General features: G+C 71.1%; 146 protein-coding genes, 4 pseudogenes and 1 riboswitch (1 of these 151 running past the window's edge). Of the genes and pseudogenes, 69 read left to right on the plus strand and 81 right to left on the minus strand.

Annotated elements, in window-relative coordinates; genetic code table 11:
- Nucleotides 1–451: the 3' portion of an oxygenase MpaB family protein gene (locus tag AB0F38_RS20480; protein ID WP_361895060.1), read on the plus strand. It extends 428 nt beyond the left edge of the window; 451 of the gene's 879 nt are visible here — the last part of the coding sequence; its start codon lies off the left edge, out of view; its stop codon occupies nucleotides 449–451.
- Nucleotides 452–607: 156 nt separating this feature from the next.
- Here AB0F38_RS20480 and AB0F38_RS20485 read toward each other — a convergent pair whose 3' ends face one another.
- A complete protein-coding gene (locus tag AB0F38_RS20485) occupies nucleotides 608–1,240 on the minus strand; it encodes a TetR family transcriptional regulator (RefSeq protein ID WP_361895063.1) in 633 nt (210 codons plus the stop codon).
- Nucleotides 1,241–1,516: 276 nt separating this feature from the next.
- Between AB0F38_RS20485 and AB0F38_RS20490 the strand changes: the two genes are divergently transcribed.
- Nucleotides 1,517–2,251, plus strand: coding sequence for a MerR family transcriptional regulator (locus tag AB0F38_RS20490; protein ID WP_361895066.1), 735 nt, complete (start codon nucleotides 1,517–1,519; stop codon nucleotides 2,249–2,251).
- Nucleotides 2,252–2,267: 16 nt separating this feature from the next.
- On the opposite strand, the gene AB0F38_RS20495 is transcribed toward AB0F38_RS20490, so the two are convergent.
- The 5 genes and pseudogenes from AB0F38_RS20495 to AB0F38_RS20515 all read right to left on the minus strand — a co-directional run bounded on the left by AB0F38_RS20495 (nucleotide 2,268) and on the right by AB0F38_RS20515 (nucleotide 8,173).
- A complete protein-coding gene (locus AB0F38_RS20495; protein ID WP_361895069.1) occupies nucleotides 2,268–4,439 on the minus strand; it encodes a 3-hydroxyacyl-CoA dehydrogenase NAD-binding domain-containing protein in 2,172 nt (723 codons plus the stop codon).
- A 38-nt stretch (nucleotides 4,440–4,477) separates the two neighbouring features.
- On the minus strand, nucleotides 4,478–5,692 hold the full coding sequence (locus AB0F38_RS20500) for an acetyl-CoA C-acetyltransferase (protein ID WP_361895072.1): 1,215 nt from the start codon (nucleotides 5,690–5,692) through the stop codon (nucleotides 4,478–4,480).
- 46 nt (nucleotides 5,693–5,738) lie between these two features.
- Nucleotides 5,739–6,881 (minus strand): acyl-CoA dehydrogenase family protein, encoded by a 1,143-nt coding sequence (locus AB0F38_RS20505; RefSeq protein ID WP_361895075.1) that lies wholly within the window; start codon nucleotides 6,879–6,881, stop codon nucleotides 5,739–5,741.
- Nucleotides 6,882–6,995: pseudogene (locus tag AB0F38_RS20510) on the minus strand (LLM class F420-dependent oxidoreductase); the annotation flags it as partial. It abuts the gene before it with no gap.
- Nucleotides 6,996–7,021: 26 nt separating this feature from the next.
- Complete coding sequence (locus AB0F38_RS20515) at nucleotides 7,022–8,173, minus strand: CaiB/BaiF CoA-transferase family protein (protein ID WP_361895078.1); 1,152 nt, start codon at nucleotides 8,171–8,173, stop codon at nucleotides 7,022–7,024.
- A 205-nt stretch (nucleotides 8,174–8,378) separates the two neighbouring features.
- Here AB0F38_RS20515 and AB0F38_RS20520 point away from each other — a divergent pair, with 205 nt between their 5' ends.
- A complete protein-coding gene (locus AB0F38_RS20520; RefSeq protein WP_361895081.1) occupies nucleotides 8,379–9,569 on the plus strand; it encodes a saccharopine dehydrogenase NADP-binding domain-containing protein in 1,191 nt (396 codons plus the stop codon).
- Between the two features lie 18 nt (nucleotides 9,570–9,587).
- On the opposite strand, the gene AB0F38_RS20525 is transcribed toward AB0F38_RS20520, so the two are convergent.
- Both AB0F38_RS20525 and AB0F38_RS20530 read right to left on the minus strand, forming a co-directional pair.
- Nucleotides 9,588–9,734, minus strand: a complete 147-nt coding sequence (locus AB0F38_RS20525) for a hypothetical protein (protein WP_361895084.1) — start codon at nucleotides 9,732–9,734, stop codon at nucleotides 9,588–9,590.
- Between the two features lie 96 nt (nucleotides 9,735–9,830).
- Nucleotides 9,831–10,508 (minus strand): endonuclease V, encoded by a 678-nt coding sequence (locus AB0F38_RS20530; protein ID WP_361895087.1) that lies wholly within the window; start codon nucleotides 10,506–10,508, stop codon nucleotides 9,831–9,833.
- Nucleotides 10,509–10,566: 58 nt separating this feature from the next.
- Here AB0F38_RS20530 and AB0F38_RS20535 point away from each other — a divergent pair, with 58 nt between their 5' ends.
- Nucleotides 10,567–10,866: a YciI family protein gene (locus AB0F38_RS20535; protein WP_361895090.1), complete on the plus strand. Its 300-nt coding sequence runs from the start codon at nucleotides 10,567–10,569 to the stop codon at nucleotides 10,864–10,866.
- A gap of 5 nt (nucleotides 10,867–10,871) precedes the next feature.
- Here the strand turns inward: AB0F38_RS20535 and AB0F38_RS20540 are convergent, their stop codons facing one another.
- Complete coding sequence (locus AB0F38_RS20540; RefSeq protein WP_361895093.1) at nucleotides 10,872–11,921, minus strand: oxidoreductase; 1,050 nt, start codon at nucleotides 11,919–11,921, stop codon at nucleotides 10,872–10,874.
- Between the two features lie 213 nt (nucleotides 11,922–12,134).
- On the opposite strand from AB0F38_RS20540, the gene AB0F38_RS20545 reads away from it, so the two are divergent.
- The 3 genes from AB0F38_RS20545 to AB0F38_RS20555 all read left to right on the plus strand — a co-directional run bounded on the left by AB0F38_RS20545 (nucleotide 12,135) and on the right by AB0F38_RS20555 (nucleotide 14,914).
- Complete coding sequence (locus AB0F38_RS20545; RefSeq protein WP_361895096.1) at nucleotides 12,135–12,551, plus strand: SsgA family sporulation/cell division regulator; 417 nt, start codon at nucleotides 12,135–12,137, stop codon at nucleotides 12,549–12,551.
- Nucleotides 12,552–12,888: 337 nt separating this feature from the next.
- Nucleotides 12,889–13,863 carry an acyl-ACP desaturase gene (locus tag AB0F38_RS20550; RefSeq protein ID WP_361895099.1) on the plus strand — a complete coding sequence of 325 codons (975 nt, stop codon included), beginning with the start codon at nucleotides 12,889–12,891 and terminating at the stop codon, nucleotides 13,861–13,863.
- Between the two features lie 157 nt (nucleotides 13,864–14,020).
- Nucleotides 14,021–14,914 carry a chitosanase gene (locus tag AB0F38_RS20555; protein ID WP_361895472.1) on the plus strand — a complete coding sequence of 298 codons (894 nt, stop codon included), beginning with the start codon at nucleotides 14,021–14,023 and terminating at the stop codon, nucleotides 14,912–14,914.
- 79 nt (nucleotides 14,915–14,993) lie between these two features.
- On the opposite strand, the gene AB0F38_RS20560 is transcribed toward AB0F38_RS20555, so the two are convergent.
- Both AB0F38_RS20560 and AB0F38_RS20565 read right to left on the minus strand, forming a co-directional pair.
- Nucleotides 14,994–15,245, minus strand: coding sequence for a WhiB family transcriptional regulator (locus tag AB0F38_RS20560; protein WP_361895102.1), 252 nt, complete (start codon nucleotides 15,243–15,245; stop codon nucleotides 14,994–14,996).
- Nucleotides 15,246–15,369: 124 nt separating this feature from the next.
- Complete coding sequence (locus AB0F38_RS20565) at nucleotides 15,370–16,161, minus strand: VOC family protein (protein ID WP_361895105.1); 792 nt, start codon at nucleotides 16,159–16,161, stop codon at nucleotides 15,370–15,372.
- A gap of 224 nt (nucleotides 16,162–16,385) precedes the next feature.
- Here AB0F38_RS20565 and AB0F38_RS20570 point away from each other — a divergent pair, with 224 nt between their 5' ends.
- A complete protein-coding gene (locus AB0F38_RS20570) occupies nucleotides 16,386–18,566 on the plus strand; it encodes a DEAD/DEAH box helicase (RefSeq protein ID WP_361895108.1) in 2,181 nt (726 codons plus the stop codon).
- A gap of 1 nt (nucleotide 18,567) precedes the next feature.
- Here the strand turns inward: AB0F38_RS20570 and AB0F38_RS20575 are convergent, their stop codons facing one another.
- Entirely contained in the window at nucleotides 18,568–19,557 is a 990-nt protein-coding gene (locus AB0F38_RS20575; RefSeq protein WP_361895111.1) for a multicopper oxidase domain-containing protein, read from the minus strand.
- 362 nt (nucleotides 19,558–19,919) lie between these two features.
- Here AB0F38_RS20575 and AB0F38_RS20580 point away from each other — a divergent pair, with 362 nt between their 5' ends.
- Entirely contained in the window at nucleotides 19,920–22,277 is a 2,358-nt protein-coding gene (locus tag AB0F38_RS20580; protein ID WP_361895114.1) for a ThuA domain-containing protein, read from the plus strand.
- Nucleotides 22,274–24,508 carry a family 16 glycoside hydrolase gene (locus AB0F38_RS20585; RefSeq protein WP_361895116.1) on the plus strand — a complete coding sequence of 745 codons (2,235 nt, stop codon included), beginning with the start codon at nucleotides 22,274–22,276 and terminating at the stop codon, nucleotides 24,506–24,508. The genes AB0F38_RS20580 and AB0F38_RS20585 overlap by 4 nt, the downstream gene beginning before the upstream one ends.
- A 14-nt stretch (nucleotides 24,509–24,522) precedes the next feature.
- Here the strand turns inward: AB0F38_RS20585 and AB0F38_RS20590 are convergent, their stop codons facing one another.
- Both AB0F38_RS20590 and ligD read right to left on the minus strand, forming a co-directional pair.
- Entirely contained in the window at nucleotides 24,523–25,599 is a 1,077-nt protein-coding gene (locus AB0F38_RS20590) for an ABC transporter permease (RefSeq protein WP_361895119.1), read from the minus strand.
- A complete protein-coding gene (gene ligD, locus AB0F38_RS20595; protein WP_361895475.1) occupies nucleotides 25,596–26,606 on the minus strand; it encodes a non-homologous end-joining DNA ligase in 1,011 nt (336 codons plus the stop codon). The genes AB0F38_RS20590 and ligD overlap by 4 nt, the downstream gene beginning before the upstream one ends.
- Nucleotides 26,607–26,703: 97 nt before the next feature.
- Here ligD and AB0F38_RS20600 point away from each other — a divergent pair, with 97 nt between their 5' ends.
- Nucleotides 26,704–27,765, plus strand: a complete 1,062-nt coding sequence (locus AB0F38_RS20600; protein WP_361895122.1) for an ATP-dependent DNA ligase — start codon at nucleotides 26,704–26,706, stop codon at nucleotides 27,763–27,765.
- Nucleotides 27,766–27,768: 3 nt separating this feature from the next.
- On the opposite strand, the gene AB0F38_RS20605 is transcribed toward AB0F38_RS20600, so the two are convergent.
- The 17 genes from AB0F38_RS20605 to AB0F38_RS20685 all read right to left on the minus strand — a co-directional run bounded on the left by AB0F38_RS20605 (nucleotide 27,769) and on the right by AB0F38_RS20685 (nucleotide 45,573).
- Entirely contained in the window at nucleotides 27,769–28,986 is a 1,218-nt protein-coding gene (locus AB0F38_RS20605) for a lytic transglycosylase domain-containing protein (RefSeq protein WP_361895125.1), read from the minus strand.
- Between the two features lie 20 nt (nucleotides 28,987–29,006).
- Nucleotides 29,007–29,762: a hypothetical protein gene (locus AB0F38_RS20610; RefSeq protein WP_361895128.1), complete on the minus strand. Its 756-nt coding sequence runs from the start codon at nucleotides 29,760–29,762 to the stop codon at nucleotides 29,007–29,009.
- A gap of 38 nt (nucleotides 29,763–29,800) precedes the next feature.
- Entirely contained in the window at nucleotides 29,801–30,298 is a 498-nt protein-coding gene (locus AB0F38_RS20615; RefSeq protein ID WP_361895130.1) for a nuclear transport factor 2 family protein, read from the minus strand.
- Nucleotides 30,299–30,344: 46 nt separating this feature from the next.
- Nucleotides 30,345–30,953: a hypothetical protein gene (locus tag AB0F38_RS20620; protein WP_361895133.1), complete on the minus strand. Its 609-nt coding sequence runs from the start codon at nucleotides 30,951–30,953 to the stop codon at nucleotides 30,345–30,347.
- Nucleotides 30,950–31,471 (minus strand): hypothetical protein, encoded by a 522-nt coding sequence (locus tag AB0F38_RS20625; RefSeq protein WP_361895136.1) that lies wholly within the window; start codon nucleotides 31,469–31,471, stop codon nucleotides 30,950–30,952. The genes AB0F38_RS20620 and AB0F38_RS20625 overlap by 4 nt, the downstream gene beginning before the upstream one ends.
- Entirely contained in the window at nucleotides 31,468–32,718 is a 1,251-nt protein-coding gene (locus tag AB0F38_RS20630; protein ID WP_361895139.1) for an MlaD family protein, read from the minus strand. Before AB0F38_RS20630 ends, AB0F38_RS20625 begins: the two co-directional genes overlap by 4 nt.
- Complete coding sequence (locus AB0F38_RS20635; protein ID WP_361895142.1) at nucleotides 32,718–33,950, minus strand: MCE family protein; 1,233 nt, start codon at nucleotides 33,948–33,950, stop codon at nucleotides 32,718–32,720. The genes AB0F38_RS20630 and AB0F38_RS20635 overlap by 1 nt, the downstream gene beginning before the upstream one ends.
- Nucleotides 33,947–35,065 (minus strand): MCE family protein, encoded by a 1,119-nt coding sequence (locus tag AB0F38_RS20640; protein ID WP_361895145.1) that lies wholly within the window; start codon nucleotides 35,063–35,065, stop codon nucleotides 33,947–33,949. The genes AB0F38_RS20635 and AB0F38_RS20640 overlap by 4 nt, the downstream gene beginning before the upstream one ends.
- Before the next feature lies 1 nt (nucleotide 35,066).
- Nucleotides 35,067–36,083, minus strand: coding sequence for an MCE family protein (locus AB0F38_RS20645; protein WP_361895147.1), 1,017 nt, complete (start codon nucleotides 36,081–36,083; stop codon nucleotides 35,067–35,069).
- On the minus strand, nucleotides 36,080–37,111 hold the full coding sequence (locus tag AB0F38_RS20650) for an MCE family protein (RefSeq protein WP_361895150.1): 1,032 nt from the start codon (nucleotides 37,109–37,111) through the stop codon (nucleotides 36,080–36,082). The genes AB0F38_RS20645 and AB0F38_RS20650 overlap by 4 nt, the downstream gene beginning before the upstream one ends.
- On the minus strand, nucleotides 37,108–38,406 hold the full coding sequence (locus AB0F38_RS20655) for an MCE family protein (RefSeq protein WP_361895153.1): 1,299 nt from the start codon (nucleotides 38,404–38,406) through the stop codon (nucleotides 37,108–37,110). Before AB0F38_RS20655 ends, AB0F38_RS20650 begins: the two co-directional genes overlap by 4 nt.
- The gene (locus AB0F38_RS20660) at nucleotides 38,406–39,209 is read right to left on the minus strand and encodes an ABC transporter permease (protein ID WP_361895156.1); all 804 of its coding nucleotides are present in this window, start codon (nucleotides 39,207–39,209) and stop codon (nucleotides 38,406–38,408) included. Before AB0F38_RS20660 ends, AB0F38_RS20655 begins: the two co-directional genes overlap by 1 nt.
- A 3-nt stretch (nucleotides 39,210–39,212) precedes the next feature.
- Nucleotides 39,213–40,061: an ABC transporter permease gene (locus tag AB0F38_RS20665; RefSeq protein ID WP_361895160.1), complete on the minus strand. Its 849-nt coding sequence runs from the start codon at nucleotides 40,059–40,061 to the stop codon at nucleotides 39,213–39,215.
- A complete protein-coding gene (locus AB0F38_RS20670; RefSeq protein ID WP_361895163.1) occupies nucleotides 40,058–41,047 on the minus strand; it encodes an ATP-binding cassette domain-containing protein in 990 nt (329 codons plus the stop codon). Before AB0F38_RS20670 ends, AB0F38_RS20665 begins: the two co-directional genes overlap by 4 nt.
- Before the next feature lie 688 nt (nucleotides 41,048–41,735).
- A complete protein-coding gene (locus tag AB0F38_RS20675) occupies nucleotides 41,736–43,220 on the minus strand; it encodes a DUF6801 domain-containing protein (protein WP_361895166.1) in 1,485 nt (494 codons plus the stop codon).
- 309 nt (nucleotides 43,221–43,529) lie between these two features.
- Nucleotides 43,530–44,189, minus strand: a complete 660-nt coding sequence (locus AB0F38_RS20680; protein WP_361895169.1) for a hypothetical protein — start codon at nucleotides 44,187–44,189, stop codon at nucleotides 43,530–43,532.
- A gap of 451 nt (nucleotides 44,190–44,640) precedes the next feature.
- Entirely contained in the window at nucleotides 44,641–45,573 is a 933-nt protein-coding gene (locus tag AB0F38_RS20685) for a hypothetical protein (protein ID WP_361895171.1), read from the minus strand.
- A gap of 683 nt (nucleotides 45,574–46,256) precedes the next feature.
- On the opposite strand from AB0F38_RS20685, the gene AB0F38_RS20690 reads away from it, so the two are divergent.
- From AB0F38_RS20690 to AB0F38_RS20705, 4 genes are all read left to right on the plus strand, one after another.
- On the plus strand, nucleotides 46,257–47,471 hold the full coding sequence (locus AB0F38_RS20690) for a helix-turn-helix domain-containing protein (protein WP_361895174.1): 1,215 nt from the start codon (nucleotides 46,257–46,259) through the stop codon (nucleotides 47,469–47,471).
- A gap of 198 nt (nucleotides 47,472–47,669) precedes the next feature.
- Entirely contained in the window at nucleotides 47,670–47,933 is a 264-nt protein-coding gene (locus AB0F38_RS20695; RefSeq protein ID WP_361895177.1) for a hypothetical protein, read from the plus strand.
- Nucleotides 47,934–48,001: 68 nt separating this feature from the next.
- On the plus strand, nucleotides 48,002–48,475 hold the full coding sequence (locus tag AB0F38_RS20700; protein WP_361895180.1) for an SCP2 sterol-binding domain-containing protein: 474 nt from the start codon (nucleotides 48,002–48,004) through the stop codon (nucleotides 48,473–48,475).
- A gap of 4 nt (nucleotides 48,476–48,479) precedes the next feature.
- Nucleotides 48,480–49,694, plus strand: coding sequence for an acyl-CoA dehydrogenase family protein (locus AB0F38_RS20705; protein ID WP_361895183.1), 1,215 nt, complete (start codon nucleotides 48,480–48,482; stop codon nucleotides 49,692–49,694).
- Nucleotides 49,695–49,779: 85 nt separating this feature from the next.
- Here the strand turns inward: AB0F38_RS20705 and AB0F38_RS20710 are convergent, their stop codons facing one another.
- Nucleotides 49,780–51,006: a cytochrome P450 gene (locus AB0F38_RS20710; protein WP_361895186.1), complete on the minus strand. Its 1,227-nt coding sequence runs from the start codon at nucleotides 51,004–51,006 to the stop codon at nucleotides 49,780–49,782.
- A 107-nt stretch (nucleotides 51,007–51,113) separates the two neighbouring features.
- Between AB0F38_RS20710 and AB0F38_RS20715 the strand changes: the two genes are divergently transcribed.
- A complete protein-coding gene (locus tag AB0F38_RS20715) occupies nucleotides 51,114–51,950 on the plus strand; it encodes a hypothetical protein (RefSeq protein ID WP_361895189.1) in 837 nt (278 codons plus the stop codon).
- Between the two features lie 55 nt (nucleotides 51,951–52,005).
- Nucleotides 52,006–54,078, plus strand: coding sequence for an MDR family MFS transporter (locus AB0F38_RS20720; protein WP_361895192.1), 2,073 nt, complete (start codon nucleotides 52,006–52,008; stop codon nucleotides 54,076–54,078).
- Between the two features lie 54 nt (nucleotides 54,079–54,132).
- Here AB0F38_RS20720 and AB0F38_RS20725 read toward each other — a convergent pair whose 3' ends face one another.
- From AB0F38_RS20725 to AB0F38_RS20740, 4 genes are all read right to left on the minus strand, one after another.
- Nucleotides 54,133–54,591 carry a YchJ family metal-binding protein gene (locus tag AB0F38_RS20725; protein WP_361895194.1) on the minus strand — a complete coding sequence of 153 codons (459 nt, stop codon included), beginning with the start codon at nucleotides 54,589–54,591 and terminating at the stop codon, nucleotides 54,133–54,135.
- 89 nt (nucleotides 54,592–54,680) lie between these two features.
- Nucleotides 54,681–55,490, minus strand: coding sequence for an SAM-dependent methyltransferase (locus tag AB0F38_RS20730; protein WP_361895197.1), 810 nt, complete (start codon nucleotides 55,488–55,490; stop codon nucleotides 54,681–54,683).
- Between the two features lie 66 nt (nucleotides 55,491–55,556).
- Entirely contained in the window at nucleotides 55,557–55,793 is a 237-nt protein-coding gene (locus AB0F38_RS20735) for a DUF397 domain-containing protein (protein ID WP_014049581.1), read from the minus strand.
- Nucleotides 55,790–56,653: a helix-turn-helix transcriptional regulator gene (locus AB0F38_RS20740; RefSeq protein ID WP_361895200.1), complete on the minus strand. Its 864-nt coding sequence runs from the start codon at nucleotides 56,651–56,653 to the stop codon at nucleotides 55,790–55,792. The genes AB0F38_RS20735 and AB0F38_RS20740 overlap by 4 nt, the downstream gene beginning before the upstream one ends.
- A gap of 213 nt (nucleotides 56,654–56,866) precedes the next feature.
- Here AB0F38_RS20740 and AB0F38_RS20745 point away from each other — a divergent pair, with 213 nt between their 5' ends.
- Nucleotides 56,867–57,328 carry an ATP-binding protein gene (locus tag AB0F38_RS20745; RefSeq protein ID WP_361895203.1) on the plus strand — a complete coding sequence of 154 codons (462 nt, stop codon included), beginning with the start codon at nucleotides 56,867–56,869 and terminating at the stop codon, nucleotides 57,326–57,328.
- On the plus strand, nucleotides 57,322–57,762 hold the full coding sequence (locus tag AB0F38_RS20750; protein ID WP_361895206.1) for a hypothetical protein: 441 nt from the start codon (nucleotides 57,322–57,324) through the stop codon (nucleotides 57,760–57,762). Before AB0F38_RS20745 ends, AB0F38_RS20750 begins: the two co-directional genes overlap by 7 nt.
- Before the next feature lie 304 nt (nucleotides 57,763–58,066).
- On the opposite strand, the gene AB0F38_RS20755 is transcribed toward AB0F38_RS20750, so the two are convergent.
- The 6 genes from AB0F38_RS20755 to AB0F38_RS20780 all read right to left on the minus strand — a co-directional run bounded on the left by AB0F38_RS20755 (nucleotide 58,067) and on the right by AB0F38_RS20780 (nucleotide 64,133).
- The gene (locus AB0F38_RS20755) at nucleotides 58,067–59,410 is read right to left on the minus strand and encodes a 6-phospho-beta-glucosidase (RefSeq protein WP_361895209.1); all 1,344 of its coding nucleotides are present in this window, start codon (nucleotides 59,408–59,410) and stop codon (nucleotides 58,067–58,069) included.
- 84 nt (nucleotides 59,411–59,494) lie between these two features.
- Complete coding sequence (locus AB0F38_RS20760) at nucleotides 59,495–61,021, minus strand: cytochrome P450 (protein WP_361895212.1); 1,527 nt, start codon at nucleotides 61,019–61,021, stop codon at nucleotides 59,495–59,497.
- A gap of 83 nt (nucleotides 61,022–61,104) precedes the next feature.
- The gene (locus tag AB0F38_RS20765; RefSeq protein WP_361895215.1) at nucleotides 61,105–61,719 is read right to left on the minus strand and encodes an ATP/GTP-binding protein; all 615 of its coding nucleotides are present in this window, start codon (nucleotides 61,717–61,719) and stop codon (nucleotides 61,105–61,107) included.
- Complete coding sequence (locus AB0F38_RS20770) at nucleotides 61,700–62,068, minus strand: DUF742 domain-containing protein (protein ID WP_361895217.1); 369 nt, start codon at nucleotides 62,066–62,068, stop codon at nucleotides 61,700–61,702. The genes AB0F38_RS20765 and AB0F38_RS20770 overlap by 20 nt, the downstream gene beginning before the upstream one ends.
- Nucleotides 62,065–62,472: a roadblock/LC7 domain-containing protein gene (locus tag AB0F38_RS20775; RefSeq protein WP_361895220.1), complete on the minus strand. Its 408-nt coding sequence runs from the start codon at nucleotides 62,470–62,472 to the stop codon at nucleotides 62,065–62,067. The genes AB0F38_RS20770 and AB0F38_RS20775 overlap by 4 nt, the downstream gene beginning before the upstream one ends.
- Nucleotides 62,469–64,133: an ATP-binding protein gene (locus tag AB0F38_RS20780; protein ID WP_361895223.1), complete on the minus strand. Its 1,665-nt coding sequence runs from the start codon at nucleotides 64,131–64,133 to the stop codon at nucleotides 62,469–62,471. The genes AB0F38_RS20775 and AB0F38_RS20780 overlap by 4 nt, the downstream gene beginning before the upstream one ends.
- Nucleotides 64,134–64,564: 431 nt before the next feature.
- On the opposite strand from AB0F38_RS20780, the gene AB0F38_RS20785 reads away from it, so the two are divergent.
- A complete protein-coding gene (locus AB0F38_RS20785; RefSeq protein ID WP_361895226.1) occupies nucleotides 64,565–65,368 on the plus strand; it encodes an IclR family transcriptional regulator in 804 nt (267 codons plus the stop codon).
- Between the two features lie 57 nt (nucleotides 65,369–65,425).
- Here the strand turns inward: AB0F38_RS20785 and AB0F38_RS20790 are convergent, their stop codons facing one another.
- The 3 genes and pseudogenes from AB0F38_RS20790 to AB0F38_RS20800 form a co-directional block, all read right to left on the minus strand.
- Nucleotides 65,426–65,932 (minus strand): MarR family transcriptional regulator, encoded by a 507-nt coding sequence (locus AB0F38_RS20790; RefSeq protein ID WP_361895229.1) that lies wholly within the window; start codon nucleotides 65,930–65,932, stop codon nucleotides 65,426–65,428.
- A pseudogene (locus tag AB0F38_RS20795) lies at nucleotides 65,929–66,312 on the minus strand (FUSC family protein); the annotation flags it as partial. The pseudogene AB0F38_RS20795 and the gene AB0F38_RS20790, both read right to left, overlap by 4 nt.
- A gap of 95 nt (nucleotides 66,313–66,407) precedes the next feature.
- A complete protein-coding gene (locus AB0F38_RS20800; RefSeq protein WP_361895231.1) occupies nucleotides 66,408–67,211 on the minus strand; it encodes a phospholipid scramblase-related protein in 804 nt (267 codons plus the stop codon).
- A gap of 71 nt (nucleotides 67,212–67,282) precedes the next feature.
- Here AB0F38_RS20800 and AB0F38_RS20805 point away from each other — a divergent pair, with 71 nt between their 5' ends.
- From AB0F38_RS20805 to AB0F38_RS20845, 9 genes are all read left to right on the plus strand, one after another.
- Complete coding sequence (locus tag AB0F38_RS20805; protein WP_361895233.1) at nucleotides 67,283–67,705, plus strand: hypothetical protein; 423 nt, start codon at nucleotides 67,283–67,285, stop codon at nucleotides 67,703–67,705.
- A gap of 118 nt (nucleotides 67,706–67,823) precedes the next feature.
- On the plus strand, nucleotides 67,824–68,474 hold the full coding sequence (locus tag AB0F38_RS20810) for a DUF3105 domain-containing protein (protein WP_361895235.1): 651 nt from the start codon (nucleotides 67,824–67,826) through the stop codon (nucleotides 68,472–68,474).
- On the plus strand, nucleotides 68,471–69,115 hold the full coding sequence (locus tag AB0F38_RS20815) for a DUF305 domain-containing protein (protein WP_361895238.1): 645 nt from the start codon (nucleotides 68,471–68,473) through the stop codon (nucleotides 69,113–69,115). Before AB0F38_RS20810 ends, AB0F38_RS20815 begins: the two co-directional genes overlap by 4 nt.
- Before the next feature lie 186 nt (nucleotides 69,116–69,301).
- Nucleotides 69,302–70,606, plus strand: a complete 1,305-nt coding sequence (locus AB0F38_RS20820) for a phytase (protein ID WP_361895240.1) — start codon at nucleotides 69,302–69,304, stop codon at nucleotides 70,604–70,606.
- Between the two features lie 96 nt (nucleotides 70,607–70,702).
- A complete protein-coding gene (locus tag AB0F38_RS20825; protein ID WP_361895243.1) occupies nucleotides 70,703–71,971 on the plus strand; it encodes an ROK family protein in 1,269 nt (422 codons plus the stop codon).
- Nucleotides 71,972–72,342: 371 nt separating this feature from the next.
- Entirely contained in the window at nucleotides 72,343–73,824 is a 1,482-nt protein-coding gene (gene xylB / locus AB0F38_RS20830; RefSeq protein ID WP_361895246.1) for a xylulokinase, read from the plus strand.
- Nucleotides 73,825–73,895: 71 nt separating this feature from the next.
- Complete coding sequence (locus AB0F38_RS20835) at nucleotides 73,896–75,173, plus strand: VWA domain-containing protein (RefSeq protein WP_361895249.1); 1,278 nt, start codon at nucleotides 73,896–73,898, stop codon at nucleotides 75,171–75,173.
- Nucleotides 75,173–76,027 (plus strand): hypothetical protein, encoded by an 855-nt coding sequence (locus tag AB0F38_RS20840; RefSeq protein ID WP_361895252.1) that lies wholly within the window; start codon nucleotides 75,173–75,175, stop codon nucleotides 76,025–76,027. The genes AB0F38_RS20835 and AB0F38_RS20840 overlap by 1 nt, the downstream gene beginning before the upstream one ends.
- A gap of 221 nt (nucleotides 76,028–76,248) precedes the next feature.
- The gene (locus tag AB0F38_RS20845; protein WP_361895255.1) at nucleotides 76,249–77,121 is read left to right on the plus strand and encodes a universal stress protein; all 873 of its coding nucleotides are present in this window, start codon (nucleotides 76,249–76,251) and stop codon (nucleotides 77,119–77,121) included.
- Between the two features lie 18 nt (nucleotides 77,122–77,139).
- Here AB0F38_RS20845 and AB0F38_RS20850 read toward each other — a convergent pair whose 3' ends face one another.
- On the minus strand, nucleotides 77,140–78,021 hold the full coding sequence (locus AB0F38_RS20850; RefSeq protein ID WP_361895258.1) for a universal stress protein: 882 nt from the start codon (nucleotides 78,019–78,021) through the stop codon (nucleotides 77,140–77,142).
- Nucleotides 78,022–78,437: 416 nt separating this feature from the next.
- On the opposite strand from AB0F38_RS20850, the gene AB0F38_RS20855 reads away from it, so the two are divergent.
- Both AB0F38_RS20855 and AB0F38_RS20860 read left to right on the plus strand, forming a co-directional pair.
- Nucleotides 78,438–80,333, plus strand: coding sequence for an ABC transporter ATP-binding protein (locus AB0F38_RS20855; protein WP_361895261.1), 1,896 nt, complete (start codon nucleotides 78,438–78,440; stop codon nucleotides 80,331–80,333).
- A 572-nt stretch (nucleotides 80,334–80,905) separates the two neighbouring features.
- Nucleotides 80,906–81,115: a DUF6243 family protein gene (locus AB0F38_RS20860; protein ID WP_361895263.1), complete on the plus strand. Its 210-nt coding sequence runs from the start codon at nucleotides 80,906–80,908 to the stop codon at nucleotides 81,113–81,115.
- A 180-nt stretch (nucleotides 81,116–81,295) separates the two neighbouring features.
- Here AB0F38_RS20860 and AB0F38_RS20865 read toward each other — a convergent pair whose 3' ends face one another.
- From AB0F38_RS20865 to AB0F38_RS20895, 7 genes are all read right to left on the minus strand, one after another.
- Complete coding sequence (locus AB0F38_RS20865) at nucleotides 81,296–82,279, minus strand: ABC transporter substrate-binding protein (protein WP_361895265.1); 984 nt, start codon at nucleotides 82,277–82,279, stop codon at nucleotides 81,296–81,298.
- 1 nt (nucleotide 82,280) lies between these two features.
- Nucleotides 82,281–84,263 (minus strand): ABC transporter permease subunit, encoded by a 1,983-nt coding sequence (locus AB0F38_RS20870; RefSeq protein WP_361895268.1) that lies wholly within the window; start codon nucleotides 84,261–84,263, stop codon nucleotides 82,281–82,283.
- Nucleotides 84,263–85,315, minus strand: coding sequence for a glycine betaine/L-proline ABC transporter ATP-binding protein (locus AB0F38_RS20875; protein WP_361895271.1), 1,053 nt, complete (start codon nucleotides 85,313–85,315; stop codon nucleotides 84,263–84,265). Before AB0F38_RS20875 ends, AB0F38_RS20870 begins: the two co-directional genes overlap by 1 nt.
- Nucleotides 85,312–86,883, minus strand: a complete 1,572-nt coding sequence (locus tag AB0F38_RS20880) for a GMC oxidoreductase (RefSeq protein WP_361895274.1) — start codon at nucleotides 86,881–86,883, stop codon at nucleotides 85,312–85,314. The genes AB0F38_RS20875 and AB0F38_RS20880 overlap by 4 nt, the downstream gene beginning before the upstream one ends.
- 82 nt (nucleotides 86,884–86,965) lie before the next feature.
- Nucleotides 86,966–88,498 (minus strand): aldehyde dehydrogenase family protein, encoded by a 1,533-nt coding sequence (locus tag AB0F38_RS20885; RefSeq protein WP_361895277.1) that lies wholly within the window; start codon nucleotides 88,496–88,498, stop codon nucleotides 86,966–86,968.
- A 327-nt stretch (nucleotides 88,499–88,825) separates the two neighbouring features.
- The gene (gene yicI / locus AB0F38_RS20890) at nucleotides 88,826–91,093 is read right to left on the minus strand and encodes an alpha-xylosidase (RefSeq protein WP_361895280.1); all 2,268 of its coding nucleotides are present in this window, start codon (nucleotides 91,091–91,093) and stop codon (nucleotides 88,826–88,828) included.
- A 61-nt stretch (nucleotides 91,094–91,154) separates the two neighbouring features.
- Nucleotides 91,155–94,013, minus strand: a complete 2,859-nt coding sequence (locus tag AB0F38_RS20895; protein ID WP_361895283.1) for a glycoside hydrolase family 3 C-terminal domain-containing protein — start codon at nucleotides 94,011–94,013, stop codon at nucleotides 91,155–91,157.
- Nucleotides 94,014–94,412: 399 nt separating this feature from the next.
- Here AB0F38_RS20895 and AB0F38_RS20900 point away from each other — a divergent pair, with 399 nt between their 5' ends.
- The 6 genes from AB0F38_RS20900 (at nucleotide 94,413) to AB0F38_RS20925 (ending at nucleotide 104,769) form a co-directional block, all read left to right on the plus strand.
- On the plus strand, nucleotides 94,413–96,086 hold the full coding sequence (locus tag AB0F38_RS20900; RefSeq protein WP_361895285.1) for an extracellular solute-binding protein: 1,674 nt from the start codon (nucleotides 94,413–94,415) through the stop codon (nucleotides 96,084–96,086).
- 103 nt (nucleotides 96,087–96,189) lie between these two features.
- Nucleotides 96,190–97,284: an ABC transporter permease subunit gene (locus AB0F38_RS20905; RefSeq protein ID WP_361895288.1), complete on the plus strand. Its 1,095-nt coding sequence runs from the start codon at nucleotides 96,190–96,192 to the stop codon at nucleotides 97,282–97,284.
- Nucleotides 97,281–98,264, plus strand: a complete 984-nt coding sequence (locus AB0F38_RS20910) for a carbohydrate ABC transporter permease (RefSeq protein WP_361895291.1) — start codon at nucleotides 97,281–97,283, stop codon at nucleotides 98,262–98,264. Before AB0F38_RS20905 ends, AB0F38_RS20910 begins: the two co-directional genes overlap by 4 nt.
- A gap of 45 nt (nucleotides 98,265–98,309) precedes the next feature.
- On the plus strand, nucleotides 98,310–100,559 hold the full coding sequence (locus AB0F38_RS20915) for a 1,4-beta-glucanase (protein WP_361895293.1): 2,250 nt from the start codon (nucleotides 98,310–98,312) through the stop codon (nucleotides 100,557–100,559).
- A gap of 14 nt (nucleotides 100,560–100,573) precedes the next feature.
- On the plus strand, nucleotides 100,574–102,553 hold the full coding sequence (locus tag AB0F38_RS20920; RefSeq protein WP_361895478.1) for a beta-galactosidase: 1,980 nt from the start codon (nucleotides 100,574–100,576) through the stop codon (nucleotides 102,551–102,553).
- Entirely contained in the window at nucleotides 102,550–104,769 is a 2,220-nt protein-coding gene (locus AB0F38_RS20925) for a glycoside hydrolase N-terminal domain-containing protein (protein WP_361895296.1), read from the plus strand. The genes AB0F38_RS20920 and AB0F38_RS20925 overlap by 4 nt, the downstream gene beginning before the upstream one ends.
- Before the next feature lie 109 nt (nucleotides 104,770–104,878).
- Here the strand turns inward: AB0F38_RS20925 and AB0F38_RS20930 are convergent, their stop codons facing one another.
- From AB0F38_RS20930 to AB0F38_RS20960, 7 genes are all read right to left on the minus strand, one after another.
- Nucleotides 104,879–105,886, minus strand: coding sequence for a LacI family DNA-binding transcriptional regulator (locus tag AB0F38_RS20930; RefSeq protein WP_361895299.1), 1,008 nt, complete (start codon nucleotides 105,884–105,886; stop codon nucleotides 104,879–104,881).
- 187 nt (nucleotides 105,887–106,073) lie between these two features.
- Nucleotides 106,074–107,159 (minus strand): pectinesterase family protein, encoded by a 1,086-nt coding sequence (locus AB0F38_RS20935; RefSeq protein WP_361895306.1) that lies wholly within the window; start codon nucleotides 107,157–107,159, stop codon nucleotides 106,074–106,076.
- Nucleotides 107,160–107,281: 122 nt separating this feature from the next.
- Nucleotides 107,282–108,073 (minus strand): ATP-grasp domain-containing protein, encoded by a 792-nt coding sequence (locus AB0F38_RS20940; protein ID WP_361895308.1) that lies wholly within the window; start codon nucleotides 108,071–108,073, stop codon nucleotides 107,282–107,284.
- Nucleotides 108,074–108,332: 259 nt separating this feature from the next.
- Nucleotides 108,333–109,127 carry a hypothetical protein gene (locus AB0F38_RS20945; protein WP_361895311.1) on the minus strand — a complete coding sequence of 265 codons (795 nt, stop codon included), beginning with the start codon at nucleotides 109,125–109,127 and terminating at the stop codon, nucleotides 108,333–108,335.
- A 52-nt stretch (nucleotides 109,128–109,179) separates the two neighbouring features.
- A complete protein-coding gene (locus tag AB0F38_RS20950; protein ID WP_361895314.1) occupies nucleotides 109,180–109,590 on the minus strand; it encodes a hypothetical protein in 411 nt (136 codons plus the stop codon).
- A 51-nt stretch (nucleotides 109,591–109,641) separates the two neighbouring features.
- Nucleotides 109,642–109,753: riboswitch (SAM riboswitch) on the minus strand.
- A 75-nt stretch (nucleotides 109,754–109,828) separates the two neighbouring features.
- Nucleotides 109,829–111,052 carry a cytochrome P450 gene (locus tag AB0F38_RS20955; RefSeq protein WP_361895317.1) on the minus strand — a complete coding sequence of 408 codons (1,224 nt, stop codon included), beginning with the start codon at nucleotides 111,050–111,052 and terminating at the stop codon, nucleotides 109,829–109,831.
- On the minus strand, nucleotides 111,049–112,320 hold the full coding sequence (locus AB0F38_RS20960; protein WP_361895320.1) for a cytochrome P450: 1,272 nt from the start codon (nucleotides 112,318–112,320) through the stop codon (nucleotides 111,049–111,051). The genes AB0F38_RS20955 and AB0F38_RS20960 overlap by 4 nt, the downstream gene beginning before the upstream one ends.
- Before the next feature lie 315 nt (nucleotides 112,321–112,635).
- On the opposite strand from AB0F38_RS20960, the gene AB0F38_RS20965 reads away from it, so the two are divergent.
- A complete protein-coding gene (locus tag AB0F38_RS20965) occupies nucleotides 112,636–112,911 on the plus strand; it encodes a hypothetical protein (protein ID WP_361895323.1) in 276 nt (91 codons plus the stop codon).
- 400 nt (nucleotides 112,912–113,311) lie between these two features.
- On the opposite strand, the gene AB0F38_RS20970 is transcribed toward AB0F38_RS20965, so the two are convergent.
- From AB0F38_RS20970 to AB0F38_RS20985, 4 genes and pseudogenes are all read right to left on the minus strand, one after another.
- Complete coding sequence (locus AB0F38_RS20970) at nucleotides 113,312–114,145, minus strand: MerR family transcriptional regulator (protein ID WP_361895326.1); 834 nt, start codon at nucleotides 114,143–114,145, stop codon at nucleotides 113,312–113,314.
- A 141-nt stretch (nucleotides 114,146–114,286) separates the two neighbouring features.
- A pseudogene (locus AB0F38_RS20975) lies at nucleotides 114,287–114,490 on the minus strand (IS701 family transposase); the annotation flags it as partial.
- A 126-nt stretch (nucleotides 114,491–114,616) separates the two neighbouring features.
- A complete protein-coding gene (locus AB0F38_RS20980; RefSeq protein ID WP_361895329.1) occupies nucleotides 114,617–115,243 on the minus strand; it encodes a hypothetical protein in 627 nt (208 codons plus the stop codon).
- Nucleotides 115,244–115,295: 52 nt separating this feature from the next.
- Nucleotides 115,296–116,522 carry a DNA sulfur modification protein DndB gene (locus tag AB0F38_RS20985; RefSeq protein WP_361895332.1) on the minus strand — a complete coding sequence of 409 codons (1,227 nt, stop codon included), beginning with the start codon at nucleotides 116,520–116,522 and terminating at the stop codon, nucleotides 115,296–115,298.
- A 176-nt stretch (nucleotides 116,523–116,698) separates the two neighbouring features.
- Between AB0F38_RS20985 and AB0F38_RS20990 the strand changes: the two genes are divergently transcribed.
- From AB0F38_RS20990 to AB0F38_RS21005, 4 genes are all read left to right on the plus strand, one after another.
- Nucleotides 116,699–118,885: an N-6 DNA methylase gene (locus tag AB0F38_RS20990; RefSeq protein WP_361895334.1), complete on the plus strand. Its 2,187-nt coding sequence runs from the start codon at nucleotides 116,699–116,701 to the stop codon at nucleotides 118,883–118,885.
- Between the two features lie 90 nt (nucleotides 118,886–118,975).
- A complete protein-coding gene (locus AB0F38_RS20995) occupies nucleotides 118,976–121,093 on the plus strand; it encodes a class I SAM-dependent DNA methyltransferase (protein ID WP_361895337.1) in 2,118 nt (705 codons plus the stop codon).
- The gene (locus AB0F38_RS21000; RefSeq protein WP_361895340.1) at nucleotides 121,090–122,385 is read left to right on the plus strand and encodes a restriction endonuclease subunit S; all 1,296 of its coding nucleotides are present in this window, start codon (nucleotides 121,090–121,092) and stop codon (nucleotides 122,383–122,385) included. The genes AB0F38_RS20995 and AB0F38_RS21000 overlap by 4 nt, the downstream gene beginning before the upstream one ends.
- A complete protein-coding gene (locus tag AB0F38_RS21005) occupies nucleotides 122,382–125,561 on the plus strand; it encodes a type I restriction endonuclease (RefSeq protein ID WP_361895343.1) in 3,180 nt (1,059 codons plus the stop codon). Before AB0F38_RS21000 ends, AB0F38_RS21005 begins: the two co-directional genes overlap by 4 nt.
- 73 nt (nucleotides 125,562–125,634) lie before the next feature.
- Here the strand turns inward: AB0F38_RS21005 and AB0F38_RS21010 are convergent, their stop codons facing one another.
- Both AB0F38_RS21010 and AB0F38_RS21015 read right to left on the minus strand, forming a co-directional pair.
- Nucleotides 125,635–125,889, minus strand: coding sequence for a DUF397 domain-containing protein (locus AB0F38_RS21010; protein ID WP_361895346.1), 255 nt, complete (start codon nucleotides 125,887–125,889; stop codon nucleotides 125,635–125,637).
- On the minus strand, nucleotides 125,886–126,764 hold the full coding sequence (locus AB0F38_RS21015; RefSeq protein ID WP_361895349.1) for a helix-turn-helix transcriptional regulator: 879 nt from the start codon (nucleotides 126,762–126,764) through the stop codon (nucleotides 125,886–125,888). The genes AB0F38_RS21010 and AB0F38_RS21015 overlap by 4 nt, the downstream gene beginning before the upstream one ends.
- A gap of 405 nt (nucleotides 126,765–127,169) precedes the next feature.
- Between AB0F38_RS21015 and AB0F38_RS21020 the strand changes: the two genes are divergently transcribed.
- Nucleotides 127,170–127,661: a hypothetical protein gene (locus AB0F38_RS21020; RefSeq protein WP_361895352.1), complete on the plus strand. Its 492-nt coding sequence runs from the start codon at nucleotides 127,170–127,172 to the stop codon at nucleotides 127,659–127,661.
- Between the two features lie 176 nt (nucleotides 127,662–127,837).
- Here the strand turns inward: AB0F38_RS21020 and AB0F38_RS21025 are convergent, their stop codons facing one another.
- Nucleotides 127,838–129,976 (minus strand): AIPR family protein, encoded by a 2,139-nt coding sequence (locus AB0F38_RS21025; RefSeq protein WP_361895355.1) that lies wholly within the window; start codon nucleotides 129,974–129,976, stop codon nucleotides 127,838–127,840.
- A 209-nt stretch (nucleotides 129,977–130,185) separates the two neighbouring features.
- Here AB0F38_RS21025 and AB0F38_RS21030 point away from each other — a divergent pair, with 209 nt between their 5' ends.
- Nucleotides 130,186–130,485, plus strand: coding sequence for an NIPSNAP family protein (locus AB0F38_RS21030; protein WP_361895358.1), 300 nt, complete (start codon nucleotides 130,186–130,188; stop codon nucleotides 130,483–130,485).
- Here AB0F38_RS21030 and AB0F38_RS21035 read toward each other — a convergent pair.
- Entirely contained in the window at nucleotides 130,440–134,060 is a 3,621-nt protein-coding gene (locus AB0F38_RS21035) for a WD40 repeat domain-containing protein (protein ID WP_361895361.1), read from the minus strand. The two genes, AB0F38_RS21030 and AB0F38_RS21035, sit on opposite strands and share 46 nt — an antisense overlap.
- A 484-nt stretch (nucleotides 134,061–134,544) precedes the next feature.
- On the opposite strand from AB0F38_RS21035, the gene AB0F38_RS21040 reads away from it, so the two are divergent.
- From AB0F38_RS21040 to AB0F38_RS21050, 3 genes and pseudogenes are all read left to right on the plus strand, one after another.
- Nucleotides 134,545–135,219 (plus strand): S1 family peptidase, encoded by a 675-nt coding sequence (locus AB0F38_RS21040; protein ID WP_361895364.1) that lies wholly within the window; start codon nucleotides 134,545–134,547, stop codon nucleotides 135,217–135,219.
- Between the two features lie 147 nt (nucleotides 135,220–135,366).
- A pseudogene (locus tag AB0F38_RS21045) lies at nucleotides 135,367–135,647 on the plus strand (IS6 family transposase); the annotation flags it as partial.
- Between the two features lie 439 nt (nucleotides 135,648–136,086).
- Nucleotides 136,087–137,148, plus strand: a complete 1,062-nt coding sequence (locus AB0F38_RS21050) for a MarR family transcriptional regulator (RefSeq protein ID WP_361895367.1) — start codon at nucleotides 136,087–136,089, stop codon at nucleotides 137,146–137,148.
- A gap of 81 nt (nucleotides 137,149–137,229) precedes the next feature.
- Here AB0F38_RS21050 and AB0F38_RS21055 read toward each other — a convergent pair whose 3' ends face one another.
- Both AB0F38_RS21055 and AB0F38_RS21060 read right to left on the minus strand, forming a co-directional pair.
- Nucleotides 137,230–137,610, minus strand: a complete 381-nt coding sequence (locus tag AB0F38_RS21055; protein WP_361895370.1) for a hypothetical protein — start codon at nucleotides 137,608–137,610, stop codon at nucleotides 137,230–137,232.
- Nucleotides 137,611–137,652: 42 nt separating this feature from the next.
- A complete protein-coding gene (locus AB0F38_RS21060) occupies nucleotides 137,653–138,363 on the minus strand; it encodes an AAA family ATPase (protein ID WP_361895372.1) in 711 nt (236 codons plus the stop codon).
- Between the two features lie 230 nt (nucleotides 138,364–138,593).
- On the opposite strand from AB0F38_RS21060, the gene AB0F38_RS21065 reads away from it, so the two are divergent.
- The 4 genes from AB0F38_RS21065 (at nucleotide 138,594) to AB0F38_RS21080 (ending at nucleotide 142,497) form a co-directional block, all read left to right on the plus strand.
- Nucleotides 138,594–139,121, plus strand: coding sequence for a DUF6584 family protein (locus tag AB0F38_RS21065; RefSeq protein WP_361895375.1), 528 nt, complete (start codon nucleotides 138,594–138,596; stop codon nucleotides 139,119–139,121).
- A gap of 166 nt (nucleotides 139,122–139,287) precedes the next feature.
- On the plus strand, nucleotides 139,288–139,761 hold the full coding sequence (locus tag AB0F38_RS21070) for an ATP-binding protein (protein WP_361895378.1): 474 nt from the start codon (nucleotides 139,288–139,290) through the stop codon (nucleotides 139,759–139,761).
- Between the two features lie 405 nt (nucleotides 139,762–140,166).
- Entirely contained in the window at nucleotides 140,167–141,765 is a 1,599-nt protein-coding gene (locus AB0F38_RS21075; protein WP_361895381.1) for a serine/threonine-protein kinase, read from the plus strand.
- A 210-nt stretch (nucleotides 141,766–141,975) separates the two neighbouring features.
- A complete protein-coding gene (locus tag AB0F38_RS21080; protein ID WP_361895383.1) occupies nucleotides 141,976–142,497 on the plus strand; it encodes an SRPBCC family protein in 522 nt (173 codons plus the stop codon).
- 100 nt (nucleotides 142,498–142,597) lie between these two features.
- Here the strand turns inward: AB0F38_RS21080 and AB0F38_RS21085 are convergent, their stop codons facing one another.
- Both AB0F38_RS21085 and AB0F38_RS21090 read right to left on the minus strand, forming a co-directional pair.
- Nucleotides 142,598–143,479 (minus strand): NAD(P)H-binding protein, encoded by an 882-nt coding sequence (locus AB0F38_RS21085; protein WP_361895481.1) that lies wholly within the window; start codon nucleotides 143,477–143,479, stop codon nucleotides 142,598–142,600.
- A 65-nt stretch (nucleotides 143,480–143,544) separates the two neighbouring features.
- The gene (locus tag AB0F38_RS21090; protein WP_361895386.1) at nucleotides 143,545–143,973 is read right to left on the minus strand and encodes a nuclear transport factor 2 family protein; all 429 of its coding nucleotides are present in this window, start codon (nucleotides 143,971–143,973) and stop codon (nucleotides 143,545–143,547) included.
- Nucleotides 143,974–144,060: 87 nt separating this feature from the next.
- On the opposite strand from AB0F38_RS21090, the gene AB0F38_RS21095 reads away from it, so the two are divergent.
- From AB0F38_RS21095 to sph, 11 genes are all read left to right on the plus strand, one after another.
- A complete protein-coding gene (locus AB0F38_RS21095) occupies nucleotides 144,061–144,657 on the plus strand; it encodes a TetR family transcriptional regulator (RefSeq protein WP_361895388.1) in 597 nt (198 codons plus the stop codon).
- Nucleotides 144,658–144,686: 29 nt separating this feature from the next.
- Complete coding sequence (locus AB0F38_RS21100; protein WP_361895391.1) at nucleotides 144,687–144,881, plus strand: hypothetical protein; 195 nt, start codon at nucleotides 144,687–144,689, stop codon at nucleotides 144,879–144,881.
- A gap of 120 nt (nucleotides 144,882–145,001) precedes the next feature.
- Entirely contained in the window at nucleotides 145,002–145,514 is a 513-nt protein-coding gene (locus AB0F38_RS21105) for a hypothetical protein (RefSeq protein ID WP_361895394.1), read from the plus strand.
- A gap of 91 nt (nucleotides 145,515–145,605) precedes the next feature.
- Complete coding sequence (locus AB0F38_RS21110) at nucleotides 145,606–146,484, plus strand: septum formation family protein (RefSeq protein WP_361895397.1); 879 nt, start codon at nucleotides 145,606–145,608, stop codon at nucleotides 146,482–146,484.
- 116 nt (nucleotides 146,485–146,600) lie between these two features.
- Nucleotides 146,601–147,146, plus strand: a complete 546-nt coding sequence (locus tag AB0F38_RS21115; RefSeq protein ID WP_361895400.1) for a hypothetical protein — start codon at nucleotides 146,601–146,603, stop codon at nucleotides 147,144–147,146.
- Nucleotides 147,147–147,409: 263 nt separating this feature from the next.
- Nucleotides 147,410–147,889 (plus strand): GtrA family protein, encoded by a 480-nt coding sequence (locus AB0F38_RS21120; RefSeq protein WP_361895403.1) that lies wholly within the window; start codon nucleotides 147,410–147,412, stop codon nucleotides 147,887–147,889.
- A 180-nt stretch (nucleotides 147,890–148,069) separates the two neighbouring features.
- A complete protein-coding gene (locus AB0F38_RS21125; RefSeq protein WP_361895406.1) occupies nucleotides 148,070–148,798 on the plus strand; it encodes a response regulator transcription factor in 729 nt (242 codons plus the stop codon).
- A complete protein-coding gene (locus tag AB0F38_RS21130) occupies nucleotides 148,782–150,758 on the plus strand; it encodes a HAMP domain-containing sensor histidine kinase (RefSeq protein WP_361895409.1) in 1,977 nt (658 codons plus the stop codon). Before AB0F38_RS21125 ends, AB0F38_RS21130 begins: the two co-directional genes overlap by 17 nt.
- A 175-nt stretch (nucleotides 150,759–150,933) precedes the next feature.
- Entirely contained in the window at nucleotides 150,934–151,311 is a 378-nt protein-coding gene (locus tag AB0F38_RS21135; protein ID WP_361895412.1) for an LPXTG cell wall anchor domain-containing protein, read from the plus strand.
- An 81-nt stretch (nucleotides 151,312–151,392) separates the two neighbouring features.
- Entirely contained in the window at nucleotides 151,393–152,010 is a 618-nt protein-coding gene (locus AB0F38_RS21140) for a class F sortase (RefSeq protein WP_361895415.1), read from the plus strand.
- A gap of 251 nt (nucleotides 152,011–152,261) precedes the next feature.
- A complete protein-coding gene (gene sph, locus AB0F38_RS21145; RefSeq protein ID WP_361895418.1) occupies nucleotides 152,262–153,242 on the plus strand; it encodes a sphingomyelin phosphodiesterase in 981 nt (326 codons plus the stop codon).
- Nucleotides 153,243–153,344: 102 nt separating this feature from the next.
- On the opposite strand, the gene AB0F38_RS21150 is transcribed toward sph, so the two are convergent.
- Nucleotides 153,345–153,761: a VOC family protein gene (locus AB0F38_RS21150; RefSeq protein ID WP_361895420.1), complete on the minus strand. Its 417-nt coding sequence runs from the start codon at nucleotides 153,759–153,761 to the stop codon at nucleotides 153,345–153,347.
- Between the two features lie 218 nt (nucleotides 153,762–153,979).
- Here AB0F38_RS21150 and aac(3) point away from each other — a divergent pair, with 218 nt between their 5' ends.
- Nucleotides 153,980–154,834, plus strand: a complete 855-nt coding sequence (aac(3), locus tag AB0F38_RS21155; RefSeq protein WP_361895423.1) for an aminoglycoside 3-N-acetyltransferase — start codon at nucleotides 153,980–153,982, stop codon at nucleotides 154,832–154,834.
- Here the strand turns inward: aac(3) and AB0F38_RS21160 are convergent.
- Nucleotides 154,759–156,369, minus strand: a complete 1,611-nt coding sequence (locus AB0F38_RS21160; RefSeq protein ID WP_361895425.1) for a hypothetical protein — start codon at nucleotides 156,367–156,369, stop codon at nucleotides 154,759–154,761. The genes aac(3) and AB0F38_RS21160 overlap by 76 nt on opposite strands.
- A gap of 229 nt (nucleotides 156,370–156,598) precedes the next feature.
- Between AB0F38_RS21160 and argG the strand changes: the two genes are divergently transcribed.
- Together argG and AB0F38_RS21170 are read left to right on the plus strand one after the other, a co-directional pair.
- Complete coding sequence (gene argG, locus AB0F38_RS21165; protein WP_361895428.1) at nucleotides 156,599–158,047, plus strand: argininosuccinate synthase; 1,449 nt, start codon at nucleotides 156,599–156,601, stop codon at nucleotides 158,045–158,047.
- A gap of 277 nt (nucleotides 158,048–158,324) precedes the next feature.
- On the plus strand, nucleotides 158,325–159,311 hold the full coding sequence (locus tag AB0F38_RS21170; protein ID WP_361895431.1) for a class I SAM-dependent methyltransferase: 987 nt from the start codon (nucleotides 158,325–158,327) through the stop codon (nucleotides 159,309–159,311).
- Between the two features lie 185 nt (nucleotides 159,312–159,496).
- On the opposite strand, the gene AB0F38_RS21175 is transcribed toward AB0F38_RS21170, so the two are convergent.
- A complete protein-coding gene (locus tag AB0F38_RS21175) occupies nucleotides 159,497–160,315 on the minus strand; it encodes an isocitrate lyase/phosphoenolpyruvate mutase family protein (protein ID WP_361895434.1) in 819 nt (272 codons plus the stop codon).
- Nucleotides 160,316–160,501: 186 nt separating this feature from the next.
- On the minus strand, nucleotides 160,502–160,936 hold the full coding sequence (locus AB0F38_RS21180; protein ID WP_361895437.1) for a VOC family protein: 435 nt from the start codon (nucleotides 160,934–160,936) through the stop codon (nucleotides 160,502–160,504).
- A gap of 267 nt (nucleotides 160,937–161,203) precedes the next feature.
- On the opposite strand from AB0F38_RS21180, the gene AB0F38_RS21185 reads away from it, so the two are divergent.
- Both AB0F38_RS21185 and AB0F38_RS21190 read left to right on the plus strand, forming a co-directional pair.
- Entirely contained in the window at nucleotides 161,204–161,596 is a 393-nt protein-coding gene (locus AB0F38_RS21185; protein WP_361895439.1) for an AraC family transcriptional regulator, read from the plus strand.
- Between the two features lie 63 nt (nucleotides 161,597–161,659).
- On the plus strand, nucleotides 161,660–162,070 hold the full coding sequence (locus tag AB0F38_RS21190; RefSeq protein ID WP_361895442.1) for a VOC family protein: 411 nt from the start codon (nucleotides 161,660–161,662) through the stop codon (nucleotides 162,068–162,070).
- A gap of 69 nt (nucleotides 162,071–162,139) precedes the next feature.
- Here AB0F38_RS21190 and AB0F38_RS21195 read toward each other — a convergent pair whose 3' ends face one another.
- The 3 genes from AB0F38_RS21195 to AB0F38_RS21205 form a co-directional block, all read right to left on the minus strand.
- Nucleotides 162,140–163,378 (minus strand): VWA-like domain-containing protein, encoded by a 1,239-nt coding sequence (locus AB0F38_RS21195; protein ID WP_361895444.1) that lies wholly within the window; start codon nucleotides 163,376–163,378, stop codon nucleotides 162,140–162,142.
- On the minus strand, nucleotides 163,375–164,649 hold the full coding sequence (locus AB0F38_RS21200) for a MoxR family ATPase (protein WP_361895447.1): 1,275 nt from the start codon (nucleotides 164,647–164,649) through the stop codon (nucleotides 163,375–163,377). The genes AB0F38_RS21195 and AB0F38_RS21200 overlap by 4 nt, the downstream gene beginning before the upstream one ends.
- A 66-nt stretch (nucleotides 164,650–164,715) precedes the next feature.
- On the minus strand, nucleotides 164,716–166,104 hold the full coding sequence (locus AB0F38_RS21205) for a hypothetical protein (protein ID WP_361895449.1): 1,389 nt from the start codon (nucleotides 166,102–166,104) through the stop codon (nucleotides 164,716–164,718).
- A 271-nt stretch (nucleotides 166,105–166,375) separates the two neighbouring features.
- Here AB0F38_RS21205 and AB0F38_RS21210 point away from each other — a divergent pair, with 271 nt between their 5' ends.
- Both AB0F38_RS21210 and AB0F38_RS21215 read left to right on the plus strand, forming a co-directional pair.
- A complete protein-coding gene (locus tag AB0F38_RS21210; RefSeq protein ID WP_361895452.1) occupies nucleotides 166,376–166,711 on the plus strand; it encodes a hypothetical protein in 336 nt (111 codons plus the stop codon).
- A gap of 63 nt (nucleotides 166,712–166,774) precedes the next feature.
- Complete coding sequence (locus AB0F38_RS21215) at nucleotides 166,775–166,906, plus strand: hypothetical protein (protein WP_361895455.1); 132 nt, start codon at nucleotides 166,775–166,777, stop codon at nucleotides 166,904–166,906.
- A gap of 481 nt (nucleotides 166,907–167,387) precedes the next feature.
- Here the strand turns inward: AB0F38_RS21215 and AB0F38_RS21220 are convergent, their stop codons facing one another.
- Nucleotides 167,388–172,049 carry a hypothetical protein gene (locus tag AB0F38_RS21220; RefSeq protein WP_361895458.1) on the minus strand — a complete coding sequence of 1,554 codons (4,662 nt, stop codon included), beginning with the start codon at nucleotides 172,047–172,049 and terminating at the stop codon, nucleotides 167,388–167,390.
- Nucleotides 172,046–172,570 (minus strand): hypothetical protein, encoded by a 525-nt coding sequence (locus AB0F38_RS21225; protein WP_361895461.1) that lies wholly within the window; start codon nucleotides 172,568–172,570, stop codon nucleotides 172,046–172,048. Before AB0F38_RS21225 ends, AB0F38_RS21220 begins: the two co-directional genes overlap by 4 nt.
- Between the last annotated feature and the right edge of the window lie 487 nt (nucleotides 172,571–173,057).

The following is a 173,057-nucleotide window of genomic DNA, read 5'->3' on the forward strand; positions in this document are numbered from 1 at the left end:
GGAGGTGGGACGGCGGATGGCCGTCATGATGGGCATCGAGGGCGCTCCCGACACCTACGAAGGGTTCGAGAGACTGCTCGACTCGTACGAGGAGCGGATGTTCGCGTACGACCCGGCGAACCGCCGGGTCGCCAACGCCACCTTCCGGGTCATGGCCGCCTGGTACCCGGCCCCGCTGCGCCCCCTGGTGGCCAGGCTCTCGCTCGGCCTGCTGGACGAGCCGCTGCTGCGGGCGCTCGGCTTCCCGGCCCAGCCTCGGTGGGTGCGGGCGACCGCCACGCGGATGGTGCGGGCCCGGTCCCGCGGCGTACGGCTGCTGCCCGCCCGGCCGCGCTGGCTGCCCTCCCGGCCCAGGGCACGCAGCTACCCCTTCGGATACCGGCTCGACGACCTCGGTCCGCACTGGGCGCAGAGCCGTCCGCTGGAACCCCTGCCCATGGAGAAGTCATGACGCCCCCGGCGAACCGCCCCGTCCACGGCACCCCACTCGGTCACCGTGCGGCGGTTCGCGCCGGCGGTGGACCTGACCTCGTTCGCGACGCCCCGGGCGAAGTCAGCCCGGGCGGTCGAGCTCGGCCGGAAGCTGCACGCGCGGTTCCGAGCACGGTCACCCGGCGCTGATCAGCGGCACCAGGTAGCGGCGGGCGAAGGCACGTACCTGTTCTTCGTCGTCGAGCTCGAAGCAGCTCACCGGATTGAGGAGGAAGGAGACGGTGATCCGCACCATGAGCTCGGCGACCGGTGTCGGATCCGTCTCCGGCCGCCCTTCCGCGCGCTGGGCGTGGCGCAGCCGGTCGGTCAGATATTCGCGCATCGCGAGGAAGGCCGGGCCGCTCTCCAGGGTGAGGAAGGGAAGCATGATCTCCGGCTCCAGCTTCAACAGCCCTCCCACCAAGGGGTGTTCGCGGATGTGCTGGAGGACGGCGACGAAGCCGGCGACGAGCCGGTCCTCCAGGGTGGGCAGTGCGGCCACGGCGTCGTCGACGTCCACGACGAAGCGGCGGTACTCCCGCAGCAGGCAGGCCGAGACCAGGCTGTCCTTGTTGCCGATCCTCCGGTACACCGTCACCCGCGAGACCTTGGCCCGCTTGGCCACGTCGTCGACGGTCGAGCGGCGCAGCCCGAAGGTCATGAACTGCTCGCGTGCCGCGTCGAGGATCTGCTCGCTCAGCGCGTCCGACGGCGGTGACTCGGCCAGCGCGCGGGCCAGCAGTGCCTCGCTCGTGCTCCGTGCCGCCATGGGCCCTCCCCGTTCCGCCGTGACCACTCAACCACAACGACCACGGAACACAGATACCCAGTCCGTCACTCTGTAACGTGTCGGAGGACTGCCGGGGGCTCGGTATGCGCGGGGCCGCGAACCTTGCGGCCGCCTCGCTCCGCGGCCCGGGCCGGGGGTGGGACGGTGCTTCGACGGTGCCGGACACTTTCACAACAGTGGTGAGACAGCAATACTGTTGCACTTGATCGGTGCACGGGTACAGCAGGACCGAGCTGTCGGCGACAAGGAGCAGTCATGGCCACCGGAACCGAGGAGCCGACGCTCACGGTCGACGAGCTGGCGGCACGCGCGGGAGTCACCGTGCGCACCGTGCGCTTCTACGGCACCAGGGGCCTGCTGCCGCCCCCGGTGATCGGGCCGCGCCGCGTCGGGCATTACGGTCCGGCCCATCTCTCGCGCCTCGCCCTGATCGAGGAGCTCCAGCACCAGGGCATGACGCTCGCCGCGATCGAGCGCTATCTGGAGCAGCTGCCGCCGGACCTGAGCGCGCACGACCTGGCGATCCACCGGGCCCTGGTGGCGTCCTGGGCGCCGGACTCCACGGAGGACATGACGCGGGCGGAGCTGGAGCGGCGTGCGGGCCGGAGCCTCACCGGCTCGGACGTGGACCGCCTGGCGGCGATGGGGGTGCTGGAACGTCCCGGCGGCGCCGAGGACGACACGCACCGGGTCGATGTCGGGCTGTTGCGGCTCGGGGTGGAGCTGCTGGACGTCCCGATCGCGCACGAGACGATCCTGGCCGCGCGCACGGTCCTGCTGGAGCACACCCGGTCGGCCGCCCATGAGCTGACACGGCTGTTCCGGGACGAGGTGTGGGATCCGTACCGGGAGCGGGAGTCGGACCCGGAGCACGTGAAGGCGATGAAGTCGCTGTCCGCCCATATGCAGCCGATGGTGCTCCAGGCCCTGCTGACGGCCTTCCAGCGGTCGTTGAAGGAGGAGCTGCGGGCCGCGTTCACCGAGGAGTGAACGCGGCCCGTGCGTGTCAGTCGTGGAAGGTCTCGCCCTTCTCCGCCTTCTCCAGGAGCAGCGCGGGCGGCAGGAAGCGGTCTCCGTAGCGCTCGGCGAGCTGCCGGGCGCGCGCCACGAAGCCGGGCAGGCCGCCCTCGTACCCGTTGATGTACTGGAGCACGCCGCCGGTCCAGGCCGGGAAGCCGATGCCCATGAGGGAGCCGATGTTGGCGTCGGCGACCGTCATGAGGACGTTCTCCTCCAGGCAGCGGACGCTGTCCAGTGCCTCGGAGAAGAGCATCCGCTCCCGCATGTCGTCGAAGGGCACCTCGGTGCCCGGCTTCGTGAAGTGCTCACGCAGCCCCGGCCACAGCGCACCCCGCGCGCCGTCCTCGCCGTACTCGTAGAAACCCGCTCCCCCGCTGCGTCCGGGCCGCCGGAACTCGTCGACCATCCGGTCGATGACCGCGTCCGACGGGTGCGCGGTCCAGGTGCCGCCGGCCGCCTCGACGGCCCGCCGGGTCTCGTTGCGGATCTTGCGGGGCAGAGTGAGGGTGAGCTCGTCCATCAGCGAGAGGACCTTGGCCGGGTAGCCGGCCTGCGCCGCCGCCTGCTCGACCGACGCGGGCTCGACGCCCTCGCCGACCATCGCGACGCCCTCGTTGATGAAGTGGCCGATGACGCGCGAGGTGAAGAAGCCGCGGGAGTCGTTGACGACGATCGGGGTCTTCTTGATCCGGCGTACCAGGTCGAAGGCACGGGCCAGCGCCTCCTCGCCGGTCTTCTCGCCCTTGATGATCTCGACGAGCGGCATCTTGTCGACGGGTGAGAAGAAGTGCAGCCCGATGAAGTCGGCCGGGCGCGTGACCCCTTCGGCGAGCGCGGTGATGGGCAGCGTCGAGGTGTTGGAGCAGAGCAGCGCGTCGGGGTCGACGATGTCCTGGATCTCCTGGAACACCTTGTGCTTGAGCGCGGTGTCCTCGAAGACCGCCTCGATCACGGCGTCACAGCCCGCGAGGTCGGCCGGGTCGCCGGTCGGGGTGATGCGGGCCAGCAGCTCGTCGCGCTTCGCCTCGGTCGTGCGGCCCCGGGAGAGCGCCTTGGCGAGCAGCTTCTCGCTGTACGCCTTGCCCTTGGCGGCGGCCTCGGTGGAGACGTCCTTGAGGACGACGTCGATACCGGCGCGGGCGCAGGAGTACGCGATGCCCGCGCCCATCATCCCGGCGCCGAGGACGGCGACCTTGCGGACCTGACGCTCCGCTACGCCCTTGGGGCGGCTGGCACCGGAGTTGACGGCCTGGAGGTCGAAGAAGAACGCCTGGATCATGTTCTTCGAGACCTGGCCGGTGACCAGCTCGGTGAAGTAGCGGGCCTCGATGGTCAGCGCGGTCTCGAAGTCGACCTGCGAGCCCTCGACGGCGGCGGCCAGGATGTTGCGGGGCGCGGGCATGGGCGCGCCCGCGAGCTGCTTCTTCAGGTTGGCCGGGAAGGCGGGCAGGTTGGCCGCGAACTTCGGGTTGGACGGGGTGCCGCCGGGGATCCGGTAGCCCTTGACGTCCCAGGGCTGCCGCGACTCGGGGTGGGCGTCGATGAAGGCGCGTGCCTTGCCGAGCATCTCCTCGGGGGTGGCAGCGATCTCGTGGACCAGGCCGTTCTCCAGGGCACGCAGCGGGGTGTACTGCGTGCCCTGGAGGAGGACCTTGAGCAGTGCGTCGGCGATGCCCATCAGCCGTACGGTGCGGGTGACGCCGCCGCCCGCGGGGAGCAGGCCGAGGGTGACCTCGGGCAGGCCGATCCGGGAGCCGGGGGCGTCCAGGGCGACGCGGTGGTGGGCGGACAGGGCGATCTCGTAACCGCCGCCGAGCGCGGCGCCGTTGATCGCGGCGACGACCGGCTTGCCGAGGGTCTCGATGCGGCGCAGCGACCTCTTGATCGCGGTGCCCGCGTCGAACGCGGCCTGCGCGTTCTCGGGACCGATCCTGATCATGTCCTTGAGGTCGCCGCCCGCGAAGAAGGTCTTCTTGGCGGAGGCGTAGATGATGCCCCGGATGGAGTCCTTCTCGGCCTCGGCCCGGTCGGCGACGGCCTCGATGGAGTCCCGGAATGCCTGGTTCATCGTGTTGGCGGACTGGTCGGGGTCGTCGAGTACGAGGGTGACGACGCCGGTCTCGTCCTGTTCCCAGCGGATGGTCGTGCTCTCGGTCATGGTTGTTCTTCTCCGTAAGCAGTGGTGGCCGGGGACGGTCAGAGACGCTCGATGACGGTGGCGACGCCCATGCCGCCGCCCACGCAGAGGGTGACGAGGCCGTAGCGCTTGTCCCGGCGCTCCAGCTCGTCGACGAGCGTGCCGAGGATCATCGCGCCGGTCGCGCCGAGCGGGTGGCCCAGCGCGATGGCGCCTCCGTTGACGTTGACCTTGTCGAGGGAGATGCCCATGTCGCGCACGAAGCGCAGCACGACTCCCGCGAAGGCCTCGTTGATCTCGACGAGGTCGATGTCGTCGATGGTGAGTCCGGCCTTGGCCAGCGCCTTTCGCGTGGCCGGCGCGGGTCCGGTCAGCATGATGGTGGGCTCGGAGCCGGAGACGGCCGCGGAGACGATCCGGGCGCGCGGGGTGAGGCCGTAGCGCTCCCCGACAGCCTTCGAGCCGATGGCGACGAGGGCCGCGCCGTCCACGATCCCGGAGGAGTTGCCCGCGTGGTGGACGTGGTCGATCTTCTCGACCCAGTGGTACTTCTGCAGGGCGACGGCGTCGAAGCCGCCCATCTCGCCGATCGCGGCGAACGACGGCTTGAGGGAGGCGAGGGAGTCGGCGGTGGTGCCGGGCCGCATGTGCTCGTCGTGGTCGAGGACGAGCAGCCCGTTGCGGTCCCTGACGGGCACGACGGAACGGGCGAAGCGCTCGTCCTTCCAGGCCGCTGCGGCGCGCTCCTGGGACAGTGCGGCGTACTCGTCGACGTCCCGGCGGGAGAAGCCCTCGATGGTGGCGATGAGGTCGGCGCCGATGCCCTGCGGGGCGAAGCCGGTCTCGAAGCTGGTCATCGGGTCCATGGCCCAGGCCCCGCCGTCGGAGCCCATCGGCACCCGGGACATCGACTCGACGCCACCGGCCAGGACGAGGTCCTCCCAGCCCGAACGGACCTTCGCGGCAGCGAGGTTCACGGCTTCCAGTCCCGAGGCACAGAAGCGGTTCTCCTGCACGCCCGCGACGGAGTCCGGGAGTCCGGCCGCGATCGCGGCGATCCGGGCGATGTCGGAGCCCTGGTCGCCGAGCGGGCTGACCACGCCGAGGACGATGTCGTCGATGGCCGCGGGATCGAGGTCCGGGAAACGGCCCTGGATCTCGTGGATGAGGCCGACGACGAGGTCGATCGGCTTGGTTCCGTGCAGGGCGCCATTGGCCTTGCCGCGACCGCGCGGGGTGCGGATCGCGTCGTAGACGAACGCTTCGGTACTCAAGACAGCAGCCTTTCGAGGGTGGTTGCGCAACAGGGGTGGCGGGGGGTCAGCCGAGCAGTGAGCGGCCGATGATCTCCTTCATGATCTCGGTCGTACCGCCGTAGATGGTCTGGATACGGCCGTCGGTGAACGCCTTCGCGACCCGGTACTCCGTCATGTAGCCGTATCCGCCGTGGAGCTGGAGACAGCGGTCGGCGACGCGTTTCTGCAGTTCGGTGGCCCACCACTTGGCCATCGAGGCGTGTACGGCGTCGAGCGTCCCGTCCGAGTGGTCGACGATGCACCGGTCGAGGAAGGCCCGGGTGACGGCGCATTCGGTGGCCATCTCGGCGATCTCGAACCTGATGTGCTGGAGCTTGGAGAGCGGCCGCCCGAAGGCTTCGCGCTCCTTGACGTACCGGGTGGTGATCTCCAGCAGGTACTCGGCGGCGGCGATTCCGGCGACCGCTATGCCCATCCGTTCCTGGGCCAGGTTGGTCATGAGGTGGATGAAGGCACCGTCGAGCTCGCCGAGGAGGTTCTCCTTGGGGACGCGCACGTCGCGGAAGAACAGCTCGGCGGTGTCCTGGGACTTCTGGCCGATCTTGTCGAGGTTGCGGCCCCGCTCGAAGCCCTCCGCGCCGCGTTCGACCACGAGGAGCGAGAGCCCCTTCGCGCCGCCCTGCGGTGAGGTCTTGGCGACGACGACCACCAGGTCGGCCAGGATGCCGTTGGAGATGAAGGTCTTGGAGCCGTTGAGCAGCCAGTGGTCGCCCTTGTCCTCGGCGGTGGTGCGGATGCCCTGGAGGTCGGAGCCCGCGCCGGGTTCGGTCATGGCGATGGCGGTGATGGTCTCGCCGCTGCAGAAGCCGGGCAGCCAGCGCCGCTTCTGCTCCTCGGTGCCGAGACCGGTCAGGTAGGGGCCGATGATGTCGTTGTGGAGGCCGAGCGCGAGCCCGGCGACACCGGCCCGGGTGAACTCCTCGGCGAGGACGGCGCTGTAGCGGAAGTCGGCGTTGCCGCCGCCCCCGTACTCCTCCGGTACGGCGAGGCCGAGCAGGCCCTGCCGGCCGGCCGCTAGCCAGGCCTCACGCGAGACGATGCCGTCCCTCTCCCACTGCTCGTAGTACGGGAGGACCTCCTTCGACAGGAAGGTGCGCACGGTTTCACGGAACGCGTCGTGTTCCCCGGTGAAGATCTGCCGTTGCACTCAGGCCCCCTGGAGCATGTTCTTGACGGTGGAGATCAGGCGGGCCGGCCCGGGGCCGACGGGCGTGACGTTGAGCATGGTGACGCCTGCCTCGCGGAAGGCGTCGATGCGGTCGTAGTTCAGCGGCAGGGAGAGTTCCATCAGCCGGTGGTTTCCTTCCCGGTGGTCGACAGGCCCGGTACGTCCCAGTCCACCGCGACCTCCTGCGTGTCGGCCCCGGGCAGTGCGGGCCCGCTGCGTACGGAGACGGGTGTCGCGGAGAACCGGGGTGCGGGTGCGGGCTGGGTGAGGCCGCCGTGCTCCACGTAGGTGGAGCGGGCGGCGAGGTGCGGGTGGCGGGGGGCCTCGCGGAGCGAGAGGACGGGGGCCACGCAGGCGTCCGTCCCCTCGAAGACCTCGGTCCACTCGGCGCGCGTACGGGTCCGGAAGCGGTCGGCGACGACGGTGCGCAGTTCCTCCCAGCGGCCGAGGTCGGTGCGGTCCGGGGCGTGGTCCGCGATGCCGAGCAACCTGACGAACTGCTCGTAGAAGCGCTGTTCGAGCGGTCCGACCGCCATGTGCAGGCCGTCGGACGTCTCGTAGGTGCCGTAGAAGGGGCAGCCGCCGTCGAGGAGGTTGGAGCCGCGCCGGTCCTGCCAGTTGCCGGCCGCCAGCATCCCGTGGATCATCGTGGCGAGATGGGCGGCGCCGTCGACGATGGCGGCGTCCACGACCTGTCCGGTACCGCCGGGTGTACGGGCGTGCTGGAGCGCGGCCAGCACGCCGACGACGAGGTAGAGCGAGCCGCCCGCGTAGTCGCCGACCAGGTTGGCCGGGACCGTGGGCGGCTCACCGGGCCCGCCGATCATGGAGAGGGTGCCGGTGAGGGCGATGTAGGCGATGTCGTGTCCGGCCCGTTCGGCCAGCGGGCCGTCCTGGCCCCAGCCGGTCATCCGCCCGTAGACGAGCCGCGGATTGCGCTCCAGACAGGCGGCCGGTCCCACGCCGAGGCGTTCGGCGACACCCGGACGGTAGCCCTCGATCAGCACGTCGGCGCGCTCGACGAGGTCCAGCACCGCGTCCGCCCCGCCGTCGGCCTTGAGGTCGACGAGGACCGAGCGCTTGTTGCGGTTGGTGAGGTCGTAGGCGGGGTCGATGCCGAGCCCGGCCCCGCCCGGCCGGTCCACGCGCACCACGTCGGCGCCGAGGTCGGCCAGGAGCATCGCGGCGAACGGCCCGGGGCCGATGCCCGCCAGTTCGACGACGCGCACCCCGGCCAGCGGGCCGTGCGGGCCGTGCCCTGTCGTTGCCATCAAGCCCCCAGAGGTATGACACAACTGCTGTAACATCGATGATGCTAAGAACAGACGGCGCCGCGCACAACCCTTTTGGCCGAGCAAGCGCTTAGTTCTTCTCCCGGATCCTCTCGCAACGGAGCCCGCCCGGCTGCACGACGCCACGAACCGCTCCGCTACCCTCTGCCTGCTACATCGGCGCCGGCCCCTGCGGAGGCAACGCATGAACAGGCAGAACGGGGCAGAACGCCCCTATGACGTCGTCCTTTTCGGCGCCACCGGCTTCGTGGGGGAACTCACCGCCGCGTATCTGGCCGCCCACGCACCGGACGGCTGCCGCTGGGCCCTGGCGGGCCGCAGCCGGACCAGGCTGGAACGGCTGCGCGAACGCCTCACCACGATCGCCCCACGCTGCGCGGACCTCCCGCTGCTGACGGCCGACGCGGACGACACCGACGCGCTGCGCGAGCTCGCCGAGTCCGCGCACGTAGTGGCGTCCACGGTCGGACCGTACGTCTGGTACGGCGAGAAGCTGGTCGCCGCCTGCGCGGAGGCGGGCACGGACTACGCCGATCTCACCGGCGAGGCGGAGTTCGTCGACCGGATGTTCCTGGCGCACGACACGCGGGCCCGCGAGACGGGGGCCAGGATCGTGCACGCCTGCGGCTTCGACTCCGTCCCCCATGACCTCGGCGTCTACTTCACGGTGCGGCAGCTCCCCGAGGACGTGCCGCTGGCCGTCGACGGCTTCGTCCGCAGCAACGCGGTCTTCTCCGGCGGTACGTTCGCCTCCGCGCTCACCGCGATGGGTCGCGGCCCGCAGGTGGTCCGGGCCGCGAAGGAGCGCCGGCTGCACGAGCCCCGCCTGGTGGGCAGGCGGGCCCGCGCCCCGCAGGGCTCGCCCCACTTCAGCCGGGAGACCGGCACCTGGGCGCTGCCGCTGCCCACCCTGGATCCGCGCGTCGTGGAGCGCTCGGCACGGGCGCTGGAACGTTACGGCCCCGACTTCCGCTACCGGCACTTCGCCTCGGTGAAGCACCTGCCGGTCGCGATCGGCGGCACGGCGGCCGTGGGGGCGCTGGCGGGGGCCGCTCGGATCCCGGCCGTACGCAGCTGGCTGATGGGGCGCTACGAGCCCGGTGCGGGCCCCGACGAGCAGCGCAGGAAGCGCAGTTGGTTCACGGTGCGCTTCATCGGGGACGGCGGCGGCCGTCGGGTCTTCACCGAGGTCTCGGGCGGCGATCCGGGTTACGACGAGACGGCGAAGATGCTCGCCGAGTCGGCCCTCTCGCTCGCGCTGGACGAGCTGCCCGCGACATCGGGTCAGGTCACGACGGCGGTGGCGATGGGTGACGCGCTGCTGGAACGGCTGACCGCGGCGGGGATGGGATTCCGGGTCGCGGCGGTGCGCTGAGCCGGCGGGCTCCGGCGGTCAGAGCATCCAGGACGCCAGCGTGACGACGATGGACACGGTCCAGGCCGCTCCTGCGACCACGCCCAGGGTCATGCCCACAGCGACGCCGCGCTGCGAGAGGTGTACGGTCCCGGTGCTCATCTGGGGTACGCGCTGTTCGATCATGCATATGAGCCTGCCCTCGATGTGCGACGAGCAACATCCGTACATGTACTCAGTCGGCAACAGTTCCGGCGGCGGGATCCGGCAGGGCGACGGCGGTCAGCCGACCGCCTCCCGCAGGACTGCCCGGCACAGCGCGTCGGCCCGGCGCGTGGTCTCCGGCTGGCGGAAGTCGCGGGCCAGCGCGAGCGTGTGGGCGCAGGCGTCGTCCAGACCGGTGCGGTGGCCTACGGAGACGAAGACGGGCTTGGTGCCGTCCTGGGTGCGCAGCGCCCGGCCCACCTCCTCGTCGCCGTCCAGGAGCGGGGTGAAGTCGCCGCGCAGGGGGCCCGGTTGCTCGTACCGGAAGGTGAACGGGTTCTTCGCGACGCCGATGACCGGCAGGCCGGTGAGGACACCGAGGTGGCTGGCGAGCCCGAACCTGCGTGGATGCGCCCGGCCGTAGCCGTCGCACACGACGAGCCCCGGGTCGACGGGCAGGGCCTCCAGCGCCGCCAGCACCGTCGGGAGCTCCCGGAAGGCGAGCAGTCCGGGGACGTACGGGAAGGTCACGCGGCCCCGGGCCGTGGACTCGGCGACCACGTCGAGCGTCGCCGCGTCCAGGACGACGGCCGCCGCGACGACGACGTCCCGCTCGTCGTCGTAGGCGACGTCGACCCCGGTCACCCGTCCGGTACCGGGCGGTGGCCCCGGCTCGTCGAGCACCACCCGGGTACGCAACGCGTCCTGGACGGCGCGGGCTTCGGTCTCGTCGGCGGGCATCCGGAAGGTCGTCATGATGCGGTGCAGTCTAGGCAGCCCCGGAGGAGAGCCGCCCTCCCGTAGCCTGGCGATCATGTTCGTACTCGAATTGACCTACACCGCACCGGTCGAGCGCGTCGACGCGCTGCTGGCGGACCATGTCGCCTGGCTGGACGGGCAGTACGCGGCCGGGGTGTTCATCGCCTCGGGGCGCAAGAACCCGCGCGACGGCGGTGTGATCATCGCCGTCGGGGACGACCGCGCGCGGATCGAGGAGATCGCCGCGGCCGACCCCTTCGCCGTCCACGGGGTGTGCGCCTACCGCATCACCGAGTTCCTCGCGACGAAGACGTCCCGGGCCCTGGCCCCCTACCGGCAGCAGCTGCCCGGATAGCCGCGCTACCGCAGCCGCGCGACCCTCCCCTTCTCGCCCGCCGCCCAGCAGCCCCCGTCCGCCGTGCAGTCCACCGTGTCGTACGAGCCGGTGTCCACGGTGCTCCAGGTGCGCCCGCCGTCCCGGGTGAGGTCGGTGCCCGTGGGGCCGACCGCCAGCGCCGCCGACCTGCTGTGCGGCAGCCACGCGACGCCGGAACGGTAGGCGGGGGGCGGGGTGGTGGACCGGTGCCAGCTGCCGCCGCCGTTGCCGGTGACGGCCGCCGCGTCGGGCGATGCCTGGCCCGCGCGGTAGTCGCCGCCGACCGCGATGCCGTGCGTACGGTCACGGAAGGCCAGCCCGAAGACCCCCCGCGCCGGGTCACCCGCCGCGATGCCCGACGCGGTCCCGGTCCAGTGCAGTCCGCGGTCGCGGGAGTGCAGCACACGGGCCGTGGCCGCACCGCCGGTGGCCAGCCAGACGTCCTTGGCGCCCGCGGCGACCAGGCACTGGCCGCTCGCCGCGAAGCCGGCCTCACCGGGCTGGGCGGCGGGCATCCCGGCATCCGGCAGCACGCGCCAGTTCCGCCCGCCGTCCGAGGTCGACAGGATGCGGAACTTCCCGTCCACCGGGTCGCTCATGGCCAGTCCGTGGCGGTGGTCGAAGAAGGTGAGGCAGTCGTAGAAGGCCCGGGCGTCGGTGTTGCGGAAGGACTCGGTCCAGGTCTCGCCGCCGTCCTCGGTGCGCAGGACCCGGGACGCCTCGCCCTCGCCGATGGCCAGGGCGACCGCCCGCCGCTCGTCGAAGGCCTCGATGTCACGGAACTCCAGCTCCTGCGCACCGGCCGGCGAGACGTCGTGCCAGTGCCGTCCCCCGTCGCCCGTGCGCAGCACCGTGCCGCCGGACCCGGCGACCCAGGCGGCGCCCCGGCTGACGGCGGCGAGGCCGCGGAAGCGCGCGTCCGTGCCCGTTTCGGTGGGCGCCCAGCCCGGATCCCGCCGCTCGTCCGGCGCGGCCTGCACCGGCGGTGCCGCCAGCGCGGCGGTCACAGCCGCACCGCACAGACCCAGTGCCATCAGTCGTCTCGTCTTCCCCACGGCCCTCATGGCGCTGGAAGCTAGCCCACGGGTGGACAGCCGTCCAGGGTGCGACGGGCGAAACGGGGCAGGCGGTCAGGGGGAGGGCGAGCGGTGACGCAGCTCACGCCACCCGCCGGTGCACGGATCGAGTCGTTCCGTCGTCTACTCCAATGCCGGGAACCGTTCATCCGACGCGAGAGGGAGCAGGTCTTGTCCAGCGTTATCGAGCAGTCCGTGCAGGCCCGCATGGTCGCATCCGCTCCGCGGATGGAAACCCTGCCCGCCACCCTGCACTACGACCGCGGTGACCCGTTCGCCGTCCGCATGGCCTTCCCGGCACCGGCGACCCTCGAAGGCACCGAGGTGTTCTGGGAGTTCTCCCGCGAACTGCTCACGACCGGGATGGACGAACCGGCCGGGGTCGGGGACGTCCGGGTGCGGCCCTTCGGGTACGACCGCACGGTGCTGGAGTTCCACGCGGTCGAGGGCATCGCCATGGTCCATGTCCGCACGGCGGAGCTGCGCCGCTTCCTGAAGCGGGCACAGGAGCTCGTCCCGGTGGGTGACGAGTACCGCTTCCTGGACCTCGACGGCGATCTCACCGATCTGCTGGGCGAGTCCGGCTGACGGGGTACGACCGGAATTCGAGGCCTTCGAAGGGCGCGCCGGTCGCGGTGAGCCACGACGTGCCGTTCCGGGAGTCGCTGGGCATCACCCGACGGCTGTCGCTGGACGCCGACGGGCTCCCTGGCATCGCCCCCGGAGCGCTGCCGGAACCACCGGTGCGGCCGACTGACCGAGGATGCCTGACTTTCCCGCTCCGCACGGCCCCGACCTGCGCACATAACGGTACGCAATCGGGCACCGCGAGGGCCGGGCTTTGCTACGCCCTTACCGCCGCCTTAACCTACGGTCACGTAACCTACGAAGCCGTAGGTAATTCTCCCGTCCCCAGGAGCCTCCCGTGACGATCACCTCTCCCCACCTCGGCAGTTCGAAGGCGTGGACAGACGCCCAGCTGCTGTACGCGCTGGAGGAGGTGGTGGAGAAGGAACTCAACCGCCATCTCAAGGTCGCCAAGGACTGGATGCCCCACGAGTACGTACCGTTCAGCGACGGCCGGAACTTCCCCGGTGTCTTCGAGGACGGCGAGCCGTGGGAGACCAGCCAGTCCAAGGTCACCGACATCGGCCGGATCGCGCTCGTCGTGAACCTGCTGACCGAGGACAACCTCCCCAGCTACCACCACGAGATCGCCTCCCTCTTCGGCCGTGACGGCGCCTGGGGCACCTGGGTGCACCGCTGGACCGCGGAGGAGGGCCGGCACGGCATCGTGATGCGCGACTACCTGCTCACCTCGCGCGCCGTGGACCCGGACAAGCTCGAGCAGTTCCGCATGGCGCACATGGCGGAGGGCTTCGAGTCCGACAACCGCCACTCCATGCTGCACTCCGTGGCGTACGTCGCCTTCCAGGAGCTGGCGACCCGCGTCTCGCACCGCAACACCGGCCACCAGTCGGGCGACCCGGTCTGCGACCGGATGCTGGCCCGGATCGCGACCGACGAGAACCTGCACATGGTCTTCTACCGCAACCTGCTCGGTGCGGCCTTCGAGCTCGCCCCGGACATCACGATGCAGTCCGTGCGCGATGTCGTCGTGAACTTCCGGATGCCCGGCCACGGCATGCCCGGCTTCGAGCGGGCCGCCGCCCAGATGGCGATCGGCGAGATCTACAACATGCGCATCCACCACGACGACGTGATCCAGCCCGTGCTGCGCTACCTCAAGGTCCTCGACATCGACGGTCTCGGCCCGGAGGGCCTGAAGGCGCAGGAGGAGCTCGGCCTGTACATGAGCGGGCTGGACAGCGAGGCGTCGAAGTTCGACGAGAAGCTCGCCGCCCGCAGGGCCCGCATGGCGGCCCGCGCCAACGCATGACCCCACCGGGGGTGGCGGCGCACGTTCACCCGCGCGCCGCCACCCCCGCGGACGGCCGCCGCGACGGCGACGGGCCCACACCCGTGGGGGCGATTCCGCCCGGACGGGCGGACTCCCCCCACGGGGGCACGGAACGTACTCTGTGCCGGTGAAACCAGTGACGCGTCTTGTTCTCTTCGGTGCGCCGATCGCCATCGTCGCTTCGGTCCTGTTCAGCAGCAGTGGTGACTCCGAGCCGCCCAGGCTCGTTCCCCAGCCGGCCGGACCCACCGGGGCGGGCTCGGCCCGCCCGGAGGCTGCGGCACAGGCCGACGAGGCCGCGGAGAAGATCGACGCCCTGCCGCCCGGCCTGGCCGCTCCGGACATGAAGGAGGTCGCCTCCCGGCTGGTGTCCAGCGCGGACGCCTCCACGCTGGACTGGCGCAGCCGGTACGGGGCGATCGAGGACCTCGGCGACGGCAACGGCTACACGGCCGGGATCATCGGCTTCTGCTCCGGCACGAACGACATGCTGCAGCTCGTCGAGGCCTACACCGAGACGCATCCGGACAACCCGCTCGCCCCGTTCCTCCCGGCGCTGCGCGCGGTGGACGGCACGGACTCGCACGAAGGTCTGGATCCCGGCTTCACCGCCGCGTGGCAGGAAGCCGCCCGGGACCCGGCGTTCCGGAGGGCTCAGGACGAGACCCGGGACGAGCTGTACTTCGAGCCCGCCGTACGGCTGGCGAAGATGGACGGCCTCGGCACCCTGGGGCAGTTCGTCTACTACGACGCGATGGTCCTGCACGGGCCCGGGGTCGAGGCGAACGGCTTCTACGCCATCCGCGACGCCGCGATGGCGGCGGCTGACACGGCGGCGGAGGGCGGCGACGAGGCGGCGTACCTCGGCGCGTTCCTCGACGAGGGCCGCTCGGCGATCAGGGCCCGCACCGTACAGCGCGACACGACCCGGATCGACACGGCCCAGCGGGTTTTCCTGCGCGACGGCAATCTGGGGCTGAGCACGCCGCTGGAGTGGCAGGTGTACGGCGAGACCTTCCGCATTCCGTGAGCGGACGGCCCGGCGACCGGCGACGGACCCTGCCGTCCGGGCCCTCCGCCGGGCGGACGGCCCCCCGGACGGCGCCCGCTCACCCCTCGCGGCGGCCTCTGCGCAGCCGCTCGCGCTCCTTCTCCGAGAGGCCGCCCCAGACGCCGAAGCGCTCGTCGTGGGTGAGGGCGTACTCCAGGCAGGCAACCCGGCCCTCGCAGGCGTTGCACAGCTGCTTGGCCTCACGGGTGGAACTGCCCGGCGCCGGGAAGAAGAACTCCGGACCGGCCTGCGCGCACAGGGCTGTCTCCTGCCAGGCGAGCGCGTCGTCGGTCATCGTGTTGGTCTGCATGGGCCACACGGTGCCCGGTGGCGATAAACAGCTGATCAACGATTCATCAATCCGCCCCTCCCCCGTCCCGCACGTCTGCCGGGCGGGACGCTCACCTTCCCGCCCCGCCCGGTCGAGGCCGGCGTTACGGCATCGGCGCGGGCTTGATCACCGCGAAGGCCGCGCCCGCCGGATCCGTGAACGTGGCGATCCTGCCGACGTCCGGCGCGTCCATGGCGGCCATCGTCACCTTGCCGCCCAGCCGTTCCGCCGTGGCGACCGCGGCGTCGCAGTCCTCGACAGCGAAGTACGGCAGCCAGTGCGGGCCCGCCGCGGCCTGGGCGGGTACGTCGTCGATGGGCACGAGTCCGCCGAAGGAGGAGTCGGTGCTGTCGTCCCCCGCGGGACGCACCATCGTGTACGAGCCTTCCGGGAACGTCATCTCCCCGGTCTGCCAGCCGAAGACCGTGTGGAAGAACGCGGCAGCCGCGGGGACGTCCGGGGTGTACAGCTCGGACCAGATCAGCGAGCCCGGCTCCATGATCATGCCGAGGCCGGTGTTCGTCCCGGGCTGCCACACGCCGAAGTACGCCCCGCCGTTGTCCGTGAAGCCGCCCATGCGCCCGTAGTCCAGGACGTCCATCGGGGGGAACGCCACCGTGCCGCCCGCCTTCTCCACCGTTCGCGCGGTGGCCTCCGCGTCGGGGGTCTGGAAGTAGACGGACCAGGCGGGCTTCCCCTGGTCCTCGGGCACGGTCATGACGCCGGCGACGGCCTTGCCCCTCAGCTGGTACGTCCCGTAGCCACCGGTCTCGGGGCCGCCGGGTACCAGCTCCCAGCCGAAGAGGCCCTGGTAGAAGGCCGTGGCCGCGTCGGTATCGGGGGTGCCGAGATCGGTCCAGTTAGGGGCTCCGGTGACGAAACTGGGGTCGAGCATGGTGTGCTCCTCGGGCAAGTCGCGTGTCTCGCACGCTCATCGTGCGGGCAGGTCCCTGACCCTCGGAGTCTCGCACCGGGTACCGGCGACCGCAGCTCGCACGGTCCGGGCGGGTGCCCGGCCGGGCGGGTGCGGGCGGCACCGCCCTCGCCCGTGGCACGATGGGGCGCGCCCGAGGGTGACGGGCGGCCGGTCAGGAGAGGCTGCGGGACAGAAGGACGTACATGACACAGGCAGGACCCACGGGTGCGGACGCGCCCACGGGAAGGGCCGCCCGTGCGCTGCTCCAGGACGCGGACCGGCTCGTCGGCACGGCCCGTGCGGTGCTGGACGACCACGCCGGGGCCCTCGACGCCGCGCGCGGCGCGCTGGCCCCCCTCTTCGACGGCCTGGTGGACCGGGAGCTGGCCGGCATCCCCCTCGCCCGTCTCGGGGACGTCACGGAGGGCCGGCTGCGGCTCGGCGCGCTGGAGCAGGCCGGATACCTGACGGTGGGCCGGGTCCACGGCACCGGGCGGTACGAGCTCCGCCAGATCCCCGGTGTCGGGGCGCAGACCGCGGACCGGGCCCTGGCGGCCGCCCGGCAGATCGCGCACGCGGTGCGGGACACCGTCGCCGTGCGGATAGACGCCCAGGCCCCGGACGCGGCGACGACCGCGCTGGTCATCGCACTGCACCGGCTGGTCGAGGCGGGCCCCGACGCGCCTCGGGCCGCCGTCGCCGCCCGGCGCCTCGTCGCGGAGCTGGAGCCGGGGCTCACGGCGGCCGCGCCCGCCCGGAACCGGCTGCGGATGCTGTTCACGGGGCGCGGTGCCCGTGCGGAGGTACTGGCCGCGGTCGCCTCCGTACGGACGGCGGTGGCGGAGGCCGCCGCACGCGAGCTGCGCATGCTGTTCGGGCAGGCGTCCGTGGATCTGCTGCGCGGGCCCGCTTCGCAGGCCGAGGCATGGGTGGACTTCGAGCTGCGGTCGGCCGAGTACTACAGCCTGCTCGCCGAGCTGTCCGGCACCGGCCCCGACCGGGACGCCGCCGAAGGGTTCCTGCCCGCCGGGATCGCGGACCGGGTGCGCGGACTGCGGCTCGACGACACCCATCTGCGGGTGTCGCTGCGCGGGTACCAGTCCTTCGGTGCGCGCTTCGCACTCGCCCAGAAGCGGGTGATCCTCGGGGACGAGATGGGGCTCGGCAAGACCGTGCAGGCCATCGCCGCACTGGCCCACCTCGCCGCACACGGGGAGACCCACTTCCTGGTGGTGTGCCCGGCGAGCGTACTGATCAACTGGGGGCGGGAGATCCGCGCCCGCTCCACCCTGCGGGCCGTGCCGGTGCACGGACCGGAGCGCGACGGCGCCTTCACCGAGTGGCGGGCGACGGGCGGGGTCGCGGTGACCACCTTCGACGCGCTGGCCACCCTGCCGGAGGGTCCGGTCTGCGGGACACGGCCCGCCATGGTGGTGGTGGACGAGGCCCACTTCGTGAAGAACCCCGCCACCCGGCGCTCCCGCGCGGTGACCGGATGGACGCGGCACGCCGAGCGGGTGCTTTTCCTGACCGGCACCCCGATGGAGAACCGGGTGGAGGAATTCCGCAGCCTGGTACGCCAGTTGCGCCCCGAGCTGGCGCCGTCCGTCTCCCCCACCCACGGTGTCGCGGGCTCGCACGCCTTCCGCAGGGCCGTCGCCCCCGCCTATCTGCGGCGCAACCAGGACGACGTCCTGGGTGAACTCCCGGCGCTCGTCCAGGCCGACGAGTGGGAGGAGTTCTCCGCCGGGGACCTGGAGGCGTACCGCGAGGCGGTGGGCGCCGGGCACTTCATGCGGATGCGCCGCGCCGCGTACGCCCGCCCCGAGACCTCGGCGAAGCTGAACCGGCTCCGCGAACTGGTGACGGAGGCCGCGGGCAACGGGCTCAAGGTCGTCGTGTTCTCGTACTTCCGCGAGGTGCTCGGCACGGTCCGGGAGGCCCTGGGCGGGGGCGTGTTCGGGCCGGTGTCCGGGAGCGTTCCGGCCGCGCGCCGGCAGGAGGTGGTCGACGCGTTCGGCGCGGTGGACGGGCACGCGGTGCTGCTGAGCCAGATCCAGGCCGGCGGTGTCGGGCTCAACATCCAGGCGGCCTCGGTGGTGATCCTGTGCGAGCCGCAGATCAAGCCCACGATGGAGCACCAGGCGGTGGCCCGTACACACCGGATGGGTCAGATACGGACGGTCCAGGTGCACCGGCTGCTCGTGGCGGACAGTGTCGACCAGCGGATGCTGGACATCCTGGCGCGCAAGGACCGGCTCTTCGACGCGTACGCCCGGCGCAGCGATGTCGCCGAGGCGGCACCCGACGCCGTCGACGTGTCGGACGCGGCGCTCGCCCGGCGCATCGTCGAGGAGGAGCAGCGGCGGATGGCCGGCGTCTGACTCAGTGCTGGTGGGTCCTGGCCGCACCGGCCGCGTGGTGCGGCGGGTCGTAGCCGGGGACCGTGCCGTCCGCCTTGGCGACCAGCAGCAGCCCGGCCATGCCCATGTCGGAGTGGCTCTGGACGTGGCAGTGGTACATCCAGGCACCCGCCCCCACGTGTTCACCCGCGATGATCTGGAATCCGAAGGAGTCGGCGGGTCCGCAGATCTTCGTGTCGACGACGCGGCTGGGATCGTCGGGGCCCGTGAGCAGCCCGGTTCTGTTGTCAGCCCAGCGGTGCCCGTGGATGTGGAACGTGTGGTAGTACTCGCCGTGCGTGATCACCACGACCTCGACCCGGTCGCCCACCGTGGCCTCGAAGTCCGGGCTCTCGTGGGCGGCCCTGTTGTTGATCGTCATGTCGTTGAAGACGATGGTGAGCGTCTTGTCGGGCAGGAGGTCGCCCTTGCGCCGGACGACGAGGGGTCCGTAGAGCCCCTTGCGGATGCCGCCCGTGCCGTGGTCCGTGCCGACGACGTGGTCGTGGTAGTGCCAGTAACCCGCGCTGCCCGCCTGCCAGGTTCCGTCCTTCCGGCGGCCGGGGGTGTGGGTGCGCCAGGTGTACGTGCGGGTGCCGCCCGGTTCGACGTGGCTCCGGTTCATCCGGGTGCCGTCGCTGGCGATGTCGTAGTCGACGCCGTGGACATGGAGGCTGGCGTCGACGTCCGTGGTGTTCTCGAACTCGATGTGCAGGGTGTCGCCCTCGGTGATCTCGATGAGGGGTCCGGGGATCGACGCCTTCCCCCTTTCGAGGCCGTATCCCATCTGGCCGTCCGCCAGTTTCTCCGCGTACAGCCTGAGGTGCCTGACCGCGCCTCCCGCCGGCGCGGTCTTCGCCGGGTTCTCCGCCGAGGTCGCCTGGACCGCGCCGAGTGACATCGATGTCACCCCGGTCGCGGCCGCCACGCCGCCGCCCACCAGCATCCGCCGGTTGAAGGTCCTTCGGTCCATGTCGAACTCCCCACTGCGCTAAGGAAACTGACGGGCCTCTCCCTGGGAACGGCCACACCGTAGCCGGGGCATCCATGTTTATCCACGCTCAGGACAAAGTTCGTTTGATTGCTGCCGTAGCTATTGGCGAGTCACGAAAAGAGGTCTAGCTTCATGCGCTGTTGCAGTGACCGCAGAGGTGCAGTGACCACAGAAGCGACCAAAGAGGGGTGGGTGACCACGTGCAGCGCACACCACATCACAGGTCCGGATCGCGACGGGGCCTCGCGACGACAGCCGCAGTCGGCGCACTGACAGCGTCCCTGCTGGGCGGTAACACGGCCGGCGCCAGTCCCTACCCGGACCCGGGGCTGAAGGAGCGTATGGCGACAACGTTGTCCCTTCCTTCGCCGCCCGGCGGGGCGAACGTCAGGGTCCTGGTCTTCCACGCCTCGGCGGGCGAGGAGTCCCCGACCGTGGACGCGGGGATCGCGGCCATCGAGAGGATCGGGCTCAGCGGCCCTGAGTCCGGGCGTTTCAGGACCGTCGCCACCGACGACGCCGGGGTGTTCACCAACGGCAAGCAGCTCGGCCGGTACAACGCGGTGGTCTTCCTGACCGGCGGCGGCGACGTCCTCGACCCGGAGCAGGAGGCGGGCCTGGAGGCGTACATGGAGGCGGGCGGCGGCTTCCTCGGCATCCATGACGCGGCGCGCACGGAGCCGTACTCCGACTGGTTCACCGGCCTGGTCGGTGCCCGTCCTGCGGCCGGCGGCCCGGCGAACGTCCAGCGCGCCACGGTGGAGGTCGGCGACCGGCAGCACCCGGCGACGAAGAACCTCCCGCTGGAGTGGAAGCGCCCCGACAAGTGGCTGAACTGGAAGGTCAATCCGTCCGGGGACGTGCACACGGTGGCCCGTGTCCGGGAGATCACGTACGCGCCGGGCGCGAGCGCCAACGGCTGGGACCACCCCGTCTCCTGGTGCCGCGACTACGACGGCGGACGGTCTTTCTACACGGGCATGGGAGGCACGGCGAGCAGCTTCGCCGAGACCGATTTCCGGGACCATCTGCGCGGAGCGCTGGCCTGGACGACCCGGGTCTCGCAGGCCGACTGCAAGGCCACGATCGACTCCAACTACACGGCGGAGAGGCTCACGCAGCCCAATCAGCCGGGACAGAACGACCAGATCGGCGAACCGCACGGTCTGGTGACCGCGAAGGACGGGCGGGTCTTCTACATCGGACGCGGCGGCGCCGACAGCAGCGCGCCGGTGATCACGGACTGGAGCAACCCGGACATCGGCAAGGGCAACGGCGAGATCCACGTCTACGACCCCGCCACCAAGAAGGTCTCACTCGCCGGCAAGCTGAGCGTCTTCGGCAACAAGGGCGGCGGCGACGAGCTGGTGAAGGTCGAGGAGGGCCTGCTCGGCATCGAGCTGGACCCGGACTTCGCGTCCAACGGCTGGGTGTACCTGCACTACACGCCGCACGCGAAGATCGACCGCGACAAGCGGATGGCGGTGCGGCAGGTCTCGCGCTTCACCTTCGACCACACCGCGAACAAGCTGGACCTGGCGTCCGAGAAGGTGCTGCTGAACTGGCCGGTCCAGATCCACAGCTGCTGCCACGCGGGCGGCGGCATGGCCTGGGACTCGAAGGGCAACCTCTACGTCGCCACGGGTGACAACAACTCCTCCGGCTTCAGCGGCGGTTACTCCGGCAACAACCCTCAGCCGAACTACAAGGGCGTCTCGTTCGCCGACGCTCGCCGCACCGCGGGCAACACCAACAACCTCAACGGCAAGATCCTGCGGATCCACCCGGAGGACGACGGCACGTACACCCTGCCCGAGGGCAACCTCTTCACCGGCGAGGAGCCGGACGAGGGAGGCGGCAGGACCCGTGGCGAGATCTACGTGATGGGCGTGCGCAACCCGGCCCGGATCTCCGTCGACACGGCGACCGACACCCTGTACGCGGGCTGGGTCGGCCCGGACGCCGGTGCCCCCAGCACCACCTGGGGTCCCGCCAAGTACGACACGTTCGCCGCGATCACCAAGGCCGGCAACCACGGCTGGCCGTACTGCATGGGCAACAAGCAGCCCTACCGGGACCGCAACCTGCCCGACCCGTCCAAGCCGCTGGGCTGGTACGACTGCAACGCCCCGAGGAACGAGTCACCGAACAACGACGGCCTGGTGAAGCTGCCGCCCGTGACCGGCAACACCATCTGGTACTCGCCGCAGGGCGGCGGCGTGGACTACCCGCGTGACGCCGACGGCATCCCCAGCTACGAGGCGGAGGACCAGAAGCAGCTCCTGCCCTGGCTCAAGGGCGGCGGCCAGGCCACGATGAACGGTCCGGTCTACCGCTATGACCGGTCGAACACGAGCGAGGCCACATGGCCGTCGTACTGGGACGGCAAGTGGTTCGTCGGTGACTTCTACGACGACACCCAGCCGCGTCACGCCGTGCTCACCGACCCGAGGACCGTCGGCAAGGGCGGACTGCCCACGCACGCCGAGTCCCTGAAGAAGATCATTCCGGTCGGTGCTGACGGCATCCGCAACCTCATGGACTGGAAGTTCGCCCCGGACGGATCCCTCTACGTCCTGGACTACGGGCGCGGCTTCTTCACCTCCGACTCCGAGTCCGCGCTGTGGCGCGTGACATACAAGGGCGGCGGTCCGACCCCGGCCGCCGCCGACCTGGCCAGGAAGGCGGCAGCGCAGTGAGACACCCTTCGCTCCTCGCGCGAAAGCGGTACGGACCCGCCCGGTGGTGGGTGGCCCTGCTCGGTTCGTTCCTGATGGTCCTGGGGCTGACGTCGACGGCCGCGTACGGGCGGGACGACGACCGTCCGGCCGCGGCGGCCGACCAGGTGCTCACCTGGACCGCGGGCGACCCCATCGACCACTATCTGTCGGCTCCGAAGACCGCGGTGGCCGGACCGGCGACGATCGTCTTCGAGAACAGCACGGCCACCGGCAACACCACGGGCATGCCGCACACGCTGACCTTCAGCGTCTCGGACGTGGAGTTCAACAACGACGTCCCGCTGAACATCCTGGCCAATCCCGGTGACAGCGAGGGCGGCAGGCACAGCGTCGAGGTCACCCTCACCCCCGGCCGGTACTTCTACCACTGCACCATTCCGGGCCACGGGTCGATGCAGGGCATCCTCACCGTGGCCGAGGGCGGCGGCGAGGACACCACCGCCCCCGAGACCTCGGCGACGGTGGACGGCGACCGGAACGCCGACGGCGCGTACATCGGCCAGGCCACCGTCACCGTGGCGGCGACCGACGCGGGTTCGGGCGTGGACACCGTCGAGTACGCGATCGGTGCCGGCGCCGCCTGGCAGCCGTACACCACGCCCGTCGTGGTGAACGAGGTGGGCACGCACACCGTCCGCTACCGCGCCACCGACAGGTCCGGCAACCTCGCGGCGGAGAAGTCCGTCGGCTTCGCGGTCGCCGCACCACCCACGGACGACGAGACACCGCCGGAGACCTCGGCGACCGTCTCGGGCGAAAAGGACGCGGCCGGCGCCTACCTGGGCATGGCCACGGTCACCGTGACCGCGTCCGACACCGGGTCCGGCGTCAACACCATCGAGTACGCGATCGGGTCGGACGGCTCCTGGCAGCCGTACACCGCCCCCGTGATGGTGCACGAGGTGGGCACCCACACCGTCCGCTACCGCGCCACCGACAGGTCCGGCAACCTCGCGGCGGAGAAGTCCGTCGGCTTCACCGTCGTCGAACCGCAGTCGCAGGACCGGACACCGCCGGAGACCTCCGTGGCGGTGACGGGCGACAAGAACTCGGACGGTGCGTTCATCACCAGCGCCAGGGCCACGGTGACCGCCACCGACGCCGGCTCGGGCGTGGAGAAGACCGAGTACTCCCTGGACGGGGGTCCGTACCTCGCGTACACCGCGCCTGTCCTCGTGGACCGCGTCGGCCACCACACCTTCGCCCACCGGGCGACGGACAGGGCGGGCAACACGTCCGAGGCGAAGCAGGTGTCGTTCACCATCGCCGAGAGCGGCGGGGTCCCGGCGCCCAACTGCCCGGAGTTCGACGAGCGGCTCACCGTCATCGTCGGCACGGTCGACACGGGTGTTCCGAACCGGATCACCGGCAACCGCTGCACGATCAACGAGCTGATCGAGGACGAGAAGGACTGGTCCTCGCACGCGCTGTTCCTCAAGCACGTCGACAAGGTCCTCGACAAGCTGCTCGCGGCCGGGGTGATCGACGCCCGGGAGCACAGGAAGATCTACCGGGCGGCCAGACAGTCCGGCATCGGCAAACCGGGCCAGGACGAGGGCTACCGCAAGCTGTTCGACGGCACTGCCGACTCCCTCGCCGGGTGGCAGCAGGTCGGCGGCGGCCAGTTCGCACTGAACGAGGAGGAAGGCTCGATCACCAGCTCCACCACCGTCGGCGGCATGGGCATGCTGTGGTTCCCGGGCAGGCAGTACGGGGACTTCTCGCTGAAGCTCCAGTGGCGCGACGACGCCCCGGGCACGGGCAACGCCAACGCGGGGGTGTTCGTCCGCTTCCCGGAGGTCCACGACCACCCGGAGGAGTCCCGTCCGGAGTGGGTCGCCATCAAGTACGGCCATGAGATCCAGATCAACGACCGTCCCGACGGCGACATGTACAAGACGGGTTCCGTCTACGGCTTCGACCGGGTGGGGCTCGGCGGCGCCGGCGTCACCCCCAAGGGCACCTGGAACGACTACGAGATCCGGGTCGTGGACCAGCACTACTCGGTGTACCGCGACGGTGTCCTGCTGAACGAGTTCGACAACGACGGCGGCCAGGCCTTCGAGCCGCCGCGCGGCGACGACCCGGGCACCGACGGCCGGCGGTTCGCCTCCGGTCACATCGGTCTCCAGGTCCACGGCACCACGGACGTGATCTCGTACCGCGACATCCGTATCAAGGAGCTGTAACCGGCGAGGAACGCTCAGGTGGCCGCGGCAGCGTGCTCCGGCACGTGGTCGCGGCCTCCCGGGTGCCGTGTGCGCCACACCCAGAAGACCGTGCAGGAGACCAGCGACCAGACCGCCAGCACGACGTACGGGAAGGCGTACTGGTGGCCCTGGTAGTAGACCGCCGTGTGCTGGGCGTTGACCGAGGCACCCGGCGGCAGCCAGCGGCCGACGTGTCCGAGCAGCGACGGCAGCAGGGGCCAGGACACCGCACCACCGGACGACGGATTGCCGAGCAGCACCATGACGCCCCAGGTGGGGATCATCGCCCAGCGCCCCATCAGGGTGTTGAACATGGTGAAGACCATGCCCGACGTGAACATGGTGAACGACAGGATCAGCCAGGACTGGACGAACGGCAGATCCACCGCGCCGAGCAGCCAGTCCACGACGGCCGCGATGCCGAAGCCGCCGAGCAGGGCGTAGCCGATCGTGAAGGCGATCCGCTCCAGCGGGTTCAGCTCCCGGGCGTTCACGCTGAGCTGGATCGATCCGATGAAGCCGATGATGACGGCGGCGAGCGAGATGTAGAACAGGGCCAGGCCACGCGGGTCGCCCTTCTGCAGCGGCTTGAGGTCCGTGACCACGAGAGGGACGCCGGCCCGCTGCGCGACCTCGGCACCGGTCTCGCCGAGCAGCTCGGCGACGGTGGCGCCGGACGCCGCGGCGACGTCCATGGCCACCCCGCGCCGCCCGGCGGGCCGCAGGATCGCGAAGACCTTCTGCGCCTCCAGCGCTTCGCCGGCCCCGGCCCGGGTGGTGTACCGGTGGAGTTCGAGGGAGGCGTCGAGCGCCTCCTCCATCCCGTCGACGAACCGGTCGACACCGGGAGCCGCCGGGCCGCCGGTGACCAGGGCGGCCGGGATCCGGCGCGGGGTCGGGTCGGCCAGCGCGTAGGTGTACGAGCCGGCGAAGAGCCCGGCCGCGGCCGCGATGATGAGGGTCAGCACCACCGCCGGGAAGTACGGCGACCGCTTGTACTCCTGCCACCTCTCGCGCCGGGTCGGGGGCCTGCCGTGTGCTCCGTGCTCGGCGGGGCGGCCGGGACTCACCCCGTGCCGTCCGTGTCGTGCCGGGCGCGGCTGGGCTGGACCCGTTTCGGTTCGCCGGGCATCTTCGGATACTCCGGCGGGTAGGGCAGGTCGCCGAGCTCGTGGTCCTGCTCGTCCCGGTTCGCCAGCTCCAGCAGCCCGTCGAGCCGGAAGGCGTGGTCGTCCATGTCCGCGTGCAGGTCGCCCACCTCGGCGTACCGCACGGGCATGGTCCGGATGTCGAAGTCGCGGGGCTCGGCGTCGTCGATCTCCTCCCAGCGCAGCGGGGCGGAGACGGGAGCGTGCGGGAAGGGGCGTACGGAGTAGGCGGAGGCGATGGTGCGGTCACGGGCCGTCTGGTTGTAGTCGACGAAGATCCGCTCGCCGCGCTCCTCCTTCCACCACGCGGTGGTCACCCGGCCCGGCATCCGGCGTTCGAGCTCCCGGCCCACCGCGATGGCGCAGCGCCGGACCTGGGTGAAGGTCCACTCGGGCACGATGGGCACGAAGACGTGGATGCCGCGCCCGCCGGAGGTCTTGGGCCAGCCGCGCAGCCCGTGGTCGTCCAGGACGGACCGCAGCTCGTGGGCGGCCCTCACCGCGTCGGAGTAGTCGGTGCCGGGCTGCGGATCGAGGTCGATCCGCAGCTCGTCGGGGTGGTCGGTGTCGGCCCTGCGCACCGGCCAGGGGTGAAAGGTGAGGGTGCCGAGGTTGGCCGCCCAGAGGACGGCGCCGAGCTCGGTGGGGCACATCTCGTCGGCGTGCCGGCCGCTGGGGAATTCGATCCGGGCGGTGGGTGTCCAGTCGGGGAGGTTCTTCGGCGCACGCTTCTGGTAGAAGAAGTCGCCCTCGACGCCGTCCACGAAGCGCTGGAGGGTGGTCGGCCGCTCGCGCAGGGCGCGCAGGACTCCTGGCCCCACGGCCAGGAAGTACTCGGCCACGTCTCTCTTCGTGTAGCCCTTCCCGGGGAAGTACACCTTGTCCGGGTTGGACAACCGTACGGGCCGGCCGTCCGCGTCCAGCTCCACCGCTGTTCCCGCTGCTCCCATGTCGGACACCGTAGGCCGGGCCCACATATGCCGCACATCGGGAGACGTGTTCCCCGCAGCGGTCCAGAATCGGGCCATGGACCTGCCGGTGATGCCTCCCGTGAAACCCATGCTCGCCAAGTCCGTGTCCGCCATTCCGCCGGGCATGCAGTACGAGGCGAAGTGGGACGGCTTCCGTGTGATCGTGCACCGGGACGGCGACGAGGTGGTCCTCGGCAGCCGGACCGGCAAGCCGCTCACCCGTTACTTCCCCGAGCTGGTCACGGCGGTCCGGGAGAATCTGCCGCCGCGCTGCGTGATCGACGGGGAGATCGTGGTCGCGCACGAGGGGCGGCTGGACTTCGACCGGCTGAGCGAACGCATCCATCCGGCCGACTCGCGGGTGCGGACGCTGGCCGAGCGGACGCCTGCCGGTCTGGTGGCCTTCGACATCCTCGCGCTGGACGACGAGTCCCTGCTCGGCGCGCCCCTGACCGAGCGACGGGCGGTGCTGGAGCGTGCCCTGTCCGCCGCGTCGGCGCCGGTCCATCTCGCCCCGGCCACCACGGACCCCGCTCTCGCCCAGGAATGGTTCGAGCGGTACGAGGGGGCGGGGCTCGACGGTGTCGTCGCCAAACCGCTCGATCTGCCGTACCGGCCGGACGTACGGGCGATGTACAAGATCAAGCACGAGCGGACCGCCGACTGCGTGGTGGCGGGCTACCGGTTCCACAAGAGCGGACCGGTGGTCGGCTCGCTGCTGCTCGGTCTGTACGACTCCGGGGGCGCGCTCCAGCACGTCGGGGTGTGCGCGGCCTTCACCATGAAGCGGCGTGCCGAACTGGTCGAGGAGCTGGACCCGCTGCGGATCGAGCCCGCGGCCCACCCGTGGGCCGCCTGGGCCGACGCGGCGGCGCACGAGGGCGCGCGGCTGCCGGGGGCACCGAGCCGCTGGTCGGGCAGGAAGGACCTGTCCTGGGTGGCGCTCAGCCCGGAGCGGGTCTGCGAGGTGGCGTACGACCACATGGAGGGCGACCGCTTCCGCCACACCACCCGGTTCCGGCGGTGGCGGCCGGACCGCACCGCCACCGGCTGCACCTACGCGCAGCTGGAGGAGGTGGTGCGGTACGACCTGTCCGAGGTGCTGCGTCCGGGCTGACCGTCAGGCGGGCGTGGCGCAGGGGTCCTCGGGCGCCGCGTCCGTGGGGGACGGGGCGGGGTCCGGCGAGCCGGTCGGGCAGCCGGGGCCGGAGGTGCCGGGCTCCGGGTCGGGCGTGGTGGTCGGATCGGGGGTCGTGGTCGGGTCCGGCGAGGTGGTGGGGTCGGGGGTCGTCGGATCGGGGGAAGCGGTGTCGGTCGGGCCGGGGGTCGTGGTCGGGTCCGGCGAGGTGGTGGGGTCCGGGCCGGCGGAGTCCGAGGGCGTGGGCGTCGGCGTGGGGGTGGGCGAGGTCGAGGGGCGCGGGGTGGTGCCGGGTTGCGGACCGACGACGATGCCGCCGCCGCTGCCCGGGCTGCCGGGGCCGCCGACCGGGGCCTTCGGCTCGGTGGAGCCGCCCGCACCGGGACTCCGCGGGATCACGCCCCTGCCGTCGGCGACCGGGTGGGCGCCCTTGCGGTAGTAGTCCAGCCAGGACAGCACCGTGCGCAGATAGGTGTCCGAGTGGTTGTAGCTGAGAATCGCCCGGTCGAGGTCGCCGCGCACGGAGAGGTCGCGCGTCCCCGCGCAGAGGTAGTGGCCGGCGGCGAGGGCCGCGTCGACGATGTTGCCGGGGTCGCGGCGTCCGTCGCCGTTGCCGTCCTTGCCCCAGTGCGCCCAGGTGGAGGGGATGAACTGCATCGGGCCGACCGCCCGGTCGTAGCGGGTATCGCCGTCGTACGTCCCGCCGTCGGTGTCCGGGATGTCGGCAAATCCGTCGCCGTTGAGGACGGGGCCGAGGATCGGGGTGAGCGTGGTGCCCGCCGCGTCGACCCGTCCCCCGCTCGCGTGGCCGGACTCCACCTTGCCGATGGCCGCGAGCAACTGCCACGGCAGACGGCAGCCGGGATCGGCGCGGCCGAGGGTGGTCTGCGCCTTCCGGTAGGCGGCCAGGACGGTGGCCGGGATGCCGGCCTCGGCCCAGGACCGGGCGACGGCCGCGCCTGGCTTCTCCCCGGCCCTCTCCGGCGGCTCCGGAGTCCTCAGCGGCGGCAGCTCCGTGTGGTAGCTGTCGTCGTTGGGCACCTCCGTCCAGACGACGTCGTCCGCCGCCACGTTCCTCATGTCGTCGCGGGCATCGCCGCCGGTGAGCCCGGGGGCCTGGGACGCGGTGAGTGCCGCCATGGCGGCGACCGCGGTGGCCGTGCCGCTGATCCCGCGGCGCATGGTGCCGTTGAGCCTCATGTGTCCTCCCACTCCCCGGATCATCGAGTGAACGTGTCGATGGCGGCGATCCGCCAGGTGTCCCCGCGGCGGACGGCGTCCACAGCGAACATGGCCGCCGCGTAGGTGGTCTCTTCTCCCTTGCCCGTGCGGGTGTTGCTCTGGTCGGCGAAGATCAGCAGCCGGGCGCGGTCGCCGTCGAGCAGTTCGACGCCGCTCTCGGTGACGGTCGTGGTGAGCACGAGCTTCTGCTTCGGTGCCTGCGCGCGGACCTCGGCGAGCATGTCCTTGTGCTGCTGCACGGCCGCGCCGACCAGATGGCGCTCGGCCGCCCGGCCGGACTTCTCGGGTGAGGCGTAGGTGTACGAGAACACGGCGCCGACGGCCTCGGTGATCTGGCCCTTCACCTCGCTGGTCCGGCTGATGTCGGTGAGCGCGGTGTTCTGCCGGACCGGATCGTCGCGCAGGGTGCCGGCCGAGGTGAACGCCCAGCCGGCGAAGGCGCCGAGAAGCACTGTCGCGGCGCCGAGGACGACGGGCAGCCGGACGCGGGGGCGGGGCAGGCGCCTGCGTGGTGGTCCGGGCGGCTCGTCGGCGTCCGCCCGGGCGGTCTCCTCGTCCGCGGTCCCGTCGTCCTCGGCCGCGTCTTCTCCGGCCGCTGTGTGGGGCGTTGTCCCGTGCGGGGCCGGTTCGTGGGGGGCGGGCTCCTCCTCGGTGCGGGGGCGGTCCGGGGCGGCCGTCGCGGCGACGGTGGCCAGCCTGCGGCGGCGGTTCACGAGGTGTCGGGTGGTCGACATGGCGGAGGTCCTCTCGGAAGGGGGTGCGGGCGGCGGGTTCAGCCGGCGGCGTTGCCGACGGGTGCCTGGCCGAGGGCGCTGAGCTTCCACCCCTCGGAGGTGCGGGTGAGCTGCCCGAGCATCCGGCTCTCCTTCACCGCGGGCTTCCCCTCCGGCGCGGTCACGGTGACCCGCAGCGCCACCATCACTCCGGCCCGGCCGGCCCGGTCGTCCAGCTCGGTCACCGCTCCCGACAGGACCTCGGCCGTGCTGACCGTCCTGGCCGCCTCGATCTGCTCGACGAACGAGTCCCGTCCGTCGACGAGTTGCTTGTGCAGATCGCCGGTGGTCGAGTCCTCCCAGCTGTCGAGTCCCTCGTCGAGCTCCTCGTGGTCGAGCGTGTTCATGTTCTGCACGGCCTGCTTCCCCGCGGCCAGCGCGTCGTCGCGGGCCTGTGCGTAGGCCGCCGAGTCGTCGTGCGCGGCGTCGTAGCGGGACCAGCCGCCCCAGCCCGCCGCGCCGGCCGCCGCGACGGTCAGCACGATCGCTGCCGTCACCAGCGGATTCCTCGTCGTCCGTACCCGTGCCATCGGTGCCTCTCCCCTACCTGGAGGTGATGTCGACGATCTGCCAGCGTCCGTCCCGCAGCCGGGCGGTGACGGACAGCTGGGCGGCCGCCCTGGTGGCGGCCTTCCCCTCTCGCTCGTACACCTGGTCGAGGAAGACGAGCAGGTGGGCGTTGCCGCCGCCGAGCCGGGTGACTCCGGCGCGTACGACGTGGGTGGTGAGCGTCAGCTTCTGGTCCGCGGCCTGCTTCTCGACCTGCCCGAACAGGGCCGCGTACTGCTGGAGCGCCCTGCCCGCCAGGAGTTGCTCCGCCGACTCCTTGGTGACGGCGGTGGCCTGGGGGCTGTACGAGAAGACCTTGCCCAGCGCGTTGCTGACATCGCCCGCGACCCGGGTGGTCGCCTCGCTGTCGGTCAGCGCGCGGTTGGACGTGGCGGGGGTGTCACGGAGCTGCCGGCCCTCGACGAGGAGGACGCCGCCGGTCACCAGCAGGGCCACGGTCAGGACGGTGGCGACGGTGCGGCGCCACCGTCCGCGGCCGGGCGCACGCTCCCCGGCCGCCTCGTCCACCGGCTCCGTCTCCGGGGCGGCGCCGGTGGTCGTGACAGCGGTGTTCACGATGGTGGTTCCTCCGGTCTCGTTCATGTGCCGCTCCCGACCGGTACCGCGTCGAGTGCCTTGACCTTCCAGCCCTCCCCGGTCCGCGCGAGGGTCGCCTCGAAGCGCTTGCGCTCCGTGCCGGCCCGACCGGTGCGCGGGGTGACCACGACGTCGACGGTCGCGATCAGCGCCGCCGTCCCGGCCCGCTCGTCGAGCGCGGTGAGCGCCGCGTCGGTGACCTTGCCGTGGGCCGTGGCCCCCGCCCGGACGAGCTCGCCCGCGTCCTTCTTCCGGCTGCTCCGCAGCCGCTCCCGCAGGGGCCCGGTCGAGGCGGCCAGCCATGCCTCCAGTCCCGACTCCACGCTCGCGGCGCTCTTGCCGTTCATGGTGGTGAGGCGGGCGAGGTGCCGCTTCCCGTCGGCGAGTGCGGCGTCACGGCTCTTGGCGTAGGCCAGGGTCCGGTCGCCCCGTGCCTCCGTGTACGACCAGGCACCGAGGGCGCAGATCAGTACGGCGGCGAGCAGGGCGGCCCAGCCGATCGGGCTCTTCGTACGGACCGTCATGCGCCGCCTCCCAGGCCCAGCAGACCGGCCATGCCGTCGGCCGGCCGGACGGTGCCGGGGGTGCCGAGCGCTCCCGGGAGCGCGGCTCCGCCGGTGCCCAGGAGCAGCGAGCCCGGCTTGGCCGGCTCGGGCACCGGGCCGCCCTTCGGGGCGTTCGCGCTGCCCCGGACGTTGATCCCGGTGCCGGGCGACGAGGTGCAGCGGGCCTTGCTGTTGACGGCGGGGGCGGGCGAGAGGTCGGTGCCGGGGCGGTAGGTGGTGGAGCCGTATCCGGCGGTGCAGGGCAGCGGCTCGAAGAAGGTGACCGACATCCCGAACCGGGCCCCGTCCTCGTCGATGGCACTGGCGCCCGCCGCGGCGACCGCGGGCACCTTCACCAGGAGTTCCTCCAGTCCGCGCTGCCGGGTGACGGCGACCTCGGACGTGGTGAGGAGGTTGGCGACGACGACTCCGAAGCCGGGGTCGAGGTCGCGGAGCAGGCCGCTGATCTGTTCCGTGGCGCCGGGGGCTGCGGCGATCAGTCGGCGCAGGTCGGTGTCGGATCCCTTGAGTTCGGCCGCGAGTTCCCTGGCCCCGGAGGCGAAGCCCTTGAGTGCCTCGCCCTGTTCGGCCTGGGTGCGCAGCACGGTCTCGCCGTCGGCCATCAGCTTGGTGGTGGTGGGCAGGGACTCGTCGGCTGCCTCGACGAATTCGCTGCTGGTGTCCAGCAGGACCTGGAGGTCGTCGCCGCGCCCGGCGAACGCGGCGCCGAATTCGTCGACGACGGTGCGCAGGGCTTCCGCGTCGACGGAGGCGGTCAGGTCGTTGACGCCGGTGAGGACGTCGGTGACGGGTGCGGGGATGGTGGTGTCGGCCTGGTCGATGACCGAGCCGTTCTCCAGGAAGGGGCCGTCCGCGCGGGTGGGCCGCAGGTCGATGTACTGCTCGCCGACCGCGGAGAGGTTGGCGACGACGGCCCGCAGGCTGTCCGGGATGCGCGGTGCGTCGTTCTCGATGCGCAGCTCGGCCTCGACTCCGTCGTCGGTGAGCTCGATCGGTCCGACCGTGCCGACGGACACGCCCCGGTAGGTGACGTCGGAGTGGGTGTACAGGCCGCCGGTCTGCGGCAGTTGGACCCTGACGGAGTAGTAGCCGCGCAGACCGACGTAGTGGCCGAGGTCGGCGTACCGCACACCGAGATAGCCGAGTACGAGCACGGCGATGACGAGGAAGGCCACGTTCTTGAGCCGGATGCCTGGTGTGATCATCAGCTGGTGCCCTCCGGTTCCGGAGCTGTGCCGGGTGTCCCGCCGGGGGTGGCCGGTGCCGTGCCCTGCGTCGCGCCGTCCCCGTCGGGTGTCGCGCTCGGCTTCGTACCGGATGTGGTGACCGGGGGCAGGGGCAGCGGGAGTGCCGAGGTCCTGCCGCCGGGCGTGGCCGCAGGGGCGTCGGGGTCGAGGGCGGGGATGATCTGGGTGCCGGGCATGGCCGTCACGTCCAGGTAGACGTTGAGGTAGTCGCCCTTCACGCCGCGCAGGACCTCGTCCGTGAACGGGTAGGTGAGCAGCACCTGGAGGGAGTCCGGGAGGTCGTCGCCGGAGTCGGCGAGCGCCCGCAGGGTGGGGGCGAGGGCCTTGAGGTCGGCGATCATGTCCGCCTTGCTCCTGTTGATCGTGTCGACGGCGACGGTGGAGAGCGTGTCGAGCGAGCGCAGCATGGTCAGGAGCGAACCGCGTTGCTTCTCCAGGACCTTGAGTCCGGGACTGAGCCCGGTGAGGACCGTGCCGACGTCCTGTTTCCGGGTGGCGAGGGTGGCGGCGAGGCGGTTGACGCCGTCGAGTGCCTGGGTGATGTCCTCCTTGTGGTCGTCCAGGTTGGTGACGAGCGTGTCGACCCGGCTGAGCATCGAGCGGATCTGGGGTTCCTGTCCCGCGAGTGCCTTGTTGAGCTCGGTGGTGATGGTCTTCAGCTGGGCGACGCCGCCGCCGTTGAGGAGCATCGACAGGGCGCCGAAGACCTCTTCGACCTCGGGGTTGCGGTTGGTGCGGGCGAGCGGGATCCGGTCGCCGTCCGCGAGGGCGCCCCGGGCGGTGCCGGCCGCGGGCGGGGAGAGCTGGACGTACTTCTCGCCGAGGAGGCTGGACTGTTCGAGGTGCGCGTAGGCGTTGGCGGGCATCTTGATCTTCCCGTTGACGCGCATGGTGACCTTGGCGGTCCAGCTGCCCGGGGTGAGGGAGATCTTGGTGACCCGTCCGACGGCGACGTCGTTGACCTTCACGGAGGACTGCGGGGCGAGGCTGAGGACGTCCCCGAATTCGGCGGTGATCTCGTACGGGTGGTCGCCGAGGTCCGCCCCGCCGGGCAGCGGCACCTGGTCGATGCCGGTGAACGTCGGCAGGTCGACACTGCTGACGACGAGTGCGCAGCCGACGCCGACGGCGAGCAGGGCGGCGAGGCCCGTGGTCGCGCGGGGTCCTGGTCTGCGCAGGGCGCGGCTCATCGGTTCGCCCCTCTCTCCTTCGCTGCGGTCTTCTCCGGGGTGCCGTAGACGGTGCCGACGGCGGGAAGCGGCAGTGCGGGCAGCGACTTCCGCCGTGTGGCGTCGACGGGTGCCAGCCCGTTCAGGCCGGGGGCCTCGGCCTCGGTGAGCGGTCCCCCCATGGACAGCTCGTTGAGGTTCGTACGTCCGTTGAGCGTGCGGTTCACCGGGTCGTAGGCGTTGAGGACGTTGCCCGCGGCCAGCGGCAGGGTGTCGAGGGATTCGGCGAGCGAGGCCCGCTGGTCGACGAGTGTCCGGGTGAGCGGCACCAGCAGGTCCACGTTCTCCTTGAGGGCGCCGCGGTTCCTCTGGATGAAGCCCTTGACCTTGGCGAGTGCCGTGCCCAGTTCCCTGAGCGCGGCGCTGAGGTTCTCCTTGTCGTCGGCGAGGAAGCCGGTGACGGAGTTGAGCTGCTGTTCGGCGGCGCGCACGTCGCCGTCGTTCTCCTTCAGCATCGTGGTGAAGGTCTGCAGGTAGGACAGGGTGTCGAAGAGGTTCCCACTGCTCTTGTCGAGGGTCTTCGTCGCCTTGCCGAACTGCTCGATGGAGTCCCCGATGGCCTTTCCGTTGCCGTCGAGGTTCTTCGCCCCGGTGTCGAGGAGTTTCGCGAGCGCCCCGTCCGCGTTGGCCCCGTCCGGGCCGAGTGCCGTGGAGAGCTCGGTGATCGAGGCGTACAGCTGGTCGACCTCGACGGGGGTGGCGTTCCGGGCGGCGGGCAGGACCGCGTCGTCCTGGATCAGTGCTCCGCCGGTGTAGGCGGGGGCGAGCTGGACGTACCGGTCGGCGACCAGGCTGGGGGCGACGACGACGGCGTGCGCCTGTGCGGGGACCTTGACGCCCTTGTCGAGGCGCAGGGTGACCCCGACCTCCTCGCCGCGCGGTTCCACGGACTGGACGGTGCCGACCTTGACGCCGAGGATGCGCAGGTCCGATCCGGCGTACACACCGGTGGCCTGGTCGAAGTAGGCGGTGATCGTCGTCGTTCCTTCCTCGTCCCTGGCCATCACACCGGAGGTGGCGGCCACGGCCACGACGGCGAGTCCGGCGCCGATGCCGATGATGCGGGTGCGTCTCATGTCAGCGGCCCCCTTGCTTCGGCGGCATGCAGTCGTCCGCGGGGAGCGTGCCGGCGGGCAGGTAGCTCTTCGGCACGACTCCGCAGACGTAGTTGTCGAACCAGCGGCCGTTGCCCAGGGTGTTGCCGACGAGCCGGTTGTAGGAGCCGGCCAGCGACAGCACCTTGTCGAGGCTCTTGCGGTTCTTCACCAGGACGGCGGTGACCCGGCCGAGCGAGTCGAGCGTGGGCTTCAGCTGCTTGTCGTTGTCCGTGACGAGTCCGGTGAGCTGGGTGCCCAGGTTCCGGGTCCCGGTCAGCAGCAGATGGATCGAGTCGCGGCGGGCCTGGATCTCGCCGAGGAGCAGATTGCCGTCCTCCAGCAGGGTTTCGAAGCTGCTCTTCTTGTCGGCGAGGGTCTTGGTGAGCTGCTTGCTGCCCTTGAGGAGGGTGGCGAGCTGCGCGTCGCGCTCGGAGACGGTCTTCGACAGTGCGGAGAGCCCGTTCGCGGCGCTGCGTACGTCGGGCGGGGAGTCCTTGAAGGTCTCGGAGATCGTCTCGAAGCTCCGGGCGAGCTGGGTGGTGTCGATCTCCCCGATGGTCTCGCCGAGGCCGTTGAACGCCTGGGTGACGTCGTACGGAGAGGTGGTACGGCGCGTGGTGATGCGAGAGCCGGGGTCCTGCGGGGCGTTGCCCAGCGGGTCGACGGCGAGGTACTTGTCGCCGAGGAGGGTCTTGACGGCGATGCCGACGGTGGAGGAGTCGCCGATCCAGGCGTCCTTCACCTTGAAGTCGACCTTCACCTTGGCGCCGTCGAGCGAGACGCCGGTGACCTCGCCGACCTTCACACCGGCGATGCGCACCTCGTCGCCGTCGGTGAGTCCGGCGGATTCGGTGAAGTCGGCGGTGTAGGTGGTGCCGCCGCCGATGAAGGGCAGCGCGTCGGCGCGGTAGGCGGCGAGGCCGAGGAGGGACAGGACGAGGAGTCCGACGATGCTGACGGCGACGGGGTTGCGTTCCCGTACGGGCTTGATTCTCATGACAGGCACCTCGGCTGGGTGATCACGATGCCGGTGGGCGGGGCGCTGCCGTCCTGGTTCGTCACGCCGCTGACCTTCGCTTCGCAGAGGTAGAGGTTGAGCCACGAGCCGTACGAGGTGAGGCGGGTGATCGCGGCCATCTTGGCCGGGGTGTTCCGGAGGAAGCTCTCGATCTTCGGCGCGTTCTCGTCGAGCCGGCCGGTGAGGCGTCCGAGCTGGGCGATGTCGTCCTTGAGGGGCTTGCGCCCGTCCTGGAGGAGGTCGGCGGTGACGGTGGTGAGCGCGCCCATCGCCGTCACCGCTTCGCCGAGCGGCTCACGGTCGCCGGAGAAGCCCGTGACGAGCTTCCGGAGGGTGACGACGAGGTCGTCGAAGCCCGCCTCCCGGTCGTTGACGGTCTTCAGGACCGTGTTGAGGTTCTTGATCACCTCGCCGATCACCTCGTCCTTGGCCGCGACGGTGCCGGTCAGCGATCCGACGTGGGAGAGGATGCTGTCGACGGTGCCGCCCTCGCCCTGCAGGACCTGCACGATGGAGCCGGCGAGCTGGTTGACGTCCGGCGGGGACAGCCCTTCGAACAACGGCTGGAAGCCGTTGAAGAGCTGCGTCAGGTCGAGCGCCGGCGTGGTGCGGGAGAGCGGGATGGTGGCGCCCGCGGCGAAGCTCCTGCCGACGGGTCCCGCGCCCTGGTCGAGGTCGATGTAGCGCTGGCCGACCATGTTGAGGTATTTGATCGACGCGGTTACCGAGGCGGGCAGCTTGCGGCCCTTTCGTACGGCGAAGCCGACCTCGGCCAGCCGCTTGTCGGCGACCTCGACGGACTCGACCTGTCCGACCTTGACGCCGGCGATCCTGACGCTGTCCCCGACGACGAGTCCGGTGGCGTCGGTGAACCGTGCCTTGTACGTCGTGGTGTCGCCGACACCCGTGTTGGCGATGGACAGGGCCAGGACGGTGGTGGCCAGGACCGTCACCACGATGAAGACGATCGATTTCGCGAGGGGTCCCGCGAGGGAGCGGCGCTTCACTTGAGCTTCACCTCCGCACCGCGGAACGCCGGACCGATGAGCACGCTGCTCCAGTCGGGCAGGGTCTGCGGCTGGACTTCGAGTGAGGGGGCGACGAGTTCGTTGACGAGCCGGCTCTCCTGGGGGGAGTTGGGCAGGCCCAGGGCGCTGTCGGTGGCGGCGGGTTCCCGTGTCTCCTCGCCGGCGGCGGCCTCCGTGGCGGGAGCGGTCCGGGTGCCGGCGGTGGGCGCGGCCTCGCCGACGTACGGCACCGAGTAGCAGTGCGGTCCGCCGGTGGCGTCGTAGACCGGGGTGTCCCGGCCGGCCACGTACGCGCCCTTCGACTCCACGGTCTTGACGGTGACGTGCAGTCCGGGCTCGTCGGTGCCCTTGCCGAGCGCCTTGTCCATGGCGGGGACGAAGCCCGCCATGGTGCGCAGGGTGCAGGGGAAGGCGTCCGAGTACTCCGCGAGGAGTTCCAGGGTCGGCCGGCCGGCGGCGGAGAGCCGGATGAGGTTGTCCTTGTTCTTCCGGAGGAAGGACGTGACGTCCTGGGCGGAGGCGGTGGTGGAGCCGTACAGGCCGGCGAGTTCCGCCTGCTGTTCGGCGAGGGTGCCGCTGGTGGTGGTGAAGTCGGTCAGTGCGTCGAGGACGTCGGGTGCCGCGTCCGCGTAGAGCGTGCTCACCTTGACGAGTTCCTTGATGTCCGCGTTGAGCGTGGGGAGCTGGGGGTTGAACTCCTTCAGATGGGCGTCGAGGGTGACCAGCGTGTCGCCGAGCTTGTCGCCGCGTCCCGCGAGCGCCTGCGAGACGGCGTTGAGGGTGGCGGCGAGCTTCTGCGGCTGTACGGCGGTGAGCATCGGCAGGACGTTGCTCAGGACTTCCTCGAGCTCGATGGCGTTGCTGGAGCGGTCCTGCGGGATCACGTCGCCCGCCCGCAGGGTCCGCGCCGAGGGAACGGGGGGCGGGACGAGCGCGACGAACCTCTCCCCGAAGAGGGTGGTGGGCAGCATCTGGGCGGTGACGTCGGCCGGGATCCGCCCGAGCCGGTCGGGCCGGATGGCGAGGGTCAGCCGTGCCCCTTCGCCGTCGGCCGCGATGTCGCGCACCTGGCCGATCACGACCCCGCGCAGCTTCACGTCGGCGTTGTCGTGCATCTCGTTGCCGACGCTCCCGGTGCGTACGGTCACGGTGACGTCGTCGGAGAAGTCCTTCTCGTACACCGACACCGACACCCACACGAGCAGGGCGGGCACGAGCACGAAGGCCACGCCGGCGAGTCTGCGGCGCATCGTCTGCGCCCTGGAGGAATGCATCAGCCGGCCACCTTCACCGTTGTCGTCGCGCCCCAGATGGCGAGCGAGAGGAAGAAGTCGGTGACGCTGATGAGCACGATGGCGTTGCGCACCGACCGGCCCACGGCCACGCCCACCCCGGCGGGGCCGCCGGTGGCGTGGAAGCCGTAGTAGCAGTGGGCGAGGATCACCAGCACGCTGAAGATCAGCACTTTGAGCACCGACAGGAGCACGTCGTCCGGGGAGAGGAAGAGATTGAAGTAGTGGTCGTACGTGCCCGCGGACTGTCCGTTGAACAGGACGGTGACGTAGCGGGACGCCAGGTACGAGGAGAGCAGCCCGATGGCGTACAGCGGGATGATCGCGACGACCCCGGCGATGATCCGCGTGGTCACGAGGTACGGCATGGACCGGACGCCCATCGCCTCCAGGGCGTCGACCTCCTCGTTGATCCGCATCGCACCGAGCTGGGCGGTGAAGCCCGCGCCGACGGTCGCGGAGAGGGCGAGGCCGGCCACGAGCGGAGCGATCTCACGGGTGTTGAAGTAGGCGGAGATGAAGCCGGTGAAGGCGGAGGTGCCGATCTGGTCGAGTGCCGCGTGCCCCTGGAGGCCGACGACCGTGCCGGTGGCGAGGGTCATCGCGATCATCACACCGACGGTGCCGCCGATGACTCCGAGGCCGCCGCTGCCGAAGGCGACTTCGGCGAGGAGCCGCTGCACCTCCCTGAGATAGCGGCGCAGCGTCCGCGGGATCCAGATCAGTGCGCGTACGTAGAAGATGAGCTGGTCGCCCGATCGGTCGAGCCGGCTGAGCATCGACATCGGTCAGCTCCCCTTCGCGGGGACGACCTGGAGGTAGATCGCCGTGAGGACCATGTTCACGAGGAACAGGAGCAGGAAGGTGATGACGACGGACTGGTTGACCGCGTCGCCGACGCCCTTGGGACCGCCGCGCGGGTTCAGCCCGCGGTAGGCCGCGACGATGCCGGCGATGAAGCCGAAGATCAGCGCCTTCAGCTCGCCGATGTACAGGTCGGGCAGCTGGGCCAGGGCGGAGAAGCTGGCGAGGTAGGCGCCCGGCGTGCCGCCCTGCATGATCACGTTGAAGAAGTAGCCGCCGAGCGTGCCGACGACCGAGACCAGGCCGTTGAGCAGGACGGCGACGAGCATGGTGGCGAGGACCCGCGGGACGACGAGGCGCTGGACGGGCGAGACGCCCATGACCTCCATCGCGTCGAGCTCCTCGCGGATCTTCCGCGAGCCGAGGTCGGCGCAGATGGCCGAGCCCGCGGCCCCGGAGATCAGCAGCGCCACGATGAGCGGGCTGGCCTGCTGGATGACGGCGAGGACGCTGGCGCCGCCGGTGAAGGACTGGGCGCCGAGCTGCTCGGTGAGAGAGCCGACCTGGAGGGCGATGACCGCGCCGAACGGGATGGAGACGAGGGCCGCCGGCAGGATGGTGACGCTGGCGACGAACCAGAACTGCTCGATGAACTCCCTTACCTGGAAGGGCCGGCGGAAGATCGCCCGGCTCACCGCCGCGGCGAGCGCGAACAGCTTCCCGGTCTCGCGCAGCGGGGTGAGCAGCCGCGACGGGGGCTTCTGCCGGGGCGCCGGGTCCACGGGGACGCGGTCCGCGGGCTGACCGGGCGGGAGGCGGGGCGGGGCCGTCACCGGCGCCCACCGCCCAGGGTCGGCGTGTAGCTGTTCATGATGGCCGTTCGGGCCGCTTCCGGCAGCTGGCCCATCATCGACATGACCCGCTCCCGGCGGCGCAGCGCGCCCTGCCGCACCGGCATGCCCGGCGAGGGTTCCAGTTGGGGGACGACCGTGCGCGGCCCGGCGACGCGTTCGAAGCCGTTCCCGTTCATCTGCTCGGCGGCGAGGGTGGCGGCGTCCTTCTCCTCGGACATTCCGATGGGGCCTTCGCGGCGCCCTGACAGGAACTGGGAGACGACCGGGGTGTCGCTGGTGAGCAGTACCTCGCGCGGCCCGAAGGTGACGAGGTTGCGGCAGAACAGCATGCCCATGTTGTCGGGGACGGTGGCCGCGATGTCGAGGTTGTGGGTGACGATCAGCATCGTCGCGTCGATCTGCGCGTTGAGGTCGATGAGGAGCTGCGAGAGGTACGCGGTGCGCACCGGGTCGAGTCCGGAGTCCGGCTCGTCGCAGAGGATGATCTGCGGGTCCAGCACGAGGGCGCGGGCCAGGCCGGCGCGTTTGCGCATGCCGCCGGATATCTCACCGGGCAGCTTTCCCTCGGCACCGAGGAGACCGACGATGTCGATGCGCTCCATGACGATGCGGCGGATTTCCGATTCCTTCTTGCGGGTGTGTTCACGCAGGGGAAAAGCGATGTTGTCGAAGAGCGACATGGAGCCGAAGAGGGCACCGTCCTGGAACATGAGACCGAACAGCTTCCGGGTCTCCATGATCTCCCGCTCGGGGCTGTTGACCATGTCGACACCGTTGATGAGAACGCGGCCCTGTTCCGGCTTCAGCAGTCCGATGATGGATTTGAGGAAGACGGTCTTGCCGGTGCCGGAAGGGCCGAGCATCACACTCACCTCACCGGCCGGCAGCGTGAGGCTGACGTCCTGCCAGATGTTCTGCTTGCCGAAGGACTTCGTCAGGCCTTCGACGACTACTTCGATTCCCATCAGCCCTCCTTCGAAGTGGTGGTGAACGACGTCATCTGTCAGCGCTCCGGCTCTGAGAAATCCAATGGCGACTCGTCACGCATGCACCAGGAGGCGCACGTTATGTCCGTCGAAACCGCCAGGACAAGCCGTTGAACAGCGGAAATCGGCGAACGAAGTACTCGGCGTGGATCACTTGTCACCGAGTGACAAATCCACGGGTCGGCTTTGTCGAGATCTGCGCAAGGTATCCGTGGGCGAGGAGGGGTCCTGCGGCCCAGGGGGGCCGGAGCCGCAGAACCCCCACCACGGGAGAGCACCGCCCGGATGGAGGGTTCGGGCCGGAGGCAACTCCCGTGGAGTCCAGGTCAAGACGGATGCGACCAGGACTCCACGCACATCGGACAAGCAACCGCGGACGCGTTTCCGGGCTGCTCAACTGGACGCTACGGGTGAGTAACCTGACTTTGCAATACTGGACGCGCTTTTTCCTTCGCGGCCATTTCAAGGGAGCGATTACTTGTCCACGGGTGAGTGATCGGCGTGCGAAACCTGTAATTAATTGAGGGTTCGGCTCCCTTCGGCCGGCCCCGACGGCCAAAACGCCTGAGCTCTCCCGGTCCCACAGGACCGGGAGAGCTCAGGCGGGCGGCGCGTGACTGTCCGGCACGCGCTCACTGCTCGGGAACGGGAGAGTTCCGGGGCGCCCCTACCGTTCGGGCACCGGAATCCTGGGCGGGCAGTCCGGCCCTTCGGGGTTCGTCGCCACGCACAGGGGCGCCTGCGTCATCTTGGTGTAGTTGTCGGCCTTCTTGCCCGCGCTGGAGATCGCCGACGTGAAGACGGCGTCGAGGTCCTCGTCGGCACCGCACCCCTCGAAGGGCGGGATGTGCGCGTATCCGGTCAGGCTCCCTCCGTAGGCCACGAGATACCCGGACTGCGGATAGCTCTGGCCGTATCCCCTCAGGACCTGCTCGAACGGGCGCACCGTGCGACAGTTCGGACCCACGTCCAGCGGGACACCGTTCACCTCGACGTCGGACAGCCGCATGGAGAGCTGGGCCGTGACCGTCGTCTCCTCGGGGTAGGACGGCGTGTTCGTGACCGTGTGGGTCTGCACGGCGGCCGGCGGACCTACCTGTTCCAGCACCATGGTCGCGGTCGTCGGCACGAATCCGTAGGTGAGGAAGGTCGCCCTGGACGGCGGGAGTTGCCGGCGGCCCTCGTACTCGAACTCCACCTCGGACGTCACGTCAACCGTCGCGGCGCAGGAGTCGTTGATGTAGCGCTTGTTCAGGACCACCTTCATGAACGCCGGCCCCAGGGCCGCCGCGCCGTCCAGCTTGGCGGCGTTGGCGTATCCCGCCGCGTACGTCTCCGCGGTGGTCATCACCCACTCCGGCGGGATCTCGATCGGGCAGCTGTCGGGGTCCTCCCCGTCGAGGGCCTCGGCCTTCCGGTCGGTGAGTGCCTCGATGCGCTGCTGCACCGAGGGCGAGAGGCCGCCGCCCGGACTGGTCGGCTCCGGGGACGGTTCGGGGACGCTGGGCTCGGGCCCGGGCTCTTCCGTGCCGGTGTCCCCGCGGACCGTGATCTCGGCGAGCGTGGACTCCTGGCCCCGCGCCGGCTCGCAGCTGACGTCGAGGCCGGGCGGCGCCGTCGGTCCGCCCTCCGCCGTGAGGGCGGACAGGGCGAGATCGAGACCGGCCGGTGCGAGTACGGCCTGTCCGGGACCGCCGAAGGAGACCGTGGGCACATCCCCGGTGGCGGTGAGGACCAGCCCTCCCTCCGTGGGGACGACGGCCGGGGGTGCGGTCAGGCCCTGCCACGGGACGTCGGCGGACTCGTCGCCCTGGGTGGCGCGGACCGTCAGCTCCGCGACGGCGGAGAGGGTGGACGCCTCCGTGTCGGTGAACTGCGCGAGCGCCGACCGGGGCAGGCTCACCTCGACCGACACCTGGTCGGGCTGCACCGGCTCGCCCGCCCGCACGGATGAGGGGAGCACGGCCGAGACCAGCACGTCCACCTCCTCGGTACCGGAGGGGAAGGGGCAGGCATAGGTGAGTTCGATCGCGGAATCCTGCTGGGCGGCCGCCGATTCGGCACTCGGAATGAGTGCGGTGGCGACGACGAGCGCCCCGCCCACAGCCAGGTGAAGCGGTCGTCTCGCTGCGGCCCGTACGTCGACGGTCATGCGGATGCGTCCTTCCGGCGTGCGTGGACCGGGTGGTGAGGCGGCGGGCGACCGGGTCCACTGTCGGTATCGGCCCTGCGGACAGACCCGGGACGGCCCTTACCGGCCGGTACGCTACGCACGCCGGTGGCACATGGGAAGGGCCGGGTCGTCGGTCCGCTCACCGGCGGGCGGCCTTTGGCAGGTGGTGACAACGCGGGGCCGGCGAGTTGTCGGATGGTGCGTGATTCCGGCGCCGTGCCGGTGCCCAGCCACCGGGTGCGTGGCTGGGCACCTCTTTCACCTGCGGACGGCCTTCGGCGGAATCGCTCAGCTTCCGACGATGACCGGGGACTTGCCCGTGGCCGTGTTCACGATGGTGTAGAGCCCCGCGAAGCTGGCCGTCGTGCCGACGATGCCGCAGCCGCCGCCGACCTTGTTGCTGAGGGTCAGCGTGAGTCCGCCGCCCGCGGTGTTGAGCGTGCCGTTGGATCCGCCGCTGGTCGGGTTGTTGTACTTGGCCGCGACCTTGCCGGTGGCCTTGAAGGTGCAGGGGCCGAGGATGCTGCTCCCGGACACCGTCGCCGTGATCGTCCTGACCTCACCGGTCGTCTGGCCGGTGGAGTTGGTGCCGGCACCAGGCGTGTAGTCCAGACCCCAGATTCCCCACGGAGGTGTGGTGGTCACGGTCCAGGTCGAGCTGAACGGCCCGGTGCACGGCGAGTTGAACGAGATCGACGTGATGGACGCGAGCTGGGCGGGGCTGCCGCTGACCGGGGACGTCGGCGCCGTTCCCGCCGCCTTGGAGGAGGCACACTGGATCTTGTTGCCGTTGTTGTCGGTCAGGACGGTCACGCCCGCGCTCCCGGTGAAGGCCCCGGTCGGCGTGACGGACCAACTGGTCGGCGCCGCGACGGCCGACGGAGCGGCCAGGGCGACGGCCGCCGTGGCAGCACCGATCGCGGTCAGAAGGCTGGTTCGCTTGAACATGGAATTTCTCCCTTTTTTGTCCCGTTGGGGATGGTGAACGTGAGCACCGGGAGACCGGCGTCACGGTTCGAACTGGACTGGGAGGCATTTCCGCTGTTACTCCGAAGCGGATTGCCATGGGGGGCTGTACTGCCGAATACCCGAAAGAGGCGGCTCATTCCGGGGGATCCTGCACAGGTCCGCTCAACGACAGGAAGAGCCTTTGCACCGATCCTGCGTTCCGCACCCTACTGAGCAGTACGGTAGCCGAGCCGAGTGCCGGCGGGAAGAGAAATTTCCACACGTTCTCGCCGATTTTCCATCGGCCGGAATTCGGCAGCAGAAGGGCAGCCGAATTCCATGGCCGTCGACCGTGTGGCGGGTGATCAGCCGGCGTGGCACGACGGTGCGCGAGCCACGGCCGGGGAATGAGACCGATGCCCGTCGGCGGCATCGGAAGGGGACGACGGGCCTACTGTGCGGCGGAGTGCCAGAACTGCGACAGCTTCTTGCCCTCGTCCGGCGCCAGGGAAGCCGGGTCGTACGGGCTCGCGAAATAGGTCGAGGTGTCGTTCAGCGTCACGTTGTTGTTCCCGGCGGCGGACGGCAGGCCGGTCTTCAGGTTGACCGCCCAGTCCAGGAGGCCGGCTCCGCAGCCGGTGGCACCCGGCACGGCGAAGGCGGCGTCGTTCTGGTCCGCGCCGGAGAAGGTGTAGCGCCCCATCTCGCCGGAGTCGCTGGGCGTGCCGTTTCCTTCGAACTGCTGGAGGGAGAGCGAGGGTATCGTCACGTTCTTCGGCTTCAGCAGGACCGGATCGGATGCGGAGCCGATGTAGCACTTGTCGCCGAGCAGCGAGTTCCGCAGATGAATGCGTACGGGAATCGTCAGAATCGGCTGATCGGTGGAGAAGGCCGCGGACATGTTGAACTCCCGGGGAGCCCCGGCCGGTTCGATGGTGGCCGTCACCCGGTTGAGGTCGTTGTCCGCGAGACCCCGGCAGATCGTGGAGACGACGGGGACACCGCTCGGGCACATCAGACCGAGCAGACCACCGGGGATCTGCGCGGAATCGGCGATCAGCGCGCCTCCCGCGGGGGCGACCAGGCTCGTCGTGCCGTCGCTGCGCTGGATCACGCCGAGCTGGAGATCGGTATGACCGGTGGTCACCTCCGTGTTGCCCAGCTTGATGGAGCCGCTGGAGGAGGTGGAGGAGATGCACGTCGCGATGGTGTTGATGCCGTCCGCCGCCAGCATGGCGGGGGCGTCGACCGGACAGCGGTCGAACGGCGCCCAGTGGCCGTTCAGTTGACTCGCCGCAGTGGCCGAGCCCATCGAGAACACCACTGCGGACGCGGTGAAGGCGGCCAACGCCCCCACACGGGTTCTGGTCGAAACGGATCTCATGTCGTCCCCTCTTGACTGCCGCCGGAAATGGCGGCCCGGTACGCGAAGTGGATTGGCCCATCGATACGTGTCGGCGCGAGGGAGGGCATGCGCAGACGGCCGATGCGGCAGTGCGTCATGGGTGGTACGGAACGCGAAAGCTCTGAGCGACCAATTCGGGCAGATTCCGTGCTCGAATTGGCCGAGCCGTGATGTTACTCGTCGGAAACTCGGAGACACAATCCTGCCGCTCTAAGATCTTTTCGATCCGTAGAATTTGATCGGCAAATGAGCAGCGGGGCGGGTGCCGTTTATCAACCGGTGCGCATGTACGGGAAAGACGGGGGCCGCAACGGGGTCACCCCATGATCACGATGACGGATTCCACCGGGCATGGCCGGCGTCCCGGTCAGGCAACCCCGCATCGGCAGCCGTAGTTACCCAGGGTTACTCACCGGTCGGGCGGGCGTGTGGACGGCCGAAAATATTGTCCGGAAGTGAGCAGTCCCGCCCCACCTGCACAGGAGCGCCGCAACACGGCCCGGACGTGTACCCCTTGCACTTCCCTCGTGCGCAAGTGATGGGCACACCGCTGGACTTGGTCTATCTTCGTCGCCGAAGTTGGTATACACCTGTCGGTCCGTGGGAGCGCTTCCCCCAACTGCCTCACCCGCACAGGGCACCCGAGAGCAAAGGGGACGGTCATGCCGAGACTCATACAGCCGCTGGATACCGGCGACCCCCTGGGGCCCCTCCCCCAGGAATTCGCCGCCATCATGCGGCCCGAACTGCCGAGTCTCATCAAAGAGATCGGCATGGAAGTCACCCGCGCCTATCCGGAATACGCCCGCCTGCTGAACGGACCCAATGGACAGTCCATCCGGGTGGGTGTGGAACAGAGCCTCTCCTCGTTCGTCGACCTGGTCGCCGATCCGTCCACCTCCACCGGGCTCCGCGACGACATGTGCCGGAGGTTCGGACGGTTCGAGGCCTACGAGGGCCGCGGCATGGACGCCCTCCAGGGGGCGTACCGGCTGGGCGCGCGGATCGCGCTGCGGAGGGCGAAGAAGGTCGGCCGGAGCTACAACTTCTCGCCGACGCTGATGCTCAGCTTCGCCGACGCGCTCTTCGCGTACGTCGACGAGCTGGAGTCGCTGTCGCGCGAGGGGTACCTGGAGGTACAGGCCCAGTCCGACCAGCGGGGCGAGGCCATGCGCCGCCGGCTCCTGCATCTGATCCTGGCCGGCCGGCCGACACCCCGCACCGCCATCGCGGAACTGTGCGAGCAGACCGGCTGGGTGCTGCCCGAACAGGTCACGCTCGTCGCCGTACGCACCCCGGTCGGGGTGGACCCCGCCGACCTGCCCCGCGACGTACTGGTCGATCTCGGTGACCCGCAGCCGCACCTGCTCGTCCCGGGCCCGCTGGACGAGGCCCGGCGGGAGATGCTCGACCGGGCCCTGACGGGCACCCGCGCCGCGATCGGGCTGACCGTACCGACCGTGGACGCCTCCGACTCGATCCGATGGGCCCGACGGGTCGTCGAGCTCGTCGACTCCGGTGTCATCGACGACGCGCCGGTCGTCCGGTGCGAGGACCACCTCATCACCCTGTGGCTCCTCTCGGACACCGCCCTCCTCGACCAGCTCGCCGAGCGCGAACTGGCCCCGGTCTCCGGCATCAGCTCCAACCGGCGCGAGCGGCTGATAGAGACGCTCCGGATCTGGCTCGACACCCGGGGCACCGCTGCCCAGATGGGCGAGCTGCTGGACGTCCACCCCCAGACCGTCCGCTACCGGATGCGCAGCCTGGAGTCCATCTTCGGCGAACAACTGGTCGACCCCGAGAGCCGGTTCTCCACCGAAGCCGTGCTGCGCGCCCTGCGGTTACGGGCCCGCAGCGAGGACCACACCGGCTGACGCGGCATCACAAATTCCTGTAAAGAGTCAACTTACCACTGAGTAATGCGAAATAGACGGTCAGTCCCAAACGGTTGCGACACGGAGACGTACTCAACGAGAAACCCGGAACTGCGTCCCGTACACATGGAGGAACAGGTGGCCCACCGGCCGTCACGCAGCACCGCCTCCTGGCCAACCATCCGAGAGGGAACCCCCATGACCGCCTCGCACCTCCTCGTCCCCGTGCCGATCCCGGACCGGGTCGCCGCGCTGATCGGGTCCTGCGTCCCGCCGCACATCCTGGCCGCGGAGTTCGACGCCCACTGCGCCGCCCGCGAGGTCCGCAGGTTCCGCGGACCGAGGCTCGGGGTCGAGGACCAGGCCGACCGCGAGCAGGCGCTGTCCGACCTGGCACGGGCCAACAAGTTGCTGTCCGCCCGCCACCCACTGCTCACCGTGCGCCCGGGCGGAGCCTGGTGACGCTTGCGAAGACGCGACGGCACCCTTACCTTACTCAAAAGTAAGTTTACTCTGAAGTAAGGATTTCCGTGGCCGACAACAGCAGCGGCGACCTCACCGACGATCTGGCCGGGCTCGACTTCGCGGCCGTCTCCCCCGAGGAGTTCGCACGGATCGTCAAGGGCCTGTCCGCCAGGCAACTCACCGAATTCATGCAGGGGGAGCTGCGCACCCGTGTCCTCGGCGAGGTCTTCGGGCGCATGCGGCAGCAGTTCCGCCCCGAAGCGGCCGGCCCGCTCGAGGCCCTGATCCGCTGGAAGATCACCGGCGGGAGCGACGAGGTGTACGAGACCTCGATAGCCGCCGGCACGTGCACCGTGAGCGCGGGCCGCTCCGACGCGGAGCCCCGTACGACGCTGGTGATGGGCGACGCGGACTTCCTCAAGCTGGTCTCCGGCAACGGCAACCCCGTGACGATGTTCATGATGCGCAAGCTGAAGGTCGTCGGCGACGTCGGCCTCGCGTCCGGGCTCACCCGCTACTTCGACATCCCGAAGGCCTGAGCCCATGAGCTACTTCTCCCTCGCCCTCACCGAGGAGCAGCAGGACCTGCGTAACTGGGTGCACGGCTTCGCCGCCCAGGTGGTGCGCCCCGCGGCCGCCGAATGGGACGAGCGGGAAGAGACCCCGTGGCCCGTCATCCAGGAGGCGGCCCGGATCGGCCTGTACGGATTCGAGTCGCTCGCCGACATGTACGGGGACCCCAGCGGGCTCTCCCTCCAGATCGCCAACGAGGAGTTGTTCTGGGGCGACGCCGGGATCGGCATGGCGCTCTTCGGCACCTCGCTCGCGGTCGCCGGCATCTTCGCCTCCGGCACGCCCGACCAGCTCGCCGAGTGGGTGCCGCAGTGCTTCGGCGACGAGGACGACCCGAAGGTGGCGGCCTTCTGTGTGTCCGAGCCGCAGGCCGGATCGGACGTCTCCGCGATGACGACGAAGGCCCGTTATGACGAGGCCAAGGACGAGTGGGTGCTGTCCGGGCAGAAGGCGTGGATCACCAACGGCGGGATCGCCGAGATCCATGTGGTCGTCGCCTCGGTCGATCCCTCGCTCGGCGCGCGCGGTCAGGCCGCGTTCATCGTGCCGCCCGGTACCCGGGGCCTCGAAGCGGGCCGGACCGTCAAGAAGCTCGGCCTGCGCGCCTCGCACACGGCGGACGTCTTCCTCGACGACGTACGCGTGCCGGGCCACTGCCTGCTCGGCGGCAAGGAGAAGCTGGACGCCCGGCTCGCCCGTGCCCGCGAGGGCGGCAACGCGAAGGGCCAGGCGGCGATGGCGACCTTCGAGGTCAGCCGCCCCACCGTCGGCGCGCAGGCCCTGGGCATCGCGCGGGCCGCGTACGAGTACGCGCTGGAGTACGCCGGACAACGGGAGGCGTTCGGCCGGCCCGTCATCGAGAACCAGTCGATCGCCTTCGCGCTCGCCGACATCCGCACCGAGATCGAGTCCGTACGCCTGCTGATCTGGCAGGCCGCGTGGATGGCCCGCAACGACCGGACCTTCGACGCGGGCCAGGGCTCCATGTCCAAGCTGCGCGCGGGTGAACTCGCCGTGTCCGCGACGGAGAAGGCGGTCCAGATCCTCGGGGGCGCCGGGTACAGCCGGGAGCACCCGGTGGAGCGGATGTACCGCGACGCCAAGATCTACACGATCTTCGAGGGGACGAGCGAGATCCAGCGCCTCGTCATCGCGCGGGCCATCTCGGGCCGTCACATCCGCTGAGCACACCTCGCGCGCACGGCCCGCCCCTGCGCGCGACGGCGGCACACCACGGCTTCCCCGCGCGCAGCGACCGTCCCACCGCGCCTCAGACCGCGACCGGGGTGAACCGGACCGGGAGCGAGGCCGGGCCGCGGGTGAAGACACCCTGCTCGACGGGCGTGAAGCCGTCGGCCAGCCGTAGGTCCGGCATCGCGTCCAGGAGTTGGTTCACCCCGGTCTCGACCTCCGCCCTGGCCAGCAGCGCACCCACGCAGAAGTGCCGGCCGAGCGCGAACGCCAGGTGGTCGGCCGCCGCGGAGAACGCGCTGGTGCTGGTCAGGTCCGTGCGGAAGAGGTCGAAGCGGTCCGGCTCGTCGTAGCGGGCCGCGTCGCGGTTGGCCGAGCCGATGAGACAGGTGACGGTGGCTCCGGCCGGAACGGTGCCGCCCGTCAGCTCCACCTCGTTCGACGTCCGGCGCATGATCATGTGGACGGGCGGGGTGTAGCGCAGGGTCTCGGCGAAGGCGCGGTCGATCAGGGACCGGTCCTCCCGTACGGCGGCGAGCTGCTCGGGGTGCGTCAGCAGGTTGGCGAAGAGGGAGGCGATGGCCTTGTCGGTGGTCTCCCCGCCGGCCGCGAGAAGCAGGCTGCAGAAGGCCTTGATGTCCTCGTCACTCATCCGTACGCCGTCGACCTCGGCGGTGCAGAGGGCGGAGAGCAGATCGTCGCCGGGGTCCGCCCTGCGGCGCCGGACGACGGGGATCATGTACTCGGCGAATTCCTGACGGGTGCGTTCACCGGCCGCCGTCACGGCGGGGTCGCCCGCGAGGTTGCCGAGGAAGGCGATGACGGTGGTGTACCAGCCGTGGAAGCGCCGGTGGTCCTCCCGGTCGAGACCGAGCATGTCGGCGATGACCAGGACGGGGAACCGGGTCGCGAACGCGTCGACCAGATCGGCCTCACCGGTGTGCCGGAAGGCGTCGATCAGCTCGCGGGCGTCGCGCTCGATGACGGGCAGGAATTTCTCCCGGAGGTCCGCGCCGCGGAAGGCGGGCGCGACCAGAGCCCTGCGTACGGCGTGCTCCCGGCCGCTGAGCTGCAGGATCGTCCTGCCGTGCACGGGTTCCAGCTGCCAGTCGTAGTTCTCGGTGGTGAACTCCTGGGCCTTGTCCCTGAAGACGCGCTCGACGTCCTCGTACCGCGAGACGAGGTAACTGTCGGTGGCCTCGTGCCTGATCAGAGGGACGTGCTCGCGCATCGTCCGGTAGGCCCCGTAGGGATCGGCGGCGAAGGCGGGCGAGAGAATGTCGGGCAGGGACGGTGCTTGTGACACGTATGACTCCTGTGGGGCAGATGTCAGGATGCTCCGGGGTCGTGAACGAGCAGCGCCCACAAGGATATTGATCGGCTGCCCGGTCCCGCACCCCCAGGGAGAACGTCATGAACGCCGCGTCCGACGGGCCACGCCCCGCCCTCCTCTTCGTCACCGACCTCGCCTACGAGGCGCGCGGCCGCCGCTACTGCGACGAGGACATCTTCCTGACCTCCCGGCTGCGCGAGGAATTCGACGTCGCGCTCTGTCACCCCAGGGACGCCGCGGCGCTGCTGGACGGTTTCGACGCCGTGGTCATGCGCAACAGCGGACCGGTGCTGCACTACCAGGAGGCGTACGACGCCTTCCGGGCCCGCGCACTGGAGCTGGGCCTCCCGGTCTGCAACTCGCTGGACGGACGGGGGGACATGGCGGGCAAGCAGTATCTGGTCGATCTGAGCCGGGCGGGACATCCGGTGATCCCCACGGTGGACCGGACGGAGGACCTCGGGCTGCTCCCCCGGGCGGCCGAGTACGTGGTCAAGCCGAAACTCGGCGCGGATTCGGTGGGGCTGCGGTTCACCCCGGACGCGGTGCTCCCGGAGGGCGGCGACGGGACGCTGCTCGTGCAGCCGAGGATCGACTTCCGCTACGAGGTGTCCTTCTACTTCATCGACCAGGACTTCCAGTACGCCCTGTACGCGCCCGATCCGGAACGCCGCTGGGTGCTGGAGCCGTACGCGCCCGGCCCCGCCGATCTGGACTTCGCGCACCGCTTCGTGGAGTGGAACACCCTGACCCACGGCATCCAGCGGGTGGATGCCTGCCGGACGGCGGAGGGCGAGCTGCTGCTCGTCGAGTTGGAGGACCTCAATCCCTATCTCTCGCTCGACCGTGTCCCGGAGGAGGTCCGCGAGGCGTTCGTGGCCCGGCTGAAGGTCTCCCTGCGGCGGCTGACGGCCTGACCCGTCCGGCCTTCGCCCGCATGCGTGGGTCCGGGGCCGGTGTGAGGGTGCAAGCGTGACCACTGCCAGCGAGACCACCCCCGCCGCGCAGAGTGCCGCCGCGCCACCCGTGCTCGACCCCCGCCGCAGGAACATCGTCTTCGCGACGATCGTGCTGGGGATCCTGCTGGCCGCCCTGGACCAGACGATCGTGGGAACGGCACTGCCCACGATCGTCTCGGAGCTCGGCGGTGCCGAGCACATGTCCTGGGTCGTCACCGCGTATCTGCTGGCGGAGACGGTGGCGACCGTCCTGGTCGGCAAGTTCGGCGATCTGTTCGGCCGTAAGCTGATCTTCCAGATCTCGGCGGTCGTCTTCATCACCGGCTCGTTCCTCTGCGGCCTCGCCTCGAACATGCTGCTGCTGATCATCTGGCGGGGCCTGCAGGGCATCGGCGCGGGCGGTCTGATGGTCACGTCGATGGCCCTGATCGCCGATGTCATCCCGCTGCGCGACCGCGGCAAGTACCAGGGGGCGATCGGTGCGGTCTTCGGCATCGCCACGGTCGTCGGACCGCTGCTGGGCGGACTGTTCACCGACCATCTGACGTGGCGCTGGGCCTTCTACGTCAATGTGCCGATCGCGGTCGTGGTGGTCATCGCCGCCGCCCGCAACATCCCCGCCGTGAGGGCGGCCGGGCGGCCGGTCATCGACTACCTGGGCATCGCCCTGGTCGCGGTCGGCGCCAGCGCCCTGATCCTGGCGACGAGCTGGGGCGGCAACGAGTACGCCTGGGGCTCCCCCGTCATCATCGGTCTGTTCGTCGGCGGACTCGTCGCCCTGGCGCTGTTCTGCGTGGTCGAGGCGCGGGCGAGGGAACCGATGCTGCCGATGCGGCTGTTCCGGAACCCGGTGTTCACGGTCTGCTCCGTCCTCAGCTTCATCGTGGGCTTCGCGATGCTCGGCGCGATGATCTTCCTTCCGACGTATCTGCAGTACGTGGACGGGGACTCGGCCACGCTGTCGGGGGTACGGACCCTGCCGATGGTGGCCGGGCTGCTCGCCGCCTCGGTCTTCAGCGGCAACGTGGTCAGCAGGACGGGTCACTACCGGATCTTCCCCCTCGTGGGTTCGCTGGTCATGGCGATCGGCCTCTTCCTGCTCTCCCGGATGGGCCCGGGCAGCGGGGTGTGGCTGGAGTCGCTGTACATGCTGATCCTGGGAATGGGCATCGGCCTGTCGATGCAGGTGCTGATCATCGCCGTGCAGAACACCGTCGACTACACGGATCTGGGCACGGCGACATCGGGTGTGACGTTCTTCCGCACCCTGGGCAGCGCGTTCGGTACTGCGGTGTTCGGCACGATCTACGCGAATGCGCTGCGGCCGAACCTGACGGAGGGCATCGAACAGGCCGCGCGAGCGGGCGGCGACCCCGCGACCCTGGCCCGGGCCGCGGAGAGCCCCCAGGCCGTGCACGCGCTCCCGGCCGGGCAGACCGCTCCGCTGGCGCAGGCGTACGCGGACACGCTGCACACGGTCTTCCTGTGGACGGTCCCGGTCGCCTTGACCGGATTCGTCGTGGCGCTGTTCCTGAAACAGGTGAAGCTGCGTGACACCGCACGGGGTGACTCGACGGACATGGGCGAGGGCTTCGCCCAGCCGGGCACCGGGGACTCCGCGAAACTGCTCGAGTTCTCCGTGGCAAGGATCCTGCACGCAGCCGGTCCCGACACGGCCCGGCGGATCGTCGAGGCGTCCGACACCCGCCTCGACATGGCGGGGGCATGGGCGGTGATGCAGGTGGACCTGTTCACCCGGATGGTCGGCCACGCCGGCCTCAAGCTGATCGCGGCCAGGCATCGGATCCCGCCCGAGGTGCTGGTGCCGGTCTTCGACCGGATGATCGAGGAGGGCTACCTGACCGGGGACGGCCACCTCTTCACCCACACCGCGGCGGGGCGGCGGGAAGCGGCGACGATCTCCGCCGCCTGGGGGCGCTGGCTCAACGAACGGCTGGCCGAGGACGGCGCCCGGCCCGACGACCGGCAGCTGCGGGCCGCGGTCGATGTCATCGCCAAGCGGCTGCTCGCGGAGGATCTGGCGCACGAACTGGCACCGGCGGATCGGACCGGGGCCCCGGTCTGAGGCCGGGGACCTCGCGGGGCGGGGATCGTACGGCGGGGCCCGTCACGCCGCTTCTCAGTCGACGAACACCGCCGTCGAATAGACCCACGCACCCTCGTGCCGGACGAAGCGGCTCCTCTCGTGGAGCGAGTCGAGGCGGCCGTCGTCGGTGTAGTGGGCGCGGAAGGTGACGGTTCCGGTGGTGTGGAAGGCGCTGCCGTCGGTGGTGTCCAGGATCTCCAGGGCCGTCCAGCGCATGGCCGGGTCGAAGTCGACGGACGGCGGACGGGTCTGCGGGTGCCAGGTGCGCAGCAGATAGGCGGCGTCCCGGACGACGAAGGCCGCGTACCGCGAGCGCATCAGTGCCTCGCACGTCGGGGCGGCGGCGGTGCCGGTGTGGAACCGGCCGCAGCAGTCCCCGTAGGCGGCCGGGCTGCCGCACGGGCACGGCGAGACCGGGGTGATCTGCCGGGGGCCCGCCCCGGTGGCGGCGGGGCCGCCCGGCCGGCGCGGGCGTGAGGTGCGTCGTGACATGCCTCCATTGTGGCCTGCGCCCCGGGGCGCACGACGGCGCGGGGCGGCCGGGCACGACGGCCGGCCCCCCGAGGACCGGGGCCCGGCGGTCAGGGCTTGCGGGCGACTCCCGCGTAGCCGGGAATCGGGTCGTCGCCGAAGACGTCGATGACCTCGCCGAGCTCCGGGCGCCAGTCGGCGGAGAGCGAGACCCCCGGCTCGACGAGCTCGAGCCCGTGGAAGAACGCCGTGAGCTCGGCGCGCGAGCGGGGCCGCAGGGTCATCCCGCGTGCCTTGTAGAGCGCACGTGCCTGGGCGGCGCCCTCGGGGTCGAAGTCGCCCGTGGTGTGCGAGAGCACCAGATAGCTGCCGGAGGGCAGCCGGTCCAGGAGCCGGTCGACGAGGTCGGCGGCGCCGTCCTCGTCGTCGATGAAGTGCAGCAGCGCCACGAGCGACAGCGCGACGGGCCGACTGAGGTCGAGAACCTTGCCGGCCGCTTCCAGGATCGTCTCGGGACGGCGGGCGTCGGCCTGGATGTACTCGGTGACGCCCTCGGGGGTGGACTGCAGCAGGGCCGCCGCGTGGGCGAGCACGATCGGGTCGTTGTCGCAGTAGACGACGCGCGCGTCCGGGGCGGCCCGCTGGGCGATCTGGTGGAGGTTCGGCTCGGTGGGTATGCCGGTGCCGATGTCGAGGAACTGGCGTACGCCGTTCTCGGCGAGCCACCGGGTGGCCCGGTGCATGAAGGCCCGGTTGACCCGGGCCATGTCGCGGCCACGGGCGTCCAGGGTCAGCAGCTGGCGGGCCATCTGTTCGTCGACCGGATAGTTGTCCTTGCCGCCGAGGAACCAGTCGTACATCCGAGCGGGATGCGGCTTGCTCGTGTCGATCTCGACGGCCTGGTTCTCTTGCCCGGTCATGGCGCGCTCCGTTGGTCGGCGGTCACTCGGCGAACAGCGTGTGGGACGGGAGTACGTGGTGGTGCGTCAGGTGAGGAGGAAGTCGGCCTGACCGGCCTTGGCGCCCTGGATGAAGGCGGCGATCTCGCCGTTGGAGTAGATGAGTGCGGGGCCGTCGGGATCCGCGGACTGGCGCACGGCCACCCTGCCGTCCGCCAGCTTCATGGCCTCGATGCAGTTGCCCCCGTTACCGCCGCTCCACGGCTTGTACCAGCCTTCCGTGCCGAGGTCGGCTGCCGGCATGCCGTTGTATATGTGGTTCATCCCAGCTCCTTGCGGAAATCCCTGAGGATTTCCTTCGTGCGTTGTGCAGTTGCGGCCTGAGCCGCCATGCGGTCCATGACCTCGAGGTAGGAGGCCACCTCGGGACGCGCGTCGAAGTAGACGGCACCGGTCAGGTACTCGCTGTAGACCATGTCGGGCAGTTCGGGGACGGCGAAGCGGAAGAGGACGAACGGGCCGTACGTGCCCGGGTGGTGGCCGGTCGCGAACTCCGCGATCTGCAGCGTCACATGGGGCAGTTCGGCCGCTTCCAGCAGTCGGTCGACCTGGCCGCGCATGGCGTCCGGGCTGCCGACGGGACGGCGCAGGACGGTCTCGTCCATGACCACCCAGAGCTTCGGCGCGTCGTCCTTGGTGAGCAGCGACTGGCGCTCCATCCGCAGCGCCACATGGCGCTCGATGTCCTCGGGTCTGGTCTGGCCCACCGCCCCGGTGCGCAGGACGGAGCGTGCGTAGTCCTCGGTCTGCAGGAGACCGGGGACGAAGTGCGGTTCGTAGGTGCGCAGGAGGCTCGCGGCGCCCTCCAGGCTGACGTACATGCTGAACCAGTCGGGCAGCACATCGTGGAAGCGCTGCCACCAGCCCGGCTTGTTGGCCTCCTCGGTGAGACGGACGAAGGCCTCGGCCTCGTCGTCGGCGACCCCGTAGGCCTTCAGGAGGAGCTGGACGTAGGGGACCTTCAGCCCGACCTCGGCGGTCTCCATCCTGCGTATCGTCCCGGGGGCGACACGGAGCACCTTGGCGGCCTGATCGCGGCTCAGGCCGACACGCTCCCGCAGATCCTGCAGACGCTTGCCGAGAACGACCTGGCCCACGGTCGGGGCGGACCGCGGTTCGCTCACTTCAGACCTCCCGGTGCACTGTTTGCCAGCAGTGTGCCACGCGCCCCGCCCCAAGGACACTGCCACTCTGGAAATTCCAGAGTGCCTCTTGCCAAGTGTGCGTGTCAGGGGGAGAGTTAGTGAGTGAACGAGTTCACGTAGTCGCGCCCGACCCCATTTTCCGATTTCGTACGGTGCGAAGCGTGGCGCAGCCCCCACTGTGAGGATTCGGTCGTGGCACCTGGCAGTGCGCTCATCCCCCGGCTCATGGACCTCAGCCCCGGGACGGAAGCGCTCCGTTACTGCTTCGCGCTGCCGGCGCACCCCGAGTCGGTCGCCGGGGCGCGGCGCCTCACGAGGGACCGGCTGGAGGAGTGGCGGCTGTGCGGGGAGGCGTACGACGCGGCGGTTCTGATCGTCTCCGAGCTCGTCACCAACGCCGTGGTGCACACCGCCAGCGCGCGGGTCGTCTGCGAGCTCCGGTGCTCCGGCGGGCGGCTGCGCGTGTCGGTGCAGGACCAGGGACACCAGCCCGGCGGTCCGCGGCTGTCGCTCACCGCGGACGACGAACACGGCCGCGGGCTGCTGCTCGTCGACTCCATGAGCGCGGCGTGGGGGTCCCTCGACGCGGGGAACGGTTCGGGGCGCATCGTGTGGGCCGAGCTGCCGTACGGCGGCACGGAGCGGTCATGCTGAAGCAGGCCCTGTCCCAGCTGTTCGGCGCGCGCACCGGCCGCCCCCGGGAGGACGTCGGCGCGGCGAGCCGTGTCCAGCTGCCGCTGCCGCCCGCGCTCTCGGCGAGCCTGGGCTGCGACGCGGTCGGCGTGCCCGCGCGATACGGATTCCGGTTGATGTCCCATCTGCCGCGGGCCGGTTGTGTGTTCGCCGACGCGGATCAGTGGTGGTGGATCGTCCCGTCGGGCTCGGATCTGGATCTGGACTGGCCGGAGCAGGCTTCTTACGCCACCGGGGCGTATGTGCCGGCCGGGCGTCCCCGGCTGATCCACGCCCCGGAAAGCCGCACGCCCTACACGCCGCCCATTCCGCTCTTCCTCATGGTGTGCCAGGTCACCGGGGTCACGCCGTCCTGGGCGCACTCCGGCCCGCCGAAGGCGGTGCCCGCTCCCTGACCCGTCGCCGCGGGCACCTCCCGGGGGCGTTGTCAGTGGCCGGATCCAGTCCGGCTCCACAGGCCCGCAGGGGAGCGGGGGCGTGTGGAGGGGGCCGGCCTGTGCGCCGCCGGGGGTTCGTAGGAGGCAGTGCGTCGAAGTCCGGGGAGACCGTCGCGCCGGCCGAGCCGGATGCCCCTGGCCCGAGCGGCACGGCGGGCACGCTCGACACCGCCGGGGCCGGCGCCTGTGCCGCATGGATGGATGCCCGGCCGCACCTCCTGGTCAGCGGCGAACTCCCGGCCGCCGGGGGCGTCCGACCCGGTCACGACGCGAGGTAGGCGAGCCCGGGGTGGACCTTCGTGTACCCGTCGACCAGCCGGCGGGCCACGGAGACGGAGTCGACCAGCGGGTGCAGCGCGAAAGCTCGCACGGCCGCGGCACGCGAGCCGGTCTCCGCCGCTTCGAGCACCGCCCGTTCCACGGCCTTGACCGCGGTGACCAGACCGACCGCGTGGTACGGGAGCGGGTCCACGGTCACGGGGTGGGCACCGTTGGCGTCCACCAGGCAGGGCACCTCGATGACGGCGTCCTCGTCGAGCACCGAGAGGGTGCCCCGGTTGCGGACGTCGAGGATCAGGGAAGTCCGTTCGTTGCGGGCGACCGCCCGCATCAGGGCGAGTGCCACGTGTTCGTAGCCGCCGGAGTCCAGGTCGCTCTCCTCGCGCTCGCCGGCCCCGGCCACGTCCCGGTTCTCCGCCATGTACGTGGCCTCGCGTTCGGCGCGCGTACGGTCCCAGGTGGTCAGCGCCGGGGCGGCCGGGTCCTTCATCCGGGCGTAGAAACCCTCCTGCTGGTCACGGAGGAAGGCGCCGCGGGTCTGTTCGGCGTCCTGGTAGGCGCGGACCGCTTCACGGTTGAAGTAGTAGTAGTGCAGGTACTCGTTGGGGATCGAGCCGAGGGAGCGCAGCCAGTCCGCGCCGAAGAGCCTGCCCTCCTCGAAGGAGCCGAGCAGCACGGGATCGGCGAGCAGGCGCGGGAGTTCGTCGCGGCCCTCGACCTCGAGACCGCGCACCCAGCCGAGGTGGTTGAGCCCGACGTAGTCGACCCGGGCCCGGTCCGGGTCGGCGCCCAGGACCCGGGCGATCCGGCGGCCGAGGCCCACCGGGGAGTCGCAGATCCCGATGACCCTGTCGCCGAGGTGCCTGGCCATGGCCTCGGTGACCAGGCCGGCCGGGTTGGTGAAGTTGATGACCCACGCCTGCGGTGCGAGCCGGGCGATGCGCCGGGCGAGTCCGACGGCGACGGGCACGGTCCGCAACCCGTACGCGATGCCGCCCGCGCCGACCGTCTCCTGGCCGAGCACGCCTTCGTCGAGTGCGACGCGTTCGTCCGCGGCACGGCCTTCGAGACCACCGACGCGGATCGCGGAGAAGACGAAGTCCGCGCCGCGCAGGGCCTCGTCGAGGTCGTCGGTGGCGACGACGGCGGGCGCGTCGGGGATGCCCAGCGCCTGTTCGGCGAGGACCCGGGCGACGGCGGTGAGCCGGTCCGCGTCCGTGTCGTACAAGGTCACGAGGGAGACGCGGCCCTCGGCGTGATCGCCGAGCAGTGCCCTGTACACCAGAGGCACCCGGAATCCGCCACCGCCAAGAATTGTCAGCTTCACGCTGCTCGATGGTACGGGGCCGGCACCGGCCGCCGTGGTACCCCGGACCCGTGGGGTCCGGGGCCACCGGATCGACGGCTGCCGTCAGTGGCCCGTCCACCAGCGCGCGACGGTCTGCCAGATCCCGGCCGGTCCGGTCCGCTGTGCGGGAACGACGGCATGCTCGTCGGGCGCGGACACCGGATCGGCGGTCCTCCGTACCCCGGCCGGGGCGTGCCCTGTCGGGACCGCCGCCGTTTCCCTGGGCACGGCGGGCGAGGACACCTCCCAGTCGCCGCCGGGCCGCCGGGGGGCGATCGGCGGGTCCTCCTCGACCGCCTGCTGCGGGCTCGGGGCGAACCGCGCGGGAAGCTCGGCCAGATGCCGCGAGACGAAGTTGCCGACCCAGCGCAACTCGCTTTCCGCGACGCTGAGTTCGAGATCGGGGAGCCGCATGAGCAGGGCGTCGACACCGACGTCGGCGATGGCCCGTCCGATGTCCTGGCCGGGACACTCGTGGGGCCCGCTGCTGAAGGCCAGGTGGGCGCGATTGCCCTCCATGTCGGCGTTGAGGTCGGGCCGCACCACCGGGTCCGTGTTGGCCGGCGCGATACCGACGATCAGGGCGTCGCCCGCCTTGATCTGCTGCCCCCCGAGCTCCGTGTCGCCCACGGCCCAGCGGCCCAGGACCGAGGTGAGCGGCGGTTCGTCCCACAGTGTCTGTTCGACCGCTTCGGGCACGGTCATGTGCCCACCGCTGAGCCGGGCCCGGAACCGGGGGTCGGTGAGCACCATGCGCAGCACGTTGGCGATGAGGTTGGCGGTCGTCTCGTACGCGACGAAGAGCACGACGCGCAGGTGCTCCGCGACCTCCTTGTCCGTGAGCCCGGCGTGGTGCTCGACGAGCCAGGTGGCAAAGTCGTCGGCCGGTGCCGTCCGGCGGCGCTCGACCAGCCGGTTCAGCGCGCCGATCAGGAATTCGTTGCTCGCGATGGCGGTCTCCGTGCCCCGTGTCAGGTCACGGGCGGCATCCACCAGGCGTTCGCTGTAGTCCTCCGGCATCCCGACGATCGCGCACATCACCATCATCGGGAGCCGCTCGGCGAACTGGCTGACCAGGTCGGCTCGGCCGCCCTGACAGAATTCGTTGACGAGCCGGTTGCTGTAGCGGTTGATGTGGCGGCGGACACCGCGGGTGTCGATGCGCGCCATGCTGTCGGTGACCGCACCGCGCAGCCGTTCGTGGGTGGCGCCCTCGGCGAACGAGCACACCGGCTGCCAGGTGAAGATCGGGGCGAGCGGATGGTCCGGGGCCACGCTGCCGTCCTGCAGGGCCCGCCAGCGCCGGGAGTCGCGGGAGAACTGCGAGGGAGTACGGGTCATGTGCAGGTTCTCGCTGTGACCGAGGACCAGCCAGGCGGGGACGTCTCCGTGCATCAGTACGGGCGCCACGGTGCCGTATTCGGCGCGCAGCTTGTCGTACAGGGCAGCGGGGTCCTCCTCGGCCTCGGGTCCGAACAGCCGTCGCAGTCCGCCGGGACCGGTTCCGCCGACGAGAGCGTGTGCCGGGCACTCGGGGGGTGGCACCGGCCCCGCGGCCGCTCCGGGTTCATGCGGGAAAGGGGAGTTCACAGATGCTCCAGGGATAGGGCATTCCAGGGATCGGGCAGGTGACGCGCCGGTCGGGTCGAGCACGGGGGACGCGCGGGTCACCGTCAGACGAGCGGGACGGCCAGGCTGTGGAGGTAGCGCATCAGCGACATCAGCACGTCACGGCTCGAGGTGCGCAGCCGGGCATCACAGTCGATTATCGGGACTGCGTCCGACAGGTCGAGGGCGTTGCGCAGGGCTTCCACCGGGTGATGCGGCGCGTCGGGGAACGTGTTGACGGCGACGACGAACGGCACGCCGCGCTCCTCCAGCCGGCCGATCACGTCGAAGCTGACCTGGAGCCGTCGGGTGTCGAGGAGGACGACGGCTCCGAGGGCTCCTTCGAACAGTCCGTTCCACAGGAACCAGAAGCGCTCCTGGCCCGGGGTGCCGAACAGGTAGAGGATCAGTTCCTCGCTGAGGCTGATCCGGCCGAAGTCCATGGCGACGGTGGTGGAGATCTTGCTCTCCACCCCCGCGTTGTCGTCCACGCCGACTCCGGCCTGGGTCATGGTCTCTTCGGTCGTCAGGGGCCGGATCTCGCTGACCGATCCGACCATGGTCGTTTTGCCGACCCCGAACCCGCCGACGATGACGACCTTCACCGCGGCCGTGGCCGTGGTGGGAAGGACGTCCTCGGTGCGGGGGCCCGTGATCGTGTCAGAGCTTCTGAAGTCCATGCATCACCGCTTCGAGGAGGGACCGGTCCGGGAGCGCGGCGCGGACGATGGGCGCGCGCGATTCGATCTGGTCGGTCGCCAGTAGTTCTGTCAGGAGCGAGGTGACCACGCTGAAGGGCAGGCTCAGATAGGCCGAGATCTCGGCGACGGACAGCGGCGCCCTGCAGAGCCGCAGGATCGCGGCCTGCTCGGGCTGGACCGTGGGCGACGGTTCGGCCTGGGCGACGACCATGGTGACGAGGTCGAGCGCGGCCCTCTCACCGTCGGTGTCTCCGGTGATCACGTACAGCCGCTCCGGGTCGCTCGGCGCCGGGTCGGCCTGGCGGCGCTCTCGTCGGGGAGCGCTCATCCGGCCTGCCCGTCATGTCGGGGAGGGCTCGTCAGGTGCGCGCCGATGCGGACGACCATGTCGCGCATGCGGGCACCGACGAGTCCGGCGTCGACGGTCTCCCCGGCGAGGACCGCGAGGTAGGCGCCGGTTCCCGCGGCCATCAGGTAGAAGAAGCCACCGTTGACCTCGATGACGACGAGCTTCATCAGGCCGTCGCTGTACGGGATCTCGGTGGCGACCGCGGCGGCCAGGCTCTGCAGCCCGGCGCAGGCCGCCGCGAGACGGTCGGCGACGTCGGGGTCGCCGCCGTGCCGGGCGATGCGCAGGCCGTCCGAGGAGAGCACCACGATCTGGTGAATGCTCGGGATGTCGTCGGCCAGTTCCTTGAGCATCCAGTCCATGTTTCCCCGCTGCTGGATCACTTCAGGTCTCCCTTGTCCCGCGCGTCGTCAGAGTCTTCGCCGTTCTTCGGCTCCTGCGGCACACCGTTGACGGCCTGGGTGAAGGCCTCCAGCCAGAGTCCGGGCGGGGGTTCCTCGCCGCCCGGCCGTCCGCCGTTGGTGCCGTGGTGTCCGTCCGTGTGCGCTCCGGCGGCGGGCTCGGCGGCCGGGGCCGGGTGCTGCTGCGGAAGATTGTGCGAACCGAGGGGGGCGCGACCGCGGCTGCGGCGCTGCGGAAGTCCGCCGGCCGTCCACTCGGTCACCACGATCTCGTCGTCGTCCATGGCGACCGGGACCGCGTGCCGGGCGGCGGGTGCGGGCGAGGCCGCCGCGGCGGGCCCGGATCCGGCGGGGGGGGCCGTGACCGAAGGGGCGGGTCCGGTCCCGGCGGGGCGTGCCCTGCGCTTGCCGCGTGGCGGTACGACGTGCTGCATCTGCGACATGTCGAGCGAGCTCTGGGGGCGCGAGGTCGCGCCGATGCCGTGCGCGATTCCGGGAGCGGGCCCGGTGGTGATCATGTCGCGGGGCACGACGAGTACGGCTCGGACACCGCCGTACGCGGACTGCCGCAGGGAGACCTGGAGCTGGTACATCCGGGAGAGCCGGCCGACGACGGCCATGCCGAGCCGCGGGGACTCCCCGAGGTCGTTCATGTTGATGCCCGCCTGGGCCTGGGCGAGCATGTTCTCGGCCCGTGCGCGGGCCTCCTCGCTGAGACTGACGCCGCCGTCCTCGATCTCGATGGCGATGCCGGTCTGCACCTCGACCGCGGTGACGTGCACCCGGGTCTGCGGCGGGGAGTAGCGGGTGGCGTTGTCGAGGAGTTCGGCGCAGGCGTGGATGAGCGGTTCGACCGCGGTGCCGACGATGGCGATCTTGGCGATCGAGTGCAGATCGACGCGCTGGTACTCGAGGATCCGGGACATGGCTCCGCGCAGCACACTGAACAGCGGTACGGCCTTGGGCCATTGGCGGCTGGGGCGGGCTCCGCCGAGTACCGCGATGGAGTCGGCGAGCCGCCCGATCAGTGCCGTGCCGTGGTCGATGCGGAGCAGGTCGTCGAAGACCTCGGGGTTGCGCCCGTGGTGGTCCTCCATCTCCCGGAGCTCACTGGCCTGCCGGTGGACGATGGCCTGGACACGGCGGGCGACGCTGACGAAGGCGCGCTGCGCGGAGTCACGCATCGCCTCTTCGTTGTCGACGATGTCGAGGATCTGGAGGACCAGGGCGCGTTGCGCCTTGGGGAGGTTGCGGTACGACTCGTCCGCGTCGACCATGTCGCGCATCACCTCCTGCGGCGAGTTGCTCGCACGCAGCCGGCGGATCGCGGCGGGCAGGAGTTCCTTGGTGAGCCGTACGGTCTCCTGGTCGTGTGCAGCGATGCGGTGTTCCAGGTAGGCGATGCGCTTCTCGTACGCGGCGCGCTGGACGCGCATCGCCCGGCTGCGGCGATTGAGTGCGACGGCGAGCGTGGCGACCACGACCGTGGCGATCGCACCGCACCAGACGACTGCCGCCCGCGTGTCCCCGGCCACCGGCGCCGCGCCGGCCGCCGTGGCACCTGCCATCAGCAGAACGGGCAGCAGTGCGGCGCGGACTACGGGGATGTCTCTTCTTGTCGGCGGTGATTCAACACGAACCATCTGAACCCTCTGGCGGTTGATTCGGGAGGTAGACGCACTTGTACGGACAGTTATGAACAAGTGCTCGAATTCATATCAACTCGACTTCACTGCGCGTGAGCCTAGCCAGATCAGAACAGTGCTTCGGCATATTCACCCAACCCCCTGCGCAAGCTCCCGGGCGGTAATACACTCACCAGTTTTTGCACTCACCGCCGCCGAACGTGCGCGGGGAGTGACGAAGAGAGGAATCAGTGGAAAGTAGACCGCCGAGTCCCGCCCAGCGGGACAACGCGCCGAGCGCGCTCCGGTGCTTCCACGAGCAGGTTTCCTGCAAGAAGCAGAGAAAATACGGACACCAGAACGAGGACTCCCATCGCGTGCGAATGTGGGTGCACCGCGCAGCGGGACAAGCGCACATGCGATCGAATCGGATCGAAAGGAGCAGATTCATGATCGAAGGACGGGTGTACGGGGAGTCGGGGGCGGAGAGGGCGGCCCGGGCCTACACCATCGAGTCCCTCGACACCGGCCTCCGGCTGATGCAGCTGTTCCTCACCCAGGACGCACTCACCGTGAGCGAGGCCGCCCACCGGCTGGGGATCGGCCGCTCCACCGCGCACCGGGTCCTGAGCACTCTGGAGGGCCGCGGATTCGTCGTGCGCGTCCCCTCGGGCCGTGGGTACGAGGCGGGACCGGAGCTGCTGCTGCTCGGCCGGCCGGCGGGCTTCGGCGCGGAACTGCGTGCGCGGGTCGGGGCCGTCCTGGACGAGGCCGTACGACGGACCGGGGAGACCGTGCAGAGCGCCACGCTGATCGGTGATCAGGTCGTCCTCACCGACGGCCGCGAGTCGGCACACCCGGTGCGGGTGATGCCGGGAACGGGCCGGTCCCTGCCTGCCCACGCGACAGCGGCCGGCAAGGTCCTCCTCGCCCGGCTGACGGCCGAACAGGTCTGTGTCCTCTATCCGCGGGAGCGGCTGACCGCACTCACCCCGCACACCCTCGTCTCCCGGGCCGGGCTGCTGGCCGAGCTGGCGGAAGTCCGCGAGCTCGGCCGGGCCTTCAGCCGGGGCGAGTGCGTACCGGGTCTGCACGCCGTCGCGGTGCCCCTCATGGGGACGAGCCGGCGCGACCGGCTCGCCCTGAGCGCGGCTTCCCCGGCCGACCGCGGTGACGGCCCTGCGCTCGCCGAACGGGCGGAGCAGCTGCGCCGGTCGGCCGCACGGCCGACGGCAACGGCGGACCTCCCCTGACGGCGGGCCGGGGGGACCTCGGCAGCACGCCCGGCCCGCGGTCGCTTCCGGGCCGCCTCAGCGGCGGGCCCCGCCGAGGCGGCCCTCCAGGTGCACGAGCAGTTCGCTGAGCTGCCCGCTGAGCCCGTCGCGGGTCCGCTCGTCGAGGCCGGACAGCACGGAGCGCTCGTAGGCGAGCTGTTCGGGCAGCAGCCGGTCCACCAGCGCCCGGCCCTCGTCGGTCAGCCCGACATGGGCGACCCTGCGGTCCCGGACGTCGCTGCGGCGGCCGATCAGGCCGTTCTCCTGCAGGGCGCGGAGCCGCTTCGTGACGGCGGCGCCCGAGGAGAAGGTCTCGCGGGCCAGCTCGCCGGGGGTGAGTTCGCGGTCGTTGCGCCGCATCGCGCCGAGCAGGTCGAATTCGGCGCGGGTCAGTCCGGCGGCGCGCAGCGGGGCGTCCTCCGCCTGCTGCAGGAGTGCCGCGCAGCGGTTGATGCGGCCGATGAGCTCCATCGGTCCGGTGTCCAGCTCCGGGTTGACGGCACGCCACTGCCGTACCACCGAAGCCACGATGTCGTCGGTCACACCGCTCCGTTCGCCGGGGGCAGGGTGATCAGTCCCTGCCGTTGTGCTGTCGCCGCGAGCGTACGGTGTCCTGCCTGTTCGGCGGCGAGCATCTGCTCCTCCGGCAGGGCGCGCTGCCACCATTCGCCCGCGGCGATGTCACCGGCGTCGCGCAGCTCGACGAGGGACCAGGTCAGCCTCCTGCGGGCCGTTTCGAGAGCGAGGGCCTCCGCGGCCGGTTCGGCGAGGACCCGTTCGGCGCGGGCGCGGGCCTCCTCCGTGGCGGCGAGCAGCCCGACGGCCGCGCCCACCAGGGTGTCCGGGGCGCGGTCACCGATCATCACCCCGGCCGGCTGGGCTCCGGTGAATTCCACGATCAGCAGGGCCATCGGGGTGACGGCTGCCCACGCGCCGCAGGGCCGGCCGACGGGCCCCCGGACCGGGCCTCCCGCGGACCGCGGCCGTCCGGACAGGAGCCTCTTCGGACAGGGGCGGCTCAGCCGAAGCCGCGGGCGTCCTGCTTGAGTGCGGTGTCCACCGTCAGCGCCGTCGCCACGACGAGGCTCAGCAGCGGCTCGGGCAGCCTGTGGTGGATCTGCAGCACGTAGGTGTCCGCCGTGGTGAACATGGTCTTCGCGAGCCCTTCCCAGGTCTTGGTGATCCGGGCGATCTCGGCGTCGTCGTGGTCGACGATGGCGAAGTTCCAGGCGCGCCAGTTCTCCGCCTTGATCGCGCCGACCTGCCGGCCGTCGACCGTCATGGCGAAGTTGATCTTGCCGATGACGTTCTGCTGGACGATCTCACCGACGGGCTGCCCGTCCGGGCGCTGCACGACGACACGGGACTTGATGAACTTCGCCGGACGGGTCAGGAGCAGCTGGGGCCGCCCGTGGGCGTCGCGGATCTCCAGCCGGTGCGTCAGGTACTGGTCGATGCTGGAGACGAACCGGAGCACCTTGCGCAGCGCGCTCTGGCCGACCTGGACGACCGAACCCACGGTGGCGCCCTGCTGGTCGAAGACGCGGTACTCGTTGGTGAGCTCGACCAGCTTGGCCTTCTGGTTCACGACCAGGACCTGCTGGTCGAACAGCGACCCGGCGCCGGGGGCGCCCAGCTGGGACAGACCCTGGTGCGGGGCGGCCTGCTGCTGGGGCTGCACGCCCTGCGGCGGCACGGCGGCCTGGCCCTGGACCGGGTGCGTGTGCTCGGTCCACCGGGCACCGTCCCAGTAGCGCAGCAGCTGGGGCGCGCCATGGGGATCCGGATGCCAACCCGCAGGTATGTTCGATTGCGTCGTCATCGGGGCACACTATCCCGCCAACCTGCGGCCCCGTACTCATTGAATCTTCACACACCGTACGATGGGTGGCGATGACCAGGCGGACTGAGCGGACGGACCGGAGACGGGGCGGATCCACCCCGGTCCTCGTGCTGGGCTGGCTCCTGGCCCTGGTGGCCGTGTCCTTCTGCTGCGTCCCGTCCGCCACGGCCGCGCCCGGGGCCGAGGCTCCCGCCGCGTCCGCCGTCCGTGCCCTCACCCAGGTGCCCTCCGCCGACGTGTCCGTCGTCAGGGCCGAGGCTCCGGGCGAGCGGGGTCCCGGCAGTTCCTGCCACGGCGCGACGAGCCACTCGGCGCCCGTCGTGCTCCCCGGTCCCGCCGCACCCGTCGCGCTCCCCCGCACCTCGGTCGTGACCCCGGTGGATCCGCTCACCGGCGCCACCGCCATCCGGGGGCCCTCCAACGACGGTGTGCGCTCGGTCGATCATCTCCGTCTGCAGGTCCAACGGGTCTAGAGGCTTCCGGGTCCGCCCTTCCCCCGCCGCGATCGGCGCCCAGGGCCGGCCTCCCCATGCCCCTTGCCCCCGCAGGCGCGTGTCCAGGCCTGCGTTCCGCTGAACCCGAGGACCTGACATGGCTTCCGCCAAGAACCAGAACAGCCCTGCCGCCGCGCGCCGCGCCAAGCTGGAGGAGGCCCGCCGCAAGGAACGGGCCATCGAGCGCCGCAGCCGCATCATCACCATCACCGCCGCCGTCGTCGTGGTCGCCGGACTGGTCGCCGGGGGCGGCTACCTGATGTCCGCCGCCGACGAACAGGACAAGGCAGAGGAGCAGGCCAGGACCTCCCCCGTCACCGGTGAGCGGTCCTGGGACAAGCTGGAGCAGGACCACGTCCAGACCCCGGTCGACTATCCGATGAACCCGCCCGTCGGCGGTGACCACAACCCGGTCTGGATGAACTGCGACGCGGACGTCTACACCGAGGCGATACCGAACGAGAACGCGGTCCATTCCCTGGAGCACGGCGCCGTCTGGGTCACGTACAACGACAAGGCGAAGGACGCGGACGTGAAGGCGCTCGCCGAGCGGGTCTCCAGGACGCCCTACTCGCTGATGAGCCCGGTGGCCGACCAGAAGGACCCGCTGATCCTCAGCGCATGGGGCAAGCAGCTCACCGTGAAGGGCGCCACCGACGCACGCGTGGCCCAGTTCTTCACCAAGTACGTCCAGGGCGCACAGACTCCCGAGCCGGGTGCCGCCTGCAGCGGCGGGGTCGCCAAGTGACGTCGGCCGCGCGCGCCCCCCGTTCCCTGGTGGTCGCGGGCGCCGTGGTGTTCCTGGTGGCGGTGGGGCTGGTGCTGATGATGGTCGTACGGCCGTCCTCGGCCTCCCCGTCCGGCTCCGGGGTGTCCGCGCCTGCCGAGAGTTCGGCCGATGTGGGGTTCGCCCGGGACATGTCGATCCACCACCAGCAGGCGGTGGAGATGGCGTTCATCGTGCGGGACCGCACCGACGACGAGGACGTCCGGCGGCTCGGCTACGACATCATCAACACCCAGGCCAACCAGCGCGGCATGATGCTGGGCTGGCTGGAGACCTGGGGCAGGCCCAAGAGCTCGGACCGGCCGCCCATGGAGTGGATGGGCCACACGGTCACCCCCCGGTCCGACGGTTCCCTGATGCCGGGCATGGCCACCGATGAGCAGCTGGAGCGGCTGCGGGCAGCCGAGGGCCGGGCCGCCGAGGTGCTGTTCCTCCGGCTGATGACCGTCCACCACCGGGCGGGCGCCGACATGGCGCTGGCGGCGGCCGGCGCGGCGGGCACGGACGAGATCAGGAACCTGGCAGCGGGCATGGCCCGCGCCCAGGAGTCGGAGACAGCCCTCATGGCCGACATGCTGAAGGCCCGGGGCGCGCGGCCCTGAGCCGGCGAAGGCCGTGGTCCGGTCCCGGCGGCGCCGCGTGGCCGCCGGGACCGGACCGTTCGCGGGAGGGGCGCGAATTCATCTTCCGCCCGTTTGCCTCACACCGGTCCGACACCTGGACACCGGGCCTTCGCCGGACACTTCCTGGCAAGTCATGAACATGCCCTCTCACGACAGGAAGCATCCGTGCGTATGCACCGCTCCCCGCGCCTGACGGCCACCGCCCTGATGGGCGCGGCCCTCATCACGCTCGTCCCGCTGTCGTCCGCGCAGGCGAAGTCGTTGCCCGCCGTCGGTGCCACGGCCGAGACGAAGGCGTTGTACGACGACGAGGCGGGCGGCAACGCCAACGCCGACGACCCGGCGATCTGGCGCAACGACGCCGACCCCGGTCGCAGCCTGGTCGTCGCGACCGCGAAGGAGGGCGGGCTCCGGGTCTACGGCCTGGACGCCTCGCTCGTGCAGTCGATTCCCGCGCCGCCGGCCGCCACCGAGGACGACGCGCCGGGCCGCTTCAACAACGTCGACCTCGTCACCGGCCTGCGCACCCCGGCCGGCCGCGCGGACGTGGCGGTGGTGAGTGACCGGGGCAACGACCGCCTCCGTGTCTACCGCGTCGACCCGTCGCGCCCCGGACAGCCGCTGAAGGACGTCACCGACCCGGCCGCCGGCCCGGTCTTCTCGGCGGACCAGGCCGAGATCAACGACCAGCGGACCGCGTACGGGCTCGCCGCCTGGCAGGACCCCAGGACCGGACGTTCGTACGCCCTCGTCAGCCGGCGCAACACCACCGATCTCGCGCTGCTGGAACTGCGCCCGACGGCATCGGGCACGGTCGGCTACGAGAAGGTCCGCACGCTCTCCCTCCCGTCGTCGTTCCGCCTCCCGAACGGCACGCCGTGGACCCCGTGCGGTGAGCCGGGCGAGCTGCCGCAGGTCGAGGGCATGGTCGTCGACCCGGCGAACGGCACCCTCTACGCGGGCCAGGAGGACGTCGGCATCTGGCGCATCCCGGCCGGTCTGGACGGCCGCCCGGTCCTGGTGGACAAGGTCCGCGAGTACGGCGTCCCGGGGACGTACGACCCGGAGACCGAGGAGTGCGCGCCGGGCACCGACCCCGGTTTCGGCGGCAAGCGGCTGGCAGCCGACGTGGAGGGCCTGACGCTCTTCCGCGAGCCCGACGGCGACGGCTATCTGATGGCGTCCAGCCAGGGCGACGACACCTTCGCCCTGTACGACCGTGAGGTCTCCGAGGACAACGAGTACGAGGGCGGCTTCCGGATCACCGCCGCGTCGGGCGACCTCGACGGCAGTGAGGAGTGCGACGGCGCCGCGGTGCTGAACGAGCCACTCGGCGACCGCTACCCGGACGGGCTGCTGGTCGTCCAGGACGGGCACGAGACCTCCGCCGCGGGCGACGAGGAAGGCCGGGAGGCGACCGGCTTCAAGTTCGTCGACCTGGGAGCGGTGACGGACGCGGCGGACATGTGACCGTGCGCCCTGCCCCCGGACCGGGGCACACGGTGGGCAGGAGCCCGCGCACCGCGAACTCCTGCCCACCGGGCGTCGCATAGGCTCGTCGATGACATGAAGAGCTACCTCACGCCCCTGGGGTCCAAGGCGGACAAGGACACCGTACGGCGCCACAACCTGAGTCTCGTGCTGCGCGCGGTACGGGACGAGGGCGGCGAGGCCACCAGAGCCGGTGTGTCGGCCCGGGTCGGGCTCACCCGGGCCGCGGTCTCCTCCCTGGTCGAGCAGCTCCTCGACAGCGGCTTCCTCACCGAGTCGGGCAAGACCTTCAGCGGGCAGGCCGGGCGCCCCGGAACGGCGCTGAAGGTGGCACGCACCGGCCCCGCGGGGCTCGGTGTGGAGGTCAACATCGACTACGTCTCGGTGTGCGTCGTGGACCTGGCCGGCACCGGCCGGGTCCGGCAGACCGAGCATCTGGACAATCGCGGTGCCCCGCCCGAGGAGGTGCTGGCCAGGGCGGCCCGGATGGCCGCGCGCACCCTGGACTCGGCGCGGGAGCAGGACCTGTACCCGGTCGGGGCCACGCTCGCGCTGCCGGGTCTCGTCTCGGGCGGTTCGGTGCGCCAGGCACCGAACCTGGGCTGGAACCAGGTCCCGGCCGAATCCCTGTTCGCCGAGGCGCTCGCCGCGCTGCGCCCCGGCACGGCCCCGCTGCCGGTGCGCTCGGAGAACGAGGCGAATCTGGCGGCACTGGCGGAGCTGTGGTTCGGCGGGCTCGACTGCCGCACCTTCCTGTATCTGACGGGCGAGATCGGTGTCGGCGGCGCCCTGGTGCTGGACGGCCGGCTGCTGCGCGGTGCGCACGGCTTCGCCGGGGAGATCGGCCATGTGGTGGTCGACCCGGCGGGTCCGGAGTGCCGGTGCGGTTCCCGCGGCTGCCTGGAGCAGTACGCGGGCCAGTCCGCGCTGCTGCGGGCGGCCGGGGTCGAGGAGTCCGGCGGCGGAGCGGCCGGGGTGCTGGAGCTGGAGCGGCGCGCCCGGGCAGGGGACGCGCGGACCGTCGCCGCGGTGGGCGAGGCCGGGCGGATGCTGGGGCGGGTGCTGTCGGGCGCGGTCAATCTGTTCGACCCGGACGCGGTGGTGCTCGGCGGGATGTACCGGGGCCTGATGCCGTGGCTGTCGGCGCCCGCCGACGAGGAGCTGACGGGCCGTGTGGTGTCCGGCCTCTGGTCGCGTGGCAGTGGCCGGCTGCGTGCCTCGTCCGTCGCGGGTGACGCGGCGCGGGGTGCGGCGGCCCTGGTGGTGCAGGACGTCCTGGCCGACCCGGTGGCGTACGCCCGGCCAGCGGCCCCTCCCGAGGCCGTCGCGGACCGCACCTCGTAGCCACTGAACCCACAGCACGGACTCGACCGGGCCGAGAGTGCGCGGGTGGCGGTCCACGAGCGGGTCGCTGCCCTGCCTGCCCGGGGACCACGCCGGAGCTGAGCCCGTCCGCGGGGGCGTCCCGCCTCTTCCGTCCGCCTTCCCCTGCGTCGGATCCCGGCACAGGACGCCCCGTACATTTGTTCATTCGCATGACTAATCTGGAACGAGGCGACCCGGGACGGCAACCACGCGCGCGACGAAACGAGGGCCGCCTCTGTTCCGGACGCCTCCCATCACGTAATTTGTTTGTCGCACGACCAAAATCGGCCAGACCGAAACCGCACACGCGCCACCCGCACACTCACCACCCGCACGAGAAGAGGTAGCCCATGCCGCCGCGTACCGTCGTCATCGGCGTGGACAGCTCCACCCAGTCCACCAAAGCGGCAGTCACCGACACCGAGACCGGTGAGCTGCTCGCCGTCGGCCGCGCCCCGCACGTGGTCACGGGTGAGGGCGGGGCACGCGAGAGCGACCCCGAGGTCTGGTGGCGGGCGCTGTGCGACGCCGTCGCCGCCGGGCTCAAGGAATCGGGCCTCTCCGCGTCCCGCGTCGTCGGCATCGCCGTCGCCGGGCAGCAGCACGGCCTCGTGGTCCTGGACCGGTCCGGCCGGCCGCTCCGCCCGGCGCTGCTGTGGAACGACACCCGTTCCGCACCGCAGGCCGCGGCCCTCACCTCCGCCCTGGGCGGGCCGGAGGCCTGGACCGCGCGGACCGGTTCGGTGCCGGTCGCGGCCATGACGGCGACGAAGTGGCAGTGGCTGCGCGAGAACGACCCGGCGAACGCCGAGGCGACGGCCGCCGTGCGACTGCCCCACGACTTCCTGACCGAGCGGCTCGCGGGCACCGCGGCGACCGACCCGGGCGACGCCTCGGGCACCTGCTGGTATTCGACCAACACCGGTGGCTACGACTCGGAGCTCCTCGACCTGCTCGGCCTGGACGTCTCGATGCTGCCCCCGCTCGCCGCCACCGGCGCGACCCGCATCGGTTCGCTGACCGCAGCCGCGGCCGAGGCGCTCGGCCTCCCCGCCGGGATCGCCGTCGCGGCCGGCACGGGCGACAACATGAGCGCCGCCGTCGGCCTCGGACTGGGCGGTGCCGGGCTCCTGGACCACCCCGTCCTCAGCCTCGGCACCTCGGGCACGGTCTTCGCCGCGTCCCGGGCCCGGCCGGCGTCCCCCGCCCTCTCCGGCTTCGCTGCAGCCGACGGTACGTACCTCCCCCTGGCCTGCACCCTCAACTGCACCCTGGCCGTCGACAAGGTCGCCACCCTGCTCGGCCTGCACCGCGACGACGCGGCTCCCGGCGGCGAGGCCGTCCTCCTCCCCTACCTGGACGGCGAGCGCACCCCGGACGTGCCCACCGCGTCCGGTCTCCTCACCGGACTCCGGCACGACACCACTCCGCAGCAACTGCTCGGGGCCGCCTACGAGGGCGCGGCCTTCACCGTGCTGCGCGCGCTCGACGAACTGCTGCGGGCGTGCGGCCTCGACCCGGCCGACCCCGAGGTCGCCGGCCGGCCGCTGCGGCTGATCGGCGGCGGCGCCCAGGGCCGCACCTGGGTGGAGACGGTACGCCGTCTCTCCGGGCGTCCCCTGATCGTGCCCGGCAGCGGCGAACTGGTCGCCCTCGGCGCCGCCGCTCTCGCCGCGTCGGCGGCCGGCGGCGGCGACCCGGTGGCCGTGGCCACCCAGTGGAACGCGAAGGCCGAAGACGCCCGACTCCCTGCGGTGGAACGGGACACGGAGGCCTGGGACCGCATCGGTTCGGTGCTGGACCGGGCGACCGGGCCACTGCTCGGCGGGTGAGTCGCGGACCCCGATCACGGTCCGCCCGAACGGTTTTGGGGATGGTCACGGATCTTCAATAGGATCCGTCGATGATCATAAGAAAACGGCTGACGGCCGGGGTGGGCATCCTGCTCGCCACCCTGGCCGCCGGGCTCGGCACCGCGCTCCCGGCCGCCGCCGACGAACCCTCATCCGCCGCCTCCCCCAAGGTCGAACTCGTCCTTGACGTCAGCGGTTCCATGCGCACCCGCGACATCGACGGCCAGTCCCGGATGTCCGCCGCCAAACAGGCCTTCGACGACGTGCTGGACGCCGTGCCCGAAGAGGTACAGCTCGGCATCCGGACGCTCGGTGCCGATTACCCGGGCGACGACCGCAAGGTCGGCTGCAAGGACACCGAGCAGCTCTACCCGGTCGGCCCGCTCGACCGCACCGAGGCCAAGACCGCGGTCGCCACGCTCGCGCCGACCGGCTGGACCCCGATCGGGCCCGCACTGCTCGGCGCGGCCGACGATCTCGAGGGCGGGGACTCCACCCGTCGGATCGTCCTGATCACCGACGGCGAGGACACCTGCGGACCGCTCGACCCGTGCGAGGTCGCGCGCGACATCGCCGCCCGCGGGATCCACCTGGTCATCGACACGCTGGGCCTGGTGCCCGACGCCAAGATCCGGCAGCAGCTGACCTGCATCGCCGAGGCCACCGGTGGTACGTACACGGCCATCCAGCACACCGAGGAACTCTCTGGCCGCGTCAAGCAGTTGGTGGACCGGGCCGCGGAGCCCGTCGTCACCCCGGTGGCCACCGAGGGCGCGGGCAGCTGCTCCGCGGCCCCCCAGCTGAAGGCCGGGCTCTACACCGACCGCCAGGAGTTCGGGAAGCACCGCTGGTACCGGGTGGACGTGCTGCCCGGTCAGGAGCTGCGCGCCTCGGTCAGCGTGGCGGCGGACCGCGCCGTGAACAACGACTACGGCGTACTGCTGCGCGCGGTGACCGTGCACGGCCGTGAGATCGTCCGGGGCGCGGAGTCCGGCACCGGGCGCACCGACGCGATCTCCTCCGGCCTGCGCTACCCGAGGGCAGAACAGGACGACGTGGACGGCGACGTCGAGCCCGCCGCCGAGACCGTCTGCCTCCAGCTCAGCAACTCCTTCTCGGCGCCCTCGTCCGTGAAGACCACCCCGGGCATGCCCGTCGAGCTGACCATCGACCTGGTGGGCGCGCCCGACGACGCCGCCGACGTGGCCGCGTTCGGCCTGGGCCGCGGCTGGTGGCTGTTGGGTGTCATGGTCCTGACCGGGCTGGCCGCCGGCCTGGTGTTCGGCTGGATCTCGCGCTGGCGCGTCGCCGTATGGAGGACCAACTGATGCACACCACCATCCGCGGCAACAGCGTGAAGCGCGGCTTCGTGGGCGCCCTGCTCGCCGGTGTCACCCTGTTCACCTCGGCGTGCGGGGCTGTCGCCGACGATCCCCCGGCGAGCGCGAGCCCGGCCGAGGGCGACGCGGCAGGGCCGACGGAGGCGGGCACGGCCTTCCGTACCGCCACGGCGATCCAGCAGGAGCAGACCGCCACCGCGGACGCCTCCACAGGTGACTACCTGTACTGGGTGTTCCCCGCCGACGCCGGCCAACGCCCCACCGTCCGGGCGAAGGTCACCCTGCCCGAGGACACGGCCCGGAAGGGCACGTCGACCTGGCAGGTCGACGTGTACGACGGACTGCGCCGCCGCCAGGCCTGCGCTTACGGCCACCAGACCAGGAAGGCCACGCAGGACGCGAACACCGTCGAGCTCTCCTGTGTGCTGCGCACGGTGCGCGCCTGGTCCGAGCCGTGGGCCGACGACCCGCTGCCCGGCAGCTACTACGTGCGCCTGACGGTCCTCGACGCGCCCGAGGAGGACCTGGGCCTGCCGGTCCACGCCGAGACCGAGGTCACCTCCGTCGGCACGGGCGGCGCCCACGACGTGGACGGCACGCTGGCCGAGCCGCTGGTGCCCGGCGCTTCGTCGGTCGGACGGCCCGCCGACGGCGACGTCGGTACGGAGCGCCCCCGGGTCTCGCTCGGCAGCGAGCCGGAGGACGGCTGGGCCTCGGGCTGGTGGACCGGCCGCTGGCTGTGGACGGTGGGCGGCGGTGTACTCGCGGCGCTGGCGGCCGTGTTCGGGTACGGCCTGACCCGCGGCGGCGGGCGCCCGTCCCGGGTTCCGCCGGGCGTCTGAGCCCCCCGCGCCCGTACGCCACCTGCCGACCGCGCCTCCGTCCTGTTCCGGGACGGAGGCGCGCTCGTCCGTCCCCACCGGACGGGCCGGGTGCTCCGGGGCCGGCCGGACCGGGAACCGGGACCACCGGCCCGATGCCGGCGGCACCCCGTCTGCGACTCTTGTTCCAGGAGTTCGGCACTTCCCGTCGCGGAGACCGCGGCGGCATCCCAGGAGGCACCATGCCCGGCACCATCACCGTAGGACTCGACGGAACCGACCACGCCCTCGCCGCCGCGGACTGGGCGGCGCACGAGGCGGTGCGAGGGGGCCGGGACCTGCGGCTGGTGTACGCGTGGGTCTGGCGCCCCACCGACACGGCCTACGTCGGGGACCGCGCGGCCGAGGAGCGCGTGCTGCGCACCATGCTGAGCGAGGCGGAGTCCCGGGTGACCGCGGCCCACCCCACCCTGAGCGTCTCCTCCGAGCTGGTGGTGGAGGACCCGGTGCCGGCGCTGGTCGCGGAAGCCGCACGGGCCGAGATGCTGGTGCTGGGCTCTCGCGGCTACGGGACCCTGACCGGCTATCTGATCGGCTCGGTCTCCCTGCAGGTGCTGCGCCAGACGGCCCGGCCGGTCGTCATGGTGCGCGGGGCGGAGCAGGACGCCCCCGCGCAGCAGTCCGCCGGTGAGGTGGTCGTCGGCGTCCAGGACGCGAGCGAGGCCGCTGGACCGGTGCTCGACTTCGCCTTCGCCGCCGCCGCGGAGCGGGGGACGCCCCTGCGCGCCGTGTACGCCTGGAGCATCCCCACGGTTCTCCTCTGGAGCCCGGGGTCCATGTGGCTGGCCGAACAGGAGGGCGGGCTGGAGCCGCTGCACCGGCAGATCCTGGCCGACGCCCTGGCGCCCTGGCGCGAGAAGTACCCCGAGGTCGACGTCGTCGAACACGTCGAAGCCGGCTCGGCCGCCGAGGTCCTGCTGTCCCACAGCAGCCCCGACGGTCTGCTCGTCGTCGGGCGCCGCACCCACGAAGCGGGCCTGCGCCGACTCGGCGCGGTCACGCACGCGGCACTCCACCACGCGCGGTGCGCGGTCGCGGTCGTGCCCCACGCCTGAGTTCCTGCGGCCCGTGCCTCACTGCCCCTGGTGGGCCACCACCGCGACGGGCGGTGAGGCATGGTGCATGACGGCGTGCGCGACGTGGCCGATGTGCGAGCCCAGCGGTGCACGCCGGACACGGCGGCCCACGACCACCAGGTCGGCGCCCTGGGCGGCGGCCGTGAGCTGCCCCGCCGCGGAACCGAGGACCGGCTTCTCGATCACCTCGACGGTGGGGAACTTCTGACGGTAGGGCAGCAGCATGTCGCTGAGCGACACGGCCACCTGTTCGGCGATGTCCTTCCGCAGGGTGGGATCCAGGACGGGGTACAGGAGAGCCGAAGGCATCGTCCAGGCGTGCACGGCGGTGAGGGGGGCGCCTCGCCGTGCCGCCTCCTCGAAGGCGAACGTGAGGACCGGAACGCAGGACTCGTAGATGTCCACGCCGACGACCACGCCGCCGCCCCCGGCCGGCTGCCCGGCGTCGGGCGCCGGCTCCGCGGACGCCGGCGCCCGTACGAGGACCACGGGCTGTTCGGTGGCGGCGACGGTCGCCATGCCGACCGATCCGATCAGGAACCCCGCCACCGCGCCGAGACCGCGTGAGCCCAGCACCAGCAGGTCCGCCTCGGCGCCCTCCAGCGCCAGCGCGGCGGACGGGTGCCCGCCGCGCCGCAGCGTGGTGACCTCCAGCCCGGGGTGGCGCTCTCGCAGCGTCCCGGCCACCTCGTCGAGCAGCGCGTCGGCCCACCGCTGTTGCACCTCTTCCGAGGCCATGGGAACGGCCGCGGTCGTCGGATACTCCTCCGCGTGCACGAGCCGCAGTGCCGCCCCCCGCAACAGGGCCTCCAGCGCCGCCCATTCGGCGGCGGCACGGCTCTCCGGAGACCCGTCCAGTCCCACGGTCACTCTGTGCATCACGACACCTCGTCCTCTGAGAAATCCGTACTGGGTTGCTGTGACGACGCTACACGGAGCGATTCCCGTCCGGCCGCCGCCCAGGCGTGGCACCCCGGCCGGCACCGCGTTCCCACCGCTGGGCAGCCGTGCCGGGCCGGCACCACTCACCGACTCCCCGTCACTTCGGGGAAGATGGCCGGTGCTCCCCGCGTCGGCGCGCCCGGGTGCGATCTCCGGATCCTCCCGGAGCGCAGGTACGCAGGGACGGGCGGACCGGGAGAACGTGACGGCGGTACGGGGCGGGCGACCGGCCGGGTGACACCGCCCGGAACGAATTGACCTCAGCCTTGCTTCTGGTTTTAACGTTCTGAGTGCGCCCGGGCCGGCCGCCCGGAACCAGGTATCGGCCCCTCATATTCCGGAGGCACCTCCCCATGGACATGGAAGTCACCGCGTGGACATCGCTCCACAGCGCGATGAACGCCCAGCAGGACCGCAGACCCTTCTCGCGGGCCACGCTGGGCCGCATCATGGCGTTCGCCCGGCCGCACGGCCGGCAGATCCGCCGCTTCCTGCTGCTCAGCGCGGTCACGGCGCTGCTCGCGGTGGCCACTCCGGTGCTCGCCGGCCGGGTCGTCGACGCGATCGTCCAGGGTGAGGAGGCCGGGGTGGTCGTCCGGCTCGCCCTGCTCATCGCCGTCATCGCGGTCGCCGAGGCCGGGCTCGCCCTGCTCATCCGGTTGCTGTCGGCCACCCTCGGGGAGGGGCTGATCCTGGATCTGCGGACCGCGGTCTTCGACCACGTCCAGCGGATGCCGGTGGCCTTCTTCACCCGCACCAGGACGGGCGCGCTCGTCAGCCGGCTCAACAACGACGTCATCGGCGCCCAACGGGCCTTCAGCAACACGCTCTCCGGTGTCGTCTCCAATCTCGTCACCCTGCTGCTGACCCTTGCCGTGATGCTCACCATCTCCTGGCAGATCACCCTGCTCGCCCTGGTCCTGCTGCCGGTGTTCGTCGTCCCCGCCCGCCGGATGGGTTCGCGGATGGCGGGGTTGCAGCGCGAGGCCGCCGCTCACAACGCCACCATGGGCACCCAGATGACCGAACGGTTCTCCGCCCCCGGCGCCACGCTCATCAAGCTCTTCGGCCGCCCCGCCGACGAATCCGCCGAGTTCGCCGTACGGGCCCGGCGGGTGCGGGACATCGGTGTCCGTACGGCCATGCTCCAGTCGACGTTCATCACGGCTCTCACCCTGGTGTCCGCGCTGGCGCTGGCTCTGGTCTACGGACTCGGCGGGTACTACGCCCTGCGCGGCACCCTCGAAGCGGGAGCGGTCGTCGCCCTCGCCCTGCTCCTGACCCGCCTGTACGCCCCGCTGACCGCCCTGGCCGGCGCTCGGGTCGAGGTGATGAGCGCGCTCGTCAGCTTCGAGCGGGTCTTCGAGATCCTCGACCTCGAACCGCTGATCGCCGAGAAGCCGGACGCCCGGAAGGTGCCCGACGGGCCGGTGTCCGTGGAGTTCGACGGGGTGTCCTTCGGCTATCCCTCCGCCGAGAAGGTGTCCCTGGCCTCCCTCGAAGAGGTCGCGGCCCTCGACTCCCGCGGCGGCACCGAAGTGCTGCACGACGTTTCCTTCAGGGCCGAACCGGGCCGGATGGTCGCCCTGGTCGGCTCGTCCGGGGCGGGAAAGTCGACGATCGCGCAGCTGCTGCCCAGGCTGTACGACGCCGACGCAGGCTCCGTACGGCTGAACGGCGTGGACGTACGCGATCTGACGGCCGCCTCGATCCGCGAGACGCTCGGCATGGTCACCCAGGACGGGCACCTGTTCCACGAGTCGGTGCGCGCCAATCTGCTGCTCGCCCGCCCCGGCGCCACCGAGGACGACATCTGGGACGCACTGCGCCGCTCCCGCCTGGACGGGCTCGTCGCCTCCCTGCCCGACGGGCTGGACACCGTCGTCGGTGAGCGCGGCTACCGGCTCTCCGGCGGCGAACGGCAGCGGCTGACCATCGCCCGGCTGCTGCTGGCCCGTCAGCGCGTCGTGATCCTGGACGAGGCGACGGCGCACCTGGACTCCACCTCGGAGGCGGCCGTCCAGGAGGCCCTGGCCGAGGCGCTGGAAGGCCGTACGGCGGTGGTGATCGCGCACCGGCTCTCGACGGTGCGGGCCGCCGACCTGATCCTGGTCGTCGAGGACGGCCGGATCGTCGAACGGGGCACCCACGAGCAGTTGCTGGCGGTCGGGGGCCGGTACGAGGAGCTGTATCGCACGCAGTTCGAGCGGCCCGGGACGGAGGAGGAGGCCCGGCCCGTGGCCGGCTGACAGACCGCCGCACCGCGGGCTCCCACCCGCGTCCGCCGTCGGTTGCCCCGGCGGCGGACACGGGCCGGGTCCCGCGAGCCCGGCCGGATCGGAACGTGTCGCCCGGTGTCCTGCGCCTGGTACAGGACACTCGCCCGGCACCTCACGCGCCCCGCACTCGCCGCGGCGGCGGGCCGGGCCGCGGGGTCGGCACACCGCGCGCGGTACACCGACGCCGGCCTGTACCACTGCCGCAGCAGCGGGAACTGGGCGCGCACCGAGCACACCAGCTCCGTCCTCGCCGAGCTGGGCCCGCCTCGGGCGGGCGGCGGCGGCCGGGGGTGCCGGCGGTGCTGAGATCCTTGGAAGGAGACGGCTGGCCCCGGGCGCTCGCCGAAGGCCTGGCGACGCCGGGGAGGCACGCCACGTGGTGTGCGGGGCCGACGGAACCGGGTAACGTCTTCGTCATGTTCTTCCAGACGCCGATGTACGAGTGAGCGCGTGATGGGCCCCTGCTGACGTCCTTCGACGTCGCGGCGACCGTCCCCCACCGATGAATCCGTAGATCACTTCACATCATTCCGGGAGAACCCGTGAGCAAGAACATCAACAACCCCGTGGGTATGGGCGGCGGCCTGCGCAAGAGGCTGTCCCGCGCCGAACGGCAGAACAACGGGCCGCACCGCAACCGCGACCGCCAGGGTGCCGCCGACCAGAAGGTGGAGCTGGTGCGCAAGATGCGCGAGAAGGCGGGCGCGGCTGAGGGCGCCGGGCAGACGGGCGACGACCCCGCACAGAGCTGAGGCACCGCCGCCGCAGGGCGGCACCGCACGGCAGCAGGGTCCGGACCGGCGACGCGCACGGTCCGGGCCCTGCTGGCGTGGCGGGGCTCTGCTGCCGTACCGGGCGCGGCCGGTCCCGATCACCTCTCGGACGACCACCCGGCGGCTGATGCCGTGTACGGAGGGAACCTCTGGCTCAGGTCACCGTCCCAGCCACTTCTTCCAGGTTCCCGGGTTCTCCTCGATCCAGCGCTCGGCGGCCTCGTCGGGTGCCAGCCGCTCGGAGGCGATCAGTTCGGAGACCTCGTTCTGGTCCTCCTCCGACCAGTTGAACTTCTTCAGGAAGGCTGCCGCGTCCCCGCCCCGCTCGGAGAAGTCCGCGTTGAGGTACTTCTGGAGCGGGGTGGTCGGGTAGGCGCAGTCGATGTCCTCCGGGGCCTTGGCCGCGCACGCCTCGGAGTACTCCGGGAGTTCCACCTCGACCATCGGCACCTCGTTGAACAGCCACTGGGGCTGGTACCAGTAGCTCAGGAAGGGCTTCTCCTCCTTGGCGAACTGCTGGATCTGGGTGATCTGCGCGGCCTCGGAGCCGGCGAAGACGACCTTGTAGTCCAGGCCGAGGTTCTTCACCAGCGCTTTGTCGTTGGTGACGTAGGACGGCGATCCGTCCAACAGCTGGCCCTTGTCGCCGCTCTCCGGGGTGCGCAGCTCGTCGGCGTACGTGTCGAGGTTCTTCCACTGGGTGACGTCGGGGTGCTCGTCCGCCCAGTACTTGGGGACGTACCAGCCGATGTGCCCCGTGACGCCCAGGTCGCCCCCGGGGACGATGGTCTTCTTGTCCTCGACGTACAGCTTCTCCTGTTCGGGGTGGCCCCAGTCCTCCAGGATGGCGTCCACCCGGCCCTGGCTGAGGGCGTCCCAGGCGGGGACCTCGTCGGTCTGGACGAGGTCGACGCGGTAGCCCAGCTCGTCCTCCAGGAGCTTCTGGGCGACGGCCACGTTGGCCTGGGCGCCGACCCAGGACTGCACGGAGAGCGTGACGGTCCTGATGCCGGCGGGGGCCGCGAACGGGGACGCCTGCTTGGTCATGTCCGCCGCGCCGCAGCCGGTGACGGCCAGCAGGGCGGCGGCCGAGGCCACGGCCGCGGAGGTGCGGAGACGGGTACGGGTACGGGTGCGAGCCATGTCAGCTCTCCTTCCGTCGGCGTCGGGTGGTGGGCTGGGTGACCCGGTCCAGCGTCAGCCCCAGGCAGACGATGGCGGCACCGGCGACGAGGCCGGTGGCGAGGTCGCCCTGGGCGAGGCCGAACACGACCTCGTAGCCCAGCGCTCCGGAGCCCACGAGACCGCCGATGATGACGACGGCGAGGACGAGGACGACACCCTGGTTGACGGCGAGCAGCAGGGCTGGCCTGGCCAGCGGCAGCTGGACCTGGCGCAGCTGCTGGCCGGGGGTGGCGCCGAGCGAGCGGGCACATTCCATCGCGGCGGGGTCCACACCCCGCAGGCCCTGGGTGGTGATGCGCACGACGGCGGGCAGCGCGTAGACGACGGCCGCGACGGCGGCCGGGGCGCGGCCGACGCCGAAGAGGGCGACGACGGGGATGAGGTAGACGAACTGCGGCATCGTCTGGAAGACGTCCAGGACGGGGCGCAGCAGGCGTTCGAGGCGTGTACTGCGTGCGGCGCCGACGGCGATGGCGAAGCCCAGGACGAGGGTGACCGCGACGGCCGCGAGGACCTGGCTGAGCGTGTCCATCGACAGCTCCCAGACGCCGAGGACCCCGATGCCGGCCATGGCCAGCACGGCGGTGAGCGCGGTGCGCCAGGTGCCGATGGTCCAGGCGAGTGCGGCGACGATCAGCAGGACGGACCACCAGGGCAGGCCCTGCAGGCCGCCGCGCAGCGGGTTGAGGATCCAGCTGGTGAAGTGGGCGGCCCAGTCGGCGGTGCCGCCGATGACGGGGATGCCGGTGTAGAGGTGGTCGACCATCCAGTCCTTGGCCGTGTTGACGGGGCCGGCGATGGCCACGACCCCGCTCTCGGGCCAGACACGGCCGCCGGTGAACCGTCCCACGACGGCGACGGCGGCGGCGGTCACCGCGACGGCCCCCCAGCCGCGCAGGCCGCGCAGGGCTGCCGGCCCGGTGGGTTCCGTGCCGATCTTCCGGCCGGCCGCCTCGGTCGTGCGGTCCAGGACGACGGCCAGCAGCACGATGGGGATGCCCGCGGCGAGCGCGGCGCCGACGTCGACGGAGGAGAGTGCCTGGTAGACGCGGTCGCCGAGGCCGCCGGCGCCGATGACGGACGCGATGACGGCCATGGACAGCGCCATCATGATGGTCTGGTTGAGGCCGAGCAGCAGTTCCTTGCGGGCGAGGGGCAGACGGGCGGTCAGCAGGCGCTGCCTGCCGGTCGCGCCGAGCGAGGCCACGGCCTCCATGACGCCCGCGTCGGCGCCGCGCAGTCCCAGTGCGGTGAGCCGGGCCATCGGCGGAGCCGCGTAGACGACGGTCGCGAGGACCGCGCCGGGCACGCCGATGCCGAAGATCAGGACGACGGGCAGCAGATAGGCGAAGGCGGGCAGCACCTGCATGGTGTCCAGGACGGGGCGCAGGAGGCGGAACGTACGGTCCGAGAGCCCGGCCGCGAGGCCCAGGAGCATGCCCAGCACGACGGAGACGAGGACGGCGACGATCATCAGGGCGAGGGTCTGCATCGTCGGCACCCACATGCCGAGGAGTCCGCACGCCAGGAAGGACAGGCCCGCGGTCAGTGCCAGGCGCACTCCGGCGGTCCGCCAGGCGACGAGGGCGGCGACGGCGGTGACACCGGCCCAGCCGAGGGCGAGCAGGGCCAGGTAGGCGCCGCGTACGGAGAGGACCACGGCGTTGCTGATGTGGCCGAAGAAGTAGAGGAAGAGCGGGTGGCTGTCGCGGTTGCCGATGATCCAGTCGTTGACCTCGCCGAGCGGTGCGCTCAGGTCGATGGTCAGGGCGCCGGGCCAGGTCCCGCCGCCCCAGCGGGTGTGGACGACGGGTACGGCGACGGCGGCTGCCACCAGCAGCAGGAGCAGCTTGCCCAGGGCGGGCCGGCGGCGCAGGGCGGCGAGCGGGCCCGCGGTACCGGGCCGGGCGGCAGGGGTGGTGGCGGCTTGGGCGGTGGCCATCAGACGGTCACCGCCTGGGCCCCCGTACCCGCGACGACGTCGAGCAGGCACGCGTGGTCGACGACTCCGAGGAGCCGGCCGTCCTTCATGACGCGCGCGACGGGGTCGCCGGAGCGGGCGACGGCCTCGATGGCCGCGGAGACGGTGGCCTCGGGGCGCAGGGCCGGGCCGTGTTCGGCCTCGCCGGCGGTCGGGGGGCGCATGGCGGTGGCGACGGTGAGGACCTGTTCGCGGGGGACGTCCCGGACGAATGCGCGGACGTACTCGTCGGCGGGCGATCCGACGATCTCCTCGGGGGTGCCGAGCTGTACGATCTCGCCGTCGCGCATCAGGGCGATGCGGGTGCCCAGGCGCAGTGCCTCGCTCAGGTCGTGGGTGATGAAGACCATGGTCCGGCCCTCCTCGCGGTGCAGCCGGACGACCTCGTCCTGCATCTCGCGCCGGATCAGCGGGTCGAGTGCGCTGAACGGTTCGTCGAAGAGGAGGACGGACGGGTCGACGGCGAGTGCGCGGGCCAGCCCGACGCGCTGCTGCTGGCCTCCGGAGAGCTGGGCGGGCCGGCGCTTCTCCAGGCCTCCGAGGCCGACCTTCTCGACCAGTTCGGCGGCCTTGGCGCGGCGTTCGGCCTTGCCGAGGCCCTGGATCTCCAGGCCGTAGGCGACGTTGTCGAGGACGGTGCGGTGCGGCAGCAGCCCGAAGTGCTGGAAGACCATCGCGGCGCGGTGGCGGCGCAGTTCGCGCAGCCGGGTGCGGTCCATGGCCAGGACGTCCTCGCCGTCGATGGCCAGGGTGCCGCTGGTGGGCTCGACGAGCCGGGTGAGACAGCGCACGAGGGTGGACTTGCCGGAGCCCGACAGGCCCATGACGACGAAGACTTCGCCCTTCTCGACGTCGAAGGAGACGTTGCGCACGGCGGCGGTGCAGCCGGTGCGCTCGCGCAGTTCGGCCGGGGGCAGTGCGGCGTGCTCGCTGCCGGGGATGCGGTCGGCCCTGGGGCCGAACACCTTCCAGAGGTCGCGGACGGAGAAGACGGGTGCGGTGGGTTCGCTCATCGGACGTCGCCTCCGGCGGTCGGGGTCGCTTGGAGCAGTTCGGCGCACTTCTCGCCCACCATCAGGACCCCGATCATGGGGTTGACGGCGGGCATGGTCGGGAAGACGGAGGCGTCGGCGATGCGTATGCCGTCCAGGCCCTGGACGCGCAGCTGCGGGTCGACGACGGCCGCCGGGTCGCCGGGCGCGCCGATCCGGCAGGTGCCGGCGGGGTGGTAGACGGTGTGGGCGACCTTGCGTGCGTACGCGCTGATGTCCTCGTCGGAGGTGACCTCGGGGCCGGGGCAGACCTCGCGCTTGAGCCAGTGGGCGAGCGGTTCAATCTTCGCTATCTCGCGGGCGAGCTTGATGCCGTCGACGAGGGTGCGGCCGTCGTAGTCGTCCGCGTCGGTGAAGTAGCGGAAGTCCAGGGCGGGCTTGGCCCCGGGGTCGGCGCTGGTGAGGTAGAGCCGGCCGCGGCTGCGCGGTTTGGGGATGTTCGGGGTCATCGACACGCCGTGCTCGGGCTTCTCGTAGCCGAGGCGCTCGGGGTTGTCGGTGAAGGGGATCTGGTAGAAGTGGAACATCAGGTCGGGGCCCCGGGATCCGGGGTCGCGCCGCACGAAGAGGCCGGCGTCGGAGTCCATGGCGGAGTTCTCCGGGATGGGGCCGTCGGTCTCCCAGACGATGACCGACTCGGGGTGGTCGAGCAGGTTCTCACCGACGCCCGGTGCGTCGTGGACGACGGGGATGCCGAGCGCCGTCAGGTCCTGCGCCGGGCCGATCCCGGAGTGCATCAGCAGCCGGGGGGTGTCCACCGCGCCCGCGCAGACGATGATTTCGCGGGCGGCGCGCAGCAGCAGTTCCTCGCCGTCCTTGGTGCGGACGTGGACGCCGGTGGCGCGGTTGCCTTCGAACTCCAGCTTGTAGGCCCAGGTTTCCAGCAGGATCGAGAGGTTGGGACGGTCCCCTGCTTCGATGTGCGGGTGGAGGTAGGCGACCGACGCGGAGGAACGCTTGTTGTTCTCCGGGTGGTAGGCCAGGTCGAAGAAGCCGGCCCCCTCGTGGAAGGGCTTCCTGTTGAAGCCGTCGACGCGCGGGACCGCGGCCGCCGTCCGTGCCGCCTCGACGAAGTCGCGGGCGATGGCGTTCCGGTCCTTCTCGTCGACGGGCACGATGTTGTTGCGCAGCCGGTCGAAGTACGGATCCATGGACGCGGCGTCCCAGCCTTCGGCGCCGGCCGCGGCCCACTCGTCCCAGTCGCCGGGCAGCGGCTTGAAGCTGATCAGCGTGTTGTGCGAGGAGCAGCCGCCGAGGACCCGGGCGCGGCTGTGCCGGATGTGGGAGTTGCCGCGTGGCTGTTCGGTCGTGGGGTAGTCGTAGTCGAGGTCGCCGCCGAGCAGTCCGAGCCAGCGGCGCAGGGTGAGCACGTCGTCCCGGTCGATGTCGGTGGGGCCGCCCTCGATGACGGTGACGGTGACGCCGGGGTCCTCGGTGAGGCGGGAGGCGATGACCGAACCGGCGGTACCGCCTCCGACGATCACGTAGTCGGCAGGTTCGGGGCGTGCTGAGCGGGGGGACGGAGGCATCGGTCACTGCTCCTTCTGCAAGGTGCTTGCGTGTGCGTGGTGCTGCGAACGGCCGGGGGACATCCGGTGGACGGCGACTCGGTCAGCCGGCGAACCAGCGCTGGGGGCGCGGGTTGAGGTTCTGGTAGATGTGCTTGGCCTCGCGGTACTCCGCGAGGCCGGTGGGTCCGAGCTCACGGCCCGTACCGGACTTGCCGAAGCCGCCCCACTCGGCCTGTGGGAGGTAGGGGTGGTAGTCGTTGATCCAGACGGTGCCGTGCCGCAGCCGGCCCGCGACGCGGCGGGCGCGGCCGGCGTCGGTGGTCCAGACGGCGCCCGCGAGACCGTAGTCCGTGTCGTTGGCCAGCCTGACGGCCTCCTCCTCGGTGCGGAAGGTCTCGACGGTGAGGATCGGGCCGAAGGTCTCCTCGCGGACCACCCTCATCTCCCGGTGGCAGCGGTCCAGGACGGTCGGCCGGTAGAAGTAGCCGCTCGCGGGCCGTGTGTCGGAGGGTTCGGGGCGGGAGCCGCCGGAGCGGACGACCGCGCCCTCCTCGCGGGCGGAGGCGACGTACGCCTCGACCTTGGCGAGTTGCTGGGCGGAGACGAGCGGGCCGCACTCGACGCCGTCGACGGTGCCCCGGCCGAGCCGGATCGCGTCGGCGCGGCGGGCGAGCTCGGTGACGAAGCGTGCGGAGACCGACTCCTCGATGATGAGCCGGGCGCCGGCCGAGCAGACCTGGCCGCTGTGGAAGAACGCGGCGTTCAGCGCCTGGTCGACGGCGGTGTCGAAGTCCGCGTCGGTGGCGCAGGCGTCGGCGAAGACGACGTTGGGGTTCTTGCCACCGAGCTCCAGGGCGACCTTCTTGACGGTGGGTGCGGCCGCCTGCGCGACCTTCGTCCCGCTGGCGAGGCCGCCGGTGAACGAGACGAGGTCCACGTCCGGGTGCGCGGAGAGCCGGGCGCCGACGGGGTCGCCCGCGCCCGTGACGAGGTTGGCGGCGCCGTCGGGCAGACCGGCCTCGGCGAGCAGCCGGATCAGGTGGACGGTGGTCAGCGGGGTGACCTCGCTGGGCTTGAGCACGAAGGTGTTGCCTGCGGCGAGCGCCGGGGCGATCTTCCAACTGGCTTGCAGCAGCGGGTAGTTCCACGGGGCGATCAGGGCGCAGACCCCGACGGGTTCGTGCACGACGATGCTGTGCACATCGGGGTCGCCCGCGTCGACGACCCGGCCGCCGCTCTCGTTCATCACGAGGTCGGCGAAGTAGCGGAAGGCGTTCGTCACGTCGTCGACGTCAACGCGCCCCTCCTCCAGGGTCTTGCCGGTGTCGCGGCTCTCGGTGATCGCGATCTCCTCACGGTCCCGCTGGAGGAGGTCGGCGACCCGGCGCAGGAACGCGGCGCGCTCGGCGACGGGCCGGTGCGGCCACGGGCCGTCGTCGAAGGCGCGGCGTGCTGCGGCGACGGCCGCGTCGGTGTCGTCGAGGCCGCCCTCGGCGACGAGAGCCAGGACGGTGGCGTCGGCGGGGTCGAGGATCTCGCGGGTCGCGCCCGACGCGGCGGCGTGCCAGGCCCCGTCGATGTGGATGGTCTCCAGCGCCGTCGCGGCGTGAGCCGACGAGAGGTGAGCCGACATGTGGTGGTCTGCCTTCCGTGCCTGAATTGCTCCGCACCGGTCCGGCCGAGCACTGTTCCGCGCCGGTGGACCGGGACGGGGCACACCAGCAGCCAGGACCCCTCCCCGGTCCGGCGGAATGTATGCCGAACAATTCACCCTGGGTGACATGACTCACGGCCCGCCGCACGGATACTCGGCCCCGAGCCCGGAGAGCGGCGGTGTCCGGAACCCTCGGCGGCACGGCGGCGAGGCTCCGGCCCGGGCACGAAGAGGGCGGCCCGGTGCGTTCGTACGCACCGGACCGCCCTCTTCGTCCTCCTCGTGCCCCCGCCTCTCCGTGGAGAGTCAGGCGACGGTCATCGTTCCCGTCCCCTCCCCCACCGCGCCCGAGTCCTCGACGCTCACCCGGTACGTCCGGTCGGTCCCCTCGGCGGTGACGTGCACGCCGGAGTCGTCCCGTACGACGCGGAACGCCGCCGCGCCGGCCCCGGTCAGGTCCGGCACGGTGACGGTCCGCTCACCGCTGCCGGAGCCGAACACCCGCAGGGTGAGGCCGTTCAGCCAGTCGCTGTCCGGGCGCTGGTCGTCGGCACCCCACGGGACCACGGCGCCGTCCCTGACCAGCAGGGGCAGGCTGTCGAAGCCGTGCGTCTCGTGGCGCCAGGCGGGTCCGGTGATCCGTTCGCCGGTGAGCAGCGAGGTCCAGGTGCCCTCGGGGACGTAGTACTCGACCTCGCCGTCCTCGGTGAAGACGGGGGCGACCAGCAGGTCCGGGCCGAGCATGTACTGCCGGTCCAGGGTGCGGGTGGCCGGGTCGCCGGGGAACTCCACGAGCATGGGGCGCATCATCGGGACGCCCGTGCGGTGGGCCTCGGCGGCCACCCCGTACAGGTACGGCATCAGGCGGTGCTTGAGCAGGGTGAACTGCCTTGCCACGTCGACCGCTTCCTCGCCGAACGCCCACGGCACCCGGTAGGACACGTTGCCGTGCAGCCGGCTGTGCGAGGAGAGCAGGCCGAAGGCGAGCCAGCGCTTGAAGACCGCCGGGTCGGGGGTGCCCTCGAAGCCGCCGATGTCGTGGCTCCAGAAGCCGAAGCCGGACAGGCTCAGGGAGAGCCCGCCGCGCAGTGACTCGGCCATCGCGGTGAACGAGGCGAAGCAGTCGCCGCCCCAGTGCACGGGGAACTGCTGGCCGCCGGCCGTGGCGGAGCGGGCGAAGAGGACCGCCTCGCCCGTGCCGCGCTCCTTCTCCAGGAGTTCGAAGACGGTGCGGTTGTAGAGCTGCGCGTAGTAGTTGTGCATCCGCTCCGGGTCGGACCCGTCGTGCCAGGCCACGTCGGTGGGGATGCGCTCGCCGAAGTCCGTCTTGAAGCAGTCGACGCCCTGGTCGAGCAGCATCCGCAGCTTGCTGTCGTACCAGTCGCGGGCCGCCGGGCTGGTGAAGTCGACCAGGGCCATGCCGGGCTGCCACAGGTCCCACTGCCAGATGTCGCCGTTGGGCCGCCGCACCAGGTGGCCGAGCTCGGCCCCTTCCGCGAACAGCACGGACTTCTGGGCGATGTACGGGTTGATCCACATGCTGATGCGCAGCCCGCGTGCCTTGAGCCGGGCCAGCATGCCCTCCGGGTCGGGGAAGACCTCGGGGTCCCAGAGGAAGTCCGACCACTGGTACTCGCGCATCCAGAAGCAGTCGAAGTGGAAGACGCTGAGCGGGATGTCCCGTTCGGCCATCCCGTCGACGAAGGAGGTGACGGTCTCCTCGTCGTACGAGGTGCAGAACGAGGTGGTCAGCCAGAGGCCGAACGACCAGGCGGGCGGCAGGGCGGGGCGGCCGGTGAGGGCCGTGTAGCGGGCCAGGACGTCCTTGGGGGTCGGTCCGGCGACGATGTAGTACTCCAGCGACTGGTCCTCGACGCTGAACTGCACCTGGCCGACGGATTCCGAGCCCACCTCGAAGGAGACCTTGCCGGGGTGGTTGACGAAGACGCCGTAGCCGCGCGAGGAGAGGTAGAACGGGATGTTCTTGTACGCCTGGTCGCTGCTGGTGCCGCCGTCGGCCTGCCAGATGTCGACACTCTGGCCGTTCTTCACGTACGGGGTGAAGCGCTCGCCGAGCCCGTAGACGTTCTCCCCGACGCTCAGCGCGAGTTGGGCGATCATGTGGTGGGCGCCGTCGGGGGTGGTGGCGAAGGCCGTGCCCTTGGCGTCGACGCCGGTGAGGCGCCGCCCCTCGGCGTCGAGGAACGAGATGCCCCAGGGGCCGTCGCCGTCCATGCGCAACGTCAGGGGTCCGCTGGTGAGTTCGGTGACCGCGCCGTCCCTGCGGGTGCGGGCGGCGGGTGCGGTGCCGTCGCCGGACAGGAGGGCGAAGTCGGGACCGCGCCTGGCCTTCCCGGCGTGGTGGGTGGTGCGTACGCCGATGACGCCCTCGGCCGGGGAGAAGCATTCGACAGTGATCAGCGGGGTGTTGAGCGTGTCGCCGCGCCGCTCGACGCGTTTGACGGCGGCGTACGCGGTGAGCTGGCCGTCCTCGACGCGCAGATCGCGGATCTCGGTCGCGTAGGAGGCGCGGACGCCCTCACGCATGAGCCAGAAGCCGTCGGTGAACCTCATGAGGACTCCTTGCCGTGGGCACGGGGAAGCGGTCGGGGGGCGGGGGCGAGCGGCACGGCCGTCACGCGGTGAACCCGATGCCGGCGAGGCGTACGGCCCCCTGCAGGGTGACGCGCGCGTCGTGCACCCCGCGGACGTCGAGGGCGGCCCCGACGGTGCGGTAGTCGTACGGTCCGGCCGTGGCGGGGACCACCAGCTCCACCGTCCGCCCGTCCACCGCCAGCGTGACGGATCCGCTCCCCGCGGCGGATGCGGTGACCGTCTGCACGCCGTCGCCGAAGTCGCAGTCGCGGAAGAGGAGTTGGCCGATCCCGTCGACGGGTGCGACGGTGTCGCCCGCCACCTTCGTACGGTCGAGGATCTCCGTGCCCTGCTGCTCGTCGTAGTCGGCGGCCTCCAGGCCGCGCTCCACGACGGGGCGCGGGCCGGACGGCTCGCCGTCGACGACCGCGCCGGCGGTGAGCCGGATGTCGGTGCTGGAGGCGCCGGCGAGGATCTCGTACGCGCCGGGCTCGACGGTCCAGCGGCCGTGCGCCACGCTCCAGTGGCCGAGCTCCTCGACGGGGACGAGGAATTCGACGCGTTCGGCGGCGCCCGGTGCGAGGTGTATCCGGCGGTGGGCGACCAGCTTGCGCAGCGGCAGGTCCGCGGCGGACTCCGTCGCCCGGACGTAGAGCTGGGCCACCTCGTCGGCTGCGCGGGCCCCGTCGTTGGTGACGGTCAGCGCGACCCGCAGCCGCTCGCCGGCCACCTCCGCCGTCAGGTCGGCGTAGGTGAAGCCGGCGTAGGTGAGGCCGTGGCCGAAGGGGAAGAGCGGGGTGCCGTCGAAGTAGAGGTACGTCTGACGGGAGCCGATGATGTCGTAGTCGAGCAGATCCGGCAGATCGGCGTCCGAGGCGTACCAGGTCTGCGGGAGCCGGCCGGCCGGGGACACGTCGCCAGCGAGGATCCGGGCGAGGGCGGTGCCTGCCGCCTGACCCCCGTGCGCGGTCCAGAGCAGGGCGGGCAGTTCGGCCGCCGCGTCGGTGACCGCGTACGGGTAGGCGGAGGTGAGGACGAGTACGGTGCGCGGGTTGGCGGCGCGCGCGGTGCGCCACAGCCGGTCCTGCTGGGCGGGCAGGTCCAGGGTCGTACGGTCCTCGGTCTCGCGGCCGTTGATGTGGGGGTCGTTGCCGGCGACGACGATCACCGTGTCGGCGGCCGCCGCGACCCGGGCCACGGCGTCCTGGCCGCGTTCGACGGTCTCCATGACGAAGACCGTGGCGCCGGCGGCGGAAATCTTCTCACCGGACACGGCAACCTTCGCGCCGTCGGCGGCGACAGTCACGTACCCACCCGTCCCGATGTGCAGAAGGCGGTGACCGCCGTCGTGTCCCTCCACCGCCTCCAGGCGGAACGTCTCCTGGACGATCCAGCCGCCGGGCTCGTCCGCGGACGCCCGGACGTATCCGTCCTCGGCCACGGAGAGGTACAGGCCCTCGTCGGTACGGAAGGTGAGGACGCCGTCGCCCCAGTCGACGAGGGCCAGGTCGGTGGCGGTGGCGCCGCAGGTCAGCGGCGGCAGGTCGGTGCGGCCGGCCAGGAGCGCCGGGTCGAGGGCGCCTTCCGCGCCACGGACCTCGACGCCCTCCGTGGGAGCGGTCCCGGGCACCCGCAGCCAGCCGTCGGCGCACGACAGCCTGACCCGGTCGGCGCCCTCGGCGAAGAGGACGTTCTCCGCGCCGTACCGCTCGCGGAGACCGTCGAGCGGGGTGGAGCGGTGCAGGAGCGTGCCGCTGTACCAGTCGAGCTTGCAGGCGTCCGCGAGGAGTCCGACGACGGCGACGGTCCGGCCGTCACGCGGTTCCAGGGGCAGCAGTCCGTCGTTCTTGAGCAGGACGACGGACTGTTCCGCGGCCTCCAGGGCGAGCGCCCGGTGTGCGGCCGTGTCGAAGGCGGTGACGTCCGCGTACGGGTCGAGCTCCGGGTCGAACTCGCCGAGCGCGAAGCGCAGCATGAGCAGCCTGCGGACGGCCGTGTCGATGTCGCTCTCGTCGAGCAGGCCCTTGGCGAGTGCGTCGCGGATCCGGCCGGTCATGACCGTGGAGTCCTGGCCGTGGTCGGTGAAGCTGTCGACGCCCGCCCTGAGGGAGGCGGCGGTCGCTTCCTCGTGGGTGTCGAAGTAGTGCTCGGAATCGACCAGGTTGGAGGGCGCGCCCGCGTCCGAGCAGACGACGAGCGGCTGGTCGGTCCAGCTGCGCAGCTGCTGCCCCAGGAGCGGGGAGACATGGTTGGGGCGGCCGTTGACCAGGTTGTAGGCGGGCATGACTCCGGCCACCGCTCCGGCGCGCACCGCGTCGCGGAAGGCCCGCAGGTCGTACTCGTGCAGGACGCGCGGGCGGACCGAGGAGGAGGCGGTGTCGCGGTCGGTCTCGTTGTTGTGGGCGAGCCAGTGCTTGAGCACCGGGGCGGTGCGCCAGTAGCGGGGGTCGTCACCGCGCAGTCCCCGGGTGTAGGCGACGGCGATGGCGGAGGTGAGCGCCGGGTCCTCCGCGTAGCCTTCCTCGCCCCGGCCCCACAGCGGGTGGCGCAGCAGGTTCACTGTCGGGGCCCAGACGTTGAGGCCGACGCGGTCGTCCTGGGCGCGCTTGGCCCGCACCTCGTCGCCGACGGCCTCGCCGACCCGGCGGACCAGCTCGTCGTTCCAGGTGGCGCCGAGCCCGACGGCCTGCGGGAAGACCGTGGCGGGTCCCATCCAGGCGACTCCGTGCAGGGCCTCCTGTCCGGTACGGAACGGGCCGATCCCCAGCCGCTCCACCGCGGGGGCGAACTGGTGCAGCATCGCGATCCGCTCGTCGAGCGTGAGCCGCCCGAGCAGGTCGTCGGTGCGCAGGGCGAAGGAGAGCTGCGGGTCGCGGAAGGGCAGCGGATGGTCCGTCACGTGCGGGTCCCCTTGGAGAGGTGGGAGGTTTTCCGGTCGTCACGCTGCGAAAGGACCCTCGATCCGAGGAGAAGATCTTTCGAAGCGCTTCGATGCTCTGTGGCCGACCCCGTGGGTGTCAAGGGCACAGCATCCCCAACCGGGCGCATCCCGGGCATGCCACGCCAGGAAACGGTTCGGAAACAGGTCGGAGGAATCTGGAAACGGACCCTTGTGCGACCGGACCCCTTCACTTAACCTCGCTGCAACATCGAAGCGCTTCGACAACGGTTGCAAGCGCTTCATCTCGGCCGGTGATGTCGCAACCGGCTCGGCCAGTAACGCCCCACCTCAGACACAGGAACCGAACGGCGGTCACCCGCCGCGTGTCGTCCTGGTGCGCCTCGAAGGGTTGACGCAATGACGCCGAATTCCTCTCCCTCCTCCACCGCCCCGAGCCGGAGAAGCTTCCTCGCATCGGGTGCCTTCGCCGCAGTGGCCGTGGCCGGCGGAGCGCCGCTGCTCGCCGCGTGCGGCGGCAGCGGTTCCGGCTCGGCGAGCAAGGAGGGGACGACGACGGGCAAGGCGCTGAAGAAGGTCATGCCGAGCTACGCCCCGACGAATCTGGTCCAGCCCGACGTGCAGAGCGTCAACGGATCGAGCCCCGGCTTCACCAAGCTGCCCGACCCGCTGGTCACCTCGGTGAAGTCCGCTCCGGGCAAGGGGTCCTCGTTCCGGGTCATGACCCCGCTGTGGGGCACCGTCCCGAAGAAGAACAACCCGTACTACACGGCGGTGAACAAGGCGGTCGGCGCGAAGCTCAGCTTCGACCCGCAGGACGGCAACACCTACCAGGACAAGATCGGTGCGGTCCTGGCCGGTTCCGAGATCCCGGATGTCATGACCATCCCCGGCTGGAACATGCAGGGGCAGATCCGGAACGCGATCACCGCGAAGTTCGCCGACCTGGGGCCCTACCTGGCGGGCGACGCCGTCAAGAAGTACCCGAACCTGGCCAACATCCCGACGGGCGCCTGGCAGTACTCCGTCTTCGGCGGCAAGCTGCGCGGGCTGCCCATGCCCAACCCGGTCATCGGAAACGCGTTCTTCTACCGCAAGGACCTCGTCGGCTCCGGTGCCCTGCCCGCGAGCGCCGACGACCTGCTCGCCTTCGGCAAGGAGTACACCGCCCCGAAGAGCAAGGTGTGGGCGTTCGACGACCTGTGGACCTGCATCCAGAAGGTCTACGGTCTGCTGCCCGACGCGCCGCACTACTGGCAGCTGGAGAACGGCAAGCTCGTCCACAAGATCGAGACGCAGGAGTACCGCGAGGCACTGGCCTTCGCCCGCAAGCTGCACGACGGCGGGTACATCCACCCGGACGCCGAGGCCAACAAGGACGCCGACTCCAAGATCCGCTTCACCAGCGGCCACGTCCTCATGTACAACGACGGCACCGGCGGCTGGAAGGGCATGGTCACCGAGCAGGCCGCCGCCAACCCGAAGTTCGACATGCAGGCACTGGACTTCTTCGCCGCGGACGGCGGCAAGCCGGTCCTGTGGCAGGACGACCCGGCGGGAATCTTCACCTTCCTCAGCAAGAACCTGTCCAAGGAGAAGATCGAGGAGTTCCTCGGGATCGCCGACTTCGCCGCGGCGCCCTACGGCACCGAGGAGTTCATGCTGACGAACTACGGCGTCAAGGGCACCCACTACAAGGTCGAGGGCGGGGTGCCGACCTTCACCCCGCAGGGCATCGAGGAGGCCCAGCCCGCCACCCTCCTCTACATCGCCTCCCCGCCGCACACCATCGCCTTCCCCGACGAGCCGCAGCTGGTGCAGGACTACGCCGGCTGGATGGCCCGCCAGGCCCCGCACGTCAGGAAGCCGCTCTTCTTCGGCATGCAGGTCGTGGAGCCCCAGCGCTACGCCTCCCTCTACACCCCCTTCGACGACCTGCAGAAGGACATCCGGCGTGGCCGCAAGAAGGTCAGCGACGTCGACGCCGCGGTGACCACCTGGAAGAACAGCGGCGGCGACAAGCTCCGCGACTGGTACCAGGACATTCTCGAGAAGAACGGCTCCGGCGTCTGACCCGTACGCCACACCTGCGCGTACGCACAACGACAGAACGGCAGGCCGCCGGGCGCGAGGAGCCCGGCGGCCGGGGTGGAGAGCACGACATGGGGAGCACAGGGTGAAGCCTCGGGCCACGGTGGCGACCGACGCGGAGCGCACGGCGGGGCGGGCGACCGTCCCCTCGGGCGAGGACAGCAGCGACGACGACGGCGCGCACGGCCGCTCGCGGGCGGCCGGGCCGCCGGCCCGGCCGTCGAAGCGGGGCGGGAAGAGGACGAAGGCACCGGCCGCGCCGGGCGGCATCACCCGGCGCCTGCGCTTCCGCCGGGACCGCACGCTGATCCTGATGACGGTGCCGGCCATGGTGCTGCTGCTGGTCTTCAACTACATCCCGCTGCTCGGGAACGTCGTGGCCTTCCAGGACTACGACGTGTACGACCTGGGCATCACCGGCAGCCCCTTCGTCGGATTCGACAACTTCACCCGGATCTTCGAGGACCACCGCTTCTGGGAAGTCCTGCTGAACACGCTGGTCATCTTCCTGACCCAGCTGCTCCTCTTCTTCCCCATCCCGATCGCCATCGCCCTGCTGCTCAACACGATCATGAGCGCCCGGGTGCGGGCCTGGGTCCAGGCGATCGTCTACCTGCCGCACTTCTTCTCCTGGGTGCTGGTCGTCACCGTCTTCCAGCAGATGTTCGGCGGCGCCGGTCTGGTCGCGCAGTGGTTGCGCGAGCACGGCCACGAGGGCTTCGACCTGATGACCGACCCGGGCTTCTTCAAGTTCCTGGTGACCTCCCAGGCGATATGGAAGGACGCGGGCTGGGGTGTGATCGTCTTCCTCGCCGCGCTCGCCGCCGTCAACACCGATCTGTACGAGGCCGCGGCCGTGGACGGCGCGGGCCGCTGGCGCCGCATGTGGCACGTCACCCTGCCCGCGCTGCGCCCCGTCATCGCCCTGCTGCTCGTGCTGCGGGTCGGCAGTGCGCTCAACCTGGACTTCGAGCAGATCCTGCTCCAGCGCGACCAGGTGGGCGCGGGTGCGTCCGAGATCCTCGACACCTACATCTGGTGGACGGGCATCAAAACCGGCGACTTCGGCTACGCGGCCGCCGCCGGAATCTTCAAGGGACTGTTCAGCGTCGCCATGGTGCTGGGAGCCAACAAGGTCGCCCACATGATGGGCGAGCAGGGGGTGTACTCCAAGAAATGACGACTCTCCTGGACATGGAAAAGGACGGCAACCCGCCGGCACGGCCCACTGCCGAGCGGGGACGGACCCCGCTCCAGCGCGCCCTGCGCACCGAACCGCGCCCGGTGTGGGAGGAGGAGCCCACCAAGGCGGGGCTCGCCTTCAAGGGCGTCGGACTCTTCGCGATCTGTGCGGTGATCCTGGTACCCATCTGGGTGGTGGTGGTCACCAGCCTCTCCGACACCAAGGCGATCAACGAGGCGGGCGGTCTGGTCGTCTGGCCGAAGAGCGTCACGTTCGTCGCGTACACGGAACTGCTCAGCGGCGGCGCCGTCACCCGCGCCGCTCTGGTGAGCATCGGACTGACCGTCGTCGGCACCGTGTTCAGCATGGTGATCTCGGTGCTGTGCGCGTACGGGCTGAGCCGCAAGGACTCCTTCGCGCACCGGCCGCTGCTGATGACCATGATGGCGACGATGTTCTTCGGCGCGGGCCTCATCCCGACCTATCTGCTGGTCACGGGCATCGGTCTCAGCGACAGCTACTGGTCGATGATCCTGCCGAGCGCCATCAGCGTCTTCAACATCCTGGTCCTGCGCGGCTTCTTCATGGACACCGCGCCCGAGCTGATCGACGCCGCGCGCATCGACGGCGCGGGCGAGTGGCGGATCCTGCTGCAGATCATCATGCCGCTGTCCCGTGCGGTGATCGCGGTGATCTCGCTGTTCTACGCGGTGGGCTACTGGAGCCAGTGGTTCAACGCGATGCTCTACATCCAGGACAGCGACAAGTACCCGCTGCAGATGATCCTGCGCCAGCTGGTCCTCCAGCACCAGGTGCCGCCCGGTGCCATGGGCGCGGCGGTGAGCAGCGGGCAGATCAACAGCCTGTCGGTGCAGATGGCGGTGATGGTCCTCGCGCTGATTCCGGTGGCCGTGCTGTCGCCGTTCGTCCAGAAGCACTTCCAGAAGGGCATGCTCACCGGCGCCGTCAAGGGCTGATCACCACCACTCCCACCCCGTTCCCCACCGGAAGGTGTGTTCGTCATGCGTGCTTCGTCCGTCCCGCAGCCCGAACCCGTACATCCCGACGCGCCCCGGCGCCGGACCGTGCTCGCCGGAGCGGCGGCGGTGGCCGCCACCGCCGCCGTGCTGCCCTCGGCCGCCCCGGCCGTGGCGGCCCGTCGGCCGAGGAGGACCCAGCCGCACCGCTGGCGCACGGCGGCGATCGGCGGGACCGGATTCGTGACGGGCATCCTGTTCCACCCGGCCGTCCGGGGTCTGGCGTACGCACGTACGGACATCGGCGGCGCCTACCGGTGGGACGACGGCGCGGCCCGCTGGACGGCGCTGACCGACCACATCGGCTGGGACGACTGGAATCTGCTGGGCGTCGAGGCCCTGGCCGTCGACCCGGCCCACCCCGACCGGCTGTATCTGGCCCTCGGCACGTACGCGCAGTCCTGGGCCGGTCCGGGCGCGGTGCTCAGGTCGGAGGACCGGGGTGCCACCTGGGCGCGTACGGACCTCACGGTGCGGCTCGGGGCGAACGAGGACGGCCGGGGCACGGGCGAACGGCTCCTGGTCGACCCGCGCGACAGCGAGACGCTCTGGCTCGGCACACGGCACGACGGTCTGCTGCGCTCCACGGACCGCGGGGCGACCTGGGCCGCCGACCCCGCGTTCCCGGCGACCGCCTCGGCGTCGGGCCAGGGCGTCACGCTGCTGGTGGCCGCGGGCCGGACGGTGTACGCGGGCTGGGGTGACGGCGGGACAGCTCTGTACCGCACGGACTCCTCCGGCGGCTGGGAGGCCGTGCCGGGCCAGCCGTCCGCCGGCGCGGCCGCGTCGAGGATGCCGATCCGTGCCGCGTACGACGCGCACACCCGTGCGCTGTACGTGAGTTACGCGGACGGCCCGGGCCCCAACAACCAGGCCGACGGTTCGGTGCACCGGTTCGACACGGTGACCGGCGCCTGGACGGACGTCACCCCGGTCGCACCGGGCAGCGGTGACGCGTTCGGCTACGGCGGGGTGGCGGTCGACGCGGCCCGCCCCGGCACCGTCGTCGTCTCCACGAACAACCGCTGGGGCCCGGTGGACACCCTGTTCCGCTCCACGGACGGGGGCGCGAACTGGACCTCGCTCAAGGACTCGGCGGTCATGGACGCGTCGGAGACGCCGTATCTGAAGTGGGGCGGCGAGACGCCGAAGTTCGGCTGGTGGATCCAGGCGGTGGCCGTCGATCCGTACGACTCCCGGCACCTCGTGTACGGCACCGGCGCGACGATCTTCGGTACGCGTGACCTGGTGCGCTGGGCTCCGGAGATCCGAGGTCTGGAGGAGTCGGCGGTCCGGCAGCTGATCGCACCGCCGTCGGGGGCCCGGCTGCTCAGCGGACTCGGTGACATCGGAGTGATGTACCACGAGTCCCTGACCGCCTCCCCCTCGCGCGGCATGGCGTCCAACCCGGTCTTCGGCACGGCCACCGGCCTCGCTCTCGCCACGCTGAAGCCCTCGTACGTCGTGCGGACGGGCTGGCCGTCGGGCTCCGGCGCCGCGGGCGCCTGCTCCCGCGACGGCGGTGCGAGCTGGCAGCCGTTCGCCACCCAGCCGGAGATCGCCGCGTCCGCTCCGGGGCCGGTCGCGGTCTCGGCGGACGGGGCGACGCTGCTGTGGTCGTTCATCCACTGGGACGGCACGAAGTACGCCGCGCACCGCTCCACGGACGGCGGCGCGACCTGGGCCGAGGTCCCGACGTTCCCCAAGGGCGGCACCCCGGTCGCCGACCCGCTCGACCCCGCGCGCTTCTACGTGTACGACACGGACACCGGGGCCGTGTTCCGCTCCACGGACCGGGGCGCCACCTTCACCCGGGGTGCCGGCCGGCTGCCCTCCGGTGACGTGCAGTTCCGCATCGCCGCCGCACCCGGCCGCTCCGGCGACCTGTGGCTGTCGGCCAAGGACGAGGGACTGCTGCGCTCGACGGACGGCGGCCTGACGTTCACGGCGGTGGCCGGCTGCCAGGCCTCGCACGCCCTCGGCTTCGGGAAGGCGGCCCCGGCGAGGGGCCGGGCCCGCTATCCGGCGGTCTTCCAGACGGGCCGGGTCTCCGCCACGCACGACGGCGTGGCGGTGCTCCGCTCCGACGACGCGGGCAGGACCTGGGTCCGGATCAACGACGACTCCCACCAGTGGGGGTGGACCGGTGAGGTCATCACCGGCGACCCCCGCGTCCACGGCCGTGTCTACCTGGGCACCAACGGCCGCGGCATCCAGTACGCGGATCCCGAATGAGGAACGAGAAGTCCATGCCGTCCCTGCACGACGCCACCCGTGGCCGCGTCCTCTTCGGAGGCGATTACAACCCCGAGCAGTGGCCCGAGGAGGTGTGGGCCGACGACGTCCGGCTGATGGAGGAGGCCGGGGTCAACTCCGTCACCCTCGGCGTGTTCTCCTGGGCGAAGATCGAACCACGGCCGGGCGCCAGGGAGTTCGGCTGGCTGGACCGGCTGATGGATCTCCTGCACGCACACGGGATCGGTGTCGTCCTCGCCACCCCGACGGCCTCGCCGCCGCCGTGGATGGGCGCCCTGCACCCGGAGACGCTGCCGCGCGCCGAGGACGGCACGCTCGTGTCGTACGGCTCGCGGCAGCACTTCTGCCCGAGCTCGCCGGTCTACCGGCGGTACGCCACCGCGCTCACCGAGGACCTCGCCGCCCGGTACGCGGACCATCCGGCGCTCACCGTCTGGCACATCAACAACGAGTACTGCACGCACTGCTGGTGCGACGGGACGGCCGACCACTTCCGCCGCTGGCTGGCCGCCCGCCACGGCACCCTGGACGCGCTCAACGAAGCCTGGGGGACGGCCTTCTGGAGCCAGCGCTACGACTCCTGGGCGCAGATCCTGCCGCCGCGCCGCGCGCAGTACATGAAGAACCCGGCGCAGGTGCTGGACTTCAAGCGGTTCACCTCCGACGCCCTGCTGGAGTGCTACGTCGCCGAGCGCGACATCGTCGCCCGGCACACCCCGCACATCCCGGTGACCACCAACTTCATGCCGATGTGGGCGGGCCAGGACGGCTGGGCGTGGGCGGAGCGGGAGGACGTCGTGTCCGTCGACATCTATCCGGACCCGACGGACCCGCAGGGCGGCCAGTACAACGCGATGCTCGCCGACATGACGCGCTCGCAGGCCGCCGGGCCGTGGATGCTGATGGAGCAGGCGGCGGGCGGGGTCAACTGGCGGGAGGTCAACCACCCGAAGCCGGCCGGCCTCAACCGGCTCTGGTCGCTGCAGGCGGTGGCCCGCGGCGCGGACGCCGTCTGCTACTTCCAGTGGCGGCAGTCGAGGCAGGGCTCGGAGAAGTTCCACTCCGGAATGCTGACGCACGCGGGCGAGCACGGCCGTACGTTCCGGGAGATCAAGCAGATCGGCGCCGAACTGGCCCTGATCGGGCCCGAGGTGAGCGACGCGGCGGTCCCGGCCGAGGTCGCGGTGCTCCACGACTGGGACTCCTGGTGGGCGAGCACCCAGGAGGGCCGTCCCTCCGCCCTGGTCGCCTACCCGGACCTCGTGCAGGCGTGGCACCGGGGGCTGTGGGAGAGCGGGATCGGGACGCGGTTCGCCCGGCCGGAGGCGGACCTGAGCGCCTTCCGCATGGTGGTCGTGCCGCAGCTGTACCTGCTGACCGACGCGGCGATCGACAACCTGGTCTCCTACGCGCGGAGCGGCGGCACGCTCGTGTGCGGCTTCTTCACCGGCGTCGCGGACGTGGACGACCGGATCAGGCCGGGCGGCATGGACGGCCGGCTGCGTGAGCTGTTCGGCATCCGTACGGTGCACGAGTGGTGGCCGCTGGACGCGGACGCGTCGGTGGAGTGCGACGGATTCCGGGGCGGCCTGTGGTCGGAGGAGCTGGAGCCCGACGGCAGCGCGGAGACCGTGTCCGCCTACCGGGGCGGCGAGCTCGACGGGCTGCCCGCGGTGCTGCGCAAGGGCACGGCCTGGTACGTCTCCACGCTGCCCGAGCCGCACGCCCTGCGCGCGCTGCTCGGCGGGGCGGCGGCGGGCGCGGGTGCGCGCCCCGTCCTGGAGGGGCTGCCCGAGGGGGTGGAGGCGGTGCGCCGGGGCGGCCTGCTCTTCCTGCTCCACCACGGCAGGTCAACGGTCACGGTGAAGCTGCCGGGCCGCCACCTCGACCTGCTCACGGGCGTCGAGGCCGACGGCGTCGTGGAGCTGGGACGTTACGGTGTGGCCGTGCTCAGAGACGTCGTCCCCGCATGATCGACGGGACTTGGGAGCCGGCTCCCGCCGCCCGTTGGGAGGACGCGTTCCTCAGCGGCAACGGACGGCACGGCGCCATGGTGTACGGGGACCCGGCGGACGACCGGGTGATCGTCAACCACCACACCCTGGTGCGGCCCAACGGCAGCGAGGACGTCCGGCCTCCCGAGCTCGCCGGCCGGCTCGGCCGGCTCCAGGACGCGCTGCTGAGCGGGGACACCACCGCGTCGGAGGAGTTCGGCGCGGGCCGTCCGCTGGTGTGGGTGCAGCCCTTCCACCCGGCGTTCCGGACCGGCGTCCGCCGTGGCCGGGGACTGCACGAGGCGGTCGGCGGCTACCGGCGCGAGGTCGACTTCACGACGGGCGAGGTGACGGCCTCGTACGAGGCGTGGCGCAGCCGCGTGTTCGTGTCGCGGGCCGACGACGTGATCGTGCAGCACATCACCGACCTCGGGCTGAGCGCGGACGTCCTCCTGGACCACGCCCTTCCCGGCGCCCCGGCACAGCTGGCGGTCGGCCGCTCGACGGTGCTGACACCGGACGGCGCGAACCTGGCACTGCGGGTGGACTACCCGGGCAGCGGTCTGTCGTACACCGGGGTCACCCTGGCCCGGGTCGACGGCGGCACGGTGACCGTGGCGGGCGAGGGCATCCGGGTCGAGGGGGCGCGGAGCCTCACCCTGACGACCCGCGTCCGGCGCGGGGCCGGCCACCCCGCCCTCGGGGCCCTGTGGGCGGCCCTGCCGCACGAGGACTACGCCACCCTGCTCGCCCGCCATCGGCCGCTGCACCGCGCGGCGTTCGGGCGCACGTCCCTCACGCTGCGGGACGCGGTCCAGGACCGGGAGCTGCCCGGCAGCGAGCTGCTCCGCATCCCGAGGAGCCCGGCGCTCCTGGAGCGCCTGTTCGCGGCGGGCCGCTACCATCTGCTGTCCTCGTCGGGGCAGCTGCCACCCCGGCTGACGGGGCTGTGGACCGGCGACTGGGACACGGCCTGGTCGGGGGCGTTCACCACGAACGCCAACCTGAACCTCCAGATCTCCTCGGCCGCCACGGCCGCCCTGCCGGAGGTCACCGAGGCCCATGCCGCCCTGGTGCACGGGCAGTTGGCGGACTGGCGGGACAACGCGCGCGCCATCTTCGGGGCCCGGGGCATCGTCGCGCCGTCCCATACGGACGGCGCGTCGGGCCACACCCGGCACTTCCAGCGCGCCTACCCGCTGCACCTGTGGACGGCCGGTGCGGACTGGCTGCTGCAGCCGCTCCTCGAACACGCCGAGGTGAGCACGGGCACCGCGGATCCGCGACTGACCGGCGCGCTCGTCGAGGCGGCGCTGTTCTACGAGGACTTCCTCAGCCGCGAGGACCCGGACGGAAACGTCGCGGTCGTCCCCTCGTACTCCCCCGAGAACCGGCCGGCGAACGCGAGCTGGGGCACGGTCAACGCGACGATGGACATCGCGGCGGCCCGGCACGCCCTGACCACGGCCGCCGACGTCGCCCCGGACCATCCGTCCGCCGGACTCTGGCGGGCGCTCGCCGCCCGCCTCCCGGAGTACCTGGTGAACGAGGACGGGGCGCTCGCGGAGTGGGCGTGGCCGGGCCTGGAGGAGACGTACGACCACCGCCACCTCAGCCACCTCTACCCGGTGTGGCCGCTGGACGAGATCAATCCGTACGACACCCCGGAACTGGCGGCCGCCGCGCACCGGGCGCTGGAGCTGCGCGGGTCGGAGAACGACTCCGCGCACGGACATCTGCACCATGCGCTGATCGCGGCCCGGCTGCGGGACCCGTCGCGGGTGTCGGCGGCACTGGACGCGGTGCTGGGCGGTGACTTCTTCCACGACTCGCTGATGAGCGCGCACTACCCGTCCCGCGACGTGTACAACGCGGACGCGGCCCATACGCTCCCGTCCGCCGTGATCGAGTCGCTCGTCCAGTCGGCACCCGGCCGCCTGGTCCTGCTCCCGGCCGTCCCGGCGGAGTACCCGGCGGGTGAACTACGGGGTGTGCGGACCCGGTTCGGCGCCCGGCTGGATCTGAGCTGGTCGGCCGAGGGCGCCACCGCGGTCCTGCACCCCACCCGCGCCGCCCGCGTCGACGTGCGTACGGGCGACGGGCTCGCCCTCACCGAGACCTGCGCCGCCGACCCCCGGGTCCCGCTGGACCTGGTGGCCGGCGTGGACCGCGTCCTCACCCTGGGGCCGAGGTAGGTGTTTCCCCCACCGAAACCCCCACCCATCCCCAGGCATCCACGCACGGGCGGAGCCGGTCCCCCGCGGGGGGACCGGCTCGTCCGGGTCCGAGGGTGCGGCTCGGGGTTCAGGCCGGAGCCGGTCCCGTGCTCGCCCGTACGGTCAGCTCCGGTGCCAGCAGCTCGACCTCGTCCGTGCCGCGGCCCGCGAGCTTGGCCACCACCTGCTCCACCGCCCCGCGCCCCATCTCCTGCGCCGGGATGGCGACGGAGGTGAGCCGCACCGAGGCCTGCGTGGCCACCTGTTCGGGGCAGATCGCGACGACGGAGACGTCCTCCGGCACGGCACGCCCCTGTTGCTGGAGCAGGTTGAGCAGCGGCTCGACGGCGGCCTCGTTCTGCACGATGAAACCGGTCGTGCCGGGCCGTTCGTCGTAGACCCTGGCCAGGGTGGAGGCCATCGCCGCGTACCCTCCCTCGCAGGGCCGGTGCAGGACCCGTACGCCCGTCTCCTGCGCCTTGGCCCGTATGCCGTCCACGGTCCGTTCGGCGAAGCCGGTGTGGCGCTCGTAGACGGCGGCGGCTTCGCCGATCACGGCGATCTCGCGGTGTCCGAGGCCCGCGAGGTGCTCCACGCAGAGCGCGCCGGTGGCCTCGAAGTCGAGGTCCACACAGGTCAGTCCGGCGGTGTCGGCCGGCAGTCCGATGAGGACGGCGGTCCGGCCGGACTCCCGGAGCAGGGGGAGCCGCTCGTCGTGCAGCTCGACGTCCATCAGGATCATCGCGTCCGCGAGCGAGCTCCCGGCGATCCGCCGGACCGCCGCGGGGCCTTCCTCACCGGTGAGGAGCAGGACGTCGTAGCCGTGCGTGCGGGCGGTGGTGGCGACCGCGATGGCGATCTCCATCATCACCGGCACGTACATGTCGGTGCGCAGCGGCACCATGAGCGCGATGATGTTGGTCCGGCTGCTGGCGAGGGCGCGGGCCCCCGCGTTGGGGTGGTAGCCGAGCTGCTGGATGCTGAGCTCCACCCGTTCCCGGGTGGAGGCGGAGATCGACCGCTTCCCGCTGAGGACATAGCTCACCGTGCTCGCGGAGACTCCGGCGTGCTGGGCGACCTCGGCAAGCGTGACCATTCAGCTCTCCCTTGCAGATGAGGACGGTGAAGGAGAGTCGGTGAAGCGCTTCGACAGCACTCCCTACTCCTCTCCTTACACTCTGACATGCACAGACACCGCCGAGCCTAGACTCGCTCGCGGGGACTGTCCAGCAGTGGAGTCGAAGCGCTTCGATCGCCTGGGATCCGCTCCTCCACACCGTGTCTCAGGACGCCGACGGTGTCCAGCCGGCGAGCCAGTCCGCGGTCTCCTGAGCCGTGGCCTGGGAATCCGAGAGGTGCGGCCGGTCGCTGCTCGCGGAACCCGCTCCGGGCCCGGCGTTCCTGTACTCGGCGAAGCGGTCGTCCTTCCAGGAGAAACCGCTCATGTCGGTCCACGGGGCGGATTTGACCGCGGCACTGAGCGTGGTGTCGCGGAAGGTGGCCATCGGGTCGAGCGAGGCGTCACCGCCCGCGTGCCACGGCCGCCCGAGGTAGAAGCTCGCCGCGGAGACGTCGCCGTTGACGGTCGAGTTGTTGATCAGGAAGCCCTTGCGGTCCGCGGCGGTGCTGGGTGCGGCGATGTAGCCCGCGGAGCTGCCGTCCCACCGCTTCTTCAGCGTGATCACGCAGGAGTCGATCACCGCGCTGGCCCGGCCGAAGATGAAGTCGACGTTGCCGATGACATAGGAGTTGGTCATGTAGACACGGCCGAGCGTCGCCTTGGAGGCGGTGTCGAGGAGCAGGGTGTCCTGGTCGCCGGTGACGATGACGGAGTCGAGGAACACCTTGTCCGCGGCGGTGCGCAGGGCGACGGCCTGGCGTGCGCTCATGTCCTGGTGGGCGGCCTCGTCGAAGTCGTTGGAGATCGTCAGGTTACGGGCCTGGAAGCCGTTCGCCTCGGCCGCGACGGTGGCACTGCCGCTCGTGCCGTAGGTGCCCGACCCGTCGGGTTTCCGGGTGCCGGAGGCGTTGTCGTAGACGATGACGGTGTCCTTACGGCTCGATCCGCTGCCCTGGAGGGTGACGTTCTGTTTGGTGGCGGGGATCTTCACGGTCTCGCGGTAGGTGCCGGGCTTGATGGACACGATGACGCGTGCGGTGTTGCCGACCGGGATCGCGTTCACCGCGGCCTGCACGGTGGTGTACTGCCCGCTGCCGTCCTTGGCGACGGTGAGCGTGCTCGCCGCCGCGGCGCCGGACGCCGACCCGTATGCCTGCACCGACACGACGGCCAGGAGCGCCGCCGCTCCCGCCGTCAGCGCGCGGCGCTGTCCGGGGTGGGCCGCGGTACGTCGTCGATTCGCTGCCATGACCTGGTCCGTTCCGTCGGGAAGAGGTGGGGGTTCCTGGCAGTAGTCGCCGCGGCGGCGCGAAAGGTTGCCACGCGCCCGGGACTCGTGGCGGTACGGGAATGCGGGCCAGGCGCACCGTCTCATGATCTGTGGAACCGCGCGTCCCGCGCCCGGACCTGTCCACGGGGCCCCGCGGCCCGCAGCACCACGTCGAGCGCCCCCGCCGGATCGGCCGCGTACACGTTGCTGAACCAGGCCATGTTGGCCTCGACCACCGCCCACCGCTCGGTGTCCCGGCCGCCCGTCCCCCACATCCGCCCGACGTCGACCACCACCGCGCTGGGCAGGGTGGCCCCGCACGCCTCGGCCAGCCGTCGCGCGAAGTCCCGGATTCCGGCCTCGTCCGGGTGCCCCTTCAGCGGCGCGGCGTCCAGCCGGCCGAAGGTGGCGTACCGGGAGCCGGCGCGTATCTCTCCGTCGAGCAGGAACAGCCTGAACTCCGCTGCCCAGGTGACCACTTCACTGACCTGCACCAGTGGGTCGCTCCCGTGCGAAGGCACCTGGAGCGCACTGCCGTCCTCGTACACCGCGGCCGGAAAGCTCTTGTCGGTGGGCGGCTTCACGAAGACGGGGCCCTTCTCCCGGCGGGCCGCCGACAGTCGGACGCGCGTGATCCCGCGCCCGGTGAACGGGTACGGCAGTGCGTCCAGCCAGCCCTCGTCCGGCTCCAGCAGTGTCACTCCCAAGGGGCCTGCCACGCCCGAGGCGAAGTGCGGGCCGCCGTAGTAGTGCGCGCCGCTCCTCCCCCGCAGCCGGTCCGGCACCCCGGCGCGGGGCAGGATCACGACCTCCATGCCGCGGTCGCGGGCCGCCCCGGCCAGGAGGCCGGCCGTGGCGGAACGGTGCGGGGCGAGCGCCAGGAGAGGGACCATGCGACAGCAGCTTAGGCGCCCGGGACCTTCCGGGGGTCAGGCTGCCGGGCCCGCGGTCCCGCCACCGCCGCCCACGGCCGCCGACACGCGGCAACACCCGGAGCGGTCCGCTCCCGCGTCGGCTCCGTCAACTCGCCTCGCGCCACGACAGCACACCGTGGTACGGCGATGTTGCCCCACACGACGGGTGGTCAGTTTCCGCAGAGGACGGCCACCGGCCCGAAACACCGCCGACGGGGACGGGCACCGGCAGCGCCGATCACACGCCGGCGGACTTGGCCACCTTCCCGACGAGAGCCGCGATCATCGGTTCGTCCGGCCCCGGCTCCGGCGCGAACTTCGCCAGTTGGGCGGGAGGGAGCGGCCCGAGGACCTCGGAGGTCTCCACGGTCGCGATGACCCCACCCACACGTACGACGGTCACCAGGGAGTAGTTGTACCCCTTGTGTCCGGACGTCGTTTCCGTACGGCCCAGCACGCGGTACCGCACGGCCTCCTCGCCGAGATCCGGTACCGGAAGCGTCTCGGTCGTGAGGGAGGCGGCACCATGGGCATTCCGTACCGAGAAGCTGTCGCATGTGTCCACGGCGCGGCGCAGTGCGGCGAGACGGGAGCGGGCCGTCTGCGGCGGGTAGCTGGTGAGAACGGTGTCCCGGGGGGCCATGGCACTGTCGCCCACGTACATCGTCGACCATGCGGCAGCTGATTCCCCGCGGCCGGGCACGTTTTGGCTGCGCACCTTCCGCAGAGCCACACAGCCGTCCGGCTCGGCCGTCTCCTCGCCGACGTCGCCCGTGGCGGCGCCGGTGCGCGCATCGCCACCGGTGAGGGTGAAGCCTGCGGCTGCGGCCTCGCCTTCGGTGAGCAGCGCGGCCTTGAGCGTGTCGGCGGTGAGCGGCGTGGAGCGGTCCTTCGCCTCCGACGCCGCCGGGACCCGCCCGGCGTCGCTGCCTGCCCCGGCCGGCCTCTGGGCGTCGGAGCAGGCCGGGGCCAGACCGAGGACCGGCAGGAGAGCGGCGGCCGGAAGCCATCGCCGTCGCATGTGATGTGCCATCAGGTTCCGTTTCCTCGAGCGTGTTCGGGCCGTGATCACGCGGTCCCTCCAGCTACGGCCCGTAGGTGAAGTGTCCGCGGCTCGTGCGCTGTGGGCCGGGTCCCGCCGTCCCGCACAGTGCACCGCCCTCGGTGCCGACGTTCACCAGGCCGGTCGCCTCACCGTCGAGGCCCACGAACCGCAGCGCGTGCCAGCGCGGCAGCCAGTAGACCCGGCCCCGGTGGCCCGCGAGCAACTCCCGCAGACCGGCGGGGGCGTGCGTCCAGACCTCGGGCAGACCGCCCGCGTGGTCGAAGGCGGCGCGCAGGGCGAACCAGCCGTCGTCACGCACGTCGCTGGAGGTCAGCAGCAGCTCGACGGCCTGGCCGGGCTCCTGCACGCACTTCTTGGCGTGGATCCAGTGCACGTGGTGGCCGGGGGCGTACCGCGTGCAGCCGTCCTGGTGAACGAGGTGGGGGAGCATGGGCCGTCGCCCGCCTTCCGGGGTCATGGACCCCGGGGGCCCGTCCCCGGTGGTCCGCTGTTCCCCGCACGGTGCCGCGCGGGGCGGGTCGTCACCCGGAGCACCCGCAGCGGAAGCGGGGTGCCGTCCAGCGAGCCGGGGCTTTCCACTGGAACTCATGACCCACCGGAAGCGTAACAGCAGCGCAGGATGCGTCAGCGCGTGCGCAACACCCCTCTGACGCACCGCACATGACGCCTCACCCGTGCAGGAGAACGGGGAACGCCTCCATGTCGTTCTGCGTCATCACCGGCAGCTTGCGGATCTCGTCGTCGGGTATCGCGAGCTTCAGGTCCGGGAAGCGGCCGAACAGGGCGGGCAGCGCGATGCCCGCCTCCACCCGGGACAGGGCGGCACCGGGGCAGATGTGCGGGCCGTGACCGAACGTCATGTGCCGGATCGGCGCGGGGCGGGTGATGTCGAAGACGTCGGCGTCCGCCCCGTGCTGCGCGGCGTCGCGTCCGATGGCCCGGTACGAGATGACCAGCCCCTCCCCCTTGGCGATCACCTGGTCCCCGACCTGGATGTCCTCCGTGGCGAACCGCATCAGCAGATGGGTGCTGGGGGTGTCCCAGCGCAGGGTCTCCTCGATCACCGTCTCCCACGGGATCTCCCCGTCCAGCACCTTCCTCAGCTGGCCGGGGTGGGCGAGCAGCGCCCGTACGGCGTTGAGGACGAGCCCGATCGTGGTCTCGTGCCCGGCCGCGACCATGGCCTTGAGGTTGCCTACGACCTCCTCCTCGGTGAGCGGTTCGCCGCCCTCCTCCGCGAGGATCAGCGCACTGGTGAGATCGTCCGCGGGGCGCGCCTTCCTGTCCCGTACGAGCTCCGCGTAGAAGACGTCCAGCTCCGCGATGATCGCCATGCGCTCCTCCTGCGGGGTGAGCATGGAGAAGAACGCCTTGTACCGCTCCATCAGCATCGGGTGCAGCGCCTCGTCCACGCCCATCAGCAGACCGACCACCCGCATCGGCAGCGGCTGGGCGAACACCGTCTTGAGGTCGACGACGCCGTCCTTGCCCTGCTCGGCGAGTGCGTCCAGCAGTTCCTCGGTGAACTGCTCGATGGCCGGGCGGATCGCCTCCAGCCGGCGCGGGGTGAGCGCCTGGGAGGTCTTCGTCCGCAGCCTGCGGTGCTCCTCACCGTCCACGGTGAACATGGAGCGCCCGGCGTCGATCATGCCGATCAGCGGCCAGGCGTGCGTGACCTCGCCGCTCTGCCAGAGCCCCCAGGCGTCCAGGTCCTTCACCAGCCGGGTGTCGACCAGGAGTTGACGTGCCTCCGCGTGCCGGGTGACGGTCCAGGCGGGCACCCCGAGGAGCTCGATGCGGGCGAGCGGGGCGCCGTTGCTCAGCTGTTCGGTCTCACCGTCGAGATCCCGGACCAGGGGGTCGACGACCACGGTCGCGTGCGGGCACTTCACAGCGGGTCTCCTGTCGTACGTACGGGTGCGAACCGGACGGGGAGCGCGTTCATCCCGCGCAGGAAGGCGGAGGGCCGCCGCACGAGGTCCTGGGGCGGGACGGCGAGCTGGAGGTCGGGCAGCCGGTCGAGGATGACCTCGATCGCGGTACGGGCGATGGTCTCGGCGATCTCCTGTGCGGGGAAGGGGCAGCGGTACTCGCCGTGGCTGAACGCCAGGTGCGCCCCGTTGCTGCCGTGCCCCAGGTCCTGGCGTATCAGGGGGTCGGTGTTGGCGGCGCCCAGGCCCAGCAGGAGCATGTCCCCCGCCTTGATCATCCGCCCGCCGAGCTGCGTGTCGCGGGCCGCCCAGCGGCCGGCGAGGATCTGGGTGGGGCTCTCCTCCCAGAGGACCTCGTTCATCGCGTCGCCGACGCTGCGCCGGCCGCCGGCGAGCGAGTCGGCGAACTGGTCCTCGGTGAGCATCAGGCGCAGGGAGTTGCTGATCCAGTCGGCGGTGGTGAGGTGGCCGGCCGCCGTGATCGCCATCAGGTCGAGCGCGTACTCCTCGTCCGTGAAGGGCTCGGGGTCGGCGAGCATCCGCGAGGTGACATCGTCCCCGGGCTCGGCCCGCTTGGCCGCCACCAGCCGCCGCATGTGCTCGCCGAACCGCCCGTGCGCCTCCTGCGCCCCGGGGCCCCCGTCGGCCAGGTCCTTCAGGACCCGGGCGATGTCCGCCCCCTCCGCGTCGGGGAAGCCGACGAGCCGGGCGAGGACGAGCACGGGCAGCGGCTCGGCGAAGTCGGCGACGAGATCGGCCGTGCCCCGGCTGCACATGCCGTCGACGAGCCGGTCGGCGAGCTGCTCGCAGTGGTCCCGGATCTCGAACGGGTCCACGCCCTCCAGCGCGGGCACCACCATCTCGGAGTGCCGCCGGTGCTCGGCGCCGGCGGTGAAGTAGATGGACGGCATGGGCTGCCCCACCATGGGGAGCAGCGGCCAGTCCTCGGGGATGTGCTCCCACTGGTTCCACAGCCCGACGTCCCGCGGGAACAGCTCACCGTCGCTGGTGACCTGGTGCAGCTCGCGGTAGCCGACGACCAGCCAGGCCGGAAAGCCGCCGGGGAGCTCGGCGGGGACCACGGACCCGTACGCGTGGCGCATCGTCCGGTACAGCGCCTGCGGGTGGGTGTGGAACTCCGGTCCGCTGAGCGGCACGGGCGCAGTGGCGGCGTGCGCGGGGCAGCCGCCGCCGGACGCGGGCACGGCGGATAAGGAAGGGCTCGTCATCGTACGGACTCCTGGGAGACGGCTTCGCGCGTTGCGGCCATACGATCAACGCGCGACCACTATAAGGAGGTTGGGTGAAACATTGGGTGACTGTCGCGCCCATATTCCGACTGTTCACGATCACATGCGTGTGGCGTGGCTCACGGGAACCCCGTGCCCGGCACAGCAGGATCGGATTCGAGCCATGGCCGTGCTTCCGGGCCCGTCGGCCACGAGGGAGCAGCGGCCGTCCTCCTGGACCGGAAGCGTTCCCCGCGATGCGGTTGTCCGGTGAGTCGACGTCTCATCGCGCACGGAGGGGGTACGGAGGTAGGCATGGCTCTCGTGAAACGTGTTGCTCTTGCTCCTCGTGCGGTGCGGCAGCTGCGGCGCGTCCGCTCGGTGTACGTGGCGGGGATGCTGCTGTCCGTCCTCGGCCTGCTGTCCTACGAAGACTCCGCTGCAGGCGGCCGACAGACCGTGATCGCGGGCGTCTTCCTCGTGGTGTTCGCTGCGCTCCTCACGCTGACCGCGGTGCAGTTGTGGAGGCACGGGCGGACCGAGCACTGCAGCACGGCGAAGAAGCTCACCCGGCTCAGCATCGGACCGTAGACGGCAGGCAGGACCGTCCGGGGGACCTTCGCAGCGCCGCGTGGGCCGCATGTCGGGTCAAGGGCTGTCCCGCAATTTCTGGTCAATCAGCGCGCGGCGTCAGATGCGGTGCATCGCAAGGCGGAGGGACGCCCGCATACAGGACGTATTCGGGCGTTCCGACAACGTGGCGAGGTGCCGTAACTGTCGTCGTGGGCCCGCCAGGAGTCGCGGGACAGCCCTTGGTACTCCAGCTGTAGATCGTGATCTTCATGTCTGGGTGTCGGCGGCCAGTCGGATTCCCCACGTAGGGCCAGTGGGAATGTAACTCTCCGTTTCGGCTCGGGGCGGGTGCCCGATGCGGCCGGTCATGTGTGTGAACGCGACCGGCTGCCGGGCCATGTTGGTGTGGGGTAGGAGATCAGCTGTCTGCGGAGTGGTCCTGGCCGAGGAGTTCTGCCGCGAGTTCCATGCAGCGGATCCGGGCGGGGGAGAAGTCGTAGGGCATCTTGGTGACCGCTTCGCAGGCGCTCATCCGTGCGGGCTCCTCGCCCTTCGGGTCGGCGTCGTAGGTCTCGAAGAGCTTCTCCTCGTCCGTGTCCAGTCCGGCCGCCTCGATGGCCTTCTCCAGGGCTTTGTGGTGGGCATATCGCTGTGCGGCGAGTTCTTCGACGCGGGGGTCATGGGGATCAACGCCGTCGTCGAGGGCGGCGTCGAGACGGTCGTCCTCGGCCCTGAGGTCGGTGTGGGTGGCCAGCACGATGAACACGCTTGCCTGGACTGCGGCGCCCAGCGGGCCGAAGACCCGTTCCGTGACCAGCAGGGTGTCCAGGTCGGAGGGGCGCAGTACGCCCGGGGGTAGGTGGCCGAGCCGGTCCGTCACCAGTTCGGAGAGTAGCCCGAGCGGGCTGCCCACGGCCCGCAGGCGCTGGACAACGGCGCGCTGGCGTTTGATGTGGGCCTCCTTGGCGGCCAGGGCTTCCTCCAGCCGGCCCAGGTTCTCCTCGATGTCCCGGGCTTCGTCAAAGGCGGCCCGCATGTCGTCCAGGCTGATGCCGGCGTCTGCCATCTTGCGGATCCACAGCAAGCGGATCATGTCGTCGTAGCCGTAACGGCGGCGGCCGTCCCCGCCTCGCTCGGGCTCCGGCAGCAGACCGATCTCGTGGTAATGGCGAATCGCGCGCGAGGTGGTCCCGGCGAACGCGGCCGCATCACCGATCTTGACCTGGCAGGGAGGTGTGAAGGAGGGGTGCATCGCGGAGGGAGCCTTTCGTGCTGTGGTGTCTCGACGACATCACATGCCGCTACGGCATGTGCAAGGACACACCACTCAGACGCCACCAACAGCGGGCCCGTCCACCGCCGGAAGCCATCCAGCACAACGACGCCCCCGGCTCCTCCTGGCCGGCGCATCGGCGCGCAACGTGCCCGCGCCGGTGGCCACTTCGGCCGAGGAGGCCACCGCGAGCACATGGCCCGGACCGCGTTTTCCCAGGGCCACCCTCAGTTTCGGGTTGCCGCCGTAGACCTCGTCGCCGGTCACCCAGCCGATGCGGTGCCCGGCGTCCAGGAACCGCTCGATCATCACGCGGGCCAGCTGGCCGTCATGCGAGATCGAGGTTTGGCCGGGGCATAACCGCCTTCGACGGGATACCTCATCAGTTACCGGCAGAGAGAAGTGTCGGCGTCCGGGTCGCGGCGCCTCCGGCTCCTCCGCCGGCTCCTGTCACCTCGTCCTCGTCCACTCCTGGCATCGGGTGGACTTGAAGACCTCGCCCTTGTTGACGGTAACCCGGCCGCTGCCGTCCAGGTTGCCGTTGGCGATGATCGCGTCGAACTCGCCGCTGGCGTTGCTCGCCCGCTCCCAGTAGCAGCCGAAACCGCCTGCGGGGCCTGCGGTCCGGTAGGTACCCGCCCTCATGTCCTCCCCCACCAGGTACTCGCCGTTCCCTTCGACGGTGGTGGGCGGTCCCTTGGGCTTCGGCGGCTTGGGGGGCGGGGCGGTCACCGTCGCGGTCCTCGTCACGGTCACCTTCGGCCCCGGTACGTCGACCTCCTTGGTGACGGTCTTGGTCACGGTGACCTCCGGCGAAGGGCCGGCGGAGTTGCCGGCCTGCGCCTCCTCGTCCGAGACGCCGATCCCGACGCCGAGGAACAGGGCGAGGAGACCGACCGCTCCGTGGGTGAGGCATCCCCTGCCGCGCGACGGCTCCAAGGGCGGCGCGGGCGGGGCCGAGGGCCCGCCCGGGAAGGCACCGTGGGGCGACGGGGCGGGCCGGGTCGGATACGTACCGAAGGACGGGGTGGCGGTGGGGCGGGGAGGGTCGGGCTGCTGCGGGCCGGCGGGATGCATCGTGTGGGCTCCTGGTCGTCGTGATCGTGGGTAGGGGCGGCTGGAAGGGCGGTCACTGGCCCCGGATGCGCCGTCCCGCCTCGGTGCCCGGGTAGAGGATGGCGTCGGCGACCCGGCCGCCGGAGTCCTTCACCCCGCCGCTGAAGTTGAGCCGCCCGGTCGCGCCGGCCTTCGCGGCCACGCCGTCCCAGTAGCGCGCCTCGCGCTCCCACCGGATACCGGCGAGGAGCCGCTGGAGTGCGTCGCTGCTCAGTGCGTTCGCCGGGTCGGCCCAGGGCGTCGTGTGGTGGACGGCGATGCCGAGGCCGGCCAGCACGGCCGGTGCGGTGAGGGCGCCGCGCGAGACGAAGTGGGCGCTGTGGTCGGCGATGAGACGGGCCAGCAGCGGCACGACGCATGCCTCGACCTGGCCGGCGTCGGTCCCGGTGGGCAGCTCGTCCTCCTGCACGGTCTCCGCGGACCGGGACAGTCCGTTCCGCCCGTAGACCGCCGTGATGACGAGGGCCCGCAGGGCGGAGAGGGTGATGACCTCGGGGTCGGCCTTGCCGACCTGGCGCTTGCTGGCGTTGACGAGCTTCGTGAACGGTACGAGCCTGTCGTCCACGTTGACCTTGACCGCGTCGGCGACGCGGTGGGCGAGGCGGGTGGCGAAGTCCCGCTGGTCCATGGACATGGCCAGGTTCTTCGCGACGGCGACGCCCTGGACGTTGCGGTCGTAGAAGATCTGCCGCGCGTCGGCCACGCTCAGGTCCACGTAGAGCTCGAACGGCACGCGGACGGTGCCGAGTTCGGCGTAGGTGAGCCCGAAGCGCTCCGGGTCGTCGTACAGCTCGTGCCAGGCGGTCGTCTGGGTCTCGCCGTCGATGGCGACGACCGAGGTGCCGGGCGTGATGGTCAGCGTCCGCAGTCCGGTGCCGGGCAGCAGTTCGTCGCTGAGCGCGGCGAGCGGTCCGGCGTGCCAGAAGGTGACCGGCGGGGTGGACCAGCCGGCGCCCAGCTCCCCTTTGACGCCGTCGGCGATGTACTCGGCGTACGAGCCGACGTTCTTCCCCTTCTGCGTGGACTTCAGCGCCCGCTGCACCAGGGAGCGCAGTTCGGCGTGACGGCGTACGGCGCCGGAGGCGGCCCTGAGCGCCCTGGTGTCCTCCTCGCGGCGGGGCGAGGGGACGAGCTGGACGAGTGTCGGGACGGACATGGTGCCGATCACGGCGTCCGCACGGAAGGGCATGACGGTGAGCTGGGTTCCTTCGACGACGGCTGTCGACATGGTGATGCGCATGGCGATTCCCCCCACGGGATCGACGGGTGGCCCGGACCCCCCTCGGGCCGAGCACCTCCGCTTGGAAGCAACACCAGCGAAGCAGAGCCGTGAAAGCATTGTCAAACAGCTTGACGCGTTTGACGAGTGGTGTAGGTTGTGAGCTGTTCGCTACCGAGAGGCCCAGGACTCCCGCCATGCCCCAGCCACCCGCCCAGGTGACCGCCGCCGAGATCTCACGCATCGCCGGAGTCACGCGCGCCACCGTCAGCAACTGGCGCCGCCGGCACGACGACTTCCCGGCACCCTCCGGGGGCACCGACTCCAGTCCTCTGTACGACCTGATGGACGTGCGGAAGTGGCTCGGCTCCCGGGGCCACGCCTCGACCGCCGACCCCGCGGAGGAGCTGCGCACCACGCTGCGGCTGCACCCCGGGGGCGCCGGCGTGACCGGCACCCTGCTGCCCCTGGTGCTGGCCGCGGCCTGCCGCACTCCCGAGGAGCGCACCGCGCTGGCCGGCCTCTCGGACGCCGGGCTCCTCGCCCGCGCCGACGGGGCGGTGGCCGATCTCGCGGACCTCGTCCCCGGCGCGGAGGCAGTCCGTTTCACGGCGCGGGACGTCGACGTCCTGCGCGCGCTGCTGCACTGCGTGCAGGACGACGCGAGCGGCGAGGCGGCGCTGGCCGTGCTGGCGGAGCGGGAGCTGGAGGACAGCGCCGCGAGCGGCACCTACCGCACGCCCGCCCCCCTGGCCGACCTCGTCGCCCGCCTGGTCCCCGGCCCGTACGGGCGGGTCATGGACCCGGCCTGCGGCAGCGGCTCCCTGCTCTCGGCCGCCGCCCGGCGGGGCGCGACGGTGCTGTACGGCCAGGACAGCGTCCCCGTGCAGGCGCAGCGCAGCGCCGTGGGTCTGCTGCTGGCCGCCCCTGGCGCGGACATCTCGGTGCGTACGGGCGACAGTCTCCGCGCGGACGCGTTCGGCGGGGTCACCGTCGACGCCGTCCTGTGCAACCCGCCCTACGGCGACCGCGACTGGGGCCACGACGAGCTGGCCTACGACGCCCGCTGGGCCTACGGCGTCCCGCCGCGCGCCGAGTCCGAGCTGGCCTGGGTCCAGCACGCCCTGGCCCATCTGGTGCCGGGCGGCCATGCCGTCCTGCTCCTCCCCCCGGCCACCGCCTCCCGGGCGTCGGGCCGCCGGGTGCGCATGGAGCTGGTCCGCAGCGGGGCCCTGCGCGCGGTGGTGGCGCTGCCTCCGGGGGCGGCGGCGCCGTTCCATGTGGGCCTGCAGGTCTGGGTGCTGCGACGTCCCGGACCGGCCGGCCCCGCGCACACGTCGGTCCTGTTCGTCGACACGTCCGACGCGGCGGCAGCGGGCGGCGACACGGCGGCCGGTGCGGGCACGCGCACGGCCGGCACGGCCTCCGGCACCCGCGCCGGCCGCGCCCCGCTGAACTGGACGGCGCTCACGGAGACGGCGCTCACCCAGTGGTCGGCCTTCGCGAAGGACCCGGACGCGTACGCCGACGAGCCGGGCACCGCCCGCGCCGTCCCCGTGGTCGATCTCCTGGACGAGGTCGTGGACCTCTCCCCCGCCCGCCATGTCCGCGCCTCGCGCACGGACGTCGCCCCGGCGGAGCTGGCCCGGGAGGTGGACGAGGTACGCCGGCGGCTCGTCACCGGCGCCACGTCCCTGGGCAGGGAGGCCGGTTACACCGGCTGGGGTCCGGCCGGTGCCGTGCCCCGCGAGTGGCGCACGGCGACGGCGTCGGACCTGGCCCGGGGCGGCGCGCTCACCTTGCTGCGTACGGCGCCGGAGGGCCGGGAGGCGCAGGGCGCCCCGGACGGCGGGCCGGCGACGGCGGTTCTCACCGGCCTGGACATCGCCCGCGGTACGGCCCCGTCCGGCGACCCGGCCGGCCTGCGGGCGGGTGCGGCGCCGGTGATCGCGGCGGGCGACGTACTCGTACGGGCGGTCGCGGGCGGGGGCGGCGCCATGGCCCGGGTCGCGGACGACGCGGATGCCGGGTCGCTGCTCGGCCCGCAGGTCCACCTCTTCCGGCCCGATCCGGCGCGCCTGGACCCGTGGTTCCTGGCCGGGTTCCTGGGCGCGGAGGAGAACATCGCGGGCGCGTCGACGGGGAGCACGGTCCTGCACGTCAGCCCGGGGCGGCTGCGCGTGCCGCTGCTGCCCCTGGAGGAGCAGAGACGCTACGGCGACGCCTTCCGCCGCGTCCACGCGCTGAGAGCCGAGGCCGTGCGCGCCACGGAGCTGGCCGAGGAGACGGCCCGGCTGCTGGCCGGCGGGCTCACGGGGGGCGGGCTGATCCCGTCGGCCCCGGCGACGGCCGGTACCGGCGGGGCGTCCGCCGGATCGGCCTGAACCAGCGCCACGGCCTTCACGCCACCACCACACTTGTCAGGACCCGCTCCGGTAGGGCGGGGGCAGAGGAAAAGGAAACCGGGGAATCCCTTGAACAGCAGCAAACACACGGAGCTGGCGAACCACGCCTGGTCCGTCGCCGACCTCCTGCGCGGCGACTACAAGCAGTCCGACTACGGAAAGGTCATCCTCCCGTTCACGGTGCTGCGCCGCCTGGAGTGCGTCCTGGAGCCGACGCGCGACGAGGTCGCGGAAGCAGTGGTCCGATGCAGGGAACAGGACCTCGACCCCGACTACTTCCTGCCGCGTGCTGCGGGCCACTCGTTCTACAACACGAGCAGCCTGACGCTGAAGTCGATCGCCGGCGACCCGGACAACGCGGCCACGAACCTCCAGATCTACATCGGCGCCTTCTCGCCGAACGCCCGCGAGGTGCTGGAGAAGTACGAGTTCGCCCAGCAGATCCGCAAGCTGGACAGCGCGAACCTGCTCTATCAGGTCATCGGTAAGTTCACCGACCTGGACCTGCGCCCCGAGGTCGTGTCCAACCACAACATGGGGTACATCTTCGAGGAGCTGATCCGCCGCTTCTCCGAGCAGTCCAACGAGACCGCGGGGGAGCACTTCACCCCGCGCGAAGTGATCAAGCTGATGGTCAGCCTGCTGATCGCCCCGGACGGCGACGCGCTGAGCCTGCCTGGCGTCGTACGCACGGTCATGGACCCGGCCTGCGGCACGGGAGGCATGCTCAGCGCGGCCGAGGATCACATCAAGGCGTACAACGAGGACGCCACAGTTGAGGTGAGCGGCCAGGAACTCAACCCGGAGTCCTGGGCGATCTGCCGGTCCGACCTGATGATCAAGGGGCAGGAGCCGGAGAACATCGCGTTCGGCAACTCCTTCTCGGACGACGGTCATAAGCGGGAGAAGTTCGACTACCTGCTGGCCAACCCGCCCTTCGGCGTGGAGTGGAAGAAGGTCAAGGAGGAAGTCGAGTACGAGCACAACAACCTGGGCGACTCCGGCCGCTTCGGAGCGGGCCTGCCCCGCATCAACGACGGCTCGCTGCTCTTCCTCCAGCACATGATCTCGAAGATGAAGCCGGTGGACGTGAAGGGCGGGGGCGGTTCGCGCATCGCCATCGTCTTCAACGGCTCCCCGCTCTTCTCGGGCGCGGCCGGCTCGGGTGAGTCCGAGATCCGCCGCTGGATCCTGGAGAACGACTGGCTGGAGGCGATCGTCGCCCTGCCGGACCAGCTCTTCTACAACACCGGCATCTCCACCTACTTCTGGATCCTGACGAACCGCAAGGACCATCAGCACAAGGGCAGGGTGGTCCTGCTGGACGCGCGCGACCAGTGGGTGAAGATGCGCAAGTCGCTGGGCGACAAGCGCAAGGAGCTGGGCGACGGGACGAACGGCAAGCCGAACCACATCGGCGACATCACCCGCCTGTACGGGGAGGCGGTGACCGCCGCGGCGGACCCGGAACACCCGATGCACACCAAGGTGAAGGTCTTCGACAACACGGCCTTCGGCTACCAGCGCATCACGGTCGAGCGGCCGTTGAAGCTGCGGTTCGAGCTGATGGAGGAGACGCTGGCTGCGCTGCTCGCGTCGAAGCCGGTACAGAAGTGGGCGGAGGAGCGCTTCCTGCCGCGCGAACCGGAGCTGGCGGCGAAGGCGAAGGCCCGGCGGAAGCTGACGGACGAGGAGCAGGCCCAGTTCCAGAAGCTGGCCGACGCCGAGGCGCAGGTGCTGGGCGACGCGCTGAGCCCGCTGCTGGGCACGGAGTGGGCGACCAAGTCGGAGGCGCAGGTGGCGGTACGGAACGCCATGGCGGAAGCCGGCGTACAGGGCCCGACGGGCGCGACGTTCACGAAGGCGCTGCGGGACACGGTGGGGGTCCGGGACCCGGAGGGCGAGGTGCAGCTGCTGAAGGGCGGCCAGTCGGAGCCGGACAGTGAGCTGCGGGACTACGAGAACGTGCCGCTGGGCGAGGACGTCGAGGAGTACCTGAAGCGGGAGGTGCACCCGCACGTGCCGGACGCGTGGATCGACCACACGAAGACGAAGGTGGGGTACGAGATCCCGTTCACGCGGCACTTCTACGTATACAAGCCGCCGCGGCCGTTGGCGGAGATCGACGCGGAGCTGAAGACGCTTGAGACGGAGATTCAAGCGCTGCTGGGTGAGGTGACGGAATGAGTTCCGTACTGGGTGTCCCCCTCCCCGCCGCTTGGTCCGTGGCTCCATTGAAGCATGTGTCTTCCCGGCTGAATCGTGGGTCTGCGCCGAATTACGTGGACGAAGGGCCAGTGCGGGCCATTAGTCAAGCCACGAACCAGGCGGGGGGCCTCGACTGGTCCCGTACCCGCTTTCATAACTTCAGTGGCGATCCGACAAGGCTCAAGGGCTACCTTCGTCCGGACGACGTGCTCATCAATTCCACAGGCACAGGCACTCTGGGACGCATCGGTTACTTCAGTAAGTCACCAGACGGGCTCCCATGCATGGCAGACAGCCATGTCACAGTTGCCCGAGCCAAGCCCGACGAACTGGATGCGCGATTTTCCTATTATTGGCTAGGTTCGCGACCCTTCCAAGAATATGTGTACGCGGCACTCGTGGTTGGAGCCACGAACCAGATTGAGCTCAACCGAGACCGTCTCGGTGATGCCCCTATCCCGCTGCCCCCACTGAAGGAGCAGCGCCGCATCGCCGACTTCCTTGACGCCGAGACCGCCCGCATAGATCGGATGGCAGCGAAAAGGAGCCGCATGCAAGGGCTCCTGCAACTCAAGAGAGAACGTTTCATCGAGTCAACACTCGGCCTTGAGCGAGAAAGCAAACACCATTCTCTGGTACCTCTAAAATACCTCGTGGCGGATGTCACTGTGGGTATAGTCATTACGCCCGCCAAATGGTACGTGGAATCTGGTGGCACACCAGCACTACGTGGAACCAACGTCAAACCTGGCTCCATCGATGCGAGTGAGCTCGTACACATCAGTGCAGCTGGAGACACCGAAAACGCTAAGTCGCGACTCAAGACTGGTGACGTGGTCGTTGTACGCACTGGTCAAGCCGGGGCAGCCGCCGTAGTGCCATCCGACCTGGATGGCTCCAACTGCATCGATCTCATCATTGTGAGACCAGGGATGAGGGTCGACCCCGAGTATCTAGAGTACGTCCTCAACTCGGACTATTCCCGCGCTCGGGTCTCCGAACACTCCGTCGGCAGCATTCAAGCACATTTCAATGTGGGTGCCATGAAGGAAATTCCCATTCCTTCACTTCCGGTTAGCGAACAGAAACAGATTGTCACGCGTCTGCGTACCGAGGTGGGCTCGCTGGATCTCTTGAAGCAAAAGCTGGCCCGCCAAAATACGTTGCTGGCCGAGCGCCGCCAAGCCCTCATCACCGCCGCCGTGACCGGCCAGTTCGATGTCTCCACCGCCAGCGGCCGCAACGTAACGGACGGAGTCCCGACATCGTGAGTCCCATCCACGACGAGTCCGCCTTCGGCAACGCCATCGTCGCCGCCATGACCGAGCGCGGCTGGCGCGAGGCCCGCCCCGAGGACTACCAGGCCGACCTCGGCCTGGACACCAACGAGCTGTTCACGTTCATCGGCGAGAGCCAGCCCCGCGAGTGGGACGAGCTGCTCGCCGTCTACGGCAGCGACCCCAACGCCGCCCAGCGCGGCTTCGCCCAGCGCCTGGACAAGGCCATCAGCGATGACGGTTTACTGAACGTCCTTCGCAATGGCGTCAAGGACCGGGGCGTCCGCCTCCGCGTGGCCTACTTCAAGCCGAATCTCGTCGCCGACGACTCCGTCCTCGACGGCTACCGCGCCAACCGCCTCACCGTCGTACGCGAACTCGTCTATGCCACCAAGCAGGCCGACTGGGGCAACAAGCTCGACCTGACCCTGTTCCTCAACGGCATCCCCGTCGCCACCGCCGAGCTGAAGAACCCGCTCACCCGGCAGGGCGTCGAGCAGGCCAAGGAGCAGTACCGCACCGACCGCGACCCCACCGAACTGATCTTCACCCGCCGGGTCATCGCCAACTTCGCGGTCGACCCGGACCTCGTCTTCGTCGCCACCCAGCTCCGGGGCAAGAACACCCGCTTCCTGCCCTTCAACACCGGCTCCAACGGCGCCGGCCTGCCCGGCGGCGCCGGAAACCCGGCTCCCACCGCGTACGGCACCTACGCCACCTCCTACCTGTGGGAACAGGTCTGGGCGCGGGACAACTGGCTGGACCTGCTGCAGCGTTACGTACACCAGCAGAAGACCAAGACCCCCGGTGGCGGGACGACCAAGTCGACGATCTTCCCGCGCTTCCACCAGTGGGACGTGGTCAAGAAGCTCACCACCCACGCCGCGACCTTCGGTGTGGGCCAGAACTACCTCATCATGGCCTCCGCCGGCTCCGGCAAGTCGAACACCATCGGATGGCTCGCCCACCGTCTGAGCGACCTGCACGCCGACACCGATCCCCGCACACTCGACCCCGAGGCCCTGTCGGCCGGACGGATCAAGCCGGGTGCCCCGGTCTTCGACAAGGTCATCGTGATCACGGACCGCCGCAACCTCGACGCCCAGCTCCGGGAGACGGTCGGCAGCTTCTCGCAGACCGAGGGCCTGGTCGTGAAGGTGGACGAGAAGCACGGTTCGAAGAGCGAGCAGCTCGCCCGCGCGCTGTCCCGGGACACCGGCAAGATCGTCACGGTCACCCTGCACTCGTTCCCGGCACTGCTCGACTACATCCAGCGCAACCCGACCGAGATCAAGGGCACCAGCTTCGCCATCATCGTGGACGAGGCGCACTCCTCCCAGTCGGGAGATGCCGCCACCGCCGTGCGCGCGGCGCTGCGTGACCTCGGTCTGGACTCCGACTCGGAGGACCAGGGCGCGACGGCCGTCACGCTCGACGAGAAGCTGAGGAAGAAGGCCGCGGAGCGCTCGAAGGCCGCGAATCTCTCCTACTTCGCGTTCACCGCCACCCCGAAGGCGAAGACCCTCGAACTCTTCGGCACGGAAGACACCGTGGACGGCAAGGCGGCCTACCGCCCCTTCCACACGTACTCCATGCGCCAGGCCATCGAGGAAGGCTTCATCCTCGACCCGCTGCGGAACTACGTCACGTACAACACGTACTGGAAGCTGGTGAACCAGAATCCGGACGAGCGTGAGGTGGACCCCTCGAAGGCCAACAGCCTGCTCGCCCGGTACGCGCTCACCCACGACTACACCGTCTCCCAGCACGCCCAGGTGATCGTCGAGCACTTCCTGGCGCACTCCCGGGGCCGGCTCGGCGGGCGCGCCAAGTCCATGGTGGTCACGCCCACCCGGCAGTCGGCCGCGCAGATGGCGCGGGCGATCAAGAGCTACATCAGGGACCGGGACTACGACACCAAGTACCCGGACCTGGGTGTCCTGGTGGCGTTCTCCGGCTCGCTGACGATCGACGACGAGGAGACGACCGAGCCGAAGGAGAACGGCGGCATCGCGGAGAGCGCGCTGCCGAAGGCGTTCGCGTATACCCGCGCAGATGACAAGGCGGTCGGCGCGGGCGGCCGGGGCCAGCAGGAGTACAAGATCCTGGTGGTCGCGGAGAAGTACCAGACGGGCTTCGACCAGCCGCTGTTGACGACCATGTACGTCAACAAGAAGCTGACCGGTATCTCCGCCGTACAGACCCTCTCCCGTCTCAACCGCACCGCGGAACGCAAGACGCAGGCCGACCTCGCGGTCCTGGACTTCACGAACGACGCCGAGGACATCCGGGACGCGTTCCGCCCGTACTTCGAGGAGGCCAACACCCTCCCGTCCGACCCGAACCTGCTCTACACCGCCCAGAGCCGGGTCATGTCGGCGCCGATCATCTCGGAGTCGGAGATGGACGAGTTCGCCGCGGCGTACTTCGCGGCGAAGGAGAAGGCGGCCGGCTCGCAGGCGAAGTGGGAGAAGCTGCACGCGGAGCTGTACCGGCTCCTCTCCCCCGCCGTCGCCCGCTTCACCCCGCTCCTGGAGAGCGAGGAGGATGACGACGTGGAGACGGCGGAGGACTTCCGCGCGGACCTCAACGACTACGTCCGCAAGTACGGCTTCCTCGCCCAGATCGTCCCGTACCGTGACGCCGAGCTGGAACGCCTCCACCTCTACGGCCGCTACCTCCTGAACCGGCTCCCCCGCCGGGCGGACGGTGGCGTGGACATAGGGGAGATCGACCTCAGCCACCTGCGGGTCGAGAAGACGGGCGAGTACGACGTCTCCCTGACCCCCGAAGGTTCGACCGAGCTTCCGGGCTTCGGTGAGGGGGCTGGCGGCGCGGCAGAGGCGGAGAAGTCGCTGCTGTCGGAGCTGATCGAGGCGTTCAACGCCAAGTTCGGCACGGACTTCACCGAAGAAGACGTCCGCAAGCCGTTCAACAAGACCAAGGAAGACCCCAAGGTTCGGGCGGCAGCCGTCGTCAACGACGAGGCCAACTTCGGCAAGGTCTTCGACCGGGCCTTCGCCGACAACATGGCCGACCACATCGAGACGACCGCCGGCATAGGGCGCCAGTACTTCGGCCCCGACAAGAGCTTCCGGTCCAACCTGGACCGCAGCGCACGCCGGGCCGCGTGGCGAATGATCCGCCGCGAGGAGAACGTGGACGAGTAGTCCCCGCACACGCGTGAGGGTCCCGCCACAACACCGGCTCGGTGTTGCGGCGAGACCCTCACGTGTACGTTCCTCAGCCGGCGACGAGCCCGACGAACCCGGCCCACGCATCCGGCCCGACGGTCAGCATGGGGCCGCTGACCTGCTTCGAGTCCCGGATGTGTACGTGGGTGGCAGCAGCTGCGAACTCGACACAGTCACCACCCTCTGCACCGCTGTAACTGCTCTTGCGCCAAGCGACTTCCACGCACTCGCCGCCTTCAGCCCCGCTGTAGCTGCTCTTGAACCAAGCCAGCTCCTGCGTGGCAGGAGCATCGGTGGTGTTCATAGCTCTCCCAGCAACTTCTCGATGAATGCCAGAGACTCCTGCGGATTCAGAGCCTGCGAACGGATGATCCCATAACGTGCCGCTACGGAGCGCACCTCTTCGCGGTCGGTCAGCAGGATGCTGCGCCCTTGTACTTCCAAGTACGCAAGCTGCTCCCCACTCTTGCGCGTAATCAGAGTGAATGGCCCATCCAGTCCGGCGTTGTCCTCACGGACCGTCGGCATGATCTGAATCTCGACGCTGCGCTGACGCCCGACCAGTAGCATCTGCTCGAACACGCCTCGCAGCACAGCCCTGCCACCGAACGGCCGACGCAGCACGGATTCCTCGATTACAAAACTCATCAAGGGTGCAGGCCACCGAGTCAGTACCTCCTGACGAGCGATGCGTGCCAACACGCGCTGCTCGATCGTGTCTTCGTCAAGCAATGGTCGCCGCATCGCAAGCAGAGCACGGGTGTACTCCTCGGTTTGCAGTAGCCCGGGTACGGCACTCACCGCATACAGGAAGAGCTCCAGCGACTCGGCCTCCAACCGCGCGGCGTCCCGGAAGAACGCCGGATACTGCGACCGAGCCAACTCATCCTTCAACGCCACCAGCAGCCCACCGGCCTCCAGCACCCGGTCCGCCTTGTCCACGAACCCCGGCTGCGGAATCCTCCGCCCCTGCTCGAACGACGCGACCGACTGCGCCGCATACCCCACCCGCTTGCCGAACTCCACCCGGTCCAGCCCGGCCCGCACCCGCAGCAACTTCAACTGTCGCCCGAAGGCGACCGCCACCCCGTTCTCCGACCTGCCCTCCGGCTGTGTCCCGGCCGAGGGCTCCGCGCCCTCCCCCGTACCCACGCCCGCACCCGTCTCGTCCCGCGTCATCCGCCACCACCTGTCCCACGTACGTACACGCCCCACGCCCGTCGCGCCCCACCGTCACACAGCGGACAGGACGTCACGGCTCACCCGTCAGGACGACATCACCCGCGTCCGCGGCCCCCGGACCGCAGCGCCCGCCCCGGCTCGTCCCACTCGGGCACCGTAATCACCCACTCATCCGCCCGCACAGCGTTCGCGGTCAGTTACCTCCAACGAGTGGTCGTCAGGCCGCACACCCGCATGCTGTCGGTCGCCGCTCCCATGCAAGCCATCCGGCCAACATTTGACAGGCCCATGACATGTAGGCCTTTCTGTGAGACCTTCCATGACAAGCCCAGTTCCGCGTCTCGCCGCGTGCGCGAGCGGCTTCGGTCATACCCCCACACGAACGCGGCAAAAAGGAGTGACATGAGGCTCGCACCGAAACTCTCGTGTATCGCCGCCCTGGTCGTCGCGGCCGCCGCCGGTGTCTCCACCGCAAGCGCGGCGGGCCCTGCGGCCTCCCAGCTGGTCGACGGCTCCATCACGGCCGCGGGCAGCACCTGCACCTGGGCCGATGCCACCACCAGCGCGAACCCGCCCTCCACCCTGACCATCGACCGCTCCACCGTCAACAGAGGCGTGAGCTGCGGTGGTGGCGCGAGCGCCACCCTCAACAGCGACCCGACACTCACCTTCGACGACGCGGCCGGCACCGCGACGTCCGACCTGATCGACATCACGGTGAAGCAGAGCATCGTCTCCTGCTCCTACAAGGCCACGAACGTCGGGTGGACACGAGACGGCTCCACTCGCGCCTACACGAACAAGGCGTTCACCGCCTCGAAGAGCTCAGGCAGCTTCCTCTGCCCGTCCTCGATCTCCGCCGAGCCCGGTTCCGCCTCCCTGCACTTCCACTGACCCACCTCGCGCCGCCCTCGGCAGAACCTCTCCGACGGCGGCGCCCGTGTGTCCGCGTCAGTTCGGGGGGCGCTGCTACGGGCCCTGAACACGCCGTGCGGTTGACGCCGGGCCCAACGCTGCGACCCACGCAGCCGTCACACCGACACTTCACCCATGGCGTGAAGGACCGCTGCTCACTCCTGCTCGGCCTGTTCGTCCAGCAACACTCGCGCCATGTCCGAGAGAGTCGAACTCCCTCCGTCGAGTGTCCATCGGGCAGGCCCCTGCACCGCCACGGGGGCATCCTCCCAGCCTGCGAGTTCGTACATGTGCAGCACCAGACGCGTAGGCGAGTATGCGCGGTTGTCCACCGCCCAGAGGAGACACTTCGAACGGTCGTTGACCCAGGTCGCCACACTCCGCCGAGGATCTTGGGCAAGCCACGATTCAAGGGCTTTGACCTCAGGCTTGTTTCCCAGCCGAAGTCGCAATGGGGTACCGTCCACGATTTTTCGGTGATCCACGAGCGTGGGTACCGCGTTAGGCCGTCGGCTCTTCCGCTGGACCGCGCTGGAGGGCCGGTACTCGGCGGGCAGGTCGGGGATGACGCCTGCACGCTGCGCGTCACGGAGCACCAGGGCCGCGAGCTGTTTGCAGCGAACCACGTCCGTGAGAGTGCCACTCAGGAACGATGTCGCCCCGAACTCACTATCGATGTGGTGAATCAGCCACGAGAGCACCCGAGTGGTCAGCTCAGGCACATCCGCGAGAACCGTGTCCCAGTCGAACTCGGGATCGTCGATCCGATCCTGCTCGATGAGCTGGAATACGAGATGCGTGATCAGCAGGTCACCTCGCTGGGCGACATCGGCTGCACGCTTCTGGAACTTCTTGCGCTCTTCGTTGAGAGCCGCTCCGACAGCGCGGTGAACCAACACCGAACGCCAGATCTGGAAGGCGCTCGGCCGCTCCCCGAACAGGCGCGGATACGCGCCGCCACCGCCTCGCTCCCAGAGCAGGTCAGTGTCCCGCTTGGCGCGCACGGTGAGTTCGGTGCCGTGGTGTGCACACGCCAGAGCAGTGGCGGCCTGCACCATCGAGCACCCTTCCTCGGGGGCGGGGTCCGACTCGCCACGCTTGTACACATAGGACTTCTGCAGCGACAGGGCGAAGTCCTCCCGGATCATTGCCTGGACTTCGTCCAGGGCGATGAAATCCCTTTGCTCCACGTGGTTCTGGGTGTTGGTCGTCTCCGTGATCCGCCGCGCGAAGTCCGGCATGTGCTCGTCGACGACGATGACCTTCACCGTGACCTCAGCGTCCTCGACTGCCTCAGGGGACGACTGCATCGCCCTGTGCGCCGCACTGACCGTCTGCGCTCCGTTGACCACGCTGACCCCGCTGAGCCGTAGATGCACCGGTTCGTCAGGCCTGCGCCGTCCAGGCCAGACCTCCTCCAGGCCGTCGCACAGCACAGTCACACCGTTGTTGAAGAGCCAGAAGTTCTCCGGCTCCTTCGCGAGTGTGCCGAGCATGCCGGAGTTGACCCGCGTGGCACCCAGGTTCTGACGCAGATTCTGGGAGTACAGGCGGTCCTGGTGGTCCCCGTACCACTCAGCGATGTTGCTGGCCGGAACGGTTCCCTGGTAGGCCACAAGTGGAGTGTTCCGCTTGAGCCAGTTCGTCATCCGGACGGTGACACGCACCGGCTCGGGGGCGAGGTCCTCCTGGACCTGCCGCAACACGTGCGCCGCGTTGACCACTCGGTAGTCCAGGACCGGACCGAGCCCGTTGAACTCCTTCTGGGCGTCTTCAAGGACTGCAACAACCTCATCGCTGAGAACCCCCGCCCCCATAACGGCGATCACCAGGGTGACCTTCAGCCGGGCGTCATGCATGGCGGAGTTCACGCGGGCCACGATGGGGTCGAGGCGGTCGTTGAAACGGTCGTAACTGCGCTGCTCGATGAGGCGGAGACCGTGTATGAACTTGTGGGCCGCGGCGGTATTGAACTTGCCCTTTCCGTCGTCACTCCACTTCGCCTGGGCGAGCCAGACCTCCTGGGTGCCCTCGGTCACTGCCACGCCGTCGATGCCTTGGTCGAGTTCCCCGTCGATGACCGACAGGCCGGCAGTCCTGTGGTCGCATCCGGTGACGACCCGGATCGCCGCAGCTGTGAGTGCGCGGGACAAGAAGCGCTGCTCGTAGCCTTGCTGGTCATACGCCTTCAGGTCGTCGTCGTAGATGAGACCGGCATACTGCTTGAGCAACGCAGTCCGGATCTGATGCCGCCGGATCGGAGCCGTTGCGTTCCTGCGTTCTGCGTCGTCCATGCCATACCCCCGGAAGCGCCCAGCTGGTGTGTTGACACATAGTAGTGACTTCGTTGCACCAATCGAAAAGCATCCCGAGCACCAGGAGGGCCTTACGCTTGGGGGGGCCGCCCTGTGTCCCCTCTCGGCACACTCGAACGCCAGCCTGGAGGGCCTTGCCGCATTCGCAATGGGCGACCCCGACCGACCGACCCAGGAGCACCCCCACGATGGCCAAGACCACCCAGCTCCGCACCTACACCGTCCGCGACGGCCTGCTGGACGAGTGGGTGGCGCGTTGGACGGCCGACATCGTGCCGCTGCGGCTGGATTTGGGGTTCACGATCGGCGGGGCCTGGGTCGATCGTGAGCGGAACCAGTTCGTGTGGCTGGTCTCCTACGAGGGCCCGGAGACATTCGCCGAGCGCAACGCGATGTACTGGGCCTCGCCCGCCCGCAAGGCGATGGGCCTCGATCCTGACGACTACCTCGTGAGCACCGACGACCGGACGGTGGAAGAGCGGTACTGAGTCGGCTCTCCGGCTACACCCCCGCCAGGGGGCAGGAGGTGCCGTCGTCGTTCGTCCTCGTCCAGGGTCCGGAAGACACGCCCCCGAGCGTGGGCTTCGAGCCGGTCGTAGTCGGGTTCGGCGGACCAGATGCGGGCCGTTCCGTCGAAGGAGGCGGTGAGCAGACGGGTGCTGTCCCGGGACCACGCGACCGACGACACCTTGTCCTGGTGGACGCCGACGACAGCGACCTCGTCGAAGGTGTCGGCGAGCCAGACACGCACGGTCCGGTCGTCCGAGCCGCTGGCGACGAAACGGCCGTCGGGAGACCAAGCAACGCAGCGGACGCGTCCCTCGTGGCCCGTGAGCACATGGATGCGGCGGCCCGTGGTCGCTTCCCACACCGCTACCGTCCAGTCACCGGAGGCCGTGGCGATCCGTTGTTCGTCCGGGGACCAGGCGACGTCGTCGACGTAGTTGTCGTGGCCGCGCAGGACGGTGAGCTGCCGGCTCTCCGCGACGTCCCAGAGGCGGCAGGTGCGGTCGTCCGATGCGCTGGCGAGGAATCTTCCCCCGGGCGACCATGCGACGCGTCCCACCCAGTCCTGGTGGCCGGTCAGAGTGGTGAGCTCGGTGCCGGTGTCCGCCTCCCGGACACGTACGGTGCCGTCGTGTCCGCCCGTGGCGATACGGCGGCCGTCCGGGGACCAGGCGCATGACTCGACGACCTCTCCCCGCTTCTCGACCAGCACCGCGCCGGTGTCGTCCTGGATGCGGAAGAGACCGTCGTTGGTGCTGAGCGCGAGCCTGCCGTCCTGGGGCAGCGGGGACCACGCCACGCTCCAGACCCGGTCGTCCAGTCTCAGCGGCTCCGCTACGCAAGTCCCGTCACTGGAGGACCAGCGGCGTACGGTCGCGTCGTCGCAGGCCGTGGCGATCCACTGCTCGTCGGCGGACCAGGATGCCTGGTTCACCGGTCCGCGGTGGCCGTCGGCCGCGACGACCTCCGCTCCTCGTGGACGTAGGTCCCACACGATCGCCGAACCGTCGGTCGAACTCGTGGCGAGCTGGGTGCCGGAGGGCGACCAGGTCACACCCCAGACCGTGTCGGTGTGGCCGCGCAGCACGGCCAGCACCTTCGCGTCCTGTGCGCTGACGAGTCGCACGGTGTGGTCGGAGGAAGCGGAGGCGAGGGCGCAGCTGTCCGGGGACCATGCCAGGTTCCACACGTAGTCGGTGTGGCCGCGCAGCAGCAGTCGCAGCGCACCGGTCCGGGCGTCCCAGATACGGGCGGTGTGGTCGCCGCTGCCCGTGGCGATGGAGCGGCCGTCCGGCGACCAGGCGATGCCTTCGACGAAGTCCGTATGCCCCTCCAGGACGACGTCCGCGGTACCCGTGGCCAGGACCCACACGCGGGCCGTCTGGTCGTGCGATGCCGACGCGATCCGGGTCCCGTCCGGTGACCAGGTGACGCCCCAGACATCGTTCCGGTGTCCCTCCAGTTCCTGTGCGAGGCTGCCCGTCCCGGCCTCCCACACGCGTACGACGCAGTCCTTCGAAGTGGCGGCGACATGCCGTCCGTCGGGTGACCAGGCCACCTGTCTCACGATGTCCGTGGCTCCGGTCAGCAACCGCACGGGCTCACCCGACACGGCATCCCAGATGCGCACGACCCGCTCCCGGCCCGCCGTCGCCACGTACGCGGAATCGGGCGACCAGGCAACCGACTCGACCATCGCTCCGTCGGACGGCAGGACGTGCAGCGACTGTCCGGACCGGGCGTCCAGGACGCGCGCGCTGCCGTCTCGTGACGCGGTGGCCAGTCGTCGGCCGTCCGGGGACCAGGCGATGTGGCGGACGGTGTCCGTGTGCGCGTCCACTCGCGTACGGAGGTGGCTCGCTGCCAGCGCCGCCATGAGGCCGCGGCGGGCGGAGGGCGTCGGCGTGCATTCGCCGAGCGCGGCCAGGGACAGGAGTATGGCTCGCTCCGGGTGGGTCTCCGCACTCCCGAGCGCGTACTGGCCGATGCTGTCCGAGACGCGGCGGAGGAAGGCCAGATCGCGTCGCTGCGAGGACTGCACGAGCACACGGACCGGCTCGGGGGCGATGCCGAATTCCTCCAGCGTGGTGAGCCTGCGCTGGGCCAGGGTCAGCCGTTCACCGGTGAGAAGGTAGTCGTCGCTGCGGCCGGAGCGTTCCCAGTCCTCGGCCCATCGCTCCAGCTCGGCACGCTCCCGCAGTTGTTCCGCGCGCGACTCGACCTCCTGGCGCAGCGGAGCCCACTGGCGGAACAACGCCTCGTGTGTCACCTGCGCGTACGGCAACTCCTGGCCGGGGACGCCGTCGCCGGCCACGTCGGACTTCAGCAGACGTGCGTCGACGAAGGCGTCCACGACCCGCCGCTCCCGTGCGGTGAGTTCGGACAGCGGGACGCGCGTGCGGGCCACTTCCTGCCCTTGGACCGTGACGAACCTGAGAAGGACCCGGAGGGCGAACGTGATCCCGTCGGTCTGGTCGAGCCCGGTCACCGTGTGATCCGCCTGCCGTGCGAGAGCACCTGCCACACCGCCGAGGCTGCGGTACAGCTCCTCGGTGATTCTTCCGCCGGGCCCGGAGGCGAAGTAGAGCTCCTGGAGGAGGTAGGCGAGCAGCGGCAGGGCGTCTTCCGTGCCGGCGTCGTCGACGATGGTGTCGACGACGCCGGGGGCGAAGGAAAGGTCCACCAGGGCGGCAGGGCGTTCCACGACCTGCGCGAACTGGCTTTTACCGAGGGCACCGACGGTGACGGGGTGTTGCCAGATCTCGGCATGTCCGGTGGTCAGAAGCCGGCCGAGGAAATCCACCCGGAGTGTGGCCAATACGCGGATGCTCGTGTCCTGTTCCACGCAGAGGCGGAGTGCGTCGAGGAACTGGGCGCGTTCCCGTTCACCGGCGAGGGTGATCACCTCTTCGAGCTGGTCCACCACCAGGAGCACCCGCCGGAATCGGCCACGGCGCAGCCGGTTCAGTTCGGCTCTCACCGCGGCCGGTCCCTGCCGGAGCCGGCGTAGGACCGCGCTCGCGGGTTCCTGCTCTCCACCGGCGGATGCGAGGGCTGCGGCCATCGCACCGAGCGGGTTCGCCCCCGGGGTGAAGGCGGGCACCAACGTCCATCGCCGGTCCCGGAGACGCGGCATCACACCGGCTCTGACCAAGGAGGACTTTCCGCTTCCGGAGGCGCCGACGAGCAGGAGGAACCGGTCAGCGGCTCTGTCCGTCGACATGTTGAGTCTGCGCGTCAGCTCGGCGGTCAGAGCTTCCCGGCCGAAGAACACGGCCGTCTCGTCCTCCTCGAAGGCGTCCAGTCCGGGGTACGGGACTCGGTCACGCGGCCAGTCCACCCGCGGCGGCGCCGGATTCTCCAGCCGGTACACCACGACCTGGCCCACCACCATCGCGACGACCAACAGGCCGATGGCGGGGACGGAAGCCTTCTGAATGACCTGCAACAACCACGGGGCTTCGTCGACGCCGGTGGCGTAGTTGGTGACGATCCCGAATAGGCTGGCGACGAGAACCAGCGCCACCTGGAGGGCGAGTTGTACACGCTGCCTCATGGCGCATCGCCCACTGAGCCGTTACTTCTCAGCGTCACCGCGAGCCCTCGTTTCCCCGTCGCCCCGGACATCATCGAACCCGCGGTAGTCGATCTCAACCACACACGACAGAACAAGCCAGGTGCGCAGCGTCGTCATCCAGGCCGTGGGGTGGGCCCGGCCCGGAGCCAGCGGGGCTGTCGACGACTGGATGGAGACGCAGGGGTCGCGAGCCACCATCGTCAGCCCACAACGCGCCCCGCACGGTCTGGAGACGAGCAGTCGCGGATCGGGACGCGCCACGCCGCAACGCCGGTTCAGCGTTGCGGCGGGCCCCTCACGGGTACGTTGCGTTGCGGCGATGCCCGTGAAGGGATGATCTGTTCCAGTTGCCCACTCCGATGCGGCCGGTCTTTTTTCCGAGGCGGCCTGTCGACTCGGGGGCGGTTCCCCCACCATGGGTGAACCGGAGCGCGACTCCACCGCGTCCCCATTGGGAGGAACCGTGAGACGCTCGCCCATCCTCGTAACCCTGACTGCCCTCCTGACCGCCCTCGCCGCGGTATTCCTGACAGCACCCGCCGCATCGGCGGCGCCGACCGTCGTACGCGGCGGCGACACGTTGTACGGCGACAGCGGCATTCGCTGCACGGTCGCCTTCAACGCCCGTGGCGGCAGCACGTACTACGGCATCCTCGCGGGGCACTGCGCGCGTACCAGCACCACCTGGTACGCGGATTCGGCCCGCACAGTGCCCGTCGGAACCACCGCTGGATACAGCTTCCCGGGGAACGACTACGGGCTGGTCCGCTACACCAACACCACCCTCTCCTACTCTGGTGAGATCAACCTGGGCGGCGGCGTCGTCCGGGACATCACCGGGGCCGCCGCTCCCCGGGTCGGACAGTCCGTCTGTCACCTCGGTCAAAGCAGTGGAATGCGCTGCGGCACGGTCACCAGCCTCAACGCCACGGTCAACTACGGTGGTGGCGACATCGTCTACGGCCTGATCCAGACCAACATCTGCTCCGAGGCGGGCGACGCCGGGGGTCCCGCCTTCTCCGGTACCACGGCCCTCGGTCTGATCTTGGGCGGCAGCGGGAACTGCGCCTCCGGCGGCACCACCTTCCACCAGCCGATCACCGAGGTCCTGGCGGCCTACGGCCTGACCCTGTACTGACGGCCCCGGCCGCCGGGCGAGCAATGCTCATGACGTGTGGATCGTCCTCGGGAAGGTAAGCGAAGGGCGTACCTTCCCGAAGGCGCTGTCACGTTGGCCGACAGGGTGGGATGCTCCTTGAGTTGATCACGCTGGGACGGGTCGTCCGTGGACAACGCGCCGCCGTCGCACGAGGGGCACCGGTACCCGGTGGAGGTCATCGCGCACTGTCTACGGCCGCATTTCCGCTTCCCGCTCAGCTTCCGGGAGGTCGGGGAGCTGATGCTGCAGCGCGGCCTGCCCGTGTCCCATGAGACCGTCGGCCACTGGTGCACGAAGTGCGGGCAGGCTTACGCCACCGGCGTGCGAGGCCCGGGGACAAGTGGCACCTGGACAAGGTCTTCATCAAGACCAACGGAGAGCAGAAGTACTTGTGCCGGGCCGTCGTCTAGGAGGGCACCGTACAGCTGCGCAGAGGCGGGCTTCGGTCAAAGTCTGCCTCCGGACACGTACCGGGCTCCGACGCTGGATGACTAGGCGCTCGGAACTCGGCCGGCGAGCCCCGAGCTTCGGGACCGGGCGTTCACTCGTCAGGGGGACGCCATCAGGGGGCGAGCCCGACGCTTGAGCTTCGGGATGCGGGGGTCGGGACGCGAGCGCCGGGATTCGAGCGATGCTGTTCACCCGGTAGGCAGAAGAAGGGGTTTGGGGAAACCTCCCCACCCTCCCTGCCCTCCCTGCCCCGCCACGGCCAGTTGATATGACTAAAGGTGATCAGCTTGCAGCGCATCGTTACGGCTGCTTACGGTGCGCCCAACGAATCGACCCCGACGCGGTGCAGCAAACACCGGGCCGGGGTCTCACCCCAAGATCGAAGGAAGCGATCTCGTGGCTACCGAGCACCCTAGCCCTGCCCTCCGCGCACCCGCATCCTCACGCCCGTACGCCAAAGCACGCCCCGGCTACGGCAAGCGCACCGCTCCAGGCCAACGCCCGCCCCGGGCGGACGACTTCGTCCTGCTGCCGGAGCGTGAGCGGTACATCGCGGGATACCTCGACCGGCTTCCCGACGGCTCGGCGATGGACATCAAGTCGCTGGCCGCACACCTGCCCCCGTACGGGCAGATGGCCGTCTCCAGCGCCCTCAAGGCCCTCGGAGTAGCCGGGCATCTGCGGCGCGTACGCTGCCTGGCCGGCGAGCGGGACCAGGTCCGCTGGGTGTCCCGCACCTATTGGTCGCGCACCGCCCACGACAACGAGTGGTGGGACGCGTTCCTGACCGCCGAGGGCAACCGCCCGACGCCGGAAGCCGCACCCGCTCCCCCGCAGGCCGGTGCGGATCCCCAGACCACGGCCACGCCCCTGACCGCGCCCCCGTCACCGGCCACCGCGCACCCGGCCCCGGCCGCCGCCGCAAGCGAGGCGGCGCACCCCGCGCCCGCGGCGCCCGCCGTGCCCGGGCAGCGCACGGCGGCGACGACCCCGGTCGAGCCCTCACCCGCATACCTCGCCCTGGCCCGACTCGGGCGCACGGACACGCGCCTGGTGCTCTCCGCAGCCGACTGCCGTGTCCTGGAGCCCCTGGCCGCCACCTGGTTCGCACGCGGCGTGGACGCCGACTACTTCGCCCAGGCCCTCGCCGCGGGGCTACCCGCGCAGGTCGCTTCCCCCGTCGGTTTCGTACGCCGCCGCCTCGTCGACAAGCTCCCGCCCCACCTGGCCAGCAGCAGCCCCGCACCCGCCACGCCCGCCGTTCCGGGACGCCGCCTCCTGGCGGAGTGCACCGAATGCGGCCGTCCCGGGGCACCCGAAGCACTGCCCGACGGCCTGTGCCGCCCCTGCCGCACCACCGCCCCGGACGCCACCCCGGCGGCCCCCGCCGCCCCACCCGCCGTACGCGATGTGCACGCGCTGGTCAGCGAGCTGCGCGCACTGACACGGCTGCCCTGACCACCCGGGCCACCTCACGGGCGCACGAAGTGCGGGCGGTGAACCCACCGGGCGGGCTCCGCCGGGTCCGGGTCCGGGTCCTCAGAGGCCGCCCAGCTCGGCTGCGAGGTCCGCTTCGTGCATGCCGGGGAAGGCGTAGCCGCCGGTCTCGTCCCACGGGACGTCGAGGTCGTCCATGTGCACGCGCCACTCCGCTCCCGGCAGAGCACGGCGCAACTCGCTGACCGCGCCCAGCACATGGCTGAGCACCGGCAGGACCCGGCCGGGATCGAACGGCAGCTTGGTGGACCCGGCGACGATCTCGTGCGGGCGGCAGTCATCGCTGTCGTACAGGCACAGACTCTCCTGGTCCTGATACGGGAACGACGCCCTGTGGGCGGCGACCACGCGCCGAACAGCGGCCGCCTCGGCTTCGGTCGGCGCAATCGCCCGGGTCGCGCGGTAGTAGAGAGAGACGCTCATGGCCCGAGCCTACGGACGGGTGACAGTTGAGGGGGGCCGCCCCTACGGTTCGACGATGTGCCGCAGATAGGCGTGCGGGTCGGCGAGATAGCGGCGCCAGTGATCCACGAGGCCGAGCTCCTGCCAGACGGCCCTCCGCATGCCGTGTTCGCCGACCTCGACGATGTCCGCGCCCGGCAGAGCAGTCAGCAGGGGAGAGTGCGTGGCACAGATGACCTGGCCGCCCTCCTTGACCAACCGGTCGATGTGCCCGATCAGTTCGAGGCACGAGGAGAAGGAGAGCGCCGCCTCCGGCTCATCGAGAACATAGAGCCCGGCGTGGAGGAACTTACCGCGGAATGCCGCGAGGAAGCCCTCGCCATGGCTGACCGAGTCCGGCGACAACCCCTCCCTGTCCAGGGCGTCCAGCGCCGTCTCGGCCCGCAGGAAGAAGCCCTTGCGGGCCGACCAGCTGGTGGCCATACGGCGCCCGCGCGAGGCCGCGTCGAACCTCATCCGCTCGCCGAGCTCCGACTTGCCACGCGGGGAGGCGTAGCGCCAGTCGTGGGAGCCGCCGTAGGAGTCCAGACCGAACCCCTCCGCCAGCGCCTCGACCAGGGTCGACTTCCCCGAGCCGTTCTCACCGACCAGAAAGGTCACCGGCGCGGTGAAGCGCAGCCCTTCGTCGAGCAGCTGCCGGACACAGGGCACGGACCAGGGCCAGGCGTCCTCGTCGTAGGAGGAGAGGTGGGCATACGCGCGTTCGACAATCACTCGACCAGTGTCGCGCAGGACTCGGACGAGGTGACGTGCCCCCAGGCCGTCGGGACCAGCATCTCCTGCTCGTTGCTGCGGTGCGTCCGGTCGGTCGCGCAGCCTTGGCCATGTGTGCCGGGGCGGCTCCTCAGCGCCCCCAAGCCGGCCTCCGGCGTCCGAGTCAACGGGGGGTGCTGAGCGACGAAACCAGTTCGACGTAGATCAGTGCGGTACACGATCATGCATTCATGCCCCTGAGAGAGACACTTGCCCGAGTCGATGCAGACCTGGCCGCCGGCCGGGTTCCCGTCGCGCGCCAGCGCCTGCGCGGTCTCGTCTCGTCCTTCCCGCACGACCTTTCACTCCGCCGTCGTCTGGCCGAGGTGTACCGGCTCTACGGCGACGCCGCGGAGGCTGGACGTTGGATGTACCTCGAAGAGGACCGCGATGCCGACGAGACCGCCGCCTTCGAGACTCGATACGGGTCCCCGGTGTGGCGGATGAAAGCCCTCGCCTGGCACGGCCCTGAGGCGAAGGCCGCCACCAACTTCGCGGAGGGACAGCTGGTCGCGGTGCGGACCGCCTGTGCCGAAAAGCTGGGACACCCCGTCGACTGGGAAGACCCCGCCTCCTACCTGGACGACCTGGAAGGGGAGCACGAGGCGCCCTCCGAGCCATGGACGGTCGGCGGTGTGCTGGCGGGCGTCGGCTGCCTGGTGGCGGCGCTTGTGTTCCTCGCGATCTGGGTGAACGGACTCGTCGCCCTCTTCGACTGACTCAGGTCACCAGGGCCTGTGAGGAGCGCCGCTCATCCGGCGCTCCGCCCCAGCCGGTCCGCCGCCTGCCCCTGCCGCGTACTGGCCCCTCACCCTCACGTACATCCACCACGCGACAGCGCGTCACCCCTGGTCACGCTCCGGCACGACGGGTCACCGTTGAGTCATGACCAGCAAGCCGCCCCCACTGCCCGTGCGTCCTGTCCGGGCGCCCCGCCCCACCTTTCCCTGGCACCACTTCGCGATGCGCTTCAGCTCCACCCCTCGCGGGGCCCGTCTCGCCCGCCGCCTGGCCGGTGAACGTCTCGACGCCTGGGGCATCCCGTACGGCAGCGACACCCACGACGCGTTGACGTTGACCGTCGCCGAGTTGAGCGCGAACGCGGTGCGGCACGGCCACGTGCCCGGCAGGGACTTCCGGCTCCGGCTGACGGCCGAAGGGTCGGCGATCCGCGTCGAGGTCACCGACACCCGGGGCGAACGCCTGCCTGCCCTCCCCGAGCCGGCGGCCCCGGACGACGAGGACGGCGGGCGCGGCCTGCTCCTGGTCGCCGCCCTCACCGACCGCTGGGGCTGGTACCCGAGTCCGGACGGGCCCGGGAAAACGGTGTGGGCCGTGGTGGAGGTGCAGTCGCCCTGACCGATTCCGGGCCCGGGCGCCCCTGCGCGCGCCCGGGCCCACCTCAGGGAACTCCCTCACGCGCCGGAGACGACAGGATGACCTCCGAAACGTCAGCCTCGGCTGACCGCACCGCTGCCGACGCATCGTCGGAAACCAGCCGAACCGGAGTCCCGCACCCCGCACAGCAGACCCCGGACCACGGAGATCCGACAGCTCGCCCGCTCCCACGTTCCCGGCTTCAGCCTCCTCAGGAACGGCCCGTCGAGCACCTCCCCGGCCCACTACGCCTCCGGTGACCGGAAAACGAGCACTCCTGCGGCCTCGCTGGACTGGAGATCACCGCCCGGAGAGACTTGCCCCACCATGTCGGGGTCCGCGCGCCTGCACGCGTCGGCCAGCAGCGCACGCACACACGGGGGCAAGGTGCCACAGCAGCCGATCGCCGGACGGTACGAGCTTCTGGAGGAGCTCAACAGCGGCGGTATGGGGGACGTGTGGCGTGGTTACGACGCCGTGCTGGACCGGCCCGTCGCCGTGAAGGTCGTCCGGCGGCAGGCAGTGGCCGGATCACCGCAGCTGGCAGAGGAGTTCGCGAAGCGCTTCAAGCGCGAGGCCCGCATCACCGCGCGGATCCAGCACCCGGGAGTGCCGCAGGTGTTCGACGCGGTGCTCGATGACACGGACACCACGTACGAACGGCTGTTCCTCGTCATGGAGCTGGTCGACGGGGTGCCCCTGTCCGCCTACATCCACCCGGAGCGCCCGCTGCCGGTCAGCTGGGCCGTGGCCGTCGCCGCGCAGGTCGCCACCGTGCTGTCGTACGCCCACGAAGTGCCCGTGATCCACCGCGACCTGAAGCCGAGCAACATCCTGGTCGCACGGGACGGCACGGTGAAGGTCCTCGACTTCGGCATCGCCGCCATCCTCCGCACGGACGTCACCAAGCTGACCGCGACCGGCAGCCCCATCGGTACGTATCAGTACATGGCTCCGGAGCAGGTGCGGGGCGGGCGGACCAGCCCGCAGACCGATCTGTACGCGCTCGGCTGCGTGCTGCACGAACTGCTCAGCGGCAGGGCGCTGTTCACGGCCGACAGCGAGTACCTGGTGATGTATCAGCACGTCAACGCCGCACCCACTCCCCTGCGTGTCCTCCGGCCCGAGGTACCGGCCGCCCTGGAGGACCTCGTCCTGCACCTGCTGCTCAAGGCACCGGAGGCACGGCCCGCCGACGTACAGGAGGTCTACGAACGGCTGCGGCCGTTCCTGCCGCCGCCCGGCGAGAGGCCCGGACCCCGTGAGGCGGGGCCGGAGGGTGCGCCGGACCCGACAGCCCTCTTCCGCCGGCCGTACGCACCGCGCGCCCGCGCCGGCGCGGGTCGGCCCGTTCCCACGACGCCGGATCCGGCCGCGGTGCCGCCGGCTCCCGTGCCCCTGCCGGAGCGGCTGCGTGAGGAGATCGCGGAGGCGTACGCGCACTCCGACGCCCTGCTGGACGAGGAGCGGTTCGCCCAGGCCGCCGAGGTGCTGGGCGAGATCATCGATCCGGCGGCACGTGCACTCGGTCCGGAGAGCAGGAAGGTGCTGGAGCTGCGGACCCAGCGGGCCGCGATCCGGCTGCTCGGCGGGGACTACCGGGCCGCGCTGCCGGAGTTCGACTCCCTGGCGGACGCGTACGCACGTACCGGCGGAACCAGCGGTGTGCAGGCCCGCGCGTGCCGCGCCCAGGCCGCACGATGCCGTGCCGAACTCGGTCAGGTCACCGACGCACTCACCGCCCTGCGCGGTGTTCTGGACATCGTTCGCACGGTGGACGGCGATGCGAGCGAGGAAGCGGTCGAATTGCGGCGGGACATCGGAATGCTGCTGCTCGCCCAGGGGCTGGCGAGCGATGCGCAGTTGGTCCTCGCACCACTCCACGACGATCTGTGCCTGGTCTTCGGCGCCGAGGACGACATGACCGAAGAGGTCGCCGAAGCGCTGGCTCTGATCAAGCTCGACCTCGACGGCCCTGCCTCCTAGCCAGCAGGGCCGCGCCACCATGGTCCTGCCCACGCCCGAGATACCCATGACGACGACCACGGAGGAGACCCATGCACCCACGATCCGCGAGGGGCCCGGACGGTGGCAAACCTGCGCGTCAAAGGCGGCCTCCGCCCTGCTAGCGTGCACTGCCACGGTCGGCCGAAGCGAGGCCGAGCGGAGCGCAGTCGTGTCGAGGAGAAGAACAACATGCGTAATGTGCACGAACGTTGGTGGCCGGTGGACCCTGAGAAGGTCGGCCCCCTGCTCGACTCGCTCGCCTCCGAGGACGACCGGCTGTGGCCGGTGGACGACTGGCCCCCGATGACGTTCGACGGGCCCCTCGCGGTGGGCGCGACCGGAGGCCACGGCAGCATGACCTACACCGTCGTGGACTACACGCCGGGGCGGATGGTCACCTTCGAGCTCGGTCCTGGACTGGGCCTGCGCGGCCACCACCGCTTCGTCGTCGAGCCGCAGCTGCGTGGGGAGCACTCCGGGACGGTGGTGCGGCACGAGGCATCCGCCCGCGTCCACGGGCGGATGCTGTGGATGTGGCCGTTGATCACGCGTTGGGTGCACGACGCCGTGGTCGAGGACGCGCTGGACCGCTGCCACCGGGAGTTGATGGGCAAGCCCCCGGAGCGGCCCGCACGTTGGAGTCCTTGGGTGCGCCGGCTGCGCGCCAAGCGAGGCCTGCCCACCGAGCGCAGCGCCTCCCGCGAAGCCTGAGTCGGTCACGCGTCCCAACAGGCCGCCATGAGTGCCCCGTTCAACGGGTGCGACCACTCGGCGTCGAGGAGACGGCGAGAAGGGCCTCCCCCCATCGGTCCTACGCCCCCGCCTCCGCCCCCGCCCGTCGGCCGCGCTCCGCGAGGGCGCGCTCGGCGTGCGCGCGGAACGTGCGGGGCGGACGGCCCGTCATCCGCTCGACGGTTCCGGTGACGCGGTTCTCGGCGCCCTGGGCGATGGACCGGTCCATGCCGGCCAGCATCGCGGCGAACTCACCTGGGATGCCCGCGGCGGTCAGGCGGTCACGCATCTGTTCGTACGTGAGCTGCCGGTGCTCGACGGGCCTCCCGGAGACCTGGGTCATGACGGTGGCGACCTCGCGGTAGCTCAGCGTCTCGGGCCCGGTGAGCACGAGGTCCGTATCGGGTGCCACCGGGTCGGTGAGGGCCCGTACGGCGACCGCCGCGATGTCGTCGGCGTCGACGAAGCCGACCTTCCCGTCCCCGGTCGCACTCGATACGACGCCCTCCTCGCGGATGCTCTCGGCATGCAGATGCCCGCCGGTGAAGTTCTGCATGAACCACGAGGGCCGCAGCACGGCCCACTCGCCGAACAGTCCGTCGGCGAGCAGCGCGTGCACCCGTCCGGCCCCTGGTCCGCCCACGGGGACGGCCGAGGAGCTGAGCAGGACGACGCGCCGGACCCCGGCCGCACGGGCCTGCTCCAGGAACGGCAGCATGACCACGGCGGGATCCGGATCGCCGACGGGCGGCACCAGGTAGGCGCGGTCGACCCCGCGCAGCGCGGCGCCGTAGGTGCCGGCGTCGTGCCAGTCGAACCGGACACTCCGCGCGCCCGCCGCATCGGTGGGCCGGCGGGTGGCCGGGGTGATGTCGTGGCCGAGCGCGACGAGCCGGTCGGCGACACGGCTGCCCGTGGTGCCGGTCGCCCCCGTCACCAGGACGGACACGGGGGTGGACACGGTCTGCGTGGACATCGTCCGGGTGGTCACGGTCTTCTCCTCTTCCTCTTCCCTCACGCTCGCGTTCACGAGGTGGGGAAGAACTTCACGTCGTCCAGGGAGCCCGGGATCGCGAGGGGGTTCCAGTGGTCGCGGTAGCGGGTGATGCGGCCGTCCTTGACGGTGACGAAGGCGACGTACGACATCTCGTACGGAGCTCCGGAGGCGACCACGCGGCCCACGCCGCGCCACTCGGCGACGACGGTGTCCGGATCGCGCAGCGCGTGGATCTCCAACCGCGGGATCTCCCGCAGGTCGATGGAGTCGGGATAGCCACGCATGTACGCGGCCACGGCCTCCTTGCCCTCCAACTTCGAGGGAAACCCGTTCGGCGCGAACGGGAACTCGAACACCGCCGCGTCGTCGCACAGGGCGATCCAGCCCTCGATGTCCTTGTCCAGCAGGAGGCGCAGACTGTGGCGGTACAGGCGCTCCGGGCTCATGACGTCACTCATCGGTTGGGCACCCCTAGAATATGGACTACTGGTCCGCTTAACCCCTCGAACCATACGGACCGACGGTCCGCTTAGCAAGGAGAGGTCATGACCCAGCGCAAGGAACGCGCCGACGCCCTGCGCAACCGCGAGGCCGTCCTGGCCGCCGCCGACGACCTCTTCGCCCGCAGCCCGAGCCCTCGCGGCGTGTCCATGGACGATGTCGCCGCGGCGGCCGGGGTCGGCAAAGGGACCCTGTTCCGCCGCTTCGGCGACCGGACGGGGCTCGTCCGGGCCCTGTACGAGGCCCGCATCCGGCCACTGCGCGACGCCGTGGAGTCCGGCCCGCCCCCGCTGGGTCCGTCGGCCCCGCCCCATGACCGCGTACCGGCTCTCCTCGACGCCGTACTCCGCTTCAAGCTCGACAATCGCCACCTCGCCCTGGCCCTGGAGGAGTCGGGGAGCGGCAGCCCCTACCAGGCGGAGCACTACGCGTGGTGGCACCGCACACTCCAGGAGACGCTGCGTCAGATCCCCTCGGTGCCGGACGGCGACTTCACCGCCCACGCCCTCCTGGCCGCCACTCGCGCGGACCTCGTCGAACACCTGGCGGGGCAGGAGCACATGACCGCGGAGCGGATGAGATCGGATCTGGCCACCTACGTGTCGCGCGTACTGACCCCCGGTCGCGAGAGCGGCGACTGATTGTCGGACCAGCGCTCTACAGTGCGGGTATGGACATGAACGACCCGCAGCAGGTGGGTATCGCCTTCGCCGAGATCGCCCTGGGCGTCACCGTGAGCAACGAACCGCCGGACCCGTCGTCCCCTCTGGGCCGCATCAGGGCGTTCACCGAGGAGCACGGTGAAGAGGCGCTCAGGGCGGACCACTTCACCGCCGCACGCGAGGGCCGCCCGCTGCTGCCCTGACCGAGGCGGCCTGCGCATTCGGTCGATCCCGAGGTCGCCGCGGACCCCTTCACCCTCCCCGAGTACTGTCCGCTTGTCCGAAAAGAGCCTCGACCGGAGGCCGCAGGCGGGAGGGGCGTCATGAGTGGTGCGGGATCGGCCGACGGCACGTGGAGGCTGAGCGTCGAGAAGCGCGGGGAACTCGCGGGCCGGTGGTGGCAATGGGCCCTGTCCGCGCCCGACGACCGCTGCCCGGTGAAGGACACGACGGGCGAGCATGCCGCCTGGGGACAGCCGGACGACCTCTGGTTCCTGGCCGGCACCTACGGGGGCCGCGTGGTGCGGCGCTGCGCGATCCCCTCGGATCGGCCGGTGTTCTTCCCGGTGCTCAACATGCAGCATCCCAGGTCGTACTCGAGGGTCCCCCGGTCCATGGCGGTGGCCGAGGCCGCGGCATCGCTCAACGGGGTGCCGCTGCCGTTGCAGGAGTTCTCCGCGCCGTTCATGACGGGACCGACCCAGCGCTACGCCTGGGGAGTCTGGGGCGGTATCGAGCCGTTGGCCGCCGGCCAGTACGTACTGGAGATCAAGGGCAGGTCCACGAACGGCTTCCAGGTCGACACGACGTACCACCTGGAGTCGAAGGCCTGCTGAGCCGTGCGAACGCCCGCGCAAGGGTGGTCACAGACATGCCATACGATGCGCACATCTGTTCATAAATTTTCTGTTTGAGGATGCACACGTCATGTCTTTGGGTGCCACGTCCCGTTCCCTGCGCGGTATATCCGTTGTCGTCGCCCTTCTCGCGGTCGGTGCGGCGGGATGCGCCGACGTCGTCGACAGTGCCACGGACGGCGCGAAGAAGGTCGTCCGCCAGCGATCGGTGTTCTCCCTCGCCCCCGGTGACTGCTACAACCCGAACAGCAAGGCGACCGAGACCGAGGAATTCGCGATCGAGGTCGTTCCGTGCAAGGAGCCGCACGAGGGCCAGGTCGTCGGCGAGTTCACGATCGACGACGAGAAGACCTTCCCGGGTGACGACGCGGTCGCGGTGATCGCCGACAAGCGGTGCCCGGTCGAGGCGCAGAAGTTCGCCCCGGACACCTGGGCGCTGCCCCAGGGGGCCGACGTCTTCTACTACCACCCCACCAAGGAGAGCTGGGCTACGGGCGACCGCTCCGTGAGCTGCGCCTACACCAAGGAGTCGGGCAAGCTGACCGGCTCGCTGAAGAGCGCACCCATGAACGCCGAGCAGCTCGCGTACCTCAAGGGTTCGACCGCCGTCTACGACGCCCTGTGGATGAACCAGCCCGAGGCGGAGCAGGTCGAGGACGACCTCCCCGGATACAAGGCGCAGGCCAAGGCTGTCGCCACCGCGCTCGACGCTCACGTCAAGGCTCTGCAGGGGATCGAGCAGCCGGAGACCGGCAAGCTGCGCGCGCAGCTGGAGAAGACCGCCGGCGAGTGGAAGAAGGCCTCGTCGGCCGGCGACACCGACACCTTCTACATCGCCTACGACGCGGCCTTCACCGGCATCGACCCCAACAAGACGGTTGCCGCCCGCAAGGAGCTGAAGCTCGCCACGACCGTCCCGGCCGACGAGGCCGAGGTCTGGGCCGGCTGATCTCCTGCCCGCGACGCGGACGGCCCTGGCGCGCCACCCGCACCAGGGCCGTCCGCGTCGCATCCCACCTCGCACACTCCGGACCTCTTGGAAGACGAAGACGGGCGGGATTCTGGATGGCGGATTACACAGCGGCCGAGTGGTGGGAACTCCTGCCGGCCGGTATCCGTCAGCAGGCCGACGGGTACGTCCTCCAGGACGCCTACCTCAGGGCTGTCCGTGCCGTCCTCGAAGCCGGCCGTGCCCACGGCCTCGGTCTCCACGAGGCCCAGCTGGTCGTCCACGACCGGTACGTCCACCACGGCGACCGGGTCGCCCGCACTCCCGACAGTCCGCTCGACCTCGAGTCCCTGACAGCCCTCGCGAGGGGTGCGCACGGGCGGGTCGTCGCTGTCGAGGCCGTCTGGGACGGCGACACCGTCCACGACTGGTTCGTGGTCCTGCTCGCTCTCACAGCCGACCCCGTGGGCGAGCACAGGCTCGCCACGGTCTACCGGAGCGCGGCCGTACGGTTCCTCGCTGACGAGGGCTCCGGCCCGCTCCACCCGTCAGCGGTCGCCGCCGACAGGGCGGGCAGGGCGCTCGCCGTCCATCTCCGCGTACCGTTCCACTTCGCGAGCCCGCACACCCCGGACGACGAGGCGCCACGCTTCCGGCCTTGAGCGCGGGCGTGACCACCTGGCCCGGCGCCGCTCGCAGGATCGCCGGATCGAGTCCGAGTGAAACCCGAGCGGGCCGGCGCCCCGCGGGCGAGGGCGTCTCGAGGCCCTCCGCGGACACTGCGGGTGGAGCCATCCCCCAGGGGTCTCTGGGGGATGTCCCCCACTCACGTCGGGGCCTGACCGGACCATTCGGGTGACGCGGCATCCCTGGGTTGTGGGGTGGAATCGAAACACCGTTCCGCACACCTCCCGAAGGATCTCCCGTGACCGCCCCGACGCACCGCCCGCCGCGCACCACCCATCCGCACATCGGGGCCTTCGTGCGCTTCGTGGTGTGCGGAGGCGGTGTCGGGCTCGCCTCCGGCGGTGTGCTCGTGCTGCTCAGCGAGCGGATACCGCTGGTCGTCGCCAATGCGTTGATCACCGTCGTCTCCACGGTGATCGCGACGGAGCTGCACAGCCGGATCTCCTTCCGGAGCGACCACAGGGGGTGGCGGATCCACCTGCGGTCCGGGCTGACCGTGGCCGTGAGCTACGCGTTCACCACCGGGGCCCTGCTCGTGCTGCACGCCGTAGAGGACTCCCCCTCCATGATGGTCGAGCAGACGGTGTATCTGTCGGCCTCGGCAGTGGCCGGAGTGGGGCGGTTCGCGTTGCTGCGGTTCGCGGTCTTCACCACGCCCGCCGTGCCGGCCGAGGGCGGCGCCACGCTCGGCAGGTCGTCCGTGGCCATCGCGGCGTGAGCAGCACTCCGGGAACATCGACATGACGCGGCTGCCGCGCGCGGGCTCGCCCTTCGCCGACTGCCGTACCGCCCTGCCTCGTCGGCAAGCCGTACGGCGAGGCGCGGCGACTCCCGCGAGCCGTCGGCCTGCTCGCGTGACCGGGAGAGCCGTGTTCCGGGCTCCTCTACGATCGTCCGCGTGTGCGCACATGTGATAGTCGCGGAAGACGACCCGAAGCAGGCCGAGCTCGTACGCCGCTACCTCGAACGCGAGGGACACGCGGTCACGGTGGTGGGGGACGGTCTCGCCGCGCTCGAGCAGGTCCGGCAGGGCACGCCGGACCTGCTCGTCCTCGACGTGATGATGCCGCGGGCCGACGGTCTGGACGTGATACGCGTACTGCGCGCCGAGGCCAGGGAGTTGGCGGTTCTCATGCTGACCGCCCGGTCAACGGAGGACGATCTGCTGCTCGGGCTCGACCTGGGTGCGGACGACTACATGACCAAGCCGTACAGCCCGCGCGAACTGATGGCGCGGGTGCGCACCCTGCTGCGGCGCACCCGGCGGGACGCGGCGCCGGATCCTGTCGACGAGCATGTGCTGCGGGTGGGGGCCCTCGCCGTCGATCCCGTGCGGCACGAGGTGGCGGTGGACGGTGTGCGGGTCGAGTGCACGCCCGGTGAGTTCCGGCTCCTCGCCGCGATGGCCGCTGAGCCTGACCGTGTCTTCGCACGGGAGCAACTGCTGGAGGAACTGCACGGTTTCGACCGGTACATCAGCAGCCGCACCGTCGATGTGCACATCATGAACCTGCGGAAGAAGATCGAGCGCGCGCCCCGCCGGCCGGTCCGGCTGCTCACCGTCTTCGGTGTCGGCTACAAGCTGACGGATCCCGCGAAGGGTGCCCAGCGTGCGTCGGCGCGATGAGAACGGCGGCCACCGGCTGCCGCTCCGCAAGAGCCTCCTGGGCCGTCTGCTCGCCGTGTCGGCGCTCGTCGCGGCCTGTTCGGTGGCCGCGACCGCCTGGCTGGCCGTGCAGACCACCTCCGGCGCGATCGAGCAGGAGCAGGGCCAGAACCTCACCGCCGACAGCCGTATCCACGACACCCTGCTCGGTTACGCGGCGGAGCACCCCACCTGGGACGGTGTCGGAACGACCTTGCACGAACTGGCCGACGAGTCGGGCCGACGGATCACGTTGACGACGCAGAGCCGGGAGATCCTCGCCGACTCCGCGGCGGCCTCTCCTCCTCCGCCGGCTCTGCCGTCCCAGGCGTCGGCTGTCGTCGACCCCATGTCCGTGGACGCCGGCCTGTCGTCCGGGGCCGGAACCGTCACGACCGGCGTGGAGGCCCGGGCGGGCAACGACCGGGTCGACCCCCGCGCGGTCGGCCCGTTCCGTCTGCCGCGGACCGAGCGCGCCTCGCTGATGCGCATCGCCGAGGAGGCGGCGGAGTGCCTCAACCGGGAGGGGATCGCCTCGGACGTCGTGGAGGGGCCGAGCGGGCGCCCCCGCATCCAGGTCGTGGGCAACGATCCCGACCGTGTGCAGGGCACCCGGTGTGCCACGTCCGAGCTGGACGGACCCACCCCGACCGAGCAGAAGGCGCTGACCGCGCTCAACGGTCTGGTCGACGCGTGCCTGGACCGTCAGGGGCGGGAATCCGTACGGCTCGACCTGAACCTCTCCTGGGGCACGGGCCGGGAGCCGGCGGCCGAGCCCGTGGCGACGGCGATGCCCGTGCCCTCCGCACCCGAGGCGGCCGGCCCGACCCCGACCCCCTCGCCCACCGTGGACGTCCTCACCAGTGAGAACGACCGGGCCGTCGCCTCGTGCGTCGGCATCGCCCGCCAGGAACAGCTCAGCTCCTACGTCGCCTCACCCGCGTTGCTGTTCATCAGCGATCCGGACGGCGGCGCCGTTCCCGGCTTCGATCTGTCACCCGCGAACACGGCGAGGATCACCGGGGTCGCGGCGCTCGTCCTCGCACTCACCGTGGGTGCCTCGGTGCTCGCCGGAGCACGGCTGGTACGGCCGCTGCACGCACTCACGGGAGCCGCGCAGCGCATGCGGGACGGCGAGGACTCGGCACCCGTCGTGGTCACCACGGACAACGAGATCGGGCGGCTGGCCGCCGCCTTCAACGACATGTCGGCCCACCGCGCGCGGCTGGAGGAGCAGCGCAAGGTGATGGTCAGTGACGTCGCCCACGAGCTGCGCACCCCGTTGAGCAACATCCGGGGCTGGCTGGAGGGCGCCCAGGACGGGATCGCCGACCCCGACGCCGTGTTCATCTCCTCGCTCCTGGAGGAGGCGGTGCAGCTGCAGCACATCATCGACGACCTCCAGGACCTGTCCGCGGCGGACGCGGGCGCGCTGCGTCTGCATCCCGAGCCGGTACGGATCGAGGATCTGCTCGCCCACGTCGCGGCGGCCCACCAGGCGCAGGCCGACATGGCGCGGGTGCGCCTCACCGTGGCCGCCGGTGCCCCCGTGCCCACGCTCACCGCCGATCCGGTGCGGCTGCGGCAGGCGGTGGGCAACCTGGTCTCGAACGCCGTACGCCACACCCCCGCGGGCGGCCGGGTGACGCTGCGGGCGTACGCCACCGAGTCCGGGGAGGAGGTGGCGGTGGAGGTCGCCGACACCGGCAGCGGCATCCCGGCGGCGGACCTGCCGTACGTCTTCGACCGCTTCTGGCGGGCCGAGAAGTCCCGCAACCGCCGCACCGGCGGCAGCGGTCTGGGCCTGGCGATCGTCCGCAAGCTCACCGAGGCGCACGGCGGCACGGCCGGTGTGGTCAGCACGGTGGGTGGGGGGTCGGTCTTCACCCTGCGCCTGCCGCCGGCCGGTCCCGACGGCACGTCTGCGGGACCGGTCCGATGAGGCCGGCCCGGCTCCGGCGGCACGCGTCGAGCCCCGGCCCCCATGCCCTGATGCGATGAACACAGCGTCCTGACAGCTTCCTCATATCTCCACTCCAGTCTGTCGTCATGCCCGGCGCCCGCTGCGCAACCGCACACGGGCCCCATCGACGCCGGGCCGGAATCGGAGTCACTCGATGTTCCCTCGTTCGACGCTGCGCGCCGCAGTCCTCACCGCCGTCGCGGCCGGCGCGGTCCTCCTGCCCTCCGCCGCGGCCTTCGCGGACGACGCGCCCAGGCCGAAGCCCTCCGCCACCCCCACGCCCAGCGCGGTGCCGACGGAGGCCCCCCAGCCCGGCGAGGCCGCCGAGCCCACCAGGGTGCCCACCGCCGTGCCGGCCGACGCCGTGCCTCCGGGCACGCTGCCGCGGGGCGGCGTCGCGGCCGGTGAGCGTGCGGCCGGAGAGACGGGCGGCAGCACCGCGCTGTACGGCTCGGCGGCGGGCGCCGTCCTGCTGGCCGGCGCCGGCACCCTCGTGCTGCGCCGCCGCTCCGCCGCACACGGCAACGGCTGATCCGCCACCGGTGGCGCCGCTCCGCACGACGGGGCGGCGCCACTTTCCGTACGCCCAGAACCCCTTACGCCCGGAGCACTCATGTCCCGTACCGCACACGCGTTCCGGCGGACCGTCATCGCGTCGGCCGTCGCCACCCTGATCCTGGTCCCGCTCACCGGCTGTTCCTCGTCCGGGGCGGCGGAGTCCCCGTCCCCCGCGCAGTCCCCGGCCGCCGTCCGGGCGTCGGGCTCCCCGGCCGAGGAACCCCTGAAGGCACCGGCTCCCACGCAGGTCACCATCCCCTCCATCGGGGTGACCAGTGAGCTGATGCGGCTGGGGCTCAACGCGGACGGCACCGTGGAGGTGCCGCCCGCGGAGAAGGGGATGACGGCGGGCTGGTACGCGGGCGGGGCCGTTCCCGGTGAGCCGGGGGCCGCCGTGCTCATCGGTCACAACGACACCCGGTTCGGCAAGGCGGTCTTCCACGACCTGAGGAAGATCACCAAGGGTGCGGACATCGCCGTTCTCGACGGGAGTGGCAAGCGGACGCACTTCACGGTCACGGGCACCGAGACCGTGAGCAAGAACGCCTTCCCCACGCGGAAGGTCTACGGAGCGACCAGCGAGCGCGTGCTCCGGCTGGTGACGTGCGACGGCTCGTTCGACGCGGCCGGGCACCCCGTGGACAACCTCATCGTGTACGCGACGCTGCGCTGACCGGGCCGCCAGGGTCCAGGGATCGCCGTGTGGGAGGTGAGGTCCACCGCGAGGGGCGCACCGGGCGGTCGCGCGGGTCGCCTCCCACACCGGCCCGTACCCCGGGGGCGGTCGCGCGGCCCGCGCCGGACGCGTTCGGCATCGCTACAACTGCCCGCCGTACTCCCGGCATCCGATGTCTACCCATGAGTAACTCCGCCTGCTTTGATGGGCTTCACCGGTCCACCTCCCACCCCACAGCAGGAGAACCCGTGACGCACACCGCGATCCGCCGCATATGCGGCGCGACCCTGGCCTTCGCCGCACTCGCCGCCGCCACACCGGCCGCCGACGCCGCCCAGGCATCGGCACCGGCCCCGTCGCTGCGCGTCCTGACGTACAACGCGTTCCTGTTCAGCAAGACCCTCTACCCGAACTGGGGGCAGGACCACCGCGCGGCGGCGATACCCGAGGCGGGCTTCTTCCGGGGCAACGACGTCGTCGTACTCCAGGAGGCGTTCGACAACGCGGCCTCGGACGCGCTGATGCGGAACGCCTCCGACCGGTACCCGTACCGCACACCGGTGGTGGGCCGCAGCAAGAGCGGCTGGGACGCGACCGGCGGTTCGTACTCGGCCGCGACCCCGGAGGACGGCGGCGTCGCCGTGCTCAGCGTGTGGCCGATCGTCCGCAAGGAGCAGCACGTCTTCAAGGACGCCTGCGGCAGCGACTGGTGGTCCAACAAGGGCTTCGCCTACGCCGAACTGGACGTGAACGGCACCCGGGTGCACGTCGTGGGTACCCATGCGCAGTCGACCGACCCCGGGTGCGGTGCGGGGGAGGCGGCCGAGAAGCGCAGCCTGCAGTTCCGGCAGATCGATGCCTTCCTGGACGCCAAGAACATCCCCGCGTCCGAACAGGTCGTCGTGGCAGGTGACTTCAACGTCGACTCGCACTCCCCCGAGTACGCGTCGATGCTCGCCGACGCCGGTCTGGCCGACGCCGATGCCCGCACCGGACACCCGTACTCCTTCGACACCCGGGACAACTCGATCGCGTCCGAGCGCTACCCCGACGACCCCCGCGAGGACCTCGACCACGTGCTGCACCGCGCCGGACACGCGAAGCCGTCCGGCTGGACGAACGAGGTGGTCAAGGAGGAGAGCGCCCCCTGGACCGTGTCCAGCTGGGGCACGGACTACACGTACACGAACCTGTCGGACCACTACCCGGTGGTGGCGTCCGGACAGTAGGGGCACGGGCACCGGGTCCGGCCCGGTGCCCCCGCCGTTCCCGCGCCACCTGATCCGCCCCGCCCTCTCCGCGTCGAGAACAGCGGGACGCGGCCGGGCCCCCTACGGCCGGATGTAGGGCCGGGTCATGATCTCCATGTTGTGGCCGTCCGGGTCGCCGAAGTACGCCCCGCGACCACCGAAGAGCCGGTTGATCCGGCCGGGTTCGGTGTGGCCGGGGTCCGCGTAGTAGGTGACGCCGAGCGTCCGGAGACGGCTGATCATGGCGTCGAACCGCGCGTCGGGCACGAGGAACGCGTAGTGCTGCGCCTGGACCGGCTCGTCCCGCTTCTCGTAGTAGTCGAGCGTCACCCCGTTACCGAGGTCGACGGGCAGGAAGGGGCCGAACGGTGCGCCCACCTCCAGGCCCAGGACCGCGGCCAGGAATTCGGCCGACAGGTAGCGGTCCGAGGCGTACACGGCGGTGTGGTTCAGCTGGACGGTGGTGACACCCTGGTCGAGGGTCTGTTCGTTCCGCATGTATGGCAACTCTCCGGGTCATGGGTTCCGTTGGGACACGGCGCCGCGCGGGGCGCCGGACGGTACGACTCGGAGCAGGGGCGGGCCTCGTGCCCGCCGTGCGGTCATTCCACAGCCGGGCGCCGCTCTCGTAGATGGCCCAAGGCCGACCCGGCAGTCACCCGTTGATCGTAACGCGCGTCTCCCCGGCTTTCCGGGCGACGGCTATCTTCGCGTGCATGGACGACTTGAACTCGCTCCGGCGCGCGCACGGCCCCGTCACCCGCAGTCGGCTGGTCCGGGACCTGACCGCGCTCGGGCTCACCGATGGCGACCTCGTGATGTTCCATACGCGGATGTCCGCCATCGGGTACGTGGCGGGCGGCCCCGAGGCGATCATCGGTGCCCTCGGCGACGTCGTCGGGGACCGCGGAACCCTGATGGTGACCTGCGGCTGGAACGACGCCCCGCCCTACGGCTTCACGGGCTGGCCGCAGGCGTGGCAGGACGCCGTGCGCGCGGAGCATCCGGCGTACGACCCCGAGCTGAGCGAGGCGGACCACACCTTCGGCCGTCTGCCGGAGGCTCTGCGCCGCCGGCCGGGCGCCGTCCGCAGCCGCCATCCCGACGCGAGCTTCGCCGCACTCGGCGCCGCCGCCGCGGCGTTGACGGCCGACCACCCCTGGGACGACCCGCACGGCCCCGGCAGCCCGCTGGCGAAGCTGGTCGCCCTGGGCGGCCGGGTCCTTCTCCTGGGTGCCCCGCTGGACACCCTCACCCTCCTGCACCACGCGGAGGCTCTCGCGGTGGCACCGGGCAAGCGGTTCGTGGACTACGAGCAGCCGGTCCGCGTGGACGGGCGGCGGGTCTGGCGGCGGTTCCGTGACATCGACTCGGAGCACGGCGCCTTCGACTACTCCTGCGTCGTGTCCGGGGGACAGGATCCGTTCGAGGCCATCGCCGAGGACATGCTGGCCGCGGGTATCGGCCGCCGGGGCCGGGTCGGCGCGGCCACGAGCTATCTGTTCGAGGCGGACGAGGTCGTGCGCTTCGGGGTCGGGTGGATCGAGGAGAAGCTGGGTGCGGCCCCGTAGTACCTGGCCGGCGAGGCACTCGCGGCGGTGTCCACCCCCGGCAGCAGACCCCGGTGGGGCCCGGCTCCCCGTGTGTACGGCAGGGGGACCGAGCGCCATGCCCGGGCGTAGGCGGGCGGCTCCGCACGGCCGGCCACGAGGACGGCCACCGGTGTCCGGCGGGCGACGGCGCTGATCCCTTCGGGGGTGATGCTCGCGTCGTGGCCGCCGGTCTGGCGCGAGGAGCAGCCGGCGTAGTAGGCGATGGGGACGGCCTGGTCCCCGCTGACCACGCACGGCGGCCGCACCCCCAGCCGGTTCAGCGCGCCGGCGACGGCCGCGTAGCCGGCGCTCGTGGAATGGCTGCTGGCGGACACCCGGCTGAGGACCTGGAGCTGAACGGCGAAGTGACCGGCCAGGACCAGGGCCGCCAGCGTGACCCCCGCCGTCCGTCGGGCCTCCCCCGCCCGTGCTCCGGTCGCCCGGGTGAACAGCTGGATGACACATTCGGCCACGGGTACGGCGAGCAGCGCGTAGGCGGGGAGGAGGAACCGGGGTGCGGCGTACTCGATCAGAAACAGGTACGGCACCGCCAGTGACCCCGCGGTGGCCGTCGCCACCAGGGCGGCGGTGCCTCGGCCCGCACGGTGCGCGACCATGGTCCCGCCGGCCGTGAGAATGGGGAGCGCGGCCCACCAGACCGCGGTTCCCGGGTGCTTCCACGGGATGTCGCAGGGGCGGCACAGCGTGCGCCCCTCCAGGGATCTGACCTGGTCGTCGACGGCCATGTTCCATCCCAGGCCGCCCTGGATCTCGCCGGCCCGGTGCAGCCGGGCACGCACGCCTCCGTACTGCGTGTACGCCTCGGCCACCCAGGGCGCGCAGCCCGCGAGCAGCCCGACCACGAGCGCGGCGCACAGGTCGGGCCGCCTCCGGCCGGGCAGCAGCACCGCCGCGAGGGCGAGCGGCAGGGTCAGCCAGAAGCCGTCGGCGGGGCGCATCAGGGCGACCAGGGCCACGGCCGCCCCCGCCCCGAGCGGTTCGGCGCGGCCGGTCACGCCGCTCACGGCTCTCACGACCCACCCGGCGGCGGCCAGCGCTCCCAGGGCGCACCAGAGGTTCGGCATCGCCATCGGGCCGTAGAACAGGGTGGGCCACAGCCCGGCGAACAGCGCGCCCGCGCCGACGAGAACGGGTGTGGGGAGCACTTTCCGCCAGATCCACAGGGCGACGACCAGTGCCGCGGCGGAGAGCAGCACGAGGTAGATCCGCAGCAGGATCGTGGAGGTGGTGAGGGCGGCCACCGGGGCGACCAGGTACGTGATGCCACGGGCCCGGGGCGCGCTGAAGAACGCCGGGGGCGCCTGGCCGCCGACCTGGCTGACGTACACGGTCTCGTCCCAGGCCAGCCCCGATCCCGGTACGACGACAACCAGTTGGACGAGGGCGAAGACCGTGGCCACCGCCGCCAGCCAGGGCAGCGGGCCCAGGACCCGTCCCCGGGACCGTACGGTTACGACCTGCGGCCCCGGGCGCGCCGGCCGGCACTCCTGCATGACCGCTCCTCACCGAGACAGACGTGTCCGAATGCGACGGATGCCACCCTGCCCGACGCCGGGGCCCGGACGACCGGGACGCGCCGCCCGGTGGATCACCGGGCGCGGCGCGGCGCTCGGGTGCCGCTGCGGCGGCCGCACGGGTCGCGACGGGGGCCGGCGATCGAGCCTCCGTACACGCACACCGACCCGCATTGCATGATCATGCGAAATGACGCATACTCTTCCTATGTCTAAGGTTCTCACCTCCCTGCCCACCGGCGAGCGCGTCGGCATCGCCTTCTCCGGCGGCCTCGACACCTCCGTCGCGGTCGCGTGGATGCGCGACAAGGGTGCCGTCCCGTGCACCTACACCGCCGACATCGGCCAGTACGACGAGCCCGACATCGCGTCGGTGCCCGGCCGCGCCACGGCCTACGGCGCCGAGATCGCGCGCCTGGTCGACTGCCGCGCGGCGCTGGTCGAGGAGGGCCTGGCCGCGCTCACCTGCGGCGCGTTCCACATCCGCTCGGGAGGGCGCGCGTACTTCAACACGACGCCGCTCGGCCGTGCCGTCACCGGCACCCTGCTGGTCCGGGCGATGCTCGAGGACGACGTGCAGATCTGGGGCGACGGCTCCACGTTCAAGGGCAACGACATCGAGCGGTTCTACCGCTACGGCCTGCTCGCCAACCCGCACCTGCGGATCTACAAGCCGTGGCTCGACGCGGACTTCGTCACCGAGCTCGGTGGCCGCAAGGAGATGTCGGAGTGGCTCCTGGCCCACGGCCTCCCCTACCGCGACAGCACCGAGAAGGCCTACTCGACCGACGCCAACATCTGGGGCGCCACCCACGAGGCCAAGACCCTGGAGCACCTCGACACGGGCGTCGAGACCGTCGACCCGATCATGGGAGTGCGGTTCTGGGACCCCTCGGTCGAGATCGCCGCCGAGGACGTGACGATCGGCTTCGACCAGGGCCGCCCGGTGACGATCAACGGCAAGGAGTTCGCCACCCCGGTCGACCTGGTGATGGAGGCGAACGCGATCGGCGGCCGCCACGGCCTGGGCATGTCCGACCAGATCGAGAACCGGATCATCGAGGCCAAGAGCCGCGGCATCTACGAGGCCCCGGGCATGGCGCTGCTGCACGCCGTGTACGAGCGCCTGGTCAACGCGATCCACAACGAGGACACGGTCGCGCAGTACCACAACGAGGGCCGGCGCCTCGGCCGCCTCATGTACGAGGGCCGCTGGCTCGACCCGCAGGCGCTGATGGTCCGCGAGTCGCTGCAGCGCTGGGTGGGCGCGGCGGTCACCGGCGAGGTGACCCTGCGGCTGCGGCGCGGCGAGGACTACTCGGTCATGAACACCTCCGGCCCGGCGTTCAGCTACCACCCGGACAAGCTGTCCATGGAGCGCACCGACAACTCGGCGTTCGGCCCGGTCGACCGGATCGGCCAGCTGACCATGCGCAACCTCGACATCGCCGACTCCCGTGCCAAGCTGGAGCAGTACGCCGGCCTCGGCATCGTCGGCAACGCCCACGCCGCGCTCCTCGGCGCGGCCCCGGCCGAACCGACGGGCCTGATCGGTGCGATGCCGGAGGGCGGCGCCGAGATCATCGCCTCCCGGGGCAGGTCCGAGGACGACGACGAGATGCTGGACCGTGCGGCGATGGAGTTCGGCACCGACTAGTCGGGCCTGACGGCCACGCGACAGGAGGGTCCCGCCACGCCGCCGGAACGGCGCGCGGCGGGGCCCTCGGCTCATTTCAGCCCCGGGAGGCCTCCTCGACGTCGGTCTGGCCGGCCAGCCTGGCAACGGTTCCGGGAAGGGAACGTCGGCCCAACTCTGTCCGGCCGCAGTGTGTCGGCCGGCGAAATCCTCGTACGCACCGCTGATTTTCGCGGACGGACCTCCGGCGCGCGACGTTAATCTCGACCCGTCCAGCCGACGATTCCGCGAGGTATCCGTGACGCCCCTCAGCAAGCTCTACCTCCAGCTCGACGACGTCGAACTTCCGGACGCGATCCCCTACTCCCAGGTGAGCTCATGGGAACTGCGCTTTCTCTACCTGCTGGGACGCCACCGGCTGACCGGCAGGGGCAAGGCGATCGAGCTCGGATCGGGCGGCGGCGGATCGACGTACGCGTTCGCACTCGGTCTGTCGGAGAATCCGGCCTTCGACACGGAGGTCGACAAGCTTCACGCGTACGACTTCTTCCGGGTCGGGAAGGGCACCTTCGCCTCGGAGAAATTCTTCTCCGCCGGGGTCGCGCCCGAGGACAGCAACTCCTTCCTCGACGACTTCAAGGACAAGCTGAAGCCGTTCATCGACTTCATCGAGCTGCACCCCGGTGACATCTGGCAGACCTCCGACCCCGAGGACCACAGCCCCATCGAGTTCCTGCACGTCGACATCGCGAAGACGGCGCGGGTCTTCCGCTGTGTGGCCGAGCGCTTCCTGCCGCGCCTGGAGCCAGGATCCGTGCTGTTGCACCAGGACTTCGCCAGCCCCCGGCTGCCGTGGCTGCACTACAGCACGGGTCTGCTGCTGCCGTACATCGAGATCGCCGGGCCGCCCGTCCGCTCCACCTTGGCCTTCGAGGTGGTCAGGCCCATCCCGCAGCAGGTGCTGCGGGACATGGCCGAGGACTCGTTCAGCACCGACGAGAAGCTGAAGCTGATGTCGGCCGTGCAGGACGTCGTCGACCGGGACCACACCGGCGGGATCCCGTTCAAGGCCGTCATCGAACTCGCCAAGGCCTACGTCGCCCACTACGACGGTGACCCCCGCCGCGCCTGGAAGATCGCCGAGCCGCTGACCTCCGACGCCTACCTGAGCCGGACCCGCAGGGACCACTTCGCCCAGCTGGAGAAGGCGCTGAACGAGGCTGCGCCCGACCGTGGAACCTCCGGTCTCGCCAAGCTGCTCAGGAGAATGACGGGCCGGGGCTGATAGTCCCCGCCCTCCTCAACCGCTTGCGGGTGACGGCAGCGGGCACGGCGGACAGACCGATCCGGTGAAAGGGATCACGGTCCGCGACAGGCCTGCCGCACCCGCACGCGCCGGCACGCCACCCGCCCTGCCACGCGGCTCGGGCAGGACGGGCTTCATGCCGGCGCCCGCCGCCTGAACCAGGGTCAGTGGCGCGCGGAGAAAAGCCCGTTGAGTTCCGGGAAGGCCATGCCCTCGGCGAGAGAGGCGTAGTCGCCGGTGCCGAAGAGCTCCTGCGCGGCGCGGCGGGCGGCAGCGTAGGCGGCCTGTGCCACGCCCGAGCCGAGACTGACGCGAGCCACGCCGAGGGTGCCGAGCTCGGCAACGGTCGGGGCGCCGGGGACGGCCATGACGTTCAGCGGTACGGAGATGTCACTGACCAGCGCCGTGATGGTGGCGGTGTCGGTGATGCCGGGGACGAAGATGCCGTCCGCACCCGCATCGACGTACATGTGTGCCCGGGCCAGGGTCTCCTTCAGCCGGGTGTCAGGGTCGCCGAGCCCGAACAGGAAAGTGTCGATACGGGCGTTGAGGAACAGGTCCACGCCTGCCCGGCCGGCGGTCTGCCGGGCCGCGGCCAGCCGCGCCGCGAGCTCTGTCGGGGGCCGGGTGCCGTCCTCGATGTTGACGCCGACGGCACCGGCCTCGATCACCCCGGCTACGGTCTCGGCAACACTGGTGGCATCCGTCCCGTACCCGCCCTCGATGTCCGCCGTGACCGGAACCGCGACGGCGGCGACGATTCGGCCGACCAGCTCCAGCGCCCGGTCGCGTGGAAGGGAATCGCCGTCAGGAGAACCCAGCGACCAGGCGACACCGGCACTGGTCGTGGCGATCGCCGGGGCGCCCGCGGCCTCGATGACGCGGGCGCTCGCGACATCCCAGGCGTTGGCGAGGGCCAGGGGCGCGGGTGCGGTGTGCAGGGAGCGGAAGACGCGGGCGTTGTCGGCCTGTGTGTTGGTCATGGACGCAGTCAAACACCGACTGCGTCCACCTTCTCGCAAGAACCCGACACGGACGCCGAAAACCGACGCACTTGCCCCCGCCTTCCCGGCCTGCCGGACTGTCTGCCCGGCAGGAGGAGGCCGACACACCTCCCGCCGCAAGGTCCGGGCCAGGAGACTGCTCCCCCTCACCGTTTCGGAGGATGCTCAGTCGAGACAGAACTCGTTGCCCTCGATGTCCTGCATCGAGATGCACGACTCGTTGTGGTCGTCGGCAAGCAGCAGTTGTACGCGCGTCGCGCCGAGCGCGACCAGGCGTGCGCACTCGGCTTCGAGCGTGGCGAGGCGCTCCTCACCCACGAGCCCGGTGCCGGCGCGCACGTCGAGATGCACCCGATTCTTGGCGACCTTGCCTTCGGGAACGCGCTGGAAGTACAGCCGCGGGCCCACGCCTGAGGGATCACTGCAGGCGAACGCTGAGCCCTGCCGCTCGGGCGGCAGGGAGCGATCGAAATCGTCCCACGTAGCGAACCCCTCCGGTGGCGGCGGGACGACATACCCCAACACCTCGCACCAGAAGCGAGCGACGCGCTCGGGTTCCGCGCAGTCGAAAGTGACTTGGACCTGCTTGACCGATGACATCGGCGCACCATAACAGGGGGGCCGCGTTACTCATGTCCCTTTATGGATCGGCATGTTGTCGGGAGGGCGGCCCCGGCTGCGCGCGGTCACGGAGGTGAACCGATGTGAACGATGCCGTGAAGAGCACCGAGGAGACCTCGGGGGAATCGGGGCAGGCCTTGACGAACCAGGTGTGGAGCGGACGGGAACGGCCCCGTACGCGACGCCCCGGAGGATCACCACCCCGCCGAGGCAGGCCAGGGTCCGGGGACATGGTCTGATGGCTTCGTGAGCCGCGCCTCAGAGGAGACGAACCGCCGTATGCTCCGGGCACGGGACGCGATGGACCGGGCGTACGCACAACCGCTGGACGTCCCGGCCCTGGCCCGCATCGCCCACGTGTCACCGGCGCACTTCGCCCGCACCTTCCGGGCCACGTTCGGCGAGACGCCGCACCGCTATCTGCAGCGGCGCCGTGTCGAGCGGGCGATGTTCCTGCTGCGGGAGACGGACCGCAGCGTGACGGACATCTGCTTCGAGGTCGGCTTCGGCAGCGCCGGGACCTTCAGCCGAACGTTCCGGGACATCGTCGGGCGACCGCCGAGGACGTACCGCAGGGAGTCAGTGCCCCTGGACGTCCCGACGTGCTTCACGAAGGCATGGACCCGGCCGCGCACCTGACCGCCGCGCAACTGAGCAGTTCTGGAGAAGTTCCGCTACGGCGCGGCCAGTAGCGTGAAGCACATGTTCACCGCGATCACACACTCACAGATCTACGTACTCGACCAGGACGAGGCCCTCGACTTCTACGTGGGCACGCTCGGCCTGGAGGTCAACGCCGATGTCGACATGGGCTTCATGCGCTGGCTGACCGTCAGCGTCCCGGGTCACCCGGAGCGCCAGATCCTCCTGGAGAAGCCGGGGCCTCCGGCGATGTCCCAGGAAACTGCGCAGCAGGTGCGGGAGCTGGTGACCAAGGGCGCGATGGGAGGCTCACTCATCCTCACGACGAACGACTGCCGCGCGACGTACGAGACGCTGCTGAGCCGGGGTGTCGAGTTCACGGACGAGCCCACCGACCGTCCATACGGCACCGACTGCGGCCTCCGTGACCCCTTCGGCAACAGCATCCGCTTCACCCAGCCGAAGGCCTGAGAGCCGGCAGCGACGGATACCGGAGGGCCGGCGACCGCGGCCCCCCGGATCCGCCGCGGGGCGCTTTCCCTACCCGATGTCGACCACGCGGGCCCACGAGGGCGGGGCGTCCGGGACGTAGTCGGGATCGTCCTCGTCCCAGGAGCCGTCCCCGTGCCGGGGGAAGAGGCCCACCACCGTCCGGCACGGTGGCGGGGCGCTCGGCCAGGGCGTCTGCCCGTCGGTCAGGGCCACGATGACGTCCGGCCGGGGCTGCGTCCGGAGCGCCTTGGTGAAACCCGTGCGCAGATCCGTCCCCCCGCCGCCGACCAGCGGGATGCCCTCGGCACTGCACAGCGGGTGCACGACCCTGGCCGAGGCGTCGCAGGGCAGGACGCTGACCAGGTCGCGACGGCCGCCCACGGCACGGGAGATCGCGGCGACTTCGAGGAGCGCGCTGCCCAGTTCGGCGTCGCTGACCGATCCGGAGGTGTCGATGACCACGGAGACCCGGGGCGGCTTGCGCCGCAGGCTGGGCAGGACGATGCCGGGCAGCGAGGCCGAGCGCCGGGACGGACGGCCGTACGTGTAGTCCTCGCCCGCGCCCGAGCCGGAGGCCGCGGAGCGGACCGCCGCGCCCAGCAGGTCGCGCCATGGCTGGGGCGGGTGGAACGCCTCGTCCGCCCACCGCTGCCAGCCCTCCGGGGCGTTCCCCGGACGGCCGGTGATGCCCTGCGCCACCCGGAACCGCACCGCGTCACGCTCCTGTGCGCTGAGCCCGTGCGCACCGTCCGGTCCCAGGTCCCATCCCCTTTCCAGCCCGTCGGCGCCGCTGCCGCAGTCCAGCCAGGCGAGGCCCTGCGTGTGCGGGCCGAGCCGGAATCTGCTCAGGTACTCCTCCATGAGCAGCCCCCCGGGGAGCCCCAGGGACCACGGCTCGACGGCGTCTTCGGGCCCGACCAGCCCGTCGCCGAACACGTCGTCGTTGATCTCGCAGTCGGCGGCGATGTTCATCCGCAGCCGCTCCCCCGGGCCCGTCAGCCCGCGCTCCCGCGCGACCCGGTCGCTGCGTCCGTGATGGTCGCGCAGCAGGTGGGACACCTCGTGCACCCACACCCCGGCCAGTTCCTCCTCCGATGTCCGTGCCACGAACGTGGGCGAGACGTAGCAGCGCCAGTGCCGGTCGACGGCCATCGTCGGTACCCGTCGCGACTCCACGGTGTGCAGGGCGAACAGCGCCGTCGCCAGATAGGGGCGGACCCGTGCGGCGTGCAGCCGGGCGGCGAAGAGCTTGTCGAGGTCCAGTGCCCCCGGATCACCCGTGGTCATCGACCCGCCTTCGCGCCCACCGCGGTCCGGGCCGCCGCCCGGTCGGCGGCCCGGTCCGCGCGCCGGGACAGGGACACCGCTCCGGCGAGCCGTTCGATGGATTCCGGAACGTCCCAGTCCTCCCGGCGCAGGGAGGCGAGTGTGGTCGCGGGGACGACCACGAGGTCCGGCGCTCCCGTGTCCAGTGCCCGGACGAGGAGTGCCCATGCCGCGTCCCAGCGGGACTTCTCCGGGCGGTTGCGGACCGCCGCCACCACACCGTCGAGGACGGCCTGGCGCAGATCCCCTCGCTCGGGGAGGACCGCACCCACCGGGTCGGCGAGCAGCGTCTCCGGGTCCGGGAGGTCCAACCGGTCCAGGCTCGCCAGCAGTTCCAGCCCCGGGCCGTCCCCCACCGTGCCCCTGACCAGGAGGGACAACACCTCTCGGGAGGAGCCGGCGGCGGTCGCGAAGGCGATCAGGCTCAGCGTCATGTCCCAGCTCCGGGGCGACGGCCAGGGGCCGCCGCGGCGCGTTTCGCTGCCGGGCATCTGGTGCACGAGCTTGGGCCGGGCGGCGAGGAGCCCGCACACGGCGCGGCGGGCGAAGTCCACGGCCTCGGGCAGCCTCCCGGGGTCGAGCTGGGGCAGGGTGGCCCGGGGCCACGTGCCGCCGAGACCGCGCACCACGACCTCGTGGTCATGGGCCCACTTCAGGTGGACGAACCGGTTGGCCAGCGGCGGGCTCAGTTCCCATCCGTCGGCCGCCGAGGACCGCGGGTTGGCGGCGGCCACGATGCGGACCCCGGGCGGGAGTCGCAGGGTGCCTATCCGCCGTTCGAGGACGAGGCGGAGCAGGGCGGCCTGGACGGCGGGGGGCGCGGTGGACAGCTCGTCCAGGAACAGCAGCCCCCGGCCTGCCCGGACGAGGCGTACGGCCCAGTCCGGCGGGGCCATCGGGACGCCGTTCTCCGCGGGGTCGTCCCCGATGACGGGGAGCCCGGAGAAGTCGGACGGCTCGTGCACGCTGGCGATGACCGTGGTCAGCGGAAGGTCCAGGGACGCGGCGAGCTGCGTGAGGGCCGCGGTCTTGCCGATGCCCGGCTCGCCCCACAGGAGTACGGGCAGGTCGGCGGCCACGGCCAGCGTCAGTGCCTCCAGCTGGGTATCGGGGCGCGGTTCGGTGGCGGTGTCACGCAGCAGGGCCGTCAGGCCGTCGGCCACGTCGAGTTGGGAGGCGCGGGGCGGGCCGGAGGGGGTGGCGGCCGTGACGGGCGGGGTGCATGTGGACATGTGTGATCACCTTTCGGGTTCGTGACGGGGTGAGGGGGTGCCGGCGGCGCGGCGGAGGAAGCCGGGTCAGCGGGGGGTCAGGTGGCGCGGGCGGGCGTGTGGGTCGCGGATGAGGACATGGTCAGGGCGGTAGCGGGCGGGTCCGGGTCCGATCAGATCCGCCCTGAACAGTCCGTACGTGATCCGTCGCCGCGCGGCCGCTTCCAGTTCCTCCCGCAGGGCGCCGCCGCGCAGCACGGCTCCGGGACCGAGCAGCCCCTCGACGACAGCCAGCGCACCGGCGGTGTCGCCGTGGTCCAGGCGTTCGCGGACCCCGGCGAGGCAGTCCGGGCGGCGGTGCGCCTCGTCGATGGCCCGTAGGCAGGGCAGCGGGGTTCCGGTGAGTGCGACGAGGAGTTCCTCGCGGCGGATCTCGTCCGGGTCGTGGTCCAGCGGGGCCAGGACGCCGTCGACCAGGCCGATCCGGTGCCTGGCGCCTCGGCATTCCACGAGGTGCGGCTGTCCTGCCTCCTGCGGAGTACGGGAGGTGCCGGCCCATGGATGATCCGGGACCAGTGCCTCGATGACCAGTGGGTGGAGCCGCCCGGGCTCGATCGAGCCGGTGCGCAGGAGCTCCAGGTCGGGGAGTACCCAGGTCGCGGCGTCCGGCAGGACCGGTGGCGCCGGGGCGCCGTGTCCGGTGGCCGGCTCCGCGATGCGCAGGCAGGGGGGGCCGTCCGCCTCCGCGACCAGGTCCAGGTGGAGCCGGTGCCGGGCTCCGAACCGTACGGCGACGAAGCCGTCCGTCCGCCGCTCGGCGCGGAGCAGTCTCTCCGCCTCGGCAGCCCACCGGTCGACGGCGCAGAGGCGCCCCGGCGGCACCCGTTCCCGTACCTCCGGGTCCACCTCGGCATGGCCGGCGGGCTGCCGGTCTGCCCCGGAACGGGTCCGCAGCTCGCCGGTCCTGCGCGCGTCCCACAGATGGCGGTGCAGATCGAGGCGGAACCGCCGGTTCGGGTGGGGGTGCGGATGGCGGCGGGTGCCCGCCCCGGTGTGGGATCCGTCCCACAGACCGAGGCTGATCCGCTGGCCGGCGTCCGCCCAGGCGGGCGGAGTTCGGACCACGAGATGCAACGGGCGTGCGCGAGCGGCGGCGTCGTACCGGGCCAGGGCGATCGTCAGACCCGGCCGCAGCAGACCGTGCGGAGCGATCCTCGGCATGTGCCAGCGCAGCAGATCGGGTGCCAGATGACGCAGATCGGCCCGGATCAGGGCCGCGTGTTCCTGCCCGTGGGTCCGCGCCACGGACCGTAGGTCGAGATCGACGTCGACGCCTGCGGCGGCGCACGCCCCTGCCCAGTCGCCGGCGGCACGGCGGGCGGTCGCAGTCTCGATCATGGAGGGCGGCACGGCGAACTCGCGCACGCGCAGCCAGAAGGACGGGTGGGAATCCCGGTTCGCGGTGTGAGTGAGCATCAGCACTCACCTTGCGCGGACGGGTCCCCCAATCTGTGAACGGAGTGAGTCATCATCGCGGGCAGCGTAGCGCGCCGCCCTGCCGAACTGCCAGGTATTTGAGGTCTGTACGCCGCAGGCCCCGAAAGCGGTGGCGCTCGCGGGGTGCCGGAGGCGCCACGCGTTCCGCACTCCGTGTCCGTGCGACAGGCGTGCACCCAGGACCTCGAGGGGGTTGACCGCACCGCGGGCGCTCGCGTCCAGCAGAATGGAGGTGACGGAGGGGATCCTCATGGCACACTCCGACCGGCCCGTGCCGGACGGCGAAGCAGCGCGTGGACGCCACACGCGAGACATCCGCAACGACCGGCAGGCCGTACGGCACCTGCTCAGAGCCGATACGGGCGGTGCCCACCTCGGGCTGGCCCTGACCATCGGTGTGCTGCTCGTGGCCGCCGGTTTCTCCGGACCCCGCTGGGTCCTGATCGTCTTCATCGTGTCCGTCGTCTGTGCCGCCTGGTTCGTCCTGGCCCTGGCGGTCGTCCACGTCCGGGGTGCACGTGGCGAGAACGCGGTCCGGCGGGCCTACATCGCGACGTTCGGCTGGGGCGGCTACGTCACGCCGTGAACGGCCACGGGACCGGCACCGCGGGGCCGCCACCGATGACGTCAGGTCATAGGATGAGTTGCTATGGCACACGGTCCGCACAAGATCGGCACATGGCGCCAGGGGCGCGACCCGCGGCGCCGCAGGATCGGGGTGCTCGGCTGGGCCCTGCTGCTCCTGCTCCTGGTCGCACTCGTCGCACTGGGACCGCGCTGACCCGCGGCCCGGCGCGCCCTTCCGCCCACGCGCCGGGCGCCACGGGGATCAGCCCTCGCCCCTGACCCCGTCCCCGGACAGCTTCTGCTCGACGATGACCTTGCCGGACGCGTCGTACACGACCGATCTGTTGGTCATCTTCATGGCGGGTGACTCCTCGTCGGCGTGGCCGCGTCAGCGGCGGGGGCGGATCTCCACCCCCCTCAACGCCGCGTCACCTGTCCGCGGGTGACACCTCGGCCCGAGTCCGCCGTGCCCGGGACCGTGGTCCTCGCTCGTCCGTCGGGCTCCGGTTCGACGCCGCCGGAACCCGATGAGGCCGCCGGCCGGCCTCTGCCTCGGTGACGCCGGTACGACCGGCGGGAAGAAGTCCCGCTCGGCTGCCATGGCCGCCGCGCACCGGCAGGGGGGCTTCGTCGTCGGCGATGAGGGTGGTCAGGGCGGGCAAGCTGATCCAGCGGTTCGGGAGCCCGGGCCGTCCTCAGTTCCCCGCGGGGAGCGGAGTCGCGCGAACAGGGAAGGCCGTGAGGACATCCGTGGGCGATGGAGAGGGGGCGGGGGTGAGGGTGGGGCAGACGCGTCGGAAGGGGACACCCTGGGCCATCCGCTCCCATTCGGCGAGGGTGGGGTTGGCCGCGGCGAGGCGGCATGCCCGTCGAACCGGGTCACGCAGGGTGGCGCCGAGCTGGGCGATGTTCCAGCGGACGGCCTGACCGGGGTAGTTGTACGTGGTCAGTGTGGCGCCGTCGGAGGACATGCCGAGGGCGACCGCCTCGTCCTCCAGGGTGAGGGTTGCGACGGGGTGCGGAGCGGTGGGGTCCCACACGTCCCAGGCCAGGAGCCGGGTGCCGGAGCCGGCTCCCGTGAGCAGTCGGCCGTCCGCGCTGAACGCGTACGGCCCCGTCTCGCTGCCCTGGGGGAGGTGGCCCCGGAAGCGGGGCCGGGCCGGGTCGGAGACGTCGTAGAGGAAGCCTCCCCTTCCACCGAATTCCGTCACCACCAGTCGGGTGCCGTCGGGGGAGAACGCGCGCGGCGTCGGATAGGGACGGCTGCCGTCGGCGGAGGGCAGGGCGGACAACCGGTCGGGCCTGCGCGGGTCGCCTACGTCGTACAGTGCCCCGTCGACGGCCAGGACGGGGTCGTCGGGGGCGAGCAGGACTTCAGGGACGTGCTTCCAATTCCGTTTGACGGAGCCGAGCCGCTCCGGCCGGCCGGGCCGGGAGAGGTCCCACAGGGTGGCACCGGCCTTGGAGCCGGTCGCCATGAGGCCGTCCCGGATGGAGACGTTCAGGTCGTACGTGTCGCCCGCCGCGCCCGCGCGGAACCGGAACTCCTGCTTCGGGCGGGCGGGATCCCTGACGTTCCACACCGTCAGGACGCCTGCCGGGCCTTCGGCCGCCAGCCGACCGCCGTCGGTCGAGAACCACATCGCCTGGTTCTGGAATTCCCCGCCCGCGAGGCGGACCGCGCCCGCCCGGTGGCCCGCGGACAGCCCTGTCAGCGGAATCAGACCGAGCTGATCGTCGGCGGCGGCCACGGCCAGCAGGCGCCCGTCGGGGGACATGACGTGGGGGACCACCGATTCAACCCACCGGTAGTAGTCCGATGCGGGTACGGTGTACGGCCGCGCCGCGATGGTGGGGAGCATCCGGTCCGTCAGCGACCAGAACCGTACGTTTCCGTCGCGGTCGCCGGTGGCGAGCGTACGGCCGTCGGGCGCGAATGCCAGGGCCGAGACGGTGGTGGCGTGACCGGACAGGACGGCCGAACGGGCCGGGCGGGCCCCGGAGACGTCCCATACCGTCGCCGAGTGGTCGGTGCTGCCGAGGGCGAGGTGGCGGCCGTCCCGGCTGAGTGCGACGGCTTCGACCGGGCCGCCGTGGCCGCTGACCACGGCGGTGGGGCGGCGGTCCGCGGCGGCAAGGCCTTGGCCGGCCGCCGCGGAGACGTCCCACAGGCGGACCTGGGCGTCGCCGGAGCCGACGGCGAGGGTCTTCCCGTCCGAGCTGACGGCCATGGCGTGGGCCGGGCCGCCGGTGCCCTCCAGCGTGCCGAGGCTGCGCGGCCGGGCGGGGTTCCCGACGTCCCACAGCTCCACTGTGCCGTCCTGCCAGGCCAGCGCGAGGAAGACCCCGCCCGGCCCGAAGGCGGCGGCCTGGACGTTGCTCTCGCGCTGCGGGAAGGTCGCGCGGGCGCGGACGGCGGCGCGTCCCGGGTCCACCGACCAGAGCCTCGTCTCGTAGGAGGACGACGTCATCAGCAGCCGGCCGTCGGGGCTGAACTCCGCCTGTTCCACAGGCCCCTCCATCGGCAGCGCGCTCCTGCCCCGGGGCTGCGGGCGGCCGCGGTCGGCGGCGAGCGAGAACGCGCCCACGGACTTCTCGTCGTCCGCCCCGGTGAGCAGCAGGGACGTGCCGTCGCCTATCCAGAGCGCGGTCTCCCCGAGGAAGCCCGGCTCCTTCGCGACGACCTCGGCGAGCGTGCGCGGCTCCCCGCCGGCCCGTGACGCGTCCCACAGGCCGACGATCCCGTCGTACCGGCCCACGGCCAGGGTCCGGCCGTCGCCGCTGTACGCCATTGATTCGACCCAGCCCCCGGCGTCGAGGGAGCCCGCGTACTGCGTTCCGCTCAGTACGTCCGTCAGTGTGTCGCGGGTCTGTGACGACGGGGCCTCGCGGTAGGCGGCGACCGCGAGCAGCAGGGCCGCGCGCGGATCGGTGCCGATGCCGGAGCGGGCGGCTGCCTGGAGCTGGCGGTTCTGTGCCTGTTCGCCGTTGGCCCGGGCGTTCGACCGCTGTTGGAGCGCGACTCCCGCGGCGACCAGGGCCAGGCACAGTATCCCGCCGATCACCCCGGCGAACTGCCTCAGCCGGCGCGCCTGACGCCGCAGACGTAACCCCGCCTGACGGAGGTTCTCCGCTTGCTCGTGCTCCCGTTCCAGCGCGTCCCGGAGCTCGCGCGTACGGCGCCTCTCCTCCTCCAACTGGTGCCGCTCGCGCAGTCGTTCGGAGCGGTCGAGGGCCTGGCTCGCGGCGACGAACTCCCGGTCGAGGGGGCGTACCAGCCGTGCGTGCCGCTGCTCGCCCAGCCAGTCGTCGGCCGCCACCAGGCGCGTGCCGCGGTAGCAGTACTCGGGGGAACGCCCGGCGCGGTTCCAGGCGTCCGCGGCGTCGGTCAGCTGCTGGCGGGTCACCAGCCCGGCCCGGTCCTCTTCGATCCAGCGCCGGAGCCGGGGCCAGGCACGCAGGAGCGCTTCGTGGGAGATCTGGGCCGTGGTCTGGTCGACGGTGATGAGGCGGGCCCGGGCGAGCCGGTCGCGGACGCCGGTGACCGTGCGCCGCCGGGCCCCGGAGCGGTCCTCGAGCAGTTCGTCGAGGCCGATGCGGCGGCGGACGGCCTCGTCGCCGCCGCCGGTGAGGGTGACCATGGCGAGGACCAGTTCGCGGACGGCTTCGCGGCCCGGCTCGTCGAAGCCCTCGTAGATGTCCTCGGCCGTACGGGCCACGGATTCCCAGATCCCGCCGGTCGCCGCGTATCCGGAGAGGGTGAGGGTCGCGCCGCTGCGGCGCATCCAGGTCTCGCGCAGGGCGTGGGCGAGGAACGGCAGCGCCGAGCCGTGGTCCCGGCCGCCGCCCTCGCGGGTATCACGGAGGAGGAGGCCGACGAGTCCGGTCTCCAACTGGAGTCCGGCGTCGTGGGCCGGGTGCTCGATGGCGGCGCGCAGGGCGTCCTCGTCCATGGGCCAGACATTCCACTGCCTCTTGAGGGCGGGACGGAGCTCGGGGTGTTCGAGGCAGCTTCCGTAGTGGTCGGCCCGCAGGCCGAGGACGACGCGGGGGCTGTCGCTGTCCGTGGCGGCGGTCGCGCCGCGGCACAGGGCGCGGATGAACCGGGCGCGCTCGTCGGTGTCCTTGCAGGCGGTGAAGACCTCCTCGAACTGGTCCACGACCAGCACCCGGCAGGCCCCGTCGCCGGGCAGGCGGCCGTCGCCGAGCTGCCGCTCGACCTCCGCCCGCGGTGTGCCGGAGGCCCGGGTCCACAGGTCGGCGAGGGCGCGCAGCGGGTGCGGTCCCGGGGACGCGAGCAACAGCGCGGGCCAGGGCGTGGCGGGGTCTGACTCGTAGCGGCGTTCGAGGCCGGCGAGCAGACCCGCCCGCAGGATGGAGGACTTGCCGACACCGGAGGCGCCGACAAGGACGACCGGCGCGGGGGCCGCCGCCTCCGGCGCACCCGTCGGCCGTGCGGGCCGTACGACCTCGGTGATCAGATCGCCGGCGAGCGCCTCGCGGCCGAAGAAGCGCTCGTGGTCCTCAGGTCGGAAGGGTTCCATGCCGGGGTAGGGGCAGGCCGTGCTGTCGGCGGGGTGCGCGGTCCCGGGCGTGGGTACGGAGGCGGCGGGATAGGCCCTGTTGGCGGCGACGACGAGTTCGCCCACCCGGTCCTCGCTCTGCCGGTGGGGGCGTACGGGCCCGTCCTGGAACCGGCGGTCGAGATGGGCGTACACACCGTCCAGGGTGAGCCAGGCGGGCGCGGATGGATCGCCCTCCTGGAGGAGGTCGAGCAGTTTCCCGGTGAAGAGCGTGTGACGCTCGCCCTCGGGCGCGAAGGAGACGGCGTAGTTCGAGGCGGAGGTCAGCAGGAAGCTGCCGTCGGGCCGTGCGGTGACGTAGGGGTCGCGGGCGGATCCCCGGGAGGCTGCCTGCGCCATGCCGGAGAAGCAGCAGTCGAGCAGGACGACGACGCGGGCGCCGCTGTTGCCGAGCGTGTCCCTGATGACCTGGTACGGGATGGAGCGCGCGATGCCCTGCGCGGAGCTGGTGGCGGTGGCGAGGTAGAGCTGGTCCTGCGGGCCCAGCAGCCCGTGGCCGATGAACGCGAAGAGGACCAGGCCGCGGGTGTCGGCGACGGCCTGCTCGATGGCCTCGACGACGGTGGCGCCGTCGGAGGGGTCGAGGAGCAGCTCGATCTGCGAGGGCTCCATGCCGCAGATCCCGTGGAGGGCGCGGGCGAGGTCGCGGGCGGACGCTTCGACGCTGGGCAGGTCGGGGAGTCGAGACCCGGCGCCGTGGACGCTTGTGCCGACGACCACGGCGCGGACGCCGGGGCCCGCGAGGTCACTGGTACGGCGCTGCGGAGCGGTCACGGACGGCGGGTGTCAGCCCCGGGCTCGGCGTCGGGCCCGGATTCTTCCCGTCCGTCACCGGGTGCCTGGGCGGTTCCGCCCGCCGCCCCGGGTTCTGCCGGGGCAACGCCAGGCTCGGCCTGGACCTCACGCTCGGCCGGGTCCCGGCGCTGCGTCGGGACGCCCAGCTGCCCCGCGATCTCCTGGGCGAGTGCGCCGGCCTGCTGGGCGCTGAGGCCCTTGACCCGGTCGGACGTCACGGTCACCTCGGTGCCGTCGGGCCTCGTGATGGTCACGGTCTGACTGCCGCTGCGGTTCTGCACCCAGGTGACCACCGCAGCCGCCAGCACGGTGCCGATGCCCCCCGGCTCCAGCAGCACGGTGACGAACTCGGTGGCCGTCCCCATCGTCCCGGGCGCCGGCGGATCACCGGCCCCGCGCTGCACGCGCCCGCGCAGCTCCCGCTGCTTCCCGAGCCAGCCCCTGAGATCGTCCGTACCGACCCGACCGCCGTCGTCCAGCGCCGTGATGGCGATCTTCATGGTTCTCCCGCCTGAACAGTACGAAGGCCAACTGGCTTTCACTGTACTGAAGATCGTCTCTCGATAGCGCCCACTTCCGGCCGAAGCGGCCCACCCCGCTCACGGCGGACGGTCGCCTGCGCGGAAGCGGATCCGCCCGGCTCATACCCCTTGCTCTCCCTGAACTACGGTGTCTGATCAGCCGGCTCGACCGGTCCCGCCCGGGCATCGACCACGTTCTGCACCGGTCACACCGGCGACGGCACCGAGCTCGCCTCAGCCATGACGGACGACTCGGCGGCACACCACCGGAACCTGCCCGGCCATCAGGCCAAAGACCGTTGCGGTATTAGTACTCCAGTCGTGCTTCTCCATTTGTCCTGGTCACAGGGCCTTTCTGGAGTCTAGTTTGCTGACGCTCTATCAGGTGGGTGGAGGTTCGTGACTCACCCGATCGGGGTGCGTTGAACCAGTCATGGAGATGGAGAGTGACGTCGAAGTAGGTCTG

This window comes from Streptomyces sp. NPDC025273, assembly GCF_040638585.1.
Lineage (GTDB): Bacteria > Actinomycetota > Actinomycetes > Streptomycetales > Streptomycetaceae > Streptomyces > Streptomyces cinereorectus.

Coding starts and splice junctions, on each gene's coding strand:
- AB0F38_RS20485 (WP_361895063.1), bottom strand. CDS start 1,240: ATGGCGGCACGGAGCACGAGCGAGGCACTGCTGGCCCGCGCGCTGGCC.
- AB0F38_RS20490 (WP_361895066.1), top strand. CDS start 1,517: ATGGCCACCGGAACCGAGGAGCCGACGCTCACGGTCGACGAGCTGGCG.
- AB0F38_RS20495 (WP_361895069.1), bottom strand. CDS start 4,439: ATGACCGAGAGCACGACCATCCGCTGGGAACAGGACGAGACCGGCGTC.
- AB0F38_RS20515 (WP_361895078.1), bottom strand. CDS start 8,173: ATGGCAACGACAGGGCACGGCCCGCACGGCCCGCTGGCCGGGGTGCGC.
- AB0F38_RS20520 (WP_361895081.1), top strand. CDS start 8,379: ATGAACAGGCAGAACGGGGCAGAACGCCCCTATGACGTCGTCCTTTTC.
- AB0F38_RS20525 (WP_361895084.1), bottom strand. CDS start 9,734: ATGATCGAACAGCGCGTACCCCAGATGAGCACCGGGACCGTACACCTC.
- AB0F38_RS20530 (WP_361895087.1), bottom strand. CDS start 10,508: ATGACGACCTTCCGGATGCCCGCCGACGAGACCGAAGCCCGCGCCGTC.
- AB0F38_RS20535 (WP_361895090.1), top strand. CDS start 10,567: ATGTTCGTACTCGAATTGACCTACACCGCACCGGTCGAGCGCGTCGAC.
- AB0F38_RS20540 (WP_361895093.1), bottom strand. CDS start 11,921: ATGGCACTGGGTCTGTGCGGTGCGGCTGTGACCGCCGCGCTGGCGGCA.
- AB0F38_RS20560 (WP_361895102.1), bottom strand. CDS start 15,245: ATGCAGACCAACACGATGACCGACGACGCGCTCGCCTGGCAGGAGACA.
- AB0F38_RS20565 (WP_361895105.1), bottom strand. CDS start 16,161: ATGCTCGACCCCAGTTTCGTCACCGGAGCCCCTAACTGGACCGATCTC.
- AB0F38_RS20570 (WP_361895108.1), top strand. CDS start 16,386: ATGACACAGGCAGGACCCACGGGTGCGGACGCGCCCACGGGAAGGGCC.
- AB0F38_RS20575 (WP_361895111.1), bottom strand. CDS start 19,557: ATGGACCGAAGGACCTTCAACCGGCGGATGCTGGTGGGCGGCGGCGTG.
- AB0F38_RS20580 (WP_361895114.1), top strand. CDS start 19,920: ATGGCGACAACGTTGTCCCTTCCTTCGCCGCCCGGCGGGGCGAACGTC.
- AB0F38_RS20600 (WP_361895122.1), top strand. CDS start 26,704: ATGGACCTGCCGGTGATGCCTCCCGTGAAACCCATGCTCGCCAAGTCC.
- AB0F38_RS20605 (WP_361895125.1), bottom strand. CDS start 28,986: ATGAGGCTCAACGGCACCATGCGCCGCGGGATCAGCGGCACGGCCACC.
- AB0F38_RS20610 (WP_361895128.1), bottom strand. CDS start 29,762: ATGTCGACCACCCGACACCTCGTGAACCGCCGCCGCAGGCTGGCCACC.
- AB0F38_RS20620 (WP_361895133.1), bottom strand. CDS start 30,953: ATGAACGAGACCGGAGGAACCACCATCGTGAACACCGCTGTCACGACC.
- AB0F38_RS20625 (WP_361895136.1), bottom strand. CDS start 31,471: ATGACGGTCCGTACGAAGAGCCCGATCGGCTGGGCCGCCCTGCTCGCC.
- AB0F38_RS20630 (WP_361895139.1), bottom strand. CDS start 32,718: ATGATCACACCAGGCATCCGGCTCAAGAACGTGGCCTTCCTCGTCATC.
- AB0F38_RS20635 (WP_361895142.1), bottom strand. CDS start 33,950: ATGAGCCGCGCCCTGCGCAGACCAGGACCCCGCGCGACCACGGGCCTC.
- AB0F38_RS20640 (WP_361895145.1), bottom strand. CDS start 35,065: ATGAGACGCACCCGCATCATCGGCATCGGCGCCGGACTCGCCGTCGTG.
- AB0F38_RS20645 (WP_361895147.1), bottom strand. CDS start 36,083: ATGAGAATCAAGCCCGTACGGGAACGCAACCCCGTCGCCGTCAGCATC.
- AB0F38_RS20655 (WP_361895153.1), bottom strand. CDS start 38,406: ATGCATTCCTCCAGGGCGCAGACGATGCGCCGCAGACTCGCCGGCGTG.
- AB0F38_RS20660 (WP_361895156.1), bottom strand. CDS start 39,209: ATGTCGATGCTCAGCCGGCTCGACCGATCGGGCGACCAGCTCATCTTC.
- AB0F38_RS20670 (WP_361895163.1), bottom strand. CDS start 41,047: ATGGGAATCGAAGTAGTCGTCGAAGGCCTGACGAAGTCCTTCGGCAAG.
- AB0F38_RS20675 (WP_361895166.1), bottom strand. CDS start 43,220: ATGACCGTCGACGTACGGGCCGCAGCGAGACGACCGCTTCACCTGGCT.
- AB0F38_RS20680 (WP_361895169.1), bottom strand. CDS start 44,189: ATGTTCAAGCGAACCAGCCTTCTGACCGCGATCGGTGCTGCCACGGCG.
- AB0F38_RS20685 (WP_361895171.1), bottom strand. CDS start 45,573: ATGAGATCCGTTTCGACCAGAACCCGTGTGGGGGCGTTGGCCGCCTTC.
- AB0F38_RS20690 (WP_361895174.1), top strand. CDS start 46,257: ATGCCGAGACTCATACAGCCGCTGGATACCGGCGACCCCCTGGGGCCC.
- AB0F38_RS20695 (WP_361895177.1), top strand. CDS start 47,670: ATGACCGCCTCGCACCTCCTCGTCCCCGTGCCGATCCCGGACCGGGTC.
- AB0F38_RS20705 (WP_361895183.1), top strand. CDS start 48,480: ATGAGCTACTTCTCCCTCGCCCTCACCGAGGAGCAGCAGGACCTGCGT.
- AB0F38_RS20715 (WP_361895189.1), top strand. CDS start 51,114: ATGAACGCCGCGTCCGACGGGCCACGCCCCGCCCTCCTCTTCGTCACC.
- AB0F38_RS20725 (WP_361895194.1), bottom strand. CDS start 54,591: ATGTCACGACGCACCTCACGCCCGCGCCGGCCGGGCGGCCCCGCCGCC.
- AB0F38_RS20730 (WP_361895197.1), bottom strand. CDS start 55,490: ATGACCGGGCAAGAGAACCAGGCCGTCGAGATCGACACGAGCAAGCCG.
- AB0F38_RS20735 (WP_014049581.1), bottom strand. CDS start 55,793: ATGAACCACATATACAACGGCATGCCGGCAGCCGACCTCGGCACGGAA.
- AB0F38_RS20750 (WP_361895206.1), top strand. CDS start 57,322: ATGCTGAAGCAGGCCCTGTCCCAGCTGTTCGGCGCGCGCACCGGCCGC.
- AB0F38_RS20765 (WP_361895215.1), bottom strand. CDS start 61,719: ATGGACTTCAGAAGCTCTGACACGATCACGGGCCCCCGCACCGAGGAC.
- AB0F38_RS20770 (WP_361895217.1), bottom strand. CDS start 62,068: ATGAGCGCTCCCCGACGAGAGCGCCGCCAGGCCGACCCGGCGCCGAGC.
- AB0F38_RS20780 (WP_361895223.1), bottom strand. CDS start 64,133: ATGGTTCGTGTTGAATCACCGCCGACAAGAAGAGACATCCCCGTAGTC.
- AB0F38_RS20785 (WP_361895226.1), top strand. CDS start 64,565: ATGATCGAAGGACGGGTGTACGGGGAGTCGGGGGCGGAGAGGGCGGCC.
- AB0F38_RS20800 (WP_361895231.1), bottom strand. CDS start 67,211: ATGACGACGCAATCGAACATACCTGCGGGTTGGCATCCGGATCCCCAT.
- AB0F38_RS20805 (WP_361895233.1), top strand. CDS start 67,283: ATGACCAGGCGGACTGAGCGGACGGACCGGAGACGGGGCGGATCCACC.
- AB0F38_RS20810 (WP_361895235.1), top strand. CDS start 67,824: ATGGCTTCCGCCAAGAACCAGAACAGCCCTGCCGCCGCGCGCCGCGCC.
- AB0F38_RS20825 (WP_361895243.1), top strand. CDS start 70,703: ATGAAGAGCTACCTCACGCCCCTGGGGTCCAAGGCGGACAAGGACACC.
- xylB (WP_361895246.1), top strand. CDS start 72,343: ATGCCGCCGCGTACCGTCGTCATCGGCGTGGACAGCTCCACCCAGTCC.
- AB0F38_RS20835 (WP_361895249.1), top strand. CDS start 73,896: ATGATCATAAGAAAACGGCTGACGGCCGGGGTGGGCATCCTGCTCGCC.
- AB0F38_RS20840 (WP_361895252.1), top strand. CDS start 75,173: ATGCACACCACCATCCGCGGCAACAGCGTGAAGCGCGGCTTCGTGGGC.
- AB0F38_RS20845 (WP_361895255.1), top strand. CDS start 76,249: ATGCCCGGCACCATCACCGTAGGACTCGACGGAACCGACCACGCCCTC.
- AB0F38_RS20850 (WP_361895258.1), bottom strand. CDS start 78,021: ATGCACAGAGTGACCGTGGGACTGGACGGGTCTCCGGAGAGCCGTGCC.
- AB0F38_RS20855 (WP_361895261.1), top strand. CDS start 78,438: ATGGACATGGAAGTCACCGCGTGGACATCGCTCCACAGCGCGATGAAC.
- AB0F38_RS20865 (WP_361895265.1), bottom strand. CDS start 82,279: ATGGCTCGCACCCGTACCCGTACCCGTCTCCGCACCTCCGCGGCCGTG.
- AB0F38_RS20870 (WP_361895268.1), bottom strand. CDS start 84,263: ATGGCCACCGCCCAAGCCGCCACCACCCCTGCCGCCCGGCCCGGTACC.
- AB0F38_RS20875 (WP_361895271.1), bottom strand. CDS start 85,315: ATGAGCGAACCCACCGCACCCGTCTTCTCCGTCCGCGACCTCTGGAAG.
- AB0F38_RS20880 (WP_361895274.1), bottom strand. CDS start 86,883: ATGCCTCCGTCCCCCCGCTCAGCACGCCCCGAACCTGCCGACTACGTG.
- AB0F38_RS20885 (WP_361895277.1), bottom strand. CDS start 88,498: ATGTCGGCTCACCTCTCGTCGGCTCACGCCGCGACGGCGCTGGAGACC.
- yicI (WP_361895280.1), bottom strand. CDS start 91,093: ATGAGGTTCACCGACGGCTTCTGGCTCATGCGTGAGGGCGTCCGCGCC.
- AB0F38_RS20900 (WP_361895285.1), top strand. CDS start 94,413: ATGACGCCGAATTCCTCTCCCTCCTCCACCGCCCCGAGCCGGAGAAGC.
- AB0F38_RS20910 (WP_361895291.1), top strand. CDS start 97,281: ATGACGACTCTCCTGGACATGGAAAAGGACGGCAACCCGCCGGCACGG.
- AB0F38_RS20915 (WP_361895293.1), top strand. CDS start 98,310: ATGCGTGCTTCGTCCGTCCCGCAGCCCGAACCCGTACATCCCGACGCG.
- AB0F38_RS20920 (WP_361895478.1), top strand. CDS start 100,574: ATGCCGTCCCTGCACGACGCCACCCGTGGCCGCGTCCTCTTCGGAGGC.
- AB0F38_RS20925 (WP_361895296.1), top strand. CDS start 102,550: ATGATCGACGGGACTTGGGAGCCGGCTCCCGCCGCCCGTTGGGAGGAC.
- AB0F38_RS20930 (WP_361895299.1), bottom strand. CDS start 105,886: ATGGTCACGCTTGCCGAGGTCGCCCAGCACGCCGGAGTCTCCGCGAGC.
- AB0F38_RS20935 (WP_361895306.1), bottom strand. CDS start 107,159: ATGGCAGCGAATCGACGACGTACCGCGGCCCACCCCGGACAGCGCCGC.
- AB0F38_RS20940 (WP_361895308.1), bottom strand. CDS start 108,073: ATGGTCCCTCTCCTGGCGCTCGCCCCGCACCGTTCCGCCACGGCCGGC.
- AB0F38_RS20945 (WP_361895311.1), bottom strand. CDS start 109,127: ATGGCACATCACATGCGACGGCGATGGCTTCCGGCCGCCGCTCTCCTG.
- AB0F38_RS20950 (WP_361895314.1), bottom strand. CDS start 109,590: ATGCTCCCCCACCTCGTTCACCAGGACGGCTGCACGCGGTACGCCCCC.
- AB0F38_RS20960 (WP_361895320.1), bottom strand. CDS start 112,320: ATGACGAGCCCTTCCTTATCCGCCGTGCCCGCGTCCGGCGGCGGCTGC.
- AB0F38_RS20965 (WP_361895323.1), top strand. CDS start 112,636: ATGGCTCTCGTGAAACGTGTTGCTCTTGCTCCTCGTGCGGTGCGGCAG.
- AB0F38_RS20970 (WP_361895326.1), bottom strand. CDS start 114,145: ATGCACCCCTCCTTCACACCTCCCTGCCAGGTCAAGATCGGTGATGCG.
- AB0F38_RS20980 (WP_361895329.1), bottom strand. CDS start 115,243: ATGCATCCCGCCGGCCCGCAGCAGCCCGACCCTCCCCGCCCCACCGCC.
- AB0F38_RS20985 (WP_361895332.1), bottom strand. CDS start 116,522: ATGCGCATCACCATGTCGACAGCCGTCGTCGAAGGAACCCAGCTCACC.
- AB0F38_RS20990 (WP_361895334.1), top strand. CDS start 116,699: ATGCCCCAGCCACCCGCCCAGGTGACCGCCGCCGAGATCTCACGCATC.
- AB0F38_RS21000 (WP_361895340.1), top strand. CDS start 121,090: ATGAGTTCCGTACTGGGTGTCCCCCTCCCCGCCGCTTGGTCCGTGGCT.
- AB0F38_RS21010 (WP_361895346.1), bottom strand. CDS start 125,889: ATGAACACCACCGATGCTCCTGCCACGCAGGAGCTGGCTTGGTTCAAG.
- AB0F38_RS21015 (WP_361895349.1), bottom strand. CDS start 126,764: ATGACGCGGGACGAGACGGGTGCGGGCGTGGGTACGGGGGAGGGCGCG.
- AB0F38_RS21020 (WP_361895352.1), top strand. CDS start 127,170: ATGAGGCTCGCACCGAAACTCTCGTGTATCGCCGCCCTGGTCGTCGCG.
- AB0F38_RS21025 (WP_361895355.1), bottom strand. CDS start 129,976: ATGGACGACGCAGAACGCAGGAACGCAACGGCTCCGATCCGGCGGCAT.
- AB0F38_RS21030 (WP_361895358.1), top strand. CDS start 130,186: ATGGCCAAGACCACCCAGCTCCGCACCTACACCGTCCGCGACGGCCTG.
- AB0F38_RS21035 (WP_361895361.1), bottom strand. CDS start 134,060: ATGAGGCAGCGTGTACAACTCGCCCTCCAGGTGGCGCTGGTTCTCGTC.
- AB0F38_RS21055 (WP_361895370.1), bottom strand. CDS start 137,610: ATGAGCGTCTCTCTCTACTACCGCGCGACCCGGGCGATTGCGCCGACC.
- AB0F38_RS21065 (WP_361895375.1), top strand. CDS start 138,594: ATGCCCCTGAGAGAGACACTTGCCCGAGTCGATGCAGACCTGGCCGCC.
- AB0F38_RS21070 (WP_361895378.1), top strand. CDS start 139,288: ATGACCAGCAAGCCGCCCCCACTGCCCGTGCGTCCTGTCCGGGCGCCC.
- AB0F38_RS21080 (WP_361895383.1), top strand. CDS start 141,976: ATGCGTAATGTGCACGAACGTTGGTGGCCGGTGGACCCTGAGAAGGTC.
- AB0F38_RS21090 (WP_361895386.1), bottom strand. CDS start 143,973: ATGAGTGACGTCATGAGCCCGGAGCGCCTGTACCGCCACAGTCTGCGC.
- AB0F38_RS21095 (WP_361895388.1), top strand. CDS start 144,061: ATGACCCAGCGCAAGGAACGCGCCGACGCCCTGCGCAACCGCGAGGCC.
- AB0F38_RS21100 (WP_361895391.1), top strand. CDS start 144,687: ATGGACATGAACGACCCGCAGCAGGTGGGTATCGCCTTCGCCGAGATC.
- AB0F38_RS21105 (WP_361895394.1), top strand. CDS start 145,002: ATGAGTGGTGCGGGATCGGCCGACGGCACGTGGAGGCTGAGCGTCGAG.
- AB0F38_RS21110 (WP_361895397.1), top strand. CDS start 145,606: ATGTCTTTGGGTGCCACGTCCCGTTCCCTGCGCGGTATATCCGTTGTC.
- AB0F38_RS21115 (WP_361895400.1), top strand. CDS start 146,601: ATGGCGGATTACACAGCGGCCGAGTGGTGGGAACTCCTGCCGGCCGGT.
- AB0F38_RS21135 (WP_361895412.1), top strand. CDS start 150,934: ATGTTCCCTCGTTCGACGCTGCGCGCCGCAGTCCTCACCGCCGTCGCG.
- AB0F38_RS21140 (WP_361895415.1), top strand. CDS start 151,393: ATGTCCCGTACCGCACACGCGTTCCGGCGGACCGTCATCGCGTCGGCC.
- AB0F38_RS21150 (WP_361895420.1), bottom strand. CDS start 153,761: ATGCGGAACGAACAGACCCTCGACCAGGGTGTCACCACCGTCCAGCTG.
- AB0F38_RS21160 (WP_361895425.1), bottom strand. CDS start 156,369: ATGCAGGAGTGCCGGCCGGCGCGCCCGGGGCCGCAGGTCGTAACCGTA.
- argG (WP_361895428.1), top strand. CDS start 156,599: ATGTCTAAGGTTCTCACCTCCCTGCCCACCGGCGAGCGCGTCGGCATC.
- AB0F38_RS21175 (WP_361895434.1), bottom strand. CDS start 160,315: ATGACCAACACACAGGCCGACAACGCCCGCGTCTTCCGCTCCCTGCAC.
- AB0F38_RS21180 (WP_361895437.1), bottom strand. CDS start 160,936: ATGTCATCGGTCAAGCAGGTCCAAGTCACTTTCGACTGCGCGGAACCC.
- AB0F38_RS21190 (WP_361895442.1), top strand. CDS start 161,660: ATGTTCACCGCGATCACACACTCACAGATCTACGTACTCGACCAGGAC.
- AB0F38_RS21195 (WP_361895444.1), bottom strand. CDS start 163,378: ATGACCACGGGTGATCCGGGGGCACTGGACCTCGACAAGCTCTTCGCC.
- AB0F38_RS21200 (WP_361895447.1), bottom strand. CDS start 164,649: ATGTCCACATGCACCCCGCCCGTCACGGCCGCCACCCCCTCCGGCCCG.
- AB0F38_RS21205 (WP_361895449.1), bottom strand. CDS start 166,104: ATGCTCACTCACACCGCGAACCGGGATTCCCACCCGTCCTTCTGGCTG.
- AB0F38_RS21210 (WP_361895452.1), top strand. CDS start 166,376: ATGGCACACTCCGACCGGCCCGTGCCGGACGGCGAAGCAGCGCGTGGA.
- AB0F38_RS21215 (WP_361895455.1), top strand. CDS start 166,775: ATGGCACACGGTCCGCACAAGATCGGCACATGGCGCCAGGGGCGCGAC.
- AB0F38_RS21225 (WP_361895461.1), bottom strand. CDS start 172,570: ATGAAGATCGCCATCACGGCGCTGGACGACGGCGGTCGGGTCGGTACG.